Source organism: Haloechinothrix salitolerans, assembly GCF_042662605.1.
In the GTDB taxonomy this organism is placed as follows: Bacteria; Actinomycetota; Actinomycetes; order Mycobacteriales; family Pseudonocardiaceae; genus Haloechinothrix_A; species Haloechinothrix_A salitolerans.
This window is the reverse complement of the sequence record NZ_JBHSXX010000001.1, coordinates 4,333,884-4,564,569: the sequence shown is the minus strand read 5'-3', so window position 1 is coordinate 4,564,569 and position 230,686 is coordinate 4,333,884. Positions and strand designations below refer to the sequence as shown.

Sequence of the window (230,686 nt, the reverse complement as noted above, 5' to 3'; positions counted from 1 at the left end):
ACCTACCGGTTCCTGTTCGCGCCCGGCACCATTGGCTCGATCACCTGGCTCGCGCGCAACCAGCACCGGATCGACCGCGTCGCCCACGGCCTCGTGCTCGCCTGCGCGGGCGACCGGGGTCAGCTCACCTACAAACGCAGCAGGCGCGGCGACGCGGGCATCGACAGGGCCGCGGCGCACGTGCTGTCCACATCGGAGCGTCCACATCGCGTTGTCGACTTCTCGCCCTATGGCTATGACGAACGGCAGTACTGCTCGCCGGGCTTCAACCTCGGCGTAGGCTGCCTCACCAGGACGCCATACGCCGCGTACTCCGAGTACCACACCTCGGCCGACAACCCCGACTTCGTCACGCCGGACGCCATGGCCGACACTCTCGCGGTCTGCCGTGAGCTGCTCGCGGTGCTCGACCGTGACCGCCGCTACGTCAACCTGAACCCGCACGGCGAGCCGCAACTCGGCAAACGCGGGCTCTACGAGGCGCTTGGCGGTCGTAGCGACGCCAAGCAGGCGCAGCTCGCGATGCTCTGGGTGCTCAACTACTCCGACGGCGACCACTCGCTGCTCGACATCGCCGAACGCGCCAAGCTGCCGTTCGACGCCATCGCCGCCGCCGCGGACGCGCTGCTCGCCGCGGAGCTGGTCAAGGAGTGATGCCCGTGCGCGCCGCGATCCGCTCCCGAACCGTCCGAGCCATGGCGGGGCGGTTGAGCTGGGGTCTCGCCGACCAAGCCGTGTCGAGCATGACCAACTTCGCGGTGAGCGTCGTCGTCGCCCGCACGCTTGGTGCGGTCGAATTCGGCATCTTCACCCTCGCCTGGGTCACCTACGGCGTCGTCCTCAATATCTCTCGCGGGCTTGCCACCGACCCGCTCACGGTGCGCTTCAGCGGCGTGCCGCACGGCGAGTGGCGGGAGGCCGTCCCGCGCTCCTGCGGCACCGCGCTCGGCGTCGGCGCGGCAGCGGGCGTAGTCAGTATCGCGGCGGGTACCGCCATCGGCGGCACGCTCGGCGCGGCGTTCGTCGCGCTCGGGCTGATCCTGCCCGCGCTGCTGTGGCAGGACAGCTGGCGGTTCGCGTTCTTCGCGGCGGGGGAGGGCCGCCGCGCGTTCACCAATGACATGGTGTGGGCAGCCGCGCTCGTCCCAGCGTTGATGCTCGCGGCTGGCAGTGGCAGCGTGTTCGCGTTCCTGCTCGCCTGGGGCGGGGCCGCCGCCGTCGCCGCCGGGTTTGGTTGGGTGCAGACGGGGCTCGCGCCACACGCGCGCGGCGTCGGACCGTGGTTGCGGCAGCAGCGTGACCTCGGCCCGCGCTACCTGGTGGAGAACGTCAGCATCAGCGGCGCCGCCCAGATCAGGATGTATGGCCTAGGTGCCATCGCCGGGTTGGCTGACGTCGGCGCGGTGCGTGGCGCTGATCTGATGCTCGGTCCGTTCATCGCGGTGACCATGGGGCTCGCGCTGGTCGCGGTCCCCGAGGCGTCTCGCGTGCTACGCACCCACCCGCGGCGACTACGGCTGTTCTGTCTCGGACTCGGCGGACTGCAGGTCGGTGGCGCGCTGCTGTGGGGGCTTGGACTGTTGGTGCTGCTGCCGAACGCGCTCGGGGTCGGACTGCTCGGCGAGGTCTGGCCCGCCGCGTCGGCGCTGTTGATTCCCGCCACCCTCGCCGTCGCCGGCGTCGGGCTGTCCAACGGCGCCACGGCGGGACTACGAGCACTTGGGGCGGCCCCGCGCAGTCTGCGCTGTCAACTGTTCGCCGCCGCGGGGCTCGTCACCGGCGGACTCCTGGGCGCGGCCATCGCGGGCGCGAGCGGGTCCGCGTGGGGCGCCGCCATCGCGGCCTGGTGTGCGGCGCTGGTCTGGTGGACCCAACTGCACGCCGGGTTGCGCGATCACGCCCGGCAGATCACGACACCCGGAAGTGCTCCGGTGGTGTTGACCACCGGCAACGAGGAGTGAGCGACATGACCACCACGCCACGGCTAAGCATCGGACTTCCCGTCTACAACGGGGAGAACTACCTGACCGAAGCGCTGGACGATCTGCTCGGCCAGACCTACACCGACTTCGAGCTGATCATCTCGGATAACGCGTCCACCGACGCCACCGAACGGATCTGCCGCGCCTACGCCGACGCCGACCCGCGCGTGCGCTACATCCGCCAGCCCCGCAACATCGGCGCGGTTCCCAACCACAACTTCCTGGTCGGGCAGGCGCGCGGCGAGTTGTTCAAATGGGCGGCGCACGACGACCGGTTCGGGGACACGCTGCTGGAGCGCTGCGTCGCCGCGCTCGACACGGAGCCCGACGCGGTGCTGTGCCACTCCCACATGGCTGTCGTGGACGCCGACGGCACCCTGGCGGAGAAGTACGACTACACCATCGCCACTGACTCGCCGTCCGCGCCGGAACGGTTCAAGAGCCTGCTCGTCACCGACGGCGGCGACGACTTCTACGGCGTGGTGCGCCTCGATGTGATGCGCCGCGCGCCGAGGATGGACAGCTATCACAACGGCGGCAGGGTGTTCGTCGCCGGGCTGTCGCTATACGGGCGGTTCCTGCAGGTACCGGAGGTGCTGTACTTCCGCCGCGACCATCCGGGTCGCGGTGACCGGCTGCCCAGCATCTCGGCGGTCTGCAGCAACCTTGACCCGCGTCGCGCGAACCACAGCACCGCGCGGTTGCTCGCCGAGTACGTTGGCGGCTACCTCAGTGTGATCCGCCGGTCGCCATTGTCCCCTCGGGACCGCGCGGCGTGTTACCGCGCCATCCTCGGCTGGTTCGCCGGGCGGGGGATGCGTATCCCGGCGCGTCGGTTGGCGTTCGCCCGCGTGCTGCCGTCGTTCGGGGCGGGCCAGGTCGACACCTCGGGGTCCTCGGAGTCCTCGACGCTGCGCGAGAGAAAACGAAGATGACCAGGCGGCGCTGGCGAGATAGCGGCACTCATCATGTCGGGTTCTTCGGCATCCTTGGCTCTGGCAACCTCGGTAACGACGGGTCGCTGGAAGCGGTAACCAACTACCTAGCCAAGCGCCATCCCGACACGCGGATCGGGTTCTTCTGCATGGGCCCCGACCGGCTCGCTCGTCGCTACGACGCTCCCGCCCGCCCGTTGCAGTGGTACGAGGCGCACGCGGGCAACGCCACCGGAGCGCGGGCCACGCTGCTCAAGATCATCGGGAAGCTGCTCGATCCGTTGCGGACGCTGGTTTGGGTACGCGACAAGGACGTCGTGATCGTTCCCGGCATGGGGGTACTCGAGGCGGCGCTGCCCCTGCGACCGTGGGCGATGCCGTACTCGCTGCTGTCACTGTGCCTGGCGAGCAAGCTCACCGGCACCAAGGTCGCGCTCGTCAGCGTCGGCGCGAACGTCATCAGCAAACCGCTGACCCGCTGGCTGGTCATCCGAGGTGCACGGCTCGCCGACTACCGCTCCTACCGGGACGAGCACTCCCGCGACGCGCTGCGCCAGATGGGACTCGACGTCAGCGGCGACCGCGTTTACCCAGACTTGGCGTTCGCGCTGCCTGTGCCCGAACTGCCCGAGCCGAGGGACGGGGCCGTAGGTGTCGGCGTGATGGCCTACCACGGCGGCAACGACGACCGAGATCGCGCTGACGAGATTCACCGCGCTTACGTCGCCACCATGACCGGATTCGTGCTCTGGCTGCTCGCCGCGGGCAGGCCGGTGCGGCTGCTATCCGGCGACAAGGCAGACACCGACGTCGTCGACGAGATCCTGGCCGCCGCCCGTGCACGCCATCCCGATCTCGACCCGTCGCGGTTGATCGCGGAACCACTGACCAATCTGCATGATGTGCTGCGGCAGCTCGCGGCCGTCCAGACGGTCGTCGCCACGCGCTATCACAACATCGTCTGCGCGCTGATGCTCGCCAAACCCATCGTCGCGGTTGGCTACTCCGCCAAGACCGAGGTCACCATGGCCGAGTCCGGGCTCGCCGAGTTCTGCCACCCGGCGTGGGAACCCGACCTGGACCGGCTCATCGCGCAGTTCACCGACCTGGAGCGTCGCGCGCCCGAGCTGCGGGAGGGCATGGCCGCTCGCAGCGCGGCCTCGCGTGTAGGTGTGGAGCGGCAGCTCGCGGAGCTGTCCGCTCTCCTGTTCACCGAGCACCGTCACACCGAGCACCGTCACACCGAGGGGGAATGATGAAAGCGATCCCGATTCCGGCCATCGCCGGGGCGTACCGGTTCGAACCGCGGCCGCACCAGGATGAACGCGGCACGTTCAGCCGCACTTTCGATGCCGATGTCGTCCGGTCGGTTGGTATCGACCCGGCGGCGTTCGTGCAGGACAGCGCGTCGCGCTCGCACAAGGGAGTGGTGCGTGGTCTGCATCTACGCCGCGATCAGGGCGAGGCGAAGCTGGTGCGCTGCTCGTACGGCGCGGTGTTCGACGTCGTCGTCGACTTGCGGCCGGACTCGCCCACGTACCGGGCCGTGGAGACATTCGAGCTCACCGACGAGTCGCAGGTGACGATCTACATCCCGGCGGGCTGCGCGCATGGTTTCCAGGCACTCACCGAGCCCGCGGACGTCGCCTACCGCATCGACCAAACGCATGATCCCGCCGCCGACATCGCCATCGCGCACGACGATCCGACACTGGGCATCCCGTGGCCGCTGCCGGTCACGGCGATGTCGGAGCGGGATCGACATGCGCGGCCGCTGTCGGAGGTGATTGGACGGCGCGGATGAACACCGTGAACGGCGTGCTGCCGTTATCCACCGAACTGAACCGCAGGCTGAACACACTGATTCCCGGCGGCGCGCACACCTACGCCAAGGGCGAGGACCAGTACCCGGAGGGCCTCGCGCCCGTCATCACACACGGCCACGGCGGGCACGTGTGGGACGTCGATGGCAATCGCTACATCGAGTACGGCGCTGGCATGCGATCAGTCAGCTTGGGTCATGCGCATCCCGCCGTGCTCGCCGCCGTGCGCCGCGAGCTGGAGCGGGGCGCCGGTTTCGTGCGGCCCAGCATCATCGAGGCCGAGGCCGCCGATCTGTTCCTCGACACGGTGCCGACGGCGGAGATGGTCAAGTTCGCCAAGAACGGCTCCGACGTCACGACGGCAGCGGTGCGCCTCGCCCGCGCCGCGACCGGCAGACCCCTGGTGGCGTTCTGCGGGGACCAACCGTTCTTCTCCACCGACGACTGGTTCATCGGCACCACGCCGATGAACGCGGGTATTCCCGACCCGGTCACGGAACTGTCCGTGCGGTTCCCGTACGGCGACCTCGCCGCTACCGAGGAGCTGTTGCGCAGCCACGAGGGCCGCGTCGCCTGCTTGGTCCTGGAACCGGCGACGCTGACGGAGCCACCGGATGGGTACCTCGCCGGTTTGCGCGCGCTGGCGGATCGTCACGGCTGCGTGCTCATCTTCGATGAGATGATCACCTGTTTCCGCTGGTCGGAGTCCGGTGCGCAGGGCTTGTACGGCGTCACGCCGGACCTGTCGACGTTCGGTAAAGCGCTGGGCAATGGTTTCGCCGTGTCCGCGCTCGCCGGGCGCAGGGAGCTGATGGAGCAGGGCGGGTTGCACTCCGATCGCGAGCGGACGTTCCTACTCTCGACCACGCACGGCGCGGAGACGCACTCGCTCGCCGCCGCGATGGCCGTGCTGCGCACCTACCGCGCCGAGGGCATCACCGCGCGACTACACACGCTGGGGGAGCGGCTCGCCACCGGGGTGAGCGAGGTGGCCGCCGCGATGGGCGTCGCCGACCACGTCATGGTGCGCGGCAGGGCCAGCAACCTGGTGTTCGCCACGCTCGATGAGCGGTTGCGGCCGTCGCAGGAGTACCGCACGCTGTTCCTGCGGCAGCTCGTCCTCGGCGGGGTGCTCGGGCCGTCCTTTGTGGTCAGCAGTGCGTTGACCGAGGACGACATCGACCGCACCATCGACGTCGTCGGACGCGCCTGCGCGGTGTATCGCAAAGCACTGGACGTCGCCGACCCGACGCCCTGGATGGGCGGTCGGCCGGTGGCGCCGGTGCTGCGACGGTATAGCTAGGGGTTGCTCACGACGAGCCCGCGTCCTGCTCGTACGGCGCTGCCTGCCACTCGGCTAGCGTGAGCAGCCTGCCGGTCTCGTACGGCGTGAACCGCCACGGCCCGGTGTAGTCATTGTCGAACCAGCGGTTGTCCTGCTCGAACGTGATGGCCTGCTGCACGGTGCGGCCCTGATACGGCGACCAGTCCGGCCAGGTGCCGTAGTTCGCCAGCAACGCCGACACGCCGCAGTATCCCGCGGGGCAGCCGCCGTCGATCTTGGCGGGTTCGTGCACGAAGACGTTGCCGCTGATACGGAGCCGCTGCGTTTTCCAGCGGCAATCGGAGTACTCCGGGTCGGTGTTGATGCCGGGCGGCGCGCACCGGTCGATGCCGTCCTCGCCGATCAGCAGCGTGCACTCGCTGGTGGTGTTGGTCCCGCAGAAGCGGTCGGCGTTCTCCCACCCGACGATGCCGCCCCAGTTGTTGACGAACCGGTTGCCGCTCACCGCCACGACCGAGGTGCGCGCTGGCACGCGCGGCTCGCCACCCGCCTCGGACAGGTACACGGTGCCGATGGGGAACGAGTCGCCGCGGTTCGCGAAGGCGCGTCCGGTGGCCCACGTGTTGTGCCGGATCACGTTGTCCCGCACCACGACGTTGTAGGAGATCTCGTAGAACACCGCCTGCCCGTCGTTGCGTTCGATGAGGTTGCCTTCGATCAGGAAATCGTTGTTGTTGGTGTCGACCCAGATGCCGGGGCCGTGGTTGTCGTGGATCCAGTTGCCCACGATCTCGGCGCCGTCGACCGACCAGAACTTCATCGCGCCGCTACACCCGCAGCCAGGTATCTGGGTTTCCAGGTCCGCGGTGTGGTTGCCGGCGAACTCGTTGTCGCGCAGCACGATGTCGCGGATCTGGTTCCCCGCTTGGAAGGCGTTCAGGCCGTATTGGCCGTTGTTCTTGACGCAGTTGCCGATCATGCGCTGGCCAGAGCCTGCCATCATCGCCGCGCCCTGGTTGTTGATCAGCGTGTTGTGCGCGATCGTCCAGCCATCCCCGGAATCATGGTTGACGACGCCCTCATTGGTTGGCGCGACGAAGTCGCGGATGGTGAGGTAGCGGATCGTGACGCCGCTCGCGTGCTGAGTGAAGGCGTAGCGGTTGGTGTTCTGGCCGTCGAGCACCGCGCCTGGCGCGCCGATGAACGTCGCGTTGTCACCAGGCACGATCTGCGTGTACTCGCCTTGACCGAGTGTGTGAACGCCGGGCTCGAACCAGTATGTGGTGTCCGCGTGGCCGAAGTCGATGTCGCTGTTGTCGCCCGCCGGGACGACGACGGCGCCCGCTGGCGGGTTGTCCGGGCCATCCAGCGCGTCCGTGCCGCATACCTTGGTGGCCCCCGCGGGGAGCGTCGTGTCGGACGTCGTTCGCGTGGTGGTGGTCGTTGTCTCGTCGGACGTCGTTGCTGTCGTCGTGGGCGTGGGGCTGGCCAAGTCGGTTGTCGTACTTGGGGTGGGATCTGTTGCTTCGGTTGTCTCCCGCGCCGTGGTGCCCTCGGTTGTCGCCACCCCCAGCTCGCCACCGGCCGAGGCGCGGTAGTCGAATCGGATGCGGCTGAAAGACTTCGGCTTGCCGTTGTTCCGCTCTGCTTGTACCTCGAACCGCTGATCGGTCGCGGACCCTGGCACGACGGCCACGTCGTAGGCGCGGGCGCGTGGCGGCAGGGACGGGGTGACCTCGATCCGCGTGGGCACCACACCGAGCGTGTGTCCGACAGTGCACATGCCCTCGGCGTCGGTGAGGCACGTGACGGTGCGTTCCACCGCGAGCCGGGGCACGGGCGCTTCGGCGCTGGTGGGGAGCACCGTGACGACGCCCGTGATCACGACGGCGGTCGCGCTGGCGAGCAGCAGGGCGGTGAGCGTCCGGCGCGGTCGACGTCTCGGGCGTCGTGTTTCGTGTCGATGGGTGCCGGGCTGGTGGTGACTGTGTTCGGCCATGCGTCACCTCGTAGGGGAGCAGTCGGGATTGTCAGCTTTGCTGAGCGAGCGCGAACGCGAAGCCGTGACTTCACGTATTCGGCTACGTAGCTGTCTCGTTCCGATCCCGAAATCGACGTGCCCGGTCACGGACGAGGTTCTGCGGCCGTGCTCTGCGTGGAGTGTTCATGTTACGGCGGCGCACGTCGTGCGAACGCCATTCGCGGACGACACTTCTGGGTGGGCTTTGCAGGCAGTGCGACGCTTGTGTCTAGAACACTAGTTCGACTATGGTGGGCGTAGGCCTCTTCTTTGGGGCGCGGGATGACGAGTCAGTGTCAACGCGCGCGGCAGGGGGTGAGGCCGATGTCCGAGCCGGAGTTCAACGGCGAACAGCCGTCCGATGGCGGAAGCGACCACGAATCAGACGTCGAAGGCGTACCCAACGACGAGCGCGACTCCGGTGGTGAGGGTTGTCTATCGACGCCGGAGGACGTGCTTCGTCTTGGCGATGTCAAGTGGACTGCCTTCGACCCGGATGTGCTGGTGGAGCTCGCGAAGCTCTCTCAGCGTCTGATCGGGCAGGTTCAGGCGGTGCAGCTTAAGGCGCTCGCGGAGCTGCGGCGGCGGCGTGGCAATGAGCGGGAGACCGCTGACGAAGTCGGACTCGCGTTAGCCGTGAGCCAGCATCAGGCTGATCGTCAGATCGAGCTCGCCACGCAGATCACGTCGCGGTTTCCTCGGTTGTTGACGGCGTTGGAGCGTGGCGATGTGGACGTCACGAAGGCCGCGAAGGTCGTGGAGACGGGCGCGTTGCTCTCTGATGAGCACGTGGACCAACTTGACGCGGAGATGGAGTCGTTGCTGGCGGGGCGGGACGGCGCGGCGATCCAACGCTCCGCCCGTTACCGCGTGGACAAGCTCGATCCCGAGGGTGCCGCCGAGCGGGTGCGGCGCTGTCGGGAAGACCGGAGGCTGGAGCTGCGATTCGCCGAGAACGGGATGGCCGACCTGTGCGCCTATCTCCCGGCGGAGACCGCGTGCGCGATCTACTCCCGGATCGACGCGATCGCGAAGTCGGACAAGTCCCGTCGTGATGAGCGCGGCTTGGACGCCATCCGCGCTGACGTGCTTACCGAACTGCTACTCGGTAAGCGGCAGAGCTACCGGCAGGTGCGGATTCAGGTGACCGTTCCGGTCACGACGCTCCTCGGCGCACGGGACCTGCCCGGTGACTTGGAGGGTTATGGGCCGATCCCGGCGGATATCGCTCGTGAGATGGCGGCTGACCGGAGGTGTACGTGGCGGCGGTTGCTCACCGACCCCGCCACGGGACAGTTGCTGGAGATGGGACGTCACCGCTATCGGCCACCGGCGCAGCTTGGCGACTATGTCAGGGCCCGCGACCAGCGCTGTTTGGTGCCGGGCTGCAACCGGCCCTCCCGGCGGTGCGATACCGACCACAGCATCGAGTGGCAGCACCTCGGCACCACCGACGCCAAGCTCCTGGTGTGCTTGTGTCGGAGGCACCACCGGCTCAAGGGCCGACCAGGGTGGAGCTTCGAGTTCAGTGGGGACACGCTGACGATCACCACGCCCACCGGCCGCAAGTACCGGCCCCGAGCGCCCCGCATCGCCGAGCCCGAACCCGAGCAACCGCCCGAGCCCGAGCCACCGCCCGAGCCCGGCGCGGAACCACCCGAGCCACCCGACCCCGGCCCACCACCGTTCTAGCCGTGCCCACCAGCACTGGTCTAGCCGCGGTCACCAGCCTCGGCGTAACAGGTCACCGCTTTACGGCGAACCTGGTTATGACCATGCTCGCGCGGGACAAAGGGGGCATCATGCGCGTCCGGTTGGCTGACACGTCGGCCCGCACGATCGGCGATGAGACGATCGTGCTCAACCTACCGAGGTCGCGGTACTTCACGATCAAGGGCGTCGGCGTTCGCTTGTTTGAGTTGCTCGTCGAAGACAGATCGGTGGATGACCTCGTCGACACCATCGTCTCCGAGTACGACGTCGACCGTGCTGTGGCGCGCCGCGACGTTGAGTCCTTCGTCGCACGCTTGCGCGATGAAGGGCTGGTGCACTGACGGAACCGACTGTGCTGCTCGCCCACGACGAACCGCTGCGAATCGGACCGACCGGTTTGCCGCTACTCACACCTGCCGATATAGCGTTCGGGTATCCGATCGAATCGCGAGGGTGGCGAACGCTGACAGCGCGGACACCGGCCGCTAACCCCTTCCGCGCCTTGCGCGCCGCGTTGCGCCGGGCATTGCGACGTCACCCCTGTGTCATCGCTTTCTCGGGCGGTAGGGACTCGTCGTTGCTGCTCGCTGTCGCGGCCGATCTGGCGGCGCGCGAAGGCCATGCGCCACCGGTCGCGCTCACCTTGCGCTATGCCGACGACCCACAGGCCGATGAGTCGGCATGGCAAGAAGCCGTTGTCGCACACCTGCGCGGACGGGGGGTGCGTTTCGAATGGGAACGCAGGCAGATCACCGCAGAACTTGACCTCATCGGCCCTGTCATGGCGCCGGTCCTGCGAGCCCACGGTGGCCCGGTGTATCCAGCCGCGCTGGCCAACACCGTCGTCCTTGCTGACTACGCTGCGGGAGGCAGCCTCGTGACGGGAAACGGTGGCGACGAGATCCTCGGCAACCACCGGGCCGCCGTACTGCGCGCGGTGCTGCGACGGCGTGGCCGCGGACTGTCCCGTTCGGACTGGATTGTGGTGGGAGCCAGCGCCGCCCCATCGCCGCTGCGGTACCTCATCGCCAGATACAAGGTGACCGACCCATGCTGGCTGCGACCGGCATACCGGCGTGCGGCCAGTCGCGTCGTCGCTCGCAACGCGGCGCGACAACCGCTGCGCTGGGATCGCAGCGTACTGTCGGCCAGGACGTCCCGTGCGGTCACCATCGGGGAGCGGACCCGAGGCGTCGTGGCGCGCGGGAAGGATTGCGCGCTGGTGGAACCGCTGGCGGACGATCGGTTCATCGCCGCGTATGCCGCCTTCGGTGGACACTGGGACGGGCTTACGCGCATCGCGGCAACCAGGTTGCTCGCCGACGGGCTCCTCCCGGACGCCGTGCTTCGCCGCACCGACAAGGCGTCGTTCAACGCATCCCGTTTCGGCAGCCACTCGCGCGCGTTCGCCAGCACATGGGACGGAGCTGGTTGCGACGCCGAACTGATCGACCCGGACGCGCTCCGTGCGGCGTGGTTGTCTGACCATCCACCGGCAGGTACCGCGCTGTTGCTGCAGCAGGCATGGCTCGCTACGGCGGTGACGTCGTGAAACCGTTGCGTACGGGCCGCTTCGCCGTCGAGTCGGTGCGGGCAGTGCTGACACTCCTCGTCATCGAGGTGCTCCTGCGTAGCGGTGGTGTCGATACCGCGTGCGTGCGCCTCGGCGTACGCAGCGACCTGACCAGCGCACGCCAACCGCGTGCTGGTGACGTCGTGCTGCCACGGCGTACCAGGACGCCGGTGCGCGCCTGTTGTGCCGTCGCATCGGTGTGGCCGGGAGGGGACACGTGCCTGCGGCGGTGCCTGCTGCTTGGCCATCGACTGCGCGAGCTTGACCCGGTGCTGCGGATCGGGGTCCGCCGAGCCGCAGCGACCTTCGGCGCGCACGCGTGGCTTGAGATCGACGGCGTCCCACTCGACCCAGCCGCCCTGCACTACGCGGCCCTCGGCAACGTGCGCGGGAGGACGTCGTGACGTACCAGTACCGCGCCCACGGTCTCGACGTCGTCAGTGAGATCGAGCTTCCGTTGCCGCCCGGCGACACGACAAGCATCGGCACGAGAAGTGCCGCCGAGCCTGACCTGGTGCTGCGCCGGGGACCTGGGCGTCCGGTGCGCCCCGAACCGCCCGATGGCACTCTGGTGGCGACGTTGACCGATGCGGACGGTGCGCTGCGCTACGGCATCGCCCGTGCCGGTGCCGGTGTTGTGCTGCGCTACCCGGGATTGTGCGAGTTTGTCGGTGATCAGGACTTCGGTGAGGTCACCGCGTATCCGCACCCTAATGTCGACGACGGCTACCTGCCCGTGCTCGCCACCGGCATGATGCTCGCGCTGCATCTGATCCTGCGGGGCGAGCTCGTGCTCCACGCGAGTGCCGTTCGGGACGGCGACGCGGCGATCGCGTTCGTCGGGGCGTCCGGCATGGGCAAGTCCACCCTGGCAACGGCGTTGTGCCGCGACGGCTGCTCGTTGCTTGCCGACGACGTGCTACGCGTCGAGCGACATGAGGCGGCTGGGCGGCACGAGGCGGCCGTGCGGCGCGAAGCGGCTGGCATGCGCGTCTACCCGGGCAGCGCTGAGACTCGGCTGCGTCCCGGTGCGGAGCTGCTCGCCAACGGCGCCCGCACGCGGCGCACGGCAGACGGCAGGCTCGCGGTGCGGCTCGACAGGGCGGTTGGCGCCGTGCCGGGCAGGGTGTCCGGGGGCGTGCCCGCTAGCCCCGTGCCACTAGCGTTGTGTGTCGTGCCGCGTCCTGACCGCGGTGCCACCGAACTCGCGGTGGAGCGGCTCGCTCCGGCGCGGGCGTTGCTGCTGCTGAGCCGATTCCCCCGGGTGCTGGGCTGGCGCGAGCCCGACGCGCTGGCGACCACCTTCCACGGCCTCGCCGACCTGGTCGAGCGGGTGCCCGTGGTGCTGGCGACGATTCCATGGGGTGACGCGTTGGACGGTGTTCTGCCCGCGTTGCGCGACACGATGGCCGCCACGACCGCACCGGTTCAGCGGTAGGCAGCGGACTGGAGCCGGTACAGGTGGGCGTACTGGCCGTCGCGCGCCATCAGCTCGTCGTGCGTGCCGGACTCGATGATCCGGCCCTGGTCCATCACGTAGATACGGTCGGCCATGCGCGTGCTGGAGAACCGATGCGAGATCAACAGCGCTGCGCGGCCGTCCAGGGTGGTCCGCACGTCGGTGAACAGCGCGTGCTCCGTACGCGGGTCGAGCGCGGCGGCGGGCTCGTCCAGCACGACGAGGTCGGCGGTGCGGTAGAGCGCGCGCGCCAACGCGATCCGCTGCCACTGGCCCCCGGACAAGTCCACGCCCTCGTCGAGGTCACGGCCGAGCACCGTGTCCATGCCGTCGGGCAACGACGGCAGCGCCGCGAGCACCCCAGCGCGGCGGGCGGCGTCGATGACGGCGGCAGAGGCGTCGCGGGTATCGGCAGCGCTGTCGTGACCATCGCCGGAGCCATTGCGGCCAACGTCCGAACCATCATCGCGGCCATCGCCACGGCCATCCTCCGCTATCGCGATGTTCTCGTGCAGCGAGAACTGGTAGCGCACGAAATCCTGGAAGATCACCGAGACCGAGGCGCGGAGGTCCGCCGGGTCGATGTCCGCGCCATCCCAGCGGCGGACACCGACGTCCGGGTCGTACAGGCCCGCGACGATCTTCGCGAGCGTGGTCTTGCCGGAACCGTTCTCGCCGACGAGCGCGACCACCTCACCAGCGCGAATGGTGAGGTCGACGTCGTCGGCGGCTCGCTGCTGCTGGCCGGGATAGCGGAAGCCGATGCCGTTCAGCGTGACGCGGTCGCGCAGCGGACGTCGGGTGCCGCGCGCTGTCGTCATGGGAACGGCGGCGAGAAACCGTTCCAGATCGGCCAGGAACGGCGCGGACTCGATGAGTCCACCGATCGCGGTGAACAGCGTGCTGAGCTGCGTGGACAGCAGGCGGACGGCGATCGCGGCCGCTCCCGCCGTAGCGAGGTCGATCCGGCCTCGGCGCACCAGTTCGACGATGGCGAGCAAGGCGATCGTCAGCGCGGCGGCCATGCCCAACGTCGTCATGGCCGCGATCAGCTGCCGCCGGCGCACTTGGCCGCGCAGCTCGTTGGCGACGTCGGTGTTCAAGGCGCTGTGGTAGCGGCGTAGCCGTGGTGCGGAGTCGAACGCCCGCAACTCTGCCGCGTGGCGACGTTGCGTGAGTAACTGCCGAAGATAGTTGCGGCGACGGTACAGCGCGGTCAGCCGGGAGGCGAAGCGAAACTCGCTGCGGCTGGCCCACCGCGACAGCAGCACGGCAGGCACACCGGCTGCCAGCAGGACGGGCACCAGGAGCGGTTCAATCCCGATCAGTGCGGCGGAGATCGTGACCACGCCGAGCAGGCCGCCAGTGAGCCCGAGCAGCGACGTCGTCACCGCGAACGGGCGCGTCAGGGCGTTCTGCTGGACCCGTTCCAGGTCGGTCGCGAAGCCAGTGGCCTCGTAGCTGAGCAGGTCGGCACGGGCGGTGGCGTCGAGCAGGCGGTCCCACACCCGCTGCGACACACGTTCGCCGAGCAGGCGATGTTGCTGCGCTTGCAGCGGTCCGATCGCGCCGGACAGTGCGGTCAGCAGCGCCAGGGCGATCAACGCCGGGGTGAGACCGATGCGGGCGTCGTCCGGTGTCAGCAGCGCGTCGAAGGTGAGCTTGCCAGCGCCAACGACACCGAGCGACGCCGCGGCGCCGACGAGCTGGTACAGCGTGGCGACGACGGTGCCAGCTCGGTCGGCTCGCACGACCTCTCGCGCGGCGGCCGCTACCAACCGTGGTGTGGCCGCCGACGTGCGCGTTCTGCCTGACAGGGGCATCGCACGAGCGTATCGGTATTGCGGGAGAATGGCCGAAATATGGCAAATATCCAGGAGCAGGCGTAACGTGCTCGTTGCTAAGTGCGACATCAGGTTATTGAGGTGCGACGCGGATCCGTTCACGGGGACGTACGCAGCTTTTCAGGATGTCGGCGGAAAGGGGTAGGACAGTGCGCAGCGAGTATGTTGCCCCCGAGATCGAGGAACTGGGGACGGTCGCCGAGCTGACGCTCGGTGAGGCCGAGGGAAGCAAGCTCGACGCCGACTTCGCCGCGGGGACCCTCTTTGGTGACATCACCTTCTCGTAGGCGGCTATAGCCGTATTCATAGGCGGGACTCGGCGGCGTTCAGCCAGCGGCCCGACCTTGGCGAGCTTGCCGGACGGCGTAGCTGAATCGGCGCAGCCAGGACCGGTGTCGTCCGTCCGTGTAGTCGCGGTTGGGCAGCGCGAGGGCGTGGACGTACGCGAGCTTGTCGCGCCAGCGCGGTAACACGCGCACCGTGGCGAGTGCCTGGGCGGCGAACGTTTTGTTCTCGTGCGTGTGCAGCGCCAGCCAGGTTTCCGCTCGTTTGCTCGGGACGTAGGCCCACGCCCAGGAGGACAACGGTCCGGTCGTGGGTAGGCCGAGTAGCCGGGTGGCGTCGGCGATGGCCGCGGCGAGGACCGCCTCAACGCCCCAGCGTCCCGCGATCGCGCGCGTGGTGCGGGCCACGTCGGAGCCGCCCGGTGAGCCCGCCGAGCCCGCCGGGTCCTCGACCCGCCGCAGCAATTCCGCCACGTCGCGCAGCGACCCTAGCCGCAGCGGCCAGTCGCCGAGGGCGGCGTGGTAGCAGGCGTGCAGCAGCCGATACGGCAGCGACAGCGTCGTCAACGGCGTCACCGGGCGGCCCGCCACCACCAGTCGCTCCCCGTTGTCGTGCCAGAGCTCGTCGATGTCCACCAGCACGCCCCACGGACCAAGCACGAACGTGCGGTGGATGTCCAGCTCGTAGCCAGCCGGTGGGACCAGCGTCATGCCCTTGTCGAAGCGCCGGTCGAAGCCAGGGCGCGGCTCGGCGAGCGTGCGTCGGTAGCCCGCCGCGCGCATGGTGTCCGCCGCGCGACCGAGGTCGTCTGGTCGTACCAGCAGGTCGATGTCGTGGAATGACCGAAGCGCGGGGTCCGCGTAGTCGAGCCGGGCGTAGGCGGGGCCCTTGAGTACGCGGGTGGGCACGCCCGCCCGCGCCAGCCGTGTCACGATCGCGGCCAGCTCCCGTTCGAGGAACAACACACGGAGCTGCGCGGTTCTGTGTTGCGCGACGGCCTCGCGGCGCTGCGCGTCGGTGGCGGCCATGGCGCCGTCGTGCACGGCGGCCGCGAGCGCGCCGGTCACGCGATGCCGCCACGCTCCCTGGACCACCTCCCGCCATGCCGATGGCGCCAGCGGCTCGCGGGGCAGCTCCAGTCGCGTGTCCGGCGACCGGTACGCCGCGATCGCGGGCAACGCGGGTGGGTACGCGGCCGATGAGCAGAGCCGTCGCGGCATAGCGTCAGCTCCAGATGTCGCGATGGACGTTGAAGATCACCCGAGAGCCAAGCGGCTCCAGCTTGATGGGCAGCTCCTTCATGCCCGACAACCGCTCCCGCACGGCGGCCTGGTGCGCCGCGGGGCACGTCACAAGCAAGAACCCGCCACCGCCAGCGCCGGTGACCTTCGCGCCCGTCGCGCCAGCCGCCAGCGCCGCCTCGACTGCCTCGTCGATCTGCGGGTTCGATACGCCGGAGGCGAGGCTGCGCTTGGCCTCCCAGCTCTTGGACAGCGCGGTGCCCAGCGCGGTGACGTCTCCTGCGCGCAGCCCGTCCGCCGCCTCGGCCGCGAGGTCACGCAGCAGGTTGAGCTGCGGCAGCCGGTCGGCGATGTTGGCGTTCTGCTCCCCGAGGATCACGTTGGCGTCGCGGGTGATGCCGGTGAAGAACAGCAGCAGCTCGCTTTGCAATCGCCGCTGTACCACGGGTTCCAGTGCCAGCTCCTGCAACGCCACCCGGTCGCCCTGTCCGAAGTGGATGTCGCACACCCCGCCGAACGCCGCCGCGTACTGGTCCTGTTTGCCGATCGGTTTGCGGCAGCGGTCGATCTCGATAGTGCACGCGCGCTCGGCCAGTTCCTCCGCCGACATCTGGGTGCCCGTGTACGCGTACAACGCGTGCAGCAGCCCCACCGTCACGGCGGACGACGACCCTAGCCCTGACCCGGCGGCCGGGATATCCGCCAGCGTGGTCAGCTCGATGCCTCCCCGCACGCCGGTCATGTGCAGCGCCTCGCGGACCAGTTCGTGTTGCAGGTCCTCCACCCGCGAGACGATCTCCTTGCGCGAGTAGTTGACGTAGATGTCGTCGTCGAAGCGCTGCTTGACGATCACGTAGACGTACTTGTCGATCGCGGCGTTGAGCACCCGCCCGCCGTGTTCGCGGTAGTAGCTCGGCAGGTCAGTGCCGCCGCCGACGAGGCCGATCCGCAACGGCGTCTGCGTGATGATCATGACGCATCACCCGACCGCACCGGGCGGACGACGCCGAGCTGCCGCATCGTCGACGTCGCGTGGCTGAGGACGTCGTCCAGGCCGTCCTTGCCCGCCAGCCACTCCGCGTACCGCGCGACGGAGTCCTTCGGCGTGTACTGGGGCGTCCAGCCGAGCGCCCGCAGCGCGTCGATGTCGGACAGGATGTGGCGGGTGTCGCCGAAGCGGTACTCGCCGGTGATCCGCGCGGGTTCGTCGGAGCCGTACTGCGCGCGGACGATCTCCGCGAACTCCTGCGTCGTGTACGGCGTGCCGCCGCCGACGTTGAACGCCCTGCCAACCGCGCGGTCGTCGGTCAGCGCGAGCAGGTTCGCGTCCACGACGTCGTCGATGTTGACGTAGTCCCGGATCGCTTGGCCGTCCTCGTACAACGTCGGCGCGCTGCCCTGCGCGTAGTGCAGGCAGAAGATGCGGCACGCGCCGGAGTACGCGTTGTACACCGACTGCCTCGGACCTTGCACGATGCTGTAGCGCAGCGCCACCGTCGGGATGCCGTAGCGGCGGCCCAGGTTGAGCGCCATCGTCTCGCCAGCCAGCTTGGACATGCCGTATGGGTTCTGCGGGTTCGTCACCCGCTCCGGGGTCGGCAGCATCCGCAGCTCGCCGTCGCACACCGGGCAGGTGTGCTCCCACCGGCCCGCCACGAGCCGCGACTCCGGGCGCATGTCCGGCGTCTGCTCGCCGTGTTCGGGACACACGTAGAGCCCTTCACCCAGCGCGGCCTGCGACGACGCGAGCACGACCCGCGTGATGTTCAGCCGCTCGGCGACGATGATCTCGTACAGTAGCGCTGTCGCGGTCACGTTGACGTCGGTGAACGACGCGAAGTCTGGCAGGTAGTCCTGGTGCGCCGCGAAGTGGTAGACCGCGTCGACCCGGCGCAGCAGGTTCGCCAGCAGCTCGCGGTTGCGGACGTCGCCGATGAACAGCTCGACGCCCGGCGTGAGGTACTGCGGCGTCGGTCCGGGGTGCACCGGGGCGGCGACGGCGTCCAGCACGATGACGTCGTGGCCGAGCGCGACCAGCCGGTCGCAGGTGTGCGAACCGATGAACCCGGCCCCGCCGGTAACCAGAATCCGCATCACCGACCACCTCGCCTGGCGTGCACCGCACGGTAGAGGTCAAGGGTGCGCTCTGCGGTGCGTGCCCAGGAGAACTCGCTCGCCCGCAGCAGTCCCTTCTCGCGCAGTCCGTCCGCGGACGGCCCGCAGGCGTCCAGGATCGCCTGCCCGATCGCCTCGGGATCGGACGGATCGGCGAGCAGCGCCGCGCCGCCCGCCGTCTCTGGCATGGCGCTGATGTTCGACGTGACCACCGGGCACCCGGTCGCCATCGCCTCCAGGATCGGCAGCCCGAACGTCTCGTTGAACGACGGATACACGAAGACGTCCGCCGCTCGGTAGAACAGCACTGTCTCGGTGATCGGCACCCCGCCGACCCACACGACGTCATCGGCGATGCCCAGTTCACGCGCGAGCGCGGCCAGCTCGGCGGCGTGCGGACCGTCGCGTCCGGGGCCGACGATCACCAGCTGCCGGTCACCCAGCTCGCGCTTGGCGGCCGCGAACGCCCGCAGCAGCCCGGCGCAGTTCTTGTACGGCCACAACGACGATACGAACAGCACGAACGGCTTCGTCACGCCGTAGCGCAGCCGCAGCGCGTGCGTTGCTTGCTCGGCGGAATCGGCGGCGTCGCCGGGGTGGAACAGCTCGTGGTCGACGGCCTCCGGGATCAGGTGCAGCTTGGCCGGGTCGACGTCGAGGTAGTGCAGCACCTCGTGGCGCAGGCTCTCCGAGTTGATGATGATGGCGTCGGCGACCCGTGCGGTGCGGGGATAGCTCAGCCGCCGGTACAGCCGCGCGGCCGGACTTACCGAGCCGGGCGCGGTGTAGGCGTGCAACGTCTTGAAGTGCACCACCAGCCCCGGCGCTGGGCGCACGATCGGCGCCATCAGCGTGCTGAAGACGTCGATGCCGGACAACGGCAGTCGCAGCGGCGCGTACAGATGCTCGCTGGCGGTGCGCAGGTTTCTGCGCTCGTTCGACCACGGGAACGTGATGTGGCGAACGCGTTGTCCGTAGTCGCCGGGGCCGTAGTCGCTGTGCGACGTCCGGGAGGCCGGGCTGACCAGCAGGTGCAGTTGTTCGTCGCCGGTGAGGCGCGTCGCCATTTCGGGGATCACCCGCGTCCAGAACCAGTGCGCCCCTGACGGGTTCGCCGGATCGTCGGTGAGCAGGTTGATCGCGACGCGCATGCCGTCAGAATGTCTGGGACGCAACAACATCAGCAGCCATCCGGGATTGTCGAACGTACTGGGCAAGCAGATGCATGCACGCCTGGTGCGCATCCTCGATGATTCCGTAGTTGTGGGCGTTGACGTGGATCGACGCGGTGGCGAGCCGTCGCGCCGCGCCGCCGTCGAAGCCGGTCAGCGCGATCGTCGGCATGCCCTTGGCGCTGGCCCACTCCAGCGCGCGCACGATGTTCGGCGAGCCGCCAGACGACGAGATCGCGACCAGCACGTCGCCCGGCCTTGCGTGCGACTGCAACTGGTACTCGAAGACCCGCTCGTAACCGTGGTCGTTGGCGATCGCGCTCAGCGTCTCGATGTTGGTCGACAGGCTATAGACACGCGTGGTGAGGTCGGTGCCGTTGCGCACGCCTTTGACGTGGTCGCACTGCAGGTGGTTGGCGATGGACGCCGACCCGCCGTTGCCGCACGCGAACACCGCGCGGTCGTCGCGGTAGGCGTTGTCCAAGATCTCCGCGGCGCGGCCGAGCTGCGCGCGGTCGACGCTGCGCACCGCGCGGTCGAGTTCGGTGACGTACGCGCCGCCGTAGGCGTCCGCGCTGTCGAAGCGATGCGTGGGAAACCGCATCGGTGTGTCGCGCGGCTGCGTTGGGACGGTGCGGCAGGTGAGGATGTAGTCAGCAGCGTGCGCCAGGTCTGGAAACGACCGTACGCCGTCGCGCGTCGTGTCCGGCGGACCGACGTAGAGCGGCTGCGCACCGACGGCCGCTGCGAGCCCGATGTCGCACTCCGCGTCGCCGACGACCCAAGACGACGTCAGGTCGAGATCAAGCGCCTCGGCGGCGGCGAGCGCCATACCGGGCGCTGGTTTGCGGTCGGCGCTGGTGCGCGCGAACGCCGCGATCTTGCCGTCCGGATGGTACGGGCAGAACAGCCAGACGTCGACGTGGGCGTCCTTGCGCGCCAGCTCGGCGATCATGTGCTTGTGCACCTGGTGGACGTCGTCGATGTCGTAGTAGCCGCGCGCCACCCCCGCCTGGTTGGTGACGACCGCGACGGGGATGCCCGCCGCGTTGAGCGCGGCGATGGCCTCGATCGAGCCGGGGATGAACTCCACGCGATCCACGGAGCCGACGTAGCCGTGGTCTACGATGATCGTGCCGTCCCGATCGAGAAGTACGCCTGGTCGGCTCACTGCTAGCTCACCTCTCGAATCGTCGGCGTCGTGGCCATGCCGTGGTCACGTAACCGTCCCCCTGCTCATGCCCCCTGAACGGTGCCGCCCCTGAAATGTGTGCGGTGGCGTCGTTTGGAGTTCGTCCCGTCCTGCCATTCCGTTACGTCGGTTTCGATCTCTATATGCGGGTTTCGGGCGGGGTCGTGCCTCGACACGAGCAACGTCGCGGCCACGGCGAGGTGCAGTAGGTACGGCGAGGCGTCGCCGAGCCCGACCTCCGCGTAGGAGGCCATCAGGCAGTACACGATCAGGAAGATCGCGCACGCCCGTTCGAGCGATGGCGGGCGCAGCACCGCGACCGCCGCGAGGGTGGCGAGGAAACCGAACACCAGGGTGAGCCCGACGAGACCCTGCTCGTGGTAGACGGCGAGCCAGCCGCTGTCGATCGGCAAGCCGTTGAACGACTTGTCGGTGAGCCCGACGCCGAACAACTGCTCGGTGACGGTCCGGTTGTCCGCGAGCAGCGCGTCCCACACCTTCTCCCGCCCGGTGAGGCTGGTGAAGTTCTCCGCGTCCTGGCCGCGTCTGATCCACCCCTGGATCGCGGGCAGGAACGCCACCAGCGCCAGCCCGCCGCCGACGGCGATGCCGAGGGCGGCCTTGCGGGCACGCGACGTCGTCAGCACCAGCGACAACACCGCGAGCACCAGTCCCGCGAGCATCGCGAACGTCGCCGTGCGGGTGTGGGTGAGCAGCAGCAGACCGAGGGCGGGCACCGCGAACAGCAGCACGCTGGAGGCCGTTGTGCGGCGGCCGAGCCACAGCAGCAACGTCAGTCCGGCGACGATCGCGGCGTACTGCGCGATCTGCGGCGGCGGCATTGGCCACAACGCGCCCACGAGACGTCCGCCGTAGGCCTCCGGCATCGCGAGACCGGGCGCGGTGATGAGCCCGGCAACGACCACCGCGAGCACCACCGCGAAGGTCGTGATGTGGTAGCGCACGAACGCGACCGTGCCGCGCCACCAGTAGCTCAGCAGCCACAACGTCGCCAGGAACATCGCCAGCCTCGCGCAGCGCATCAGCGCGCCGTAACCGGAGTCGATGCGGGCGCTCGCCACGATGCTCAGCACCAGCAGCAGCGTGAGCAGCAGCAGGAACGCGCTCGGCCGGACCTTCAGCCGGGGATTGAGCAGCAGCGCGAGCGTGAACGCGATGAGCAGGGAGCCCATCGTCACGGCCTGCGCGATCGGCCGCGGGATCGCCACCAGCGTCTCCGGGCCCTGTGAGCCGAGCGTGTTGACGATCAGCAGGCCCCACGCGACGCCGACCAGCGGCGGCGTGCGGCCTGCGGTGTCTGCGTCTCTCGGTGCTGTGGGGTCGCGGCGTGCGGCGAGCGTCGTCATGGCGCACCCGCCGGTCTCGCGCGCAGGTGCACCCACAGGTGCCATCCGAGCCGTCGCTCGCCAGGCAGTCCGTGCACCGGCAGCGGTGGGGCGTGCAGGTAGCGCTGGTATGAGTCGGCGACGTCGAAGGCAGGGAAGTCGCGGGCGACGTCGGCCAACGAGTACACCTTCGCGTACGGGTTGAGCGGGCCGTCGGTGTTGCGGTGGGTGAAGGTGTCGAGGCGCAGGTACTCCCGCAGGCCGGTGCGCTCGGCGTTGGCCAGGTGCTCTCGCAGCATCGACGACCGCGTGGCGAAGCGGGTGCGGCGCAGCGGGTAGACGGCGGCGAGCACCGCCCTGCGGACCAGCCGGATGCTGACCTGGTAGTTCAGCGACCCGCGGGCGTAGAGCATCGCCACAAGCAGCCCACCCGGCTTGAGCACCCGGTGGATCTCGGCCTGCGCGGCGTGGATGTCCGGGATGTGGTGCAGCACCCCGTGGCTGAACACGATGTCGAAACTGTTGTCGGGCCAGGGGATCGCGACGGCGGAACCTTGCTTGACGTCGTCGTGCGGCAGGTCGCGCACGGCGAGCCGCGCCCGCACCCTCCGCACCGACTCCTCGGTGAGGTCGAGGCCGGACCAGCGGGCGCCGCGCCGGATGAGCTGCTCCGACTCCGCGCCCTGGCCGAGCCCGATCTCCAGCGTTCGCTTGTCGCGCCAGTCGACGCGGTCAAGGCAGTCGGGAATGTGACGTTCGCGGCCGTAGCGCCAGGCGTCGTACGCGGTGAAGAAGCGGGCGTAGTCGTCGGCGAACGCGCCGTGCAGGCCGCCCACGATGTGGTCGCCGCACGGGTGGGCGTTCCAGAACGACTGGACCTCGGCTTCGTTCATCGGCTGCTCCTGTTCTGGCCGCTCATTCGCTCACCGGCGCGAACGAGCTGCCGACGTCCTGCTGGTACGGCGCGGCACGCCACTGCGTGAAAGTGATCGTCGTGTTGGTGTCGAACGCGAGGAACGTCCACGGTCCCCGGTAGTCGTTGTCGTGCCAGCGGTTGTCCTGCTCGTGCGTGATCGCCTCCCGCACGACGTCGCCCTCGTACGGCGACCAGTCCGGGAACGTGCCGAAGTTCGCCAGCACCGCCATCCGCGCGCACAGCACGCGGCAGCCGACCACCTCGGGGTCGAGCACGAACCGGTTGTGGTGGATTTCGACGCGCTGGGTCTTCCACCGGCAGTCGTCGTAGAGCGGTGGCTTCGCGATGCCGGGGCGGGCGCAGCGCTCTACGGAGTCGACCAGCAGCGTGCATGCCCCGGTCGAGGTGTTGGCGGCGGAGTTGCAGAACCGGTCGGCGTTCTCCCACAGCGTGATGCCGGACCAGTTGTTCTCCAGCGTGTTGCGGGCGATCTCGATCCGGTCGGTGCGCGCCGGCACGCGCGGCTCGCCGCCGGACTCGGAAATGTAGATCGTCGCGACCGGGAAGTTGTCCGAGTTGGCGGCGAACTCGCGTCCGGTTACCCATGCGTTGCGGCGCAGCAGGTTGTCCCTGATCACCGCGTTGTAGCTGGTCTCGTAGATGATCGCGGCACCGTCGTTGCGTTCGATGAGGTTGCGTTCGATTAGGAAGTCGTTGTTGTTGGTGTCTGCCCAGATGCCGGGGCCCCGGTTGTCGTGAATCCAGTTGCCGATGATGTCCGCGCCGTCGATCGCCCAGAACTTCATCGCGCCGGTGCAGCCGCAGCCGGGGTTGGCTGCCTCGACGTCGTCGGTGTTGTTGCCGACGAACTCGTTGCGCTCAAGCACGAGGTCGGTGATGTCGCCGCAGCAGGCGTTGAGGCCGTACTGCCCGTTGTTCTTGAAGCAGTTGCCGCGCATGACCTGCTTGTCGCCCGCCATCAGCGCCGCGCCTGAGTTGTCGCGGAACGTGTTGTGCTCCAACGTCCAACGCGCGCCCGAGTCGTGGTTGACGACGCCCTCGTTGACCGGCGGCACGAAGTTCCGCACGGTCAGGTGGGTGATCGTCACGTCGGCCGCCTTGCCGGTGAAGGCGTAGCGATTGGTCTCGCGGCCGTCGAGGATCGCGCCGGGTGCGGCGAGGTAGGTGTTGCCGTCCTTGGGCGCGACCTGGTCGTACTCGCCGTCGCCAAGGATGTGGGTGCCCGGTGCGAGCCAGAACGTCGTACCGGCCGGGTTGTCCTGGGTCGCCGTGGTCAGCTTGCCCGCGATGTCCGGGTCGACGACGACCGCGTTGTCCGGTGGTCGCGCGGGGCCGCGTTGCGTGTTGCCGCAGACGGCAGCGCCGTCGCCGGGCTTCGGGGGCTCCTTGGCCTGCGGTCCGGTGCAGGCCGAGGCGAGGATCGCGAGCGCGCCGAGGACGAGCACGGCGCGATGGCCCGCTGTCCTCGGTCGGGTGGTCATGGCTGCCTCCGTCAGTGGTGTTCAGTCGTGGAAGGTGAGTGCTGTCGTCAGGGTTGTGTGTTCGCTCCCGCCTACGATGCCGATGCCGAGCAGCGTGGTGGCGGGTTGTTTGCGGCCGAAGCCGGGGGAGTACCAGCCGAGCGGCGGGGCGTCCTCGCCACGGGTGTCGGTCCAGACCAGCTCGGGCGGGAGTTCGAGCGTTGCGGTGCGGGTGGTCGGGCTGTTCCAGCGCAGGCGTGCGGTGTGGTTCGCGAGGTCGACGTCGATCGTGGGCCCGAGGTGGAACGCCAGCTCGCAGCGGTGTGGCTGGGCCGCCTCGACGTCGTCTTCGATGGTGAGGATGCGCGCGGTGCGGTCCAGCGTGACGGCGCGGCGGTGGGTTGCGCTCCGTCGGTGCTGTTGTCGGCGGCCGCGTGCGTAGCCGTCGTGCTCGCCCTGCCAGCGGGCGACGCTGCCATGCGTGTCGACGCGCAACACCCGGCTGCGGGCGTGGCGCGTCCACAGGAACGGCCCGCCGGACGTCGACTGGTCGGTGCGGTCCAGTCGCAGCGTGTTGTGGGCGAGGCTGGAACGGAAGTAGGCGCGCCACGCGGGTTCGCCGTGGTAGCAGTAGGTGCCGGGGTCCGCGAGGACGTCGACGCCGTCGTGGCGCACCTCCACCGACAGCGCGTCGGCGTGCGCGTGCGCGGCGATGGCGAGGAAGCCGTGTGGTCCCGCGTCGCAGCGGCACCACAGCTCGGGTGCGTTGGGCGCCTCGTGCGCGCGGGTGCGCAACAGCGTGAGACCCGCGTCGGCGAGGTCGTCAGGGCGGTCGGTTGGGCGGGTGGTCTCTTGCACGGCACGCTGCGGCGTCGCCCCGTGCGCGAGCGCCGTCAGTGCCGCGGTACGGACGTCGCCGGGCGCGACCTTCGGCCACCAGCCGAGATGTCCGAAAAGGACACCGCCGGTGGCGAGCAGCGAGGCCCAGCGGTCGGTTCCCTCCCCGTCGAGGACTAAGCCAAATCCGTCGTCGGCGTCGCCCTGCCTCGGTGGGCGCAGCGTGGTGTCCACGATCGCCGCGAGTGCGTCGGTCATGCGTAGCAGCACCGGCCACGTCGTCTCGGGCAGCGGTGCCCCGGCGGCGTCGGCTTCGATCGTCGCCGCGAGGCCGAGTTCCAGCACCAGGCCGTGGTACTCGGTGGCGAGCTCGCGGTTCAGCCCGGATGCGAATGTGTTGGCGCGCAAGTGCTTGTCGAGCGCGCGAGTGGCGTTCGCGCGCCATATGGCTGACTCCGCGAACCAGCCGAACGCGCATGACGCCGCGAGTTGCCCGGCGGCCTCGGCGACGGCGTGGTTGTTGGCCGACGATCCCCGGCTTGGGAACGCCGCCAGCCAGCGCTGGTGGTGCCAGATCTGCTGCAGCGCCACGTCGTTGTGCTCGAACAGCTCGGCCGCGCCGGACCAGCCGTCCAGCAGCCGCCGCACCCACACCCACGAAATCAGCCGGATGCCCAGCTCGATGCCGCTGACCCAGTGAACCCCACGCAACGGCGGGTTCGCCGCCCACCACGACTTGAGGTGGTCGGCCACCCGCTCGGCGTAGCGGGACTCGCTCGTCAGGGCGTACGCGGCGGCGAGGACGGAGAGGTGCTGGTGCCGAGATGGCTCCCAGATCTGTTTGATGTCACCGATCGCCGCTTCGTCGCGGTAAGGCACGTCGAACGTGTAGACGTCGGCGGGGGCGCGGCGGCCGGTCTTCGGGTCGAACGACCAGTCCGGCTGGACCAGGTCGTCACGCGCGACGCCGAAGTACTCCGCGTGCCCGTCGAGCAGCCGGTCGGCGGTCGCCACCAGGCGTTGCCGCGCGTCGCTGGCGACGTCGTCCAGGGTGCCGTGGGGGAGCGGCGTCGTGAAGCGGCGCTCCGCCAGCGGCGCGGGCGCGGGTGGCTGCGCGGCGATGCGGCGCCAACGGCGTTTGCGGACAACGTCGGCCACGCGCCCGGCGACCTCGGCTGGTCCCATCGCCGACAGCCGCCGCAGATACCAGCCGGGCGTGGTCATGGCGACACCGTCACCGGCGCGCCGGTGCGCAGGCTCTGCTCCACCGCGAGGGTGGCGCGCGTCGTCGCGACCAGCGACGTCACCGGGACCGGCATCGGTGCGCCGGTCGCGACCGCGTCTATGAACGCCGCGACCTCGGCGGCTTGGCCCTTGTCCCTGCCGCCCGGCAGCCGGGGGCTGCGCGAGCGGTAGCGGCCATAGACAGAGGCGCGCACGAAGTCGTCGAACGTGAGCACCTTGCCGTCGGCGGTGAGGTCGAGCGTTTCCTTCGGGAACTTCGCCGAGCCCGACGTGGTGTAGCTGATGACGGCGGTGGAGCTATCCGGGTAGCGCAGCGTGATCTGCGGGTCCTGGCCGTGCGGCCCGGCGCACGCGTAGACCGAGGTCGGGTCGGCGTCGAGCAGCCAGGACACGGTGTCGATGAAGTGCCCGCCCTCGCCCGCGAACCGCGTGCCTTCCAGGTCGGTGCGGGCATACCAACTGCCCGGTTCGAGACTGCCCGCGTTGACCAGATACCGGACGGTGGCGGGGCCGATCCTGCGCCCGAACCGGCCCTTCGCCTTACGCAGCAACGGTGCGAACCGGCGGTTGAACCCGACCTGCAGCCGGTCGTTGCCGGAGTCAGCGACCGCGTCGAGGACCTGGTCAAGTCCGGACTCGCTGAGCGCCAGGGGTTTCTCCACGAACACCGCCTTGCCCGCACGCAACGCCTTCGCGGTGAGGGCGGCGTGGGAGCTGTGGCGGGTCACGATGAACACCGCGTGGATCGCGTCGTTGGCGAGCAGCGCGTCGACGTCGGTGTCGGCCTCGGCGAAGCCGAACTTGCGCCGCGCGTTGGCCGCTGACAGCGCCGACGTCGTCACGACACGCCGTAGCGCGACGTCGTCCCGCTCGGCCAGGTGCGGCAACAGCATCGAGGAGGCGTAGTTGCCCGCGCCGATGAAGCCGATGCCGACCGGCTGGCCGGCGGGGGGTGCGGTGAAGGGCATCTTCCTGGCGTCAGGCGCCATAAAGGTGCCCTTCACGGCACCAGCCGCCCCATTCCCATCCGCCGCCGGGGTCGTATCTGCCGCGTCCGGGTACTGGAACAGCACCGCCAGGGCGGGCAGTTCGCCGTCGTTCAGCGCGCGGTAGGTCTCCTCCGCGTCGGCGAAGTCTCGCACGTGCGTGATCAGCGGGGCGACGTCGAGCTTGCCGGTGGCAAGCAGGTCGAGGAAGCACGCCAGATTGCGACGCTCGGTCCAGCGCACGTAGCCGATCGGGTAGTCGCGACCGTCCAGCTCGTACGACGGGTCGTAGCGGCCCGGCCCGTACGATCGGGAGAACCGGACGTCGAGCTCCTTCTCGTAGTAGGCGTTCCACGGCAGGTTGAGCCCGCACTTGCCGATGTCCACCACCGTGGCGCGGTCGCGGCTCAGCCGCGCGGCCAGCTCCACCGGGTCGTTGCTGCTGCCGCCCGCCGCGAGGTACGTCTGGTCGACGCCGTGCCCATCAGTGGCGGCGGCGACGGCGTTGTCGACGATGTCCGAGCCCGGCGCGCCGCAGGCGAACGCGCCGAGGTGTTCGGCCAGTGCGCAGCGATCGGCGTCCGGGTCGACGCCGATCACCCGCGCGCCGGAGGCGATCAGCAACTGCACGACGAGCTGCCCGATCAGGCCGAGCCCGATCACCAGCGCGACGTCGCCGAGCTGCGGCTCGCCGCGCCGCACGCCCTGCATCGCGATCGCGCCGACCGTGCCGAACGCGGCCTGCTCGCGCGCCACTCCGGCTGGCACGGGGGAGTAGAGGTGCTTCGGCACCCAGTTCAGCTCGGCGTGCAGGGCGTGCTCGTTGCCCGCGCAGGCGACGAGCTCCCCGACGGCGACGTCGTCCACCCCCTCGCCAACTTCGGTAACCACCCCGCAGAGTGAGTAGCCCAGTGGGGTGTAGGAGTCGAGCCGGTTGGTGACCTTGCGGTACGTCGCGCCGACACCGTTCGACGCCACGCTCTGCATCACCTTCGCGACCTGGTCCGGCCGCGCCCGCGCCTTGCCGAGCAGCGACATGCTCGCCTCGGAGACCTTCATCAGCTCGGTGCCGGTCGAGATCAGCGAGAACGCCGTCCTGACAAGCACGCCGCCGGGTCGGCACGCCGGAGCGGGCACGTCGAGCAGGGTCAGCTCCCCGCTCTTGTAGTTCTGCACGACTTGCTTCAACTGCGCTCCTTCACGGTGTCTCGCTGGCTCATGCCGCTCTGACCTGCCCCGCGCCCGCCTCGGTCGCGGCGCGGTACCAGTACTCCAAGGTCAGGACGTGCCACAGGTGCTTGCTCCGGTCCTCCCTGCCGGTCGCGTCCTCGGCCGCCAGCCGCTCCAGCGTGTCGCGGCGCAGGAACCCGGACGACACCAGTGCGCCGTCGTGGATCACCTCGCGCACCAGCGGCGCCAGATCGCGGCTCATCCACGCCCGCAGCGGCGCGCTGAACAGCCCCTTCGGCCGGTAGACGATCTCCGGCGGCAGCAGCTCGGACGCCGCGCGCTTGAGCGCGAGCTTGCCCTGCCCGCCCGCGATCTTCTCCCTGCCGGGAATGCGGAACGCGGCTTTGACGACCTCGACGTCCACGAACGGCACCCGCACCTCGGTCGACGCCGCCATGCTGGAGCGGTCGGTGTAGCCGAGGTTCAGCCCCGGCAGGAACATCCGGGCGTCGGCGAGGCACATCCGGTTGACGACGTCGGTGAGCGCGGTGTCGTGGTAGGTGTCGGCGTGCTCGGTCAGCACGTCATCCACAGTGGACGCGAGATCGGGGTTGATCAGGTCGAGCAGCTCGGCGCGGTCGTAGAGGGTGTAGCTGCGGCGGAACGCCGTCTCTTCCGGCAGGTCCGCGAACGACAGGAACCGCTTCGCGAACCGGACCGAGCGATAGCCCCGACGCGCGGACGCGACCGGCAGCCGGTCCACCGCAGCGTGCACCGGACGTCGCAGCGTGGCGGGGATGCGCTGGTAGCGGCGGGCGATGAGGTTCGCCAGGTGCTTGCGATAGCCGCCGAACAGCTCGTCGGCGCCCATCCCGGACAGCATCACCTTCACCCCGGCCTCCCGCGCGGCCGAGCAGATCAGGAACGTGTTGATCGCGGCGGGGTCGCCGATGGGCTCGTCCAGGTGGTACGTCATGCGCGGAAGCAGATCGTGCACGTCCGGGGCGATCTCGATCTCGTGCAGCTCGACGCCGTAGCGGGCGGCGACCTGGCGGGCGTAGCGCAGGTCGTCGGGCATCGCCTCGAACTTGGCGTCTTCCGAGCGGAAACCGATGGTGTAGGCGGAGATGCCCGGCTGGTGCTGTGCCGCGAGCGCCGTCAGGTAGCTGGAGTCCAGGCCGCCGGACAGGAACGTCGCCACCGGGACGTCGGAGAGCAGGTGTGCGCGGGTGGAATCGGCGACGACCTCGTGCAGCTCGGCCGGGGTCAGGTCGCCCGCGTGCTCGGCCGCGTCTGCCATGTCCCGCAGCGAGAAGTACGTCCCCCGCTGGGCGCTGCCGTCCGGGCGCAGCCGCAGCCAGCTTCCCGGCGGCAGCTTCTCGGCTTCGCGGAACGCGCACCGGCTGTCTGGCACCCAGTAGTACAGCAGCGACGCGACAAGCGCGGCGTCGTCGATGTGCAGCGAGTCGCCAAGCTGGCTGGCGAGCGCCTTCAGCTCGGAGGCGAACACCAGCCCGCCGTCGCGTCGCAGCAGGTAGAGCGGCTTGATGCCGAGCTGGTCGCGAGCCAGCGTCAGCTCACCGGTGCGCTCGTCGAACACCGCGAACGCGAACATCCCGCGCAGCATCGGCAGACAGTCGGTGCCCCAGTGCCGCCACGCGCGCAGCAACACCTCGGTGTCCGACGTGCCCCGGAACCGTGCCCCGTGCGCTTCTAGCTTGGCGCGCAGCTCGGGCGCGTTGTACAGCTCGCCGTTGTAGGTCAACGCGAGTCCGTCCGCGACCATCGGCTGCTCCCCGGTCTCCGACAGGTCGATGATGGACAGTCGCGCGTGTCCGAAATGGACCTCGCCGTCGCCGGCGGCGTGGCGGTACCTGCCGGTGGCGTCCGGCCCTCGGTGGGCGATGACTTCGGTGAGCCGGTCGGTGAGCGGGCCGCCGTCCGGCCACAGGTAACTGCCCGCGATACCGCACATGCCGCGCTACACCTCCGCGTCTTCGTGCGTCAGCGTCGGGTGCGGGACCCTGCCGTTGGTGCTGGGATCGCCCTTCGCGAGCGCGGCGCGTTCGGCAGCGCGCAGGCGTCCTCGGAGCGCGGTGTGCACGCCGTCCCACAGCGTGCCGTCGGTGCGGTCCCGTGGGTACGGCTCGACGACGACCACGCCGATCACCACGATCCGGGCGTCGGCGAGCTGCCGCGCCACGGTGTGCAGCCACGCGGTTGTGGCGTGTCCGGCGCGCACGACCAGCACGGTCTGGGTGCCGAGCGCGGATAGGTCGGTCCACGCGGCGCCGGGGTCGACCGATCCGACGGCGAGTGGCAACTCCTGCGGACCCGGCCGGTCCGCGCCGCTGAGATAGTCCGTGCCGGTCACGAGGCGCACGTTGTCGCCGCAACGGTTGACGAGCTTGGTGACGTCGTGCTTGCGCAGGTCATCCACCAACAACACGGGACGTCGGAGCGCGAGCGCGGTGTCCACGGCCAGCTCGGCGGCCGTCGACGTGCACCCGAGTGCCAGGACCGACACCGGCGCCAGGTCGGTGTCGTCCGGTGCGATCGTCCTGGCTACCGTGGCCGCGATCCTGACGCGGTCGCCCTTGCGCGGGCGGTGCAGCAGCCGCGTTGGGCCTCTGCGCCGGAGCGGCACCTGCGCCAGCACCGACGCGCCGAGGTGTTCGGCGATATCGCGGCGCAACACCGGGCGGTCGCGGACGACGCTCGCGGCCGCGGCCAGCGCGAGTCCAGCCGCGAGACCGAGCACACCGCCGACGATGGCGTAGGTCACGAGGGTCGCGGTCGCGGAGCGCTCGACCAGCCGGGGCGCGTCAACGATGCTGGTGCCCGCCGCGACCTCGGGGGTGCCAATGCTGGCCTCGGTCGCGCGTCGGCTCAGGTCCGCCACCTGCGCGGCGACGTCGGCCCTGCGGGCGTACAGCGACCCGAGCGAGGCAGGGTTGCGGCCCTCGTCCGCGGCGGTCTCGATGGCCGCGTCCACCCGCGCCAGCTCGTCCTCGGCCTGCGTGCGCCGGTCGCGCAACGCCTCCGCCTCGGCTTGCGCGGTCTCCCGCGCGCGCCGGATGTGGTCGGCGACGAACGTCTCGGCGAGCGCCAGCGCCCTCGCCTCGGCGGCCTCGCCGGAGTCGGCGGTGACGGTGATCTCGACGACGTTGTTGGTCAGCCCCTCGGCCTCGTAGGACTCCCGGAACGCCTCCGGGTCGTCGTCGGAGCCGAGCCGCCGCAGCGTCGCCTCGGCGATGCGCACGGTGTCCAGCAGTGCGATGTCGGTATCCATCAGCGTGCCGCTGTCGGTGGGCTGGTCGTTCTCGTGCACGAGCAGCAGCCGCGTGACAGCGGTCGGCGGGGGCGGCAGGAACACCGCGAGCAACGTGCCCGCGAGCAGGCCGAGCAGCGCACAGGACAGCCACAGGCGTTTGCGCCAGCGCAGCGTAACGACGAGCTGCTGCAGGTCTAGCAGTGGCGTGGGCCGGGGGCTCTCGGGGTCGTTCTTCGGCGCCGTCATGACGACTCCGCCTGTGTCGCCTGCCCCGTTTCAGCTGTCTCCTCCTGCCGCACCGCCTGCTCCTGTTCCGCCGCTGTCTGTGATGCCTGGGACGTCGCGGGCCGAGTCGCACGCTGTGCCAGCACCGACCCGGCCAGTGCGTGCCCGGCGTCGGTGCAGGCGAGCGAGATGCCGACCAGCTCCCAGCCGGTGCGCGTGCCCGCGCTGATCACCAGCACCGCGCCGCCGACGTCATCGCTGACGACGTCCAGCACCGGCTGCTCGGGGTCGATGTGGGCGATACGCAACACGGTCCGCCGCGTCTCATCGGCACCTGCCGCCATGGCGAGCCGCGTCACCGCGCGGTGGGCGAGCGGATCGTCGTCCGCCGCGACGAGCAGCAGGGGGCGGTCGTCGTGCGCCGCGAGCCGGTGGAGCACGCGGCGCACCTGCGGGTCGTCGCCAGGGTCGTCGGTAGCGGGCTGAGGATGCGAACGCCACCACAGCAGCTTCGGCCGGACGCGTTCGTCCGGCACCGGCAGCGTGCCGGACACCGGAACGCCGAGTGCCGCGCCGATCTCGCTGCTGTCACGAAGCCGGGTGTCGGCGCGGGCGGCCAGCAGGAACCCGAAGCCGCCCAGCAGCAGGAACACCGCCGCGCCGCCCGCGGCGAGGTGTGCCATGGTCGGCGGCGCTGTGCTCGTCGGCACCGCTGCGGGACCGATGACAAGCGGCTCCTGCCCGCCAGGGGACGCCGCCGCCTCGTCCAGCTGCGACATCGCCTCGGCCAGGTCATTGCGCAACGACTCCAGCTCCGTGCGGGCGCGCACCGTGTCCAGCGTCAGGTCGCCCTGCGTCGCCGCACGGTGCAGCCGGTTGATCTGCTGGTTGGTGATCTCGACCTGTTGGCGCAGCGCCTCGAGCCGTTCCAGCCGCACCTGTGTCGATGCGTCGGTGGTCGTGGTGATCAGCTCGTTGGCGAACGTGACGTACTCGGTGGCGACCTGGTCGGTCAGCTGTTGCGCCGCGCGTGGGGTGTCGGCGGCGCCGGTGATCTCAAGCAGGCCGCCTTCCGAGACCTCGGCGTCGACGGAGTCGCGCAGGTCAGCGCCGGTCGCCTCCCACCCGAGCGCGGCGGCCGCGCGGTCAAGCACGGTCGAGCTGGTGGCGAGCTCGGCCTGCGCGTCGAACACGGTGTCGGCCTGCTGGCCCCGGAGCAGGACCTGGCTCGTCGTCGTGTAGCCAGGGGAGACCACCAGCGACGCGGCCGCTCCGACCAGCGCCCCCGCGATGGTGATGGCGGTGAGCGCGAGCCAACGCCCGCGCAGCACCTGGCCGATCATGGACAGTCGCACGACCTCGTCAGTCACTACCGCGTCCCCTCACTGGCGTGCTCCACGGCGATGTCGGCCGCGAGCGGGTATCGACTGGAAGGTCGTTCCAGCCGCCGCACCGTTACGGTGATTCGGCGGGGAATCAACGGCCGTGATGGACATGTTGTGAAGAATGCACCTGCTATCGCTTGTTTGTCCGGTTCATGGTTCGGTCGTAGGCGGCCAGCAACGCCGTCGCCGACTCCCGCCACGACAGCGGCCCGCTGACCCGTTCCTGCCCGATCTCGCCCATCCGCTGCCGCGCCTCGGGGTCATCGAGCAGCCGCGCGATCTGCTTGGCGAAGTCCAGCTCGTCGTTCGGCGTGGCGTATACGGCGGCCTCGCCCGCCGACACCCGCGCCTCAGTCAGGTCGAACGACACGATGGGTCGCGCCATCGCCATGTACTCCATGATCTTGTTCATCGTGGAGACGTCGTTGAGTGGATTGCGCGGGTCGGGCGCGAGGCAGACGTCGGCGGTGGACAGGTAGCGCAGCAGGTCGGCGTCCGGAATGCGGCCGGTGAACTGCACCCGGTCGGCGAGCCCGAGGTCGTCGGCGAGTCGGACCATCGCGTCGAACGTGTCGCCCGCACCGACGAACACCGCGTGCCAGTCGGTCCGGCCTACGTCGTCGCGCAGCTTCGCCAGCGCCCGCAGCGCGTAGTCCACGCCGTCCTGCGGACCCATCACGCCCAGGTAGCACAGCAGGTGCGGCGTGCCGCGCTTCAGCTCCGGCTCCGGCGGCACCTGCTCAAACCGCTCCACGGCCGGGGCGCTGCGCACCACCACGACGTCGTCCGGGACTTTGCCGCCGCGCTCGATCGCGGTGCGGCGGTAGCTCTCGTTAGTGGCGATGACGGCGTCCGCGGTGCGGTAGGTCAGCCGTTCGGCCGCCCGCACCGCCCGGTACAGCGCGTCCTCGCCACGGTCGAACCGCGACAGATACAGCTCCGGCACGAGGTCGTGCTGGTCGAACACAAATCGTGCACCGCGCAACTTCAGCACGGCACCGACGAGGAACAGCATGTCCGGCGGGTTGCAGGCGTGCACCACGTCAAACCGGCCGTGCCGCCAGGTCAGCCGTAGCGCTCGCCACAGTGTGTGCGCCAGCGCCAGCCCGTACTCCCGCGCGTACCCCCGCGGCCCGCCGGTCGCGGGCCGCAGCGAGTAGCGGTGGATGTGGACGTCGTCTAGGACGACCTCGGCTTCGGTGTCCTGCTGCTCGCCGCGCGGGCAGATGACGTGCACTACCCAGCCCGCGTCGCGCAGCGTGGTGCATTCCTGCCACACCCTGCGGTCGAACGGCACCGAGAGGTTCTCGACGAGGATCAGCGCCCTACCAGCCAAGACCGACGTATCCCTTCTGCGTCCGACGCGTGTCGGCGTCCGGCAGCCGGACGAGGTCGATGATCGGCCTGTCGCCAGCGTCGTCCAGCGCGGCGAGGACGTCCTCGCCGGTCGAACCGATGACGCACACCTCGGCGTGCGCCATGACCTCGCTCGCCGAACTGGACAGCAGCTCGCTCAGGTGCGGCAGCCGCTCCTCGATGTAGGTGCGGTTCGCGCCCATCAGCCGCGACAGCGTCACCGTCGGGTCGAAGATCCGCAGGTCGTAGCCCTTACCGAGCAGGCGTTCCGCGAGGTCGACCAGCGGGCTCTCCCGCAGGTCGTCCGTTCCCGGCTTGAACGACAACCCGAACAGGCCGATCTTGCGACGTCCAGTCGCCGCGATCAGGTCGAACGCCCGCCGCAGGTGTTCCTCGTTGGCGGGCAGCACGTGCGAGAGCAGCGGCACCGAGACGTCGGCGGAGCGCGCGGCGTAGACCAGCCCGCGCAGGTCTTTAGGCAGGCAGGAGCCGCCGAACGCGAACCCGGGCCGCAGGTAGGCGGGGCTGATGTTGAGCTTGCGGTCCGCGAGGAAGACGTCCATCACGGCGTGCGAGTCCAGCCCGAGCGCCCGGCAGATCGCGCCGATCTCGTTCGCGAAGCCGATCTTGAGGCCGTGGAAGGCGTTGTCGGCGTACTTCGTCATCTCCGCGACGGCGAGCGGCACCCGGAAGACGTCGCCGGGGATGCCCTCGTACAGCGCCGCGACCGGGTCGCCGCTTGCGGTGTCGAACTCCCCGATCACGGTCTTCGGCGGCGCGAAGAAGTCCTTCACGCTGCTGCCTTCTCGGAGGAACTCCGGGTTGACGGCGACGCCGAAGTCGGTGCCCGCGCTGCGCCCCGACGCCTTCTCCAGCGTCGGGATCAGCAGGTGCTCGCAGGTGCCGGGCAGCATCGTGGACCGGAACACGACGGTGTGCCGGTGGCTGTGGTCGGCAAGCGCCCAGCCGATCTGGGTGGCGACCCGCTCCAAGTACGCGGTGGACAGGCTGCCGTTCGGTGAGGACGGCGTGCCGACGCAGACCAGCGACATCTCGGTCGCGCCGATCGCCTCATCGACGTCGGCGGTGGCCCGCAGCGCCCCTGAGCCGACGACCTCGGCGGTCAGCTCACCGATGCGCTCCTCGACGACGGGGGCCGAGCCCTGCATGATCATCTCGACCTTGCGCGGGTTGACGTCGACTCCGACGACCTCGTGCCCCCGGCTCGCCAGGCAGGCAGCGGACACGCAGCCGACATAGCCGAGCCCGAACACGCTGATCTTCATGCCGCTGCCGCCTCTCCCAGGGGAACCCGATGTGCCCGAGTCCGCGCGAGCCCGGATGTTCTGTGATGCGTGTGACTTGGGTGTCGTTTCTAGGTTCGAACGTCCACTTCGTTCCGTTACGGGTTTTCTTGGCGTGACATGCTGTTTTGCGGAGCGCTGCGCCGATTTCGATACCAGTCGACGGTCCGGCCAAGCCCGGTCGTGAGCCCGATGTCGGGCCGCCAGTCCAGCAGCCTGTCCGCCGCGACGAGGTGCGAGCGCTGGTCGTGGTCGAACGGCCGATCGGGCAGGACGCCGAACTCCGCGGTCAGTGGCGTGCCGAGGATGTCGCGGATCGTGGCGACCGTTCGCGCGACCGAGACCTGCTCGCCGGAGCCGATCTCGATCACCTGTCCGTTGGCGTCGGGACGTCGCGCCGCGGCGAGGATCGCGGTGACGACGTCGTCGATGTAGACCCAGTCGGCCAGCTTGCTGCCCCGGCTCAACCTGGGGCGGACGCCGTCGAGCAGGCTGGTGATCACGTGCGGCACCAGCTTCGACTCGTCAGGCTGGCCCGGGCCGTAGACGGTCGCGATCCGCAGCACCGTCACCGGCACGCCCCACAGTCGGTGGAACATCGTCGCGTAACCGGTCGCCGCCAGCTTCGCCATCGCGTACGGCGAGGACGCCGAAGCCGCCGGGTCGCCGAGCGAGGACTCCTCGATGGAGCCTGCGAAGACGACGGCGTCCGGCGGCGCGTCGGCGAGCGCGGTCAGCAGCGTGACGGAGCCGACGAGGTTCGTCCACAGCGTCTGCGACACCATGTCGATCGTCCGCGCGCCGCTGACCGTCGCGGCGAGGTGCAGCACGACGTCCGGCCGCACGCTGCGGATCAACGCGGTGGTCGCGTCGGCGTCGGTGAGATCGATGGCGTGCCAGGTCCCGCCGTCGGCGTTCGACGGCGGGACCCTGCTGGTGGCGTGGACGTCGGCGTCCTGCTCGCGGAGTCGGCGGAGCACGTGGGCTCCGATGAACCCACTCGCGCCGGTGAGCAGGACCCGAGTGTCTTGCCACGGTCGTCGCTGAGCCATCCCGGGCTGACCTCCTTGGGTCGTGGCCCCACTTAGCTGTCTACCGAAACTCTCGTTTTGTTTCAGGAAATACGGAGGGTGTCAGTCGCATACGCGGGGTGCCGGTCTCGGGATTGAATCCGGCACATGTGAGGTACCCGGTCAGCATGGGACGCACGCTGGCGGCGAAGCTGATCGAGTCACACTTGCGCGAGGGAGCTATGACACCGGGCGAGGAGATCGCGCTCGGTATCGACCAGACGCTGACCCAGGACGCCACCGGCACCCTGGTGATGCAGGAGCTAGAGGCGATCGGGCTGGACCGCACCCAGGCCGACGTCAGCGTCCAGTACGTCGACCACAACCTGTTGCAGGCCGACGAGCGCAACGCCGAGGACCACACCTTCCTGCGCTCTGCCTGCCGCCGGTACGGGCTGTGGTACTCCAAACCGGGCAACGGCGTCTCCCACCCGACCCACATGCAGCGCTTCGGTGTGCCCGGCGCGAGCATGGTCGGCTCCGACTCGCACACCCCGGCCGCCGGGTCGCTCGGCATGCTCGCCATCGGCACCGGTGGGCTCGACGTGGCCCGCGCCATCGCGGGCCAGCCCGTGTACCTGCGGATGCCGGAGATCTGGGGCATCCGGCTGACCGGCGAGCTGCCGCCGTGGACGTCCGCGAAAGACGTCATCCTTGAGCTGCTGCGGCGGCATACGGTGTCGGGAGGTGTGAACCGGATCATCGAGTACCACGGTGACGGGCTCGCCGGGTTGTCCGCGATGGACCGGCACGTGATCGCCAACATGGGCGCCGAACTGGGCGCGACGACCTCGGTGTTCCCCAGCGACGAGGCGGTGGCCGAGTTCCTGCGAGCCCAGGATCGGGGCGACGACTTCCTACCGCTGGCCGCCGACGAGGGCGCGACCTACGACGTCACCGACGAGGTGGACCTGAGCACGCTGGAACCGCTGATCGCGAAGCCGTCCGCGCCGGACAACGTCGTACCGGTACGCGAGGTCGCGGGCACGCCAGTGCAGCAGGTGGTGATCGGCTCATCAGCCAACCCAGGACTGCGGGACTTCGCGATCGCGGCGGCCATGGTGCGTGGGCGGCAAACCGCCGAGGGCGTCAGCTTCGACGTGAATCCGACGTCGCGGCAGATCTTCGCCGACCTCACGAAGATGGGGGCGACGTTCGATCTGATCTCGTCCGGCGCGCGGATTCACCAGTCCGGGTGCATGGGTTGCATCGGCATGGGGCAGGCGCCCGCCGTCGGGCACAACTCGCTGCGCACCTTCCCACGGAACTTCCCTGGGCGGTCGGGGACCAGGGAAGACTCCGTGTGGCTGTGCTCGCCGGAAACCGCCGCGGCTGCCGCGTTGACCGGCGAGATCATCGATCCACGGGACTTCGCCGACAAGCTCGGCATGACGTACCCATCGTTGGCGCTGCCGAAGAAGGCGTCGGTGGACACCGAGATGATGGAGCCTCCATTGCCGCCCGACGAGGCCCGCCGTGAGAAACTGGTCAAGGGGCCGAACATCACGGCGCTGCCGGACTTTCCGCCGCTGCCGGACCGGATCGAGGCGCCGGTGCTGCTGACCATGGGCGACGACGTCTCCACCGACGAGATCTCGCCCGCGGGTGCGAAGGCACTGCCGTTCCGCTCCAATGTGGACAAGCTGGCGGACTTTACGTTCACCGTCATCGACCCGGACTACCCGCCGCGAGCGCGGGAACTGGCCGGGTCCGGTGGCCACGTCGTCATCGGCGGCGCGAACTACGGCCAGGGGTCATCGCGCGAGCACGCCGCCATCACGCCCCGCCATCTCGGGCTGCGGGCGGTGCTGGCGACGTCGTTCGCGCGGATTCACTGGCAGAACCTGGTGAACTTCGGCATCCTGCCGCTGGAGTTCGCGCGACCGGCCGACCGCGAGCGCATCGACGTCGGCGACGTCCTCACGCTGGACGACCTGCGCGCCACGCTGCCGGACAGCCACGAGCTCACGGTCCGGAACACGACCAAGGGGGAGACGTACCCGGTTCGGCACCAGTTGTCGCCCCGCCAGGTCGACGACGTGCTGGCCGGTGGTGTGATTCCGCAGCTGGCACGGGGAGGGCGATGAGGTGCCATGAAGGGCATCTTGCTGGCGCCAGGTGCCATGAAGATGCCCTTCATGGCACCCGCCTACGCCCCCTCGCCCGGCTCACCCGCCGAGTTGAGGAACGTCAGCGTCAGGTCGACGCGGGTGGCTGGCGCGCCCAGCCAGTTGTGGACCTCGACGCGGTAGTGCCCGGGTTCGGGCCGCCGCATCCGTAGCTGCTCGGAGCTCAACGACCCGGACGTGCCGCTCGCGAGGTCGTCGCCCCACGTGCCGTCGGCCTGCTGCCGCTGCACGTACAGGTCGATGTCGGCTGGCATCGATGGCACCGCTCCCACGATCAGGTTCGCGTTGTCGAAGTCCTCCTCGACGTCGAACTCGTAGTAGGCCACCGTGGCCTCGGTGCGCTCCGGCCCACCGAGGGCGGGGGTGACCGACGTCCGCTGCGTCGGCTGTGGCGTCCCGGCCTCTTCCGGCGCGTCCAGTTCGAACGGGACGTCGTCGGTGACCAGTGCCGGGTCGGTGACCACGGGCACGCGCAGCGCCGTCGCGTCCGGCCCGGTCATCACCGTGATCTGCGGGTCGGTCGCGAACGTCGGCACCTTGTCCGGATCGGACATCGTCACGCGCATCACCAGCCGGTGCCCCGCGCGCAGGTCGTGCGCCATCGCGAAGCCGGGTGGTTCCATCTCGTACGGCACACCGGGCAGCACCGGCGCCGGGGTGGACAGCCCAGACCGCAGCTCGGGATTGATCGCGAACTGGCTGATGCGGCGGCGCTCGACGGTGCCGTCCTCGGCGGGTGGCGACTCGTCGTAGAGGTTGGCGATCAGGTGCACGCGTGGCGTGGTCACCGACGCCACCAGGTCGAGCTGCGGCTGCCCGCCGAAGAGGACGTCCTGCTCAAGCGGCTCGGTGGCGAACTCGACGCCGCCGGTGCCCTGCGGGTCGGTGAATCCGGACGGGTCACCCGCGAAGCTCGCCGAGCCAGGGGTCATCGGGGCCGAGTCGGACAGCGCGCCGTCCGCCGTCGGGTACAGCTCCAGCATGCGAGCGCTGGCGGGCGGCCACTGGCTGTCGACGTGGATCTCGGTGCGGTCGCCGGTGCGCGCGCCCTCGAACGTGCCGTCAGACAGGAACAGTTCGGTGTCAGGCCCGGTCTTGACATTGCGCTGCATCAGGTGCTTGTCAAACCACGCGTGCAGCGCATACGTCCACTGGATGCCACGTCGTGTCGGGCAGCAGCCGGACCCATGGTCCCACTGGCCCAGCCACAGCTTGTCGCCCTCGCGCCCACCTCGCTCGGTGAACCACTCCATGCCCGCGACGCGCGCGGCGTTGTCATTGACGCCGTGCACCATGAACACCGGCAGGTCGGCTGCCGCCGCCTCGGCCCGCCAGTCGCGCTCGGCGTGCCAGTGGGTGTACTCGCCGGATAGCTGCGCCTCACCAGCGGTCAGCGAGGTGTTCGGCAGCCCGCAGCCGGTGTCCTCCTGGTTCTTGCCGAAGCTCTCGCCGCCAGGCAGGTGCCGCTCCAGCGCGATCTGCTCGTAGGCGAACATCGGCCCGACCCACTGCAGGAAGTACGGCACGCCCGCCTGGAACTGGTGGTCGTACATGGTCGCGAGCCCCGCACTGGGCACGATCGTCTCCAGCCCGTCCGGGTTTACCGCCGCCGCCAGCGACGGCGTCGAACCCACGTAGGAGTGGCCGGTCATGCCGACGCGGCCGTTGGACCAGTCCTGGCTCGCCGCCCACTCGACGACGTTCTCGAGGTCCTTGGCGTCGTTCGGTCCGAGGTGGTCCAGGCAGCCGCCGGACAGGCCTGTGCCGCGCAGGTCCATGATCACCACGGCGTAGCCCTTGGGGGCGAAGTAGCCGGTCAGCCCGACCGGGTTGCCGTTCTCGTCGCGCGGCTCGGGCAGGATGCGCGTGCCCTCGCGGTCGGCGAGCGTGCCGTGGTACGGGCTCGCTTCCATCACCACCGGCCACTCGCCGGACTGCTTCGGCTTCGTCACCTCGACGTAGACCTCGACGCCGTCGTGCATCGGGATCTCGAAGGTCTCCTTGACCGTCTCGTAGCGGTCCTCACTGAGCCGGGGTGTCTCGGTGTAGTCGTATGCCTGGTTCGGGGGCGCGTGGGTCGCGGGTGTAGCGCCCGCCGTGGGTGCGGTGGCGGTGGTCGCCGCGAGGAGGATCGCCGCGCCGAACCCGAGTGCCGTGGTGCGCCAGCGGCGTGCCATCGAGGTCATCGGTGGTCCTTCGTCTGCCGGGTAGGGGACGAATGGACCAACGACCACCCGATCGAGTGGTCACGCGGAATGTGAAAGTACGTCCGGTTGACGGGGTGCCGCGAATGCCCGCGTCGCGAGAAGGTGCGACAGCGACCGCTACGCGACGGCGCGCCAGCGCTGGCCGCGCGGTCAGTGCGGCGCTTTCGTCTCCGACTCCGACTTCGCGCCCGCCGAGTCAGATGGCTGCGCGCCCACGGCCTCGGCCAGCGCGCCGGACTTCCGACGTTTGATCAGCAGGACCAAGCCGAACACCGCCACTAGCAGGATGAGCACTACCCAGCTGCCCTTGCCGATGGCCTCCTCAAGCCACTTCGCCGACTCGCCTAGCGCCGCGCCGATACCGATGTGCAGCGCGCACCACGCGGTGCCCGCGACCCCGGCGGCCGGCAGGAACTTGCGGTACGGCAGTCCCGCCGCGCCAGCGGCCGCGGGCACGAGGGTGCGCATGACCGGCAGGAATATCGCGATCATCACCGCGATCGCGCCTCGACGTCGCAAAAATCCGACCGCGTTGTCCCACGCGTCCGCGCCGTGGCGCTGGACCACCTTCGTCTGCCGCAGTTTCGGCCCGAAGTACTTGCCCAGCAGGTACCCGACGGTGTAGCCGAGCACGGCGCAGGCGGTGGTGACCACCCACATCAGCACGAACTTCGGCACCGACGTCGCCGTTGTCCCCAAAATGAATAGCCCCGTCTCACCGGGGGCGATGAACCCGAGGCCAAGCGTAGTCTCGCCGAACACGAGCAACCCAGCTCCGACGAGCAGCAGTACTGGTGGCAGGTCCGCCAGCCAGTTCAGGAAGTCAGTGATCACCAGTGTCCCTCGCGAATCGCGCCGATGCCGATAAGCGTATCGGCCCTTCGGCACACTCGCCGGACGTGGGTTACCGGTTGAGCAGCGCGCTCGCTTCCTGCGACGCGGGGCCAGCATTGGCGAGGTGCGCCAGGTTCTCCGGCAGTTCCTCGCCCCGGTGCCGCTTGGTTTGGGCGTACAACCGGCCCGCGCGGTACGACGACCGCACCAACGGTCCCGCCATGACACCGGCGAACCCGATTTCCTCGGCGGCCTTGGAGTGCTCGACGAACTCCTCCGGCTTCACCCAGCGGTCCACTGGGTGGTGCCGCACGCTCGGGCGCAGGTACTGCGTGATCGTCAGGATCTCGCAGCCCGCCTCGAACAGGTCGCGCATCGCGGGCTCGACCTCGTCCGGCGTCTCGCCCATGCCGAGGATCAGGTTGGACTTCGTCACCAGGCCCGCCGCACGCGCCTTGGTCAGCACCTCAAGCGAGCGGGCGTAGCGGAAGCCAGGCCGGATCTGCCGGAAGATGCGCGGCACGGTCTCGGTGTTGTGCGCCAGCACCTCCGGCGCGGCGCCGAACACCTCGGCGAGCTGGTCGTCGTTCGAATTGAAGTCCGGGATCAGCAGCTCGACACCGGTGCCGGGGTTCATCGCGTGGATCTGCCGCACGGTCTCCGCGTACAGCCACGCGCCGCCGTCCTCAAGGTCGTCACGGGCGACGCCGGTGACCGTCGAGTACCGCAGCCCCATCGCTTGCACGCTCTCGGCGACCTTGCGCGGCTCCTCGGTGTCGAGTGGCTGCGGCTTGCCGGTGTCGATCTGACAGAAGTCGCAGCGCCGGGTGCACTGATCCCCGCCGATGAGGAAGGTGGCCTCGCGGTCCTCCCAGCACTCGTAGATGTTGGGACAGCCCGCCTCCTCGCACACGGTGTGCAGGCCTTCGCGGCGGACCAGCCCCTTGAGCTCGGTGAACTCCGGCCCCATCTTGACGCGGGTCTTGATCCAGGACGGTTTCTTCTCGATGGGCGTCTGGCTGTTGCGGACTTCTAGTCGCAACAGCTTCCTGCCCTCAGGTGCGGGTGCGCTCACATCCCTCACCCTACCGACCAACTCAGCCGAGATCAGGCGTGATCCCGGTCAGCCGCTGCGTCACCGACCACAGCGCCTCGCGGGTCTCCGGGTCCCGTGCAGGTCGTAGCGGTTTCACCCGGGTCGGTGGCCCCTTCATCTGCTGGAAGCCGTTCGGGCCGATGTAGTCGCCACCGGCGACGTCTGGCGCGGTCGCGGCGTAGAGCTGGGGCAGTGTGCCGTTGCGCACATTTTGTGCCAGCACGCGCTCGCCGATCCAGCTGCCCGCGCGCAGCGCGCCCGCGATCACCGGGTTGCGGTAACTGCTCGCCATGTTCGATGTGAGGTTCGTGGCGGTGAAGCCAGGATGCGCGGCGACGCTGATGATCGGCTCGCCCGCCGCGCGCAGCCGGGCGTCCAGCTCAAGCGCGAACACCTGGTTGGCGAGCTTCGCCTGGCCGTAGGCACTGGCGGGGTCGTAGCGGCGGTGCTCGAAGTTCGGGTCGTCGGCGTCGATGCGGCCCCTCGCCGCGGCCATGCTGGACACCGTGACGACGCGGGCGGGGGAGTCGGTAGTGCCCGCGCCGCGCAGGGCGGGCAGCAGCAGCCAGGTCAGCGCGGCGTGGCCGACGTGGTTGGTGCCGAACTGGGTCTCGAAACCATCGACCGTCGTGCCCTTCGGCGTGGCCATCACGCCCGCGTTGTTGACCAGCACGTGTAGCGCGTCGCCGGTCATGTCACGGATGTGCGCCGCTGCCTGCTGAACGGAGTCGAGGCTGGACAGATCCAGCCGCACCAGCTCGGGTTTCGGCCCGGTCGCCGCGTGGGCGACCTCGTCGAGCGCGCCTTTGCCGCGTTCGGGTGAGCGGCACGCCAGTAGCACGCGGGCGCCCTTGCCTGCCAGCACGACAGCCGTGCGCAGGCCGAGGCCGGAGTTCGCGCCGGTGACGACCACAGTGCGGTCATGCTGGTCGGGGACGTCAGACTCGTGCCATCCGCTAGCCATGCGCCCGAGCCTACTCGCCAGTACAAGCCGCCTGGCGGGGCCGTCAGCTCGCGACCGACAACAGCCCGCGTCGCGTGGTGCGGGTGCGCCCGCGTGCCGGGACCGCACCCGCGTGCCGGATCAACGTCAAAAACGACGCGCCGACCTTCGTAGCCTCGGTGATCGGCTCGCCGGGGTCGGCGAGGCCAGCGGCGAACGCCATCATGCGCTGCTCGGCTTCCAGCGCGGGCCGCAGCGACTCCGGATCGGCCTCGATGGCGGTGTCGAGCACCGCGCGCAGCGTCGGGTGCTCCGCCGCCGTCTCGCGCCAGGCGGCACCAACCCGGTCGGGCAGGTCCGTGTCGACATCGGGGGCGTGGCCGTCCTCCGGTGCGGCGGCCATGGCGCGCAACTTCCCACCCAGCAGCAGTGTCCAGCGGTGATACAGCGCCAGCAGCAGTTGGTGCTCGGTGCCGAAGAGTTCGTCCGCGCCGTCCAGTTCGGCGAAGGGCAGCCGTCCGTTGTCCTTGGCCGCTCGGTCGACGGCGTCACGCATGATGTCGCGGCGCGCGTAGAAGTCGTTCCAGCTCATAACTGTTTCCCCTACAGTGACGCACAGCACGAAAAAGGTAAGTCGTGATCTGTGACATTGTCATTCGGAATGTATGTCCGGACACTTCGAAACTACCACGACGGTGCCGGATTCCGTCGGTATGTGGGCTGTGATGGTCACGACATACCGAGGTCGAGCGCCACAAAGAATCGGTAGGCGGGAAATGTCAGAAAAATGTGAACGCGGCATTTACCGCGTGTTAGGGGTGTCTTTTCCCGGAGATTTATCCCGTGCCGTAGACCGGCACGTGGGCCCCGCTGACGACACCCGAATCCGGCGAGGACAAAAACAGCAGGACACGGGCGATGTCGGCGGGGGAGACCCACTTGCCGCGATCGGCGTCGGGCTGGTTCGCCCGGTTGTCCTGGGTGTCGATGATGCTCGGCACTACCGCGTTGACCCGCACGTTGTCGCGCTTGTACTCGGCGGCCATGGCGTCTACCAGCGACAACACGGCGGCCTTACCGGTGATGTAGCCAGCGGCGCCGGAGAACGGCCGGAGCGCGGCCCTGCTGGACACGCAGGTGATCGAGCCACCGCCGTTCGCGATCAGATGCGGTAGCGCGGCCTGGCTGGTGAGATAGGTCGGCCGCAGGTTCAGCCGCAACTGCCGCTCGAACTCGGCGACGTCGGTTTCGTGCACCCTGCCGCCCATGGCGAAGCCACCGACGAGATTCACCACGGCGCTCAACGGCGCGTCGGCGGCCGATGCGGCGAGTTTGGCGACGTGCTCGGCGTCGGCGGCCTCGAACAGGTCTGCCCGCACGGTACGCAGGTTGTCGTGCTCGGGCAGTCGCGCCAGCGTTGCCTCGGTGGTGCCTGGCACGACCACCCGCCACCCGGCGTCGAGGAACGCGGTCGTGACCTCGTGGCCGAGCCCACCGGTGCCGCCGGTGATCAGCGCTGTGTGACCCAATGGCGCCCCCTGGTCGTGGTCGGTTCCGTCAGCTGGGTGCGGACGTCGCTTCCGGCGCGGGTTCCTCCTCGTGGCCGGGCAGCCAGCGATCGTCGCTGACCGGAAGTTCGCCCTCGAGCGCCGCCAGCACGGCGTCACGGGCGACCGGCAGCACCTCGGCGACCGTGACCTCCCTGCCAAGCTCCGCGCTCAGCGACGTCACCCCGGCATCGACGATGCCACACGGCACGATCCGGCCGAACGCACCGAGGTCGGCGTTACAGTTGATCTCGAAGCCGTGCATCGTCACGCCCTGCTGCACGCGGATGCCGATCGCGGCGATCTTGCGCTCCGGCCGCATGCCGTCAGCCGCCAGCCAGACGCCGCTGCGCCCGCGCACCCTGCCGGTCTCGACGCCGAATGTCGCGCAGACGTCGATCAGTGCCTCTTCGAGCCGCCGCACGAAGTCGACGACGTCGATCGGGTCAGCCAGCTTGACGATGGGGTAGCCGACGAGCTGTCCCGGTCCGTGCCACGTGATCTTGCCGCCGCGGTCGACGTCGATGACCGGCGTGCCGTCAAGCGGACGTTCGTGCGCCTCGGTGCGCTTGCCCGCCGTGTAGACCGACGGGTGCTCGAGCAGCAGCATGGTGTCGGGGCCGTTGCCCTCCGCCCGCGCGATCGCCAGCTTGCGCTGCCGCTCCCAGGCTTCGGTGTACTCGATGGTGCCGATCGATTCGACCGTGACGGGGTCGGTACTCGCCCGGCAACTGGCTCGTGCATAGCTCACGACGGCGAGGTTACCGCGCCCGGGCCGTAGATGGGGAGCGTGTGTCGCCGTTGGCGCGCCGCGGCGTCGGTGCTGGAGAGCGGGCGTGCTACGTCACAGCGGCGAGCGCGGCATCGAGGTGAGGGTGCTGGAACTCGAACTCGGCGTCGGTGAGTTTCTTCGGCAGTGCGTGCTGACCCCCTAGTAGCATCTCGTCGGCCGCGTCGCCGAGCGCGAGGCGTAGTGCCGTCTTCGGTGCGAACCACGGCGCGGGACGACCGAGCGCGCTGGCGAACGCGTGGGTGAATTCCCGGTTCGTCACCGGATGCGGAGAGCACAGGTTCACCGGCCCGCTGACCTCGGGGTGCTCGATCAAGAACCGGATGGCGGCGATCGCGTCAGGGTGGGAAATCCAAGGCATGAACTGCCTGCCTTCGCCGAGCCGCGCGCCGAGACCGAGCCAGAAGATCGGTTTGAGTATGCGCAGCAGTCCGCCGTCGGTGGAGAGGACGAGTCCGTTGCGCATGAACACCACGCGGGCTCCAGCGTCGGTGGCTGGTTTGGTCGCGGCTTCCCAATCACCGACGACCTCGGCGATGAACCCAGCACCCTGGCCCGCCTGTTCGTCAACGGTGACATCCCCGGTGTCGCCGTAGAACCCGATGCCGGACGCGTTGAGCAACGCGGGCACTCCCACGCGCGCGACGGCCTCTGCCAGGACCTCGGTCGGTTCGATGCGGCTGTCGCGGATCGCCTGTTTGTGCGCCGCGCTCCAGCGGCCGATCAGCGAGGTGCCGCACAAATTGACGACGGCGTCGACGCCGGCGAGGGCGTTGTCGTCGATGGTGCCCGCTGGCGGGTCCCAGGTGAACTCGTTGTCCTCGGTCGGCTCGCGGCGCACCAGCCTGCGCACTTCGTGGCCCGCGCTGGCCAGCTCAGGAACGAGCGCGCTGCCGATGAACCCGGTTGACCCCGCGACCGCGATACGCATGTGATCACTGTAACGGCAAGGGCAGACGGCGTCGCTGGCCTAGATTGATACTGACGGGTGAGCGTGATAGACCACATGGAGTCTTCGGAGGCGTCGTTGCTATGGTGCTGGCCATAGTTCGGGCGGTCTCCGCCGCGAGTTACCTCGACACATGCGATGGGAAGTCGGGAGGCGGGCTGTCATCTCTCCCACCAAGAACAGTGACCGTGGCAATGGCCGGTGCCATGAGCATGACGGGTTGAGGCGATGCTGAAGCGAGTTCGTGAGGCGGCACGAGCGCGGCTGGTGCGTGTTGTCGAGGAGGTCACGGCCCGGCACCGGAAGGAACTGGAGGCGGTCATCCGCCATGAACGTCGCGAGCTGCGGCGGGAGCTCACCGCTGTGATGCGAGACCAGGCGGACCGGTCGGCCAAGCGCACGATCGACGCGGTGGACGAAGCGGTCGCCACCGTCCGCAGGACTGACCGGAAGAGTCGGCGCGACCTGCGTGCCGTCGCGCAGCTCGACGCGGCACTCGACAGCGCCCGATTCGCGCAGGACAACATGCCGACGGTGCCCACCTTCGCCCGGCCTGTGGACACTTTGCGGCACGCGCTGGACATGGCGCCGACGACCGGGATGGCGCTCGAGTTCGGGGTGTACTCGGGTGAGACGTTGCAGACGATCGCCCGGTACCGGAACGGCACGGGCGTGTACGGCTTCGACTCCTTCAAAGGGCTGCCCGAGGACTGGCGCAGCGGATTTCCCGCCGGCACGTTCGGTAGGGACGGCCTGCCCGAGGTCGAGGGTGCCGAGCTGGTGGTTGGCTGGTTCGACGAGACGCTTTCCGGGTTCCTCGCGGAGCACCCCGGCGAGGTGGATTTCCTGCACCTGGATGCCGACCTGTATTCGTCGACGCGGACCGTGCTCGATCTTGTCGGCCCACGATTGCGCATCGGCTCGATCGTCGTCTTCGACGAGTACTTCAACTACCCGGGGTGGCGCGGGCACGAGCACCGCGCCTGGCGTGAGTACGTCGAACGGACCGGCACCACGTTCAGCTACGAGGGCTACACCAGAAACAGCGAACAGGTCATCGTGCGGATCACCGGCCGGCGGCCGGATGGAACGGACGCGACCTCCGCCAGCTGACCGTAAGCGACGCTGTCCGTAAGAGACACCGCCGCGGGGACACCGAGGAACAGTGCCCGCGCGGCGGTGTCGCCAGTCTCTTACCGGCTTCGTACTGGCCTGTTACAGGCCCAGCTCCGACTCGAACGCGCCTTCCTCCAGCCGCTCCTTGATGGTGGTGAGGAAGCGGCCCGCGTCGGCACCGTCGATCAGCCGGTGGTCGTAGGTCAGCGCCAGGTAGGCCATCGATCGGATCGCGATGGTGTCGTTGCCGTCGGCGTCGGTGATGACGACCGGCCGCTTGACCACCGCGCCGACGCCGAGGATCCCCGATTGCGGCTGGTTGATGATTGGCGTGTCGAACAGCGCGCCGTTGCTGCCCAGGTTCGTGATGGTGAAGGTGCCACCCGACAGCTCGTCCGGCTTGATCTTGTTGGTGCGGGTGCGCTCGGCGAGGTCGGAGATGCCGTGCGCCAGCCCTGCCAGGTTCAGATCACCCGCGTTGTGCAGCACCGGTGAGATGAGGCCCTTGTCGGTGTCGACGGCGACAGCGAGGTGCTCGTCGTCGAAGTAGGTGATCTGCTTGGCCTCTTCGTCCAGGTAGGCGTTGACGTTCGGGTGCTGCTTGAGCGCCTCGACCGTCGCCTTGGCGAAGAACGGCAGGAACGTCAGCTTGACGCCCTCTCGTTGCTGGAACGACACCTTCGCCCGGTCACGCAGCCGCGCGATCTTGGTGACATCCACCTCGTGCACCTGGGTGAGCTGCGCCGAACCCTGCAGCGACTCCTTGGTGCGCTTGGCGATGGTCATGCGGATCCGGTTGGCGGGCTGTGTGGTGCCTCGTAGTCCCGACGTGTCCACCGGCGCAGGAGCACTGGGTGCCGACGGTGCGCTCGGCGCGGCTTCTGCGGGCGCGCTCGGCGCCTGTGCCACCGCTGGCTGCTCGGGAGCCTGCGGCGGCTGCTCGGCCTGCTTCGCCTCGACGGCGGCCATGACGTCCTGCTTGCGGATGCGTCCGCCGACGCCGCTGCCGTTGAGCGAGTTCAGGTCGATGCCGTGCTCAGCGGCCAGCTTGCGCACCAACGGCGTCACGTACGGCGTCTTCTTCTCGCCCGACTCGGCGGGCTCGGGCGTGGCATGCCGGGGAGCGGCCTGCTCCTGCGGCTCGGCCTGCGGCGCAGGCTGGGACGGCGCGGTTTGCTGGGGCGTCGCCTGCTGCGGCGGCTCCTGCGCGGGAGCCTGCTCCGGTGGTGCCGGCTCCGGTGGTGCCTGCTGTGCGGCGGGTGCGGACTGCTCGGCGGCGTCACCGATCACGGCCAGCTGGCCGCCGACTTCGACCGTCTCGTCCTCTGCCGCGCTGTGCTCGAGCACCGTGCCCGCCACCGGCGATGGCACCTCGGTGTCGACCTTGTCGGTTGAGATCTCCAGTAGCGGCTCGTCGACCGCCACGGTGTCACCGACCTGCTTCAACCACCGCGTGATGGTGCCCTCCGTGACGCTCTCACCGAGCTCGGGCAGCGTCACCGGCGTGCCGCCGCTGGCGCCGGACGATGGCGCGGCGGGGACCTGCTGTTGCGGTGCGGGTTCCTGCTCGGCTGGCTGCCGCGGCGCCTCGGCGGCGGGGGCGGCCGCCTCCTGCTGCGGGGCCTGCTGTGCGGCGGGTGCGGACTGCTCGGGGGCGCTGGCTGCCTCGCCACCACCACTACCACCGCCGGAGCCGTCGTCGATCTCGGCCAGTTGGCCGCCGACCTCGACCGTCTCGTCCTCCTTGGCGATGATGCGCGAGACCGTGCCCGCCACGGGGGACGGCACCTCGGTGTCGACCTTGTCGGTTGAGATCTCCAGTAGCGGCTCGTCGACCGCCACCGTGTCACCCTCTTGCTTCAACCACCGGGTGACGGTTCCCTCCGTGACGCTCTCACCGAGTTCCGGCAATGTGACGGAGAAGGCCATCGCTGTTGACTCCTCAGGACGATAGGGACTGATGGATTGTCGGCGGCTGAGGCAGTCAGCCGTGTACGTGCAGGGGCTTGCCGGCGAGCGCGAGGTGGGCCTCACCGAGCGCTTCGGTCTGGGTCGGGTGGGCGTGGATGAGCGGCGCGACGTCCTCGGGGAAAGCCTCCCAGTTGTAGATCAGTTGCGCCTCTCCAATGAGCTCGCCGACGCGGTCGCCGACGAGGTGCAGGCCGACGACCGGTCCTTCCGGCGCTTTGACCAGCTTGATCGCCCCGGACGTCTTGAGGATCTGGCTCTTGCCGTTGCCGCCGAGGTCGTAGGTGAACGTGGTGACCTCTGAGCCGTACTTCTCCTTGGCGGCGTCCTCGGTGAGGCCGACGGAGGCGACCTCTGGGTGCGAGTAGGTCACGCGCGGGATGCCGTCCTCGTCGATCGGGCTCGGGTTGAGCCCCGCGATGTCCTCCGCCACGAAGATGCCCTGCGCGAAGCCACGGTGCGCGAGCTGGAGACCAGGCACGATGTCGCCGACGGCGTAGACGCCTGGCAGGTTGGAGCGCAGCCGGTCGTCGGTGGTGACGAAGCCGCGGTCCATCGCGACCCCGGCCTCCTCGAAGCCGTGTCCAGCGGTGTTCGGCCCCCTGCCGACGGCGACGAGCAGCAGGTCGGCGTCCAGGGTCTCGCCGGACTCGAGCGACACGCTCACACCTGACTCGCTCTGCGTCGCGCCAGTGAACTTCACCCCGGTCTTGAACCCGATCTTGCGACGGCGGAACGCGCGCTCCAGCTGCTTGGACGCGAACTCATCCTCGTTGGGCACCAGCCTCGGCAGCGCCTCGACGATGGTGACGTCGGCGCCGAACGACGCCCACACGCTGGCGAACTCGACGCCGATGACACCGCCGCCGAGCACGACGACCTTTTCCGGCACGTAGTCCAGCGCGAGCGCCTGTTCACTCGCGATGATCCGGCCGGTGAGGTCGAGGCCGGGCAGCGACTTGGAGTAGGAACCAGTCGCGAGGAGCACGTTCGTGCCGGTGTAGCGGGTGCCGTTGACGTCGACGGCGTTGGGCGCGACGAAGGTGCCAGCGCCCTCGACGAGGGTCACCTTGTGCGCCTTGGCCAGCCCCTGCAGGCCCTTGTACAGGCGGCTCACGATGCCGTCCTTGTACTTGTTGACACCTGCCATGTCGATGCCTTCGAAGACCGTCTTGACCCCGAACGACTCGCCGTCGCGGGCGGAATCGGCGACCTCGGCGGCGTGCAGCAACGCCTTGGTCGGGATGCAGCCTCGGTGCAGGCAGGTTCCGCCCAGCTTGTCCTTCTCCACCAGGATCACGGAAAGGCCCAGCTCGGCTGCGCGGAACGCCGCGGCATAGCCGCCCGAACCGCCACCAAGGATCACGAGGTCGGCGGACGTCTCGGTCACGGTCTCAACTCCTGTCGTAGAGCTCGCTCGTCGGTTGTGGTTGGCCGCCAGCCATGGGTCGTGGCCGGGGCGTTGACTTGCTTCACCTCATCTTGTCATTACGTTTGCCACGCTGGCGACTGAGCCGCCGTCTCGTGCCGTGTGGTACGGCACAATGATCGTGTACGCCGGATGAGGTAGGAGTGGTCGGAGTGGGTCTTTTCGACTCGATGCGCAAGCGCCGCAGGGCGAAGAAGCGGCCAGGGGCGTTGCGCCAGTCTTCCTCGGCCGATATCGCGCATCTTGACGACTGGGCCAATGTTCGGAAAGGCGTCGAAGCGTACGTCGAGCCGCCTACGGTGGTCACCGAGACCACCGTGGTGCTCATCGCGCACGACGGTGAGTGGACGCGACGTCGGATCGGCAGTCTTGAGGCGGCGCAGAAGTTCGGCCACAAGCGCTCCATCCCGGTCTATGAGGTCGCCAAGGTCGGTTATCCGCAGCGGATGCGGGACTACACCGAACGGCAGCGAATTCTGCAGCGGCGTAGACGTGAATCGGGTGAAGCCTAGCGTTACCGCACCTCCCGTCCCGAGGCGGCATCGTTACCTTCAAGTAACTCAAGATGGGCTCTGAGCAGGGCGGTAAAGCTCGGATGCGCGGTCGACCCAAGGCCGAGGTCGACGTCGATGACCTGCCACCCGCTGTCCGCGCCGCGGGATGGCACCAACGTGACCAAGCCGTCCGCGGTGCGCTCGCTGATGACGACGACGCCGGCCTCGCTCGGGTGGAGTTCGGCCGCGCGCAACAGCCGGGGGAAGACGACGTCGGCCGGTAGGCCGTCGGTGGTGGCGAGGAAGGCGCGATAATCATCCGGCAGCCGATGCCCGATGCGGCGTTCGGCCGCCGCGATGGCGTCGGCACTGGCGGGCGGCTCCGGCGCTGGTGCCGGTTCGTCCTCGGCGGCCCCCGCGTGACGGGCGGTGAGGACGCGGCGGACAAGCGTGGCCATGCTGACGTCGTCCGTGGCGCCGTGCTCGCCGTGATCCCGTTGCCCCACCCGGAGCGCGGCCAGCAGCGCGCCCGCGCAGTCGTCCGGCCAGCCGTCGGGAACGCCAAGCGGTGTCGCGAGCGCGCCCGTGACCAGCAGCTGGGCGAGGTGGCGGCAACCCGCGAGCTGGGCGACCCGCGGCCGGGGCCCAGCGCGCTCGGCCCACTCGGTCAGCAGCTCACCTGCCCGGTCCTGGTCGCCGTCCGCCGCTGCTTCCTCGGCTCGTGCCGCGAGCCGCTTGAGCGGATTCGGCTCGGCCACCGCGTTTCGCGCCAGGCCCTCGACGACGCGCCCCGCTGTCGACGTCTCGAACACTCCGGTGTCCATGGGGGATTCCGCGCGGTCCAGCCACCTGCGGTGTGCCGCGGCCTCGGCATCGACGTCCAACGGCGTCAGGCTCGCCGCCCACCCCGGATGTGTTCCCCGGGCCGCGAACAGCTGCGCGAATCCGCGCGCGGCCGCGTCGTCCGCGAGGAGATCGGTGGCGGACCGCTCCGTCAGCGCCAGCCACCGGTCGCACAGCCGATCAGCGGCCGCGCCGCCGCCGACGCACATCAGCAGCAGCGCGGCGTCGCCGACGACAGTCGCGTGCGTGGCCGATTGTCCAAGGAGGACGTCGGCCACACAGGCGTCGATGTAGGCCCTCGGCTCGAACCGGGAGCCCAGTTCCCCGAATCCACCCAGCATGGTGCTGGGGTCAGCCGTTCTCCGCGATGTCGGCGAGTACGGCGGCGAGTGTGCGCACCGGGACGCCGGTGCCGCCCTTGCCGGTGTAGCCCCATGGGCTGTCGCTGTTGTACGACGGGCCCGCGATGTCGATGTGCGCCCACGGCAGGTTCGCCGCGACGAACTCCCGCAGGAACACGCCAGCCACGAGCATCCCGCCCCAACGGTGTCCGGTGACGTTGGCGAGATCGGCCAGGTTCGAGTCCAGGTCACCGCGCAGCTCGTCCGGCAGCGGCATCGCCCAGCCGCCCTCGCCGGTACGCTGCGCCAGCTCGGCCACCCTGTCGCGGAACTCGTCCGAGCCCATGATCCCGGCCGTGCGGTTACCGAGCGCGACGACCTGCGCGCCGGTCAGCGTCGACGTCTCGATCAGGTAATCCGGCTCGTCCTCGCAGGCACGCACGATCGCGTCGGCCAGCACCAGCCTGCCCTCGGCGTCGGTGTTGAGGACCTCGACGGTCTTGCCGCCGTACATCCGCAGCACGTCACCCGGCCGGTACGCGGTCGCCGACGGCATGTTCTCAGCCAGCGGCAGGTACGCCGTGACGTCGACCGGGTAGTGCAGCTTGGCGGCCAGCACGACGGTGGCAAGCATGGCGGCGGCTCCCGCCATGTCCGAGGTCATCTTGTCCATGCTCGCGGCTGGCTTGAGCGAGATGCCGCCGGTGTCGAACGTGATGCCTTTGCCGACCAGCGCGACTTTGCGCGCCTTCTTGTCGCCCTTGTGGTGCAGTCGCACCAGCCTCGGCGGGCGCGACGAGCCGCTGCCGACACCGAGGATGCCGCCGTAGCCCTCGCGCTCCAGCTCCTTCTCGTCGAGGACCTCGACGTCGAGGCCGTGGTCCTTGGCGAGCGCGGTAGCCCTGTCGGCGAAGGACGCGGGGAACAGGTCGCTCGGCGGCGTGTTGACCAGGTCACGGGCGATGATCACGGCCTCGGCGATGGCGGTCGCCGCCGTAACGGTCTTCTCGTACGCCTTCTTGGCGTCCTTGGCGTTCTCATCGCTGGCTGGGGCGACGACGTCGACCTCTCGGACCGGCGTGCTGTTCTGCTCCGATTTGTACTCGGTGAAGCTGTACGCGCCCAGCGCGGTGCCTTCGACGGCGGCCTGGAGGTCGATAGCGGACAGCGTGGTGACGGCGCGGGAGACGTCGGTCAGCGCGCGGGCGGCGGCGCCGGACGCGAGGCGGACCTGTTGTGCGGTGATCTGGCCGTCCTCTGCCGCGCCGAGCCCGACGGCATAGATCGCGGTGGCGCCCAGCTTGCCGAACGCGGGAACCTTGACCAGCTCTTCCGCCTTGCCGGTCGCGCCCAACGACGTCAGCGCGTCGAGCAGCGTTCCGTCGAAGGCCTCGTCCACGACGTCGGCACCGGTAGCCAGCATGGGCCCACCGTCGGACGTGTCCGCCTTGACGGTGCCAATGATGATGACGCCAGCCTTCCGTTTGGCGAAGGCGTCATCGGTGTTGTCGATCAGGGCGAACTTCGGCACGGTCACTTGTGGCTCCTCGCGCATGCGTCGTCGGCCGCCGGGGTAGCAGCGGAATCGGTGTGAACGTGCGCCATGCTAATGACCTTGGTGGTCACAGCGCGACAACAGGTGGTGATCAGTCGTGATATTGGGCGCCGGGCTGCTTGTCGCCTGCGCGGCCGGTGCCGCCGTCGCTGGGCCGTACTTCCCGGCAGGGATTGTCCTGGCGGCGCTGGTCATCGGGGTCGCCAGGCGCGCTGAAAGACGCTTTCCCCGCGCCCAACGCGGGGAAAGCGTCATTCGCCGCGGCCTGCGGGCGGGCACCCAGCTCGCCCTCGGCGCGATGTGCGCGGGGACGGCGGCGGTGTACCTGGTGCCGGGGGAGAAGGAGCTCGTCGCGGTGAGCCTGGTGCTCGTCGTCGGGATCGCGGCGGTGTGGGCCGACGTCCCTGGCGCCTTGCGCCGACCGCTCGCGGCGGTGCTGGCACTGGCTGCGCTCGCGTTCGTCGGCGTGTGTTTCGGCCTCACGCCTGTCGAGGGCATGTCTGCCGCCGATCGGATCACGCCAGCGGTGGTCGGCGTGCTGCTGACGGCGGTGCTGTTCGCGGCACTGCTCGACAACGCCAGCGCACGCGGTGCGTCGCTCACGCGGCTCGCCGCTGGCACTGGGCTGGCCGCCGCGGTGTCGCTGGCGGCGCTCTACCAGCTCGGACCGGTGCGGCTCTCGCTCGCACCGACCTCGCTACGCGACGCGCTCGCCGCGGCGGACGCGACCGCGCTGACCACGCTGTTCAATTCCGTCGTCGTGCTGGCGACGGTGCCCGCGCTGCTCGCGGTGCTGGCTACGGCACGTCGTGAGCTGGCCGCCACCGGGCCGCACGTGCTTGTCGTCGCGGGGTACGCGCTCGCCGCCGTCATGACCCTGCTCGGCCCGGTAACCGCGCTCGCGATCGCGTCTACATTGGCGATCGGTGACATGCTGACCGGATTCTTTTTACGGAACCGACGGTGCCGTCCTCGGGTGTCAAGCGATACTGTTCCCCCATGACGAACACCATGCCATTCACACACACTCCCAGCCCGTCCCCGGCGACCCCGGAACGCGTTGCGGAGGTATTGGCTAATCCGGGGTTCGGCACGCAGTTCACCGACCACATGGTGACCATCAGCTGGAATGCCGAGCAGGGCTGGCACGACGCCGCTGTCAAGCCCTACGCCCCGTTCACCCTCGACCCCGCGACGTCCGTGCTGCACTACGGCCAGGCGATCTTCGAGGGACTCAAGGCATACCGGCAGCCGGACGGCTCCATCGCGGCCTTCCGTCCCGACATGAACGCCGCGCGGTTCCGCACATCGGCACGGCGGCTGGCGATCGCGGAGCTGCCGGAGGAGCTGTTCCTCGCGTCGCTGCGTGAGCTGATCGCCGTCGACGGCAGGTGGGTGCCGGACGCCGAAGGTGCCTCGCTGTACCTGCGGCCGTTCACGATCTCCACCGAGGTCGGCCTCGGGGTGAACCGGCCAGCGGGCTCCTACCAGTACACGCTCTTCGCCTCGCCCGCCGGATCGTACTTCGCCAGCGGCCCTAAGCCGGTGAAGCTGTGGATGTCCACCGAGTACAGCAGGGCCGCGCCGGGTGGTACCGGGTATGCCAAGTGCGCCGGGAACTACGCCGCGTCGTTCTTGCCACAGGCCAAGGCGGTCGAGGAAGGCTGCGACCAGGTCGTCTATCTCGACGCCGCCACGCACCAGTGGGTCGAGGAGCTTGGTGGCATGAACCTGTTCTTCGTGCTCGGCTCAGGCGAAGATGCGCGGATCGTCACGCCAGAGCTGACCGGCACGCTGTTGCCTGGCGTCACTCGCGACTCCGTGATCACGCTGGCACGCGACTTCGGTTACGACGTCGAGGAGCGCAAGTTCTCCGCCGAGGAGTGGGAGAAAAGCGCCGTCTCCGGCGAGTTGACCGAGGTGTTCGCCTGCGGCACCGCCGCGGTGATCACGCCGGTGGGACATGTCAAGCACGCCGGTGGTGAGTTCAGCATCGCCGGTGGTGAGCCGGGCGAGCTGACCATGCGGCTGCGTGAGGAGCTCATGGGTATCCAGGTCGGCACCCGCGAGGATCCGCACGGCTGGCGGTACCCGCTGTCCTGACGGCGCGTCGGGCTGGGGCGTTGCGTTCGCTTCGGCGCCTACCCTGGCCCGACGTCCCTTACCGGGATCAGCCCGCGAGGGCGCGCACCGTCGTCATCAACAGCGGCAACGTCGCGACGATGCCCGCGTCGGCGTCGCCGCCGAGCCGCAGGTCAAGCAGCGGCGTGAGGTTGAGATGCTCCAGTGCCAGCTCATGCGCGGGCTCGGTGCTGGTGCTCACCGCGAGCAGCCATTCGCGAGTGCCCGATGCCAGTTCCTCGGCCAGCATCGCGGCGGCGCACACGGGTAGACCGCCGAGCACGATCGGGGTGCGGCGGGCGGCTGCCTGCGCGAGAAAGCCGGTCAGTGCCGCGATGTCCGCGCCTCCGGCGGCGCGCAGCAACGCGAGTGGATCGGCGAGCCGCGGCTTCGCGCGCCGCAGCGCATCGCGGATCGCCGCTGCCTTGACGGCCCAGCCCTTGTCGTCGATGCCTGACCCGCGCCCGACGACGGCGACTGGTTCGGTGCCGGTCAGCGCGGCGATGAGCGTCGCCGCCGGGGTCGTTGCCCCGACCCCGAGGTTGCCCGCGACCAGCAGGTCCGTGCCGGAATTGACCTCAGCATCGGCCACGGCGGCACCCGCGCGTACCGCGGCGAGCGTGTCCTCCTCGGTCAGCGCGTCGGTGACATCGATCGCCTCGCTGCCGTGGCCGAGCGCGTACTCGCCGTCGCCGCCGGTGAGGCCGACGTCGACGACCCGCACCCCAGCGCCTGCCGCTTCGGCGGCCGTGGCGAGTGGTCCCGACCCTGACGCCAGCTCAGCGGCCAAGTCGCGCGTCGTGCCCCCAGTGCGTGCCGATACCCCGCGCGCCGCGACACCGTGGTCCGCGGCGAAGACGACGATCCGGGGGCGAGATGGCAGGCGGGGCGGGCACTGGCCCTGGCACCCGGCGAGCCAGGCGGCAGCCGTGGTGAGGTCACCGAGCCCAAGCGGGCCAGCGGCCGATCCCACCGTGTCGTCGGCGCCCGCGAGGTGCCGCGTCGCGGCACGGGCGCTGCCGTCCGGTGGGCCGACCTCGGCAAACCGAAGCTCGTTCGCGCTGGTCTCCCGCGCGCTGGCCACTTCGTCCGCGGTGCTCATGACACCTTGACAGGATCGCCTGGCTTCACCCGTGGCTTAGGTACGCGCAGCCTGCGGATCTGGCTCGCCCGGATGAAGGCGTACCAGCCTATGGAGCGGCCCTTGATGTTCTCCTTCGGGAAGTTTTCCCGAGCCAGCCGCGTGATACGCCTGCCGTTGATAACGGCCTCGATCGCCATCGCGGCGAGCATCGCCATGGTCAGGAGTGTCGCCCACCGCTGCACCGCGAGATTCGGGATGAGCAGTGAGATGAAGACGACGATCGCCAGCGGCATGAACAGCCCGAGCAGGTTGTGCCTGGCATCAACGCAGTCCCGCACGAACGCCTTCACCGGGCCGCGGTCGCGCGGCAGCAGGTAGCGCTCGTCACCTGCCATCATGCGCTCGCGGCGTTCCCGCATCTCCGCCTTGCGGTCTTCCTTGCTGACCGGGTTGGTCTTACGCAGCTGACGACTACGTTTGATCGCCTCGCGGGTCGTCTTCGGCGGTGGCGCGACCGGACCACGCCGCCTGCCCTCGGCGTCTCGCCTGCTCGGTGTCGGACGGCCCTTCTTCGGGGTGTGCCGCCGGGGCGCGGAGTCGTCGCCGTTACCTTCGGCGGCGTCAAGGGCGGCGTCCTCGGTGTCGGCCGTACCTTCGGGTGTCGAGCTGCTGTTTCGACGCAAGAACCTCACATGGACAGCTTATTGCACCGATGGTGTCAAGGGCGCGATAGGTCGGCGGGCACGATATGTCACAGAGTTGTTCCCACGAGCGCGTCGTATGTCACCATGGAGAAGAAGCGACTGCGTGGAACAGACCGCGCGGCCACAGCGTTGACACGTGGCAGAGACTACACGCGCGACCTCGATGGGAGAGCCATGACGACTGCTGAGCAGAGCGGCGCGCAGACCGAAACCGGAGCGGACACGCACGGTGTCGTGCTGACCGACACCGCGGCCGCCAAGGCCAAGGCCCTGCTCGAGCAGGAGGGCCGGGATGACATGCACCTGCGCATCGCGGTACAGCCTGGTGGCTGTGCTGGCCTGCGTTACCAGCTGTTCTTCGATGAGCGCACGCTGGACGGCGACTTGTTCCGGGACTTCGGCGGGCTCAAGGTGGCGGTGGACCGGATGAGCGCCCCTTACGTGGACAATGCCGTCATCGACTTCGTCGACTCGATCGAGAAGCAGGGCTTCACCATCGAGAACCCGAACGCGGGCGGCTCCTGTGCCTGCGGGGACTCCTTTAACTGATCTGACGTAAACGACGTCGGGGCCGCGAGCGGTGTTGGCTCGCGGCCCCGACGTCGTTTCGCATGGTCCCGCTGGTCCCGGGTTCTCTCAGACGTACTCGTCCAGGTCGGCGACCTGGGCCTCACACGTCTCGTCGACTTCCCAGTGCGGTGCGGCGCGCGGCAGGATGACCGCAGGGCTCGCCTCGAGCGTGTGCGGGATGTCGGAGCAGTCAGCGATGAGCTGCTGCCAGGTTTCGGGTTCTTTCACGGTGCTCACGACGTCGACGGTAGGCGGCTCGCGCGTTCGTCGGTAGCCTTACCACTGGGTAGTTTCCCCAGGTGAGGTCAGTACAACCCTATTGGGGCATTACCGAAGTAGCTACTACGGCGGGAGTTCGATATGCCGCGGCTCGACATCACTGGCTCTCGGCTCGCGGTGTGCGGCAGCATCGCCACCGACCACCTGATGCACTTTCCCGGCAGGTTCGCGGACCAACTCGTCGAGGAACAGTTGCACCGGCTGTCGCTGTCGTTCCTCGCCGATGACCTCGTCGTCCGTAGGGGCGGCATCGGCGGCAACATCGCGTTCGGCCTCGGTGTGCTCGGAGCGGAGCCGATGCTTGTCGGCGCGGTCGGTGACGACTTCGCGGACTATGGCGCCTGGCTGCGGCGCAGCGGCGTCGACACCACAGGCGTGCACGTGTCCGAGGTCGCCCACACCGCGCGGTTCGTCTGCACCACCGACGAGGACAACTGCCAGATCGGCACGTTCTACGCAGGGGCGATGGCCGAGGCGCGCAATATCGAGCTGGCCCCGCTCGGTGTGTTCGGGCTGGTACTGATCAGCCCGGACGATCCCGCCGCGATGCTGCGTCACGCCGAGGAGTGCAGGCAGCGCGAGTACCCGTTCGCGGCCGACCCCTCGCAGCAACTCGCCCGGATGGACGGCGAGCAGGTACGGGACTTCATCGACGGTGCCGACCTGCTGTTCAGCAACGACTACGAGTTCGACCTCCTGCTACGCAAGACCGGCTGGCGCGAGGATGAGGTGCTCTCCCGCGTCGGCATGCGCGTGACGACGCTGGGAGAGAAAGGCGTCGAGCTCGTCAGCGCCGACGGCACGTACCTGCACGTCAGCGCTGTCCCGGAGACAACGAAAGCCGACCCGACCGGTGTCGGCGACGGCTTCCGCGCGGGTTTCCTCGCCGGACTGCGCCATGGGCTCAACCTCGAGCGCGCGGCGCAGCTCGGGTCGCTCATCGCGGTGCTCGTGCTGGAGACGGTAGGCACGCAGGAGTGGACGTTCGACCGCGCCCATGCCGTCAGCCGCATCCGCCGCGCCTACGGCGACGACGCGGCCGACGACATCGGCGCGGCTCTACCCAGCTGACCCGCCGCGCCGTGTCCTGCGTTCCGGACGCTGTGTCCTGCGTTCCGGACGCTGTGTCCTGCGCTCCCGACACCGTCACGGCAGGAGCAACATCGAGTCCCCGAACTCGTGCCACAGGTAGCGCTGCCGCACTGCCGCGTCGTAGGCGGCGCCCACTAGCTCCGGCCCGGCGACGGCTTCGAGCAGCAGTAGGTGGCTGGCCTCGGGCGGGTGCAGCCCGGTGATCAGCCCTGTGACTACACGCGCGGGACGGCCCGGCCCTAGTACGAGGTTCGTCCACCCTTCGGTCGCCGACACGACGCCCTCCGGTGACGCCGCCGTCTCCAACGCCCGCGTGACCGTGGTGCCGACGGCGATCACTCGACGTCCCGCCGCGTGCGCTGCCGCTACCTGTTCGGCCGTCGCGGCGGGAACGGCGAATCGCTCCGGCGTTGGCGGCTCGTGCAAGTCGGGGCTCGACACCCCGGTATGCAGCACGATTGGCACCACCGACACGCCCGTCACCAGCAGCCGCACCAGGAGGTCCGCAGTGAACGGCCTGGCCGCACTGGCCATCTCGGCGCTGCCCGGCTCGTTCGCGAACCCGGTCTGGTAGTCCGCGAGCGGGAAGTGCTGATCGACGTAGCCGTATCGGATCGGCCGACCGTATTGCGTCAGGTACTCGACGACATCGACGTCCGGTGAGACAGTGGCACGCCACAGTCGGGAGCGAAGCGCATCCGGGTCCGGGTACGGCCATACCAGGCGAAGCCGCGTCTCGTCTGGCAGCGTAACGACGTCGCCGGGGTGGGCGCCCAGATCGGGGCCGTGCCCGTCGGTTCGACGCAGCTCCACGACCCAATCGCCGTCATCAAGACGGGTGGACGTGTGCACCGGAACGGGTGTGCCGTCCGGTCGAGTACCGTCGATGGCGGCGGGCAACGTCGCTGAGGTGTTCACCACCACGACGTCGCCTGGTCCAATGTGGTCGGTCACGTCACGGAACCGGGTGTGCTCGATCGACGACGGACGCGCGACCAGGAGCCGCACGCCATCGCGGTTGAGGCCGCGTCGTTCCGGTGGTTCAGTCGCCGCGGCGTCAGGTGGCAGTGTGAAACGTGTCGCTGGTGCCGTCGATACGGCCGTCATGCCGGAGCCGCCTCGGTGAGATCGGCTCCTCGGTACCGGCCGCTCGGCAAGTCCGCGTCGAGCAGTCGCAGCAGCGCGGGCACGACCGTGGACGGGTCCGGGCGGTCGCTGATGTCCTCGCCAGGGAATGCCGCCTGGTGCATGGCGGTGTTCATGTCGCCGGGGTCGAACGAGTACACGCGCAACTCGGGGTGTTCGGCGCCGAGGATCGCGGTCAGGTGATCGAATGCCGCCTTCGACGGGCCATAACCACCCCATCCGGCGTATGGCTCGATCGCGGCGTCTGACGAGATGGCGACGACGCGGCCGGCGTTGGCGCGCAATTGGGGGAGAAGCAGCTGAGTGAGGGCGAGTGGCGCGACGACGTTCACGGCGTACACCCGTTCCAGTGACTCGATGGGGTAGCTGGCGAGCGAGGGCATTGGGCTCGGACCGAGTTCGCTCGCGTTGTGGATGACCAGCGACGCACCGTTGCCGCGTTCCGCCGCTGCCGCCGCGAGCGCATCACGATGGTCCGGATCGGCGACATCGCCTGGAACGGTGGTGACGGATGCCGCGGGAAGGTGTTCGATCGCGGCGATGAGCCGGTCGATGTCACGCGCTCCGGTGACAACATGCCAGCCGGCGCGCACCAGTTCGGTGACGGTGGCGAGTCCGAGGCCGCGTGAGCCGCCGGTAACGACGGCGATGGGTGTCGTGGAATCAGTCATGACTTCATCGTCAAACTTCAAGTTGACTTGAAGTCAAGGAATTTCGAGATCGATTTTCGGTTCTGTGGACGAGAATCCGGCACGTCACGGATGACATGCCGGAAGTTGAGTGACGAATTCGGCGTCCCGAGTGCCGAATACAGAGTCCTGAACGTCGGACACAGCGTCGTGAGTGTCGGACACAGCGTCGTGAACGTCGGACACGACCGTCAGCGGGTGGCCTCCTTGGCGTGGAGGGCCTTCACCGTGGGGGAGGTGCTGACGTCACCGGGCCTTGGGTATGTCCGAAACACCCGGTCGGCGGTACCGGAAGTCGTCACAGTGAACCAGTAGTGCTCGTTTTTGTAGTGGTGTAGCCGGTGGTTGCGCCAGAGTGCTCGGTATGTCCGGGAGCGTGGCCGGTAGTCGCTGTGGATCAGGTAGTGCGTCCACTCGTAGACGAGGCCGATAGCGGCGAGTGTTGTCAGGAACGTCAGACCGAGACCGAGCCGAGGAAACGCGAACAGTGCGATCGCCGTATTCGCGAGCAGCAGCCAGGCCAGTACCTGCCATGGAATGAACACGAGCGGTACGTCGCGTGGGTCCGCGTGGTGCTCGCGGTGCTTGCGCGAGACCAGTGGGTCAAAGGTGACCTTGCCGATCGTGCGTGGCTTCCAATGCAGCACGACGACGTGCACGATCCACTCGATGAACGGGAACGACGCGACCATGATCACGGGAACGATCGCGTCGGTGAGTCGCCAGTCGCCGACGAACAGCCGTGCGATGAGCGCCCCGACTAACGTGGTGCCGATGAACCACGGGGATGGGTGCCGCCAGAACTCGCGCCACGCAGCGCTGAGCGGAAAAGACTTTCTGCGGGAGCCGGTCATGGCGGCTTCGTCCGAACGCAGCCGCTCCTTCGCCCTGGCGTCGATGTCCGCTTTCGCCTCGCTGGTCATAGCTCCTCCAGTCGATCGAGGACGGTCATAATCGCGGTCGTCGCTGGGCTCAGCAGGTCCAGCGTCGCTGTCCGTGCGGTGTCGGCGTCGCCGGCCACGATGGCGTCGGCGAGTGAGCGGTAGTTTTCGACCCGGGTGACCTCGGCCGCCATGGTGGTAGTCAGCGCGCCGATCGCGGGTTCGTATGCCGCGCGCAGTCCGTTGAACATCAGTCGGAACGCGATCGAGTCGGCGCCGTCGACAACGTGGTCCCAGAACGTCAGCGCGTGCTGTTGCTGCGCGACGGGGTCGCCTGTCGCGGCGTTGAGCGCTTCGATTGCCTCCGCCAGTGGCTGCTTCAGTCGCGCGCCGCCGCGTTCGGCCGCGAGCATCGCGACCTTCGGCCCGACGTGTAGCCGGGCCTCCAGAATGCTGCGCACCACTTTCGGGTCCGGCCGCCCGGACGGCGAGAGCAGCCGGGGCAACAGGTCGAGCCCAGCGTGCTGACGGTAGTCCTTCACGACGGTGCCGCCGCCCTGTTTGACCTGGACCAGCCCGGCGTGCGTCATCCGTTGGATCGCCTCACGTACGGCGGGCCGGGAGACGCCGAGTACCTCGGCGAGCCTGCGTTCGCTTGGCAGCGGCTCACCCGCGGCGAGTTCGCCGTCGATCATGTCGGCGAGAAGCTGATCGAAGACCTCATCGGTGACCGACCTGCGGTCTACACGTCGTAGCGCCATGACCAGGACTGTAGTCAGTCAATGGTAAGAGGTCAAGTGGTAAGACCACGTCCACGACGTCGAGAGCAAGGGCCCACGACGTCGCGAACGCGCTACAACCGCACGGGGTACCGCGGTTCCGGGATCTCCGGTTTGATGCGGCCTTCAATGAAGATGCCGTGCCAGATCATGAACACCAGCAGCGCCCAGAGGCGTCGGCTGTGATCCAGCGCGCCCGACTTGTGCTCGTCGAGCAGCCGCAGCACCGCCTGCTTGTCGAGGAACTCCTCGGTGCGTGAGTCGTTGATGATGCCGCGTGCCCAGTCGTACATCTCGTCGCGCAGCCACAGTCGGATCGGGACGGGAAAGCCCAGCTTGCGCCGGTTCAGCACGTGTGGCGGCACGATCTCGGACAACGCCTTGCGCAGCGCGTGCTTCGTCGTCTCGCTCGTGATCTTCTCACTCAACGGAATGTCGGCGGCGACTCGGAACACCTCGCGGTCCAGGAACGGCACGCGCAGCTCCAGCGAGTTCGCCATCGTCATCTTGTCCGCCTTGACCAGGATGTCGCCGCGCAGCCACGTGAACAGGTCGACATGCTGCATCCGGGCCACTGGATCCCAGCCCTCCGAGATCCGGTAGGGCTCAGCGGTGACGTCAGCGTGCCCGACGCCCTCGACGTAGCTGCGCAGCACCCCGCGCAGCTGGTCGTCCCGGAAGATCCGAGCGTTGCCGTAGTAGCGCTCCTCTAGTGGGAGCGCGCCGCGCCGCAGTAGGTCCTTGCCTCGCGTGCCCTCCGGGATCTTGGTGGACACCTTGCCGAGCGCGCGCCGCAAGCCACCAGGCATCTTCTCGAACGCGCGCAGCGAGATCGGTTCGCGGTAGATGGTGTAGCCGCCGAACAGCTCGTCGGCGCCCTCCCCAGACAGCACCGCCTTCACGTGTTTGCGGGCCTCGCGGGCGATGAACCACAGCGGCACCAGCGCGGGGTCGGCGACGGGATCGTCCAGGTACCAGACGATCAGCGGTAGCGCCTCCATCATCTCGTCGGCCGACACCGTGCGGACGACGTGCTTCACGCCGATCGCCGCCGCCGACTCCGCCGCGACGTCCACTTCGGAGTACCCCTCGCGCTCGAACCCGGTGGTGAACGCGATGAGGTTCGGGTTGTGCTCCTTGGCCAGCGCGCAGGTCGCCGTCGAGTCGATACCGCCGGAGAGGAACGCCCCCACGGTGATGTCCGGGTCCGCGATCATGTGCTTGGCGACCGAGTCGCGCATCACATCGGTGATCCGCTTGTGCAGCGCGGCCGACTCTTCGGGACCAGCCACTTGTCGTGCGGTGAATTCGGGGAAGAAGTACCGCGTGATCTTCACCTCACCACCGGGAGCCGCGGTGAAGCGACAGCCGGACTCGATGCGGCGGACGTCGGCGTGCAATGTCTCCGGCTCGGGCACGTACTGCAGCGTGAGGTAGTGCTGCAACGCGGTTTTGTCCAGCGTGTCGCCGGTGCCGAGGGTGTGTGACAGCTCGAGCAGGCTCTTCTTCTCGCTGGAGAACGCCGCACCCCGGGAACCGGCCGCGTAGAACAACGGCTTGATACCGAACGGGTCCCGTGCACCGAAGACGACCTTGCGCTCGGCGTCCCAGATCAGGAACGCGAACATGCCGCGCAGCTCATCGACGCCCGCCTCGCCGAGGTAGTGGTACGCGGCGATGATGGCCTCGCCGTCGCCGGAGGTGTTGAACACCGCGCCGTGCTCGGCGGTGAGACGTTCCCGCAGCTCACGGAAATTGTAGATCTCGCCGTTGAAGTTCAGCGTGTAGCGTTGCGGCGACTCCGGCGGGCCCCAGGTCAACGGCTGGTGTGAGTGTTCGACGTCGATGAACGCCAGTCGGTTGAAGCCGAAGACGACCTCGGCGTCGGCCCAGGTGTCGCTCTCGTCGGGGCCTCTGTGGCGCTGGCAGTGCAACGCGGCCTTGACGGCTGGCCGCGCCGCAGTGGCGTCGTCTTCGCTAGCGCAGATCAGTCCGAGCAGGCCACACACGTGCTTACAACACCTCATCGTTGTGCCGATTCTTCCTGGTGGGGACTCAGTATGCCCGCCCGAGGAACGTGAGGCGTGCCGCCCCGGCGCGCTGAACGCCGGTTCGTTCGGATAGGCTCCGCTCGGCGACAAAACGTCGTGAGTGATCCAGTCGAGGAGGCGTGACGCAGTGGGTCGGAAGAGGCATGTCCCGGCATCACGGTGGTCGAGAGCGGGCAAGATCGCCGCGCTGGCCGGGGCTGTCGCCGTCACGGTGAGTGGCTGCTCGGTCGACGAGGTGCTCCGTTTCGGCTGGCCGGTCGGGGTCACCCCCGAGGCCGAGCAGATGCGGGAGCTCTGGACCTGGACGGTGCTCGCGGCGCTGGCGGTCGGTGTGCTGGTATGGGGCCTGATCTTCTGGTCGGTCGCTTTCCACCGCAAGAAGAAGGACGACGACGAGCTGCCGCGCCAGTTCCAGTACAACGTGCCGCTTGAGCTGTTCGCCGTCGTGCTTCCGACGATCATGGTCTGCGTGCTGTTCTTCTTCACCGCGACCACCGAGGTGAGCGTGCTCGCGGAGGAAGAGGACCCCGACGTCACCGTCGACGTGGTCGCCTTCCAGTGGAACTGGGAGTTCAAGTACCCAGAGGAAACGACTTCCGAAGGCGAGCCCATCAGCACGGTCGGCAGCTCCACCGAGATCCCGCTGCTGGTGCTACCCACCGACAAGCGGATCCAGTTCAACCTGGAGTCCACCGACGTCATCCACTCGTTCTGGGTGCCTGAGTTGCTCTTCAAGCGCGACGTGTTCCCACGCCCCGAGAAGAACAACCAGGACAACACCTTCCAGATCACCAGCATCGACAAGGAAGGCGCGTTCGTCGGCCGCTGCGCCGAGCTGTGCGGCACCTACCACTCGGTGATGAACTTCGAGGTCAGGGCGCTCTCCCCGGCGGACTACGACGAGTACATTCGGCTGCGGAAGCAGGTCAACCCGGACACACAGGTGCCGTACACCGCGTCCGAGGCTCTCGAGGAGATGAACTGCGGTGAGCTGTGCGAGCCGTTCGCGACCACGACCCGCCCGTTCACGACCGACCGCACGGCCGACTCGGCGGTGGGCTGACCCGGTGGTCGTCCGTACTGAACCACTAGCAGCAACGCAAGCACTGAGAGGCGAGAGGGTGACGGCCAGATGAAGGTCGAAGCGAGGATTTTTGAGATCGTCACGATCTTCGCGTTCTTCATCGCCATCGTGTACGCCGTGATGACCGGTCTGATGACCCGCGACGGTGTCGAGCCGATCGGCACGGTGGCGCTCATCCTCACCGGTGGCCTTGCCTTGCTCGCCGGGAGCTACTTCCGATTCATCGCCCGCCGTATCGAGCAGCGGCCGGAGGACCACGACGACGCCGAGGTAAGCGACGGTGCTGGTGAGCTTGGCTTCTTCAGCCCCGGCAGTTACTGGCCGGTCGCGGTCGCCGCCGCTGCCGCGCTCGCCGGTATCGCGCTGGCGTACTTCGCGGTCTGGCTGCTGGTCATCGCCACGGTCCTGCTGCTGATCACCATCGGTGGCTTGGTGTTCGAGTACCACCGTGGTCGCGGCGAGGCCGGTCCCGCCGCCGACTGAAGATACCCCCGGCCGGATGCGGTCGTGTCCCCTGCTCTCGACGTCGTTTCCCTCGGTCTCGACGCCGTGTTCCACGCTCACGACCGTCTCGGTGCGAGCGCGGCCAGCAGGATCGCCATCATCCCCGCGCCTTCCACGGGCGTGACGTGGTGCCCGTAGGCGAGGCTGTCCACGATCACCGCCACCACCGGATACAGGTACGAGATCACGGCGACGGTTCCGGTCGGCAGCCGTCCGACGCTGGAGTACATCAGCACGTACATGACCGCGGTGTGCACCGTCCCCAGCAGTAGGAGCCAACCGAATCCGGCGGGGTCCGCTGGCAACGGCGTGAGCAGCAGCGCGGGAGCGAGCAGCGCCGTCCCGGCCGCGAGTTGCACGGCAGCGACGACGTGGGCGCGCAGGTGCGACAGTTGCTTGGCGATCAACGTCGCGCCCGCGTACAGCGTCGCGGCGGCGAGCGCGAGGGCGATGCCGGACAGCCGCACCGGCTGACCGTCGGCCCCTTCCGCGCCGAGCGAGATCGCTACAACGCCGCCGAACGCGATCACCGCACGCGTCAGGTGACCGCGGGTGATCCGCTCGCCCAGCAACACCGCCGCAAGCCCGACCAGCAACAACGGCTGCGTGTGGTACACGACCGTGCCCACGGAGATCGACGACAGCGCGTAGGACGTGAACAGCAGCACCCAGTTCAGCACCAGCAGCACGCCACCGAGCACGATCATCCCGAAGTCACGCCTGCTCAGCCCACGCAACGTCGGCAGCAGCCACCCACGCGCCGAACTCCACACGATCAGCAGCAGACCGCCGACCAGGCATCGCGCGAACGCCGCCGCGGGTGCTTCCGCACCGCTTTCCACGACGACCGCGCCGATCGTGCCGGACAGCGCCATGGCGGCGGTCCACTGCACCAGCGGCGTCCGTGACATTGATGACCGCGGCGATTCCGGTGCCGTGCCAGGGGATTCGGGAGCGTGGGTCGTTGTCATGTCGATCAGCCTGCCCGGCGCGTCAGCGGCCGACGAGAGTCGGAAATGACATGGACAGCAAAAGGTGTGACAGACTCGTCGGATGACACGCGGCGTGAACCGGGTGGCCGTCGTCGTGGCCGGCGAGGTGTCGCCGTTCGAGCTGGGCGTCGCATGCGAGGTCTTCGGCACCGACCGCACCGCCGACGGCATCGAGGGCTGGGACTTCGCCGTCTGCTCACCGGGCGGAAAGGTCGTCGCGAGCTGGTCGTCGTTCACCCTGGGCGGGCTCGCGCCGCTGTCCGTGGCGCGCGAAGCCGATCTCGTGATCATCCCCACGTGCGCGCCGCGCTCCGAACCGCCGCCCGTCGAGGTGTTGGACGTCGTGGCCGAGGCGCACGACCGGGACGCCCTGGTCGCCGGGTTCTGCGCCGGGGTGTTCACGCTCGGCTACGCGGGCCTGCTGGACGACCGGCGCTGCACGGTGCACTGGTTCTACGAGCAGCAGTTCCGGCGAACGTTCCCGCGCGCGAAGGTCGATCCGAGCGCGTTATACGCCGAGGACGACGGCGTGCTCACCAGCGCGGGCACCGTCGCCGCCGTCGACCTGTGCCTGCATCTCGTCCGCAAGACCAGGGGAGTGGCGGCCGCGACGGCGCTGGCCAGGCGCATGGTCACCGCGCCACACCGCACGGGCGGGCAGGCGCAGTTCGTCGCCGCACCTGTACCGGAGGATGTGAGCGACGACGCCGTCGTGGCCGAGGTGCTGGAGTGGATCGAGCGCAGACTGGACCAGCCGATCACCGTCGCGGAGCTGGCACAGCGCAGCGGGCTCGGCGAGCGGACATTCCTGCGCCGCTTCGCCGCCGCCACCGGATCGACGCCACACCGCTGGCTCACCGAACGCAGGCTGGATCGCGCCCAACACCTGCTGGAGACGACTGGGCTCGGCGTGGACGACATCGCCGTGGCCTGCGGCTACGGTTCAGCGGCCGCACTTCGGCACCAGTTCGCGCGGCTGCGCGGGACGAGCCCGAGTCAATACCGGACGACGTTCGCGCGCGCCGATAGCTGAGTGGATCTAGAGCGCAAATGGTCGTCCAGATAACCACGAGTGCTCAAGATCTACACGGCGAGCGGGGGACACGGCGTCGGGAGCGGGGGACACGGCCGCGGCGGCGCTAGCCTGCCAGTGACTTCGAGACCCGCGCCCAGTTCTCTAGCAGTGTGGCCGCTTTGCCGGAGTCAAGCGCCTCCTCGGCGGTGGCGATGCCCGCGCGCAGGTCGTCGTCGAGCGACGCGGAGAAGCCCCGGTAGGAGGCGATCGCCGCGCCCGCGTTGAGGACGACGGCGTCGCGCACCGGGCCGCGCGTGCCCGCCACCAGGTCGCGTACCACTGTGGCGTTGGTCTCGGCGGAGCCGCCCTTCAGGTCGGCCACCGAGGCGCGCGGAATGCCGAACGCCTCCGGGTCCACCGACGTCCGCTGGACGTCACCAGCGCTGACCCGCCATACCGTGCTGGTAGTGGTCGTGGTCAGCTCATCGAGACCATCGTCACCCCGCACGACCAGCACACTCGCGCCGCGACCGGCGAACACTCGCGCCAGCACCTCCAGCTTGTCCGCGTACGCGCAGCCGACGAGGCCCGCGCTTGGCTGCGCCGGGTTCGTGAGCGGACCGAGCAGGTTGAACGTCGTCGGGATGCCGAGTTCCTTGCGGGTTGGCCCGGCGTGACGCAGTGCGGGATGGAACGTGGGTGCGAAGCAGAACCCGATCCCGACCTCGGCGACGCAGTCCCGCACCGCGTCGGGTGAGAGGTTCACCACGATCCCCAGCGCCTCGAGGACGTCGGCCGCGCCGCAACTGGACGACGCCGCCCGGTTGCCGTGCTTGACGACCGGCACGCCCGCCGCCGCCGTGACGAGCGCGCTCATGGTGGAGACGTTCACGGACCCGGAACGATCGCCGCCGGTGCCGACGATGTCCACCGCCGTGCCAGGCACCTCGACCCGGTGCGCGTGGGCGAGCATCGTGTCGGCGAGGCCGATGACCTCGCGCGGCGTCTCACCTTTGGCGCGCAGTGCGACCGCGAAGCCCGCGATCTGCGATGGCGTCGCCTCACCCTTCATGACCTGCGCCATCGCCCACGCGGTGTCCTCCGCGGTGAGGTCGGTGCCCGCGACGAGCCGGTCGAGCAGCGCGGGCCAGGTGTGGGTGCTCACAGGTCCTCCTATTACGCCGTTGCTGGCAGCCGGTTCCGCAGCACCTCGGCCACGGTCTCGGCAGCGGCGATCGGGTCGAGCGGGTGCACAAGCACCGCGTCGGCCTGCGACCACGTGGCGAGCCACTTGTCGTCGGGGCGGCGTACCGAGACCACGATTGGCGGGCACTCGTCCAGCTCGTTCTTGAGCTGCCGCGCCAGCCCCATGCCGCCGGTCGGCTGCGCCTCGCCGTCGAAAATCGCCAGGTCGACGGTGCCGGAGTCCATCTCAGCGAGCACGTCGGCCACGGTCTCGGCCTCGACGTAACTGACCCTGCCGATGTCGGCGGCGGGCCTGCGGCCGATCGCTGTGATGATCGCCTCACGGACGTCGGCGCGGTGGCTTAGCACCAGGATTTTCAACGGCTCGCTGGTCATGGCGGGTCGGCCCTCCGTCTTCATTCCCCAGTCAGGGTGTCGTTGGCTGCCGCCGCTGACTCTATCTGGAGTCAGGTTTGCCGAGGTAAGGGCCAGCGCTACCGGACAGATGATCACCGGTGGCCCTACCCGGGGGCGCGGCGCGGGAGGTGAGAAGCCATAATGCGAGACGTGACTACGGCAGCGCCCACGATCAGCCAGCGCGTGCACTCGCTGAACCGCCCCAACATGGTCAGCGTCGGCACGATCGTCTGGCTGTCCAGTGAACTGATGTTCTTCGCTGGACTCTTCGCGATGTTCTTCACGGTCAAGGCCCAGAACGACGACGGAGTCTGGCCACCGATCAACGATGCCACCGGGGAACCGATCCACCTGGACATTCCCTACGCATTGCCCTTCACGATCATCCTGGTGGCCTCGTCGTTCACGTGCCAGCTCGGCGTGTTCGCCGCCGAGCGGGGCGACGTGTTCGGTCTGCGTCGGTGGTACATCCTTACGTTGATCATGGGCGCCATCTTCGTTGGCGGCCAGGCGTACGAGTACGTACAGCTGGTCAACGAGGGCGTCACGATCCCCTCCGGGCCGTTCGGCACCGTGTTCTACATGACCACTGGTTTCCACGGGCTGCACGTGATCGGCGGGCTGATCGCGTTCGTGTACCTGCTCATGCGCACCAAGATGAGTAAGTTCACACCGGCTCAGGCGACATCGGCCATCGTGGTCTCCTACTACTGGCACTTCGTCGACATCGTCTGGATCGGGCTGTTCGCGGTGATCTACATCGTGCCGTAACCCCAGACAAGACCAGACAGTGTGACACCCTCGAACTGACAGCAAGGTTGCCGCAGACATGACCCCTAGGAAGCTCCGAGTTCGCTCCGGCAGCAAGGCCAGGCGTCGCATCGCCGGTCTGCTCGCGCTCGGTATCGCACTGATGGCCGCTGGTGGCCTCTATGCCCTGTTCGTGCCGGAGCCCCAGACCGCGCAGGCGCAGGGGGACCCCGCGCTGCTGCGTGAGGGCGCCGAGATCTACAACAACACGTGCATCACGTGTCACGGGGCGAACCTCGACGGCGTCGAGGGCCGTGGTCCGAGCCTCATCGGCGTCGGCGAAGCCGCGGTGTACTTCCAGACGTCGACCGGCCGGATGCCGATGGTGCGACAGGAGGCCCAAGCCTCCCGCAAGCCCGCGAAGCTCACTCCGGAAGAGATCGACGCGCTCGGCGCCTATATCCAGGCGCACGGCGGTGGCGCGGAGCGGCCTGAGCAGAAGGGTGAGGCGCTGCGTGGCGACAACCCAGCGCGAGGCGCGGAGCTATTCCGGCTGAACTGCGCGTCTTGCCACAACTTCACTGGGCAGGGTGGTGCGCTGTCGTCGGGCAAGTACGCCCCGCCGCTGGAACCGGCCAACGAGGAACAGCTCTACACCGCGATGCTCACCGGGCCGCAGAACATGCCGAAGTTCTCCGATCGGCAGCTCAGCCCGGAGGAAAAAGAGGACATCATCGCCTACGTGAAGTCGGTCTCCGACGGCAACAACAACCCGGGCGGCAACTCGCTCGGCGGCTGGGGGCCCGCCTCGGAAGGCATGATCGCGTGGGTCGTCGGTATCGGCGCCATCATCGCCGTGACGCTGTGGATTGGATCGAGGGCAGGTCATGAGTAGCGGTAACGACCAGCAGCTTCCCACCGAGGCTGAGCTCGCCGAGATGGACCGCGACCAGTTGGTCGCGCTCGGCGGCAAGCTGGACGGTGTCGAGCTCGCCGAGTACCCGGACCCGTGGCCGGTTAAGGGAACCCGCGCCGAGAAGCGGGCCGAGCGTACGATCGCGCTGTGGTTCACGCTCGCGGGCGTGGCTGGTCTGGCGTTCCTGATCGCGATGATCTGGTGGCCCTGGCAGTACGCTCCCCCGACGGAGAGTTCGCAGCACTTCTGGTACCAGCTCTACACCCCGATGCTGGGCATCACTCTCGGTGTCGCGATCCTGGCGTTCGCGGTCGGGATCTTGCTGTACACCAAGAAGTTCATCCCGCACGAGGTCGCGGTCCAGCAGCGCGATGACAACATGGGCGCCGGTTCGGACGAGCTGCACCGGCAGACGTTCGCGGCGCATTTGGCCGACGCGGGTAACCGCAGCACCGTCGCGCGCCGGTCGGCGATCAAGCGCGGCGCCGGCTTCGGTGTCGGCATGCTCGGCCTCGGCACGGCGATCTTGCCGCTGATCGGGTTCATCAAGAACCCGCACAAGGACTCCGGCACTAAAGACGGTCTTTACCACACAGGGTGGAAGCAGGAGAAGCCTGGTGAGAAGGTGTTCCTGCGCCGCTACACCGGTAACCCGCACGAGGTCGTGCTTGTTCGACCGGAGGACCTCGACGCGGGATCGATGGAGACGGTCTTCCCGTTCCGGGAAAGCGAACGAGACGATGAGCACGCGCTGCTCGTGGCCGTGAAACGGGCCGACAACCCAGTCATGTTGATCCGCCTGCGCCCCCAGGACGCCGAGAAGGTCGTCAAGCGTAAGGGCCAGGAGGACTTCAACTACGGCGATTTCTACGCCTACACCAAGATCTGCAGCCACGTCGGGTGTCCGACCTCGCTGTACGAGCAGCGGACAAACCGGATCCTCTGCCCGTGCCACCAGTCGCAGTTCGACGCGCTGCAGTATGCGAAGCCGGTGTTCGGTCCCGCGACGAGGGCGCTCGCGCAGCTGCCCATCACGCTGGATCCCGAGACGGGATACCTGATGGCCAAGCACGACTTCATCGAGCCAGTCGGTCCGGGATTCTGGGAGCGCAAGTCATGAGTGAGCTGACGACGCCCACCAAGGGCGACCCGTTGCCGCAGAAGATCGCCGCGGCGCAAGCGGACGAGGCCGACAAGCGCTACCACGCCGCCAAGGGACTGCGGCACCAGATGAACAAGGTCTTCCCGACGCACTGGTCGTTCCTGCTCGGTGAGGTCGCGCTCTACAGCTTCATCATCCTGCTGCTGTCCGGTGTGTACCTGACGCTGTTCTTCGACCCCTCCATGGAGGAGGTCATCTACGACGGCGCGTACAAGAACCTCCAGGGCATCCCAATGTCGCGGGCGATGGAGAGCACGCTGGAGATCTCGTTCGAGGTCCGAGGCGGGCTGTTCATCAGGCAGATCCACCACTGGGCCGCGCTGATCTTCGTCGCCGCGATGGCGGCGCACATGATGCGCGTGTTCTTCACCGGCGCGTTCCGCCGTCCGCGTGAGGCCAACTGGGTCATCGGCGCGCTGCTGCTGATCCTGGGTATGTTCGAGGGCTTCTTCGGCTACTCGCTGCCGGACGACCTGCTCTCCGGTACCGGTGTTCGCGCGACGTTGTCCGGTATCACGCTCTCGGTGCCGGTGATGGGCACGTGGGTGCACTGGGCGCTGTTCGGCGGGGAGTTCCCCGGTACGGAGATCATTCCAAGGCTGTACACGCTGCACATCCTGATCGTGCCGGGCATCATGCTGGCGCTGATCGCGGTGCACCTCGGTCTGGTCTGGTATCAGAAGCACACCCAATTCCCTGGGGTGCGGCGCAAGGAGACCAACGTCGTCGGCGTGCGCATCATGCCGGTGTTCGCGCTCAAGGGTGGCGCGTTCTTCGCGGCCGTGACCGGCGTGATCGTGTTGATGTCCGGTGTGTTCCAGATCAACGCGGTGTGGAACATCGGGCCGTACAACCCCTCGCAGGTGTCCGCCGGTTCGTGGCCGGACTGGTACCTGGCGTGGGCTGACGGCATCCTGCGAATCTGGCCAGCCTGGGAGATCTACCTGGGCGACTACACCATCCCGCCGGTGTTCTTCGCGGGCGGCGTGCTGCTTCCCGTGATGTTCACCCTGCTGATCGCCTATCCGTTCCTCGAACGCAAGCTGTCCGGGGACACCGCGCACCACAACCTGTTGCAGCGGCCGAGGGACGTGCCGGTGCGGACCGGTATCGGTGCCATGGCGATCACGTTCTGGATGGTGCTCGAGCTGTCCGGATTCAACGACATCATCGCGTTCACGTTCGACATCTCGCTGAACGCGACGACGTGGATCGGCCGCATCGGGTTGCTGGTTTTCCCACCGATCGCGTACTACGTCACCTACCGGATCTGCCTCGGCTTGCAGCGGGCGGATCGTGAGGTGCTGGAGCACGGTCTCGAGACCGGCATCATCAAGCGGCTGCCACACGGTGAGTTCATCGAGGTGCACCAGCCGCTCGGCCCGGTCGACGACCACGGCCACCCGGTGCCGCTGGAGTACCAGGGCGCTCCGGTGCCAAAGAAGATGAACGAGCTCGGCTACGCGGGCAAGGCCGTCGCGGGGTCGTGGCTGACTCCCGACCCGGCGGAGGAGACTATCGCGCTGGAGCGGGCGCAGGCCGCGCAGCATGGCAACGGTGCGAACGGTCACGGTGCCGAGGGCCACGCCGTCAGCGGCCACGACGAGGGCAGCGGCGACGGTCACGCCGAGATCGAGGCGCCAGCGAGCACCCGCGAGAGCTGACCGCGCCACTGGACGCACCACGGCGGGCGGAGAACACGGAGTTCTCCGCCCGCCGTCGCGTTGTGTGGGGTGGTTGGCTGACAACCTCCCCAACCCCGTCAGTAAGCGCTGCTGGGCATCCAGTCCTTGTAGCCGTAGCCCGTGTCGCCGGTCTTGGGCTCGATCCACCACAGCTGGCGTGGATCGGACCGGTCGCAGGCCACCATTCGTAGCCGAGCGCCCTTCCCTGTCCCTGGGACGGCGGCGCACAGCCCCGGTTTCGCCGTCGAACGGATCAGGCCTTCGTCCAGCCTGAACGTCTGGTTCTGCCCGCCTCGGCAGTTGTAGATCACTAGCTCGTGTCCCGCGGCGAGGCCGTCCTCGACGTGAGCGCAGCGGTCATGGGTGAGTTCGATATGCAGGGTGTCGCGTGTCGGGTCGAGCCACCAACCCTGGTTGCGCCCGCCATGGCAGGTCCACTGCAACAGGTCATAGGTGTTGCGGGTGGAGTAGCCCTCCGAGTCGACGCACAGCCCGGACGCCAGGTTGCGCAACTGCCGAAAGTCGAGCTGCCCGCCGTAGAGCGCGACATCGTTGGTGCTGCCGGGATCGACACACGTCGCCGTTGGCATCGCCGGCTGGGAGTAGAACGCACCCATGCATTTGCCGAACGCGCCGTGGCCGCGTGCGTTCGGGTGCCAGGACTGCCGGTACGTGTTGCCGTCGAACGGGTCGCCGCCGTTGGACTTCACGCCGGTCACCCACGTGTTCTGGGTGCACGGCTCGTGACCGTGGAACAGCCTGCTGGCGTCGAGGTAGCGCACTCCGTTCTGCTCGGCGGCGTCGCGAATGGCGCGTTCGAACAGCGGGACGACCTTGTTGCGGCCGAGTGCCATGTCTTTGAGGTAGAGCAGGCAGCCGCCGTTGTACCAGCCGGGAAAGTCCGGGTTGTCCTCGACGTCGGGGCTCGCGGGTCCTGGGTAGCTCATCACGACGAGCTGGTAGTCACTCGCTGCGTAGCCCGCGTCGGTCATGGTCTGCTTCACGCTGGTGACCGCCGTGGCGAGGTTCTCGCCGGACACCGTCACGCGCGCCTGGACGGTGTCTGTGTAGTCCGGCCAGCAGTTGCCCAGGAAGAAGATGCGCCGAATCGTACAGTCGGTGACGACAGGACCGAACTCGATGCCGCCGGAGTCGTTGGCGCTCGCCACGATCCAGACCAGCTTCACGTTGAGGTTGCGAGCGGTGATCGCCAGGTTGTCCCCTTGGTTCAGTTCGTCCCACTGCCGCGCGCCACTGCCCTCGATGAGGTGCTTGGTGGCCGCGCCGGAACAGGCGAGGTTGCGCGTGACGTCGACAGGGATGCCGGTGCGATGGATGGCGGCGTGCTTGGCGCGGTGGCACCAGTTCTCATCGCCGTCCCCGTCGTCGTCGCCGTTGGTGCCGGTCTCGTACGGACCTTGCCCTTCGCCGGAGATCTCGCTGTCGCCCATGCTGACGACGGCGGTGTCGCGCTCGGCCCGCGGGCGAATCTCCGGGCTGCCGTAGCGCTCGGTGGCGCGCTCCTTGCGGATCTTTTCCAGCTCCGGTGGCAGCGGTGTGATCGTCTGGCCAGCTTGCGCGGTGGCGGTCGCGAACGGCGGGCCCAAGAACAGCGCACCGATCAACGTGAGTACGCCGAGCACGAGCACGCCCGCGCGTCTAAGCGGGTGATAGCAGGGTGAGGTGATCATGACGCCCCCTCGTGGTGGGTGGGATCCGACGAAACGCCGGCTCTGTGATCGACATCACCGTACGGGGCGCACCAGAAAAAGTGAATAATGTTCGTATACGTGGGTGGCGACGATTACACCGATCGCTGATGGTGCGCGACGGCTGGATGGGCTAGCGGGATGCTCGCTACGACGCCGTTTCCAGCGCCCGCGCCTGCGACACCCGCTCCAGCCACTCGCCCCAGCCGCCAGCGGCACGGGCGGGTTCGGCCCACGGTCTCGTCGTGCGCACGATCCGGACGCCCGGCCGGTGCAGCCAGCGCAGCAGCACCGAGATTTCCTCGGGCGAACCGCCGCGCAGCGGCCCTTCCCCCGCGATGACCGTTTCCGCGCTCGCGACCAGCGACTCAACGACCGGCATGGGCGCGGTGCCGCGCCGCGCGACACCCGCCGACGCGAGCCTTCCGTGGCGGATGACGGCGAACTCCCAGCCGCCAGAGCCGTCGGGCGAAGCGGCGATCAACTCCTCGATCGCGGCTAGCGCCGCCATCGAGTGCGCCGACGCCACGTTGCGAACCAGCGCGGCCAGTTCATCCCTGCGGCTCGCCGCCAGTTCGAAACGTTCGGCGCTCGCCAGCGTGTCCACTTCGTCGGCGGCAGTACGTAGCAGATCGCCGTCAGTGCCCGCGATCAGCGAGCTGACGCGGCTCACAAGGGGCGCGTACTCCTCAGTGGACTGCCATCCCGCACAGGGCGCTCCGCACCGGTCGAGCTCGGCCAGCGCGCACGGTGAGCCGCGCTGGCCCGTCGCGGGAATACGATCGGTGCAAGTCCGCAGTCTCGCGGCCGAGGACAGCGACGCGGCGGCGTCGGCGGCGGCCCCGCGGGAACGGAATGGTCCGAGCGCGCCGTCCCTTGGGGTGCGGACCACCGACAGCCGGGGGAACGGCTCGTCGGTCAGGGTGACCCACCAGAATTTGCCAGGATTACGCGAGCGCCGGTTGTAGGTGGGCTTGTGTGCCGAGAGCAACCGTAGCTCCCTGACCTGCGCCTCCAGTGCGTGCGAGCACTCGATGCCGTCCACCCGCTCGGCGAGCGCGACCATCTCCCTGATCCTGCCCCTGCTCTCCGAACCGGTGAAGTACTGCCGGACCCTGCGCCGCAAGTTCGACGCGGTGCCGACATAGAGCACCTCGTCGTTCGGCCCACGGAACAAGTACACCCCCGGCGTCTCCGGCAGGTGTGTCGCCATGCCGCGCTTGCGCCGCTGTGCCGGGGTGATCTCCGGCAGGTAGTCCAGCAGCTCCTCCAGCGACTGCACTCCGACCGCGCCGACCCGTTCCAGCAGGGCGTGCAAGACGTCCACAGTGGCTTTGGCGTCGTCCAGCGCGCGGTGGGTGGGCATGGTGCTGGCACCGAACAGCGCGGCGAGCGCGGACAACCGGCAGCTCGGCGTGTCCTGCCGGTCAAGCACCCTGCGCGCGAGACGCACCGTGCACACCACGCTCTGCTTGGGCCAGTGGTAGCCGAGCTCGGCGCACGCCGCGCGTAGGAAGCCGATGTCGAACGGCGCGTTGTGCGCGACCAGTACGGACCCGGTGGCGAACTCAAGAAACGCGGGCAGCACCTCGTCGAGCTTCGGCGCGTTGGACACCATCGCCTGCGTGATTCCGGTCAGTGACACGATCTGCGGCGGGATCGCGCGGCCCGGGTCGACCAGGGTGGCGAACTCGCCGATGATCTCGCCACCCTTGACCTTGACCGCGCCGATCTCGGTGATGCCGTCCGATCCTGCCCTGCCACCGGTGGTTTCCAGGTCGAACACGACGAAGGTGGTCTCGCGCAGTGGGGTGCCGAGTTCATCGAAGGCCAGCTGGACGCTCACGGCTGGCACTGTAGGCAGCCAGACCGACAGTCTGTTCGAACGTCTCGCTCCTGGCGTGTCGCGGCGAGCATGCCGTGGCTCACGCTGGGTAGACAGCGGGCCAGTTACGCTGGGGTAATGCCAGCTGACGCGGACCACCATGGGCAGGACGGCGCCCACGGCGTGCCCGCTGACTGGGGCGCGCTGCCGGAACCGGTGCGCGGCAGGCTGGTGGAGCTGGCCGCCGCGTCCCTCGGCGAGCTGAGCGAGGCCGACGTGCCGAAGCGGCTGCGTCCCGTGGTCCGGTTCGCGCCTGCCAAGCGAAGCAGAGTAGCCGCCGCGCCGCTACTGGCCTCCCTGCGTGAGTCCCGCCGGTTCCGGGCCGCGGTCGTCGCTTGGGCGCGTGCCAACCGGCCCGCCGCCCTCGACGTCGCCGCCGAGGACCCTGTGACAGCGGCCGCCGCGGCGGTGCTGCTGGACGACGAGAACTCCAGTGCACTGCTGACCACCGTCGCGGAACGTGGCGAGCAGGCCAGCTTGCGCGCCGAGCGAGATGCCGCGCTGGCCAGGATCGAGCGTCTCGAAGCGGAACTGGCCGAGGTCCGCGACGAGCTCAAGGCGGAACGAGAGGCCACCCAGCGTGCGCGCGCGGAACGGTCCGATGAGCTGGAACGGCTGCGGGAGCGGTTGCGGGAGCGCGGTGTCGAGTTGCGGCGGTTGCGAGACGCCGAGCATGAGGCACGTCAGCGATTCGAGGGGGAGGGCTCGAAGATCGCGGCCGAGCGGGACGAGCTCGCCGAGCAACTCGCCAAGCAGCGCAGGCGGGCGGAGGCGGAGCGAGCGCGTGCCGAGAGCGCGGAGGCCGATGCGCAGCGTGCGCGGCAGTCCGCACGGGAGGCGCGCGAAGCCGACGAGGTGCGGCTCGCGCTGCTGCTGGACACTCTCGACGGCGCCGTCGGCGGTCTGCGCGCTGAGCTGAACGTCGGGGCCACGGCGGCTGACCACGGGCGACGCCCCGCGGACACCGTCGCCAGCGCCGACAACGCGACGGCGTTGCGGCCCGGTGGCGCGGTGTCCGACACGGCTGGGCTGCAGCGACTGTTGACGCTGGCCGGGGCACACTTGATCATCGACGGCTACAACGTGACCAAGACCGGCTACCCGGAGCTGGTGCTGGCCGAGCAGCGGCAGCGACTGGTGCGTCAGCTCGGGGCGCTGGCCGCGCGGACGTCGGTGGAGATCACCGTGGTGTTTGACGGGGCGGGGGTGGTCGCCGTGCCGTCGGCGAACGTGCGTGGCGTCCGAGTGCTGTTCAGTGCCGACGGGGTGCCGGCCGACGACGTCATCACCGACATGGTGACACGTGAGCCGAAGGGAAGGCCGTTGATCGTGGCGACAGCGGATCGGGAGATCATCACGGCCGTGACCAAGCGGAGCGCGTTCGTGCTCCCCCCGAGGGTCCTGCTCGACGAGCTGGGCAGGGTCTGAGGCCGAGATGGGCGAACGTAACCATGTTGATGCCGGTGGATCGCGTCACGTTTTGGCGCTGATCGAGTTATCTGTAACAGGGCGTTCGTACTGGACGTCCGCACGTGGCGATGGCCGACACCCGCGCTGCGGGCGGAACGGGAGGCGTTGATGCGGTGGTGGCCTCGGCAGACGACGCGCGGTGTCGTTGGCGCGTCCGTGGCTTCGCTCGTTGTGAGCCTGCTCGCGGTCCCGGCCGCCCACGCGCAGGACGAGGCGCCCACCGACCCGGGACCGCCACCCGTCGAGGCGGGCGTCGCGCCTGGCGCGGGCGTGCCCGACCCGAGGCCGGGGGAGGCGTTCGCGGACCGCGAGGTCGCGACGTTGCAGCAGACCGCCAACCAGGTACAGCGCGAGCTGGGCGAGTTGTCGGACAAGATCGCGACGGCGCGCGAGAGGCTGCGGACGGCGCGCGAGAAGCTGAGCGAGGCGCGCGAGGAGCGGCGTGCCGCCGAGGCAGCGCTGGCCGAGCTGCGCGACGAGATTGATGAGCTGTCCCGGTCCGCGTACATGGCGCAGGGCCGTCCCGATCAGCTGAACGTGTTGCTGTCGGCGTCGGGGCCAAAGGAAATGCTCGAGGGCAGCTCGTTCGTGAGTGTGCTGCGTGAGGGCCAGGACAGGAAGTTGGCCAGGGCACTCGACCGGCTGCGCGACGCCGAGGCAGCGGAGTCCGAAGCAGCGCGCCTTGAAGACGAGGCCGCCGCGCGTGAGAGCGAGCTGGTGCGGCGCAGCGACGACGCCACCAACCGCGCTGACGCCGTCTCCAGCGAGCTGCGCGATCCGATAGCGAGCGCCAACGACGCCGTCGCCGCGCAACAGGAGCGGCAGCGCGAACGCAACCGCAAGACGAAGAAGAACTGGCAGCGGTACCTGAACCGGCTGGACAAGGCTGGGATCACGCCCCCGCGGGCCTCGGCGTTACGCGACCCAGGCTCGCTCCCGCCGGGGCTCAGGCCGCTACGCGGTGACGACGGCGACCCACTGCGTGGCGTGGCGCAGGCCAGCACCCCGACGTCCGGCGGCGACCGGCTGCTTGTGCTGCCGAAGCAGACCATCGACGCGGTTAGCGACGCCATCGACGCGCTTGGCAAACCTTACGTGCCTCGTGAGCACGGCACCGGCCCGACGTCGTACTCCTGCGACGGGCTGGTCAACGCCGTCTACTCGGACGCGGGTCTCGACCTGCCCGGACGCGCCGCGCGGCAGTACGCGACCGGCAGGCGCGTGCCCGTCGAGGACATTCAGCCCGGCGACCTGGTGTTCATCGGGCCCGCGAAGTACGGCGTGCAGCACGTCGGGATCGCGCTCGACGACGAGACGATGCTCGCCGCCGACGGCAGGCTCGCGTCGGTCGCCGTTACGGACCTGCCCGGCGAGCCGACGCTGCTCGCGATCACGCGGCCGTCGCTCGGGGACCGGAAACCGCGTCGCGTGCCGCGGCGCGATGACGGCGAGCTTACGTGGCGTTGCGGCGGTGTTGAGCTGCCGCTGCGGACGTCGTCCGAGACGAGCGGCGGGCCAAGCCACCCTGGCGCGACCGGCGCGTGGGGCGGCTACCCGAACGGCCTGATACCGCCATCCGCGATGTGTGGCATCGGGATTGGCAGCCACGTGCTGCGGTGTGATGCCGCGCAGTCGTTCGCCGCGATGTCGCGGGCGCATGCCGCCGACACCGGCCGAGGGTTGTGCGTGACCGACTCGTACCGGTCGTTCCCCGCACAGGTCGACCTCTACCGCAGGAAACCGTCGCTGGCCGCCGTGCCGGGCACGAGCAACCACGGCTGGGGTGTGGCGATCGACATGTGTGGCGGCGTGGAGTCGTTCGGCACGTCGGCACACCAGTGGATGCGGGCGAACGCCCCAGCGTTCGGGTGGATCCACCCGAACTGGGCGAGGCAAGGCGGCGGCAGGGAGGAACCCTGGCATTGGGAGTACGTCGGCGGCTAGGAAGCCCCGTCCACATTCACGGAGAGTGGTCGGATCGGTAAACGGTCAATCGGATCGTTGAGCGGTCGGGTGAACACAAGACGCCCAGGTATCGCACTTATCACAGAGCGCTAATTAGCGCTGGTCCAAGTAGGTTTCGGCGTTTGGTCTGCTCCAAACGGCGCAGTGATGGTGGACGAGCCTGGCATGGTTTCGTAACCTAGCCGAGACCTCACGGCCCCGCAGCCGCCACCACAGGAGGCGGCACCGTGTGGTTGTCGCACGGGCAGCCCTATCCCCAGGGCTGTCCCCGGGCTCACCGCGGCATCGCAGTACCCATGCGGTGCCGGCGGGACACGACATATCCGTGTCTCGCGGTCGAGCACGCCGACGGCCGGATGCGGACGAGATGTCCGCGACGGCCAGGCCGGTAGGAGGGCCCCCGACCTCGTACCCGGTCCGGCTCCCGGATCAGCGACCGACCATGAAGGAGTTGCGCGCGACGTGAAGTCGCTTCGACTGAAGCGCATGGCGTCAGGTGCACTGGCCATCGCCGCGGTGCTGGCCCTGGTGACGTTTAGTGCCCCCGCCAGCGCGGACCCCGCCCCGACCCCCGACAATGCCTCAGAGGCGCTGCAGCAGTACAACGAGCTGAAGCGCAAGGCGGAGAAGCTCAACGAGGAACACCTCAAGGCTCAGGACGCGCTCGCCGCGGCCAAGAAGAAACTCAAGAAGGCCAACACCGACCTGAAGAAGTCGGCGGAGGACCTGCGGCAGGCACGCGTCGCCAAGCGGAAGTACCACAAGATCGTCGACAAGTTCGCTGGAGCGACCTATACCGGCGGGCACCTCGACTCGATGTCGTTGGCGTTGAGTGGTAACTCGACCAACGAGTTCCTGGAACGCTCCGCGGCGATCAACGTGCTCGCCGAGAAGAAGAACGACGCCATGGAGCGGCTCGCCGCCGCCGTCGACCAAGCGGAGAAGGCCAAGCGCCTCGCCAAGGACGCGCGGAAGCGTGCCCGTGAGTCCCGCGACGCCGCCGCGAAGCACAAGGCCGACATCACCGCACGGAAAAAGGCGCTCGACGAGCAGATCGCGAAATCGAAGCAGGCCTACGACCGCCTCAGCGCGCAAGAGCAGGCCGCCCAGCAAGCCAGCTACGGCGAGCACGTCGCGCCACCCACCAACATCGTCGCGCCGGGCCCCGCTGCCCAAAACGCGGTCGACGCCGCGATGAGCCAGCGCGGCGATCCGTATGTGTACGGCGCGGAAGGGCCGGACGCCTACGACTGCTCCGGGCTGACGTCGTGGTCCTACCGGCAGGCCGGTATCTCGATTCCTCGGTCCAGCTCTGCGCAGGCCTCATCGGGCACACCCGTGACGCAGGCGCAATTGCAGCCGGGTGACCTGGTGTTCTTCTACCAGCCGGTCTCCCACGTCGGCATGTACATCGGTGACGGCAAGATGGTGCACGCTCCGCAGGAGGGCGACGTCGTCAAGGTCGCCCCCGTCATGTGGGACGAATACAGCGGCGCTCGCCGGTACGCCTGACCCCCACGGGCCCCGACCCGAGTAGCGAGGCCGCCGTCGCACCCGCCGAGGGTGCGACGGCGGCCTCGCGTCGTGGGTGGCGATGCCGCTAGGGGAGCTGCGGCGTTAGCCTCACGGGGTGCGCCGAACCCTGCTCGTCACCAACGACTTCCCGCCACGCCCAGGCGGGATCCAGGCCTACTTGCACGCGCTGGCGTCCCGGCTGAACGCCGACGATCTTGTGGTCTACGCGCCTTCGTGGGACCGCGAGGGCGCCCGGCACGCCGACTTCGACGCGCGACAGCCGTTCGAGGTGGTACGGCATCCGACGTCGCTGATGCTTCCTACACCGGACGTGCTATCCCGCGCGAGCGACCTGATACGGGCGAGGAAACTCGACGCGGTGTGGTTCGGCGCCGCCGCGCCACTCGCGCTGCTCACCCCCGCGCTGCGGCGTGCGGGGGCCGAGCGGGTCGTCGCCTGCACACACGGTCACGAGGTCGGCTGGTCGATGGTGCCCGGTGCCAGGGGCGCGCTGCGGCGCATCGGCACCGACTGCGACGTCGTCACCTACGTCAGCAAGTACACCCGTGGCCGGTTCGCCAGTGCGTTCGGTCCGCTCGCGGGACTGGAGTATCTGCCGTCCGGAGTGGACCCCGACGTGTTCCGGCCGGATGCGGGCGCTAGGGAGGAGATCCGCCGCCGCCACGGGCTGACCAGCAGACCAACGATCGTGTGCGTGTCGCGCCTCGTGCCGCGGAAGGGGCAGGACATGCTGGTGCGCGCGCTGCCGGAGATTCGCCGTAGGGTGCCGGGCGCGGCGCTGCTGCTGGTCGGTGGCGGTCCCTACCGGAAACGGTTGCGGCAGCTGGCTGAAGCGCACGGTGTCGCGGATGACGTCGTGCTCACCGGCTCGGTGCCATGGCCTGAGCTGCCAGCGCACTACGCCGCGGGCGACGTCTTCGCGATGCCCGCCCGCACCAGGGGCAAGGGGCTCGATGTCGAAGGGCTCGGCATCGTCTATCTTGAGGCCTCGGCGATCGGGCTGCCGGTGGTAGCCGGCCGGTCGGGCGGCGCGCCAGAGACCGTCCTCGATGAGGTCACCGGACACGTCGTCGACGGTAGGGACGTCCGGCAGCTCATTGACACGCTCGCCGCGCTGCTGGCGGACCCAGCCCGTGCCCGCGGGATGGGCGAGGCCGGCCGGGCGTGGGTGCGGGACAACTGGCGCTGGGATCAGCTCGCGCATCGGCTGGCCGGGTTGCTCAGCGGTGAACCCGCGCTGTTTCGGCGCTGACGGCGACGCCGCGGCGAGGGCGGCATCCACGGGAGGATCCGGTGACCGACATGCCCCCGCACATGAGTGCGAGCTCAGGGGCGGGCTGATCGGGCGCGCGCGACCTAGGAAGATGGCCGTATGGAACTCAGCCGGATGGACAGTCCCATGGACAGCCCGATGGACACCGCCACGCTGCTCGCGCTCGACAAGGCCCACGTCTGGCATCCGTATGGCCCCATGCCTGGCACGGTCGACCCGCTCGTGGTTCGCTCCGCGCGCGGCATGCGCTTGACGCTGGCTGACGGTAGGGAACTCATTGACGGCATGTCCTCCTGGTGGGCCGCCATCCACGGCTATGGCCACCCTGTGCTGGACGCCGCGTTGTGCGAGCAGTCCGAGTCGATGAGTCACGTCATGTTCGGCGGGCTCACCCACGAGCCTGCCGTGCGGTTGGCCAGCACCCTGGTCGACATCACTCCCGACGGGCTGGAGCACGTCTTCCTGTGCGACTCCGGGTCGGTGTCGGTCGAGGTCGCCATCAAGATGTGCTTGCAGTACTGGCGCTCGCTCGGCCGCGATGGCAAACGGAAGCTGCTGACCTGGCGCGGCGGCTACCACGGCGACACCTTCCATCCGATGAGCGTCTGCGACCCCGAGGGCGGCATGCACTCGCTGTGGCGCGGGGTGCTGCCGGAGCAGCTGTTCGTGCCCGCCCCGCCGAGCGGTTTCGACACCCCGCCGGATGACGACTACGTGCGCACGCTGACCGAGGCGATCGAACGGCACGCCGACGAGCTGGCCGCCGTGATCGTGGAACCGGTCGTGCAGGGCGCGGGCGGGATGCGCTTCCACAACCCCGAGTACCTGCGGGTGCTGCGCGAGGCGTGCGACGCCCACGACGTCCTGCTGGTCTTCGACGAGATCGCCACCGGCTTCGGCAGGACGGGTGAGCTGTTCGCCGCCAACCACGCCGGGGTGACGCCGGACGTGCTGTGCCTCGGCAAGGCGTTGACCGGCGGTTACCTCACCAGCGCCGCCGCGCTGTGCACCCCGCGCGTCGCGGACGGCATCTCGCGCGGGGAGCTGCCGGTGCTCGCGCACGGGCCGACGTTCATGGCCAACCCTCTCGCGGCCGCCGTCGCCAACGCGTCCATTGGCCTGCTGCTCTCCGGCGACTGGCGCGCTGACTTGCTGCGACTCGCCAGCGCGCTGGAACGCGGGCTGGCACCGGCGCGGGAGCTGGCGCGGGTCATCGACGTCCGGGTGCTCGGCGGGATCGGGGTGATCCAGCTTGACCACGACGTCGACATGGCCGTCGCGACCAGAGTGGCGACCGAACACGGGGTCTGGCTGCGGCCGTTCCGCGACATGGTCTACGCCATGCCGCCCTACATCGCCACCGACGACGACCTCGCCGCGATCACCTCGGCGATCGTGGCAGTGGCGGACGCGGCCTGACGACCCACTAACCTGTCCGATCGTGAGCGTGCTGATCGTGACGGGAACGGACACCGAGGTCGGTAAGACCGTGGTGACCGCGGGGATCGCCGCCATCGCCGTCGAGCGCGGCCACCGCGTCGCCGTCATCAAACCGGCGCAAACCGGCGTCGCGGACGGCGAGCCCGGCGACGTCGACCTCGTGAAGGGCCTCGCGGGTGACATCACCACGCGCGAGCTGCGCCGCTACCCCGACCCACTCGCCCCGGACACCGCCGCGCGCCGCAGCGGCATCGAGCATGTCACGCCCCCCGAGGTGGCCGAAGCCGCCGCCGACCTCAACAGCAGCAATGACCTCGTGCTGGTCGAGGGCGCGGGCGGGCTGCTGGTGCGCCTCGATGACAAGGGCGGCAGCCTGGCCGACGTCGCGTGGTCGCTGGCCGCGCCCGTGGTGATAGTGGCGCGCGCTGGCCTCGGCACGCTCAACGCCACCGCCTTGACCGCCGAGGTCGCGACCCGCCGCGGCCTCAACATCGCCGGGGTCGTGATCGGTTCGTGGCCAGCCGAGCCGGGTCTTGCCGAGATCTGCAATGTCACGGACCTGCCGATCGCGGCTGGCGCACCCCTGCTCGGGCTGTTGGACGAGGGCATCGGCGAGCTGTCACCGGGAGCGTTCCTCGCGGCGGCCGAACGGGGATTGTCGCCCTGGTTCGGGGGACGGTTCGACCCGGAACTGTTCGCGGCCGGACTGCCGAGCTTCGATCGGGGCATGTCACTGTGACCCGTGTCGCTGTACGAGCGACCCTCGGTGGGGGAGACTGTTCAGGCTTTGCCGCCGCGCACCACGCGAAGGAGTTGACGTGACCGCAGCACCACATCAGGTCGAGACCGCAGCAGGTGACAACGACATTCTCGCCGTCGCCCGTGAGCAGGTGCTCGAACGCGGCGTCGGTCTGTCGCAGGAGCAGGTGCTCGAGGTGCTGCGGCTGCCTGGCGAGGCGCTCCAGGACCTGCTGGCGCTCGCCCACGACGTCCGGATGCGGTGGTGCGGCCCCGAGGTCGAGGTCGAGGGCATCGTCAGCGTCAAGACCGGCGGCTGCCCAGAGGATTGCCACTTCTGCTCGCAGTCCGGCCTGTTCCCGACGCCGGTGCGCGCCGCGTGGCTCGACATCCCGGGCCTGGTGAAGGCCGCGCGCGAGACCGCCGAGACCGGCGCGACCGAGTTCTGCATCGTCGCCGCAGTGCGCGGGCCGGACAAGCGGCTGATGTCGCAGGTGCGCGAGGGCATCAGGGCCATTCGCGAGGACGGCAACGACATCCAGATCGCCTGCTCGCTCGGCATGCTCACGCAGGAGCAGGTCGATGAGCTGGTCGAGATGGGCGTGCACCGCTACAACCACAACCTGGAGACCGCCCGGTCGAACTTTCCCAACGTCGTCACCACCCACAGCTGGGAAGAGCGCTGGGACACCCTCCAGATGGTCAAGGACGCGGGCATGGAGGTCTGCTGCGGCGGCATCGTCGGCATGGGCGAGAGCGATGAGCAGCGTGCCGAGTTCGCGGTGCAGCTCGCCGAGCTTGAGCCGCACGAGGTGCCGATGAACTTCCTCATCCCGCAGCAAGGCACCCCGTACGAGCACTACGAGACCATCGAGGGCCCAGACGCGCTGCGCATCGTGGCGGCGTTCCGGCTCGCCATGCCGCGCACCATGCTGCGCTTCGCTGGCGGCAGGGAGCTGACGCTGGGCGACCTCGGCGCGGAGCAGGGCATGCTCGGCGGCATCAACGCGATCATCGTCGGCAACTATCTGACCAATCTCGGCAGGCCCGCGCAGTCCGACCTGGACATGCTCGACGACCTCAAGATGCCCATCAAAGCGCTGTCGGACACGATCTAAGCTCTCAGGTATGAGGACTGCTTGCAGGTCCGAATCATCGGACTCCATGCTGGCCGCCGACCGATTGTCGGCGCGGCTTGCCGCGCGCGATGAGGCGGCCGCATGACAGCGCTGTATTGCGTGCACTGCGGCAAGGGCATCAGCGATGCCGACCACACGCGGTGCGCCACGCCGCGGAGCACGCTCGAACCGCCGCGCTACTGCGGCCAGTGCGCCCGCCGGATGATCGTGCAGGTGACGCCGAGCGGGTGGACGGCGCGGTGCAGCCGACACGGGGAGACCACCTCCCGTGAGGACTCGGCGACGGCACGCTAGCCTGCTTGGTAGCCACCGTCGGCGTCGTCCATGTGGCGTCGGCGCAACCCCGTCGTGAGTTCTAGGAGGCCCGCGTGGTCCTGCCGGTGCGGCGCGAGCGCCCCAAGGTCGTCGTCAAGGCGGACCTGCTGCCCTCGGTGACGGTGGCCTCGACGATCGGCATGGCTGGCATCCCGATCGGTTGGTTGTGGGCGCGGCTGGCGCCACCGCGACAGGCCGTTATCACTCGCGACGGCACCCCGACACCGATCGATCTGGAGAGCTGGCACGCGTTCGACGCGCTGGTGATCTTCGCGTTGCTGCTGCTCGGGGCTGGGCTGTTCGTCGGCACCTTGACTTGGCTGTTGCGCGAGCGGCGGGGTCCGGTCGTCATGCTGGCCGCCGTCGCGGGCTCGTTGCTGTCTGGCTGGCTCGGGATGCTGATGGGTAACGCGTTCCTCGGCGACGAGTACGCTGTCAGCGGCCGCCCCGAGATCGGCGATGTCATCACGCTCGCCCCTGAGATCGGCTCGCCGTGGGTGATCATCGTGCAGCCGCTCGCGGTGTCCTTGGTGTACGCGTTGCTCGCGGCCTGGAACGGCAGGGACGACCTTGGCAGGCGGCTCGCGTAACCCGCGACAGGTGCACAACGAACGAGAGGGGCGGAATCGTGGACGAGGACGTGCGGCGACGGGAGCGGGTGAGCTTCCCCGACATCAGCTCACGGGCCTACGAGCATCCGGTCGACAGGGGAGCGCTGGCTACCTTGCGGACGGTGCCTGGCTTCGCCCAGGTGCTCAAGGCGTTGTTCGGGTTTTTCACCGAGCGCGGCCTGCGGCTGAGTGCGCTCTCCTCGACGATCCGCGTCGGCCCTCAGCAGTATCCCGAACTTGACAGGCTGCGCGACGAGTGTGCGGCCACGCTTGACCTCCCCACCGCGCCCACGCTGTACGTCATGCGCGATCCCAGCCCGAAAGCGTTCACGATTGGCCTGGACGAACCGTTCATCGTGCTCACAACCGGCCTGGTCGAGATGGCCGACACGGAGGGGCTGCGGTTCGCCATCGGGCACGAGATGGGCCACGTGCTGTCCGGGCACGCGGTGTACCGGACCATGATGATCCACCTTGTGGAGCTGCAACGCAGCCTGTCGTGGAATCCCATCAGCGGTATCGGCTTGCGGGCGGTACTCGCCGCGCTGCACGAGTGGTTCCGCAAAGCGGAGCTGTCATGCGACCGCGCGGGTTTGCTGTGTGGCCAGGATGCCGCCGCCGCGCTGCGGCTGCACATCCAGCTCGCGGGCGGGATCGATCCCGACACGATCGACATCCCGTCGTTCTTGCGGCAAGCCGAGGAGTACGAGGGAGTCGACGATCTGCGCGACAGCCTGCTCAAGCTACGCAGCCTGGAGACCATGACGTACCCGCTCGCCGTGGTGCGTGCCGCCGAGCTGCAAAAATGGGCGGGTTCGGCGGAGTATCGCGCGATGCTGGCCGGCGAGTATCCGCGCCGGGCCGACGACGAGCCCCACTCGGCCTGGCGGGACGACATCAAGGCCGCGGCGCGTTCGTACCAGGCGTCGTGGTCCGAGTCGACCGACCCGCTGACGAAGGTGTTCGCCGACGTCGGCACCGCGGTCACCGATGTCGCGGGTAAGGTGCGCGACAAGTTCAGCAACCGAGGGCCAGCATCGGGAAACCAGTCGGGAACCTCCGGAGAGACCGCCGACTGACGGTCGGCGATGGTCGCTGCCGGTGGCAGGACCTCAGTTCATCTTGGCCGCGCCCGAGATGTCAGCCAATTCGTCATGCGAGACCGGGACGGCCCGCAACGCGGAGACGAATCCCGCTTCCCTGGACAGCAACGCGGTGACGAGCCGCAGCCGGTGCAGCGGGTCCGTCTGGCGCAGTAATGCCTGCTGCTCCGCCAATGGCAGCAGGCAGTCCGCCGCGAGCAGATAAGCGAGTTCGGCGACCGCGGCTGACGTGGGTGGCGCGGACCAGTCGCCGTCGTGCCAGGCTGCCTCGCAGTAGCGTGCGTGGGCGGCGCGCGCCGCCTCGGCCAGCGTCCGCGCCGTGGTGCCATCGGGGTCGAGCGTGGGTTCGTCCGGCAGCCACTCGACATCGCCCATCAAGTACGGCGTGTCGCTCGCTGTCAGCTCGTGCAAGAGGAACCGGCGTGCGCCGGTGGTGACGATGTCGAACCCGCCGCTGCTGGTGGCGCTGACCTCGCGTAGCTGCGCCGTGCACCCGACGGGATACAGCTGCCCGATCCGGTCGACGTCGCTGACCAGGGCGTTGCGGATCGCGATGACGCCGAACTCGCGATCAGGGACGACGCCGCGCACCAAGTCATCGACCAGCTGCCTGTAGCGGGGTTCGAAGATGTGCAGCGGCAGGTGTACGCCGGGTAGCAGGACCGTGTGCAGTGGAAACAGCGGAAGTTGTGCCGTGGGGCGGTCGGGGGGTGATCGGTCGGGATGGCTGTCAGCGGGCACGGGTTTACGCTACGTCGGATTCGGCGGCTTCGCTGGATGGTCGTGTCCCTCGTTCCCGACGTCGTGTCACCGCGCGCCAGGCGGCCGGAGTACCGCGAACGGGTCGGTCACCTGCATGGTGGTGTCGGTGAAGGTGTACAGGGCGGCGGGACGTCCACCCGAGCGGCCGGGCGGCACGGTCGTGCCGGTCGGTTTCAGCACGCCTCTGCGGGAGAGCACCCGCTGCAGATTGGTGGCCGATACTTTGTGGCCGAGCGCGGCGGAGTAGATGTCCCGCAGTGCGGAAAGGGTGAACGCGTCCGGCGCGAGCGCGAATCCGATGTTGGTGTAGCTGAGTTTCGAGCGCAGCCGGTCGCGGGCCCGCAGGATGATCGCCTCGTGGTCGAACGCGGTGCGGGGGAGGGCGTCGACGTCGTGCCACGCCGTGTCCTCCGGGACGACGGGATCGGCGTCGCTGGGCACCAGCCCGAGGAACGCCGTCGCGACCACGCGGGGGCCGGGTACCCGGTCCGGCGCGCTGAACACCGCGAGCTGCTCGACATGGCGCAGCTCACGGATGTCGACCTTCTCTGCGAGCTGTCTGCGGATCGACGTCTCGACATCCTCGTCGGCGCGCAGCCTGCCGCCGGGTAACGACCAGCGCCCGATGTGCGGATCGAGTGCGCGTTGCCAGAGCAGCACCCGGAGTGTGTCCGATCGCACGTGCAGTACCGCGCACAGAACCTCGTGTGCCAAGGGGGCTCGGGTGTTAATATGGCTGTGCACGTTTTCGATCCTAAGGCGAAAACCGAGGCTGACGCAACACAGGGAGTAGTCATGACCGAGACGCTGACGGACACGGCTCCTGACCTCACGCCGTACGGTGGCGTCGACGCGGACGCGGCATGGGCGGACGAGGTGCGCCGACTCGCTCGGCAGCGAGACGCCGTGCTGCTCGCGCACAACTACCAGCTACCGGAGATTCAGGAGATCGCCGACCACACCGGCGACTCGCTCGCGCTGTCTCGGATCGCCGCCGAGTCGGAGGCGTCGACCATCGTGTTCTGCGGTGTGCACTTCATGGCCGAGACCGCCAAGATCTTGAGCCCGGACAAGACCGTGCTGATCCCGGACGCGCGCGCGGGCTGCTCACTGGCCGACTCGCTTACGGCCGAGCAGCTGCGGGAGTGGAAGGCGCAGCACCCGGGTGCGGTCGTCGTCTCCTACGTGAACACCACGGCCGACGTGAAGGCCGAGACCGACATCTGCTGCACGTCGTCCAACGCCGTCGACGTCGTGGCCTCCATTCCCGCAGACCAGGACGTCCTGTTCGCACCGGACCAGTTCCTCGGCGCGCACGTCAAGCGGGAGACCGGCCGCGAGAACCTGCACATCTGGGCGGGCGAGTGCCACGTCCACGCGGGAATCAACGGCCCTGAGCTGGCCGAGCGCGCCGCTGCCAACCCGGACGCCGATCTCTTCATCCACCCGGAGTGCGGCTGCGCCACGTCCGCGCTGTACCTGGCGGGCGAGGGCACGGTGCCCGCCGACAAAGTCAAGATCCTCTCCACCGGCGACATGGTGAAGCAGGCGCGAGACACCAGCGCGAAGTCGGTGCTGGTCGCCACCGAGGTCGGTATGCTGCACCAGCTGCGCAAGGCCGCGCCGGAGATCGACTTCGCCGCCGTGAACGACCGCGCATCCTGCCGGTACATGAAGATGATCACCCCGGCGGCGCTGCTGCGGTCGCTGCGCGACGGTGTCGACGAGGTCCACGTCGACGCGGAGACCGCGCGGCGCGCCCGCGCGTCGGTGGAGCGGATGATCGCCATCGGCCAGCCTGGCGGTGGCGAATGACCACCGTCGGTAACGGAGTTGGTGACTTAGAGGCGAAAACCGCGCGTGCCGTGGGGTCGCGGTCTGAGCGTCCGGCGGACGGCTGGGAGGCGACCGCCGACCTGGTTGTCGTCGGCACTGGAGTCGCCGGGTTGACGGCCGCACTACGGGCGCGCGAGCTAGGGCTGTCCGTGCTGGTGGTGACCAAGGCCGAGGTCACAGACAGCAACACGCGGTGGGCGCAGGGCGGCGTCGCGGTGGTCGACGTCGCCACAGGGGATTCCATCGCGGGCCACGTCGCGGACACTCTCGCGGCGGGCGGCGGACTGTGCGAGGAAGACGTCGTCCGCGCCATCGTCGCGGGCGGACCCGCCGCCGTCGCGCGGCTGCGGGCGCGCGGCACGACGTTCGACCGCGCCGCGGACGGCGGCCTGGCCCGCACTCGCGAGGGCGGGCACAGTGCTTTCCGCGTGATCCACGCCGGGGGAGACGCCACCGGCGTGGAGGTCGAACGCGCGCTCGTCGCCGATGTCGACAGGAAGCGCGTACCGGTGCTGGAACGCCACGTCGCGGTGGACACGCTGCGCACGCCGTCTGGTGGTGTCGGCGGTCTGACGCTGCTCGATCCGGACGGCGCGCGATGTGTCGTCCGCGCTCGTGCGGTGCTGCTGGCGACCGGTGGGTTCGGGCAGCTCTACCAGGCGACGTCGAACCCGGAGATCGCCACCGGCGACGGACTCGCGCTCGCCTTGCGGGCTGGCGCGGCGGCCGCCGACCTGGAGTTCGTTCAGTTCCACCCGACCGTGCTGTACACGCGGGGTGCGCTGGGCCGATGCCCGCTGGTGACGGAGGCGGTGCGCGGCGAGGGTGCGGTGCTGGTCGACGCCGCTGGTCAGCGCGTGATGGCGGGTGTGCACCCGTCGGCGGACCTCGCTCCACGCGACGTCGTCTCCGCCGCGATCACCCGTCGGCTGGCCGCCGCGGGGACCGACCACGTCTATCTGGATGCCACCGGCATCGACGGTTTCGCGCGGCGGTTCCCCACGGTGCACGCGGCGTGCGCTCGGGTGGACGTCGACCCGACGCGGGAGCCCATTCCGGTGACGCCCGCGGCGCACTTCGCGTGCGGTGGCGTGGCGACGTCCCCCGAAGGGCGCACCGGCGTGCCCGGGTTGTACGCGGCTGGCGAGGTCGCGCGCACCGGCCTGCACGGCGCGAACCGGCTCGCCTCGAACAGCCTGCTGGAGGGGCTGGTCGTGGGAGAGCGGGCCGCCGAGGCCGTGGCGATGGACCTCGCGGCGGGCGAGCTGGCACCGCTGACCCGCGTGACACCGAGTGATGCCGTTGTCGCCCCGGTCGCGGACCGGAGCCTGGTACAACGCCTGATGAGCCGCCACGCGGCGATCGGCCGGGACACGGACGGGCTGTCGTCGGCCGCGTCTCGGATCGCCGCCGCGCGCCGGGAGCGTGCGCTGGACAGCCACCGAGCCGTCGAGGACGCCGCGCTGACGCTGCTCGCCGACGCGCTGCTCCTCTCCGCGGCCGAGCGCACCGAGTCGCGCGGCTGCCACGTGCGCACCGATTTCTCCGAGCGGGACGACGTCCATTGGCAGCGCAGCGTGCGGGTGCGGTTGGACGCCACCGGCGCGCCGGCCGTGCTGTCCCCGGCGCTGGCCAGCGGCGCGGCATGAGCGGCGCGAGCGGTGTCGGGCTTGCCGACCGCACCACGACCCTGCTCACCGACGTCGGGCTCGACGTCGACGACGTGCTGCGCGTGGTGCGGACGGCGCTCGATGAGGACTTGCGCTACGGGCAGGACGCCACTACGAAGGCCACGGTGCCCGCCGACGCGCACGCCGTCGCGGAGCTGACGCCCCGGGCCGCGGGCGTGCTCGCTGGGGCACCGGTCGCGTTGGCGGTGTTCGACGCGGTGCTGGGGGCCGACTACGACGTCCTAGACGTGTGCTCTGACGGTGCGTCGTTGATCCCGGGCGAACCCGCGCTGGTGGTGCGGGGGCCGGTGCGGGGATTGCTCACCGCTGAGCGTACGGCGCTGAACCTGCTGTGCCACCTGTCCGGCATCGCGACGGCCACGGCGGCGTGGGTCGCGGCCGTTGACGGCACCGGTTGCGCCATCCGCGACTCCCGCAAGACACTGCCCGGCCTGCGGCTGTTGCAGAAGTACGCGGTGCGCGCGGGGGGCGGCGTCAACCACCGCATGGGCCTCGGCGACGCGGTGCTGATCAAGGACAACCACGTCGTCGCGGCCGGGTCGGTGTCCGCCGCGCTGGCGGCGGCGAGGGAGACGGCCCCGTCGCTGGCGTGCGAGGTCGAGGTCGACACGCTGGCGCAGTTGGACGAGGCGCTGGCGGCGGGTGCGGACGAGGTCCTGCTGGACAACTTCGCGCCCTCCGACTGCGCCGAGGCGGTCCGCCGTCGTGACGCCACGTCACCGAAAACACGGCTCGAGGCGTCCGGCGGACTGCGCCTCGACGTCGCCAGGACGTACGCCGAGACCGGCGTGGACTATCTCGCCGTTGGTGCACTCACGCACTCGTCCCCGGCGCTGGATATCGGCATGGATCTGCGGTAGTCGACCGTTCCGGGCGTTCAGCCACCGAGCGCCGACAACGACGCGAACTCGTCGTCGGTGAGCTCGACGTCAGCGGCCGCGACGTTCTCCTCGAGGTGAGCCACCGACTTCGTGCCGGGAATCGGGAGCATCACCGGCGAGCGGCGAAGCAACCAGGCCAGCGCCAACTGGGCCGGAGTGGCGTCATGCTCGCGCGCGGCCGTCTCAAGCACGCTGCCGGGCTGGGCAAGCTCCCCGGTCGCGATGGGGAACCACGGGATGAACGCGATGCCCATGTCGGTGGCGACGTCGAGGACGTCCTCGTGGTGCCGGTCGGTGAGGTTGTACAGGTTCTGCACGCTCGCGATCTCGGTCACCGCAGCGGCTTCCTTGATCTGCTGGGCATCGACCTCGGACAATCCGATGTGGCGAATCTTGCCGGCGTCCTTGAGCTCCGCGAGCGCGCCGACCTGGTCGGCGAGCGGCACCTCGGGGTCCACCCTGTGCAGCTGGTAGAGGTCGATGCGCTCGACGCCGAGGCGGCGCAGACTCATCTCGACCTCCTGCTTGAGGTAGGCCGGGCGACCCACCGGAACCCACTCGCTCGGCCCGGTACGCACCAGACCGCCCTTCGTGGCGATCACGACGTTCTCCGGGTAGGGGTGCAGCGCCTGGCGAATGAGGTCCTCGCTGACGTACGGCCCGTACGAGTCCGCGGTGTCGATGAAGGTCACGCCAAGCTCGACCGCGCGCCGCAGCACCGCGATCGCGCCATCGGGGTCCGCTGGCTCGCCCCACACGCCGGGCCCCGTGATCTGCATGGCGCCGTAGCCGAGACGGTGGACCGGGAGGTCGCCCCCAAGCCGGAACACTCCACCTGGCGCCGTCGGTTGTGTGTTGGTCACTCGTCCTCCTCGTCGTGGATCATGTCCACCAGTGCCAACTCGAACCAGACCCCGGGTGTTCCCGACCGCCGTGCTCGGTCGCCCGCGTCAGAAGATCGTGCCGGACCTCCGGTTGGCCAGCGCACCGGTGGCGCGCCGGGACTTCTCCGCCAGTTCCGGGTCGGCGTAGATCACCAGGGTGTCGGGACCGGCGTCGAGCCCGGCGCGGACGCGGCCGAACGGGTCGGCCACCAGGGAATGTCCGACCCCGGTTGGGGCGCGCAGCACTTTCTCGTCGGTGATCCCACTCGCCGTAGGGTCCGCCTGGTCGCAGCCGAACACCCAGCTCCCGGAGTCCAGCGCGCGGGCTTGCACCAGCAGCTCCCACTGCTCCCGCTTTCCCTCACCGGCGCCCCACGACGCGGGCAACAACACCACCGACGCGCCCTGCTCCGCCAGCGCTTGGAACAGCGTGGGAAACCGCACGTCGTAGCAGGTGGCGAAGCCGAGTGTGACGTCGTCGACCGTGAGCGTCACGACCTTCTCACCAGGCGCGACAGTGCGAGACTCGAAGAAACCGAACGCGTCGTAGAGGTGGATCTTGTCGTAGCCGAGGTGGTGTCCGCGCCCGGTGATCAGCAGCGTGTTGTGCACGCGATCGGCGTCGGCCGGGGTGAACATCCCCGCGACCACAAGCACTCCGGCGCGCTCGGCGATCCGCGCCACCTCGGACGCCCACGGCCCGTCCAGCGGCTCCGCGAGCGGGCGTAACGGCGTCCCGAATCGCGCCATCGTCGCCTCTGGAAACACCACGACGGACGCACCGGCATCCGCCGCGCGCTGGACGCCGGAACGCACCAACTCCAGGTTCTTGGCGGGGTCCGGGGTCGACGTCACCTGACACAATGCGACGTGGGGCATACCTCACCTCCTGCCATGCAGTATGCCCGCAAGGCCGCCCCGTACCCTTAAGGCATGCTCAACCGCACCGACCTGCGAAACCGTGTCCCTTCCGCCGCCGAGCTGCGCGCCACACTGCCGCGCGCCGACGTCGACGTGGACGCGGCGGTGCATCAGGTGCGTCCGCTGGTCGACGACGTCAAGGCGCGTGGCGTCGAGGCCGCGCTGGACTACACCGAGAAGTTCGACCAGGTGAGGCCGCCAACCGTTCGGGTGCCGCGGGCCGAACTAGACGCCGCGCTCGCCGCGCTGGAGCCGGACATCCGGTCCGCGCTGGAGGAGGCCATCACCCGCGCTCGCGCGGTGCACGCCGACCAGCGCCGTCCCGACGTCACCACGACGGTCACCGACGGCGGCACCGTGACCGAGCGGTGGGTGCCGGTCGGCCGCGTCGGACTGTACGCGCCGGGCGGACTGGCGGTGTACCCGTCCAGCGTGGTGATGAACGTCGTCCCGGCGCAGGCAGCGGGAGTGGGCTCGCTGGTCGTCTGCTCGCCGCCGCAGGCCGAGTTCGGCGGCACGCCGCACCCGACGATCCTGGCCGCCGCCGCGCTGCTCGGCGTGGATGAGGTGTGGGCGGTCGGGGGCGCGCAGGCAGTCGCGCTGTTGGCCTACGGCGGCACCGACACCGACGGCGCCGAGCTGGCGCCGGTCGACATGGTGACCGGACCGGGCAACATCTATCTGACCGCGGCCAAGCGGATGCTGCGCGGTCTCATCGGCATCGACTCCGAGGCGGGTCCGACCGAGATCGCCATCCTCGCGGACGAGACCGCCGACCCGGCGCACGTCGCCGCCGACCTGGTCAGCCAGGCCGAGCACGACACGATGGCCGCGAGTGTGCTGGTGACGACGTCCGAGCAACTGGCCGACGACGTCGACGCGGAGCTGGAACGCCGGGTCGCCGCCACCAAACACACCGAACGTGTGACGACCGCGCTGCGTGGTGCGCAGTCCGGCACCGTGCTGGTGTCCAGCATCGACGACGGCATCCGCGTGGTGGACGCCTATGCCGCCGAGCACCTGGAGATCCAGACCGCCGACGCCAGCGCCGTCGCCGCGCGGGTGCGCAACGCGGGCGCGATCTTCGTCGGGCCGTACGCGCCGGTCTCGCTCGGCGACTACTGCGCCGGGTCGAACCACGTGCTGCCCACCGGCGGCTACGCGCGGCACTCCGGCGGGCTGTCGGTGCAGACGTTCCTGCGGGGCATCCACGTCGTCGACTACTCCCAGGACGCGTTGCGCGCGGTGGCCGACAAGGTCGTCACGCTGGCCAACGCGGAGGACCTGCCCGCGCACGGCGAGGCCGTGCGAGCCCGCTTCGGTGGTGAGGTCTGATGGACGACGTCACGCTGGACGACCTGCCGCTGGCCGAGGCACTGCGCGGCAAGACACCATACGGTGCGCCGCAGCTCGACGTCGCGGTGCGGCTCAACACGAACGAGAACCCGTACCCGCCGCCGCCCGAACTGGTGGCCGACGTCGTCGCCGCGACCGAGCGAGTCGCTCGGGAGCTGCACCGCTACCCGGACCGGGACGCCGTCGAGCTGCGCACCGACCTCGCCGCGTACCTGAGCGGCGCGACCGGGGTGCCGCTGACCACCCGGAACCTGTGGGCGGCGAACGGGTCCAACGAGGTGCTGCAGCAGTTGCTGCAGGCGTTCGGCGGGCCGGGCCGGACGGCGCTGGGCTTTGAGCCGTCGTACTCGATGCACCCGATCCTGGCGTCCGGCACGCGCACCGAGTGGCTGCCCGCGCCGCGCCGGGACGACTTCACGCTCGACGTCGATGTCGCCGTTGCGGCGATCCGGCGGCACGACCCGGACGTCGTGTTCGTAACCAGCCCGAACAACCCGACCGGGTGCTCCATCCCGCTCACGGACCTGCGGACGGTGCTGGACGCCGCGCGGGGCGTCGTCGTCGTGGACGAGGCGTACGCGGAGTTCTCCCGGCAGCCGAGCGCGGTGAAACTGCTGGCGGAGTTCCCGGCGAAGCTGATCGTGTCGCGCACCATGAGCAAGGCGTTCGCGTTCGCCGGGGGCAGACTGGGGTACCTGGCCGCCGCACCCGCGGTGGTTGACGCGCTGCAACTCGTGCGGCTGCCGTACCACCTGTCGGCGCTGACTCAAGCCGCCGCACGGGCCGCGCTCAAGCACGGCGAACAGACGTTGGCGTCGGTGGCGACGTTGGTGTCCGAACGCGACCGAGTTGTGGCCTCGTTGCGTGACCTGGGGTTCCAGCCGGTGGACAGCGACGCCAACTTCGTCCTGTTCGGACACTTCGAGGACGCACCCGCCGCGTGGCGGTCTTATGTGGACGCTGGTGTACTGATCAGGGACGTCGGTATCCCGGGCCACCTGCGGGTGACCATCGGAACGCCGGAGGAGAACGACGCGTTCCTGGCTGCGAGCAAGGAGGCCGTGTGAGCCGCATTGGCAAGGTGGAGCGCACCACCAAGGAGTCGTCGATCACGGTCGAGGTCGACCTCGACGGCACCGGGCAGGTCGAGATCGACACGGGTGTCGCGTTCTACGACCACATGCTCACCGCGTTTGGCGTGCACGGCGCGCTGGACCTGCGGGTGAACGCGACCGGCGACGTCCACATCGACGCGCACCACACCGTCGAGGACACCGCGATAGTGCTCGGTCAGGCGATCCGCGAGGCGCTGGGGGAGAAGCGCGGCATCCGCCGTTTCGGTGACGCCTGGGTGCCGATGGACGAGACGCTGGCACACGCCGCCATCGACGTCTCCGGGCGGCCGTACTGCGTACAGCTTGGCGAGCCGGAGCGGTTCGAGTCCTTCACGATCGGGGGCAACTACCCGTTCGTGTTGACGCGGCACGTGTTCGAGTCGCTGTCGTTCCACGCGCAGGTCGCGCTGCACGTGCGGGTGCTGCACGGCCGGGACCCGCACCACATGGCCGAGGCGCAGTACAAGGCCGTGGCGCGGGCGCTCCGCGCGGCGACCGAACCGGACGAGCGGCTCGGCGGCATCCCGTCGACGAAGGGCGTGCTGTAAGGGCGGTCCGCCCCGGATAGGCTCGGCGCAGCTGAGTCGAGTCACTGGAGGAATGTCGTCGTGCCATCCGAAGTCGTCATTGTCGTGTTGATCGCGCTCGCGGGGTTCCTGCTGGGTGGGGTCTACACCAGCTGGAAGACGGCGAAAGGCATGGCGATGGTGCTGCTCGTCGCCGCCGTCCTCGCGGCAGGCGGCGCGGCGGTGTGGTGGTTCTCGCTGTAGCGGCTACAGGCTGAGATGGAGGCGCAGCGCGTCGTCCAGCTCATTCAGCAGGCCGGGTGTCAACCGCCCTGCCTGCGCGCCCAGACGTCCCACGCTGATCGATCTTACCTGCTCTGCTTGTGCTTTCGAGTCGCGGTTCAGTCCGACTTCGTCGGCGGGCAGGAGTATCTGAAACGGATACACCTTGGCGACGTTCGACGTGATGGGAACGACGGTGAGCACGCCATGCCGCGAAAGTGCTGCGGTGGTGTTGGCGCCGTCGTTGCTGACGATGACCACTGGCCGTCGCTTGTTGACCTCCGCGCCCTGGGCTGGGTCTAGATTGGCCAGGTAGATGTCGCCACGGAGCATCTACGACGCCAAACCGTCGGCGGTTGTGGTATCCCAGACGTCGGCTTCGCCTGATTCCTCCCACTCACGCCACGCGTCCGCGTACGCAGGCCCAAGCTGCGATGCCCGGAGCAACTGCACGGCCCTGGTCAGCGCGGCTGATCGTGACCCGATGTGATGCTCCCGGCTGTAGCGGTCGAGGAACGCGACGTCCTCGTCCGGAAGACTAACGCTTACCTTCATACCATGATGCTACCGCTGGTAGTATCTGAGTAGCAAGCGAAGCCAGCACCCCGCTCACACTCGCGCGTGCTCCCGCTCCGCCTGCGGCTTCGCCAGCGCCTCGCCTTCGACGTCGACCGTGGGCAGCACCCGGTCCAGCCAGCGCGGCAGCCACCAGGCGCCCCTGCCGAGTAGCGACATCACGGCGGGCACCAGCGTCATCCGCACGACGAAGGCGTCCACCGCGACGCCGAACGCGAGCGCGAAGCCGATTGACTGGATCAGTGTCTCCGAGGACAGCACGAACCCGGCGAACACGCTGATCATGATCAACGCGGCGGCGACGACGACCCGCGCGCTGTGGCGGAAGCCGGTCACCATCGCCGTGGTTGGGGCAGCGCCGTGCACGTACTCCTCGCGCATTCGCGTGACCAGGAACACCTGGTAGTCCATCGCGAGTCCGAACAGGACACCGATGAGCAGCACCGGCAGCATGCTCATGATCGGGCCGGTCGCGTCGACGCCGAGCAGGTCGGTCAGCCAGCCCCACTGGAACACCGCGACGACCGCGCCAAACGTCGCCGCCACCGAGCCGAGGAACCCGAGCGCCGCCTTCACCGGCACCACGATCGAGCGGAACACCAGCATCAACAGCACAAATGCTAGTCCGACGATCAGTGTCAGATACGGCAGCAGCGCGTCCGACAGCTTCTCCGAGACGTCGATGTTCATCGCGGTCTGCCCGGTCACCGCGAGGTCGGTGCCGGTCGACTCACGCAGGTCGCGGATGGCGGTGACCAAGTCGTGTGTCGCCTGGCTGCTCGGGCCGGTCTCCGGGATCACGCTGAACACGCTGAGGTCGCCTGCCGGATTGGTCCGCGGTGGCGTCACCGTGGCGACGTGGTCCAGTTCCGCGATCCTGCCCGCGGCTTGCCGCGCGGCCTCGTTGTCCGTGGCGTCGACGATGATGGTGAGCTGCCCATTGGCGCCCTCGCCGAAGCCCTCGCTGATCAGGTTGTACGCGGCGCGCCGCGTGGAGTCCTCCGGCGCCATGCTATCGTCTGGCAGCCCGAGCTGCATGCTCGCGGCGGGGATCGCCACCACGGCGAGCGCCCCGACCGTCGCGATCAGCACGAGCGAACGGCGGCGCGCGACGAACCGGGCCCAGCGTTGTCCCAGTGTGTCGCCGGTGCCCTGTCCGAGCTTGCGCAGGCCGGGAAGACGTCGTGCCAGCACACGACGTCCCGCGAAGCCCAGCACGGCGGGCAGCAGCGTGACGGCGATGAGCACCGCGACCGCGACGGTGAGCGACGCCGCGAGACCCATCTCGCCCAGGAACGGGATGCCGACCACGGTCAGTCCAGCCAGCGCGATGATCACGGTCAATCCCGCGAACACGACGGCCGACCCGGCCGTGCCCACGGCGTGTGCGACGGCCTGTTCCGGCGGGCGGCCGTTGCCCAACTCATGTCGGTAGCGCGACACGATGAACAGCGCGTAATCGATGCCGACCGCGAGCCCGATCATCAGCGCCAGCACCGGCGTGTTCGCGTTCAGCTCGAGGAACCCGGATGCCGTCGCGATGCCCGCCATGCCGACACCGACGCCGATCAGCGCGGTGAGCAGCGGCAGTCCCGCCGCCAGCAGCGAGCCGAAGGTGATCGCGAGCACTACCGCCGCGACCGCGACGCCAATGACCTCGGTGGGTTCGGTCTCCGGTGCCCCCGCGATGACGTCGCCGCCGAACTCGACCCGCAGCCCCGAGTCGCGGCCCGGCTGCGCCGCGTCGCGCAGCTCCTGGCGCTGCGCGTCGGTGACCTCGAACGGCTGGACGTCGTAGGTGGCACGTGCCAGCGCGATCCGGCCGTCCGGCGACAGGGAGCGGGTGGCGAACGGGTCGCTGACGTCGACCACCCCAGCAGCGTCACGCGCCTCAGCCAGCACCGCCTTGGCGGTACGAGCGTTGGCGGGATCGGTGAGCGTCTCGCCCTCCGGTGCGGCGATGACGACGCGCGCCGTCGCCCCGGCCGCCGCCCGCGGGAAACGCTCTTCGAGCTGGTCGATAGCCCGCTGCGACTCGGTTCCGGGTATCGACACGGCGTTGGTCATCGCGCCGGACAGCGTCGCCGACGTCATGCCGACCACGGCTAGCAGCAGGAGCCAGACGCCGGTCACCAGGACGCGGTGCCGGAATGAGAAACGTCCAATCCGGTGCAGGAGGGTGGCCACGGCTGTCTCCGATCGCGGGAGAGTGCGAAGGGCTGTCACGTTCGACGCTAGCCATTCGGCTAGTAGTCGACAAGCCGTTCGGCTAGCATGTGACCGGACGCACGAGGCGTAGGGACGTCGAGGCGAGGAGGCGGTCATGACCGAGGCGGTCGACACAAGGGGGCGGTTGCTCGACACGGCGCTCGGGCTCTACGCGGAGCACGGCGTCGAGGGCACGTCGTTGCAGAAGATCGCCGACGCGCTCGGCGTCACCAAGGCCGCCGTGTACTACTACTTCAAGACGAAGGACGAGATCGCTCACGCCGTCATCGAGCCGGGGCTGCGCGACCTCCGGGCAGCGGTCACCGCGGCCGAGGCGCAACGGCGGCACGGCGCGCGGGTCGACACGATGCTCGACGGCCTTGCCGACGTGATCATCCGCCACCGGACACTGGTGCGGCTCTTCAACGGTGACCCCGGGTTGCAGCGGATCGTCGAGGCGTCGGTGCGCGAGTATGGCGGGGTGGCCGAGCGGATGATCGCGGTGCTGGTCGGGCCGGAACCCACGCCGGAGGCTCGGGTGGCGGCGTTCGTCGCGGCGCTGGGCATGTCAGGAACCGGCGGCGCGCCCGAGGTGGCCGATCTCGATGACGACCAGCTCCGCACCGCCCTGCTCGACGCGGGAAGCCGCGCCGTCGGCAGGCCCCGGCGGCGATGACGAGTCGGTCAGATCCCGCCTTCGGACGCCGCCTTCAACTTCGGTGCGCCAGGGCCGTACTCGGCGAGCTGGTCGTCCTGGTTGAACAGCCCGCACGCCCGTAGCGACAGGCACCCACACCCGATGCAGGTGGTAAGGCTGTCGCGGAGCCGCTGCAGCGCGTCGATTCTGGTGTCCAGTTCGTTGCGCCACCGCTTCGACAGCTTCGTCCAGTCCGCCTTGGTGGGAGCGCCATGCGCGGGCAGCGTCGACAGTGCCTCCGCGATATCGTCCAGGCTGAGCCCGACGCGCTGCGCGGACCGGATGAACGCGATGCGGCGCAGCGTGGCACGCGGATAACGGCGCTGGTTGCCCGTCGTGCGCTCGGCGCTGATCAAGCCGCGGTCCTCGTAGAATCGCAATGTCGTGTGCGGGACGCCGCTGCGTTCGGCGACCTGTCCGATCGTGAGATGGTGCGCGAGTGCCGTCACGTCACCAGCTTAGCCATGACCTCCAGTTAAGTCGAAGTTCGAGGGGGAACACGGCGTCGGGAACGGGGGACACGAAGGCAGGAGTGCCGAACACACCGGCGTGAGTGTCGGACACGGCGCGGTGTCCCACTCGTCGGAATACTCGATTGCACTGGAGTGTAGGACTGAAATGTGCCCGCTAAGTCGTTGAGCCACCCGGAGGCCGTGTCGCCGTTGCGTAACGGCCGGTTTTTGGCGTTGCTACTCGCGTCGGCTGGGCTGTTCGCCGGGTTCTCCCTGTTGGTTTCGGTCGTGCCGCTGTGGGTGGTCCGCAATGGCGGTGGCGAGTTCGCCGCTGGCGCGGTGACCGGCGTGTTCATGGCGACGACGGTGCTGGCGCAGCTGCTGATGACCGGCCTGGTGCGGCGTTTCGGATACCGCGCGATGTCGATTGTCGGTGCGCTACTGATTGGCGGTCCGGTGCCGCTGCTGGCGTTGTCAACGACGTGGCAGCCGATCCTGGCGATCTCCGGCGTGCGGGGGCTCGGCTTTGGCATCGTCACGGTCTGCGGCAGCGCGCTGATCGCCGAACTGTTGCCAGCGGGCTCGCTCGGGCGCGGGTCGGGGTTGTACGGCCTGGCGGTGGGCCTCCCGTTGCTGGTGTGCCTGCCAGCGAGCACCGCGATCGCCGAGTACGCCGGGTTCACGCCGGTGTTCGCGGCGGGCTTCGCGCTGCCGCTGTTGGCGGTCGCGCCGATGGTGGTGCTGCCGCGCGGCCAGCGGGACGACCACACCGAGAGCCAGCCAGCCACCGCTGCCGCCGCGTCGGTGTGGCGGCCGTGGCTGCCGATGCTGGCGGGTTCGATCGCGTTCGGGGCGATGGTCACGTTCCTGCCGCTGGTGTTCGCGGACATCCCCGCGCTGGGCTCGGCCGCACTGCTGCTGATGTCGGCCACCGCGCTGAGCGGACGGTGGCTCGCAGGCATGTGGGGCGACCGCGCCGCGACGGCAGGGAGGCTGTTGCTCGCCGGGATCGCGGCGGTGGCGGTGGGTTTGCTTGGTTTCGCGGGCGGCACCGGTGTCGCGACTATGGCGGCGATGATCGTCGCCATGGTCTGCGTCGCTATTTACGGCGCGGGGTTCGGCATGGTGCAGAACGACTCACTGGTGCTGATGTTCGCGCGGGTGTCGCCCGCGCACGCCAGCGTTGCGTGGAATGTCGCGTTCGATGCCGGTCAAGGTGCCGGGGCCGTCGCCGTAGGCGCGGTAGCGGCCACGACGAGCTACCCGGTCGCGTTCGGCGCGCTTGGGTTGCTCGCGCTCGCCGTGTTGCCGGTGTCCGCCGCGGCCAAGGGCGGGAAGTAGGCTGGTAGCCGTGACACGAGTCGTGATCTTGGACTATGGGTCGGGCAATCTCCGTTCCGCCGAGCGTGCCGTGCGGCGCGCGGGCGCCGACGTCGAGGTGACGTCCGATCCGCATGCCGCGCTTAACGCCGACGGGCTCGTCGTGCCGGGTGTCGGCGCGTTCAGCGCCTGCATCGCAGGTCTGCGCGAGGTTGGCGGCGACAAGATCGTTGGCAAGCGCCTCGCGGGCGGCAGGCCGGTGCTCGGCATCTGCGTCGGCATGCAGATCCTGTTCGAGCGCGGTGTCGAGCACGGCGACGAGGCCGAGGGCCTTGGCGAGTGGCCGGGTGTCGTGGACGGCCTGCACGCGGACGTCCTGCCGCACATGGGCTGGAACACCGTGCGCGCTCCCGAGGACTCGGTGCTGTTCGCCGGGCTCGACGCCGACACGCGGTTCTACTTCGTGCACTCCTACGCCGCCCGCACGTGGGAGCTGGAGTCGGGACTGACCGGCCAAGCGCCGAAGGTGACCTGGGCCCACCATGGCGAGGACTTCGTCGCCGCCGTCGAGAATGGCGCGCTGTGCGCCACCCAGTTCCACCCGGAGAAGTCTGGCGACGCCGGTGCCCAGGTACTGCGCAACTGGCTGGGCACTCTCTCGTAACCCGCGCCACTCGCCGGTGATTGCGAGCTCTGGTCCAGCCGCCACGACTGTAAGCCGGCGCCCACGACCACCCCTCGCAAGCTCAGGGCGGCCCCGTCCCCCGACTGGGCGGCTGGACCAACCGCTAGAGTGAGACACCGTGACTTTGACGCTGCTCCCCGCTGTTGACGTCGCCGATGGCCAGGCCGTGCGCCTGGTCCAAGGCGAGGCCGGAACCGAGACCACCTACGGCGCGCCGCTGGACGCCGCCCTGTCCTGGCAGCGCGACGGCGCCGAGTGGATTCATCTTGTCGACCTCGACGCCGCGTTCGGCAAGGGCTCGAACCGGGAACTGCTCGCCGAGGTCGTCGGCAAGCTCGACGTCCATGTTGAGCTCTCCGGCGGCATCCGCGACGACGCCTCGCTGGATGCCGCGCTTGCGACCGGCGCGCGGCGGGTCAACCTCGGCACCGCGGCGCTGGAGGATCCGGACTGGACGTCGCGGGTGGTCGCGGAGTACGGCGACCGGGTCGCCATCGGCCTCGACGTGCGGATCACCGACGAGGGCCACCGGCTCGCCGCGCGCGGCTGGACCAAGGACGGCGGCGACCTGTGGGAGGTGCTCGCCCGGCTGGACGCGGACGGCGCGCAGCGCTACGTCGTCACCGACGTCAGCAAGGACGGCACGCTGCGCGGACCGAACCTTGACCTGCTCGCCGCCGTGTGCGCCCGTACCGACGCCGCCGTGATCGCGTCCGGCGGGGTATCGAGCGTCGGCGACCTCGTAGCGCTGTCGAAGCTGACCGGCGACGGCGTCGAGGGCGCGATCGTCGGCAAGGCGCTGTACGCGGGGGCGTTCACGCTACCGGAGGCGCTCGCCGCCGTCCGGTAGCGCGGGTCTCCCGGCGCCTCAGTCGTCTAGCGTGATCCCGACGCCGATCGTGCGCTTCTTGCCGCCGCGCAGGATGCTGCCCACCACGCCGAGGAATCCGAGCACCCCGTACTTGCGACCGAGCAGCTTGCGCACCCGGTCGGTTTCGGCGTCGTCGAGCAGTCGCGCGGTGCCGCTCACCGACTCGCCGTGGGTGCGCTTGCCGCGCAGGTCGCAAGCCGTGACCTCGACGCGCGGGTTGTTGCGGAGGCGCTTGACCTTGCCGGAGTTCCGCTCGGTCCAGACGAACAGTTCACCGTCGTCGGCGACCGCCCAGATCGGCGTCGGCACAGGTGTGCCGTCGCGGCGGAAAGTGGTCAACTGGACGTACTTCTCGTCGGCGAGGCGACGCAGCGCGGTGGGCATGCCGCCAGCTTAGCGACTCACGGCGTCCTTCGGCGCAGCGTGGCCGCCCCGAGTACCAGTGCCGCCAGCGCACACGCCGCCACGATCAGGAGGTTCTTCACCAGTGTGCCGTCGATCTCCGTCGAGTGAGTGACCTGGGTGAGAGCATCGACGGCGTAGGACAGTGGCATGACGTCGGAGATCCAGTCCAGCACGGTGGCCATCTCATCGCGCGGTGCGAACAGCCCGCACAGCAGCACCTGTGGCATCACGAACGCGGGCATGAACTGCACCGCCTGGAACTCGGTGCGGGCGAACGCGCTCGCGAACAGTCCGAGAGCGGTGCCGAGAAGCGCGTCGAGCACCGCGATCCCGCCGAGCAGCCATACCGAACCGGTGATGTCGAGGCCGAGCCAGGTCAGCGAGGTCACCATCGCGACGACAACCTGAACGACGGCGACCAGACCGAACGCGATGGCGTACCCGAAGAGCAGGTCCAGCTTGGCCAGCGGCATCGTCATCAGCCGTTCTAACGTCGCGGTGGTGCGCTCCCGCAGCGTGGTGATCGACGTGACAATGAACATGATCGCGAACGGGAACACCGCGAGTAGCGCGGGCGCGGCGCGGCTGAACTGCTGCTCGTCGTTGAACACGTAGCGCAGCAGCGCGAGCAGCACCGATGGCATGATGATCATGAGCGCCAGGGTGCGGTGGTCGTGGCGTAGCTGGGTGAGGATGCGGCGCGTGGTGGCCAGCGTGATCGTGGGGTTCAAGACGGTCATGACACGGTGTCCTTGATCAAGCGGAGGAAGGCGCGTTCCAGGTCGGCTTCGCCGGTGTGAGCGCGCAGTTCGGCGGGGGAGTTGGCGGCGAGCAGTTCGCCCTCGCGGAGTAACAGCAGGTGTTCGCAGCGGGTGGCCTCGTCCATGACGTGGCTGGAGACCAGCAGCGTCACCCCGCGTGCGGCGAGCCCGGCGAACAGCTCCCACAGCTCGTCGCGCAGCACCGGGTCGAGGCCGACGGTGGGCTCGTCCAGGATCAGCAACTCGGGATTGCCGAGCAGCGCGACGGCGAGGTTGGCGCGGCTGAGCTGGCCACCGGAGAGCTGGCCGATGATCGCGTCGGCGTGCGACGTCAGGTCCACCTCGTTGATCACCCGAGCGACGTCGTCGGCCGGTGCGCGCAACACCGAGGCGAAGTAGGTCAGCGCTTCGGTGACGGTGATGTCGGGATAGATCGCCGGGTTCTGGGTGCTGTAGCCGATGCGGCTGCGCAGGTCTTTGTGGCCAGCGGGTCTACCGAGCACGGTGACGTCGCCGCTCTCGACGATCTGCACCCCGACCAGCGAACGCATGAGGGTGGTCTTGCCGCACCCGCTCGGACCAAGCAGGCCGGTGACGGTGCCACGTTCGATCTCGAAGCTGATGTCCTTCAGGACGTCGCGGCCGCCGCGCTGGACGCGGAGGTCGTTGACCACGACAGCGGAATTATCCATGCGTTTAATTCTGCGCGCGTTGAATGGCCGCTGTCAAGCGGTAGGCGTCATGCGGCCGCGGGTCAGTCGAAGTAGTGCTGGATCACCGGGGCGACGGTCGCGATGACGTCGTCGTCGCTGGCTGAGGCGATGGGTTCCACGCGCACCACGTAGCGCAGCATCGCGATGCCTACGAGGTGGGCTGATGTCGCCGTCATCGCCAGTTCGCCGATACCGAACTCCGCCGCGATCGGACGCACCACCGTCCGGAGCAGGAACTCACGCATCATCCTGGCGGCGTTCTCGTTCGACGCGATCGAGCGCAGCAGCGCGAGGAACGGTTGTCTCGCCTCGTCGTCGCCCCACACGCTGAGGAAGAATCGGGTGAGCCGCTCGCCGACCTGCTCGCGCGGACCCGCGACCGCCTGTCTGATGACGTCCGCGGGGTTGACAGGCAGCGCCAGCGCCGCGACGAATACCTGGTCCTTGGAGCCGAAGAAGTGGTGGATCAGGGCGGCGTTGACGCCGGCCTCGGCCGCGATCGCACGAATCGTCGTCGCGTCGAAGCCGTTCTCGGCGAACAGGCCGCGGGCCGCGGCCAGGATCTGCTCGCGGGTTTCGGTCTGTCCGGGTCGCCGTCCCGCCTTCGCCATGCGCCGTCCTCCACATCGCCTACGTGTGATCAAGCGTATGCCGTTGCCCCGCCCGCGCAGCCGGGCATAGGCGCGCCAGTACGCTCGTGAGCATGTCCGTCGCGGTAAGGGTGATCCCGTGTCTTGATGTCGACGCGGGCAGGGTCGTCAAGGGCGTCAACTTCGAGAACCTGCGGGATGCGGGCGATCCGGTCGAGCTCGCGCGGCTCTACGACGCCGAGGGTGCGGACGAGCTGACGTTCCTCGACGTCACCGCGTCGTCCGGTGATCGCGAGACTACCTACGACGTCGTGCGGCGCACCGCCGAGCAGGTGTTCATTCCGCTCACCGTGGGCGGCGGTGTCCGCGGTACCGAAGACGTCGACAAACTGCTGCGCGCGGGAGCGGACAAGGTCAGCATCAACACCGCCGCGATCGCGCGCCCCGAGCTGCTGCGGGAGGCGTCGCGGCGGTTCGGCTCGCAGTGCATCGTGCTATCGGTGGACGCGCGGCGAGTGCCAGCGGCTGGCGAACCGACGCCGTCCGGGTTCGAGGTCACCACACACGGTGGCCGGAAGGGCACTGGCATCGACGCCGTCGAATGGGCCGTGCGCGGTGAGGAACTAGGCGTCGGTGAGATCCTGCTCAACTCGATGGACGCCGATGGCACCAAAGCCGGGTTCGACCTGGAGCTAATCCGCCTGGTGCGAGCCGCCGTGCGGGTGCCTGTGATCGCCAGCGGTGGCGCGGGCGAGCTGGCACACTTCCCGCCCGCCATCGAGGCGGGAGCGGACGCGGTACTCGCGGCGAGCGTGTTTCACTTCAAGGAGTTGTCCATCGGCGAGGTCAAGTCGACGATGCGTGAGGCTGGGGTGGTCGTTCGGTGAGCTCGCTCGATCCCGCGGTGGCGGCGCGACTCAAGCGCACCGAGGACGGCCTGGTCGCCGCGATCGCGGTGGACGACGCCACCGGTGACGTCCTGATGCTGGCGTGGATGGACGACGAGGCGCTGCACCGCACGCTGACCACCCGCCGCGCGACGTACTACTCCCGCAGCAGGCAGCAACTCTGGGTGAAGGGGGAGACGTCGGGGCACACGCAGCATGTGCGCGAGGTGCGCATTGACTGCGACGGTGACGCGGTGCTACTGCGCGTGGATCAGGTCGGTCCCGCGTGCCACACCGGTGCGCCCACGTGCTTCGACACCGACGAGCGGGTGCTGCTGGCTCGGGAGTGAGCCCCCCCTTCTCTGACGTCATCGCTGCTCGTCATCAGGGGGCTCAACGGGCGCCGGACGGAAGAAAAAGCCTCGGCCTGCCCGGTTGGGTCTCCCCGGGACGAGGTCGCCATTTCGTTACACCATGGTGGATTGGTGGCGCTAGGTTCGAGTTTGTGAGCCCCTCAGTCGATCGTCCCCGTCAGGTACCGCTGCAACGTCGGCGCGATGGCGGTGACGAGGGTGTCGATGTCCGCCGAGGCCAGCGGCTCGAACTGGACGACGTAGCGGACCATGCCGAGCCCGATCATCTGCGACGCCGCGAGTGTCGCGCGGAACAGTTGCTGGTCGGAGCCGGTCGAGCGCAGCACCTCGCTGAAGATGTAGCGGATGAAGAAGTCCCGCAGCAGGTGGATGGCCTGCTCGTGGCTGGTCACGCTGCGCACGATCGCGGCGAACGTGCCGCCGCCCGCCGAGTCCCACGTGGTGACGAACGTGCGCACGATCCGCTCGCCCAGCGTGTCCTGGTCGCCGTCGAGCAGCTGCGTGACCAGGTCTCTCGGGCTGAACGGCAGTTGCAGCACCGCCTCGGCGAACAGGCCCTCCTTGCTGCCGAACCAGTGGTTGACCATGGCAGCGTCCACCCCGGCGCGGTGCGCGATACCCCGCACGGTCGCGCCGTCGTAGCCCGATTCGGCGAACACCTCACGCGCCGCGTCGATCAGCGCGCCCCTGGTATCGCCGCCGCCGGGGCGTCGTCCCCGGCGCTTCGTGCCTGTGGTGCCGCCCGCCGCGTCCGCCGTTGCTTCGTCGCTCACGGTGTCCATCATCCCGCATCGGGAGTGCGCCGCCGGTCACCACCGTGACCGCCACCCGGAAAACCACTGCCGATGCGACGACGCACCCTGCCACACTGGCGGCATGACTGCGCAGTCTCCCGAGCGTCCGATGTCCCCGCCCGAACCGCCCTACTACGCGGTGGTCTTCACCTCGACACGAACGCCCGGCGACAACGGCTACACCGAGCGCGCGGAGCGCATGTTCCAGCTCGCCCACGAGCAGCCCGGCTTCCTCGGCGTGGACACCGCACGCGGAGCGGCCGGCCTGCGCATCACCGTCTCGTACTGGCGAGACGAGGAATCCATCGCCGCGTGGCGCGACCAGGCCGAACACGCCGAGACCAGAGCGGACGGCCGTCATCATTGGTACGAGTCGTTCGCCGTCCATGTCGCCAAGGTCGAACGCGCCTACCAGTTCACCCGGCCCTGAGCGGGTGCCGCTCGCGAGCACCCGACCAACACGGAACACCCCACTGACGGCAGAATGACGTCCATGGTCAGTACCGGTCGCGCCCTGGGTGAGGTGAGCCCGAGCAAGGCGGAGTTCGCCTCGCTCGCCGCGTCCCGCAGGGTCATCCCCGTGGTTCGGACCCTGCTCGCCGACGCGGAGACCCCGATCGCGCTATACCGCACGCTCGCGCGGGACCGGCCAGGCACGTTCCTGTTCGAGTCGGCGGAGAACGGTGAGTCGTGGTCGCGCTGGTCCTTCATCGGCGTGCGCAGCCCCGCCGCTCTCACCGTGCGCGATGGCCAGGCGTGCTGGCTCGGCACCCCGCCGGTCGGCCTGCCCACCGAGGGAAACCCGCTGGATGTCCTCCGCGAGACCCTGGATGTCCTGCACACCGAGCCACTACCGGGTATGCCACCGCTGACCGGCGGGTTGGTCGGCTACATCGGCTACGACGCGGTGCGCTGGCTGGAACGGCTGCCGGAGCTGGCCGAGAACGACCTGCGCATCCCCGAGCTGATCATGCTGTTCGCGACCGACCTGGCCGCGTTCGACCACCACGAGGGCACGGTCACGCTCATCGCCAACGCCGTCAACTGGGACGACTCGCCGGAGCGGGTCGATGCCGCCTACTCCGACGCCGTGCGCAGGCTCGACGTCATGACCGAGCAGCTCGCTACCCAGGCGCCGCCGACGACGGCGATGTTCGAGCGGCCGACGCCGGAGTTCACCCGTCGCCGCGACAAGGCGGACTACCACAAGGCCGTGCTGGAAGCGGTCGAGGCGATCCACGCGGGCGAGGCGTTCCAGGTGGTGCCCTCGCAGCGGTTCGAGATGACCACCGACGCCGACGCCCTCGACGTCTACCGTGTGCTGCGCAACACGAACCCGAGTCCGTACATGTACCTGCTGCGGCTGGACGGGTTCGACACCGAGGGCGACAAGATTTCCTTCGACATCGTGGGGTCGAGCCCCGAATCGTTGGTCACGGTGCGCGACGGTCGCGCGACGACCCACCCGATCGCGGGTACGCGGTGGCGCGGACAGGACCCCGACGAGGACGCGGTGCTCGCCAAGGACCTCCTCGCCGACGATAAGGAGCGCGCGGAACATCTGATGCTGGTCGACCTCGGCCGCAACGACCTCGGCCGCGTGTGTAAACCGGGCACCGTACACGTGGTGGACTTCTTCGCGATCGAGCGCTACAGCCACGTGATGCACCTCGTGTCCACCGTCACCGGACAGCTCGCCGACGACAAGTCCGCGTTCGACGCCGTCGCCGCCTGCTTCCCGGCAGGCACGCTGACCGGCGCGCCGAAGGTGCGGGCGATGGAGCTGATCGAGGAGCTGGAGCCCACCCGCCGTGGCCTCTACGGCGGCGTCGTCGGTTACTTCGACTTCGCGGGCGACGCCGACACCGCCATCGCCATCCGCACCGCGCTGATGCGCGACGGCACCGCCTACGTGCAGGCGGGCGGGGGAGTGGTGGCCGATTCCGACCCGGACTACGAGGACAACGAGTCGCTGAACAAGGCGCGCACGGTGCTCTCGGCCGTCGCGGCCGCCGCGACCATGCGAGATCCCAGTGGCTGATGGTGCTGGCGCCCCGAACACCGGAGCCGCCGCGAGGCGACCCGCCAAGCGGAGCCTGCTGGTCACTATCGCGCTGCTGCTGCTCAGCGCGCTCGCGTTCTGGGGTTCATCGCGGCTGACCTGGGTCGAGGTGCCGCCAGGGCGGCTGGTCGGCGGCCGCGCCGTTGATGACCTCAACGGTGCCGACTTCGTCGGGTGGCTGGTTCCCATGGCGGTGTTCACCCTCGCGGCCGTTGCCGCCGCACTCGGATTGCCGGGCCAAGCACGGCGCGTGCTCGGTGCGGGGCTCGCGCTGGTGGGCCTGCTCGCGGTGTGGTTCGCCTTCTACGGCGGGTATGAGATCGAGTGGTCTGGTTCGCTTCCAGGCTATGACGGTTCCGGCGACCCAGAGCGCACCGTGCGCGGCCCGATCACCGCGTTCACCGGCGCCCAGCTGTTGGTGGTCGCGGGAGTGGTACTGGTGGCGCGTGGTCCCGAGATGCCGCGGCTCGGTGCGAGGTACTCGGCGCCGGGCGGCGAATCCCCAGTTAGGGACTCGGATGAGGACCTATGGCGGGCCCTGTCGGACGGCGAGGATCCGACGTCGGGGTCGTAGTCCGTTCCCGCCCCCCGGGCGGGGATCGGCCGAAATGCGCGGGGTAGCATCTTTGCGGCGGGAAGGGAAAGGTTTTGTGATCGAGCTTGCGAGCACTGTGTCCGATCCGGTAGAGCGTGAGGGCGCCCGGTGAGCGTGCTGGAAGACATCATCGCCGGGGTCAGGGAGGACCTGGCCGAGCGAGAGAAGGCGTTGCCCTTCGACGAGCTCAAGCAGCGGGCCGCCAAGGCCCCCGAGCCGCGAAACGCCATCGCCGCGTTGAAGGAGCCTGGCATCGGCGTCATCGCCGAGGTCAAGCGACGCAGCCCGTCCAAAGGGCAGCTCGCCGAGCTGCCCGACCCCGCGGCATTGGCCGTCGACTACGCCGACGCTGGCGCGCGCGTCATCAGCGTGCTCACCGAGCAGCGGCGGTTCGGCGGGTCGCTTGCCGACTTGGACGCGGTGCGCGCCGCCGTCGACGTCCCCCTCCTGCGTAAGGACTTCATCGTCAGCCCGTACCAGGTGCACGAAGCGCGGGCGCACGGCGCTGATCTGGTATTGCTGATTGTCGCGGCGCTGGAGCAAAACGCCCTCGCCGCGCTGCTGGATCGGGTCGAGTCGCTCGGCATGACCGCGTTGGTCGAGGTGCACAACGCCGAGGAGGCCGACCGGGCGCTGGAAAGCGGCGCGCGGGTCATTGGCGTCAACGCCCGCAACCTACACAACCTCGAGGTCGATCGCGACGTCTTCAGCCGTCTCGCGCCCGGCCTGCCGCCAGACGTGCTCAAGATCGCCGAATCCGGCGTACGCGGACCTGGCGACCTGATGACCTACGCGGGCCACGGCGCCGACGCCGTCCTCGTCGGTGAGGGACTTGTCGCCAGCGACGACCCGAAATCGGCGCTGGTGCAGCTAGTGACGGCGGGTTCGCACCCGGCGTGTCCGAGGCCCGCCCGGTGACTGAGCAGCAGCGCAACCCGCACGACCCGGACGAGCGGGGACACTTCGGCCCTTACGGCGGCCGGTTCATGCCGGAGGCGCTCATCGGCGCGCTGGACGAACTCGCCGCCGAGTACGACAAGGCGCAGCGGGACCCGGCGTTCGTCGAGGAGTTCACCCGGCTGCTGCGGGACTACGCCAACCGCCCGTCGCTGCTGACCGAGGCGCCTCGCTTCGCCGAGCACGCGGGCGGCGGGCGGATCTTCCTCAAGCGCGAGGACTTGAACCACACCGGCTCCCACAAGATCAACAACGTGCTGGGCCAGGCGCTGCTCACCAAGCGGATGGGCAAGAAGCGGGTCATCGCCGAGACCGGCGCCGGGCAGCATGGCGTCGCCACCGCCACGGCGTGCGCGCTGATGGGCCTGGAGTGCACCGTCTACATGGGCCAGGTCGACACGGAGCGGCAGGCGCTCAACGTGGCGCGGATGAACCTTCTCGGCGCGGAGGTCATCCCTGTCGCCACCGGCTCACGCACCCTCAAGGACGCCATCAACGAGGCGCTGCGGGACTGGGTCACCAACGTCGACACCACCCACTACCTACTCGGCACGGCGGCAGGGGCGCACCCGTTCCCGATGATGGTGCGCAACTTCCACACGGTCATCGGTGAGGAAGCTCGCCGTCAGATCCTGGAGAAGGCGGGCAGGCTGCCGGACGCGGTCGCGGCGTGCGTTGGCGGCGGCTCCAACGCCATCGGCATCTTCCACGGCTTCATCGACGACCCGGACGTCCGGCTTGTCGGGTTCGAACCCGGTGGGCACGGCATCGACTCCGGCGAGCACGGCGCGACGCTCTCGCACGGCACACCCGGTGTGCTGCACGGTGCGCTGTCATACTTGTTGCAGGACGACGACGGCCAGACCATCGAGGCGTACTCGATCTCGGCGGGCCTGGACTATCCGGGGGTCGGGCCGGAGCACGCCTGGTTGAAGGACACCGGCCGTGCCGAGTACCGCTCGGTCACCGACGACGAGGCGATGGACGCGTTCCAATTGCTTTCTCGCACCGAGGGCATCATCCCGGCGATCGAGTCGGCGCACGCGCTAGCCGGGGCGCTGGTCCTTGGTCGCGAACTGGGCCCTGACGGGCTGATCGTGGTGAACCTGTCCGGCCGTGGCGACAAGGACATGGACACCGCCGCGAAGCACTTCGGCTACGTGGAGGAGTCGTGAGCGGACTCAACACACTGTTCGCGCGGGTCAAGGCCGAGGACAGGGCGGCGCTGATCGGATATCTGCCCGCCGGGTACCCCACCGTGGCCGAGTCGCGAGAGCTGTTGATCGCCATGCTGGACGGCGGCTGCGACCTCGTCGAGGTCGGCGTGCCGTACTCCGATCCGGTCATGGATGGCCCGACGATCCAAGCCGCCGCCGATACCGCGCTGCGCAACGGCTTTCGGCTGCGCGAGACGTTCGACGTCGTACAAACCATCACCGACCACGGCGGCCACGCGGTCGTGATGACCTACTGGAACCCGGTGCACCACTACGGCGTCGACTCCTTCGCGCGTGACCTCGCCGCGGCGGGTGGCCACGGCCTGATCACCCCTGACCTGATCCCCGACGAGGCCGAGAACTGGCTCGACGTCTCCGAGCGCCACGGCCTTGACCGAATTTTCCTGGTCGCGCCGTCGTCCTCGGAGGAACGTCTCGCTCGCACGGCCAAGGCGTCGTCCGGGTTCGTCTACGCCACCGCGGTCATGGGTGTGACCGGCGCTCGAGAGTCGGTCGGGGCGGGGGCCGCCGAGCTGGTGCGGCGTGCCCGCGCGCACACCGACCTGCCGATCGGTGTCGGTCTCGGGGTGCGTTCCGGCGACCAGGCCGCCGAGGTCGCGAGCTTCGCCGACGCTGTGATCGTCGGCTCGGCGTTCGTCACCGCTGCCCAAGAGGACACGGGCGCGGTTCGTGCGCTCGCTGAAGAACTCGCCGGGGGCGTCCGGCGAAAATCGGGACACGCTACGGTAGCGCCGTGAACATCGCAGCAGGCCCCGTCCTCGCCAGCTTCCCCAGCCCGCCGCAGGGTGTGTGGCAACTCGACCTCGGATTCGTCACGCTGCCCATCCGCGCTTACGCGTTGTGCATCATCGCGGGCATCATCGTCGCGATCTGGTGGGGTGACCGGCGCTGGGTCGCACGTGGCGGCACCAAGGGCACGATCATCGACATCGCGGTTTTCGCTGTCCCCTTTGGCCTGGTCGGCGGCAGGCTCTACCACGTATTGACCGACTACCACCGGTACTTCGGTGAGGGCGCGAACCCGATCGATGCCCTCAAGATCTGGGATGGCGGCCTTGGCATCTGGGGCGCGATCGCCCTCGGTGCTGTCGGCGCGTGGATCGCCTGCCGGACACGGGGCATCCCGCTGCCAGCGGTCGCGGACGCCGTCGCGCCTGGCATCGTCGTCGCGCAGGCCATCGGTAGGCTCGGCAACTACTTCAACCAGGAACTCTACGGCCGCGAGACTGACGTGCCGTGGGGCCTGGAGATCTACCAGCGGATCAATCCGGAAACCGGCCAGCTCGACCAGTTGCTCGGCGAGTCGACCGGCGATGTCATCGCCGTCGTACACCCGACGTTCCTGTACGAGCTGCTGTGGAACCTCGGTGTCGCGGTGCTGCTGGTGTGGGCCGATCGCCGCTTCCGGCTCGGTGGGGGCCGGGTGTTCGCGCTCTACGTCGCGGGATACACGGCGGGTCGGTTCTGGATCGAGATGATGCGCAGCGACCCGGCGACCGACGTCTTCGGTGTACGCATCAACGTGTGGGTTTCGGCGCTGGTGTTCCTCGGTGCGGTGACGTACCTGGTGCTCACCAGGAAACGCGGCAGGGAAGCACCGGAGGTAGCGCAGGGCAAGGTGGTGTCGGCGGAGTCCGGCACTGACACCGGAGACGGCGACAGCGACCGGTCCAGCGACGGCGACGGGCCCAGCGATGGCCGGCGGTCCAGCGACAGCGATGCTTCCGATGTCGCCGCCAGCGGCGAGCCCACCGAGTCCGACGCGGAGCGGAGCGAACAGCGCACCTCCGACAGCTAACGGCTGTCGCCACCCACCCCAATGATGCCGAGCACACCCACGTCGCTCAGTTGATCAACCTTGCGCCCTCAGTGACGAAAATATACGGACATAACGGACAAAAACTCGTCACTCAGGAAGTAAGGTTGATCAACAAGCACGGAAAGCGCGCCCACCGGCGGGCATGACGCGATCGCGCGACGATGGAAGCGGCGGGTGTGTGGCCGGCGAAATCGACGGCGATCAACACCGCCGCGTGGCGCCGCACCTGAGGTCCCGCTGAGAAGTGAGCGGACAATTCGGGACAGGGCACTAGTCTCGGGTCGTTCCTGATCTTTTGGCCGGTTCCACGGGGCTGGCTCCGCGGAGGGAGGCGCCATGACAGTGGTGGCCATCGGGTGCGCGCTCGCTTCGGCGGTGTTCGCCGCGCTGGGTGCGTTCCTGCAGCACAGCGGCGTGCGTCAGGTCAGCGTGGACGGGTCGCTCCGCTTGCGTACCCTGCCGTTGCTGATACGTGAGCGCACCTGGCTGCTCGGCGTGCTGGCACACGTCGGCACCGCCGCCGCGCAGATCACCGCCATCGCGCTCGCGCCGCTCGTCGTGGTGCAACCGATCGTGGTGCTGTCGCTGCCATTGGTGGCGCTCTTCGGCGCCCGCGCCAGCGGCCGCAAGCTCGGCTCGCTGGCCATCACCGGTATCGCCGCGACGGCCGGCGGGCTCGCGGTGTTCGTCGCGCTGACCGCCCGGACGGCCGTGGCCACCGAGGTCAGCACGGAACAGACATTGCTCGCTGGTGAGGTCGTCGCCGCGTTCGCGCTGGTCCTTGTCGGTTTTGGCGCGAGTCGCACTGGCCGCGCCCGGTGCCTCGCGTTCGCTGTGGCCGCGGGTGCGCTCTATGGTCTGGTGTCGGTGCTGATTCGCCGTGTCACCCAGGCGGTTATGGTGATGGAGCAGCCCGGCATCCCGTGGTTCTCCGGACTCGCCCTCGCGGCGGCCTTTCTGGCCGGATCGTGGCTGATCCAGGTCGCCTATGCCAGCGGCCCGGCGGATCTCGTCGTCGCCTGCGGCACAGCGCTCAACCCGATCACCGCCATTCTCATCGGCGCGAGCGTGCTCGGCGAGACGGCGGGCATCGGCGCGGGTGTCACGATGACGCTCGCGGTGTGTGGTGGCGTGGTCGTGTTCGGTGTCGCGCTGCTGGCGCATTCGCACGCGGCCGCCTTCGTCGCACCGCCTGCTGAACCAGAGACCTCATCAAATGCGCTTGGTCGGGCCAACAGCGCTCCACGTCGTTAGACTGAGACCCCAGTGACCTCGCGCACCCGCGCACAGAGGAGGCCGCATGCTCTTCTCGGCGCTCCCACATCGGCAGAACGGCTACGATCCGGCGGCCGAACACGACGGCTGCGGCGTCGCCATGGTCGCCGACATCCAGGGCAGGCGCTCCCACGACATCGTCAGTGACGGCCTGACCGCGCTGGACAACCTCGAACACCGAGGCGCGGCCGGTGCGGAGCCCACCAGCGGCGACGGTGCGGGCATCCTGCTGCAACTCCCAGACGAACTGCTGCGCGCCGACGTCGACTTCGCGCTGCCCGAACCGGACCTGGAGCAGGGCAACACCTACGCCGCCGGGATCGCGTTCCTGCCACACGGCGAGCAAGGGGAGGACGCCATCGCCCTGGTGGAGCGGCTCGCCGCCGACGAAGCCCTCGACGTTCTCGGTTGGCGCGAGCTACCCACCGATCCGGATCGCGCGGAGATCGGTCCCACCGCCCGTGGGGTCATGCCGCGCATGGCCATGCTCTTCGTCGCCGCTCGCGACGGCGCGGCCGGGATCGCGCTGGACCGGCGGGTCTACGGTCTGCGCCGCCGCGCCGAGCATGAGAGCGTCGCGGCGGGCTGCGGGCTGTACTTCCCGTCCCTGTCGGCCCGTACGATCGTGTACAAGGGCATGCTCACCGCGCCGCAGCTGCGGGAGTTCTTCCCCGACCTGCGTGACGAGCGCCTTGTCAGCGCGATCGCCCTGGTGCACAGCAGGTTCTCCACCAATACCTTCCCGTCGTGGCCGCTGGCCCACCCGTATCGCTACGTCGCCCACAACGGCGAGATCAACACGATTCGCGGCAACCGTAACCGGATGCGTGCCCGCGAGGCGCTGCTGGAGTCCGAGCTGATTCCCGGGGACCTGGCGCGGCTGTACCCGATCTGCTCCGAGGAGAACTCCGACTCGGCGTCGTTCGACGAGGTGCTGGAACTGTTGCATCTTGGCGGACGAAGCCTGCCGCACGCGGTCATGATCATGATCCCGGAGGCGTGGGAGAACCACGCGACCATGGATCCCAAGCGCAGGGATTTCTACCAGTTCCACGCGAGCCTCATGGAGCCGTGGGACGGCCCCGCGAGCGTCACTTTCAGCGACGGCGCCGTCGTCGGCGCGGTGCTGGACCGCAATGGCCTGCGGCCCGCGCGCTGGTGGCGCACCGTCGACGACCGCGTCGTGCTGGCCAGCGAGGCGGGTGTGCTCGACGTGCCGCCGGAACGCGTCATCGCCAAGGGCAGGCTCAAGCCGGGTCGGATGTTCCTGGTTGACACCGTTGCCGGGCGGCTCGTCGACGACGACGAGATCAAGGACGACCTCGCCAGCGAACACCCCTACGGCGACTGGGTGCACGCCGGGCTGCTCGCGCTCGCCGACCTGCCCGACCGCGAGCACGTCGTGCAGCCGCACGAGGCGGTGCTGCGCCGCCAGCTGACCTTCGGCTACACCAACGAGGAGCTGAAGATACTGCTTGGCCCGATGGCGACGACCGGGGCGGAACCGGTCGGCTCGATGGGCACCGACACACCGCCCGCCGTGCTCTCGCACCGTTCCCGGCTGCTGTACGACTACTTCTTCCAGCAGTTCGCGCAGGTCACCAACCCGCCGCTGGACGCGATCCGGGAAGAGTTGGTCACGTCGATGTCGCGCATCATGGGCCCGGAACAGAACCTGCTCGCGCCAGGCCCCGCGTCGTGCAGACACATCCAGCTGCCGCTGCCGGTGATCGACAACGACGAGCTGGCCAAGTTGATCCACATCAACGACGACGGCGACCTGCCCGGCTTCGCCTGCCGGGTGCTGAGTGGGCTCTACGACGTCGACGGCGGTGGTCAGGCGCTGGCGGACGCGATCGAACGGGTTCGCCATCAGGCGTCGGCCGCGATCGCGGACGGGGCGCGGATCCTGGTGCTTTCCGACAGGGACTCGGACCGCCAGTGGGCGCCGATTCCGTCCTTGTTACTGGTCGCCGCGGTGCACCATCATCTGGTGCGTACCAAGGAACGACTGCGTGTCGCGCTCGTTGTCGAGTCCGGTGACGCGCGCGAGGTGCACCACATCGCGCTGCTGCTTGGCTACGGTGCCGCCGCGGTGAACCCATACCTGGCATTCGAGTCCATCGAGGACTTGATCTCGACCGGTGCGATTACCGACGTCGATCCGCCGGTCGCGATCCGCAACTATGTCACGGCGCTGGTCAAGGGCACCCTCAAGATCATGTCCAAGATGGGCACCTCCACGGTGGGCGCGTACACCGCGGCGCAGGTGTTCGAGGCGGTCGGGCTCGGCCAGGACATCCTCGATGAGTACTTCACCGGAACCACCTCGGTGCTTGGCGGCGTCGGCCTCGATGTCCTCGCTGAGGAGGTGGCCTACCGGCACCGGCGCGCCTACCCGGCGAATCCCACCGACCGCGCCCACCGTGGCCTGGAAAGTGGCGGCGAGTATGCCTACCGGCGTGAAGGCGAGCTACACCTGTTCACCCCGGAGATGGTGTTCCTGCTCCAGCACGCCAGTTCCACCGGCCGTGAGAAGGCCTACCGCGCCTACACCGATGAGGTGCACCGGCTGGAACGTGACGGTTGCACGCTGCGCGGACTCTTCGAACTGCGCGGTGAGCGAGAACCGATATCGGTGGACGAGGTGGAGTCGGTCGAGTCGATTTGCCGCCGCTTCAACACCGGCGGCATGTCTTATGGCGCGATCTCGGCCGAGTCACACGAGACCCTCGCCATCGCGATGAACCGCATCGGTGGACGTTCCAACTGCGGCGAAGGCGGTGAGGACGCCGACCGCCTCTACGATCCGGAACGCCGAAGCGCGATCAAGCAGGTCGCGTCAGGACGTTTCGGCGTCACGAGCGAGTATCTGGTCAACGGCACTGACATCCAGATCAAGATGGCCCAAGGCGCCAAGCCGGGGGAGGGTGGCCAGCTGCCGCCGAACAAGGTCTATCCGTGGATCGCGCGCACCCGGCACTCCACGCCCGGCGTCGGGCTGATTTCCCCACCGCCGCACCACGACATCTACTCCATCGAGGACCTGGCGCAGCTCATCCATGACCTCAAGAACGCCAACGACGACGCCCGCGTGCACGTCAAGCTGGTGAGCGAGTTCGGAGTTGGCACCGTCGCCGCGGGCGTGGCCAAGGCGCACGCGGACGTCGTGCTGATCTCTGGGCACGACGGGGGCACTGGGGCCGCGCCGCTGAACTCGCTCAAGCACGCGGGCACGCCGTGGGAGATCGGGCTCGCGGAGACGCACAAGACGTTGCTGCTCAACGGGCTGCGGGACCGGATCAGGGTGCAGGTCGACGGTGGCCTCAAGACTGGTCGCGATGTCGTGATCGCCGCGCTACTCGGCGCGGAGGAGTACGGCTTCGCCACCGCACCGCTTGTCGTCGAGGGCTGCGTCATGATGCGCGTCTGTCACCTCGACACCTGTCCGGTCGGTGTGGCCACGCAGAATCCCGAGCTGCGCGAGCGCTACACCGGTCAGGCCGAGCACGTGGTGAACTACTTCCGGTTCGTCGCCCAGGAGGTGCGGGAGACCCTGGCCTCGCTCGGCTTGCGCAGCATCGATGAGGCGGTCGGGCACGCCGAGTTCCTGCGGGTGGACGAGGCTGTCGAGCATTGGAAAGCCAGCGGGCTCAACCTCGCGCCGGTGTTCGACCTGCCGCGCCAGTCGCCGTATGGCGGCGCGCTGCACCAGACCCGGGAACAGGACCATGGCCTTGACGTGGCGCTGGACCGCACCGTGATCCAACTGGCGGAGGCGGCGCTTGAGGACGCGTTTCCCATGCGGCTGGAGCTGCCGGTGCGCAACGTCAACCGCACGGTCGGCACTTTGCTCGGCGCGGAGATCACCCGGCGCTACGGTGGCGATGGCCTGCCGGACGGCACCATCGAGTTGACGTTGACCGGTTCGGCCGGGCAGTCGCTGGGTGCGTTCCTGCCGCGCGGCGTCACCATCGACCTGGTCGGCGATGCCAACGACTACGTGGGCAAGGGACTCTCCGGCGGTCGGATCGTGGTGCGACCGCATCCGGACGCCGAGTTCGAGGGCGCTGGCCCTGAAGAACACGTCATCGCGGGCAATGTGATCGCCTATGGCGCCACCGGCGGGGAGATCTACCTGCGAGGCAGAGTCGGGGAGCGTTGCTGCGTGCGCAACTCAGGGGCCACCGTGGTGGCCGAAGGCGTCGGCGACCACGCGTTCGAGTACATGACTGGCGGTATGGCCGTCGTGCTCGGCCCAACCGGACGCAACCTCGCCGCGGGGATGTCGGGCGGTGTCGGCTACGTACTCGACCTCGACCCGCAGCAGGTCAACCAAACCATGGTGGACCTGCAGGAACCCAGTGCGGACGACCTCGCCACGCTCAAGAACGTCATCGAGGCGCACCACGCCCGTACCGGTTCGGCGGTGGCGGCGTCCCTGCTCGGTGATTGGCCGCGCCGGTCGGCGGGGTTCACCAAGGTGATGCCGCGCGACTACCAGCGGGTCATGGAGGCCATCCGCCGCGCCCGCGCGCAGGGCAGGGACATCGACGAGGCGATCATGGAGGCGGCCAGTGGCTGACCCCACCGGCTTCCTCAAGTACCCGCGCCGCGACATGCCGAAGCGCCCCATCGACGAGCGCGTCGGCGACTGGCGTGAGGTGTACGCCGACGTCGATCCAGCCGAACGCGACGCCGACGTGTCCGAGCAGGCCACGCGGTGCATGGACTGCGGTATCCCGTTCTGCCATTCCGGCTCGGCCGGCTGCCCGCTTGGCAACCTGATCCCGGAGTGGAACGACCTGGTGCGCCGGGGCGACTGGGAGGCGGCCGCCGAGCGGTTGCATGCCACCAACAACTTCCCCGAGTTCACCGGAATGCTGTGTCCCGCACCGTGCGAGGCGGGGTGCGTGCTGTCGATCAACCAGGCGTCCGGTGGGCCGGTCACGATCAAACGCGTTGAGCAGGCCATCGCGGACAACGCCTGGGAACGCGACTACGCGAGACCGGAATGCGCCGAGGTGATCACTGGCAAGAGCGTCGCCGTCGTGGGGTCGGGGCCTGCCGGACTCGCCGCCGCGCAGCAGCTCACCCGCGCTGGGCACGACGTCACCGTGTACGAGCGGGACGATCGGCTCGGCGGCCTGATGCGCTACGGCATTCCCGAGTTCAAGATGTCGAAGAAGCGTCTTGAACAGCGCCTCGGCCAGATGCGTGCCGAAGGTACCCGGTTCGTCACCGGCTGCGAGGCCGGTGTCGACGTTACCGTGCCCCGGTTGCGGGAGAGGTTCGACGCGGTGGTCCTGGCCGTCGGCGCGCTCAACGGCCGGGACGACACGACCACGCCCGGCCGCGATCTCGACGGCATTCACCTCGCGATGGATCACTTGGTGCCCGCCAACAAGGAGTGCGAGGGCGACGGTCCGACGCCGATCTCAGCGGAGGGCAAGCACGTGATCATCGTGGGAGGCGGCGACACCGGCGCCGACTGCTACGGCACCGCTACCCGTCAGGGTGCGCTGTCGGTGACCCAGCTGGATCAGTACCCGCGCCCGCCGACCGAGCGTGACGAGGAACGCTCACCATGGCCGACGTGGCCATACATCCTGCGCACGTACCCGGTACACGAGGAAGGCGGCCAGCGGGAGTTCGCCGTCGGCATTGAGCGATTCGTGCCTGGCACCGGCGACGACGCCGGGCATGTGCGCCACATCGACCTTCGGACCGTGCGGGTACACAAGGACCCGGCCAGTGGACGTCGCGAGGTTTTTCCTGTCGGCGATGAGGTGCGCCGCATCCCCGCCGACCTGGTGCTGCTGGCGATCGGGTTCACCGGAGTCGAGCCGATGCGCGTGCTGGACGACCTCGGCATCACGCTCACTCCGCGCGGCACCATCTCCTGTGGCGCCGACTGGCAGACGTCCGCCGAAGGTGTGTTCGTTTGCGGCGACGCTCATCGGGGCGCGTCGCTGATCGTGTGGGCGATCGCCGAGGGGCGGTCGGTGGCCAGTGCCGTGGACACCTACCTCACCGGCACCTCCGAGTTACCCGCCCCCGTACACCCCACGGCGCTACCACTGGCCACGGTGAGCTGACCCACGATAGCCGCGTGGCGCCCCGGCGATCTCACCCAGGGTAGTCGCGTTGGCACGATGCGAGTCACACCGTCGCGTTGCTCTGTTCAGGTGTTAGGCGCGTTAACGCGTATTGCTCGGTGCGGCTCGTCGCTTACCGTCGAGCAAGTTGATCCTGTGATGAGGTCAGTGCCATCGGGCGGCGAGGGCCATGGTGAGGACGAGTATGAAGCGACTGATCGCACGAATGTCGACGATGCTCGCCGGGGTGGCGCTGGCCTCGGCCGCGCTAACACCGCAGGCGGCGGCCCTCTCGGCGAGCGCCCCCGCTCCTAACCTCGCGGCCGACATCGCGAGCAGACTGGTGCCCCAGACGGTGTCCGCGGACGCGACGGACTACTGGACGCCGGAACGCATGCGCGACGCCGTCGAACTCGACAAGATCGAGCTGTCGCGGTTGCCCGACCTCGGCGACGTCCGCGTCGGCGAGCCGATGTCCGTCGCACCGAGCCCCGCCGCTGACCTACTCCGGCTGCCGCGCCTGCTGCCCGGTCTTGGCGGGGGCGGGTCCGATGCCGACGAGTCGACCGGCAGTCCGTGGACGGACGGCGGCGACGTCGTCGCCACGGCGGGCAGGGTGTTCTTCACGATCGACGGAAGGGACGCCTCCTGCAGCGGCAACGCCGTCACCAGCGAGAACAAGAGCACCGTGATCACAGCGGGTCACTGCGTGAAGTACCAGGGCAGCTGGCACTCCGACTGGGTCTTCGTGCCCGCCTACCACGATGGGAAGGCGCCGTACGGTGAGTGGCCAGCGGCGAGTACGCACACCACACCTCAGTGGGATGCCAGCGAAGACATCAACTACGACATCGGTGCGGCCGTGGTGCGCTCGGTCGGTGGGCAACGGCTCACCGACGTCGTCGGTGGCCAGGGCATCGCGTTCAACCAGCCGCGTGGCCAGCGGGCGTACGCGTTCGGCTACCCGGCCGCCGACCCGTACGACGGCAGCAGACTGATCTATTGTGCTGGGACGACGTTCGACGACTTCCTGTTCTCCAACGACCTCGGCTTGAACTGCGACATGACGGGTGGGTCGAGCGGCGGACCGTGGTTCGTCGGCTTCGACCCGCTGCGGGGTATCGGCATGCAGAACTCGGTGAACAGCTTCGGTTACGTGTTCCTGCCGGATGTGATGTTCGGGCCGTACTTCGGTGACACGGCACGGCAGCTCTACGAGGACGTCCAGAACCGCTAGTATCCGTCAGCTGGACGCGGCCACCACGCGGATGACCGCGCCCGTATCATGGGGTGCGTGAATTGGACAGTCGACGTCCCCATGAACACCTTGCCCTCGCTGCCGCCGCTGCCCGCCGAGCTACGCAAGCGGCTGGACGACGCGCTCGCACTGCCCGCGGCCCAGCAGCCGGAGTGGCCGGACGACGAGAACCTGCTGCATGTGCGCGGCGTGCTGGAGTCGGTGCCGCCGATCACGGTGCCCGCCGAGGTCGACCGGCTCACCCAGCGGCTGGCGAGCGTCGCGAACGGCGAGGCGTTTCTGCTCCAGGGCGGGGACTGCGCGGAGACGTTCGAGTCCAACACCGAGCCACACATCCGCGCCAACCTGCGGACCTTGCTCCAGATGGCGGTGGTGCTGACCTACGGCGCGAGCCTGCCGGTGATCAAGGTCGGCCGGATCGCGGGCCAGTACGCGAAGCCTCGTTCCAACTCGACCGATGCGCTCGGGCTACCGGTGTACCGGGGCGACATCGTCAACTCGCTCGCCGCCTCGCCTGAGATGCGGGTGCCGGACCCGGCCCGCATGATCCGCGCTTACGCCAATTCGGGCGCGGCGATGAACCTGGTGCGCGCGCTGACCGCGGCGGGCATGGCTGACCTGGCGCACCTGCACGACTGGAACAAGGACTTCGTGATGAACTCCCCCGCCGGGGCGCGTTACGAGGCGCTGGCCAGTGAGATCGACCGGGGCCTCCGCTTCATGTCAGCGTGCGGCGTCAACGACTCCTCCTTGCACACCACCGAGATCTACGCCAGCCACGAGGCGCTGCTGCTGGACTACGAGCGCGCCATGCTCCGGCTCGACGACCCGGAGTCGGCTGAGGCGAAGCTCTACAACCTGTCCTCGCACTTCCTCTGGATCGGTGAGCGCACCCGCCAGCTCGATGGCGCTCACATCGCCTTCGCCGAGATCATGGCCAACCCGATCGGCGTCAAGATCGGCCCGACTACCACTCCGGAGCAGGCGGTGGAGTACGTCGAGCGGCTCGATCCGCACAACCAGCCTGGCAGGCTGACGCTGATCTCGCGGATGGGCAACGGCAAGGTGCGCGAGGTGCTGCCCGCGATCGTGGAGAAGGTCGAGGCGTCGGGTCACAAGGTCATCTGGCAATGCGACCCGATGCACGGCAACACCCACGAGTCGTCCAATGGCTACAAGACCCGCCATTTCGACCGTGTCGTCGACGAGGTGCAGGGATTCTTCGAGGTGCACCGTGCGCTGGGCAGTTATCCTGGTGGCATCCATGTCGAGCTGACCGGCGAGGATGTCACCGAGTGCCTCGGCGGCGCCCAAGACATCTCCGACCTTGATCTCTCCGGTCGCTATGAGACCGCCTGCGATCCCCGGCTCAACACGCAGCAGTCGCTGGAGCTTGCGTTCCTTGTCGCGGAGATGTTGCGGAACTAAGGGCGTTGACCGCGCCGCGTGGGGTCGACGTCGCCACACGGCGCCTGGCGCGGGGAACCGCTAGCTGCACAGCTCGTGCAGGATCGCGGTCTCCTTCTCGACCGCCTCCGCCAGTACCCCGATGTCGGGTGCGGCGTCCGCGTTCGCGTTGAATCCGATGTGGACGGCGTCGCGGTACGGCGTGACCGCGACGCCGATCGCTTGCCCTGGTGCGAGCGGCACCACGGGGTACGCCGCCTTGAGCCTGGCGCCGCCAACTCGCAGCGGGATGTTGGGGAGTGGCACGTTGGTGACGGTGGTGTCGAACAACGCGTTGCTCGACACCCCGACGAACCCGGTGAAGAGCCGGTGCAGTGGTACCGGTAGCTGGTTCGCCAGCAGCGGTAACGTGCCAGGCCCCGCGTTCGGGCCCGCCGACTTGTTGCGGTCCATGCATGCCCTGACCTCGGCGAGTCGGCCAAGCGGGCTGGCGATACCGACCGGCAGGTCGCAGAGGTAACCGGACAGCCGGTTGCCCGCGCCCGCGATGCGGGAACGGAGGCTGACTGGGATCAGCGCGCGCAGCGTCAGGCCGTCGACGCGCTCGCCACGCCAGCGCAGCCAGGTGCGCAAGGCGCCAGAGAGCACCGCGAGCGCGACGTCGTTCGGCGTGCCGCCGTGTCGCTTGCGGATCATCCGCACGTCGGCGGCGTCGATCCGGACGAAGGCGAGCCGCCGTGCCGTCGACGGGAACGCCGCGAGCGGGGCGTTGTGCAGCGGGCGCGCGGCACGCGCGATGTCCCAGCCATTGCGTGCGTTACGCACGGCGTCGTCGAGATGGTCACGCCATGAACGCCCGACCGGTTCCGGTGGAGCGGGTGGCTCGGTGTGTGGCGGCATCCCGTCGAAGAGGCCGGCGGCGACCCGCACCGCACCCGCGCCGTCCGTCAGCGCGTGGTGCAGCTTGAGCAGCAATGCGAACTGGCCGCCCGGTAGATCGGTGAGTACGTCGAGCTGCCACGGCGGCGCGTCCGGTGGTAGCGGTTCGGTGATCCACTCCGAGGCGTAGCGCGACAGCGCGGCCGGGTCGTGCACGTCGGGAGCGTGGCGGACGCGGAGGTGACGTTCGGCATCGAACACCGGATCTCGTTCCCACTGCGCACCGCCGAGCGGAAACCAGGTGTCGCGTAGCCGTAGCCGGAGGCGGGGAATCGCTTCGGCGCGTGCCGCGAGCAGCCACCAGAGTTGTTCCGGGTCCGCGTTGCCGGTGGGCTGAAACACCCCCACCGCGCCCATGTGCATCGGGGTGTTGGGGCTGTCAAGGGCAATAAAGGCCGCGTCGAGTCCGCTGAGCGGTTCGGTGTGTGGCACTGTTCCACGTCCAGAAGTCGGGTGGGTAGTGAGTGCGTCGATGCTCCGCCGTCACACTCTACGGAGCTGGGTCCGGACGTGCGCGGTCAAACCGCGCCGAACCGCGTCGCTGACCCGTCCCGAGCGCAGATTGCCGTGTGCACGTTGCCGGGTGCTCATGAGCGGGCCCACCGGCGTTTACGGGAAGGCCCACAATCGCACGGCGGAACCGGCTTCAACACGCTCGCCGCCGTCGGGCTGCTGCCGGAAGACCCGGGAACCGACGGGGCTATCGCCGCCTCGAACGATCTCCGCCGTGAGCCCAGCGTCGGCGAGGATCCGGCGTGCGTCGTCCACCGTTTTGAAGCTCAGGTTGGGCACCTCGACGGCGTTGGACACGTAGACGCCGACGCGCACGCCCTCGCTGTCCGGCGTGGTGCCCGCCCCCGGATCGGTGCGGACCACGTGGCCCGCCGCGACATCGGGGGAGAACTCCTCACCAGCGTCGTACGGCTCGAAGCCGGCCTCGCGCAAGATGCTGAACGCTTCGTCGCGACTCTTGCCCGCGACGGTCGGTACCGGGGTCGGCGGTGGGCCTTTGGACAGGGCGTACGTGACCGTCTCACCGATCGCCAGCGGCGTGCCGGGGCTAGGTGCGACCCCGAGGACAGCGCCCTCGGGGATCGACTCGTGGTACTCGTCGATGCTCGGGTCGTGTGTGGCGGTGAGCTGGACCTTTTCGATCGCGGCGATGGCGTCGGCGCGGCTCGTCCCCGGCTCGATGTCGGGTACGGTGGGCCTGCCGAGCGACATCACCAAGGTGATCTCGTCGCCCGCTGACAGTTCGGCGCCCGCGGCAGGGTCGGTGCCGATCGCGGTGTTCTCGCCGATGGTGTTGTGTCGCTCTTCGACGACGCGCGGGGTGAGTTCGGCCGCGGCGAGCACCTGTTTCGCCCGTTCGAGCGGCATGCCTTCGACGTCAGGCACGGTCACGCGGGACGCGATGTCGTAGACCCACATGCCGCCGGCGACGAGCCCCGCGATGGCGAGCAGGGCGGCGGCGAGCACCGCGAACCGGGGTACGCGGCGCCGGGTCCGCTGCTCGTCGAAGACCTCGTCGGGGTGGTCCAGCAGCTGTGTGCGGTTGATCGGTTTGTTGCCCGCCCCTGATGGCTCGCCGTTGCGCGGCATGCCGTTGGCCGGTGCGCCGTGCGCGGGCGCGTCGTTCGATATCGGTGTGACCGGTGCCATCGCGGGCACCGTGCGGTCGTCGTCGGCCTCGGCGTCCGGCGGTGGCAGGGCGGGCACGGGCACCAGTGCGAGGCCGAGTGTGTCCCTGACCCGGCGCGACTCGGCGAGCATGGCGGTGGCGTCGGCCGGTCGGTCCTGCACGCGTCTGCTGGTCGCCATGCGTACCAAGCCGTCGAGCGCTGCTGGCACCCGCGGGTTGCTCGCGCTCGGCGCGGGAACGTCCGTGTTGACATGCTGGTATGCGACCGACAGCGCGGTGTCACCGGTGAACGCTGGGCTGCCGGTGAGCATCTCGTACAGCAACAGTCCAACCGAATAGACGTCGCTGCGGGTGGTCGCCACGCCCGTCTCGACCTGTTCCGGCGATAGGTAGGCGACGGTGCCGAGGATCACGCTCGAGCTGGTGGTTCCCGCGCTGGCGAGTGCGCGAACCAGTCCGAAGTCGGCGACCTTGACGATGCCGCCGCCCTGCTGGCCGGGACCGCTCACGCGTCCAATGAGCACGTTCTCCGGTTTGATGTCGCGATGCACGAGATCGGCCTGGTGCGCCGCGGCGAGGGCGGAGAGCACTTGTTCAATGATGCTGAGCGCGAGCGCCGGGTCGAGCTTGCCCCGATGCTCGAGGAGGTCGCGCAACGTACCGCCGTCGACGAGCTCCATCACGAGGAAGGCGTGCACGTTGTCGCCTGACTGGTCGACGCCCTGGTCGTGCACTGCCACCACGTTCGGGTGGTGCAGTTTGGCCGCGGCCCTTGCTTCCTGCTCGAACCGTTCGGTCCAGGAACGGTCGGCGGCGTACTGCTGGTCCATGACCTTGATCGCCACCGGGCGGTCCAACCTGGTGTCGATGCCTCGGTACACGGCCGACATCCCACCGCGCGCGAGTAGGCTCCGTACCTCGTACCGGTGATCGAGCAATTCCCCGACCAGGGTGGCCTCGCGTGCTGTCACGACACGAAATGGTAGCTGGCCGTGGTGATGGCGTGGGCGGCGATGGGCCAATCGTGCGGTCACCCTCGGCTGGCACGTGCGCGGTGTGGCAAGGTGACATGCGTGGGTGCGATTCCAGTCGCCGATGACGTCTTGAACGCCGAGATCGCCGTGATCAGTCTTCCGGAAGCGGCGAACCGGATAGGCGTGTCGGTGAGCAAAATACGTCAGATGCTCAGGGACGGTCATCTCATCGCCGTACGGCGGGACGGGGAGCTGTGCATCCCCGAGGAGTTTTTCGGTGAGCGAGGCCCGGTGAAGGGGCTCGCTGGCACCTTGACGGTGCTCTCCGACTCCGGTTTCGAGCCGACAGAGATGCTGAACTGGCTGTTCACCTCAGACGACAGCCTGCCGGGCGTGACACCGATCAACGCCCTGCGCACCAATCATGGCACTGAGGTGAAACGGCGCGCGCAGGCACTGGCGTTCTAGCGAAGGCGCGATGGTTTCGACGGTTCCGACCGCACCGGTCACCGGTGCGGTCGGAATGCCCGCTCGCTCAGCGTGGCTTCAACCACGCCCTAGTCGTCAGCCGTTCATCTTGTCCCGCCAAGCGATCCAGGAACGCAGGCGAGAGAGGTCGTAGTCCGGGCCGCTCGCGCCGACGGTGAACAGCGTGACGCCGAGGCCGAGCATGGCGGGACCAACGTCCTCGGGGTCCCCGCCGACGCCGATCGACCGTTCGATCTCCGCCGGGTCGCGGCCGATGTCGGCGCAGTGCTGGTCTAGGACGCTGACCTTACGTGCCACGACCTCGGGGTCGCCGAAGCTGTGCCAGATGTCGGCGTGTTTGGCGACCATGCGCAGCGTCTTCTTCTCACCGCCGCCGCCGATGAGTACGGGGATGTGTCGCGTCGGCGGTGGGTTGAGCTTGCTGAACCGATTCTCGATGCGCGGCATGGCTTCGGCGAGGTCGTTGAGCCTGCCGCCCGCGGTGCCGAACTCATAGCCGTACTCGTCGTAGTCCTTCTGGAACCATCCGGCCCCCATGCCCAGGATCAGCCTGCCGCCGCTGATGTGGTCGACGGTGCGGGCCATGTCGGCGACCAGTTCGGGGTTGCGGTAGCTGTTGCAGGTAACCAGCGCGCCGATCTCGACGCGCGAGGTGCTCTCCGCCCAGGCGCCGAGTATGGTCCAGCACTCGAAGTGCTTGCCCTCCGGCTCGCCAGACAACGGGTAGAAGTGGTCCCAGTTGAACACGATGTCGACACCGAGATCTTCGGCTTCCGACGCCGCGCGTCGGATGGCGTCGTAGTCGGCGTGCTGCGGTTGAAGCTGAAAGCCGATGCGGATAGGTCGATTCGTTGCCGTGGTCATGGGCCCACGGTACCGGCGACCGCGGAATTAAGAGCTGCGTTTCGTCGCCGCGTACGCGAGCCGCGTCAGCTCCTCTCGGGCGTTGTCGGTCAACGATGTCGCACGCAGTGTGGTCAGCGCCGTCTCGGTCAGCTGGGCGATGCGCTCCTCGACGGCGTCGACCGCGCCGACGGCGTGCAGCGCATCCCGCGCCGCGTCGAGCTGGATATCCGAGAGCAGCGCGTCACCCACAGCGGTGGCGATCGCGCGCTCGTCGGCGTGCCTGCCCGCTTCGCGCGCACGTTCCATCCCGAGCGCGACGAGCAGTGTCCGCTTGCCCTCGCGGAGATCATCACCGGCTGGCTTGCCGGTGATCGCGGGATCGCCGAAGACCCCGAGCAGGTCGTCCCGCAGTTGGAATGCCACACCGATGTCGTGTCCGAACCGCCGCAGCGCCGCTAGCAGTACCTCGTCCGCGCCAGCGAGCGCCGCACCGAGCTGCAACGGCCGCACCACCGTGTATGCCGCGGTCTTCAGCTCGTTGACCCGCAGGGCGGCTTCCGGTGAGCTGTCACCGACCGCCTGAGTGTGGACGTCGAGGTACTGCCCCGCGAGGACCTCGGTGCGCATGGCCCGCCAGATAGGACGCGCCGCGGCGAGTGCCGGAGCGGGCAGTGCCGCGCTGGAGTACATGTCGTCGGCCCACGCCAGCGCGACGTCGCCGATCAGTACCGACGCCGCGAGACCGAACCGCTCCGCATCACCGTGCCAGCCGCGTGCCGCGTGCTGTTTGGCGAAAGCCACGTGGACCGTGGCGGCGCCGCGGCGGGAGTCGGATGCGTCCATCAGGTCGTCGTGGATCAACGCGCATGCCTGCAGTAGTTCCAGCGCGGACACCGCCTGCAGCGCGCCCATCGCGTCATCGCCGGTCGCCGCGCCGCCCGCACCGCGCCACGCCCACCATGCGAACGTTGGCCGCAGCCGCTTCCCACCGTCCAGCACGAAGCGGGTGAGCGCGTCCAGCGCTTCGCTGAAGGGGCCGATATCGCGCACCGGCTCGGCAGCGTGGTCCAGGAACGCGGCAAGCTGGCGTTCGACAGCCGTCGCGATGTTCGTGTCGGGATCGGTCACCCCTTCATCGTCCGTCGCGTGATGGTGGGCAGCCGCACTGGGGTCGCATAATCGGTGGCGTGCGTGTAGACGTCTCGCGGTAGCGTTCCCGGCATGGCAACTGAGGGCATCCACCAGATCTGCGACCAGTACGTCGACGACTTCGCCGCGGCCCACCCCGTCGTAGCGACCCAACTCGGCATCGCGGGCCACGACGAGCGACTCACCGACTACTCGCCGGAAGGCCACGCCGCGCGCGCCGCGCTCGCGCGCAGGGCACTCGATGCCGTTGAACGAACCGAGCCCACCAACGCTTCGGAACGCGCGGCGAAAGCGGTATTCACCGAACGGGTCGGCATCGATCTCGAACTGCACGAGGCAGGACTTGATCGGGCGAACTTGAACGTGATCGCCAGCCCGGTGCACGAACTGCGTATGGTGTTCGACCTGATGCCCACCGCATCGGTGAGTGACTGGGAGACGATCTCCACCCGGCTCGCCGCGGTTCCGGAGGCGATGGACGGTATTCGAGCCTCGCTGCTCGCGGCGGTCGACGCGGGGCACGAACCCGCGCTGCGGCAGGTCGCGAAGGTGGCCGAACAGTGTGACACCTGGGCCGGTCTGCACCGCGACTCCGGCTATTTCACGTCCCGTGTCGCCCTCGCGCGGGAGGTGACCGGCGTGAGTGACGCCTTGCACCGCGATCTCGCGCATCACGCCCACGCCGCTGAGGAGGCGTTCGCCGAGTTCGCCGGGTTCCTGCGCGCCGAACTCGCTCCGGAGGCGACGTCGAGGGACGCGGTCGGTGAAGACGTCTACCGGTTGTGGTCGCGTTACTTCCTCGGCGCGAAAGTCGATCTGCGCGAGGCCTACGAGTGGGGCTGGGAGGAGTTCACCCGCATCGAGCGGGAGATGCGCACGGTCGCGGAGCGGATCGAGCCGGGCGCGAGCCTAGCGCGGGCTGCCGAACTGCTCGATGCGGACAAGCGCTATCAGATCACTGGACAGGACGCTTACCGCGAATGGATGCAGCGGCTTTCCGACACCGCGCTTACCTCGCTGCGCGGCACGCATTTCGACATCCCGGACGAGGTGATGCGGCTGGAGTGCCTGATCGCACCACCGGGTGGTGGCGTCGGCGCGTACTACACCGGGCCGAGTGAGGACTTCAGCCGTCCCGGCCGGATGTGGTGGTCCGTCCCGTCCGATAAGGACACATTTTCGACCTGGCGGGAGGTCACCACCGTCTACCACGAGGGCGCGCCGGGCCATCACCTGCAGATCGCGACGTCGGTGTATCAGTCGGCGACCCTGAACCGGTTCCAGCGGATGATGGCGCTGACATCCGGGCTCGCCGAGGGCTGGGCGCTGTACGCCGAGCGGCTGATGGACGACCTCGGCTACCTCGCCGACGACGGCGACCGGTTCGGCATGCTCGACGCGCAGCTGTTCCGCGCGGCGCGGGTGGTCGTCGACATCGGCATGCACCTTGAACTGCCGATCCCGTCCGGGGTGGGCTTCCACGACGGCGAGACCTGGACCCCGGACCTCGGGCTTGAGTTCATGCTGACCCGCACCGTTACCGACCCCGACCACGTGCGCGACGAGATCGACCGTTACCTCGGCTGGCCGGGCCAGGCGCCTTCGTACAAGCTGGGCGAACGGCTCTGGCACGCGGCGCGCGACGACGCTCGCGCGCGGGAAGGCGCGGAATTCGACCTCAAGGACTTCCACACCCGGGCACTGCGGCTCGGCGGCATGGGACTTGACACGCTGCGTCAGCAGCTCGGCGAGCTGTTCTGACGGCGTAGGGCGGGCGGCTCAGCGCTCCTGCCGGACGTCCTCCGGCGGGTCTAGCGGGAGCCGTCTGCCCAGAATCGCGAACGGGCGCGGATCGCCTGCGAAGTTGTAGTCCCGCAGGACGTCCTCGAACCCGAGTTTGCGGTAGAGCCGCCACGCCTTGCTCGGCCCTTCCGGGGTGGACAGCAGTACCTTCGGCCGGTCGACACCGGCGAGCAGGTCGCGCAACAGTCGTTCGCCTAGCCCGGCGCCTTGGCTCTCCGGCCGGACATGCAGCTCGGTGAGCTCGAAATAGTCGTCCAACCATCTGGTGTCGCGTGTGCCAGCACGGCTAAGGCCCTTGCGCACTTGCTCGTGCCACCATTGCCCTGGTAGCCCCCGGTAGCCGTAGGCGAGTCCGAGCAGCCGGTCGTCGGAGTCAAGCGCGACGACATTACGCCATCCTTCGCGCAGCATGTGTGCCAGCCACATCGGCGTGCGCTGTTCCGCGGTGCCCTGCGGGTAGTTCATCGCGTTCATGTAAATCGTCAGGGCCTCTGGCAGATGCGCGCGGAACTCCGCAGCGGACAGCTGGGCGACCCGGGCGTACCTCGACGACATCGCGGTCACGTCTGACCTCCTCGGCGTGGAGCCGTCGCCTGACGCTCAGACCTGCACGGCACGTCTCGCAGTCTAAATGCCATCGCGGGGTTGGCGCGCGTGGTTCGTGACGTCCAGGTCTTGCGAACATGCGTTCGAGTCGTTACTCTCGAACGTAGGTCGAACGTGAGTTCGATCCGCGGTGTGGGGTATGCCTTGCGGCGCCGTGAGGGGAAGCGCTGGCGCCGCAAGGCAGCACCGAATGTCGGAAGGGGAAGACAATGAGTGCTGCTGTGATGGCTCCGTCATCCGGGGTGCCTGTCGCGCCGATGGCGTGGGGTCTCCTCGCGCAGGCTAAGCGAGGTCTCGCCGCCGCGGAATCGGAGACGGCTCCGGTGGAGCGGTTCACCGTGGCGTACTCCTCGGCGCGTCGGGCCGCCGCCGCTGTTGTCGCGGCGGCTGGTCGTCCGCACCGGGGCAGGACGCGGCCGACGAGCGTGTGGCTGCTGTTGCCGACGGTGGCACCCGAACTGGCGGAATGGGCCGCGTTCTTCGCCGCGCATTCCACGCGGCACGCGGCCGCGCAGGCGGGTATCGGGGGCAAGGTGACCGCGAGGGCCGCTGACGACTTGCTCCGGCAAGCCTGGCAGTTCCTTGATCTGGCCGAGGGTGCCGTCAGCGCACCACGGGCCCGGCGGACGGCCTGATGTCGGAGCAGGTGCTCGTCGATCACGGCAGGATGCTCGATGCGCTGCGGATCGAGGTTGACCTGCTCGCTGACGCGTCCCGGCATGCGCGTGGCGACACCAGGGTGCCCGCGTGTCCGGGACTCACCATCGAGGAGACCGTGCGGCACGTGGGCAGTGTGTACCGGCTGGTCGTCTCCTGGTTGCGGGATGGCAAGCGGCCCGGCGAGTGGCAGCGAGACCCAAGAGCAGGGGAGTCGCTGATCGGGTTCCTGCGCGGTGGGTTCGATGAGCTTGTTGAGGAACTAGCCGATCGCGATCCATACGCGCACACGTCGACGTGGTGGCCCGCTGACCAGACCGTTGGATTCTGGTTGCGTCGCATGCTGCACGAGACGACGATCCACCGCACTGACGTGCAGAGTGCGGCTGGAATGGCGCTAGAGGGCATCGCCGACGAGACGGCCGAGGACATCGCGGTCGACGGCATCGACGAGGCGCTGCTGCTGTGGTTCGACCACCGGCTCGAGGTGCTGGGTGTGTCCGGCACGCGGGACGGCTCGGTCGCCGTCAGCTCGGGTGGCAGGACCTGGTTCGCGCGAGCGGGGCCGTCGTACACCGAGGCGTCGCGGGCGGATACCGCGGTGCTCGACCAGGCTGATGCCGTGGTTCGGGGTGAACCCGCGCTGGTCTACCTGTGGTTGTGGGGTCGCATCGCGACCAGCATGGTCACCACCGAGCGAGACGACGACGCGGTAGCGCAGCTGTGGGCGCTGTTGCGGCTGGCGACGCGGTGAGTAGGGACGGTTCTGGCGCCCCTGGCGACAACTGGCGTCAGCGGCGCCAGAACCACCCGGACTTCCGCGACTCCCGCATCGCCTCCTTCCGGCGATCGGAGGTGAGCCGGGTGAGGTAGAGCATGCCGTTGAGGTGATCGGTCTCGTGTTGCAGGCACTGGGCGAGTACGCCTGTGCCCGAGACGGTCACCGGTTCGTTGTTGGCGTCGACGCCACGCACCACGGCCGAGACCGAACGCTCGACCGGGAACCACAGTTCGGGCACGGACAGGCAACCTTCGGAGACCTCGCGGGTCTCCTCGGACAGCTCGACCAGTTCCGGGTTGAGCACGTAGCCGAGCTTGCCGTCGACGTTGTAGCTGAATGCCCGCAGGCTCACTCCGATCTGCGGTGCGGCCAGTCCTGCTCGGCCTGGCAGGGCGACCGTGTCAAGCAAGTCGTCCACGAGCGCCTTGGTGCTCGTGTCGAACGTCGTGATCGGGTCGCACGCGGTCGTGAGCACTGGATCGCCGAAGTATCGGAGATCGCGGACAGCCACCGCCACACCTCGCCTTCAATGCTGTCTGCTTCCGTATTGTCTGCCCGTCGCTGTGCCGAACATTAGAGGTAGCCCATAAACCACGACGGTTGGGGTGCGAGCGCCTGATCTCTTGATCGCGAAAACCAGCGTATTCGGGCAGCGAGGGCCGGCGCCGGCGTCCGACGTGTGCTCGCGGTCGAGGTGATCTCGCCGATCTCGGTGCGAACGGATACGGTAACCAAGCCGGTGAATGGCCGCCATGTAGCTTGTCGCATTTTCACTGGTGGCGTCGTCTCGCCGTGTGCATCGAACCCGGCATCGCTCGAACACGAACCCCTCGCTAGTACGCGCGCAGCCGCAGGCCCTGCGGGGTGTGCCGGAAGCCTGCCTCGGCGAGCACCTCGGCCAGGTCGGACCACAACGCCCGCTCGCCGTCGGCACGGCGCACCAGCAGCGAGTCAATGTGTCCCGCGGCGACCTGCGCCGCCAGCGCGTTGGCCGCGGTGCGTAGCACGGCGCGGTCAGTGGTGAACGTCAACAGCGACGAGCCGCCACGTTCCAGGTACAACACGGGGCTGCCGTCGACGAGGACGACGACCGCACCGACCTTGCGGCCCGGCCGGTGCGTCGTGCCGCCGACTGGGGTGGGCCAGGCTAGTGCGGCGCCGTACGGCTGAGCCGGATCACATGCGGCCAGCACGAGTGCCCCGGCGTGCTGGCCGCCACCGGTGTCGGACAGGGAACGCAGCCGGTCGACCGCGCCGCGCGCGGCGAACTGCGCCGCGCCAAGGCCGTCGACGACGTAGCCTCGGATCACCTGGCCCGCGTCCGCCATCCCGCGCAGCACAGGGTAGATACCGGCGAAGCCGCCGCTGATGCGTTCCGTGTCGAGCGCACCCCTGGTCAGTACGCCGTGACGCTCCAGCAACGCCTCGGTGCGGGCGTGTGCGCGACGCGTCGGATCGGTTTCCCGCGCGGGGGTAAGCGCCCACCGGCCCGCGACGGTCGGAGGGCCGGTCATCGTCGGCATGACTGGGCGGCCCGCGCGCAGTCTGGCGTACCGTCCCCGTCCTTGCCCGCGTGGTGGTTGCTTGCGCGGTCGATGTGTGCGGCCTCCGGCCAGCACAGCCCGCAGCCCCGCGAGGCTGTCGCCGGTGATCCAACCGGCCCACACCAGCTCCCACAGCGCTGTCACGACGTCGGCGTCCGTCGGAGCGGGCCGTACGTCGCGCGACACGGCGTCTACCAGTTGCCGGAAGAAAAGCGCGCCGCCATCCAGCGCACGCAGGATCGCGGCATGCGGCTCGCCGTCCGGTCGCGGTTCTGGTTCGGGCAGCAGCAGATCCGCGACATCGGCGGGGGCGAGAGTGAGCCAGCCGTCACCGGACGCCGCCGATCCGCAGCCGCACCAGGTCACCTCGCCCGTCGTGGTCAGTTCGTCCAGCAGGGCGGGGGAGTAGCCAGGCAGCCTCGCGGGCAGCACCAGCGACTCCAGCGCGCTCGCCGGGATGGGCGCGCCCGCGAGCAACTCGATACCGGCGTACAGGTCGTCCACCGTGCCGTTTTGCCGCTGTCCCGCGCTGATGCCGTGCCAGGCGGGGAGGAAACGCCCGAGTGCCGGCTGCTCCACCGGTTCGACGTCCTTGCGCAGCCGGGCTAGGCACGCGCGGCGGATGCGGCGCAGCACGTCGGCATCGCAATAGTCGAGGCCACCGGTCGCGGTGGGGTCCAGCTCGCCGCGCACCAGCGTTCCGCGCGTGACCAACCGATCCAGCGTTTCGGTGATGTCGGACGTCGACAGACCGAACCTGGCCGCCGCCGCGTCGGCACCGAACGGTCCTCTGACGCGCGCGTACCTGGTCAGCAAATCGGCGAGTGGATCGGTAACCGGCTCCGTGAAGACGTCTGGGACATCCGGTGGCAGCTTCGTCTTCAGCGCCGCGCTGACCCTGCCCGCGTCTTCTACCGCCAGGTAGCGATCCTCCTCCGCGATACACACGACGATCGCCCTGCCTGCCTCGCGTAGCTCGGCTAGCCACTCCGGCGCGACACCGCGCCGCTCGGCCTCGGCGACGGTCAGATCCCCCAGTACACGGAGCAGATCCGCGGTATCCTCGACACCGCGTGCGTGCCGGTCCTCCGGAAGGTGCTGCAGTGCGGCCTCCACGTCCGCGATCACATCGGCGTCGAGCAGTTCCCGGAGCGAGTCGGTGCCCAGTAACTCGGCGAGTAACTCGGTGTCGATCGACAGCGCGGTGGCCCTGCGTTCCGCGAGCGGTAGGTCGTCGTCGTAGATGTTGAGTCCGACATAGCCGAACAGCAGGTTGCGCGCGAACGGCGAGGCCCTCGGCGTCTCGACCTCGACTACGCGGACGGTGCGTTGCCGGATCGCGGTGAGTAGCTCGCGGAGGCTGTCGACGTCGTACAGGTCGCGCAGGCATTCGCGCATCGCCTCGTGCACCACGGGGAAGCGCTCGTACGACGCGGCTACCGTGAGCAACTGCGAGGATCGGTGCCGTTGCTGCCACAGCGGGGTGCGCCTGCGGGGGTCGCGCTTCGGTAGCAGCAACGAGCGGGCCGCGCACTCGCGGAACCGTGCGGCGAACAGTGCGCTCGACCCCAGCTCGGCGGTCAGCAGTTCCTCGACCGCCTCCGGTTCGAACACCAGGTCCGCCGCGCCGGGCAGGCCAGCGCGATGCGGCGTGCCCTCCCACTCGACGGAGTCCGGTAGCCGCAGCACGATGCCGTCGTCAGCGCTGGCGACATGCGTGTCGACGCCGCGCCGTTCCCGCAGCTCCGCCCCGATCAGCAATGCCCAGGGCGCGTTCACCGCGCCCCCGAACGGCGAGTGCACCACGATGCGCCAGTCGCCCAGCTCGTCGCGGAACCGTTCGACCACGATGGTGCGGTCGTCCGGCACGTGCCCGGTGGCGAGGCGCTGCTCGGTGAGATAGTCCAGCAGGTTGTCGCTGGCCCAGCCGTCGAGCCCGGCCTCGGCCAACCGCTGCCGTGCCACCGTGTCGTCGGCTGCCGAGAGCTCGCGCAGGAACCCGCCGATGGCGCTGCCGAGTTCGTACGGTCGCGCCGGGGTGTCGCCCTTCCAGAACGGCATCCGCGCGGCTTCGCCTGGCGCGGGCGCGACGACTACACGATCGTGGGTGATGTCGGTGATCCGCCAGGATGAGGTGCCGAGCAGGATCGTGTCGCCCACCCGCGACTCGTGCACCATCTCCTCGTCCAGCTCACCGACGCGGGAGCCACGCGAACCGTCGGCGGCCGCCGTCATCACCGGATACAACCCCCGGTCGGGGATGGTGCCACCCGAGGTCACCGCGAGCCGTTGCGCACCAGGTCGCGCGGTCACCGTGCCCGCCGCCCTGTCCCAGACGGCACGGGGCCGTAGCTCGGCGAAGTCCGTGCTGGGATAGCGCCCGGCCAGCATGTCCAGTACCGCGTCGAACGACTCGTCACCGAGCTGGGCGAACGGGGCCGCGCGGCGCACGAGCGCGGCGAGATCGGCCACGGCGTAGTCGTCCATCGCGACCATCGCCACGATCTGCTGTGCCAGCACGTCGAGGGGGTTACGCGGGTAGTGCAGCGCTTCGATCGCGCCGCCCGCCATCCGTTCGGCGACCACGGCGCTCGCCGCCAGCTCGCCGCGCATCTTCGGGAACAGCACGCCGGTGGACGTCGCGTCGATGGTGTGGCTGGCCCTGCCGACCCGCTGCATGCCCGCCGCGACGCTCGGCGGCGGCTCGATCTGCACCACGAGGTCGACCGCTCCCATGTCGATGCCCAGCTCCAGCGAGGACGTCGCCACGACGCACGGCAGCGTGCCCGCCTTCAGCTCAGCTTCCGCGACGCCGCGCTGTTCCCGCGCCATCGAGCCGTGGTGCGCCTTGGCTATCACCGCGGGCGGGACCCCGGTTGTGATGCCAGACTGACCCACCGCCTGCGCCGGATGCCGCCGCAACGGCCGCTGCTCGTCGGCGTGCAGCTCATTGAGCCGCGCGGTGATCCGCTCCGCGAGTCGCCGCGAGTTGGTGAACACGATCGTCGAGCGATGTTCGGTGATCAGCTCGTACACCCGCTGCTCCACGGACGGCCAGATCGACGGCTTGCGCGGTTCGGCATCCGGGCCTGCCGGGTCGGGTGACGCGGGCGGTGCGGTCATGTCCGCCACCGGCACCTCGACTGTCACCGCGATCGTCTTGAGAGTTTCCGGCCGCACCACCCGCACGGGACGTCCACCCGCCAGGAACGTCGCGACTTCCTCGATCGGGCGCACCGTCGCCGACAACCCGATGCGTTGCGCGGGCGCGGGCAGCAGCGCGTCGAGGCGTTCCAGCGACAACGCCAGGTGCGCGCCGCGTTTGGTGCCTGCGACGGCGTGCACTTCGTCGACGATCACTGTGTCCACGCAGCGCAACGCCTCGCGCGCGTTCGACGTCAACAGCAGGTACAGCGACTCCGGCGTGGTGACCAGGATGTCCGGCGGGGTGCGCGCCAGGGTGCGTCGTTCGCGTGCCGTGGTGTCGCCGGTGCGCATGCCGATCGTGATGTTCGGCGGCGTGAGTTTCGCCTCCCGCGCGGCGTCGGCGATGCCGTCCAGCGGCGCGCGCAGGTTCCGTTGGACGTCGACCGCGAGGGCCTTCAACGGCGATACGTACAGCACCCGGCAGCGCTGTAGTGGGTCGGCTGGTACCGGTGCGGTGGCGAGACGGTCGATGGCGTGCAGGAACGCCGCCAGGGTCTTGCCCGATCCGGTCGGGGAGACGACGAGGGCATGCTCGCCGGAGTGCGCGGCCCGCCACGCGCCATCCTGGACCGGCGTCGGCGCGGTGAAAGCTCCGGCGAACCACGCGCGGGTCGGCGCGGAGAACAACCGCAGCGCATCGGCGGGCCCCGTGTCAGACGGGTCGCCGGTCACGGGCTCGTCACCAGCCATGACGTCATCATCGCGCATGACACCGACAGCCTGGCGTGTCGCGGTGGGGCGGCGTTCGCGCGGGACGGCGGCATGGCAGCATCGTTCGGGTGCCGTGCGCACGTTGACGAGGGAGGGGTCGTGCGGGTTTTGTCGGTTGATCTCGGCACGTCCACGACGGTCGCGGTGCTCGCCGACGGCACGGCGCCACCGCGTGTCGTCGACGTCGATGGGGCGGCGACCATGCCGTCAGCCGTGTTCGCCGAGGACGACGGCGCGATCGTGGTCGGCAGGGACGCCGAGCGTAAGGCCCGGCTCGACCCAACCCGATTTGAACCGAATCCCAAGCGGCGCATCGACGAGCAGCGGGTCACGCTTGGCGGCGACGTCATCTCGGTCAGTGAGGCGCTTGGCGCTGTGCTTCGCCGGGTGCTGGAGGAGGCTTCCCGGCAACTCGGCGGCGGCCAGCCCGACGAGGTGCGGCTCACCCACCCCGCGCAGTGGGGTCAGGACCGGTGTGCCGTGCTGCGAGCGGCCGCGCGAGACGCCGGGGTCGTCGGCAGGCTCAGGCTGGTGCCGGAGCCGGTCGCCGCGGCCGCGCACTTCGCCTCACTGCCAGGCCGAACGCTCGCGCCTGGACAAGCGCTCGCCGTGTACGACCTGGGCGCGGGCACCGTCGACGTCGCGGTCGTCGCGGCGGATCCCGACGGCGGATTCCGGGTACTCGCCGAGGACGGCCTCGCTGACCTGGGCGGTATCGACGTCGATGAAGCGCTGCTCATGCACATCGGACGCCAGGTATCGCACACCGACCCGCGGCGTTGGCAAGGCGTGTTGCGCCCGACGTCGGTGACCGAGCGTAGGGCGCGGCGCATGTTGCGGGACGACGTCAAGGCCGCCAAGGAAGCGTTGTCGCGGCACGAACGGACCCAGGTGCTGATGCTGGAGCCGTTCGCCGATGTCCAACTCACGCGCGCCGAACTGGAGGCGCTGGTCCGTCCGGCCATGCTGCGCGGCGTCGAGCTCATGGCGCGCACGCTGCGTGCGGCAGGGCTGTCACCAGGTGGCCTCGCGGGGATCGCGCTGGTCGGCGGGTCGAGCAGGCTCCCGCTCGTCGGCAGCATGATCAGCGAGAAGCTGGGCGTCGTGCCGGTGAGCATGGACCAGCCCGAGGCGGCTGTCGCGTTCGGCGCGCTGCGCGTGGCCGCGGATCACCGGAGCGTGCCGCCCCGTCGTCCAAGTGCGGCGACGATCAGCGGACCGCACGCCGTTCCCGCCGCGAGGGCCGAGCAGCACGGTATGGGCCAGGTGGGGTATGCCCCAGCGATGCCGCCCGGCCCGCACACCGGACGGGCCACGCGGCCCGCGGTGCCGGGATCGGGGTCATCGCATCCGCTCGTCGGATTCCCCGCGCCGCGGCAACCGTCCACGCGGTCCCGCGTCGGGCGACGCCTCCTGCTCAGTGGTCTCGCGGCAGTGCTAGTCGCGGCAGCGATCGTGGGCGGCGTGCTGCTGGGTGGGTCCGCTACGACCTACGCCGCCGCCGAGTGTGAGCGGCAGACCGAGACCGACGCTCGCGGCTTCACCGGTTGCTTGCGTCAGCTCGCTGGGTCGATCGCCGAGCACGGGGACTGTGCACCGAGGGTCTCGCGGGAACTGGCACCAGCGAGCAGGCTGGGCCCGATCGTGGGCTGCGCCACGCCCGGGTTGCCCGGCGGTCAACTCGCCTACATGCATTCGGAGTCCGACGCCGACGCGCGGGACTACGCCGAAGCGCATCTCACCGCCCTAGGCACCGGGCTGAGGGTAAGCGCGCGGTGGCGTGGCAACGGCCTCGACGGGAGCTACCTCGCGGCCGACGATGGTGACCAGCGGGCGGTGCTGGTGTTCATGGTGTCGGACCGGCCGCTGGTTGGCGTGTTGCGTCAGGACACGAGCGGCAATGCGGGCGCCGACGGCGAGCTGCGGCGGGCGAACGCCCTCGCTGACTACTTCGAGGAGCGGATTCAGCCCGGCGAGTGACGATCAGCGGTCGTTGTCGCGTTTCCGCCGCCAGGCGATGATCAGCGTGACGAGCGCGGTGCCGACCACGACGAGGGCAGCCAGTCGCACGGCGATGTCGGCCCATTCGGGTGCGTTGAGCTGAGCGATAACCACGCCAGCAACGGTACCCGTGGCCACCGGCGGCCGGATTCGCTGCCGTACGGTGAGGTCCGCCCGAGGGAAGGAGGACAGTGCGGATCACGGTGTTTCGCAGGCTGATGACCGAGGAGTTCGGCGACATCAGGGCGGGCACGCTGATGAATGACCACGTCATCAGCTCGCTCGGCGGCAGAACTCCGGAGCAGGCGCTGGAGGCGGGGATACCGGCCAAGGACATCTGGCGGGCGGTCTGCGAGGAGTTCGATGTTCCTCCCGAACGCCGCTGACCGCGCTTGAAGGCCTGCTGGGTGGACGCCGTTGTGAATTTCGCGCCGCGATTCGGCGTGTCGCACTGGCATCGAACGTTTGTTCGTCTATCATGAGTCGCGATGAGTGGCCCGGGCGTACCCGCCACGTGCCGAGATTGTCGGTCCTCAGCCGTACGGTCGGCCCCGACGCATAACACAGGCTTCTAACAGCGAGGTGGAATCCCATGGCAGCACCGGATCGGGACAAGGCGCTCGAACTCGCCCTTGCGCAGATCGACAAGCAGTACGGCAAAGGGTCGGTGATGCGGCTCGGCGACGAGGAGCGCGCACCCATCCAGGCGGTGCCCACCGGCGCCATCGCGCTCGACGTCGCGCTTGGCATCGGTGGCCTTCCACGTGGCAGGGTCGTCGAGATCTACGGCCCGGAAAGCAGCGGTAAGACCACCGTCGCGCTGCACGCGGTCGCCAACGCGCAGGCGGCTGGTGGCATCGCCGCGTTCATTGACGCCGAACACGCGCTGGATCCGGAGTACGCCAAGAAGCTCGGTGTCGACACCGACTCGCTCCTCGTCTCGCAGCCGGACACCGGGGAACAGGCGCTGGAGATCGCCGACATGCTGATCCGCTCCGGTGCGTTGGACATCGTGGTCATCGACTCGGTCGCCGCACTGGTGCCGCGCGCCGAGATCGAGGGCGAGATGGGGGACTCGCACGTCGGCCTGCAGGCGCGGCTGATGAGCCAGGCGCTGCGGAAACTGACTTCGGCGCTGCACACGTCCAACACCACAGCGATCTTCATCAACCAGCTCCGCGAGAAGGTCGGCATCATGTTCGGCTCGCCGGAGACCACCACAGGTGGTAAGGCGTTGAAGTTCTACGCCTCGGTGCGGTTGGACGTGCGCCGGATCGAGACGCTCAAGGATGGCGGCGAGCCGGTCGGCAACCGCACCAGGGTCAAGGTCGTGAAGAACAAGGTCGCTCCGCCGTTCAAGCAGGCCGAGTTCGACATCCTCTACGGCATCGGCATATCCCGTGAGGGCTCACTGATCGACATGGGTGTCGACCAGGGGATTCTGCGCAAGTCTGGTGCCTGGTACACCTACGAGGGCGATCAGCTCGGCCAGGGCAAGGAGAACGCGCGGCGATTCCTGCGGGACAACCCGGACGTCGCCAACGAGATCGAGAAACGGATCAAGGAGAAGCTCGGCATCGGCCCGACGCTGGACGCCGAGGAAGCCGCGCCCGCGCCGGTCGACTTCTAGGTCAATGGCTCGGCGGGCCGAACGCGACGACGCGGTGGAGGAGTCTGGCGAGTCCGGTCCTGACGAGCGCTTCCGGGAGGCCAAGTCGGTGTGCCTCCGACTGCTCGCGGTGCGTCCCCGCACCAGGGGAGGGCTGGCCGCCGCGCTCGCGCGCAAAGGATTCGACGAGGAGATCTCGAGCGAGGTGCTGGATCGACTCGAACGGGCCAAGCTGATCGACGACGCCGAGTATGCCGAGATGATGGTGCGGTCCAAACACACTCACCAGGGGCTCGGCAGGAAGGGCGTGAAGTCCCAGCTGATCCGCCAGGGGGTCGACGCAGATACCGCTGAGCACGCGGTGAGCGCGATCGACCCCGCCGACGAGGAAAACCGGGCGCGGGAGCTGGTCCGCAAGCGGATGCGCGGAATGAGGCGGCTGGACGACCGCGCCGTCATCCGGCGGCTGGTGGCCGCGCTCGCGCGCAAAGGCTATGCGGAAGGTTTGGCATACCGGGTCGTGCGTGAGGAGCTGTCCTCGGCGGGGCGTGACACCGATTCGCTGGATGGCGCCATGGGGGAGCCGTAACCGCGGTTAGCGAAGTGTGGCCGTGATGCCGGGTCGCGGCTGGTCGGGGACCCGGATGTGGTTTGCCCTGTGATGCCGACTACAGTGCGGTGCCAAGGATCAGCGTGTGGTACTTGTCACTAGATCCTGATCAAGGCAGAGTCGACCATGCGACGCCACGGTCCAGCGGGGCTGCGGCGTAACTGTTGACTGGCATGGAGGTGCCGACGTGGCGACCAGCGAGATGGCGGAACTTCGACGAGGCATCGGCCAGCTGCGCCAATGTTTGGGCGCGTTACGCAGCCGATATGGGGATGCGCCAGTCGTGCGGCGGCTCGCCAACGATCTCGATCGCCTCGACATCGACGCTGACGAGTTCGAGGTCTCGCACCCCATGCCGGTGCAGCAGGGCGCCAAGGATCGCACCGACGTCATCGTCGTTCCCGACACTCCGTATGACGAGTCCCTCTGGGTAGGGGCGGATGACGAAGGTGTCGGCGGCTACCACGGCGAGCGCTCGTGACGGCGGCTCGGCTCGGCCTGGTGATGGTGGGGCGAAGCCCTGCTCGAGTGGCCGAACACGCGAAGATCGTGACCATCGAGACGTTGGTTCGCCGAGACGTCCGGCACTGGAGGCTCACACCGTGACTTCAACCGAGACCGGGGTGCACGCACCCCCACGCCCGCGCCTGCCCGTTCCCTCGCTGCGCACCGATCGGTGGTGGGTGCCACCACTGCTCACGGTCGTCGGCCTGTCGATCTTCGTCATCTACGCGACGTTCCGGGCGTTCCAGCAGAACTATTACTGGGTCTCCGACTACCACTACCTGACGCCGTTCTACTCGCCGTGCATGTCCAACGGTTGCCTCGAGGGCGCGGCGCACTTCGGGCGGTTCCTGCCGGATCACCCGCTCATCCCGTACGCAGCGCTGAGCCTGCCTTTGCTGCTGTTGTTCCGGCTGACCTGCTACTACTACCGCAAGGCGTACTACAGGTCGTTCTGGCTCTCGCCGCCGGCGTGCGCGGTGCCAGAGCCCCACTCCCGCTACACCGGCGAGACCCGGCTGCCGCTGATCCTGCAGAACGTGCACCGCTACTTCTTCTACGCAGCGGTGATCATCTCGGTGATCAACACGTACGACGCCATTCTCGCCTTCCAGTCCCCGGAAGGCTTCGGGCTCGGACTGGGCAACATCATCTTGGTCACCAACGTGGTGCTGCTGTGGTGCTACACGCTGTCGTGCCACTCCTGCAGGCACGTCACCGGTGGTCGGTTGAAGCATTTCTCGAAGCACCCGGTCCGCTACTGGTTGTGGACCAAGGTGTCGGCGTTGAACACCCGGCACATGGAATTCGCCTGGATCACGATCGGCACGCTGATCCTGACCGACCTCTATGTGTTCCTGGTGGCAAGCGGTGCGATCGCCGATCCGCGCATCATCGGCTGAGGCCGGTTCTTCCCAGAAGTGCTGAGGTGAATGAGTGACCGAGGTAGAACGCCACAACTATGACGTTGTCGTCATCGGTGCCGGTGGCGCCGGGCTGCGTGCGGCGATCGAGGCGCGACAGCGTGGGCTCACCACGGCGGTGATCTGTAAGTCGTTGTTCGGCAAGGCGCACACCGTGATGGCCGAAGGCGGATGCGCCGCGTCGATGGGCAACGTCAACTCAAACGACTCCTGGCAGGTCCACTTCCGCGACACCATGCGGGGCGGCAAGTTCCTCAACAACTGGCGGATGGCCGAGCTGCACGCCAAGGAAGCGCCGGACCGGGTGTGGGAACTGGAGACCTACGGTGCGCTGTTCGATCGCACCGAGGACGGGCGGATCAGCCAGCGAAACTTCGGCGGCCACACGTACCCGAGGCTGGCGCACGTCGGTGACCGCACCGGCCTTGAGCTGATCCGCACCATGCAGCAGAAGATCGTCTCGCTGCAGCAGGAGGACAAGGCCGAGTTCGGTGACTATGAGGCCAAGCTCAAGGTCTTCCAGGAATGCACCATCACCGAGCTGCTCAAGGATGACTCCGGTGCGATCTCCGGTGCCTTCGGCTACTGGCGTGAGTCTGGCCGGTTCGTGCTGTTCGAGACCGGCGCCGTCATCATGGCCACGGGCGGGATCGGTAAGTCGTTCCAGGTCACCTCGAACTCGTGGGAGTACACCGGTGATGGGCACGCGCTGGCCATGCGGGCGGGCGCGAATCTGATCAACATGGAGTTCGTCCAGTTCCATCCGACCGGCATGGTCTGGCCGCCGAGCGTGAAGGGCATCCTGGTTACCGAGGGTGTGCGCGGTGACGGCGGGGTCTTGAAGAACTCCGAGGGCAAGCGCTTCATGTTCGACTACGTCCCCGACGTCTTCAAGGGGCAGTACGCCGAAACCGAGGAAGAAGCGGACCGCTGGTACACCGACCCGGACAACAACCGGCGCACCCCGGACCTGCTGCCGCGTGACGAGGTCGCCCGAGCGATCAACACCGAGGTCAAGGAAGGGCGCGGTTCCCCGCACGGCGGTGTCTACCTCGACATCGCCAGTCGGATGCCCGCCGAGGAGATCAAGCGACGGCTGCCGTCGATGTATCATCAGTTCAAGGAATTGGCCGATGTGGACATCACGGCCGAGCCGATGGAGGTCGGCCCCACCTGCCATTACGTGATGGGTGGCATCGAGGTCGACCCGGACACCGGCGAGTCGACCGTGCCGGGTCTCTTCGCCGCGGGGGAGTGCTCCGGCGGCATGCACGGCTCGAACCGGCTTGGCGGCAACTCACTCTCGGATCTCCTGGTGTTCGGCAGGCGGGCCGGGCTCGGTGCGGCGAACTACGTCGAGTCGCTCGATCGCAAACCCGTCGTTTTGCAGTCCGACATCGACACCGCCGCACGGGCCGCACTGTCACCGTTCGAACCGACCGAGGGCGACGGCGCGCGGGAGAACCCGTACACCCTGCAGCACGAGCTTCAGCAGACGATGAACGACCTCGTTGGGATCATCCGCACCGCGGATGAGATCGAGCGGGCGCTCAGCAGGCTAACCGAGATCCGCTCGCGGGTGCGTAACGTCGTCGTCGAAGGTCACCGGCAGTTCAACCCCGGCTGGCACCTGGCGATCGACCTGCGCAACATGATGGTCGTCAGTGAGGCGGTGGCGAAAGCCGCGCTGTTGCGCACGGAAAGCAGGGGCGGTCACACCCGGGACGACTACCCGATGCTCGACTCCGACTGGCGGAACAAGCTGCTTGTCTGCCGGACATCCGGGGACGACCAGGTTGTTCCGGATGTCACGGTCGAGCCCAAGGCACAGGTGCCGATGCGCCAAGACCTGATCGAGCTGTTCGAATTGTCCGAACTGGAGAAGTACTACACCGAGGCGGAGCTGACAACGCATCCCGCCGCCCAGGGAGACACCGCATGAGCTACAAGGGCCAATTCCGAGTATGGCGCGGCGATTCGGACGGCGGCTCGCTGGAGGACTTCGAGGTCGAGGTCAACGAAGGCGAGGTCGTGCTCGACATCATCCACCGGCTGCAGGCGACCCAGGCGCCGGATCTGGCGGTGCGGTGGAACTGCAAAGCGGGCAAGTGCGGTTCGTGCTCGGCAGAGGTCAATGGCAGGCCCCGGTTGCTGTGCATGACGCGGATGTCATTGTTCGACAAGGATGAGGTCATCACCGTCACGCCGATGCGATCGTTCTCGATCGTGCGCGACCTGGTCACCGACGTGTCCTACAACTACGAGAAGGCACGCGAGGTACAGGCGTTCACCCCGCCGGAGAAGCTGCAGCCGGGGGAGTACCGGATGCAGCAGGAGGACGTGCAGCGCTCGCAGGAGTTCCGCAAATGCATTGAGTGCTTCCTGTGTCAGAACACCTGCCATGTGGTGCGTGATCACGAGGAGAACAAGCTCGCGTTCTCCGGGCCGAGGTATCTGATGCGGATCGCGGAGTTGGAGATGCACCCGCTGGACGCGGCCGATCGGCGTGACACCGCGCAGGACGACCACGGACTCGGCTACTGCAACATCACCAAGTGCTGCACCGAGGTGTGCCCGGAGAACATCAAGATCACCGACAACGCGCTGATCCCGATGAAGGAGCGCGTCGCGGGTCGTCGCTATGACCCGGTGGTCTGGCTCGGTAACAAGCTGTTCAAGCGCGGCAAGTAGCACCTGACGCGCGAGAAAGGGCCCGGTCGCCATTTGGCGACCGGGCCCCTTCTCGCGCAGTCCTACGACAGGCCGCTCCCACGGCCGGACGAGGTTTTAGAAGCGGCTGTAGCCGCTTTCGCCCTCCTCGAAATGTATGCCGGGCGCCTGTTCCTCGACCCAGTCGCCCGCGACGACGCTGGTGCCGCCGCGCTTGCGGGTGCGCAGCCACTTCTCCAGCCAGCTCGCGAACGAGGTGAGAATGAAGTTCAGCACAATGTAGATCGCCGCGATGACCACCAGCGTCGCGATGACGTTGAAGTAGAACGACGACGCGGGGCGGGCCTTGGCGATCAGCTCACCGAACCCGAGCACGGCACCACCGATCGCGGTGTCCTTCACGATGACCACGAGCTGGCTCACGATCGCGGGCAACATCGCCGTCACCGCCTGCGGCAGCAAGATGTTGCGCATGAGCTGCCCCTTGCGCATCCCGACCGCCATCGCCGCCTCGGACTGTCCGCGCGGAATCGACAGGATTCCCGCGCGGACCACCTCGGCGAGCACCGAGCCGTTATAGAGGACGAGACCGGTGACGACCGCGTACAGCAGTCGGGTACTCGGCTCCAAGGTTGTGAACTGCACGTAGGCGATGTTCGCCGCCAGCATCAGGATCAGCACCGGCACGGCGCGGAAGAACTCGACGATCACGCCAGCGGGCCAGCGGACCCACGGGTGGTCAGAGAGCCGGGCGATACCGAAGAACGCCCCGATCGGAAGCGCGATGATGATGGAGAGACCGGCCGCCTTGAGCGTGTTCATGAGCCCTGGGATCAGGTACGTCTCCCACGCCTCGGTGCCGCCGAGGTAGGGCTCCCAGTTCCGCCACTCGAGCTGGCCTTTGTCGTCCATCGCGGCGAGCACCCACCACAGCAGAAGGGCGAGCACGACGACGAAGAGAACCGTGTAGAGATGATTTCGTAGCCGGGCTTTGGGGCCGGGGTTGTCGTAGAGGACAGTGCTCATCGCTTCACCGCCACCTTGTTGGACACCCAGCCGAGGATCAGCCCGGTGGGCAGCGTCAGGAGCACGAAGCCGAACGCGATGACGCCGAAGATGACGAACAGCAGGTCGGCTTCGTTCTCGATCATTTCCTTCATCAGCAGCGCGGCCTCACTGACGCCGATGGCCGCCGCGATTGTCGTGTTCTTGGTCAGTGCGATCAGCACGCTCGCCAGGGGGCCGATGACCGAACGGAACGCTTGCGGCAGCACCACGAGACCCAGCACCTGCACGAAGTTCAGCCCGAGCGCCCGCGCGGCTTCGGCTTGTCCGACGTCGACGGTGTTGATGCCGGAGCGCACCGACTCGCACACGAAACAGGCGGTGTAGGCGACGAGGCCCAGGATGGCCAGCCGGAAATGGGTCGTGGTGAACTGGTCAGAGCCCATGGTGACGCGCATCGTCTGCCAGAGGCCGAGCGAGGTCGCCACGATGATCACCGTCAACGGCGTGTTGCGGACGACGTTGATGTAGGCGGTGCCGAACCAGCGCATCACCGGCACGGGGCTCACCCGCATCGCGGCGAGGATGGTGCCCCAGATCAGCGAGCCGATCGCCGAGTAGAACGTCAGCTGGACGGTCACCCAGAACGCGCCGAGGATGTTGTACTCCTCGAACAGAAAGGCAATATCCTCGATCACTTCGCTCTCGCACCTTCACACGTCGGGGAGTGGGTGGCGCACCTGCCCCGGCGCGCCACCCACCCGTTGCCGTCGGATCAGCCTTGGCCCTGGGTGATCTCGGGCTCTTCGGCCTCGAAGTTGGTCTCACCGAGGTGGGTGTCGAAGAACTCCTGCCAGGAGCCGTCGTCCACCATCGACTGGATGGCGTCGTTGACCTGCTGCTGCAGCTCGCTGTCGCCTTCCTTCAGGCCGACGCCGTAGGGCTCGTCGGACAGGTTGAACCCGGCCAGCTTGAACAGACCCTGGTACTGCTCGGCGGAGGCGAAGCCAGCCAGGATCGAGTTGTCGGTGGTGACCGCGTCGACCGCGCCGCTCTGCAGCCCGTTCATGCACTCCGAGTAGCCGCCGTACTCGACCAGGTTGGCCTGCGGGGCGAAGTCGTTCTTGACGTTCTGCGCCGAGGTCGAACCGACGACCGAGCAGAGCTTGAGGTCGGAAGCCTCCAGGTCCTCCTCGGTCTGGATCTCGTCGTAGTCCTCGCGGACCAGCAGGTCCTGGTGCGCCATCAGGTACGGGCCAGCGAAGTCAACGACCGCGTCGCGCTCGTCGTTGATGGTGTAGGTCGCCACGACGAGGTCGACGTCGCCGTTCTTGATGAGGTTCTCGCGCTCGGCCGAGGGGGCTTCCTTCCACTCGACGTTCACGTCGTCGCCGTGCAACTGCTTGGCGATATAGCACGCGACCGCGACGTCGAAGCCGTCCATGCCGTCCGGCGTCTGCTGTCCGAGGCCTGGCTGATCGAACTTGGTGCCGATCGTGATCGTCTCGTCGCCGCCGCCGGGACAGGCATCCTCGGCGACCGCCGCCTCGTCACCGCCGCCGTTTCCGCCGGTGCCCCCGTTACCGTCGTCGCCGCAGGAGGCGAGGACCAGGCTGGCAGCGGCGACCGCCGCGCCCGCTCGCAGTACTCGACCAATTCGCATTTCTTTTGTTCCCTTCCGATCTACCACCAGCCGGCCAGGGTGCGGCCGCCTGCAATGGACTTCTAATGGGTGAGGATCTTGCTCAGGAAATCCTTCGCGCGGTCGGACTTCGGGTTCGTGAAGAAGTCGTCCGGCGTGGTGTCCTCAACGATCTCACCATCGGACATGAACATGACCCGATGCGCCGCTCGCCGTGCGAAACCCATCTCGTGGGTGACGACGAACATGGTCATGCCTTCCTTCGCGAGATCGGTCATGACGTCGAGAACCTCTTGCACCATCTCGGGGTCGAGTGCCGACGTCGGTTCGTCAAACATCATGATCTTGGGCCGCATGGCCAGCGCACGGGCGATGGCCGCACGCTGCTGCTGCCCACCGGAGAGCTGTGCGGGATACTTCTCGGCCTGGTTGGCGATGCCGACTCGGTCGAGTAGTTGCATCGCCGTGTTGTACGCGTCCGTTTTCTTCAGCTTGCGCACCTTCATGGGAGCGAGCATCACGTTGTCCATGATCGTCTTGTGCGCGAAGAGGTTGAACTGCTGAAACACCATGCCGACGTCGGCGCGTAGCGCGGCGAGTCCCTTGCCCTCCTTGGGCAGTTGCTTGCCGTCGACCTCGATCGTGCCCGAGTTGATCGGTTCGAGGCGGTTTAGGGCGCGACACAGTGTCGACTTGCCCGACCCTGACGGACCAAGCACGACGACGACTTGGCCGCGCGGGACCTCGAAGTTGATGTCCTTGAGCACGTGCAGATCGCCGAAGAACTTGTTCACCTCGGCCGCACGGATCATCGGCCCTGTTGCTGTCGCCTCTGTCATGTGGCCTCCATACCGGCGAACATGTCTCGTCCCTCGATTCGATCTGACACCGGGATTCAACACCCCATGGCACTCTCGTGCTCTGTATTTCGCCTAACCGCAACCGACGTGTCACCTGGATCGGCACGTGACATCGACCGAACGGGCTACGGCGCGCCCGGTCACTCTAGTCACAAGATCCACTCCTTTCCACCTGGCCCGGGTAGCGTCCTCGTGCGTGCGATAGTGACCTGCGGTCGTCACCGCTGCGCCACGTCCTACCCTGGAGGGGTGGCACGCACCTACCAGATCCGCACCTTCGGCTGCCAGATGAACGTGCACGACACCGAACGTCTCGCCGGGCAGCTCGAAAACGCTGGCTACGTTCCCACCGAGGGCCGTACGCCCGATGAGGCCGATGTTGTCGTGTTCAACACGTGCGCGGTGCGGGAGAACGCCGACAACAAGTTGTACGGCAACCTGGGTCACCTCGCGCGGGTGAAGAAGGCGCGGCCCGACATGCAGATCGCGGTCGGCGGCTGCCTCGCGCAGAAGGACCGCGGTGAGATCGTCAAGCGCGCGCCCTGGGTGGACGTCGTGTTCGGCACCCACAACATTGGCTCGCTTCCGACGCTGCTCGAACGTGCGCGGCACAACCGTGAGGCCGAGGTCGAGATCCTGGAGTCGCTGGAGACGTTCCCGTCGACGCTGCCAGCGCGGCGCGAGTCCGCCTACTCCGGCTGGGTGTCGATCTCGGTGGGCTGCAACAACACCTGCACCTTCTGCATCGTGCCTTCGCTACGCGGCAAGGAGCGGGACCGTAGGCCAGGTGACGTGCTTGCCGAGGTAGAGGCGTTGGTCGCCGAAGGCGTGCTCGAGGTGACGCTGCTCGGGCAGAACGTCAACTCCTACGGCGTCGAGTTCGGTGACCGCTACGCCTTCGGCAAGCTGCTGCGCGCCTGCGGTGAGATCGACGGCCTCGAGCGGGTGCGGTTCACTTCGCCGCATCCCGCCGCGTTCACCGACGACGTCATCGACGCGATGGCCGAGACACCGAACGTGTGTCCGCAACTGCACATGCCGCTGCAGTCCGGCTCCGATCGGGTTCTCAAGGCGATGCGGCGTTCCTATCGGAGCAGCCGATTCCTGTCGATCATCGACAAGGTGCGCGAGCGGATGCCCGATGCCGCCATCACCACCGACATCATCGTGGGCTTCCCCGGCGAGACCGAGGAGGACTTCCAGGACACCCTGGACGTCGTGCGCCAGGCGCGGTTCTCAGGGGCGTTTACCTTCCAGTACTCCAAGCGACCCGGTACACCCGCCGCCGACCTGCCCGACCAGCTCCCGAAGGACGTCGTGCAGGAGCGCTACGACCGGCTCGTCGCGCTCCAGGAGGAGATCGCCTGGGAGGAGAATAAGCGGCTCGTCGGGCAGCGGGTCGAGCTGCTGGTCGCCACCGGGGAGGGCCGCAAGGACGCCGAGACCCAGCGGATGAGCGGCCGCGCTCGCGACGGCAGGTTGGTGCACTTCACGCCATCCGGGGACGCCGTAGACGGCGAAGTGCGCCCGGGTGACATCGTGGAAACGACCATCACCTACGGCGCCCCGCACCACCTGGTCGCCGATGCCGACCTCTTGTCGCACCGCCGCACCACGGCGGGGGACAACGCGGAGGCGGGACGGCGCCCCCGCACCGATGGCATCGAACAGGTCGGGCTCGGCATGCCTGCCATCGGGGCGCAGCCGACACCGGAACCCGCCACCGGCGGGTGTTCGGTGTGCTGAATGAGGGAGGCGAGCCCGCTGTGGTGCGTGAGCCAGACGACCAGTCGGGTGATGACGACCGATTCGACGAGGAGCGTGAGGTGGCCGAGTTGCGCCAGGAGATCGACGAGGTCGAGCGCGCGGTCGCCCGTCGGATCGAACCCGGTAGGCGTGGCTTCGTCATCGCGGTGCTCGTGTTCGCCGCCATCATCGTCCTGCTGCTGCCATGGGTGGGCGACGACGCCGGATGGCAGGTGCTGCTCTACCACGAGGTCGGCATTCCGAAGCTGTTCGCCGCGACGGCCGCCGGTTTCGGCATCGCGGCGTCCGCGCTGACGCTGGTCGCCCGTCGCTGGTGGCTGGCGTGGGTGTGCGCCGTGGGGTGCTGCATCGCCTCGGTGGACGGCCTGCTGGCGATCTGGTCGCAGCAGTCCTCCGGCGCGTCCGGGCACGCCGGGGCTGGCCCAGGGATCGGCATGAGCCTCGCGCTGGTGCTGATGATCCTGCTCGCCGCGAACTGGCTGCGGACGGCGTGGGCCCGGCCCGACGTGGTGGGGTAACGACCAGCGTTTACCGCTCGGCCACGGCCTTCTCGGCGGCCCGCATCCACTCGCGCCACTGCGCCGCCTGCTCCTCGGCCTGTTTGGCGCGGCGCTCGTCGCCGGCCGCGCGTGCCTTGGCGGCCTGTTCCTCGAACTGCTCGACGCGCTCGCGGAACTGCGCGGCGCGGGCCAGCGCCTCCGGGTCGGTACGCCGCCACTTGCTGTCCTCGACGGACCTGATCCGGTCCTGGACGGCCTTGAGCCTGCCGTCGAGTTCGCGGATGCGTTCGCGCGGGACCTTGCCGATCTCGTCCCAGCGGTCCTGAATCTTGCGCAGCTGCGCCTTGGCTGCCTCCAGGTTGGCGGACGGATCGATCTTGTCAGCCTCGGCCAGCAGCTCTTCTTTGCGGCGGGCGTTCTCCGTGAACTCGGCGTCCCGCTCCGAGAACGCCGCCGAGCGGCGAGCGAAAAAGGTGTCCTGCGCGGCACGGAAGCGCTGCCACAATGCCTCGTCGGCGTCACGCGGCGCCCTGCCCGCGGCCTTCCACTCACTCATCAGCTGCTTGAACCGGTTCGCGGTCGGACCCCAGTCGGTGGAGTCGGTCAGTGACTCCGCTTCCGCGATGAGTTCCTCCTTGCGAACCTTGGCTGCGGCGCGCTGTTTGTCCAGCTCAGCGAAGTGCGAGCCGCGGCGCCGGTTGAAGTTCTCCCGTGCCTTGGAGAACCGCTTCCATAGCTCGTCGTCGGTCTTGCGCTCGATCCCCTTGATGGTCTTCCACTCGTCGAGGATCTCCTTGAGTCGATCGCCTGCCGCCTTCCACTGCGTCGAGTTCTCGGCGATGGACTCGGCCTCGGCGGCGAGTTCTTCCTTGCGCTGGATGGCGGCGGCGCGGGCCGCTTCGCGCTCCTGCTTGGCCTCGCCGACGGCGTTTTCGGCGTGCTCGATCACATGGTTCAGCCTTGCGCGCAGCGCGTCGATGTCGCCGACGACGGCTGCCTCGTCGAGACCGTCCCTGAGCTGCGTGGCCGTCTGCAGCGCCTGTTTGGGATTGCCGCGTCGGGAGTTCAGACGTGACTCGAGCAGCTCGACCTCGGTGCGGATGTCGTCGAACTTGCGGGCGTAGTGCAGCAACCCTTCCTCGGCCGAGCCCGCCTGCCAGATGCCGACCGTGCGTTCTCCGCTGGAGGTCGTGACGTATACGGTGCCGTCATCGTCGATACGGCCCCAGCGAGAAGGGGCGGCTTCCGCGTTGGGCACCGGTGGCGCCGCATGGGCGATACTCACGTGGCCTTGCAACACCTCGGTCGGCGCGGGTGCGTGCGTCGTGGTCTCCTCGGTCGCCTTGTGGTCAGCCATCACGGCTCCTTTGTCGGCTGTGTGCCCCCCGGCCTGGCATCGCCGGTGGCGCCCCGCCGGGCGGCGGGGCCGGACAGTGCTCACACCTGGTGTCTACCCTTCACTAGGTGCTTGCCGCATTCAAGCAGGTCAGCATCGAGTTCGGTACTCCAGTGCCGTGATTGTCCGACTCTGGGCCGTCCTCACGGCGTCTCGAGGCCGCCGCGTACGCTCGATCGGCGTGATCACTCGTGTGGCCATAGTGCCGTACCCGCCGCTGCTGGTACCGCGGGTGGCGCCCGGAGACGACCGGCAGATCGCCGAGCTCCGGTACGCCGTGCTGGGCGCCGCGCGCTGGCTCCAGCAGGGTGCGAGCCGTTGGCGTGCCGTCGCTGCTGATGCCGACGCGCCCGGTGGTTACGCCGGGCTGCGGGGCAGTTTCGCGGGGTATGGGGCCGCCGTAGATATCACCCTGTCGGCGGATGTTCCGGGAGAAGCCGAGTCTTCCGAATCGCTGCCGCTACCGGTGCTGATCGCGGGTTGGCTGCGGGAACAAGCCGGTGCCGACGCCGTCACCGTTGATGTTCTTGACCCCGCGACGGCGCAGCCGGACTGCGCGCGTGCTGGTGCCGCGCTCGCCACCAGCGAGGACACCGCGCTGCTTGTGCTCGCTGACGGATCGAACCGGCACGGTGTGAAGTCACCCGGCGGAAACGACGACCGCGCACCCGAGTTCGACGCGAGTATCGCCGACGCGCTCCGCGGCGCGGACGCGGACGGTCTCGCGCGTATTGATCCCGTGCTGTGTACGAAATTGGGGGCAGCGGGGAGGGTGGCCCTGCAGGTCGCGGGCGGTGTGGTGGGCATTGAGAGCCGCGGGGTAGTGGGCACCCGCGGCTGGGACGCCACGCTGCACTACTCGGCGGCACCGTTCGGGGTGGGCTACCACGTCGCGACATGGGAGGCGCGGTGAGCGGACCCCGTGAATCCGGCCATGGCGCCGTGAGGCCGGTCGCCGTCGTCGGTCCCACCGCCACCGGTAAGTCCGACCTCGCGATCGAGTTGGCGCTCGCGCTCGGCGGGGAGGTCATCAACGCGGACGCGATGCAGCTGTATCGGGGCATGGACATCGGCACCGCGAAGGTGCCGCCCGAGGCGCGACGCGGCGTGCCGCACCATCTGCTCGACGTCCTCGACGTCACCGAGGCCGCGTCGGTTGCCGCGTACCAGCGCGACGCGCGGGCGTGCATCGAGCGGCTGCTCACCGACGGCGTCGTCCCTGTCATATGCGGGGGATCAGGGCTGTACGTCCAGGCGATCGTGGACGACCTTCGCTTCCCCGGCACCGACCCCGACGTGCGGGCGCGGCTGGCGCGCGAGGCCGAGGAGATCGGCTCCGAAGCGATGCACGCCCGGTTGGCGGAACAAGACCCGGACGCGGCCGTCGCGATCCTGCCGAGCAATACCCGCCGTATCGTGCGAGCGCTTGAAGTCATCACCATCACCGGCCAGCCGTTCTCCGCGACGATGCCGGAGCGTGGCACGCCTCGTTACGACACCGTGCTCGTCGGGCTGGACCGAGACGTCGCCGAGTTGGACGGGCGGGTCGACGTCCGGGTGGAGCGGATGTTCGAGGCGGGCCTCGTCGACGAGGTGCGCGCGCTGATCGACCAGGGTCTGCGCGAGGGCACCACCGCGCCCCGTGCTCTCGGCTATCAGCAGGTCCTGGCCGCGTTGGACGGCGATGGGGACTTCGCGGCAGCCGCCGAGGACACCGCACGGGCCACCCGCCGGTTCGTGCGCCGACAGCGCTCGTGGTTCCGCCGCGACAAGCGGCTCACCTGGTTCAATGCCGCCGAGCCCGGCGTACTGACTCGCGTGCTCGAGCACGTAACCTGAAACCCGTGGGCATCACCTTCCTGAAAGGGCACGGCACGCAGAACGACTTTGTGCTGCTGCCCGATCCCGACGCGACCCTGGATCTCACTGAGGAGCGGGTGCGGGCGCTGTGCGACCGGCAGCGCGGGCTCGGCGCGGACGGCGTGTTGCGTGTCGTGCGTACCGCGGCCCTCGTCACTGGCGAAGCTGACGTCCCCGGCATGGTCGGCTCGGCGAGCGACTGGTTCATGGACTACCGCAACGCGGACGGGTCGATCGCGGAGATGTGCGGCAACGGCGTGCGGGTTTTCGCGCGTTACCTGGTCGACGCGGGACTGGTCGATGCGAGCGAGTTCGTCGTCGGCAGCAGGGCAGGGGACAAGCCGGTCGTGGTGCACGCCGACGGCAGCGTGACGGTCAGTATGGGCAAAGCCGTGGTGACCGGAACGTCGGAGGCGACGTTGGCTGGTAGCCGCTACGCCGGTATCGCGGTCGATGTTGGTAACCCGCACTTGGTCACCACACTTGACACGGACATCGCGGAGCTGGATCTGACCCGGCAGCCGGATGTCGACCCGGCCGACTTCCCGCATGGCGTCAACGTGGAATTCCTGAACCGGCTCGCCGACGATGTGCTGCGGATGCGGGTGTTCGAGCGCGGCGTCGGGGAGACGCGCTCCTGCGGTACCGGCACGGTCGCCGCCGTCGCGGCCGATCTATATGCCGAAGGGGAGGACATCGGCACCCGGATCGTGCGGATTCCCGGCGGGGAAGTCACGGTACGTATACAAGCGGGTGACGCGACACTCACCGGGCCTGCCGTTATCCTGGCCGAAGGTATGCTCAACGATAACTGGTGGAGTGACCCTGCGTAACGATCGCTGCTCTGGTCGCGGCACTCGCCGCGTGTCGCCGGATGAAATCACTCGCAGTGGCAGCCGTCGTCGTGGGACGATGGGGGCACGATGACGGAAATCGCACACAGTGATACCTCTATTGACGATCCTCGGGACGGGATGACCGACCTGTCGGCTGGGGAATGGGAGCGCGAGGGGCGAGCCGGGCTCCGGCGAGTCGCGGGGCTGTCCACCGAGCTCTCCGATGTCACTGAGGTCGAATATCGCAAGCTCCGCCTCGAACGCGTCGTGCTCATCGGGGTGTGGACCGAGGGCACGGCCGCGCAGTCGGAAGCTTCGCTCGCGGAACTGGGCAGGCTGGCCGAGACCGCTGGTTCCGAGGTGCTAGAAGGTTTGGTGCAGCGCCGCCACCGCCCTGATCCCGCCACCTATATCGGCTCGGGCAAGGTGCGCGAGCTGGCCGGTATCGTGCGCTCGACAGGGGCGGACACCGTCATCGCCGATGGTGAGCTGTCGCCAGGTCAGTTGCGGCAGCTGGAGGACAAGCTGTCGGTCAAGGTGATCGACCGGACCGCGCTGATCCTGGACATCTTCGCGCAGCACGCCCGCTCCCGCGAAGGTAAGGCCCAGGTCGAGCTGGCGCAGTTGCAGTACCTGATACCGCGACTGCGCGGGTGGGGTGAGTCGCTGTCCCGTCAGGCCGGTGGCCGCGCCGGTGGCGCCGGTGGTGGTGTCGGTCTGCGTGGTCCTGGTGAGACGAAGCTGGAGACCGATCGTCGGCGGATCAGCAAGCGCGTCGCCAAGCTGCGCAGGGAAATCGCGTCGATGGACACCATCCGCGAGACCAAGCGCAGCCGCAGGCTGGCCAACGCGGTGCCGAGCGTCGCGATCGTCGGCTACACCAACGCGGGCAAGTCGAGCGTGCTGAACGCGCTGACCGGTGCCGGTGTGATGGTGGAGGACGCGCTGTTCGCCACCCTTGACCCAACGACGCGCCGTGCGACGACACCAGACGGTAGGGCGTTCACGCTCACCGATACCGTCGGGTTCGTGCGGCACCTGCCACACCAGCTGGTCGACGCCTTTCGTTCCACCCTGGAGGAGACGGCCCACGCTGACCTGCTGCTGCATGTCGTCGACGGCTCGGACCCCGCTCCGGAAGACCAGGTCAACGCCGTCCGAGAGGTGCTCGGCGACGTCGCCGACCACCAGGGCGAGGCACTGCCGCCCGAGCTGTTGGTGATCAACAAAGCGGACGTGGCGGACGAGCTGGCGTTGGCGCGGTTGCATACACTGCTGCCCGGCGCGCTCGTCATCTCCGCCGCTACGGGTGAGGGCGTTGACGCGCTTGTCGACGAGCTCGCGCGCCGAGTGCCCCGGCCAGCGGCGCGGATCGACGCGCTGGTCCCGTACACGCGGGGAGAGCTGGTATCACGCGTGCACGCCGAGGGCGAGGTGCTGACCGAGGACCACATCGAAGGTGGCACGCGGCTGACCGCGCGGGTCCATCCTGATCTGGCCGCGGCGCTGAGCGAGTTCGCCACCAATGGGTCGGTCGCGTAGGCATCGCGCGGTCCGAGCGGCCGCCACCGCGCTCGTCGCGATGGGACCGCTGCTCTCGTTGATGGCATTGCCTGGTGCGGCGTTGGCGGCGGGCCAGCCGAAGACGCTGTGTACCATCCGCGATCAGCGGCTGACCGAGCTGTCCGGACTCGCCGCCGACGAGTCGTGGTGGTACGGCGTCCCCGACGGCGGCAGCTCGCTCAAGGTGTACGTGCTGGACCGATCCTGCGCGGTGCGGAAGGTCATCACCGGCGGGATCGATCCGTACGATGTCGAAGATCTCGCGCTGGCCACGGATGGGACATTGTGGTTGGCCGACACCGGTGACAACAGGTCGAAGCGCGACACTGTCGCGGTGCACACGCTACGCCCCGATGGCACCGCACGGATGTATCGGCTGACCTACCCCGACGGCAAGCATGACGCCGAGGCGCTGCTGCTCGGCCCGTCCGGCGTGCCGCACATCGTGACCAAGAACGTGCTGGGTAGCGCAGGCGTCTACCGGCCAGATCGGACGTTACGGAGCCCTGGTCCGACGCCGCTGACGAAGGTCGCTGAGGTAGCCATTCCCGGCAGCGACACCCCAGGCGGGCCGGTTGGCACGGTGAGTTCCGCCCTGATTACCGGGGGAGCGGTGAGCAGGGACGGCACGTTGGTCGCGTTGCGCACCTACACCGACGCATACCTGTATCCCGCGCCGCGAGGACATCTCGTCGAGGCGCTGTCGCGGGAGCCGGTGCGAATTCCGTTGCCGAACGAGCCGCAGGGCGAAGCGATCGCACTGACTCCGGATGGCACGATGCTCTCCGCTGGCGAGGGCGCGTCGCAGCCGCTGCGGGCCGTACGCGACGTGGCGGGGGTCGTGGCGCGCGCTGAGCGCGACGCGCGAAGCGAGCCCGCGGCAACCGTGGACAGTGAGTCACCCGAAGAGATCGACCGTGTGGCAGGCCTTAAGCCGCTGCCCGCTGCCGCCGCCGCACTCATGATCACCGGAGTGGTGTGGTTCGGCGTCCGCCTGGTGCGTAAGCTGCGCGATCGGATGGGTCGCTAGCCACGGCACCGTCCGCTCTCGTGCCCGTGCCCAGGGGTGCCCGATGGCTCACAGCCGACGTAACACGGCGACAACCTTGCCGAGAATGGTGGCCTCGTCGCCGGGAATCGGTTCGTAGGCCTCGTTCTGCGGCAACAGCCAGATACGCCCGTCCGCGCGCTTGAAAGTCTTGACGGTCGCCTCGCCTTCGATCATCGCGGCGACGATCTCGCCGTTGTCGGCATCTGGCTGCTGCCGCACCACTACCCAGTCACCATCGGTGATCGCCGCGTCGATCATTGAGTCGCCGGTGACACTGAGCAAGAACAGCTCGCCTTCGCCGACCAGGTCCTTCGGCAGCGGGAAGACGTCTTCGATGGCTTGTTCGGCGAGTACGGGGCCGCCTGCCGCGATCCGGCCGACAAGGGGTACGTAGCTCGGCGTTGGCCGGGAACCCTCTTCGGACTGCTCCTCCGGTCCACGCAGCGTCGCAGGGTCCACCTCGGCGGGAATCACACCGACCGCGCGTGGCCGGTTCGGGTCGCGCCGGAGGTACCCCTTGCGCTGTAACGCGAGCAGTTGATGCTGTACCGAGGACGTCGAGGCGAGTCCGACGGCGTCTCCGATCTCGCGCACGCTCGGCGGGTAGCCCAACCTGCTCACCCAGGATCGGATGACCTCGAGGATTTGGCCTTGGCGTACTGTGAGGTCCTCAAGTTCGCTCTTGTCGGGGAAGTGGTGGACGTTGTCCTCGGCGGGCGATTCGGGTGCCACGGTGTCACCCGCGCGCTTGGCGCTCGCCTTACCACTCGAGGTGGGCTTCTTCGTGTCAGCCACGGCCGTGTGTCCTCCCAGTCGTTTCGCGGTGCTGTCAGTTGACCGTAGCGCGACACGCCCACGACTTCAAACAATTGTTCGAGCGACACGCCGGGCGATTCTCGCCGGTCCAACGGCTGATCCGAGGTGTCGGCGGTCCCGGTTGGACGGTCTGGGGTGCGGGTCTAGTTCTCGATTTTGTCGGTGCCGCGTGGTACACATTCGCTCAGGCGTTCGATAGAACGGCTGTTCGAGGTCGCGGGTTCTCGCGGCTTCGAGGCGGGCGCGTGACGAAGGAGGACCAGGATGCCGGTTCTGAATGGCAGCCGTGCGGCCGGGTGGGGCCCACGTGCCGGGGGTGGTGCGACGGGATTCGGCGCGGGCGTGGTGGCATCGAAAGGCGCGGCGAGGTCGGGCCGGGTCGTGTCTGGTTATGTCGTCGCGCAACGATGCCGTGGCCGGGTGCCGGGGCGGCTGCGGCCGGGCGGGGGAGCACGGGTGCGACCCACCGTGACGCGGCCCGCCGTGTCGGCGTGTATGGTGCGGCGGCCCGCTGTGGGTTGGCGCGTGGCGTTGGCCGTCGCGGCGTCCGTCTGCGCCGTGACCGTGGGATTCGGCGCGGTCGTCGGTGGGCTCGCGGGCGGGGTCGCGTCGGCGGTGCCGGAATCGACGACCGTGGTGGCCGTCGCGCCGGGGGAGTCGTTGTGGCAGTTGGCCGAGCGGTACGCACCCGGTGTTGATACAAGTGCTGTCGTGGCGCGCATCGAGGAACTCAACGGTGTCTCGACGGGCGAGGTGACCGCGGGTGCGGTGCTCAGCGTGCCGATCTCGCGGGGGTGAGTCAGGCTGTCGGTGACGGTCGCGGCCACGGGTGTCCGTCGTGGTGCGTCGCCTTGGTCGTGAAGCCGATCACGACGGTGGCTTTCACCCCCTCGGGTCGTTGCGGATCATCGGGAGGCGATCTAGGGTCGACCCCAACATGTAGTAGTTACATGGGTGTAGTTGTTCTACAAGTTGGGTTAGAATCGCAGTAGGTGTCCACAGCGCGGCCGCGGTGGTCCATGGGGAAGCCAGGGGATCGACCGCCAATGCCGTGCGCGCGAGTGGTAGCCCGGTGGTAGGAGTCGTCGTGCCCGGGAAAGGTGGCGAAGCACATGCGGTGTCCGTTTTGCCGGAACGCGGATTCGCGTGTTGTCGACTCCCGGGAGGTCGATGACGGGCAGGCGATCCGGCGGCGCAGGTCATGCTCTGGCTGCGGGCGTCGGTTCACGACATCGGAGACGATGGTGCTCGCCGTCGTGAAGCGCTCCGGTGTCACCGAGCAGTTCAGCAGGGAGAAGGTCGTTCGGGGTGTGCGGCGCGCATGCCAGGGGCGGCCGGTCAACGACGATGACTTGCAGCAGCTCGCGCACCGCGTTGAGGAGTCGATCCGATCGGCGGGCCTCGCCGAGATCCCGAGCCACGAGGTAGGGCTGGCGATCCTTGGCCCGTTGCGGGAACTGGACGGGGTCGCCTATCTGCGGTTCGCGAGCGTGTACCGGGCGTTCACATCGATCGAGGACTTCGAGAAGGAGATCGCCGATCTACGGGCGGCGATGACGACCGGTGGGGCCAACCCAGCGACGGACAGCGGCACCAGTGACGACAGCAGGTAGCGAACGGCGTGCGGACGTCCCGTGCGCCGCAGTGAGGGAGAAGGCATGACGGAGACCGTGGGCGTGAAGACCACGTCGGGCAAGAAGCGCAAGGCAGCGAGGGGGCTGACGGTACGGCGTGTGTTCACCACGGAGGGAGTGCATCCCTACGACGAGGTCACCTGGGAGCAGCGTGACGTCGTGATGACGAACTGGCGGGACGGCTCGGTCAACTTCGAGCAACGCGGCGTCGAGTTCCCCGAGTTCTGGTCAGTCAACGCGACCAACATCGTGACCAGCAAGTACTTCCGTGGCGCCGTGGGCACCGAAGCGCGGGAACACAGCCTCAAGCAGCTGATCGACCGGGTCGTGAAGACCTACACGCTCGCGGGTATCGAGCACGGTTACTTCGCCACCGACGACGACGCGGAGGTGTTCGAACACGAACTCACATGGATGCTGTTGCACCAGGTCTTCAGCTTCAATTCGCCGGTGTGGTTCAACGTCGGTACCCGGTCGAAGCAGCAGGTGTCGGCCTGTTTCATCCTCTCGGTCGACGACACCATGGAGTCGATCCTGAACTGGTACAAGGAAGAGGGCCTGATCTTCAAAGGCGGTTCCGGCGCGGGGCTGAACCTGTCGCGGATCCGGTCGTCGCGGGAACTGTTGCACTCCGGCGGCACCGCGTCCGGTCCGGTGTCGTTCATGCGCGGCGCGGATGCCTCGGCGGGCACCATCAAGTCCGGTGGTGCCACACGCCGCGCGGCGAAGATGGTCGTCCTCGACGTCGATCACCCCGACATCGAGGAGTTCATCCAGACCAAATCGCGGGAAGAACTCAAGATCAAGGCGCTGCGTGAGGCCGGGTTCGACATGGACCTTGGTGGCGGGGACATGGCCTCGGTGCAGTACCAGAACGCCAACAATTCGGTGCGTGTCACCGATGAGTTCATGCGGGCCGTCGAAGGTGGCACCGACTTCGGGTTGCGCGCCCGCACCACGGGCGAGGTCGTCGACGAGGTCGACGCGAAGGAGCTGTTCGGCTCGATGGCCAAGGCGGCGTGGGAATGCGCCGATCCGGGGCTGCAATACGACGACACCATCAACGACTGGCACACCTGCCCCGAGACGGGCAGGATCACGGCGTCGAATCCCTGCTCGGAGTACATGCACCTGGACAACTCCAGCTGCAACCTCGCGTCGCTGAATCTGATGAAGTTCGTGGCGGACGACGGCACGTTCGACGCCAAGCTGTTCGCGAAGGCCGTCGAGTTCGTCATCACCGCGATGGACATCTCGATCTGCTTCGCCGACTTCCCGACCGAGGCGATCGCCGACACCACTCGAAAGTTCCGCCAGCTCGGCATCGGCTACGCCAACCTCGGTGCGTTGCTGATGGCCACCGGCCATGCCTACGACTCCGAGGACGGTCGGTCGCTGGCGGCGGCGATCACCTCGCTGATGACGGGTGTGTCCTACCGCCGGTCGGCGGAGCTCGCCGGTGTGGTTGGCCCGTACGAGGGCTATGCCCGCAACGCCGAGGCGCACCAGCGGGTGATGCGCAAGCACGCCGCGGCCAACGACGAGATCAGGGCGCAGCACCCGAATGACAGCGCGATCCGCAAGTTGGCCACGGAGGAGTGGCAGCGTGGCATCGAGATCGGCACCAAGAACGGCTGGCGCAACGCGCAGGCCAGCGTGCTGGCACCCACCGGCACGATCGGCTTCATGATGGACTGCGACACCACCGGCATCGAGCCGGACTTCTCGCTGGTCAAGTTCAAGAAGCTGGTTGGTGGCGGCTCCATGCAGATCGTCAACCAGACGGTGCCCCGCGCGTTGACCTCGCTGGGTTACCAGCAGGAGCAGGTCGAGGCGATCGTCGAGTACATCGCCGAGCACGGTCACGTCATCGACGCGCCTGGCCTGCGGCCGGAGCACTACGAGGTGTTCGACTGCGCCATGGGTGAGCGCGCCATCGCCCCGATGGGCCACGTCCGCATGATGGCGGCGGTGCAGCCGTTCCTGTCCGGCGCGATCTCCAAGACCGTGAACATGCCGGAGTCCGCCACGATCTCCGACGTCGAGGAGATCTACTTCCAGGGCTGGAAGCTGGGACTCAAGGCGCTGGCGATCTACCGGGACAACTGCAAGGTGGGCCAGCCACTGTCGACGGGCAAGTCGGAGAAGGCGGCGTCGGAGCCGGACGAGTCGGAGAAGGTCGTCGAGTACCGGCCGGTGCGCAAGCGGCTGCCGAAGAAGCGGCCAAGCCAGACGGTGTCGTTCACCGTCGGCGGCGCCGAGGGTTACCTGACCGCGGGCTCCTATCCCGACGACGGGCTTGGCGAGATCTTCGTCAAGCTCGGCAAGCAAGGCTCGACGCTGGCCGGTGTGATGGACGCCTTCGCGACGTCGATCTCGGTGGGCCTGCAGTACGGCATCCCGCTGGAGTTCTACGTCAGCAAGTTCCAGAACTTGCGGTTTGAGCCCGCTGGGATGACCGACGACCCGGACGTGCGGTTCGCGACCAGCGTGCTCGACTACCTGTTCCGCAGGCTGGCGCTGGACTACCTGCCGTATGAGAAGCGGGAGCAGCTCGGCATCTTCACCGCGGCGGAGCGCTCGTCGGCACTCGCGGGTGAGGACGCCGGTTCCGGCGAGGACGAAGTCGATCTGGACGCGCTGCGCGGCAGCGTCGAGTCCAGCAGCATCAGCGCGGCGAGCGAGACCGAGTCCTCGGAGGACACGTCGGACCTCGCCGGCGCGCACACCACGACGGAGCTGATGGAGCTGCACCTCGGCAAGGCCGCCGACGCGCCGCTGTGCATGACCTGCGGCACGAAGATGCGGCCAGCGGGCTCCTGCTACGCCTGCGAAGGCTGTGGCGCCACGTCGGGCTGCAGCTGACCGGTATGCCCAGTTGATCACGCTCAGCGCCGGGGGCACGCTACACCGCCGCCCCCGGCGCTGAGCTGCGCAAACAGTGATCCATGCCGCTTTGTGACGCTTCTGGTGTCTTCCGTGGGCAGCCGAGGGCGGGTTAACCTGCTGTGAACCATGTCACGCCAGGAGTGGAAGGTGTTCGATGCGGATCGCCGACGTACTGCGTAGTAAAGGCACCGAGGTAGCGACGATAGCCCCTACGGCCACCGTGTCGGAGCTGCTCGCGAAACTAGCGGAAAGCAACATCGGGGCCATGGTCGTGGTGGGGGACGACGGTCTCGCGGGCATCGTGTCCGAGCGGGACATCGTTCGGCGCCTGAACGAACGCGGGGCCAACGCGCTGCACGCCCCGGTCTCGGAGATCATGACGACCGACGTCTCTACCTGCAGGCCGGACGAGACCGTTGACCACCTCACCGTGCTCATGACGGAACGCAGGATCCGGCACGTCCCGGTCATGTCCAACGGGCGACTCGTCGGCATCGTCAGCATCGGTGACGTCGTGAAAAGCAGGATGAACGAGCTAGAACACGTCCAGGAGCAGTTGGAGGCCTACATCGTGCAAGGGTGAGCTAACCGGCTCACCGCGCGGGAGAGTGCGTCGCGTTATCCACAGCGCGCACTCATCCACAGGCCGTAGCGACCTTGCGGCAACCCTCGTGTCGGAGCCGTGCCCGGCAGCAGGCTGGAGCGCATGACTCATCACGACACCGACCGCCCCGACGGCCGCGACACCAGCACCGACCCCACGACGCGCCAGACGCCCGTGATCACCCTGACCGGCGTCGGCGACACGCTCGCGGCGATCCCGCACCTCCTTGGCTTCCATCCGACCGACTCGGTCATGCTGCTCAGCGGCACCCAACGCGGCGCACCGCTGAGCCGCACCATGCGCGCCGACCTGCCACCGGACCACCTCGTCGATGTCGTGGCGCACGACATCACGGCGTCGCTCGCGGACGACGACGTTTCCTCGGCGCTGCTCGTGATCGTCGGTGGTCACGACGGGTGTGCCGAGGGTGGCGCCGCCAGTGGTGGCGTACGGGGTGGTGATGGCAGTGCTGGTGAGCTGCCGCCGTGCGCTCGGCTGGTCGACGCGCTGCGACGTAACCTCGCAGTCCTCGGTGTCACCGAGGTCGCCGCGTACTGGGTGCCGGAAATCGCCGCTGATGTCTGGTACCGCAGCTACGATGACGCGACACGCACCGGTGTCGTGTCCGATCCCGCGAGCAGCGTGCTCGCGGCCGAGTTCGCCAGCAGGGGATATGTGACCTACGGCAGCCGTGCCGAGCTGGCGTCGCTGCTTGCCCCGGACGGCGAATCGGAGCTCGCTCGCCGTGCGGAACTCATCGAGACGCTGCGCGCCGACGTGGTCGAGACGTGGCCGCGGGCCGCCCGTGTCGCTGTCGTCCGAGACGCGCTCAGTGCCGCCGGTGAAGGAGACCTCGCGTTCTCCGACCGCCAGCTGGCGACCCTGGCGATCGTTCTCGCGGACGTTGAGATCCGGGACGCCTGCCTGGCGACCGCGCTCCCGCCGGATTCCGATCTCGCGTTCGCGGCGGCCTCGCTGTGGGGGGAGCTGACACGCGCCCTCCCCGCGCCCGAGCGTGCTATCCCCGCCTGCCTCGCCGGGTACGCGGCATACATGGGCGGCAACGGCGTGCTGGCCGCGATCGCGTTCGACGCCGCTCTCGACGCGGACCCGGACCACACACTCGCCGGGCTGCTGGACAGAGCGTTGCGACACGGTTTTCCACCGCGCCAGCTTCGCCCGCTCGCCACTCATGACACCGTCGGACTGTGCGCGGGGGAGTGGCTGCGCGACTCCGCCTAGTTACCGCTGCGCGAACTTCCACGCGTCGGCGACGATGCCGGTCAGATCGGCCCGTTCCGGTTTCCAGCCGAGCTCCGCCTGTGCCCGCTCACTGGACGCGACCAGCACGGCGGGGTCACCCGCGCGTCGCTGCGCGACCACGGCCGGGATCTCGTGGCCGGTGACCTCGCGACAGGCGTCGATGACCTGCCGTACCGAGAAACCGGTTCCGTTGCCGAGGTTGTAGATCGTGTGCTCGCCCGCCGCGGCGTTGGCCAGGGCGAGCAGGTGCGCGTCGGCGAGGTCGACCACGTGGATGTAGTCGCGGACAGCGGTGCCGTCGGGTGTCGGGTAGTCGTCACCGTAGATCTGTACTTGCGCGCGGTCCCCGGTGGCGACCTGCAGCACGATCGGGATCAGGTGGGTCTCGGTGGTGTGCCGCTCGCCGTAGCGGCCGTACGCCCCAGCCACGTTGAAGTAGCGCAGGCTCACCGCCGCAAGGCCGTGTGCGCGGGCGTAGCTGGTGATGGCGTGGTCAATGGCCAGCTTGGTGGCACCGTAAGTGTTGGTCGGCTCAGCGGGCGCCGACTCGGCGATGGGGGTCTCCTTCGGCTCACCGTAGGTGGCGGCGGTGGAGGAGAAGACCAGTTTCGGGGTGCCGTTGGCGCGCATCGCGTCGAGCAGTCGCAGCGAGGTCAGCACGTTGCCGTGCCAGTAGCCGCTCGGGTCCTGCATCGACTCGCCGACAAGGGACTTCGCCGCGAAATGCAGCACGCCGTCGAATCCGTCCGCCAGAAGCGTGCTTGCCACCTCAGCGGCGTCGCCCTCGATGAAGCGCGCGTCGTCCGGCACGGCGTCGCGATGCCCGGTGGACAGGTCGTCGACGACGGTCACCTCGTGGCCCGCCTCGAGTAGCCGAGCCGTGCAGACACTGCCGATGTAGCCCGCTCCACCGGTGACCACCAGCTTCTGACGGGTTCCTTCGTTGTCGATCACGATCGTGCCTTTCGCCGCGTAGCTGACCTCCTGGTCGGCAGACCGTACCGTGCCGGGAGGATCGTGCGAGGTGCGCCCTTCGCTACCCGCGGGTGGTACCACCCGCGGGTCAAACGTGGTCGCCACCGAACCTGGGTCCGCCCGGACGAGCCGGGATGAACTCCGACACTCAGGCGGGCACGGCGAGTACCGCGTGCAGCACCTCGGCGTCCACTTGCAGCGCGTTGCCGTCGCCCGAGATCTCGATGTCCGCTGCCTTCGCGTTCGTCGGCTTTACGACGTTCACCGTCCCGCCGGGAACCAGGCCCACCGAACGCAGCCGGGCCATCAGCCGCTCATCGATCTGGACATGCTCGGCGATCCGCCGGATCTGAGCGGAACCACCACCGGATCGAGCGAACTCATCGAGTCGCACCAGGCCCGACTCGGCGGGTGGCGCCGGTTCGCCCACACCCAGCTTGTCGAGACCGGGGATCGGGTTGCCGTACGGCGATGTCGTCGGGTTGTCGAGCAGCGCGACGAGCTTGCGTTCGACCGCCTCGCTCATGACGTGCTCCCAGCGGCACGCCTCGGCGTGCACGTGCTCCCACTCCAAGCCGATCACGTCGACAAGCAGCCGCTCGGCGAGCCGGTGCTTGCGCATCACGGCCACCGCGAGGTCCCTGCCATGGTCGGTTAGCTGCAGGTGCCGGTCTCCAGCGACGACGACCAGCTTGTCGCGCTCCATCCGCGCTACCGTTTGGCTCACGGTGGGACCGCTCTGCTGCAACCGTTCCGCGATCCGCGCCCGCAGCGGCACGACACCCTCTTCCTCGAGCTCGAAGATGGTGCGCAGGTACATCTCCGTGGTGTCGATCAGCTCATTCACGGGACACAACCTTTCGTCACGTCTTCATGGTAGTCGTCGGTGCCGCGATGCACGTGGCTGGTAACCGTCCGGCGGCGTGCCGGGCTAAGCCAGGAGATACGGAAGAATCGGCATTATGCATCCGCTGATCAGCACGTCAGAACTCGCCTCACGCCTCACATCGACGAAACCGCCTGTGGTACTGGACGTGCGCTGGCGGCTAACTGGCCCTCCCGGACACGAATCATACTCCGAATCCCACCTGCCCGGCGCGGTGTTTCTCTCCATCGACGACGACCTCGCCGGCGCGCCGGGGGAGGGCGGCAGGCATCCGTTGCCGGAGCCCGCCGACCTCCAGCGCACGTTGCGCGAAGCCGGTATACGCGACGACAGCGTCGTAATCGCCTACGACGACGCGGATGGTTCCACGGCGGCGCGTGCTTGGTGGCTGCTGCGCTGGGCGGGTCACGCCGATGTCGCGGTCCTCGACGGTGGCTTCGCCGCCTGGACGGAAGAGGACAGGCCGGTCACCGCCGAGGTGCCCGACCCTGAGCCCGGCGACATCGTCGTCACACCGGGCGCGATGCCGGTGCTAGGCATCGACGCGGCGGGCACGCTCGCCAGGCACTCCGTATTGCTCGACGCGCGAGCGCCCGAGCGCTACGCGGGCGATACCGAACCGGTCGATCCCCGTGCGGGCCACATCCCCGGCGCCGTCAACGCCCCGTTCGCCGCGCATCTCGGCGAGAACGGCCGCTGGCTCCCGGCCGACGAGCTCGCCGCACGATTCACCGCGCTCGGCGTCACCGACGACCGGCCCGTCGGAGCGTACTGCGGGTCAGGGGTGACCGCGTCGTCCGTGGTGCTCGCCCTGGAAGCGGCCGGGCGCCGTGAGCCCGCCGCGCTTTATCCGGGATCGTGGTCACAGTGGAGCCGTGACCCGCGGCGCCCAGTCGCCACTGGGAGTGAGCCGAGGTGAGTGCCTGGCACGCCGACCGAGGTGTGCGGCGAGTGCGGCACCCTCCCGATACCCTGTCACGGTGCCTACCCCGACCGATGCCGCAGTCGTGTGGAACTCGGCCCTGCTCGACTATGACCTCGGCGGATCGCATCCGCTCAACCCCGTCCGGCTTGACCTGACCATCCGGCTCGCAAGCGAGCTCGGCGTGCTGGACGGCATCTCGTTGCTGGTGCCGGAACAGGCCCCGGAGTCCGAGCTACTGCGCACGCACAGCGCCGAGTACCTTGACGCCGTCAAACGCGCGCCCGACGTGCCGTACGACGTCGGTCACGGCCTCGGCACCGACGACAACCCGGTGTTCGAGAACATGCACTCGGCCGCGTCGCTGGTGGTCGGTTCCAGCTTGCTCGCCGCGAACCAGATCGCATCCGGCGCCACCGACAGGGCGGTCAATATCGCGGGCGGGCTGCACCACGCGATGCGAGACAGCGCGGCCGGCTTCTGCATCTACAACGACTGCTCGATCGCGATCTCGTGGCTGCTGGACAACGGTTTCGACCGTATCGCCTACATCGACACCGACGTCCACCACGGCGACGGCGTGCAGGCAGCGTTCTACGACGACCCCAGGGTGCTGACGATCTCGCTGCACCAGCATCCGATGACACTGTGGCCGGGCACCGGGATGCCGAGCGAGTCCGGCGGCGAGCACGCCCCAGGCGGGTCGGTGAATGTCGCGCTGCCGCCGATGACCTCCGACGCGGGCTGGTTGCGGGCGTTCGACGCCGTCGTCCCCTCGCTGCTGGGTGCCTTCCGGCCACAGCTACTCGTGACCCAGTGCGGGGTCGACTCGCACCGGGACGACCCGCTCGCCGATCTGGCGTTGACCGTCGACGGTCACCGTGCCATTTACCAGCGGCTTCGCGACCTGGCCGTGCACCATGCCGGCGGCAAGTGGCTCGCGCTCGGTGGGGGCGGGTACCAGCTGGTCAAGGTGGTGCCGAGGTCGTGGACGCACCTGCTGGCGACCGCACTCGGCAGGGATCTCGCCCCGGACACCCCGATGCCGCAGGGGTGGTTGCGGGCGGTGCGCGCGGCCGCTCCTCGGCTGGAGCTGCCCACCACGCTGTCCGACGGCGGTGACCCGGCCTGCCAGCCCTGGGGTGGCGACTCCGAGCACCGGGTGGACGAGGCGATTACCAGCACCCGCCGCGCGGTATTCCCGCTGCACGGGCTCGACCCCGACGATCCGAGGGACTAGACCGAGGGACGACCATGACCACCGCACCGAGCGTTGCCGGTCCCCGCGACCCGTACGACTACCCGCGCCGGTGGGAAGCCGATGTCGTGCTCGCCGACGGCCGCACGGCCCACCTGCGGCCGATCGTGCCTGACGATGCCGACGCCATCGTCGCCTTCCACGGCAAGCTCTCCGACGAGACCCGCTACCTGCGCTACTTCGGCGCGTACCCGAGGATCCCGGAGCGGGACCTGAAGCGGTTCTCCGTCGTCGATCACTACAACCGGGTGGCGTTCGCCGCGCTACTCGGCGGCGAGATCGTCGCCGTTGGCAGGTATGAGCGACTGGACGGGGGGCCGAGTGCCGAGGTCGCGTTCGTCGTCGCCGACGCCCACCAGGGCAGAGGGCTCGGCTCCATCCTGCTGGAACACCTCGCCGCGGCCGCGGCCGAGTGCGGTATCGAACGGTTCGTCGCCGAGGTGCTCGCGGAGAACCGGGCGATGGTGCGGGTGTTCGCCGAGGCGGGGTACCAGGTCAGCAAGGAGCTGGACCACGGCGCGCTTCACCTGGAGTTCGACATCGACCCCACCGAGGAGTCGCTCGCGGTCGCAAGGGCACGGGAGCAGGCCGCCGAGGCGCGTAGTGTGCACAACCTGCTGCATCCCCGTTCGGTCGCCGTCATCGGCGCTTCCCGTGACCCGTCGAAGATCGGCTACGCGGTGTTCACCAACCTGCTCACGGCCGACTTCGCGGGCACCGTCTACCCGGTCAACCCAGCGCACGAGTCGGTGCGCGGTGTCAGAGCGTATCCCTCTGTCGTCGATGTGCCTGGCGAGGTGGATCTCGCGATCGTCGCGGTGCCCGCCGAACAGGTCTCCGACGTCCTCGACGGTGCGCTCGCCAAGGGCGTTTCCGCGCTGGTGATCGTGTCGGCGGGCTTTGGTGAGAGCGGGCCGCACGGCCTGCACGCCGAGCTACAGCTGGTCGGCGAGGCGCGAGCCCACGGCATGCGGGTCGTCGGCCCGAACGCGCTCGGTGTTCTGAACACTCATCCCTCGGTGCGGTTCAACGGTTCGCTCGCGCCGGTGTTGCCGCCGCGCGGCAACACCGGGTTCTTCTGCCAGTCTGGTGCGTTGGGCATCGCGATTCTCGCGGACGCGCAGCAGCGCGGGCTTGGGCTGTCGACGTTCGTCTCGGCGGGCAACCGCGCCGATGTCTCCGGCAACGACCTGCTGCAGTACTGGGAGACCGACCCCAACACCGACGTGGTGCTGCTGTATCTGGAGTCGTTCGGCAACCCGCGCAAATTCGCGCGGCTGGCACGCAGGCTCGCCCGCAGCAAACCGATCGTCGCGGTGCGATCCGGGCGACACGCCGTGCGCCGCGAGCTGGCGGCGACGTCGGCCAACGTGGACGAGGCCAGTGTGCAGGCGCTGTTCGAGCAGGCAGGGGTGATCCGCGTGGACTCGCTTGCTCAGCTGTTCGACACCGCGCTGCTGTTGGCGAATCAGCCGCTGCCGGAGGGACCTAGCGTGGCGATCGTCGGCAACTCGGCGGCCATCGGCGCGCTGGCCGCCGACACCGCGATGGCCCAAGGGCTGACCCTCGCGTTCGACCCGGTCGACGTCGGCGCGCAAACCGGCCCGGAGGAGTTCGCCGCCGCCGTTCGCGACGCGCTGCACGACCCGGACGTCGACGCGCTCGTCGTCGTGTTCGTGCCACCGCTGGCGATCGCCGGTACCACCTACGCGCGTGCGGTGCGCGATGTCGCCACCACCGCCGCGCAGCACGCCGCGAAGCCGATCGTGTCGACGTTCCTCGCGGTGGAAGGCGTGCCGGAGGAACTCGCTGTGCGCGGTGAGGAGGGCACGCCCACACTGGGTTCCATCCCGTCGTATCCCAGCCCTGAGCGGGCGGTGACGGCGCTGGCCAGGGTGATCCGCTACGCCGCGTGGCGGCAGCGCCAGACCGGGTCGTATGTACGCCCGGACGGACTGCACCCGGAACACGCTGGTCAGGTGGTGCGGGCGGCGCTGGACGAGCCGAGCGACTCCGATGGCGACACCGGCTCCGAGGAGGTCTACCACTGGCTGACCGACGCGCGGTGCCAGGAGCTGCTGAACTGTTACGGCATCGACGTGGTGCCGTACGAGCGGGTGAGTTCGGCCGACGACGCCGTGGCCGCCGCCGAGCGGCTCGGCTACCCGGTCGCGGTGAAGTCAGTGGATCAACGACTCAGTAGGCGCCCCGACCTGTCCGGCTCCCGGCTGGACCTGCTCAGCGACGACGGCGTGCGCACCGCGTACGCCGACCTGCTCGCGATGTCCGGAATGCCCGACGTGTATGTGCAGCGCATGGGGCCGAGGGGCAGTTCATGCGCGATCACGCTGCAAGACGATCCGTCGTTCGGGTCGCTCGTCACGTTCGGGCTGTCCGGCGTGCTCGGCGACTTGATCGGAGACCGGTCCTACCGCGCGGTGCCGCTGACCGACACCGATGCCGCCGACCTGGTGCGGGAGCCGAGAATGGCGCCGCTGCTGGCGGGCTACACCGGTGACGAACCCGCCGACCTCGCCGCGTTGTCCGACCTCGTCCTGCGGGTCGCGGCGTTGTCGGAGGACATCCCTGAGGTGCGGGCGCTGGAGCTGGACCCGGTGATCGCCACCCCCGACGGCGCGACGGTCATCGGCGCGCGCATCGCCGTCGGAGAGCCGCCCTCGCGGCCGGACAGCGGGCCTCGCAGGCTGCGCTCCATCGACGAACCGGTCGAGTAATCCGCCTTCTGGGCGACGAGGCGGGTCGCGCGCGCCACACCCATGGCATGACGTCCGTCACGTCGCGCAACCTTTTCGGCGTGGCGGCTTGCGCTTCGTAGTGAGCTACCCAAGGTAGCTGATCACCCTGCGTGCACGACGCTCCATTCTCGACGGTGTGGCTGTCGTCGTCCACATGGGAACGCGGTTTTCGTTGCTGCGCAAAGGAAATCCCACGACGTCGATGGCATGTCCGAGGTAAGACCCATGTTGGGCGCGGATCGGCGTTGCTGGCGCGCTGATCGGGTAGGGCGCGATCGTGACCAGGGTCAATGCCGTTACAGGTCACCTGAAACGGTGTGAGCGCCGTCATGTCCAAGGTTTGCCGCCTCTGATCGCGCACGGTTACCGTCGCTCGGCACGTCACGGTTCGGTCACGACATAGGCACGGTCGTCGTTATGCGGCGCGCGGGCCGCCGGGATCCCCCGCCCGGTGTCGAGGCCGGACCTCCCCGAGACGGAAGGCAGCAGCATGCCCGCGACATCCCCCGACGGTGACAGACAGTCCCCGGCGCCGCAGGTCGGTGAAGGCCAGCACGCGGACGCCGGGACCTCCATCCGCACGGCGATCCTGCCGCCGCACCGCCAGCTGATGGCGGCTCTGCTGGCCGCGAGCGCCCTCGTGCCGCTCAGCCAGCCCGCCGAAGCGCAGGAGAAGCCCGTGCCGGAGTACGGCAACGTCGCCCTCAAGGCGTTCGTGCGGCAGCCGTCGCCGGAATCACCGGCGCCCGCGCCAGTATCGGACGCCACCGAACTGCACCAGATCGACCTCGCCGTGAAGGCCGAGGAGGAGCGCCAGGAGCGCATCGAGCGTAAGAAGGCCGAACGCCGCGCCGCGAAGGCCAAGGCGGAGGCGAAGCGGGAAGCCGAGCGCGAGGCGGCCGAGCGCGCCAGGAAGCGCGCCGCCGCCCGGCGCGCCGCCGCGAAGCCCGACTTCGTGCGGCCCGCGTCCGGCAGGCTGACGTCGGGTTTCGGTGCCCGATGGGGTACCACCCACACCGGCATCGACATCGCCAATGACATCGGCACGCCGATCGTGGCCGTCGCGGACGGCACCGTGATCGAAGCGGGCCCGGCCAGCGGCTTCGGTCTGTGGGTGAAGGTGCGCCACGATGACGGCACGGTGACCGTCTACGGCCACATGAACAGGATCACCGCGTGGACCGGGCAGCGCGTCCGTGCGGGACAACGGATCGCCACCATTGGCAACCGGGGCTACTCAACCGGGCCACACCTGCACTTCGAGGTGTGGGTTGGCGGGTCGACCAAGGTCGACCCGCGGGGCTGGCTCGCCGCGCGCGGCGTGTCGGTGTGAGGAGAGATGAAGGGCGTCTCCGCAACACTTCGCGTTGCGGAGACGCCCTTCACAACACGCCTATCGGAACGAGATCTGCAATACCGGCTCCGACGTGGCGTCAAAGAAGTCGTTGCCCTTGTCGTCGACGACGATGAACGCGGGGAAGTCCTCCACCTCGATCCGCCAGATGGCTTCCATCCCCAGCTCGGGGTACTCCAGCACCTCGACCTTCTTGATGCAGTCCTGTGCGAGCCTGGCGGCGGGGCCGCCGATCGAGCCGAGGTAGAACCCGCCGTGCCGCTGGCACGACGCGGTGACCTGCTTGGAGCGGTTGCCCTTCGCCAGCATCACCATCGAGCCGCCAGCCGCCTGGAACTGCGCGACGTAGGAGTCCATCCGGCCAGCCGTCGTGGGCCCGAACGAGCCGGACGCGTACCCATCAGGGGTCTTGGCCGGTCCCGCGTAGTACACCGGGTGGTCCTTGAGGTACTGCGGCATCTCCTCGCCCGCGTCGAGCCGCTCGGCGATCTTCGCGTGCGCGATGTCGCGGGCCACGACCAGCGGGCCGGTCAGCGACAGCCGCGTCTTCACCGGCAGCTGGGTCAGCGTCGCGCGGATCTCGTCCATCGGCCGGGTGAGGTCGATCGAGACGACCTCGTCGGACAGGTCCTCGTCGGTGACGTCGGGGAGGAACCGCGCCGGGTCACGCTCTAGCTGCTCGATGAACACGCCCTCCGGCGTGATCTTCGCCTTGGCCTGGCGGTCCGCCGAGCAGGACACCGCGACACCGACCGGGCAGGACGCGCCGTGCCGGGGCAACCGGATGACTCGGACGTCATGGCAGAAGTACTTGCCGCCGAACTGCGCGCCGATGCCGAACTGGCGGGTCATCTCCAGCACTTGCTGCTCCAGTTCGACATCGCGGAAGGCGTGACCGAGCTCCGAGCCCTGGCGCGGCAGGTTGTCGAGGTAGCGGGCGGACGCCAGCTTGGCGACCTTGAGGTTGTACTCGGCCGACATGCCGCCGACGACGATCGCGAGGTGGTACGGCGGGCACGCGGCGGTGCCAAGGCTGCGGAGCTTCTCATCCAGGAACCCGGCGAGGCGCTTCGGGTTCAGCACCGCTTTGGTCTCCTGATAGAGAAACGTCTTGTTCGCGCTGCCGCCGCCCTTGGCCATGAACAGGAATTCGTACGACGGCACCTCGCCCGGCTTGTGGTACAGCTCAATCTGTGCGGGCAGGTTGGTGCCGGTGTTCTTCTCGTCCCAGAACGTCAGCGGCGCCATCTGCGAGTACCGCAGGTTCAGCTCCTGGTAGGCATCGTAGATGCCGCGTGCCAGTGCGCGTTCGTCGTCACCGCCGGTGAGTACCTGCTCGGTGCGCTTGCCCACGACGATCGCGGTGCCGGTGTCTTGACACATCGGTAGCACACCGCCCGCCGAGATGGCGGCGTTGCGCAGCAGGTCCATGGCGACGAACCGATCGTTGCCGCTTGCCTCCGGGTCGTCGACGATCGAGCGCAGCTGCGCCAGGTGCGAGCCGCGGAGCAGGTGCTGGATGTCGGTGATCGCGGTCTTCGCGAGCCGGGTCAGCGCTTCCGGCTCGACTTCGAGGAACGTGCGGCCAGCCGCTTCGACGACCCGCACGCCCTCGTCGCTGATCAGGCGGTACTCGGTGGTGGTGTCCTCAGCAAGCGGGAGGACGTCGCTGTACTCGAAGGTGGTCACGGCTGTGCTGGCTCCCTAGTCATGCGCTGCGCTCCGGTTCGGGTAGCTCAGACCGTACCGCGCGCGACGTCGTGGCATCGGTGACCACCCGGCGCGGGTGTGAGCCAGTACGGCTCCGGTAGTCGGAAGGCCGGGCCCACCCCGACGGACCCGACCTTCCGGGGAACGCGGCAGGCAGTCGTGCCCAACCACGAAGACCTACCCGTAACCGGAGGCGACGCTGCCGCACCGCCTACAGACCGTGCCGTGATCGCGGCCACAAGTCAACGGCCGATCGGGTTTCCTCGTGTGCGCGCGGTGTAATCAGCCCCTGTCGGAGCGGAGTCGCGGCGGTCAGCCGCCGTCAAGCCACGGCATCGCTACGAGGTAGCCAGATATCGACGGGTCGCGTGCGAGCGGATGCCTTGGGGGTGGCGGTCTCAGCTGGCGTAGGCGCGGAGCCGGTCGGCGCGCTCGCCCTGCCGCAGCTTGGCCATGACCTCGCGCTCGATCTGGCGGACTCGCTCGCGGGAGAGCCCGAAGTGCCTGCCGATCTGGTCGAGTGTGCGTGGCTGACCGTCGTCGATACCGTAGCGTAGCCGGATCACGTGCTGCTCCCGCTCTTCCAGCGTGCCAAGCACCCGCCGCAGGTCGTCCTGCAGGATGCCGGAGATCACCGCGTTCTCGGCGTCGGTCGCCTCTGAGTCCTCGATGAAGTCGCCGAGCGGGGCGTCCTCCTCGGTGCCGACCGGCATGTCGAGGCTGACCGGGTCGCGGGCGTGGTCGAGTAGCTTGGCGATCTTCTCCTCTGGAATGCCGGACTCCTCGGCCAGCTCCTCGTGGGTGGCCTCCCTGCCGTACTGCTGGTGCAGGTCGCGCTTGATGCGGCTCAGCTTGTTGACCTGCTCGACGAGATGTACCGGAAGGCGGATGGTGCGTCCCTGGTCCGCCATGCCGCGTGTGATGGCCTGTCGGATCCACCACGTGGCGTAGGTGGAGAACTTGAAGCCCTTGGTGTAGTCGAACTTCTCCACCGCGCGGATCAGGCCGAGGTTGCCTTCCTGGATCAGGTCGAGCAAGGGCATGCCGCGGCCGGTGTAGCGCTTGGCGAGCGAGACGACCAACCGCAGGTTGGCCTCGAGCAGGTGGTTCTTGGCCCGCTGGCCGTCGCGCACGAGCGCGGCCAGTTCCGATCGGCGTTCGCGGGACAGGTTCTCTTCGGTGTCGAGCACGTGCTGTGCGAACACGCCAGCCTCGATCTGCTTGGCGAGGTCGACCTCGTCCGCCGCGGTCAGCAGTGCCGTCTTGCCAATGCCGTTCAGGTACACGCGTACGAGGTCGGCTGCTGGGCCTTGCGCGTCGAGATCTGGTTCGTGCTGCGGACTCGGTTGGATCGGCACGACCGTAGTCACGTCAGCCACGTCAGCCTCGATCGGCGTGTCGCGCGTCTCGCGGTCGAGAGTCTTCACGGACATGCTCAGCCTCCCCTTGCACCCTGGCAACAGGCGTGGACGGACACCCCGTCCCACGGTCCGGCCACCTCAAGTGCCGGACACCTTGAACAACGTTGCGGTCGCGGTATTCGTTCCCGGAGTGATTAAGTTTTCCGACTGTGTTCCCGAGAACACCCTCGACCAAACCTTAAGTTTCGCTGAGAGTGCTGGTCGCGGCGTCGAGATCCACCTAGTGCACACCTTCCTGCTGGTCAGTGGCCACGTTTTCACTGTCCGTGACGTCGATGGTGGGCGTCGGCGGCCTCCGTTGTGCGATATGGGTGAGAGTGCTTGGCGTCAGTAACGTGACGGCGGTCCATAGCGGCCGTGATCTGTCCGTGATCGGGGAGCGGACACGTCATCGGATCAGGTGTGATGGTTGATACCTGTCGAACCTGTGTTCCCTCGCGGCCATTCGTAGTCGACGTGACTGATTGGTCCGTTACCCGCGTTGGTGACGGCCAGGTGGTGCGGGTTGGACGCGAGCCGGGTGTCATGCCTCGACGAGCACCGTGAAGGGACCGTCGTTGACACTGTGGAGCCGCATCATCGCGCCGAAACGGCCTGTCTCCACCGTCGCACCCCGTGTGCGGAGTTCGGTGACAACAGCGTCGACCAGAGGCTCGGCGTGCTCGGGCCGGGCGGCTGCCGTCCAGGAGGGCCGCCTGCCCTTGCGGGTGTCGCCGTACAGCGTGAACTGGCTGACGACGAGCAGCGGAGCATCCACCGACGCGCAGGATTCCTCGTCGCGCAGCACGCGCAGTTCGTGCAGCTTGCGGGCCATGCGAGGCACCTGCTCGGCGGTGTCCTCGGTGCTGATGCCGAGCAACACGAGCAGTCCCTGGCCCGCGATCTGGCCGACGATCTCGTCGTCGACGATCACGCTCGCCTCGGTGACCCTGGTCACTACCGCCCTCATGTGGTCGCCTCGCTGGCGGGCACCAGCATTCCGTGCCGGACGAGTTCCCGGACCACCGGCAGCGCGGCGTCGGTCAGCTCGTCGATCGGCTCGCCGTGCGCCGCCGCGAGAAGCTCGAGCAGATCCGACAGCGGCAGCGCGCCCCGGCAACCCGCCAGCAGCGCCGTGACCAGCTCGTCCACCTCATGCTGCCAACCGGGTCCGTCGGTGCGGTGAAGCCTGCGGATCGTCGGCTGCCAGCCCTCGTCACCCGGTGCCGCGATCTGCTCCAGTACCACCGAGTCCGGCACCACGAGCCGCTCGGCGAGCACGTCAGGGTGTTCGCGCAGCCAGGTGACCCGGTCCAGCCACGCCGCGGCCTCGCCGCCGAGCGGGTCGTCGTAGGCCTGTCGCAAGTCCTCGCACAACACTGTGGGGTTGTCGATGTCGCAGCGACGTAGTGTGACGAAGCCGAAACCGACGCCGTCGACCTTGTTCTCGGCGAACCAGTCCAGCCAGGTCGCCGCCTGCTCGCGTCCGAGCGGAGAGCGAGGGTCGATACCCGCGTCACGCAACCAAGTACCGACGTAGAGGCCGGGGTCGGCGATGTCGCGCTGCACGAACCAGGCGTCGACACCGGGTGGCACCCAGCCGCTCACCCGGTCGATCCAGTCCTCGCCGTCGCGGTGCAGCCACGACGCGAGCACGTGTCCGGTGCCGCCCGGCTCAAGGAAGCCTGGCAACTGCCGGACGACGAGCGCGCTGGCGTCGTCGCCGCCAAGCCCGGAATCGCGGTAGGTGAAGTCGACTCGCGCCGGACCGACGACGAACGGGGGATTGCACACGATCTGGTCGAACCGCCGACGCGCGACCGGGGTGAACCACTCGCCCCGCGCGAGTTCGACGTCCAGATCGTTGAGAGCGAACGTGGCCGCCGCGAGGGCCAGCGCGCGCTCGGAGACGTCGGTCGCGGTTACTCGCTCGGCGTGCCTGCTGCCGTGCAGCGCCTGCACGCCGTTACCCGTGCCCATGTCGAGGAGAGACCCCACCGGACGTCTGCTCGTCGCCCGCACCAGGCTCATCGATGCTTGCCCGATGCCAAGCACATGGTCGGTCGACAGCTCGCGATCGAGCCAACGGCGGCGCTCCGGCTCCAGGTCTGAGATCACCCACCATGAGCCGTCCTCGTCACCGTGGGGGCGGACGTCGAACCCAGCTCGGACCGCGTCGCCCTCGCCGCGCAGCAGCCCGGTGCCGAGCGCTTCGTCGAGCGACACCGGCGCGAGGGCCGCCTTGGCGTCGGTCGCGGACTCCGCGCTGCCGAGTAGAAACAACCGGATCACCGTGCCGAGCTCGCCCGCGTCTCGGCTCGCTCGGTACGCCAGCTCTGGTTCGTCCCTCGTGAGTGCGGCGTGCGCGAGACCGCCGATGGCGGCAAGGACGCCGTCCGCGTCGTATCCGATGCGCAGGAAGGCTTCGCGCAATCGCGCGCAGAAGTCGGGAGGGATGTACGGCTGGAATCGCGGTGCGGTCACGGCGTTTATCGTGCCAGTGTGACGGGCATCCCGCCGCGCGGGCGTCTTGCGGTCCGACTATCGGAACCCCGGCTTGACCGGCGTAGGGTTGGGAGAAAGCAGCGAGCGGAGGTGGCGTCTGATGAGCAGGTCCGGCGACGGCAGCACCGCCAACGGCGACCCGGTGCTGATCACGGCCGCGGCCCGTTCCTACGACGACCAGCATGCCGAACGCAAGCGCAAGTACGCGATCATGATGGGGTTGCGGTTCCCATGCCTGATCCTGGCCGGGATCTTCTACCAGACCTGGTGGCTGGCGCTCGCGTTCATGGTGCTGTCCGTGCCGCTGCCGTGGATCGCCGTGCTCATCGCCAATGACCGGCCGCCGCGCAAGTCGGAAAAGGTCAACCGCTACGAACGCCCCGCGCGGGCGCTGGAAGCCCGCGAGCATCGCGTCATCGATGGCTGAGCTGGCGCTCGGGGTGAGCTAGCGCCGGGCCTCATACCTGCGCGCCGTTGTCCGGGTCGGCTCCTGGCGGGCGGTTGTCGTCGCGGGCGCGCAGCAGCAGGAACCCGAGTCCCGCCGCGAGCGAGAGCATCCCAAGCGGCGTCGCCACGTTCACGCCGATGCCGATGATGTGCGGCGCGACAAGCAGCACGAGGCCGACCACGACGAATAGCGCCACGATTCCCATGCTGCGGCTCGGTTTCGGCAGCGGCGGCGGCTCGGGCGGCACGAAATGCTCGTCGTCATCATCGGTTACCGAGTCCGAATCGGACAGCATCGTCTCGTCCCAGCCGACCTCGCTGGCGCGCCAGTCGCTCGTGGCGGGACGGGGGTGGGACTGTTCCTGTCCGGTGTGGTTTCCCGTGCGGCCCTCATGCCGGTCGGTGTCGTCCTCACCGTCTAGCCAATGGTCCTCGTCGGGCCCGTCGTCGGACGACGGCTCGTCTGGCCGTTCCGTATCGATGCGTGCGCCGACGCCCTCCGCCCTGAGATCAGCGACGATCTCGCCGAAGATCGCGTCGACGTCGTCCTGGCCGTTGGGATCCTTACCGGTCCTGCTCATGTCGCGCCCAGTTCGGTGCGTAGCCTGTCGGTCCTGGCTTCATGTATACGCTTCACGAACGCCAGGCTCCGCTCGAATATTTCCGGTGCGTCATGGTCGAGCGTCGCCACATGATAGCTGCGGGGCAGCTCCACCTCGGTGATGTCGGTGCTGGCGACCTCCGCTGCCACGATACGTGCGTTCTCCGGCTCGACGACATGATCAACGCGCGAACGCAGCAACAGCATGGGTTGCCGCACCAAGGGCAGGTCGGCACGTACCAGCCGCCACAGTTCGGCGAGACTGGCCGCCGCGCGCAGCGGTACCCGGGTGTAGCTCAACTCGGCGGCACCCGGCTTGGCGATGTCGCCGCCGACCCCGGAAATCGATGGCCACAACCGGGACAGCACCGGAAGGAGCCGCGCTTCCTTGCGTCGTGTCATCACCGAGGGGTTGACCAACGTGATGCCGGCGACCGCGTCGCCGAACTCCTGCGCGAGTCGCAGTGTCAGGGTGCCGCCCATCGATTGCCCGAACACGAACACGGACGAGCACGACGCGAACAGCGAGGTGGCCTCGTCGCGTACGCAGGTGTACCAGTCCCGCCAGGTCGTCCGGTTCATCTCCTGCCACGTCGTGCCATGACCCGGCAGCCGCGGCCCGCGCACCGTCAGGCCGGCGTCGGCGAGGAACTCGCCCCACGGTCGCATGCTGGCGGGGGTGCCGGTGAAACCGTGGCACAACACCACACCGATCTCGGAGGAGCCGGAATGCATGAACGGCTCAGCACCGGACAGAACTGGCATACCGGACTCTACCTCTCATGGCGCACTGCTGTGGTTCCATGGTCGCACGGACCACAGGCGTGGTGAGCCCGCCCACGCGGGGTATCCCAGGTGTGAGATCGATCGCGGGGGCACCGTGGATGGCTCGCTCACATTGTGCCCGCGCCACGCGGGTTCGTACTCTGATCTCGCCGCGAAGCAAGGAAGAGGGTGTGTAGTGCTCTACTGGACCTTGAAGTACGTCCTCCTGGGTCCGCTTCTCAAGCTTTTTTGGCCGACCAAGGTCACCGGTCTCGACAACATCCCGAAGACCGGCGGGGCGATCGTGGCGAGCAACCACCTCGCCGTCGTCGACTCGTTCTTCCTTCCAACGCACGTCAAGCGCCGCATCGTGTTCCTCGCCAAGAGCGAGTACTTCACCGAGCCAGGCATCAAGGGCAAGTTCAAGAAGTGGTTCTTCTCAGGCACAGGGCAGTACCCGGTGGACCGTTCGGGCGGGTCCGCCGGGCAGGCCGCGCTGGATACCGGCGTGCGGTTGCTGCGGGAAGGCAGGCTACTCGGGGTGTACCCGGAGGGCACCCGATCGCCGGACGGCAGGCTGCACAAGGGCAAGACCGGCATCGCCCGGATGGCGCTGCAGGCGCGGGTGCCGGTCATCCCGGTCGCCATGGTCGGCACCGACAAGGTCAACCCGATCGGCTCCAAGATGTGGTGGCCGCGGCGCATCGAGATCCACATCGGCGCGCCGCTGGACTTCTCTCGCTATGACGGCCTCGCGGGCGACCGGTTCGTCGAACGCTCCATCGCCGACGAGGTGATGTACAACCTGATGGAGCTCTCCGGGCAGGAGTACGTCGACATCTACGCCGCTCGTGCCAAGGAACTCGCCGATGCGGAGCACGCGGGCACCCGGGTGGCCGTACCGATGCAAGAGCACGCGCGCGACGCCACTCGCACGCCGGAGACCGAGGCGAGCTGAGCGGCCCCCGTCCCGTGCGCGACGGTCACGCTTCGTAGGGTTGTCCAGTGAGATTCTTCTACGACACCGAGTTCATCGAGGACGGCAGGACGATCGACCTGGTGTCCATCGGCGTCGTTGACGAACGCGGCCGCGAGTTCTACGCGGTGTCCACCGAGTTCGACGCGGATCGCGCTGGCTCGTGGGTGCGCGAGCATGTGCTGCCGCAACTGCCGCCGCCAAGCGATAAGGCGTGGCGCAGCAGGGAGCGCATCAGGCAGGACCTGCTCGACTTCATCGGTAAACCGCATGGTGGGGTGCAGCTATGGGCATGGTTCGCCGCTTACGACCACGTCGCACTCGCCCAGCTCTGGGGCGCGATGCCCGCGCTGCCGCGTCAGCTGCCTCGCTTCACAAGGGACCTGCGGCAGCGCTGGGAGGACCTGGGTAAGCCTCGGTTGCCGCCGCCGCCCGCGAACGCGCATGACGCGCTCGCGGACGCGCGGCACAACCTCGCCCGGTGGCAGGCACTCGAACAGGAACGTCGCAGGCGGGGGCTGCCTGGCTGACGACAGGCCCGCCTCAGCGGCGGGCGCGCACGGCGGCGGCGAGCTGGTCCAGCAGCCCGCTGGTGGTGTCCCAGTCCATGCAGGCGTCGGTAATGCTACGGCCGTAGTCCAGCTCGTTCCGCTTGCCGAGAGTGAGGTCCTGGCGGCCCGGCGCGAGGAAGCTCTCCAGCATGATGCCGGTGATGCCGCGCTCGCCCGCCGCGATGCGCTCGGCGATCTCACCGGTGAGCTCGGCCTGCCGGACGTGGTCCTTGCCGCTGTTGCCGTGGCTGGCGTCGATGATCACCCGCTCCGGCAGACCGGCCTTGACGAGCCGGGAGAGGGTGTCGGCGACGGTGGCGGCGTCGTGGTTCGGGCCGGACGCGCTGCCGCGCAGGATCACGTGGCAATCGGCGTTGCCGGACGTCGTCAGCAGCGCGGCGAGGCCGTCGTCGTTGATACCTGGGAAGACGTGGCTGGCCGCCGCCGCGCGGGTGGCGTCCACGGCGACCTGGACGTCGCCCTCGGTGGAGTTCTTGATGCCGATCGGCATGGACAGTCCGCTGCACAGCTGCCGGTGCACCTGGCTGGCCGCGGTGCGTGCGCCGATGGAGCCCCAGCTGACGGCGTCGGCGATGAACTGCGGGGTGATCGGGTCCAGGAACTCGCACCCGACCGGGAGGCCGATCTCGGAGATGTCCAGCAGCAGCTTGCGCGCGATGCGCAGCCCCCGGTTCACGGCGAAGCTGCCGTCGAGGTCGGGGTCGTTGATCAGGCCCTTCCAGCCCAGCGTGGTACGTGGCTTCTCGAAGTACACCCGCATCACGACGTGCAGGTCGTCGCGCAGCCGCTCGGCCTGGGCGGCGAGTTTGCGCGCGTAGTCGGCGGCGGCGTCCGGATCGTGCACCGAGCATGGCCCGACGACGACGAGCAGCCGGTCGTCGTCGCCGTTCAAGACGTCAACGGTGTCGGTGCGGCCCTGGCTCACGGTCTTCGCGGCGGCAGGCGCTAGTGGCAACTCCTGGCGCAGCAGCGCGGGCGACAGTAACGGGCTGACGCCGGTGACTCGTTGATTGTGCAGCTCCAGAGCGGGCGCATCGCCTCTGCCTGCGGTGGGCGGCATGGTGTCTTCCTTTCTCCAAGCCGCCCCGGGCGTCCGAGCCGGCTTGTGGTTCCGGCTCGGGGTGAGAGGTCAGCGCATGGTTTGGCTGCCGGACCCACCCAGGGCCGGCTCGCTAAACCAGAAATAACGCCGCATGGACCACACCCTAACAGCTCCCGGTGCGCGCCACGGTCGGGATGCCGCTGTCCGCGCCGGGGTGGCTGCACCGATCCAGTTGTCGTGACTAGGCTGAACGTCGACGGTGTGAGGCCCGGCACAAGATGCGCGACGTCCGCACTGTGAGACATCACTGGCGACATCCAGTGCGACCTGGGAACTCGGAGGACTTCATGCGTGTTGGCTTGCTGACCGGTGGCGGCGACTGCCCTGGACTGAACGCCGTGATCAGGGCGGTGGTGCGTAAGGGGATCGAAGTGCACGACTGGGACCTGGTCGGCTTCCGTAACGGCTGGCAGGGTCCGATGACCGGCGACAGCAGGCCACTCGGGCTGGACGATGTCGATGACATCCTCGCGCGCGGCGGCACCATTCTCGGCTCATCGCGCACCAACCCGTACAAAGAGGACGGCGGCGCCGACAAGATCAAGAAGGTACTGGCCGAGCAGAGTGTCGACGCGCTGGTCGCGATCGGCGGGGAGGACACCCTCGGCGTGGCGAACCGGCTTACCGAGGACGGCGTGAACGTCGTCGGCGTGCCGAAGACCATCGACAATGACCTCGATGCCACCGACTACACCTTCGGTTTCGACACCGCGGTGCACATCGCCACCGAAGCGATCGACCGGCTCCGCACCACGGCCGAATCGCACCACCGCGCGCTGGTCGTCGAGGTGATGGGCAGGCACGCGGGCTGGATCGCGCTGCACTCCGGGCTCGCGGGCGGCGCGAACGTGATCCTGGTGCCGGAGCGCGAGTTCGACGTCGAGCAGGTCGTCTCGTGGGTGGAACGCCGGTTCGAGCGGATGTACGCGCCGATCATCGTGGTCGCCGAGGGCGCGGTGCCGGTCGGCGGCGCCGAGGTGCTGCACTCCGGCGAGCGGGATGCCTTCGGACACGTCCGGCTCGGCGGCGTTGGCCAGTGGCTCGCCGAGGAGATCGCCGACCGCACCGGCAAGGAGTCCCGCGCGGTCGTGCTCGGTCACACCCAGCGTGGCGGCACGCCGACCGCGTACGACCGGGTGCTGGCGACCCGCTTCGGGCTGCAAGCCGTCGACGCCGTCGCCGAGGGCGACTTCGGCACCATGGTGGCACTGCGCGGCACCGATATCGTCCGAGTGAAGCTCGCCGACGCCACCGCGAAGCTCAAGACGGTGCCGGAGGACCGCTACACCGAGGCCCAAGTCTTCTTCGGCTAGGGCGGCTAAGGCACCGCCCCATCCCGGGGCCGAGTGAGCACCGCCGCGCCGGTAACCTTCGGCGCGTGTCCATGGGAAGTGCTGGGTCGATGACAAGTTGGCGTCCGAGCAAGACGGTCCCGGTGCCGGTGACCACCCTCGTCGCGCGCGCGGATGGCCGTCTCATCCCCGCCGCTGGCGCCGACCCCATCGATGAGACCACGGTGACCGGCGCGGCGTTGCGGGCGCAACAGGTGCGGCCTGGCGACCTGTTCGCCGCGCTGCCGGGTGCCCGCGCGCACGGCGCCGACTTCGTGGACCAGGCGCTCGCCGCTGGTGCCGCGGCGGTACTCACCGACCCGGAAGGTGCTGCTCGGCCGAGGCTGACCGACGCTGAGGTGCCGTTGCTTGTCCACGACGACCCGCGCGGGGTGCTCGGTGAGATCGCGGCCTGGATCTATGGCGAGCCGTCGCTCGAGGTCGCGGTGCTCGGCATCACCGGAACGTCCGGCAAGACCACGACGGCGTACCTGGTCGAGTCCGGCCTGCGTGCCGCGGGCCGGACGACCGGGCTGATCGGCACGGTGGAGACCCGCATCGCGGGCGAGCGGCTGGCCAGCGCGTTCACCACGCCGGAGGCGCCGGACCTGCAGGCGATGTTCGCGCTGATGGCCGAGCGGGGTGTCAGCCACGTGCCAATGGAGGTCTCCAGCCACGCGCTCTCCCTCGGCCGGGTGAACGGCACCCGGTTCACCGTGGGGGCGTTCACCAACCTCTCGCAGGACCACCTCGACTTCCACCGCGACATGGAGGAGTACTTCGCGGCGAAGTCGCTGCTCTTCGACGGTCGCTCGACGACGGAGGTCGTCGTGATCGACAGCGCGTGGGGCCAGACGCTGGTGACGCCGCAGACCATTACCGTCGCGCTGGACGCGGGCACCGGAGCCGCCTGGACCGCGAGCGACCTCGGCTCGACGCCGACCGGGCAGCAGTCCTTCACGCTACACGGGCCGGACGGGCAGTCCATCCCCACGACGCTGCCACTGCCTGGCGAGTTCAACGTCGTCAACGCGCTGCTCGCCGCCGCGATCCTGGACGTGACCGGCGTCGGACCGGACGAGATCGCCGCCGGGCTGTCCTCGGTGCGGGTGCCGGGCAGGATGGAGCGTGTCGACGAGGGGCAGCGGTTCACCGCGGTCGTCGACTACGCGCACAAACCCGCCGCCGTGGCGCTCGCGCTGGACGCGCTGCGTGGGCAGACCGAGGGCAAGGTCATCACCGTGCTCGGTTGTGGTGGCGACCGCGACGTCGGTAAACGCCCCCTGATGGGCGAGGCGGCCGTCCGCCGCAGTGACGTGCTGATCATCACTGACGACAACCCCCGCAGCGAGGATCCCGCCGAGATCAGGGCGGCGGTGCTGTCCGGAGCGAAAGCGGTCGCGCCGAACCTCGGTGGTGAGGTCGTCGAGATCGGGGACCGCGGGGAAGCCATAAGGCACGCCGTCTCGCTCGCCGCGCCGGGTGATGCCGTGCTCATCGCGGGCAAGGGCCACGAGACCGGCCAGGAGGTCGCCGGGGTGGTGCACCCGTTCTCTGACCGTGACGAACTGGCCGCCGCGCTGCGCGCCGCGGTGGAAGGGGCGCGGCTGTGATCAGCATGAGCCTGGCGCGGCTCGCCGAGATCGTCGGCGGCACGCTGCACAACAGCGACGGCACCGAGACCATCACAGCGGGCGTCGAGTTCGACTCCCGCGAGCTCGCGCCGGGCGGCCTGTTCGTCGCGCTGCCTGGCGAGCGGGTTGACGGGCACGACTTCGCGGCGGGAGCGATGGCCTCCGGCGCGGCCGGGGTGCTGGCCGCGCGCCCGGTCGACGCGCCCGCCGTGCTGGTGCCACCGTTGCCGCCGGGTGCGGCTAACGCGGGATCCGTCGCGCTCGCGGGTGACACCGACGGCTCAGGAGCCGCCGTGCTCGCCGCGCTGGCCACGCTCGCCAGGTACGTGGTCGCTGAGCTGGCCGAGTCCGGACTCCACGTCGTCGGCGTGACCGGTTCCTCAGGCAAGACGTCCACCAAGGACATCATCGCGCAGCTCCTTGAGCCGATGGGTCCGACCGTGGCCCCGCCAGGCTCGTTCAACAACGAGCTGGGCCACCCGTGGACGGCGCTGCTGGCCGACGCCGAGACCCGGCACTTGGTGCTGGAGCTGTCCGCGCGCGGGCCGGGCCACATCGCCGAGCTGGCGCGGATCGCGCCGCCCAGCGTGGGAGTCGTACTCAACGTCGGCAGCGCCCACGTCGGGGAGTTCGGCTCCAAGGAGGGCATCGCCGCCACCAAGGGCGAGCTGGTCGAAGCGTTGCCGCACGCCGACAAGGGCGGGATCGCCGTGCTCAATGCCGACGACCCGCTGGTCGCCGCGATGGCCGAGCGGACGACCGCGAAGGTCGTGCCGGTCGGGGAGTCGCCCGGGGCCGACGTGCGCGCGGTCGACGTCCGGCTGGACGAGCTGGCGCGGGCATCGTTCCGGCTGGTCAGCGCCCACGGCGAGACCGAGGTGGCGCTCGGGCTGCACGGCGAACACCACGTCGGCAACGCGCTCGCGGCGGCGGCCGTCGCTCTAGAACTGGGCGCGTCCATCGAGGATGTCGGGGCGCGGCTGTCCGCCGTCGAACGCCGCTCCGAACGCCGGATGCACGTCACTACCCGCGACGACGGGCTGGTCGTCCTCAACGACTCCTACAACGCCAACCCGGAGTCCATGCGCGCGGCGCTGAAAGCGCTCGCGTCGGTGAGCAGGGATCGGCGATCCTGGGCGGTGCTTGGCGAGATGGCCGAGTTGGGCGATGAGGCCGTCGCCGCGCACGACGAGATCGGCAGGCTCGCGGTGCGGCTCAACATCAACCGGCTCATCGTGGTCGGCGAGCGGGCGGCCGCGATGCACCACGGCGCGTGCCACGAGGGTTCGTGGGGTGACGAGTCGATGCTCGTCGCTGACGCCGATGAGGCTATCGCAGTGCTCACAGCGGAGGTGGGGCCCGATGACGCTGTTTTGGTGAAGGCGTCTAAGGTGGCCGAGCTTTGGCGAGTCGCCGACGCACTGCTCGGGGCGGAGCAAGCCGCGGCTGGGCAGGACATCGCCGACACGGTCAACTCGCAGAAACAGGATGGTGGTATCGCGTGATCAGCATTCTGATCGCCGCTTCGGTTGGTCTGCTCGTCTCGATATTGCTCACGCCATACCTCATCCGGGTGTTCGCCAAGCAGGGCTTCGGTCAGGAGATCAGGGAGGAAGGCCCGCAGGGGCACCGCTCCAAACGCGGTACGCCCACCATGGGTGGCGTGGCGATCATCGTGGCGATGGTCGTCGGGTACTTCACCGCCCATCTGCTGCGGTTCGCGCTCGCTGACGGCGGGGTTCCCTCGGCGTCCGGCCTCGTGGTGCTGTACCTCGCGGTCGGCCTCGGCGTGGTCGGGTTCCTCGATGACTTCATCAAGATCCGCAAACAGCGCAACCTCGGGCTGAACAAGACGTCCAAGCTGGTCGGTCAGCTCGTCATCGCGGTCAGCTTCGCGATCCTGGCGATCAACTTCGCCGACGATAACGGGCTCACGCCAGCGTCGCTGCAACTGTCCTACGTGCGCGACCTCGCCCTGATCACCTTTCCGGTGCCGGTCTTCATCATCTTCTGCTACCTGCTGATCTCGGCGTGGTCAAACGCGGTGAACTTCACCGACGGCCTCGACGGGCTCGCGGGCGGCGCGTCGGCGATGGTGCTCGGCACCTACGTGGTGATCTCATTCTGGCAGGCCAGGCTCTCGTGCACGCCCGTTCCGCAGGACGCCTGCTATCACGTGCGAGACCCGCTCGATCTCGCTGTCGTCGCCGCCGCCGCGACTGGTGCCTGCATCGGCTTCCTGTGGTGGAACGCCGCCCCCGCGAAGATCTTCATGGGCGACACCGGCTCGCTCGCCCTCGGTGGTCTGGTCGCCGGACTGTCGGTGACGACCCGTACCGAGCTGCTCGCCATCGTCATCGGTGGGCTGTTCGTGGTGGAGATGGTCTCGGTGGTCATCCAGATCGCGGTGTTCCGCACGACCCGGCGCAGGCTGTTCCGGATGGCGCCGTTCCACCACCACTTCGAGTTGGCTGGCTGGGCGGAGACCACCGTGATCATCCGGTTCTGGTTGCTCGCCGGGATCTGCTGCATGTTCGGGCTCGGGCTGTTCTACAGCGAGCAGCTCTCTGTCGTGGGAGGCTAGGTGGACCTGCGCGGTCATGCGGTGCTCGTCGCGGGGGCTGGCGTGACGGGACGCTCCGTGGTCACCACACTCTGCGATGCGGGTGCTCGGGTCACCGTCACCGACGCCAACGCCGAACGTCTCGCCGCGCTTGCCGACACCCCGGCGCGGACAGAGCTGGGCCTCACCAGACCACCTGACGGCACCGACCTCGTGGTGACCAGCCCTGGCTGGCGCCCCGACTCGCCGCTGCTCGCCGCGGCGGCCGCCGAGGGCATCGATGTGATCGGTGACGTCGAGCTGGCCTGGCGTATCGGGAGCGAACGAAAGCCTCCGCCGGTGTGGCTCGCGGTTACCGGCACCAACGGCAAAACCACCACCGTTGGGATGCTCGCCGCGATGCTGCGCGCGTCAGGGACCAACGCCGTCGCGTGTGGCAACGTCGGCTTCGCCGTGCTCGACGCCGTCCTCGCTGGTTACGAGGTTCTCGCGGTGGAACTGTCCAGCTTCCAGTTGCACTGGTCGCGCAGCCTCGCGCCCCGCGCGTCGGTGGTGCTCAACGTCGCCGAGGATCATCTCGACTGGCACGGCGACCTCGATGCCTACGCCGCCGCCAAGGGCACGCTGCACGCCGCGACCCAGGTCGCGGTCGCCAACGCCGATGACGCGATCTCGACACGACTGGTCGCGGACCACGCCGACCCCGACGCGCGGTGGGTCGGCTTCACGCTCGGCAAGCCGAAACCCGGCCAGCTTGGCATCGTCGACGGCAGCCTGGTCGATGCCGCGTACTCCGACGAGCCCGTCGTGCTCGCCGACGTCGCCGACGTCCGGCCAGAGGGTGACCACAACGTCGCCAACGCGCTCGCCGCCGCCGCGCTAGCCCGCGCATACGGCATCGCACCGGATGCCATCCGCGACGGGCTACGCGCCTTCACTCCGGGGGAGCACCGCGCCGCCGAGGTAGCCACCGTCGCCGGGGTGCGCTACATCAACGACTCCAAAGCGACCAATCCACACGCGGCGTCCGGCTCGCTGCTGTCCTATGAGCACGTGGTCTGGATCGCGGGTGGCCAGCTCAAGGGCGCCGAGGTGGACTCGCTTGTCGCCGCTGCCGCCGAGCGGCTGCGCGGGGTCGTTCTGCTGGGGGCCGACGCGGATGTGATCGCCGACGCGGTTTCCCGACACGCGCCGGATGTCCCCATGACCGCGCTCGATTCGGGTGACGATGACCCCATGGTTGCGGCGGTGAGCGCGGCGAGCGCATGGGCACGACCGGGTGACGTCGTGCTGCTCGCCCCTGCCGCTGCTTCGCTGGACATGTTCCGCGACTACGCCCACCGTGGTGAGGCGTTCGCCGCCGCGGTGCGTGCCCTTGCGGGGGAGTCGGCAGATGGCAGCGGTTGATCAGGTCGACAAAGCAGGCGGACGCGCGACGGGACGGACGGCACCCGACTCCCTGGGCTCGAAGCGAGATACGTCGCGGCGGGGCGGCAACAAGAACGGCTTCACCGCACGGCTTACCGCGCTTCGCACCGCGCTGACCGCGTGGCTGTCCCGGCCGCTCGCGTCGTTCCACCTCGTGCTGGCGCTGTGCGGCATGCTTTCCGTGATCGGCACGGTGATGGTGCTGTCGGCGTCCTCGGTCGAGTCGACCTACCTCACCGAGGGCGCGACGGCATACTCGCTTTTCAAGAAACACATCGTGTTTCTGATGATCGGCATGGTGGTGTTCTGGGTCGCGTTGCGGCTGCCGCTGCGCGTGATCAGGGGCTCGTCGAGCACCTTGCTGTTCGTGGCGCTAGCGCTGCTTGTGACCGTGCTGACCCCGCTTGGCGCCGTCGTGAACGGCTCGCAGGGTTGGATCGTCGTCAGCGGCTTCTCCTTGCAACCGGTCGAGGTCGCCAAGGTGGCGCTCGCGCTATGGGGAGCGCACATCCTCGTGCTCAAGGCCAGGCTCGCGCACTTGTGGCGGCATGTGCTCGTGCCGTTGGTGCCCGTGGCGCTGGTGATGTTCGCGCTGCTGATGGCCCAGCCCGACCTCGGCGGCACGGTCAGTCTCGGCGTCGTACTCGTGGCGCTGCTGTGGTTCGGCGGCGCGCCGCGCGGACTGTTCGCCGCCGTGATCGCGGGCGGCCTCGCCGGGGTGATCGGGCTGGCGCTGATCGCGGACTACCGGCTCGCCAGGGTGATGTCGTTCCTGTCATCGAACTCCGACCCGAGCGACGATGGCTACCAAGCGCAGCAAGCGCAGTACGCGTTGGCCGACGGTGGCCTGTTCGGCAGGGGACTCGGCCAGGGCGGCTCGAAGTGGCACTACCTGCCCAACGTGCACCACGACTTCATCTTCGCGCTGATCGGAGAGGAGCTCGGCTTCCTCGGCTGCACCGTCGTGATCGGGTTGTTCGCCGGCGTCGCTGTCGTCGGTTTGCGCATCGCTACCCGCAACATCGACCCGTGGATCAGGATCGTCGCGGGCACCCTGACGGTATGGCTGGTGTCGCAGGCGGCCATCAACATCGGCTACGTCGCCGGGTTGCTCCCCGTCACCGGGGTCACGCTACCGTTGATTTCGTACGGCGGTACCTCGTTGGTGGTCACGTTGGGGCAGTTCGGCATCCTGGCGAACTGCGCGCGGCATGAACCGGAGGCGGTCGCCGCGTTGCGGACCCAGGGACCAGGCAAGTTCGGCACGATCCTGCGGCTGCGCCCGCCGGAGCCGTACCGGCCCCGGTCGAAACCGGCGGGTAGCAGGCAGCAGCCGAGACGCGGCAGGCCACCGGCGCGTAACGCGGCGGCGACCCGGAGCCGCACCCAGGCGCGCCAGGGCAGGGCCGTGCGGGGTACGCAGCCACGACGTGGAGGACGAAGGTGAGCGACTCGGTGACCGTCACGGAACCGACGGTTGTCCTCGCCGGTGGCGGGACGGCGGGACACATCGAGCCCGCGCTCGCGCTGGCGGACGCGGTGCTGCGGCTGCGGCCGCGGGCGCGGGTGGTCGCACTCGGCACCGAGCGCGGCCTCGAAAGCAAGCTGGTACCCGCGCGCGGGTACGAACTGGAGCTTGTGCCGCCGGTGCCGTTGCCGCGCAAGCTCACCCCCGAGTTGCTGCGGATGCCAGGCAAGGTCCGCGAGTCGGTGAAGCGCACTCGCGAGGTGCTTGACCGGGTGGGTGCGGACGTCGTCGTCGGTTTCGGTGGCTACGTGTCGCTGTCGGCGTACCTCGCCGCGCGCGGCAGGGTGCCGATCTTCGTGCACGAGGCGAATCGGCACGCGGGATTGGCGAACAAGGTCGGTGCCCGGTTCGCCGAGCGGGTCTTCGGCGCCGCGGACGGCACTCCGCTGCCGAGGGCGGAGACGATCGGCATTCCACTGCGGCGCAGCATCACCGCCCTTGACAGGGAGGCGCTCCGCGAGGAGGCCCGTGCCGAGTTCGAGCTCGACCCCGACGCGCCGACGCTGCTGGTTTTCGGTGGTTCTCAGGGGGCGCGCTCACTCAACGACGCCGTGTCGGGAGCGGCGCGAGAACTCGCGGAGGCGGGTATCGGGGTGCTGCACGCGCACGGGCCGAAGAACACTCTCGCGGTGCGGGAATTCCCCGGTGCGCCCGCCTATGTGCCGGTGCCGTATCTGGACCGGATGGACCTGGCCTACGCCGCCGCCGACGCCGTGCTGTGCCGGTCCGGCGCGATGACGGTGGCCGAGGTGTCCGCGGTCGGGCTGCCCGCGGTATTCGTGCCGCTGCCGCACGGCAACGGCGAGCAGGCGCTCAATGCCGAGCCCGCTGTGAAGGCCGGGGCCGCCATCATGGTCGACGACGCGCGATTGACGCCAGAATGGGTCGTCGAACACGTCATCCCGCTGGTGTCCGATAAGTCGCGGTTGGCGACAATGGGTGCCGCTGCGGTTGGTCTCGGGCACCGGGAGGCCGACGAAGTGCTCGCCAAGATCGTGCTGGAGGCTTGCGGTGGCTGAGAACGGCGTTCCGGATGTGCTGCGCCGCGCGCATCTGATCGGCATCGGCGGCGCTGGAATGAGCGGCATCGCCCGCATCCTGCTCGCGCGCGGCGGCGTGGTGTCCGGCTCGGACGCCAAAGACTCCCGCAGCTTTCTCACATTGCGTGCCCAGGGTGCGGAGATCGCCGTCGGGCAGCGCGCGGAGAACATCGACGCGCTGGCCGAGCCGCCGTCGTCGGTGATCGTGTCGACCGCGATCCGTGACACCAACCCCGAACTGGCCCGCGCCCGCGAGCGCGGCATTCCTGTGCTGCACCGCGCCGAGGCGCTGGCCGAGCTGATGATCGGCGACACCGTCGCGTGTATCGCGGGCACCCACGGCAAGACGTCAACGACATCGATGCTGACGGTGGCGCTGCAGCACTGCCGACTCGACCCGTCGTTCGCCATCGGTGGCGATCTCAACGAGTCCGGCGCGAACGCGCACCACGGCACGGGGCGGATGTTCGTCGCGGAAGCGGACGAGAGTGACGGGTCGTTCCTCGCGTTCGAGCCGACCGTCGCGGTGATCACCAACATCGAACCGGATCACCTCGACCACCACGGCACCGCCGATGCCTACTCCTCGGTGTTCGTCGAGTTCGTCAGGCGCATCGCACCCGGCGGCGTGCTGATCGTCTGCGCCGACGACGCGGCGGCCAACGACCTAGCCACCCGCGCCGCCGCTGACGGGCTGCTCGCCGACGGTGTGCGGGTACGCCGCTACGGCCGCACCGCCACCGGTGACGACGACGTGCGGGTGCTGGACTACCGGCCGCTGCCTGACGACGGCGGTGTGGTGCGAGTCTCGCTGCGCGGCACCGAAACCGACGTCCAGGTCGCTGTGCCCGGCGAGCACATGGCGTTCAACGCGATCGCCGCCCTGCTCGCGGGTGAGGAGCTAGGCGCACCCGCCGAGTGCCTCGCCGAGGGCGTCGCGGCGTTCGGCGGGGTGCGCAGGCGTTTCGAGTTCAAGGGCCGCTCCGGCGAGGTGCGGGTCTACGACGACTACGCCCACCATCCGACGGAGGTCGCCGCTCAGTTACGGGCGGTGCGGCACTCGGCGGGCGACGGCAGGGTCGTCGTGGTGTTCCAGCCGCATCTGTACTCGCGCACCAAGGCGTTCGCCGCCGAGTTCGCCAACGCCCTTGGGTTGGCTGACGAGGTGGTTGTGCTCGACGTCTTCGGCGCGCGCGAGGAACCGGAACCTGGCGTTTCCGGTGCGCTGATCGCGGACCGGATCACCGGCGCGAAGTGCCACTACGAGCCCGCGTTCGACCGAGCGGCCACCCTCGCGGCGGACATCGCGCGACCCGGCGACCTGCTGGTGACCATGGGGGCGGGTGATGTCACGCAGCTGGGCCCGGAGATCATCAGGGAGCTCGACGGCAGAGGCGGCGCGGCGGCCCCGGGGGAGTAGCGGGTGACCCCGGCACGACAGAAACGGCGGGCAGGGCAGGCATCGCGTGGTGCGCGCGACCGGCGGTCGGTGCGGGGCAGGCGACCGGGCGACGCCCGCTCGGCGACCGCGAACCTGCCGAGCAGGCGTAAGGCACTACGCAGGCGGTTGGTCGCCGTCGCGACGGTCGCGGCGCTCATCGGGCTCGGCTACGTGCTGTTGTTCACCCCGCTCATCGGTGTGAAGACCGTCGAGGTCACCGGGATCGAGCGGATCGACCGTGCGGACGTCGTCACGTTGGCCGACATTCCGATGCGACGCTCGCTCCTGCGGATCGACACCGATGCCGCCGAGCGTGCGGTAGCTACGTTGCCGCAGGTGGAGAACGTGTCTGTAGTGCGATCGCTGCCGTCGACCGTGCGCATCGAGGTCACCGAACGTACCCCGATCGCGTACTTCGCGGCCTACGACGGCATCCGGCTCGTCGATCGAATGGGTGTGCCGTTCCATCGGGTGAAGAAACCACCGAAGAAGCTGCCCGAGCTTCGAGTGAACACGGTTGCCACCGACGACCCCGCCACGAGGGCGGCGACGGCGGTGTTGACCGGAATCCCTGACCAGCTCGCCAACCGGGTGGCCACGGTGACGGCGGACAGCCCGGTGAACGTGGAACTACGGTTGCGTGGCGGCAAGATCGTTCAGTGGGGCGATGCCCAGCGCATCGGACGCAAGTCCCGCGTACTGGCCGCGCTGCTCACCCGGCCAGGCAAGGTGTATGACGTGTCGAGCCCGGAGCTACCCACGGTGTCGGACTAGCCTGCGTTTCGGGCCCGGTGGTCGCCTTCCTGGTGCCCCCAGCTGGTGATCTTGGTGGGGTGGTTGTCACAAACCCCACGACACGCGGCGTGGCTGCTGGATTCGGCGCGACGTGGTGCTTACCGTCCAGAGGCAAGGCGGAAGTTGACATAACTCTAACCCTCATGTAGAGGTTTAGGGTTTTCGGGGAGGCAATCACCCGATGTGGGCAACTTTTGCCGGTGCCACACCTTGCAGTAGCTCACGACCAGGAAGGCGGACCCGATGACGCCCCCGCACAACTACCTCGCGGTGATCAAGGTCGTCGGAATCGGCGGCGGCGGCGTGAACGCCGTGAACCGCATGATCGAGGTCGGCCTCAAGGGCGTCGAGTTCATCGCGGTGAACACCGACGCGCAGGCCCTGCTGATGTCCGACGCCGACGTCAAGCTGGACATCGGTAGGGAGCTCACGCGCGGTCTCGGCGCCGGAGCGGCGCCGGACGTCGGGGAGAAGGCCGCCGAGGACCATCGCGAGGAAATTGAGGAGGTCCTCAAGGGCGCCGACATGGTGTTCGTGACCGCTGGTGAGGGTGGTGGTACCGGCACCGGTGGTGCGCCCGTCGTCGCGCAGATCGCCCGCAAGCTCGGCGCGCTGACCATCGGCGTCGTGACGCGACCGTTCTCGTTCGAAGGCAAGCGCAGGGGCAAGCAGGCAGAGGACGGCATTCAGCAGCTGCGCAACGAGTGCGACACGCTGATTGTCATCCCGAACGACCGGCTGCTGCAGCTTGGTGACATCGGCGTCTCGCTGATGGACGCCTTCCGCTCGGCTGACGAGGTGCTGCTTTCCGGTGTGCAGGGCATCACCGACCTCATCACGACACCCGGCCTGATCAATCTGGACTTCGCCGACGTCAAAAGCGTGATGTCCGGGGCGGGCAGCGCGCTGATGGGAATCGGCTCGTCGCGGGGTGAGGGCAGGGCGGTGCAGGCCGCCGAGAAAGCCATCAACTCGCCGCTGCTGGAAGCCTCCATGGACGGTGCGCACGGCGCCCTGCTGTCCATCGCGGGCGGCTCCGACCTCGGGCTGTTCGAGATCAACGAGGCGGCGTCGCTGGTGCAGGAGGCCGCCCACCCCGAGGCGAACATCATCTTCGGCACCATCATCGACGACTCACTCGGCGACGAGGTGCGCGTGACGGTGATAGCGGCTGGGTTCGACGCGGGCGCGCCCACCCACAAGAAGCTCGACCCGCCGACGGTCGGCTCGCGCGAGTCGACGGCATCGGCCGAGGCGGGCTCCATCGGCGGTAACGGCGTGGCTGGCGGGCACGAGGAGAACCGGTCGAGTGGCCAGCAGGCCAGTCAGCAGCCGTCGAACCCGACGCCTGGTGTGCCTCGGCGGGAGCAGCCGCTGCCGCCGCAGGGCGCCGGCGGCGCGCAGGGTGGCGGCCCTGCTGGTGGCGCGGGTGACTACTCCCGCGGTGCCCCGCCGCAGTCGAACCGGGGCGGCGGCATGGGCGCACCGCCCAACCGAGGCAGCTTGCCGAACCGCGCCGTGCCGGTCGACGACACCGATGACGACGAGGTCGACGTCCCCCCATTCATGCGCCGCTGAGCGCTCCCCGCGCACACGGCCCGGAATCCTGCCGCTCCCGACCGCGGCGCCCGGGCCGTGTGTGGCGTTCGTGGCCGTCGTGTGATGCCAACAGACTCCCGTCGGCGGCGCGCCCGCTGTGTGCGAGGCTAGAACGGGTGCCGGTGTGGACGGTCGCCATCGCGACCGGGCGACAAATGGGCGACAACGGGCGACGACAGGAGGACAGGCAGGGTGCGGATTCGTCGGGTGGTCACCACGCGGGCTGGCGGCCAATCACGCCCCCCGTACGACTCGTTCAATCTCGGTGACCATGTTGGCGACGACGCGGCGGCCGTCGCGGCCAACCGTGCCCGGCTGGCCAGCGAGCTCGGAGTCGACGAGTCGCGGTTCGTGTGGATGGAGCAGGTCCACGGCCGCACCGTCGGCGTCGTTGACGAGCCCGCCACGGAGCCGGTGGAGGCCACCGACGCGCTGGTGACCGCCACGCCGGGGCTCGCGCTCACCGTGCTGGTCGCCGACTGTGTCCCGGTGCTGCTGGGCGATCCAGACGCCGGGGTTGTGGCCGCCGTGCACGCGGGCAGGGTCGGCTGCCGCGTCGGTGTTGTGCCAGCCGCCGTGAAAGCCATGATCGAACTCGGTGCGGAGCCAGCCAGGACGGAGGCGCTGCTGGGGCCTGCCATCTGTGGCGAGTGCTATGAGGTGCCGCCCGAGATGGCCGCGGACGTCGCCACTCATCTGCCAGGCAGCGCGACCAAGACGCGGTCCGGCACCAGCGGTATCGATCTGCGGGCCGGGCTCTGGGAGCAACTCGCCGATCTCGGCATCGGCAAGATCGGCGTCGACCCTCGGTGCACCGTGGAGGACGACTCGCTGTTCAGCTACCGGCGTGACGGCACGACCGGCAGAATCGCCGCCGTGACATGGACCGAATCGGAATGACGGGCATGGTTGACACGACTGACACGACCAGCGCCGAACGCCTCGACCAGCTCCGGGAATCATTGAATGCCGTCCAGGCGCGTATCGCTGACGCTTGCGTCGCGGCGGGTCGCGAGCCCGACGAGGTGCGTCTGCTCGCCGTCACCAAGACTTTTCCCGCGACCGACGTCGCCGCGCTGATCGACCTCGGGCTGCGCGACTTCGCCGAGAACAAGGACCAGGAGGGCGGAGCCAAGGCCGCCGAAGTGGCTCGGCTTCGTCCTGATGCCGACGTGCGCTGGTACATGGTTGGCAGGTTGCAGCGCAACAAGGCGCGCACGGTGGTCCGCTGGGCCGATGAGGTGCAGTCCGTCGATTCGGCCCGGCTCGCGGACGCTCTCGGGCGCGCGGTGGCGAACCGGATGGAGCGAGGGGAGCGCGCCGGGCCGCTCGACGTTCAGGTGCAGGTCAGCATGGACGCCGACCCGGCGCGTGGCGGCTGCCCCGTCGAGGAGGTGCCTGATCTGGTCAGCCACATAGTCCAAATGAGTGAACTCAGGCTCACGGGACTGATGACGGTCGCGCCGATCGGAGCCGATCAGGACGCCACGTTCGCTCGGCTGGAGCGATTGTTTCAGCAGGTCCAGCGGGATTATCCGGCGGTGGTCGAACTGTCAGCGGGCATGAGCGGCGACCTGGAACGTGCCGTCGCGCACGGCTCCACCTGTGTGCGTGTCGGTACTGCGTTGCTGGGGGGTCGAAGGCTAGCCTCGCGGGAGTGATGACGGGACATGCCGGGAGTGAGGGAGAGGCATGAGCGCGCTGGAGAAGCTGAAGGCCTACTTCGGGATGGTCCCGGCTGACGAGGGGATCGACGATATCCACGACGGGTACGACTACCCGCACGGGGATCGATACGGTCGTGGCTACCACGACGAGTACGACTATCCCGAGCGCCCGGTCAGCCGCGCCGCGCTCCGGCGTGCCTCCTACCGTATCGGTGACGATGTCGACGATGACGCCTACCCCGTGCGAGGGCGGGGCAGGAACCGGTCGGAGCCCGCGGTGTCCGGCGCGCTGGCGATGGATCGCCAGCCGGAGCCGGTCCGACAGTTGCGGCCTGTCGCGGAGTCCCAGCCGACCGTTGGGCGAGATCCGCTCAGCCGGATCGTCACGCTGCACCCGACTGGGTACAGTGAGGCGCGTGATATCGGCGAGGCCTTCCGTGATGGCAACCCGGTGATCATGAACCTTACCGAGATGGACAACGCGGATGCGAAGCGGCTCGTCGACTTCGCCGCCGGGCTCGCCTTCGCGTTGCGCGGTGCGATGGACAAGGTGACCAACAAGGTGTTCCTGCTCTCACCGCCGGACATCGACGTCACGGCGGAGGACCGCAGGCGGATCGCCGAGGATGGCATGTTCCTTCGCCGCTGATCGTCTTGAGCAGCGCGCGGCAAGCGGGACGGCAGGACCAGACGTGAGGAAACGGAGCATGGGTACACCATGAGCGGCCTGCGCCCTGAGTCGAGCACTATGGCAGAGTGGACCCGTGGATGCTGTCCGGATCGTTGTGTACTGGGTGCTGTTCGCCCTGTGGCTGTTCATCTTGGCAAGGCTGGTGGTCGAACTGGTGCGATCTTTCTCGCGCGAGTGGCGTCCCGCAGGCGGGGTTGCGGTGACGCTGGAGACCATCTACACAGTGACCGACCCACCTGTTCGGTTGTTCCGTCGGATCATCCCGACGGTGCGAATCGGCAATGTGGGACTGGACCTATCGATTATGGTGCTGCTGTTGGTTGTGTTCATAATGATGCAACTGGCATATCCCGGGTGATGAGAGCCTGGGTACCCTGCAGGCCTGGAGTGCGTGAGGTGATCAGATGTCCTTGACCCCCGCTGACGTGCACAACGTCGCGTTCAGCAAGCCACCGATAGGCAAACGGGGCTACAACGAGGACGAGGTGGACGCCTTCCTCGACTTGGTGGAGACCGAGCTTGCCCGCCTGATCGAGGAGAACAACGAGCTGCGGCAGCAGGTCGAGCAGCTTGACGCCGAGCTGGAGGCGGCGCGCAGCGACGCGCAGTCCTCCTCCGCTCCCGCGCCGAGCGCTCCGCCCGCACCGCCCGCGCGGCACGAGGAGCCGCCTCGGCGGCTGGCGTCGGTGCCGAACCCACAGACAGCGCTTGAGCAGACGCAGGCGCACGCCGCCGCACTGGCCGGGCACGCCGCTGGTGAATCCGGTGAGCCGAACGTGCAGGCAGCCAAGGTGCTCGGTCTCGCGCAGGAGATGGCCGACCGGCTGACCGGCGAGGCCAAGGCCGAGTCCGACGGCATGCTGTCCGAGGCGCGAGCCAAGTCCGAGCAGTTGCTCTCCGAGGCGCGCTCGAAGGCGGACGCGATGGTCAACGAGGCGCGCACCAGAGCGGAGACCATGCTCAACGACGCGCGGACCCGCGCGGAGACGATCGAGCGGCAGTCGCGTGACAAGGCGACGTCGATGGAGCGCGAGGCACAGCGCAAGTACACCGAGTCCATGAACAACCTCAACGCTGAGAAGGACGCTCTCAGCAAGAAGATCGACGAGCTACGCACGATCGAGCGGGAGTACCGCACCCGGTTGCGTGGTTTCCTCGAGTCGCAACTCCGCGAGCTTGACGACCGAGGTTCCGCCGCGCCCGCGTCGGCGGCGGCGTCCGGTGGCGGCGAGAACGGTCCCGCTGGCGGTAACCAAGGCTTTTCGTTCGGCCCGCGCGCGGAGGCGGGCTGACGCGACGCACTGACCCTCACGCCGGTTCCGGTCTCCCGTATCGGGGGACCGGAACCAGGCTTGTCACCACCTTCTCCGGCCATTCGCGGCGGGCCGTCGCACACCCGGGTGTCACGGGTCCGCCCGCGTCGTCTCGTGTGATGTAATTCGTCGTGCTTTCTCTCGTGTTGATCTTGGTGCTGGCGGCGCTGGGGCTGCTGGTTACCGCCCTGATCACCGCGTCGTCGCTATGGGCGTGGCTGTCCATCGGTGCGTCGGCGCTCGCCGCGGTCGCCTTGTTCCTCGACTGGCTGCGCAGACGGAGTGCGCAGCGCAAGGCCGCCCGCGAGGCGGTGGCGTCCGATACCGCCGAGGAGGCTGGCGAGGACACTGAGACCGCCGTTGCCGAGGGTGACGCCGAGGCCGAGGCAGCGTCGGATGGCGCCGCCGCCGAGCAGCCCGAGACCGCGGAGCCCACGCCGGAACCCGCGACACCTCGGCACGACCCGCACACTCCGCCCGGCGAAGAGGACACCGACGCGGCCGATCTGCTACTTGTGTCCGAACTCGACGATCAGGTGCTGGTCATCGACGAGCAGCCCCGCTACCACTTGCCAGAGTGCGGTTGGCTGGTCGACAAGGACACGATCCCGATCCCGGTGTCCGAGGCTCGCGAACTCGGCTTCACCCCGTGCGCCCGTTGCGGTCCCGACACGTCGCTGGTCGCCCGCGCGAGGAAGAAACGGAAGCGCTCGTCGGGCAAGCTCGGCCGAGAGTAAATGCCGCTAGCGTCCGTTGGTTGGACCCTCGGAACAACGCGGTTGCCCGGCGGCGTTAACCTAGAGTCACCACGGCATCGATCCGGCCATCACCGGGGAGCCATCCGGAAGAACGGGCCGCCGTCTGGCGGCCTTACTAGACCCGGACGGGAGCGGCCCGTCACAGCCGCACGATGAGAGGTCCGCGGCCAGGTGCGCGGACAAGCGGGGTGGTACCGCGGAGCGCACGCCAGCAGGCGTGCGCGTCGTCCCCGAGTGGCGATCAGTGACGATCACATGCGAGCACGACACCCGCGAGGAGCACGACCCATGCCGTACCCGAAGGTCAGCCACGGCGGCGCTGACGCCGTTCCCGCGCAGCCGTCCTTCCCTACGCTCGAACAGGATGTGCTGGCGTACTGGTCGAAGGACAACACGTTCGAGGCCAGCGTCGAGTCGCGCGAGCCGGGCGAGAACGGCGCCAATGAGTTCGTGTTCTACGACGGCCCGCCGTTCGCCAACGGCCTGCCGCACTACGGTCACCTGCTGACCGGCTACGTCAAGGACGTCGTGCCGCGCTACAAGACCATGCGCGGGCGCAGGGTGGAGCGCCGGTTCGGCTGGGATTGCCACGGCCTGCCCGCCGAGGTCGAGGCCGAGAAGCAGCTTGGTATCAAGCACAAGAACGAGATCGAGGAGATGGGCGTCGCCGCGTTCAACGACGCCTGCCGCACTAGCGTGCTGCGCTACACCGGCGAGTGGGAGGAGTACGTCACCCGTCAGGCCCGTTGGGTCGACTTCAGCAACGACTACAAGACGCTCGATCTCGACTACATGGAAAGCGTCATGTGGGCGTTCAAGTCGTTGTGGAACAAGGGTTTGGTCTACGAGGGCTTCCGGGTGCTCTGGTACTGCTGGCGCTGCGAGACGCCGTTGTCCAACACCGAGACCAAAATGGACGACGTTTACCGGCAGCGGCAGGACCCGGCCGTCACCGTCGGGCTGCGGGTGAACTCGGACAACCCTGACCTGGACGGCGCTCGGGCGTTGGTCTGGACGACGACACCGTGGACGCTCCCGTCGAACCTCGCCGCCGCCGTGCACCCCGAGGTGTCCTACGTCGTGGTGCGTGGTTCGGACGGTGAGCGCTACCTGCTCGCCGAGGCGCGGGTCGCTGGCTACGCGCGGGAACTGGGCGAGAATCCGGAGGTGCTGGCCCGCTTCGTCGGCACCGACCTCTTCGGCACCCGCTACACGCCGCCGTTCGACTTCTTCGCCGGTCAGCAGCCGAACGCGCACCAGATCCTGCTCGCCGACTACGTCACCACCGAGGACGGCACCGGCCTCGTCCACATCGCACCCGCCTACGGCGAGGAGGACAAGGTCGTCACTGACGCCGCCGGGATCGACGTCGTGACCCCGGTGAACGCGCGCGGCGAGTTCGACGCGCAGGTACCGCCGTACGAGGGTTTGAACATCTTCGACGCCAACCCACAGATCATCGCCGACCTCAAGCAGGACGGCGCGCTGCTGCGGCACGCCACCTACGATCACCCGTATCCGCACTGCTGGCGCTGCGACAACCCGTTGATGCAGCGCGCGGTGTCGTCCTGGTTCGTCGCTGTCACCAAGTTCCGCGACCGGATGGTCGAGCTGAATCAGCAAATCAACTGGGTGCCCAGCTACATCCGCGACGGGCAGTTCGGCCGGTGGCTGGAGAACGCCCGCGACTGGGGTATCTCGCGCAACCGGTTCTGGGGCTCGCCGATTCCCGTGTGGGTTTCGGATGACCCGGAGTACCCGCGCGTCGACGTCTACGGCTCGCTGGACGAACTGGAGCGTGACTTCGGCGTGCGTCCGACCGACTTGCACCGGCCGCACATCGACGAGCTGACCCGTCCCAACCCGGATGACCCGACCGGCAAGTCCACGATGCGCCGGGTTCCGGAGGTGCTGGACTGCTGGTTCGAGTCGGGGTCGATGCCGTTCGCGCAGGTGCACTATCCGTTCGAGAACGCCGACTGGTTCGAGCACCATTACCCGGGCGACTTCATCGTCGAGTACAACGGGCAGACCCGCGGCTGGTTCTACACGCTGCACGTGCTGGCCACGGCGTTGTTCGACCGCCCTGCGTTCCGCAACTGCGTCGTGCACGGCATCGTGCTGGGCGACGACGGGCAGAAGATGTCCAAGTCGCTGAAGAACTACCCGGACGTCAACGAGGTGTTCGCCCGCGACGGGGCGGACGCGATGCGCTGGTTCCTGATGGCGAGCCCCATCCTGCGTGGCGGCGACCTGATCGTGACCGAGCGCGGCATCCGCGACGCGGTACGGCAAGCCGTGCTGCCGCTGTGGAACTCGTACTACTTCCTCGCGCTGTACGCCAACGCCGAGGGCGTCGAGGGCAAGGTCCGCACGGACAGCACTCACGTCCTGGACCGCTACATCCTCGCCAAGACAAACGAACTGGTCACCGATGTCGAGTCCGCGATGGACGCCTACGACATCGCTGGGGCGTGCGGAACCGTGCGGGACTTCCTCGAAGTGCTCACTAACTGGTACGTGCGGCGTTCGCGTGATCGGTTCTGGGCAGGCGAGCCCGACGCGATCGACACGCTGCACACGGTGCTGGAAGTGACCTGCAGGGTGGTCGCGCCGCTGCTGCCGCTGACGGCGGAGGCGGTCTGGCGTGGGCTGACCGGCGGGCGCTCGGTGCACCTGGCTGACTGGCCGCACATCGACGAGCTGCCCAGCGACTCCGCGCTGGTCTCCGCGATGGACCGGGTGCGGCAGGTGGCCTCGTGCGCGCTCGCGCTGCGCAAGGCGAACACACTGCGGGTGCGGCTGCCGCTGTCGCGGCTGCTGGTCGCCGCCGAGGACGCCGACCGGCTGCGTGACTTCGCCGACATCATCCGCGACGAGGTCAACGTCAAGGCGGTCGAGCTCACCACGGACGTCGCCGAGCACGGCGGCTTCGAGATCGTCGTCAACGCCCGCGCCGCGGGGCCGCGGCTGGGCAAGGACGTGCAGCGGGTGATCAAGGCGGTCAAGGCGGGGGAGTGGTCCACCACCCCGGAAGGTGGTGTCGTCGCGGCGGGCATCGAGCTGCGCGAGGGCGAGTACGACCGCAAGCTGGTGTCGAAGGACCCCGGCGCCGCTGAGGCACTGCCTGGTGGGTCGGGTCTGGTCATCCTGGACACCGACGTCACGCCGGAGCTCGCCGCCGAGGGCATCGCCCGCGACTTGCTTCGCGTGGTGCAGCAGGCGCGCCGTGACGCGGGGCTGGACGTGTCTGACCGGATCACGCTCACCGTGGATGCCCCTGGGGAGGTCGTGGCCGCGGCCAAGGCGCACGAACGGTTCTTGGCGAGCGAGGCACTGGCACACGAGGTCTCCTACGGGGCCATCGAGGACGCCGAGGCGTTCCAGGGCAGCGTGGGGGACGGCGTCAAGGCCCGCGTGCGGGTGGCGAAGGTCTGACAGCGCTACTTGGGCTGGCCCCGGGTGCCGGGGCCAGCTCCGACGTGCTGCTCGCGCAGCCGGGTCAGGTCAGCCAGTCAACGGTGTCGAGTTCCGTGGTGAACGGCACCTCGCGCCAGAACGTCGTGTCGACAGCACTGTCCGAGGCCTCCCATCGGATGACCACCTCGGCGCTGTCCACCACCCGCCGGAGTGAGCGCTTGCCTTCCTCATCGCCGTCGCAGAGCTGTGCGCCCTTACCCTGAACACAGGTGAAGATCACCGATGTCTGCTCACCTTCGATGAGGGAGATCGTGAACTCCCGGACGCCGACGTGACCGTCAGCGGACCGAGAACTGGACACATCGAGCATCTGATAGCCGCTGGGTAGCCGTTCCGGCACCAGCATTGGGACCCCAGCCCCCTGAGCTTCCTGCTCCAAGGTGACCCGATCGACGCCGATCTCGACAGCGTCATCCTCGGCGGGGTTCACGCACGCCGTGAGGGCGGGCGACAGGAGTAGGGCAGTAGCGAAGCGGGTTCGCGTTCTCATCGGCATAGCAGCATGTTCCTCGTGGATGGGGTGGGCGCCGTTCCGGACTATCTGGGCCGAAGCGGCGCCCACCAGGCTTAGACCCTGCCGCCTGGGCGGCGACCGTCGCGTACCGGCGATTCATCGACATCACTCGGCGCAGGAAACGGACTCGCGACCTGGTCGCGCTGGCCTTCTGCCCGTTCCGATGGTCGCGGAGCATCGTGACGGGACCGATCTCGCTGGCCTGCGTCGCCGTGGCCGTGGGTTTGGGCGTGGTCATCATTCCGGGTGACTCGCTGTCCGAATCGCGCGCGCCAGAACCGGAGCGAGTCAAAGGGACGCATTCCGGGACGCGGGCCGACGCCGTCCAGGAAAGCCACGACGGACTCACTCGGCAGCGTGACGCGCCGAGTGAACCCGGGCAGCGGTCCGGCCAGGCCGGTTCTACCGCGGGAGCGGTACGGGAGCTACCGCACCAGCGGCCTGTCCCGGTCACCGTTCCCCGTCATATCGACGACGTCAGCGGCCCGCCACTCGCGTCGCCGGAGGACGTCACAGAAGGTCCCGCGTCGACCGAACGCCTTGCGGCCGTTGCCGGTGAGGGCGAAGAAGCCGTGAGCAAGGGCGACGCGGCCGTGATCGCACCGTCGCCTCCCACAGAGGTGGCTACTGTCCCGCTGACGCGCCGCTGATCACAAGAACGAGCCGCTGACGACCTCATCGGCGAGAATGTGGGCCGAACAGCAGGCGTGACGGGGAGGTGTGGGTGGAGCAGCTCCCGATCATCCTCGGGCTCGGCGCAGCCGTGTTGCTCGCGGCCGTCGTCGCCGTCCGGGTGTCCATCACGCTCGGCTTCCCATCGCTGGTGCTCTACCTCGGCATCGGTGTCCTGCTAGGCGAGGCAGGGGTCGGCCTGCGGTTCGACGACCCAGAGCTGACGCAGGCGCTCGGCATCGCCGCGCTGGTCATGATCCTTACTGAAGGTGGGCTCACGACGCGCTGGCGCGACGTGCGGCCGTCACTGGGCCCGGGGATCGCGCTGTCGACATTGTCGGTTGGCGTCAGCGTCGCGGTGATCGGTGCGGCGATGCACCTGCTGCTCGGGTTGGACTGGCGGATCGCGCTGCTGTGGGGCGCGGTGCTGTCGTCCACCGACGCCGCCGCCGTCTTCAGCGTGCTACGGGGCGCGGGCATCAGCAGGCGGCTCGGCGGCACGCTGGAGTTGGAGTCCGGTCTCAACGACGCCCCGGTCTACATCCTGGTGGTGCTGCTGGCCCTCGGTGAACCGATGACCTGGCTGTTCCCCGTGAAGTTGCTCTATCAGCTCGCGGTGGGTGGTCTGATCGGTGTCGGGCTCGGCTGGGTTGGCGCGTGGACGCTCCGGCGCGCCGCGTTGCCGGCGACTGGCCTGTATCCGCTGGCCACCGTCGCGGTGTGTGTGCTGGCGTTCGCGTGCGGTCAGCTCGCGGAGGCGTCTGGTTTGCTCGCGACGTATCTGTCCGCCCTTGTGCTCGGCAACGCCCGGCTGCCGCACCGCTCGGACACCGTGTCGTTCGCCGAGGGGCTGGGGTGGCTCGCGCAAATCGGATTGTTCGTGATGCTCGGCGTGTTCGCCTCGCCGGAGCGGCTGCTGGACGCGATCGTGCCCGGCCTGGTCACCGGCGCGGTGCTGCTCCTGCTGGCACGGCCGCTGTCGGTGGTGCTCGCGCTGGTGCCGTTTCGAGTGCCGTTGCGGGAACAGGTGTTCGTGTCCTGGGCGGGACTGCGGGGTGCGGTGCCGATCGTGCTGGCCTCGATCCCGCTCGCGCAAGGCATCGACGGCGCCGTCCGGCTGGTGGACACGGTGTTCGTGCTGGTCATCGTATTCACCCTGGTGCAGGGCGCGACCATGACGCCGTTGGTGCGGGTACTCGGGCTTGCCGAGCGGGCCGAGCCTCGGGAGCTTGAGGTGGACGCGGCGCCGCTGGACGAGCTGGGTGCCGAGCTGCTGCAGGTCAGGATCCAGCCTGGCTCACGGTTGCACGGCGTCTATCTGGCGGAGCTGCGGCTGCCGAAGGGCGCGTCGGTGAGTCTGATCGTGCGGTCCGGTAAGGGGTTCACACCGCAGGACACCACCCGGCTGCAGGAGCGTGACCAGCTGCTGGTGGTCACGACGGCGCGGGTACGCGACGCTGCGGAGCGTCGCATCAGAGCCGTCGACCGGGCGGGCAGGCTCGCGCGCTGGAAGGGCGAGACCGGCGGCTGAACCGGGCCCGAGCCGTAGATGCGGGCGGGTGGGGTGGCCGGGCGCTGCCGAGCGACGTCACGTAGTGGACAATGGCGGAGTGAACACCGAGCAGCTACCTCAGCGCAGGGGCGGTCTCGTCGCCCTGATCGCGCTGATCGTCCTCGCGCTCGACCTCGCGACGAAGATTCTCGCGGTCGCTGTGCTCGAGGGGCAAGAACCCGTCCGCATTCTCGGCGGCGCCGTGTACTTGCAGTTGCTGCGCAACCCTGGCGCGGCGTTCTCGATGGCGACCGGGATGACGTGGCTGCTCGCCATCATCGCCATCATCGTCGTTGGGGCGATCATTTGGATCGCGCCCAAGCTGCGTTCGACGGGCTGGGCGATCGGCCTCGCACTAGTGCTCGCTGGCGCGCTCGGCAACCTCGTCGACCGGATCTTCCGCGCACCCGGCGTCCTGCAGGGCCATGTCGTCGACTTCGTCTCGGTGTTCGCACCAAACGGCGAAGTGTGGCCGGTGTTCAACGTCGCTGACTCCGCCATCGTCTGCGGCGGCATTCTGATCGTGGTGCTTACCCTGCTCGGCAGGGAATTCGACGGCACGGTGAGCAAGCGACGCAAGCAGTCGGTGGCGGAGGAATGAGCGTGCGGATGCTGCCGGTGCCTGACGGCCTCGACGGCATGCGCGTCGACGCGGGCCTCGCGAAGCTTCTTGGGTTGTCCCGTACTGCCGTGGCCGAGCTGGCAACGGCGGGCGACGTCCTGCTCGACGGTGCCCCGGCGGGCAAGTCGGATCGGCTCAGCGCGGGTGGGCTGCTCGAGGTGACGCTGCCGGAACCCGAACGTGCGGAGCCGGTGGCCGCGGTGCCGGTCGACGGCCTGCGCGTGCTGCATGAGGACGATCACATCGTCGTCGTGGACAAGCCGATCGGTGTCGCGGTCCATCCCAGCCCCGGGTGGACCGGGCCGACGGTCATAGGTGGGCTCGCCGCCGCCGGCGTCCGGATCTCGACGTCAGGCGCCGCCGAGCGGAAGGGCGTCGTGCACCGGTTGGACGTGGGCACCACTGGGGTCATGGTCGTCGCCAAGAGTGAGCACGCCTACAGCGTGTTGAAGCGCGCGTTCAAGGAACGCACCGTCGACAAGGGGTACCACGCGTTGGTGCAGGGGCACCCCGACCCGAGCAAGGGCACCATCGACGCCCCGATCGACCGCCATCCCAAGCACGACTACAAGTTCGCCGTTGTCGCCGGTGGGCGAGAGAGCGTCACCCACTACGAACTGATCGAGGCATTCCGCGCGGCGTCACTGGTGCGAGTGAAGCTGGAGACCGGTCGGACCCACCAGATCCGAGTGCATTTCGCGGCGCTGCGCCATCCCTGTGCCGGGGATCTCACCTACGGTGCTGATCCGGCGTTGGCGCGTCGGCTGGGGCTCGCGCGACAGTGGCTGCACGCCCGCTCGCTCGGTTTCGCCCATCCGGAGGATGGTCGCTGGGTGGAGTTCGTCGCGGAGTACCCGGACGACCTGGCCGCCGCGCTGGAGCGGTTACGCGCGGAGCGCTGAGGTGCCGACGGGCTACTCCGCGAGCGACCACGTCAGCGTTCGGTCGTCCGGTTCGGGGCGGGGACTCCAGCGCACCGCCCGCACCATGGTGGTTTCCGGGAGCACGTAGACCGTGTGCCCGCCGAGCGTCTCGCCGGGCTGGACACCGATCCGGTGCGGCGGCCGTGACGTCAGCGACACCGCGGCCTTGCCGATCGGAACGCCGTCGTCAGTGAGCAGTTCGAGATAGTTGTCCGGTAGTGAGGCGAACGGGGTCTGCCCGATGTTGGTGATCTCGGTGTGGACGACGACGGCGCGTTCCCCCTCGTCGAGCCGGTATCCCGCCGCGCCGAACAGGTAGTCGGCTGGGTCCTGCACTTCCAGCAATTGCAGCTGGAGCCGTTCGCCTTCGAGGCCCTGGCTTTCAAGCGTGTCCCCGATCCGGCCGGTGCGTGGTGTGTTAGCGGCGGCTGGCGCGGCGGGCGGCTGGTCGCCCCGCGCCCATGACGCTGTCTGGGGCGGTCCCCAGGTGCTGATCACCGGGTCGGCAGGCGCGGAGACGTGTGGTCCCGACGTGGACGGCGACGCGGCCGTGGGCGCGCCCTGCATGGCGTACGGCCCGGACGGCGTGCCGTGGGGCGGATGTGTCCCGGCTTGCGGCGCGGGGTGAACCCCCGACGGTGGCACCGCGTGCGGCCCAGAGGTGGTCGGCTGCCGCGGCATCTGCCCGGGGGTTGGATACGGCCCGCTCGGCGCGCCCCGCACCGGCTGCGCGCCTGATGGCGGACCAGACGACACGCCCGGCTGCGGGCCTGGTGGTGGGCCGTACGGTCCCGAGGGCGCGGCGGACGGCCCCGCGGCGCCACCGCTGAGCGCCGACCGCAACGCCTGGACGTCGCATTCCACCCCGACCAGCAGCGGCAGTCCGCTGCCGGAGAGCGTGACCAGCCGGTAGGCGACATCGCGGGGATCCATCCCCAACCATGCGGCAAGCTCGTGTACCGGCGCCTTGCCTCGTTCGGCGAGTGCGGCGAGCAGTCGCGCGTCGTTCGGATCCGTTATGGCCACACGCCAAACGCTACCGCGTGGAACCGACGGCATGTTGGATAGGCTGACCGCCATGCACGATACGGGCACGAACACGGACGGAGAGCGACGAGACGTCGCGCAGGTGGCTGATCAGCTTCTGGACGTGCGGTTCGCGGCGAATCCGCTGCTGCCCGCGCTGCTCGGCGTCGACAACACGCGGGCCGGGCTTGGCGACATCAGCGAGGACGACGAGCGGCGCACGGCCGCCGCCACCGAGGGCGTCCTCGCACGGGCGAAGGCGATCGATCCGGACGGTCTGAGTCAGCAGGATGCCGTCACCCGCGACGTCGTCATCGCGCTGGCAAGCAGCCACCTTGACGAGGCAGCGTTGAAGCTGGCGGAGTTCACCATCACCGACCTGTTCGTCGCACCCGCGTCGGGACTGTTGACGGTGTTGCCGATGCTCACGGTGTCGGACACGGCTTCCGCGGACGCGTATCTGAACCGGCTCCGCGCGATTCCCGCGTACCTGGATGCCGCGTTGGAACGGCACCGGGCGGGGGTAGCGTCCGGCAGGGTCGGCGTCGCGCACCTGGTCACCGCGGCGATCGACCACATCGACCGGCACCTCGCCGCACCGGAGGCCGACCCACTGCTGCGTCCGCGGGCGCCGGAAGACCTCGCCGAGAAGTTCGGCGCCGACCGGGAGCGCATCCTCCGCGATGTGGTGCGACCCGCCTTCGCCGCCTACCGCGACGGGCTCGCCGCCGATATCGCGCCGCACGGCCGTCCCGCCGACAAGCCGGGGTTGTGCTGGCTGCCCGACGGCGACGCCAGCTACGCCGCGCTCGCGCGCGTGCACACCACCACCGACCGCACCCCGGACGAGCTGCACCAGACCGGGCTCGAGCTGATCGCAGGGCTGGCCGAGGAGTACGCCGAGATCGGCGAGCGCGTGTTCGGTACGCGCTCGCCGGCCGAGATTTTCGAGCGGTTGCGCACCGACCCCGAGCTGCGGTGGTCCAGTGCGGAGGAACTGCTCGACACCGCGCGGACGACGATCGAGCGCGCCGCGGCCGAGGCGCCCCGCTGGTTCGGCACCATCCCGGAGCAGCCGTGGACCGTCGAGCCGGTACCGGAGGCCGCCGCGCCGGGCGCGCCCGCCGCCTACTACCTGATGCCGTCGAGTGACGGTTCCCGGCCTGGCACCTACTTCGCGAACACCTACGAGGTCACCGAACGGTTCCGGCAAACCGCGGAGGTGACCGCGTTCCATGAGGCGATTCCAGGACATCACTTCCAGATCAGCCTCGCGCAGGGGCTGACGGACTTGCCCTTGCTGCGCCGGATAGGGGGCTTCACCGCGTACTCCGAGGGTTGGGGGCTCTACACAGAGCGGCTGGCGCACGAGATGGGGCTCTACTCCGGCGACGTGCCGCTGCTCGGCATGCTCAGCATGGACTCGATGCGCGCGGGCAGGCTCGTCGTGGACACCGGTTTGCACGCCAAGGGTTGGAGCCGCCAGCAGGCGGTTGACTACCTGCGGGACAACACGCCGATGCCGCTCGCCGAGATCGAATCCGAAGTGGACCGCTACATCGCGTATCCCGGTCAGGCGTTGGCCTACATGGTCGGCAGGCTGGAGATCCAGCGGTTGCGGGCCGCCGCCGAGCGCGAGCTTGGCGATGCCTTCGACATCAAGGGGTTCCACGACACCGTGCTAGGCAGTGGTGCGGTGCCGCTCGGGGTGCTCGAGAAGTTGGTCACCGATTGGACGGATGGTGAGGCGCGGCGCGGCGCATGAGTGAGATCACCGAGCTCGCCGACGAATTGGTCGCCGCCCGCTTCGAGGCGTATCCCTTCGAGGCGTCGCTACTCGGGCTGCCAGGCCCGCACCACCGGTTGACCGACTACCGCGAACATCCCAGGGAGCGCACCCGGGACCACATGTTCGCGCTGGCGCGTGCCGCGACGGACGTCGATCCGGCCACGCTGGACGAGTCGGACCGGGTGACCAGGGAACTGATCGTCCAGCAGGCGTTCGCGCTCGCCGCCGAGATCGACGTCCGGCTGGAGGAGTTCTCGGTCAGCGACGGGCTCTCGGCGCCCGCGCTGTGGCCGTTACTGGCGTTGCCGCTGATCTCGTTGTCCGACGACGAGATGGCCGAGGGTTTCCTTGCCCGGTTGGACTCGCTACCGACGTACTTGGCGACGTTGTCCGAGCGGCAACGAGACGGCGTCGCGCGGGGCCTCGCGCCGCCAGCGTTCCTGGTCAGGGCAGGTATCGGGTTCATCGACCGCTACCTGCGCGGGCAGGACGACGACCCGCTGCGCGCGATCCGGCCGCCACGGCGGGACGCGAGGTTCGCCGCCCGGAGGGACCTGCTGATCGACACCGCCGTACGGCCGGCGTACGGGCACTATCGTGACTTCCTCGCGTACGAGTTGCTGCCCAAAGCGCGGGATGACGGCCAGTCCGGGCTGTGGTGGCAGCCCGACGGCGAGCAGCGCTACCAGGCGCTCGCCGCCGTGCACACGACGACCGAGCACACTCCGGAGGAATTGCACCAGACCGGGCTGGAGCTGCTGGAGAAGCTGTCCGCCGAATACGCCACGGTGGGCGCGCGGGTATTCGGTACGCGGTCTCAGGCGGAGATCTTCCATCGGCTCCGGCACGATCCCGCGTTGCGGTGGTCCAGCGGCGAGGAACTGCTCAGCTCCGCACGGCGGGCCATCGCGCGTGCGGAGGGTGTCGCGGCGCGCTGGTTCGGTCGGGTGCCGTCGGAGCGGGTCGTCGTTCAGCCGGTGCCCGCCGCTGAGGCTGAGGGTGGCTCGCTGGCGTACTACACGCCGCCGTCGTTGGACGGCGCTCGGCCAGGAACCTACTTCGCGAATACTCTCGACGCGACGCGGCGCTGTCGCCACCTGTCCGAAGCGATCGCGTTCCACGAGGCCGTTCCTGGGCACCACTTCCAGATCACGACGGCGCTCGGGTTGGAGAAGCTGCCGTTGCTGCGGCGTATCGCGGACATCAACGCCTACGCCGAGGGGTGGGGCCTTTACGCGGAGCGGCTGGCCGACGAGATGGGACTGTACTCCGGGGATTTGGCGCGGCTCGGCATGTTGAGCCAGGAGTCGATGCGCGCGGCACGGCTCGTCGTCGACACCGGGCTACACGCCTACGGCTGGAGCAGGCGGCGCGCGGTCGCGTTCCTCACCGAGCACACTCCGATGCCCGCCGTGGAGATCGAGTCCGAGGTGGATCGTTACGCGGGGGTACCAGCCCAGGCGCTCTCGTACATGGTGGGAAGGCTGGAGCTGCAGCGGATGCGGAGCCAAGCGGAACAGGCGCTCGGCGCCGCTTTCGACATCCGGGAGTTCCACGATGTCGTGCTCGGCGGCGGCCCGTTGCCGATGCCGATCCTGAACACCGTCGTGGCGGACTGGGCACACCGCAAGGCACGGGCGGCGGTGTGAGCGTCAGGTCGCGTTCGCGCTGTTCAAGTCAGCAGTACCCGACACCACCACGTGCCCGTCGTGGAGCTGCAACCGCTCGATGGCGGCATTGGCGGGTAGCTCCGGCAGGTCGAACGTCAACCCGAACCGGGTGAGCTGCTCCAGCCCGCTACGCACCGGCAACTGCGGCATGTCGATGTCGATGCCGATCAGGTCCAGCAAGGGCACCTTCGCCGGAGCTGACGGCGCGACAACGAGCTTGCTGTCGTTGAGGCTGACCGATGTGTAGATCGGGATGCCGGCGACGGTGTGGAAGGTGAACCCGCGCCGGGTCACCGACAGCCGGTCCACTCCTGGCGGCAGCGGCACCAGGGTGCTGAGCTGGTCCTGGGTGAGCGTCGCGGCGAACGTCGTCTCGCCGACGTCGAGCGCGGGTCCGCGCAGCGAGAACCGTACCCGGACATCCTCGGCGACCAGGTCGAGCCGAGCGAGGACGATGTCGGTGTCCTCGATTGGCACGCCCGTCGCCCGCATTTCCACTCGCTCGACGCGCCGGGTGAACGCCGACCGTGCCAGGCTGCGCGGCGGCGGGTCGAACGCCACGCTCTCCGCGCGCAGCAGTGTGATCACGGCCGTGCGGATGTGCTCGAAGGTGCTCATGGCCAGCGCTCACCTAGCCAGCTGGGGTCCCGATGGTCGTCCCGGAACCGGACATCTCGGACGTCGCCGCGACGGGCGGGCGGCTCATCGGAGTATAGCCGCGCCGCCGCCGTGCTGGCCGGGCTCAGGACTGGTACAGCCGCTCGATCGTGTCGGCGTAGTGCTCGCCGACGACGTTGCGCTTGAGTTTCAGGCTCGGTGTGATCTCGCCCGCCGCCTCGGTGAAGTCCTCCGGCAGCACGGTGAATTTCCGAATCGCCTCTGCCTGCGACACGAAGGTGTTCGCCTCGTCGACGGCGGCCTGCACGTCCGCTCGCAGGTCGGGATCGTCGGCCAGGTCGGCCACGGTCGCCTCAGCCGGCTTGCCCTGCTGTTCCTTCCAGGTCGGGAAGAACTCCTCGTCGATGGTGACCAGCGCGGCGATGAACGGCCGCTGGTCACCGACCACCATGGCCTGGCTGATCAGCGGCTTCGACTTCAGCGTGTCCTCCAGTCCAGAGGGCGCCACGTTCTTGCCGCCCGCGGTGACGATGATCTCCTTCTTCCTGCCGGTGATCGACAGGAAGCCGTCGTCGTCGATCGATCCGAGGTCACCCGTGTGGAACCAGCCATCCTCCAGCGCCTCGGCGGTGGCCTCCTCGTTCTGCCAGTAGCCGCCGAACACGACGTCACCCTTGAGTAGGATCTCGCCGTCCTCCGCGATCCGTGCGGACGTGCCCGCGACCGGCTTGCCCACGGTGCCGATCTTGATGGCGCCCTCGGTGTTGACCGCGGCGGCCGCCGACGTCTCGGTGAGCCCGTAGCCCTCATACACCGTGACGCCGATGCCCCGGAAGAAGTGCGCCAGCCTGCTGCCCAGCGGCGCGCCACCGGACACCGCACCAAGGCAGCGACCACCCAGCGCCGCGCGCAGCTTGCTGTAGACCAGCTTGTCGAAGATCGCATGTTTGATCTTGAGCCCCACCGGCAGCGGGAACGTGTCCAGCCGCTCGCTGTAGGCGATGGCGGTTCGCTCGGCCGCGTCGAAGATCTTTCCCTTGCCCTCGGAGTGCGCCTTGAGTTTCGCGCTGTTGTAGACCTTCTCGAAGACCCTCGGCACCGCGACGACGGCGCTAGGTCGGAACTGGGCGAGGTCGTCCAGCAATGTCTTCGGGTCCGGCGTGTGACCGACCGTGACTCGCGAGTACACCGCCATCAGCGCGATCGCGCGGGCCAGGATGTGCGCGAGCGGCAGGAACACCAGCATCGAGTTGCCCTCGGCTAGCAACCTCGGCAGCGCGGCCACGCAGGCACGGATCTCGGCGAGCAGGTTGCGGTGGGTGAGTGCGACGCCCTTCGGGCGGCCAGTCGTGCCCGATGTGTAGACGATCGTGGCGAGGTCGTCCGCGCCGACCGAACGGCGCCGCTCGTGTGCGGTGTCATCGCTGACGTCGACGCCGAGCTCGGTGAGTGCGGTCACGGCGGGGGTCGCGGAGCCCGAGCCCTCGATCTGCCAGATGTTGTCCAGGTCGCCGAGCTTGCCCGCTACCTCATCGACGCGCGCGCGGTGCTCGTCGGTCTCCACGATCACGGCCTTCGCCCCGGAGTTCGACAGGATCCAGGCGATCTGGTCCGGCGAGGACGTCTCGTACACCGGCACCGTCACACCGCCCGCCGTCCAGATGGCGAAGTCCAGCAGCGTCCACTCGTAGCGTGTCTTGGCGACGAGGCCGACCCGGTCGCCGGTATTGATACCCGCGGCGATGAGGCCCTTCGCCACGCGGAGCACCTCCGCCGCGTAGTCACGCGCCGTGACGTCGTGCCAGGCGCCGTCGACCTGACGGCGGAAGCTGACGACGTCGCCGTGTCGCTCGGCGTGCGCCCAAATGACGTCGGTGAGGTTCTCCTCAGCCGAGATGTCCGGGGCGGACGCAGCGGTGTACTCGCGCACGATGACAACCTCTCTTACGACACCGGTTACCTCGGGGTAACTCTAACGGTGGCCCGATTTCGGGGGCCATGCCGGATGCCTCGACCCGGCGGCGTGAGATTCTTCAGGCCGTGACCGTATTATCTGACCAGGTGAGTATTCCCGCAGTTCCGGCGATCGATCTCGTGGACGAGACATTCCTCGCCGTGCCGCCCTCGACGGTCGCCGCCGCGTTCGCCGACCCACGTTCGTGGTCGCGCTACTGGCCCGACCTCGTGCTGAAGGTGTACCGCGACCGGGGTGACGAGGGCATGCGCTGGACGGTACGCGGAGCCCTCGTCGGCACCATGGAGGTCTGGTGCGAGGCGATGCTGGACGGCACGTTGCTGCACTACTTTCTGCGCGCCACGCCCGCAGACACCGCTGGTAACCCGCTCGATCTACCCCCGCGTCAGCTCGCCCGCGAGTACGACGCGCGGGCACGGGCGGCCAAGTCGATCGCGCTCGGACTGAAGGACGCCTTGGAAGACGGCCGCCAGCCGGGCGTGCCACCGTCGGTCGTGAGTGGCTAGCGGTGTTCTCACCCGGCTAACCACTCACGACCGATGCTGTCGTGCTAACACCGACCAGCGAGGGGACAACCGCAGTGCGCGTACACGTCGTGTCCGATGTCCATGGCAACGCCGACGCCCTCGCCAGGGCGGGGGACGGCGCCGACGCCCTCGTCGTCCTCGGTGACCTCATCGACTTCGTCGACTACCACCAGCACGAGAAGGGGATCCTCGGCAGGCTGTTCGGCGCCGAGAAGGTGAAGGTGTTCGCCGACCTGCGCCGTTCCGGTGATCGCGAGGCGACCATCGCGTACTCGCGCGAGCTGTGGGGCAGCCTCGACGAGGCCGCTGCCCGGGTCGAGGAAGCGATCCGGGAGCAGTATGCCGAACTGTTCGGTGCCATGACCGCGCCTACCTATGCCACTCCGGGCAACGTGGACGCACCGTGGCTGTGGCCGGAGTTCGCGGGCGGCGAGATCCACGTTCTCGACGGTGACGTCGCCAAGATCGGCGGGCTGCGCTTCGGCTTTGTCGGCGGCTCGCTGCGCCCTGACAACGCGCCCCTCCGCACCTCGTCGGCGTGGACGCCGTACCTGCGATCGCACGACGAGTTCGCCGAGGCGGTCGCCGGGCTCGGCCAGATCGACGTCCTGTGCAGCCATATCCCGCCGGACATACCCGAGTTGACCTACGACGTCGTCACCAAACGCTCCGAGGCGGGCGCGCCAAGCCTGCGTGATGCCATCGAGCGGGAGCGACCGCGTTGGTCGTTGTTCGGCCACGTGCACCAGCCGCTGGCGGAGCGGCTGCGCATCGGCGGGACGGAGTGCTGCAACGCAGGGCACTTCAAGCTGCGCGAACGCCCGTTGGTGCTCCGGTGGTGACACATGGGACCCGTCGTTCTGGCGGTGTCGGGCGATGCGGCTACCCTCATGGGCATGGCCGACGAGTCCACTCAGTCGATCGTCGTCGACGCCCCACCAGACCAGATCATGGCGGTGATCGCCGATCTGGAGTCTTATCCTGAGTGGGCGAAGGCGGTGCGGTCCACCGAGATCCTGGAACGCGATGCGAACGGCCAGGCGCACCGGGTCACGTTCACCCTCGACGCTGGGCCGGTCAAGGACGTCTACACGCTGGAGTACGACTGGGCGCCGGACGGGCTCAGCGTCAGCTGGCACCTGGTCAAGGGGCAGATGCAGAAGGCGCAGCGGGGCCGCTACGAACTCACCCCGCTCGACGACGGCCAGACCGAGGTGACCTACACCCTGTCGGTGGAACTCGCGTTGCCGATGATCGGCCAGCTGCGGCGCAAGGCGGAAAAGATGATCATGGACATCGCGTTGAAGGAGCTGAAGCGGCGCGCGGAGAGTGGTCTTTAGCGTGCGGCTGGTGTTGTTCACCGGAAAGGGAGGGGTCGGCAAGACCACGCTGGCCGCCGCCACCGGGGCCACGCTGGCCACACAGGGCAAGCGGACGCTCGTCGTTTCAACTGACCCCGCGCACTCACTCGCCGACGCCTACGGAATGCGGCTCGGTCCCGAACCGACCGAAGTAGACAGACGACTGGACGCGGTGCAGATCGACAGCCGCTCGCTGGCCGACAGCGCGTGGCAGCGGCTGCGCGGTCAGCTCGGTCACGCGCTGTCCGGTATCGGCGTTGACGCGCTGGACGCGGCGGAGCTGACCGTGCTGCCCGGCGTTGACGACTTGCTGGCCCTCGGTGAGGTGCGGCGCCTCACCGCGACCAAGCACTGGCACGCCGTCGTCGTCGACTGCGGCCCCACCGCTGAGACACTGCGGCTGTTCGCGCTGCCCGAAGCCGTCGCGGGCTACCTGCGCCGCGTGTACGGGTGGCAACCGGTGTCCTCCCGCGCGCGGGCGTTGAGCGGCGCGGCGGCGTCGGTGATGGAGCTGGGGAACCACCTCGAGTCGTTGCGCGCGATGCTCACCGACCGCGAGGTCACCACGGTGCGGCTGGTGCTCACTCCGGAACGCATGGTCGTCGCCGAGACCCGCCGCACGCTGACCGCGCTCGCACTGCGGGGGATCCGCGTCGACGGCATCGTGGCGAACCGTCTTATGCCCGCCGCTGGCCTGTGGCGTGGCGGCGCGGCATCGTGGCTGCGGGAACGTAGGGCGCAGCAGGAGGCCGTGCTCGCCGAGGCTGGTGCGGCGGGGTTGTCCGGCGTGCGGTTGGTTGAGCACCGAGCGGCCGAGCCGGTCGGGCTCGACGCGCTTGCCGAGATCGCCAAGGAACTCTACGGTGGCGGGGACCCGCTGGCGGGCGAAGCCGACGACGTCGCCCCTATGCTGCGCATCACCGAGTCCGACGAGGGCTATCGGCTGCGGATCTCGCTGCCGCTCGCCCCGGACGCCGACGTTGACCTGGCGCGCATCGACGACGATCTGGCCATCACCATCGACGGGTTCCGCAGACTGGTCGCGCTGCCACGACTGTTGCGGCCGTGCGAGGTGATCGGCGCGGAGACCGACGCCGACGGTCTGGTGGTACTGCTGACGGACCCAGGAGGCCAGGCATGACCGAGCGAACCGAGCGGGCCTCGGCCAACGAGGCCGTCGCCAACCTCGGCACGGAAATCATGCTGCTCGTGGAGATGATCGTGGAGCACGCCGCGCCATGGCTGGACGGGCTCGTCGCGGCGGGACACACCGGCGGGCTGTTCGGTGGCGACTCCGCCGCTTCGGACGACGAGGCAGCCACCGAGCACGGGACGTCGCAATACGACTGTGGCTGGTGTCCGCTGTGCGCCGTGGTGAGCATGGCACGCGGTAATCAGCCGGAGTTCTCCGCGCGAGCGATCGAGCAACTCGCGCAGTTGGTCGGCGTGCTGCGGGCCGTGCTGGCCGATCGCTGGTATCCGGGCGAGGGTATCCACATGCCCGGCGTGCCACGGACGGAACGGCAGGACGGCGGACCGACCTGGACCGCTACCCGGCCAGGTGCGGCGGCGCGCGCCACCGCACCCACGCGCCCTGCCACTGGCCGCGCCAGTGGTTCCCGTGCTCAGCGGATCACCGTGCGTAAGGCCGCGTCCACGCAGCCGTCCGAGCCCGCCGATCAACGGGAGACGTTCTGAACGCGGTCGGCATCGATGTCGGCGGCACCAGTCTGCGCGCGGGTGTCGTCGACGAGCACGGCGCTGTGATCGACACCGTCCTCGCGCCTACCCCGGACGACGCCGACGCGCTGGAGTCGGCGATCGCGCACGCCGTCGACGAGCTGCGACAGCGGCACCCGGTTACCGCGGTCGGTCTCGCCGTCGCGGGGTTCGTCGCCGTCGACCGCAACACCGTGCGTTACGCGCCGCATCTGCCATGGCGGGACGCGGCTGTCGCCGACCGCGTCGCCGCGCGGATCGGGTTGCCGGTGACGCTCGAACACGACGCCAACGCCGCCGCTGTCGCCGAGTACACCTACGGCGCGGCGCGTGGCGCGGGAGTGGTGGTGCTGGTAGCGATCGGCACCGGGATCGGTGGTGCGCTGTTGCAGGACGGCACGGTGTTCCACGGTGCCCACGGCGTCGGTCCGGAGCTGGGGCATCTGCGGCTCGTGCCAGGCGGACGTGCGTGTTCGTGCGGTAAGCACGGTTGCTGGGAGCGCTACTGCAGCGGTACGGCGCTCGCCACGACGGCACTGGAACTGCTTGCCAGGCACGAAACGTCGTCAACCGTGCTGGCGCGCGAGTTCGCGGACGATTACAGCGCGCTGACCGGACGCCGGGTGGCCGCGGCCGCGCGGGAGGGCGACGTCGTCGCCAAGCAGGCCATGGCCCAGCTGGCGACGTGGCTCGGCGAGGGTCTTGCTTTGGTGGCCGATGTCTATGACCCGGAACTGATCGTCATCGCGGGCGGCGTGTCGGAGTCCGCTCCGCTGTTCCTCGACGACGCGCGCGAACACTACGCCTCGGTGCTAACCGGGGCGGGGCATCGGCCGCTCGCGCGGATCAGGACGGCCCAACTCGGTGGTGACGCGGGTATCGTCGGCGCCGCGACACTGGCGGCGGCCGCCGCCGACGATATGCGAGGCTAGCGTCGTGCTTCTCGGTGACGGTGACGGGTTCGTGCGGTGCGCGTGCGGCAATGTGCACTGGGGCACCAACGGTGCGGCGGGGCTGTTGCTGTCCGATCCTGAGCGCGGTGTCCTGCTGCAGCGCAGGGCCTGGTGGGTGCACCACGGCCGAACCTGGGCGTTGCCGGGCGGGGCGTTGCGCAGCGCGGAGACGGCCGAACAGGCGGCGATACGGGAGGCAGAGGAAGAGGCCGCTGTGCCCGCGTACGCGGTGCGGCTCACGGCGACCTCCGTGGTCGATCACGGCACTTGGCGTTACACCACGGTGCTCGCCTCGGTGCGACGCGCGATCGACGCGCGTGCGGCGAACTCGGAAAGCACCGGGATGCGGTGGGTGCCGCCACACGAAGTGGCTGATTACCCGTTACACCGCGACTTCGCACGTGCGTGGCCCGCGTTGCGGGAACACGTGGGCAGGCAGCTGGTGCTGGTCGTGGACGCCGCCAACGTGGTGGGTTCGGTGCCGGATGGCTGGTGGCGCGACCGCGCCGGTGCCGCCGAGCGGCTGCGCGACCGCCTCGCCGTCCTCGCGGCTGACGGCATACCCGGCGGAGAGGACGGCATCCCGGGCAGCGAGCGGTGGTGCTGGCTGCCGCGCATCGTGCTGGTCGTCGAGGGTGCCGCGCGCGGCACGGCCAGCGTGGAGGGTGTCGAGGTCGTCGCCGCCGAGCGCGACGGTGACACCACCATCGTCGACGTCACCCGGCAGGCGCTGGCGGATGCGCCGGATGACCACGTGCTGGTCGCCACCGCTGATCGTGAGTTGCGCGCCCGTGTGGAAGCCGAAGGTGCGCGCCCCTTGGGGCCATCCGCGCTGCTGGCGCTCCTCCCGCCCCCTTGAGCGCCGTGTCCCCCGTTCCCGACGTTGTGTCCCTCCTTCCTGACGCTCCGAACGCCGTACGGCGCAGTCGCGGCGTCCGTGAGTCATCTCAGCCACTATCTCGACAGCGTGACCGCCACTTGGGCGGCGAGCTTGGCGTTGGCCAGCACGAGTGCTTCGTTGGTGGCTACGCTCGCCCCGCCGCTGGCCGTGTGGAAGTGCTCCAGCAGCACGGGGGTGACGTCCGAGCCGGACACGCCCGCCTCCCGCAACCGGTCCAGCCCCTCCGCGAGCAGCCGGTCGTGTAGCGCACGGTCCATCTCGTGCTCGGGCGGCACCGGGTTGGCGAGCACGATCCCGGACGTCGCGTGCTCGCGGTGGGCGCGCACGGTGGCCGCGACATCGTGGGGATCATCGACACGCCACGGCACCCGGTGCCCCGACGAGCGTAGGTAGAACGCGGGGAAGTCGTCGGTGCGGTAGCCGAGCACCGGCACCGACCGTGCCTCCAACACTTCGAGCGTGGCCGCGATGTCGAGCACCGACTTCACTCCGGAACACACCACAAAGATCGGCGTTGCCGCGAGGACGCCGAGGTCCGCCGAGACATCCCACGTCGCGGCGTCACCGGGTGCTGGCAGGTGAACGCCGCCGAGTCCGCCGGTCGCGAACACGCCGATGCCCGCACGGTGCGCCAGCACGCTGGTAGCCGCGACGGTCGTCGCACCGGAACGACCAAGCGCGATTGCGGGACCGAGGTCTCGCGCACTGAGCTTGGTCAGCGCTGGACCTTCGGCGCAGACACGGTCAAGTTGATCAGCGGAGAGGCCCACCGTAGGTGTGCCATCGAGAACGGCGATTGTGGCAGGAACGCCACCTTCCGCCCGAATCGCGTCGCCGAGCTGCTGCGCGAGCGCGCGGTTCCGGCCGCTCGGCAAGCCGTGGGCGAGCAGCGTCGATTCCAGCGCGACGACCGGACGTGCGGCGGCGAGTGCGTCCGCCACCTCCGGCGCGATCGAGAAAGCCATGCCTCGCATC

General features: G+C 68.9%; 206 protein-coding genes (1 of these 206 running past the window's edge). 122 read left to right on the top strand and 84 right to left on the bottom strand.

Annotated features, from left to right (window positions below; all coding sequences use genetic code 11):
* The 6 genes in view from ACFQGD_RS21630 to ACFQGD_RS21605 are tightly spaced (at most 41 nt apart) and all read left to right on the top strand, a layout consistent with a single transcriptional unit that may run on beyond the window.
* Window positions 1-654 carry the 3' portion of a DUF4910 domain-containing protein gene (locus tag ACFQGD_RS21630; protein ID WP_345397758.1) on the top strand. It extends 642 nt beyond the left edge of the window, so the window shows 654 of its 1,296 coding nt (coding positions 643-1,296); its start codon lies beyond the left edge, outside the window; the stop codon is at window positions 652-654.
* Window positions 655-695: 41 nt separating this feature from the next.
* Window positions 696-1,961: an MATE family efflux transporter gene (locus ACFQGD_RS21625; RefSeq protein ID WP_390183349.1), complete on the top strand. Its 1,266-nt coding sequence runs from the start codon at window positions 696-698 to the stop codon at window positions 1,959-1,961.
* 5 nt (window positions 1,962-1,966) lie between these two features.
* Window positions 1,967-2,917 (top strand): glycosyltransferase family 2 protein, encoded by a 951-nt coding sequence (locus tag ACFQGD_RS21620; RefSeq protein ID WP_345397753.1) that lies wholly within the window; start codon window positions 1,967-1,969, stop codon window positions 2,915-2,917.
* The gene (locus tag ACFQGD_RS21615; protein WP_345397749.1) at window positions 2,914-4,173 is read left to right on the top strand and encodes a polysaccharide pyruvyl transferase family protein; all 1,260 of its coding nucleotides are present in this window, start codon (window positions 2,914-2,916) and stop codon (window positions 4,171-4,173) included. The genes ACFQGD_RS21620 and ACFQGD_RS21615 overlap by 4 nt, the downstream gene beginning before the upstream one ends.
* Window positions 4,173-4,721, top strand: a complete 549-nt coding sequence (rfbC, locus tag ACFQGD_RS21610; RefSeq protein WP_345397902.1) for a dTDP-4-dehydrorhamnose 3,5-epimerase — start codon at window positions 4,173-4,175, stop codon at window positions 4,719-4,721. The genes ACFQGD_RS21615 and rfbC overlap by 1 nt, the downstream gene beginning before the upstream one ends.
* On the top strand, window positions 4,718-6,043 hold the full coding sequence (locus ACFQGD_RS21605; protein WP_345397746.1) for a glutamate-1-semialdehyde 2,1-aminomutase: 1,326 nt from the start codon (window positions 4,718-4,720) through the stop codon (window positions 6,041-6,043). The genes rfbC and ACFQGD_RS21605 overlap by 4 nt, the downstream gene beginning before the upstream one ends.
* Before the next feature lie 7 nt (window positions 6,044-6,050).
* On the opposite strand, the gene ACFQGD_RS21600 is transcribed toward ACFQGD_RS21605, so the two are convergent.
* The gene (locus ACFQGD_RS21600) at window positions 6,051-8,024 is read right to left on the bottom strand and encodes a right-handed parallel beta-helix repeat-containing protein (RefSeq protein ID WP_345397743.1); all 1,974 of its coding nucleotides are present in this window, start codon (window positions 8,022-8,024) and stop codon (window positions 6,051-6,053) included.
* A 345-nt stretch (window positions 8,025-8,369) separates the two neighbouring features.
* Here ACFQGD_RS21600 and ACFQGD_RS21595 point away from each other — a divergent pair, with 345 nt between their 5' ends.
* From ACFQGD_RS21595 to ACFQGD_RS21575, 5 genes are read left to right on the top strand one after another with little or no spacing between them, the layout of a single operon-like run.
* Entirely contained in the window at window positions 8,370-9,737 is a 1,368-nt protein-coding gene (locus ACFQGD_RS21595) for an HNH endonuclease signature motif containing protein (RefSeq protein ID WP_345397740.1), read from the top strand.
* Between the two features lie 2 nt (window positions 9,738-9,739).
* Complete coding sequence (locus tag ACFQGD_RS21590; protein WP_345397737.1) at window positions 9,740-10,099, top strand: PqqD family protein; 360 nt, start codon at window positions 9,740-9,742, stop codon at window positions 10,097-10,099.
* An 11-nt stretch (window positions 10,100-10,110) separates the two neighbouring features.
* Window positions 10,111-11,310, top strand: a complete 1,200-nt coding sequence (locus ACFQGD_RS21585; protein WP_345397734.1) for an asparagine synthase-related protein — start codon at window positions 10,111-10,113, stop codon at window positions 11,308-11,310.
* Entirely contained in the window at window positions 11,307-11,735 is a 429-nt protein-coding gene (locus tag ACFQGD_RS21580; RefSeq protein WP_345397731.1) for a lasso peptide biosynthesis B2 protein, read from the top strand. Before ACFQGD_RS21585 ends, ACFQGD_RS21580 begins: the two co-directional genes overlap by 4 nt.
* On the top strand, window positions 11,732-12,769 hold the full coding sequence (locus tag ACFQGD_RS21575) for a hypothetical protein (RefSeq protein ID WP_345397728.1): 1,038 nt from the start codon (window positions 11,732-11,734) through the stop codon (window positions 12,767-12,769). The genes ACFQGD_RS21580 and ACFQGD_RS21575 overlap by 4 nt, the downstream gene beginning before the upstream one ends.
* On the opposite strand, the gene ACFQGD_RS21570 is transcribed toward ACFQGD_RS21575, so the two are convergent.
* Window positions 12,760-14,613 carry an ABC transporter ATP-binding protein gene (locus ACFQGD_RS21570; RefSeq protein WP_345397725.1) on the bottom strand — a complete coding sequence of 618 codons (1,854 nt, stop codon included), beginning with the start codon at window positions 14,611-14,613 and terminating at the stop codon, window positions 12,760-12,762. The genes ACFQGD_RS21575 and ACFQGD_RS21570 overlap by 10 nt on opposite strands.
* 170 nt (window positions 14,614-14,783) lie before the next feature.
* On the opposite strand from ACFQGD_RS21570, the gene ACFQGD_RS21565 reads away from it, so the two are divergent.
* Window positions 14,784-14,921 (top strand): lasso RiPP family leader peptide-containing protein, encoded by a 138-nt coding sequence (locus ACFQGD_RS21565; RefSeq protein ID WP_345397722.1) that lies wholly within the window; start codon window positions 14,784-14,786, stop codon window positions 14,919-14,921.
* Window positions 14,922-14,960: 39 nt separating this feature from the next.
* Here the strand turns inward: ACFQGD_RS21565 and ACFQGD_RS21560 are convergent, their stop codons facing one another.
* From ACFQGD_RS21560 to ACFQGD_RS21485, 16 genes are all read right to left on the bottom strand, one after another.
* Window positions 14,961-16,139, bottom strand: coding sequence for a nucleotidyltransferase family protein (locus ACFQGD_RS21560; RefSeq protein ID WP_345397719.1), 1,179 nt, complete (start codon window positions 16,137-16,139; stop codon window positions 14,961-14,963).
* A 4-nt stretch (window positions 16,140-16,143) separates the two neighbouring features.
* Complete coding sequence (locus ACFQGD_RS21555; protein ID WP_345397716.1) at window positions 16,144-17,133, bottom strand: GHMP family kinase ATP-binding protein; 990 nt, start codon at window positions 17,131-17,133, stop codon at window positions 16,144-16,146.
* Window positions 17,130-18,254, bottom strand: coding sequence for an NAD-dependent epimerase/dehydratase family protein (locus ACFQGD_RS21550; RefSeq protein WP_345397713.1), 1,125 nt, complete (start codon window positions 18,252-18,254; stop codon window positions 17,130-17,132). Before ACFQGD_RS21550 ends, ACFQGD_RS21555 begins: the two co-directional genes overlap by 4 nt.
* Entirely contained in the window at window positions 18,254-19,426 is a 1,173-nt protein-coding gene (locus tag ACFQGD_RS21545; RefSeq protein WP_345397710.1) for a glycosyltransferase family 4 protein, read from the bottom strand. The genes ACFQGD_RS21550 and ACFQGD_RS21545 overlap by 1 nt, the downstream gene beginning before the upstream one ends.
* Before the next feature lie 4 nt (window positions 19,427-19,430).
* A complete protein-coding gene (locus ACFQGD_RS21540; protein WP_345397707.1) occupies window positions 19,431-20,618 on the bottom strand; it encodes an HAD-IIIA family hydrolase in 1,188 nt (395 codons plus the stop codon).
* 65 nt (window positions 20,619-20,683) lie between these two features.
* On the bottom strand, window positions 20,684-22,006 hold the full coding sequence (locus tag ACFQGD_RS21535; RefSeq protein ID WP_345397704.1) for an O-antigen ligase family protein: 1,323 nt from the start codon (window positions 22,004-22,006) through the stop codon (window positions 20,684-20,686).
* Entirely contained in the window at window positions 22,003-22,878 is an 876-nt protein-coding gene (locus tag ACFQGD_RS21530) for a class I SAM-dependent methyltransferase (protein ID WP_345397701.1), read from the bottom strand. Before ACFQGD_RS21530 ends, ACFQGD_RS21535 begins: the two co-directional genes overlap by 4 nt.
* 22 nt (window positions 22,879-22,900) lie before the next feature.
* Window positions 22,901-24,403, bottom strand: a complete 1,503-nt coding sequence (locus tag ACFQGD_RS21525) for a right-handed parallel beta-helix repeat-containing protein (protein ID WP_345397698.1) — start codon at window positions 24,401-24,403, stop codon at window positions 22,901-22,903.
* Between the two features lie 21 nt (window positions 24,404-24,424).
* Window positions 24,425-26,443, bottom strand: a complete 2,019-nt coding sequence (locus ACFQGD_RS21520; protein WP_345397695.1) for a heparinase II/III-family protein — start codon at window positions 26,441-26,443, stop codon at window positions 24,425-24,427.
* Window positions 26,440-28,638, bottom strand: a complete 2,199-nt coding sequence (locus ACFQGD_RS21515) for a bi-domain-containing oxidoreductase (protein ID WP_345397693.1) — start codon at window positions 28,636-28,638, stop codon at window positions 26,440-26,442. The genes ACFQGD_RS21520 and ACFQGD_RS21515 overlap by 4 nt, the downstream gene beginning before the upstream one ends.
* 28 nt (window positions 28,639-28,666) lie before the next feature.
* Entirely contained in the window at window positions 28,667-30,595 is a 1,929-nt protein-coding gene (gene asnB, locus ACFQGD_RS21510) for an asparagine synthase (glutamine-hydrolyzing) (RefSeq protein ID WP_345397688.1), read from the bottom strand.
* 6 nt (window positions 30,596-30,601) lie between these two features.
* Window positions 30,602-32,140, bottom strand: a complete 1,539-nt coding sequence (locus ACFQGD_RS21505) for a Wzz/FepE/Etk N-terminal domain-containing protein (protein WP_345397685.1) — start codon at window positions 32,138-32,140, stop codon at window positions 30,602-30,604.
* Complete coding sequence (locus ACFQGD_RS21500; RefSeq protein ID WP_345397682.1) at window positions 32,137-33,489, bottom strand: GumC domain-containing protein; 1,353 nt, start codon at window positions 33,487-33,489, stop codon at window positions 32,137-32,139. The genes ACFQGD_RS21505 and ACFQGD_RS21500 overlap by 4 nt, the downstream gene beginning before the upstream one ends.
* 145 nt (window positions 33,490-33,634) lie before the next feature.
* On the bottom strand, window positions 33,635-34,840 hold the full coding sequence (locus ACFQGD_RS21495; protein ID WP_345397679.1) for a glycosyltransferase family 4 protein: 1,206 nt from the start codon (window positions 34,838-34,840) through the stop codon (window positions 33,635-33,637).
* Window positions 34,830-36,146, bottom strand: a complete 1,317-nt coding sequence (locus ACFQGD_RS21490) for a nucleotide sugar dehydrogenase (RefSeq protein WP_345397676.1) — start codon at window positions 36,144-36,146, stop codon at window positions 34,830-34,832. Before ACFQGD_RS21490 ends, ACFQGD_RS21495 begins: the two co-directional genes overlap by 11 nt.
* A 116-nt stretch (window positions 36,147-36,262) precedes the next feature.
* Window positions 36,263-37,216, bottom strand: coding sequence for an NAD-dependent epimerase/dehydratase family protein (locus ACFQGD_RS21485; RefSeq protein WP_345397673.1), 954 nt, complete (start codon window positions 37,214-37,216; stop codon window positions 36,263-36,265).
* 146 nt (window positions 37,217-37,362) lie between these two features.
* Here ACFQGD_RS21485 and ACFQGD_RS21480 point away from each other — a divergent pair, with 146 nt between their 5' ends.
* Window positions 37,363-39,321 (top strand): aconitate hydratase, encoded by a 1,959-nt coding sequence (locus tag ACFQGD_RS21480; protein WP_345397670.1) that lies wholly within the window; start codon window positions 37,363-37,365, stop codon window positions 39,319-39,321.
* Between the two features lie 62 nt (window positions 39,322-39,383).
* Here ACFQGD_RS21480 and ACFQGD_RS21475 read toward each other — a convergent pair whose 3' ends face one another.
* The 8 genes from ACFQGD_RS21475 to ACFQGD_RS21440 all read right to left on the bottom strand — a co-directional run bounded on the left by ACFQGD_RS21475 (window position 39,384) and on the right by ACFQGD_RS21440 (window position 47,711).
* A complete protein-coding gene (locus ACFQGD_RS21475; RefSeq protein WP_345397667.1) occupies window positions 39,384-41,549 on the bottom strand; it encodes a CocE/NonD family hydrolase in 2,166 nt (721 codons plus the stop codon).
* 171 nt (window positions 41,550-41,720) lie between these two features.
* Window positions 41,721-42,404, bottom strand: a complete 684-nt coding sequence (locus tag ACFQGD_RS21470) for a DedA family protein (RefSeq protein ID WP_345397664.1) — start codon at window positions 42,402-42,404, stop codon at window positions 41,721-41,723.
* Between the two features lie 70 nt (window positions 42,405-42,474).
* On the bottom strand, window positions 42,475-43,488 hold the full coding sequence (lipA, locus tag ACFQGD_RS21465; RefSeq protein WP_345397661.1) for a lipoyl synthase: 1,014 nt from the start codon (window positions 43,486-43,488) through the stop codon (window positions 42,475-42,477).
* A gap of 13 nt (window positions 43,489-43,501) precedes the next feature.
* On the bottom strand, window positions 43,502-44,464 hold the full coding sequence (locus ACFQGD_RS21460) for an oxidoreductase (protein WP_345397658.1): 963 nt from the start codon (window positions 44,462-44,464) through the stop codon (window positions 43,502-43,504).
* Between the two features lie 43 nt (window positions 44,465-44,507).
* Window positions 44,508-45,035 (bottom strand): hypothetical protein, encoded by a 528-nt coding sequence (locus tag ACFQGD_RS21455; protein ID WP_345397655.1) that lies wholly within the window; start codon window positions 45,033-45,035, stop codon window positions 44,508-44,510.
* Window positions 45,036-45,279: 244 nt separating this feature from the next.
* On the bottom strand, window positions 45,280-45,972 hold the full coding sequence (locus tag ACFQGD_RS21450) for an SDR family NAD(P)-dependent oxidoreductase (RefSeq protein WP_345397652.1): 693 nt from the start codon (window positions 45,970-45,972) through the stop codon (window positions 45,280-45,282).
* Window positions 45,973-46,000: 28 nt separating this feature from the next.
* Window positions 46,001-46,741, bottom strand: coding sequence for a lipoyl(octanoyl) transferase LipB (gene lipB / locus ACFQGD_RS21445; RefSeq protein WP_345397649.1), 741 nt, complete (start codon window positions 46,739-46,741; stop codon window positions 46,001-46,003).
* 88 nt (window positions 46,742-46,829) lie between these two features.
* Complete coding sequence (locus ACFQGD_RS21440) at window positions 46,830-47,711, bottom strand: TIGR01777 family oxidoreductase (protein ID WP_345397646.1); 882 nt, start codon at window positions 47,709-47,711, stop codon at window positions 46,830-46,832.
* A gap of 246 nt (window positions 47,712-47,957) precedes the next feature.
* Between ACFQGD_RS21440 and ACFQGD_RS21435 the strand changes: the two genes are divergently transcribed.
* Window positions 47,958-48,842 (top strand): class I SAM-dependent methyltransferase, encoded by an 885-nt coding sequence (locus ACFQGD_RS21435; protein ID WP_345397643.1) that lies wholly within the window; start codon window positions 47,958-47,960, stop codon window positions 48,840-48,842.
* 102 nt (window positions 48,843-48,944) lie between these two features.
* Here the strand turns inward: ACFQGD_RS21435 and sucB are convergent, their stop codons facing one another.
* Together sucB and lpdA are read right to left on the bottom strand one after the other, a co-directional pair.
* On the bottom strand, window positions 48,945-50,774 hold the full coding sequence (gene sucB / locus ACFQGD_RS21430; protein ID WP_345397640.1) for a 2-oxoglutarate dehydrogenase, E2 component, dihydrolipoamide succinyltransferase: 1,830 nt from the start codon (window positions 50,772-50,774) through the stop codon (window positions 48,945-48,947).
* A 55-nt stretch (window positions 50,775-50,829) separates the two neighbouring features.
* Complete coding sequence (lpdA, locus tag ACFQGD_RS21425; protein ID WP_345397637.1) at window positions 50,830-52,203, bottom strand: dihydrolipoyl dehydrogenase; 1,374 nt, start codon at window positions 52,201-52,203, stop codon at window positions 50,830-50,832.
* Between the two features lie 182 nt (window positions 52,204-52,385).
* Between lpdA and ACFQGD_RS21420 the strand changes: the two genes are divergently transcribed.
* Window positions 52,386-52,754: an oxidoreductase gene (locus ACFQGD_RS21420; RefSeq protein WP_345397634.1), complete on the top strand. Its 369-nt coding sequence runs from the start codon at window positions 52,386-52,388 to the stop codon at window positions 52,752-52,754.
* Window positions 52,755-52,756: 2 nt separating this feature from the next.
* Here the strand turns inward: ACFQGD_RS21420 and ACFQGD_RS21415 are convergent, their stop codons facing one another.
* Window positions 52,757-53,920 carry an SMI1/KNR4 family protein gene (locus ACFQGD_RS21415; RefSeq protein ID WP_345397631.1) on the bottom strand — a complete coding sequence of 388 codons (1,164 nt, stop codon included), beginning with the start codon at window positions 53,918-53,920 and terminating at the stop codon, window positions 52,757-52,759.
* Between the two features lie 10 nt (window positions 53,921-53,930).
* The gene (locus ACFQGD_RS21410) at window positions 53,931-55,457 is read right to left on the bottom strand and encodes a leucyl aminopeptidase (RefSeq protein WP_345397628.1); all 1,527 of its coding nucleotides are present in this window, start codon (window positions 55,455-55,457) and stop codon (window positions 53,931-53,933) included.
* Between the two features lie 115 nt (window positions 55,458-55,572).
* Between ACFQGD_RS21410 and ACFQGD_RS21405 the strand changes: the two genes are divergently transcribed.
* Together ACFQGD_RS21405 and ACFQGD_RS21400 are read left to right on the top strand one after the other, a co-directional pair.
* Entirely contained in the window at window positions 55,573-56,478 is a 906-nt protein-coding gene (locus ACFQGD_RS21405; RefSeq protein WP_345397625.1) for a hypothetical protein, read from the top strand.
* On the top strand, window positions 56,475-57,578 hold the full coding sequence (locus tag ACFQGD_RS21400) for a branched-chain amino acid aminotransferase (RefSeq protein WP_345397622.1): 1,104 nt from the start codon (window positions 56,475-56,477) through the stop codon (window positions 57,576-57,578). Before ACFQGD_RS21405 ends, ACFQGD_RS21400 begins: the two co-directional genes overlap by 4 nt.
* A gap of 67 nt (window positions 57,579-57,645) precedes the next feature.
* Here the strand turns inward: ACFQGD_RS21400 and ACFQGD_RS21395 are convergent, their stop codons facing one another.
* Both ACFQGD_RS21395 and ACFQGD_RS21390 read right to left on the bottom strand, forming a co-directional pair.
* Window positions 57,646-58,698 (bottom strand): nicotinate-nucleotide--dimethylbenzimidazole phosphoribosyltransferase, encoded by a 1,053-nt coding sequence (locus tag ACFQGD_RS21395; RefSeq protein ID WP_345397619.1) that lies wholly within the window; start codon window positions 58,696-58,698, stop codon window positions 57,646-57,648.
* Complete coding sequence (locus ACFQGD_RS21390) at window positions 58,695-59,372, bottom strand: DUF3043 domain-containing protein (protein WP_345397616.1); 678 nt, start codon at window positions 59,370-59,372, stop codon at window positions 58,695-58,697. The genes ACFQGD_RS21395 and ACFQGD_RS21390 overlap by 4 nt, the downstream gene beginning before the upstream one ends.
* A 186-nt stretch (window positions 59,373-59,558) precedes the next feature.
* On the opposite strand from ACFQGD_RS21390, the gene ACFQGD_RS21385 reads away from it, so the two are divergent.
* Window positions 59,559-59,933 (top strand): HesB/IscA family protein, encoded by a 375-nt coding sequence (locus ACFQGD_RS21385; RefSeq protein WP_345397613.1) that lies wholly within the window; start codon window positions 59,559-59,561, stop codon window positions 59,931-59,933.
* 87 nt (window positions 59,934-60,020) lie between these two features.
* Here ACFQGD_RS21385 and ACFQGD_RS21380 read toward each other — a convergent pair whose 3' ends face one another.
* Window positions 60,021-60,191 carry a hypothetical protein gene (locus tag ACFQGD_RS21380; RefSeq protein WP_345397610.1) on the bottom strand — a complete coding sequence of 57 codons (171 nt, stop codon included), beginning with the start codon at window positions 60,189-60,191 and terminating at the stop codon, window positions 60,021-60,023.
* Window positions 60,192-60,314: 123 nt separating this feature from the next.
* Here ACFQGD_RS21380 and ACFQGD_RS21375 point away from each other — a divergent pair, with 123 nt between their 5' ends.
* On the top strand, window positions 60,315-61,304 hold the full coding sequence (locus ACFQGD_RS21375) for a carbohydrate kinase family protein (protein WP_345397607.1): 990 nt from the start codon (window positions 60,315-60,317) through the stop codon (window positions 61,302-61,304).
* A 75-nt stretch (window positions 61,305-61,379) separates the two neighbouring features.
* On the opposite strand, the gene ACFQGD_RS21370 is transcribed toward ACFQGD_RS21375, so the two are convergent.
* The 5 genes from ACFQGD_RS21370 to asnB (ACFQGD_RS21350) form a co-directional block, all read right to left on the bottom strand.
* Window positions 61,380-62,432 (bottom strand): S-adenosylmethionine:tRNA ribosyltransferase-isomerase, encoded by a 1,053-nt coding sequence (locus tag ACFQGD_RS21370; RefSeq protein ID WP_345397604.1) that lies wholly within the window; start codon window positions 62,430-62,432, stop codon window positions 61,380-61,382.
* On the bottom strand, window positions 62,429-63,142 hold the full coding sequence (locus ACFQGD_RS21365) for an SDR family NAD(P)-dependent oxidoreductase (RefSeq protein ID WP_345397601.1): 714 nt from the start codon (window positions 63,140-63,142) through the stop codon (window positions 62,429-62,431). Before ACFQGD_RS21365 ends, ACFQGD_RS21370 begins: the two co-directional genes overlap by 4 nt.
* Before the next feature lie 209 nt (window positions 63,143-63,351).
* Window positions 63,352-64,083, bottom strand: coding sequence for a sterol desaturase family protein (locus ACFQGD_RS21360; RefSeq protein WP_345397598.1), 732 nt, complete (start codon window positions 64,081-64,083; stop codon window positions 63,352-63,354).
* Window positions 64,080-64,802: a FadR/GntR family transcriptional regulator gene (locus ACFQGD_RS21355; RefSeq protein ID WP_345397595.1), complete on the bottom strand. Its 723-nt coding sequence runs from the start codon at window positions 64,800-64,802 to the stop codon at window positions 64,080-64,082. The genes ACFQGD_RS21360 and ACFQGD_RS21355 overlap by 4 nt, the downstream gene beginning before the upstream one ends.
* A gap of 92 nt (window positions 64,803-64,894) precedes the next feature.
* Window positions 64,895-66,829, bottom strand: coding sequence for an asparagine synthase (glutamine-hydrolyzing) (gene asnB, locus ACFQGD_RS21350; protein ID WP_345397592.1), 1,935 nt, complete (start codon window positions 66,827-66,829; stop codon window positions 64,895-64,897).
* A gap of 169 nt (window positions 66,830-66,998) precedes the next feature.
* On the opposite strand from asnB (ACFQGD_RS21350), the gene ctaC reads away from it, so the two are divergent.
* Window positions 66,999-67,934 carry an aa3-type cytochrome oxidase subunit II gene (gene ctaC, locus ACFQGD_RS21345; RefSeq protein ID WP_345397589.1) on the top strand — a complete coding sequence of 312 codons (936 nt, stop codon included), beginning with the start codon at window positions 66,999-67,001 and terminating at the stop codon, window positions 67,932-67,934.
* Between the two features lie 69 nt (window positions 67,935-68,003).
* Complete coding sequence (locus ACFQGD_RS21340) at window positions 68,004-68,438, top strand: cytochrome c oxidase subunit 4 (protein WP_345397586.1); 435 nt, start codon at window positions 68,004-68,006, stop codon at window positions 68,436-68,438.
* Between the two features lie 77 nt (window positions 68,439-68,515).
* Here the strand turns inward: ACFQGD_RS21340 and ACFQGD_RS21335 are convergent, their stop codons facing one another.
* On the bottom strand, window positions 68,516-69,370 hold the full coding sequence (locus tag ACFQGD_RS21335; RefSeq protein ID WP_345397899.1) for a DMT family transporter: 855 nt from the start codon (window positions 69,368-69,370) through the stop codon (window positions 68,516-68,518).
* A 142-nt stretch (window positions 69,371-69,512) separates the two neighbouring features.
* Between ACFQGD_RS21335 and ACFQGD_RS21330 the strand changes: the two genes are divergently transcribed.
* Window positions 69,513-70,484 carry a GlxA family transcriptional regulator gene (locus tag ACFQGD_RS21330; protein WP_345397583.1) on the top strand — a complete coding sequence of 324 codons (972 nt, stop codon included), beginning with the start codon at window positions 69,513-69,515 and terminating at the stop codon, window positions 70,482-70,484.
* Between the two features lie 106 nt (window positions 70,485-70,590).
* On the opposite strand, the gene trpD is transcribed toward ACFQGD_RS21330, so the two are convergent.
* Together trpD and ACFQGD_RS21320 are read right to left on the bottom strand one after the other, a co-directional pair.
* Window positions 70,591-71,631 carry an anthranilate phosphoribosyltransferase gene (gene trpD, locus ACFQGD_RS21325; RefSeq protein WP_345397580.1) on the bottom strand — a complete coding sequence of 347 codons (1,041 nt, stop codon included), beginning with the start codon at window positions 71,629-71,631 and terminating at the stop codon, window positions 70,591-70,593.
* Window positions 71,632-71,642: 11 nt separating this feature from the next.
* Window positions 71,643-72,047, bottom strand: coding sequence for a hypothetical protein (locus ACFQGD_RS21320; RefSeq protein ID WP_345397577.1), 405 nt, complete (start codon window positions 72,045-72,047; stop codon window positions 71,643-71,645).
* 162 nt (window positions 72,048-72,209) lie between these two features.
* Between ACFQGD_RS21320 and ctaE the strand changes: the two genes are divergently transcribed.
* From ctaE to qcrB, 4 genes are read left to right on the top strand one after another with little or no spacing between them, the layout of a single operon-like run.
* Window positions 72,210-72,839 carry an aa3-type cytochrome oxidase subunit III gene (gene ctaE / locus ACFQGD_RS21315; protein WP_345397574.1) on the top strand — a complete coding sequence of 210 codons (630 nt, stop codon included), beginning with the start codon at window positions 72,210-72,212 and terminating at the stop codon, window positions 72,837-72,839.
* A gap of 58 nt (window positions 72,840-72,897) precedes the next feature.
* Window positions 72,898-73,713 (top strand): cytochrome bc1 complex diheme cytochrome c subunit, encoded by an 816-nt coding sequence (qcrC, locus tag ACFQGD_RS21310; RefSeq protein WP_345397572.1) that lies wholly within the window; start codon window positions 72,898-72,900, stop codon window positions 73,711-73,713.
* The gene (gene qcrA, locus ACFQGD_RS21305; RefSeq protein ID WP_345397570.1) at window positions 73,706-74,854 is read left to right on the top strand and encodes a cytochrome bc1 complex Rieske iron-sulfur subunit; all 1,149 of its coding nucleotides are present in this window, start codon (window positions 73,706-73,708) and stop codon (window positions 74,852-74,854) included. The genes qcrC and qcrA overlap by 8 nt, the downstream gene beginning before the upstream one ends.
* Window positions 74,851-76,560 (top strand): cytochrome bc1 complex cytochrome b subunit, encoded by a 1,710-nt coding sequence (qcrB, locus tag ACFQGD_RS21300; RefSeq protein ID WP_345397568.1) that lies wholly within the window; start codon window positions 74,851-74,853, stop codon window positions 76,558-76,560. The genes qcrA and qcrB overlap by 4 nt, the downstream gene beginning before the upstream one ends.
* A 98-nt stretch (window positions 76,561-76,658) precedes the next feature.
* Here qcrB and ACFQGD_RS21295 read toward each other — a convergent pair whose 3' ends face one another.
* On the bottom strand, window positions 76,659-78,272 hold the full coding sequence (locus ACFQGD_RS21295) for a ricin-type beta-trefoil lectin domain protein (protein ID WP_345397566.1): 1,614 nt from the start codon (window positions 78,270-78,272) through the stop codon (window positions 76,659-76,661).
* A 166-nt stretch (window positions 78,273-78,438) separates the two neighbouring features.
* The gene (locus ACFQGD_RS21290) at window positions 78,439-80,145 is read right to left on the bottom strand and encodes a DEDD exonuclease domain-containing protein (RefSeq protein ID WP_390183336.1); all 1,707 of its coding nucleotides are present in this window, start codon (window positions 80,143-80,145) and stop codon (window positions 78,439-78,441) included.
* Window positions 80,146-80,253: 108 nt separating this feature from the next.
* Between ACFQGD_RS21290 and ACFQGD_RS21285 the strand changes: the two genes are divergently transcribed.
* The 10 genes from ACFQGD_RS21285 (at window position 80,254) to ACFQGD_RS21240 (ending at window position 91,741) form a co-directional block, all read left to right on the top strand.
* Window positions 80,254-81,603, top strand: coding sequence for an NYN domain-containing protein (locus ACFQGD_RS21285; protein ID WP_345397562.1), 1,350 nt, complete (start codon window positions 80,254-80,256; stop codon window positions 81,601-81,603).
* Window positions 81,604-81,753: 150 nt separating this feature from the next.
* On the top strand, window positions 81,754-83,589 hold the full coding sequence (locus tag ACFQGD_RS21280; protein WP_345397561.1) for a D-alanyl-D-alanine carboxypeptidase family protein: 1,836 nt from the start codon (window positions 81,754-81,756) through the stop codon (window positions 83,587-83,589).
* A gap of 483 nt (window positions 83,590-84,072) precedes the next feature.
* Window positions 84,073-85,122, top strand: a complete 1,050-nt coding sequence (locus ACFQGD_RS21275) for a C40 family peptidase (protein WP_345397560.1) — start codon at window positions 84,073-84,075, stop codon at window positions 85,120-85,122.
* A gap of 118 nt (window positions 85,123-85,240) precedes the next feature.
* The gene (locus tag ACFQGD_RS21270) at window positions 85,241-86,398 is read left to right on the top strand and encodes a glycosyltransferase family 4 protein (RefSeq protein ID WP_345397559.1); all 1,158 of its coding nucleotides are present in this window, start codon (window positions 85,241-85,243) and stop codon (window positions 86,396-86,398) included.
* A gap of 159 nt (window positions 86,399-86,557) precedes the next feature.
* On the top strand, window positions 86,558-87,838 hold the full coding sequence (locus ACFQGD_RS21265; RefSeq protein WP_345397896.1) for an adenosylmethionine--8-amino-7-oxononanoate transaminase: 1,281 nt from the start codon (window positions 86,558-86,560) through the stop codon (window positions 87,836-87,838).
* Between the two features lie 22 nt (window positions 87,839-87,860).
* Window positions 87,861-88,598: a dethiobiotin synthase gene (gene bioD / locus ACFQGD_RS21260; protein WP_345397557.1), complete on the top strand. Its 738-nt coding sequence runs from the start codon at window positions 87,861-87,863 to the stop codon at window positions 88,596-88,598.
* Between the two features lie 79 nt (window positions 88,599-88,677).
* On the top strand, window positions 88,678-89,715 hold the full coding sequence (gene bioB, locus ACFQGD_RS21255) for a biotin synthase BioB (RefSeq protein WP_345397556.1): 1,038 nt from the start codon (window positions 88,678-88,680) through the stop codon (window positions 89,713-89,715).
* A gap of 102 nt (window positions 89,716-89,817) precedes the next feature.
* Window positions 89,818-90,030 carry a biotin synthase auxiliary protein BsaP gene (gene bsaP / locus ACFQGD_RS21250; protein ID WP_345397554.1) on the top strand — a complete coding sequence of 71 codons (213 nt, stop codon included), beginning with the start codon at window positions 89,818-89,820 and terminating at the stop codon, window positions 90,028-90,030.
* A gap of 74 nt (window positions 90,031-90,104) precedes the next feature.
* Window positions 90,105-90,641: a DUF2567 domain-containing protein gene (locus tag ACFQGD_RS21245; RefSeq protein WP_345397551.1), complete on the top strand. Its 537-nt coding sequence runs from the start codon at window positions 90,105-90,107 to the stop codon at window positions 90,639-90,641.
* A 38-nt stretch (window positions 90,642-90,679) separates the two neighbouring features.
* Window positions 90,680-91,741 carry a M48 family metallopeptidase gene (locus tag ACFQGD_RS21240; protein WP_390183334.1) on the top strand — a complete coding sequence of 354 codons (1,062 nt, stop codon included), beginning with the start codon at window positions 90,680-90,682 and terminating at the stop codon, window positions 91,739-91,741.
* Window positions 91,742-91,774: 33 nt separating this feature from the next.
* Here ACFQGD_RS21240 and ACFQGD_RS21235 read toward each other — a convergent pair whose 3' ends face one another.
* Both ACFQGD_RS21235 and ACFQGD_RS21230 read right to left on the bottom strand, forming a co-directional pair.
* Window positions 91,775-92,506, bottom strand: coding sequence for an LON peptidase substrate-binding domain-containing protein (locus tag ACFQGD_RS21235; RefSeq protein ID WP_345397548.1), 732 nt, complete (start codon window positions 92,504-92,506; stop codon window positions 91,775-91,777).
* Window positions 92,507-92,572: 66 nt separating this feature from the next.
* The gene (locus ACFQGD_RS21230) at window positions 92,573-93,208 is read right to left on the bottom strand and encodes an NUDIX hydrolase (protein WP_345397545.1); all 636 of its coding nucleotides are present in this window, start codon (window positions 93,206-93,208) and stop codon (window positions 92,573-92,575) included.
* 114 nt (window positions 93,209-93,322) lie between these two features.
* On the opposite strand from ACFQGD_RS21230, the gene nadA reads away from it, so the two are divergent.
* From nadA to nadC, 3 genes are read left to right on the top strand one after another with little or no spacing between them, the layout of a single operon-like run.
* A complete protein-coding gene (gene nadA, locus ACFQGD_RS21225; protein WP_345397542.1) occupies window positions 93,323-94,342 on the top strand; it encodes a quinolinate synthase NadA in 1,020 nt (339 codons plus the stop codon).
* Window positions 94,339-96,012: an L-aspartate oxidase gene (locus ACFQGD_RS21220; protein WP_345397539.1), complete on the top strand. Its 1,674-nt coding sequence runs from the start codon at window positions 94,339-94,341 to the stop codon at window positions 96,010-96,012. Before nadA ends, ACFQGD_RS21220 begins: the two co-directional genes overlap by 4 nt.
* A complete protein-coding gene (gene nadC, locus ACFQGD_RS21215) occupies window positions 96,009-96,914 on the top strand; it encodes a carboxylating nicotinate-nucleotide diphosphorylase (protein WP_345397536.1) in 906 nt (301 codons plus the stop codon). Before ACFQGD_RS21220 ends, nadC begins: the two co-directional genes overlap by 4 nt.
* A gap of 17 nt (window positions 96,915-96,931) precedes the next feature.
* Here the strand turns inward: nadC and ACFQGD_RS21210 are convergent, their stop codons facing one another.
* Both ACFQGD_RS21210 and ACFQGD_RS21205 read right to left on the bottom strand, forming a co-directional pair.
* The gene (locus tag ACFQGD_RS21210; RefSeq protein ID WP_345397533.1) at window positions 96,932-97,798 is read right to left on the bottom strand and encodes an aldo/keto reductase; all 867 of its coding nucleotides are present in this window, start codon (window positions 97,796-97,798) and stop codon (window positions 96,932-96,934) included.
* Window positions 97,799-97,885: 87 nt separating this feature from the next.
* On the bottom strand, window positions 97,886-98,698 hold the full coding sequence (locus ACFQGD_RS21205; RefSeq protein WP_345397531.1) for a carbon-nitrogen hydrolase family protein: 813 nt from the start codon (window positions 98,696-98,698) through the stop codon (window positions 97,886-97,888).
* A gap of 54 nt (window positions 98,699-98,752) precedes the next feature.
* Here ACFQGD_RS21205 and hisD point away from each other — a divergent pair, with 54 nt between their 5' ends.
* Genes hisD through ACFQGD_RS21185 form a run of 4 tightly spaced genes read left to right on the top strand, consistent with a single transcriptional unit; the run spans window position 98,753 to window position 101,981 of the window.
* Window positions 98,753-100,075, top strand: a complete 1,323-nt coding sequence (hisD, locus tag ACFQGD_RS21200) for a histidinol dehydrogenase (RefSeq protein ID WP_345397529.1) — start codon at window positions 98,753-98,755, stop codon at window positions 100,073-100,075.
* Complete coding sequence (locus tag ACFQGD_RS21195) at window positions 100,075-101,163, top strand: histidinol-phosphate transaminase (protein ID WP_345397526.1); 1,089 nt, start codon at window positions 100,075-100,077, stop codon at window positions 101,161-101,163. The genes hisD and ACFQGD_RS21195 overlap by 1 nt, the downstream gene beginning before the upstream one ends.
* On the top strand, window positions 101,160-101,759 hold the full coding sequence (hisB, locus tag ACFQGD_RS21190; RefSeq protein ID WP_345397523.1) for an imidazoleglycerol-phosphate dehydratase HisB: 600 nt from the start codon (window positions 101,160-101,162) through the stop codon (window positions 101,757-101,759). The genes ACFQGD_RS21195 and hisB overlap by 4 nt, the downstream gene beginning before the upstream one ends.
* Before the next feature lie 60 nt (window positions 101,760-101,819).
* A complete protein-coding gene (locus ACFQGD_RS21185) occupies window positions 101,820-101,981 on the top strand; it encodes a hypothetical protein (RefSeq protein ID WP_345397520.1) in 162 nt (53 codons plus the stop codon).
* 3 nt (window positions 101,982-101,984) lie between these two features.
* Here the strand turns inward: ACFQGD_RS21185 and ACFQGD_RS21180 are convergent, their stop codons facing one another.
* The 3 genes from ACFQGD_RS21180 to ACFQGD_RS21170 are packed head-to-tail and all read right to left on the bottom strand — an operon-like array spanning window position 101,985 to window position 104,762.
* On the bottom strand, window positions 101,985-102,332 hold the full coding sequence (locus ACFQGD_RS21180) for a type II toxin-antitoxin system PemK/MazF family toxin (protein ID WP_345397517.1): 348 nt from the start codon (window positions 102,330-102,332) through the stop codon (window positions 101,985-101,987).
* Window positions 102,333-102,554, bottom strand: coding sequence for a ribbon-helix-helix domain-containing protein (locus ACFQGD_RS21175; RefSeq protein WP_345397514.1), 222 nt, complete (start codon window positions 102,552-102,554; stop codon window positions 102,333-102,335).
* 54 nt (window positions 102,555-102,608) lie between these two features.
* Complete coding sequence (locus ACFQGD_RS21170) at window positions 102,609-104,762, bottom strand: MMPL family transporter (RefSeq protein ID WP_345397511.1); 2,154 nt, start codon at window positions 104,760-104,762, stop codon at window positions 102,609-102,611.
* A gap of 136 nt (window positions 104,763-104,898) precedes the next feature.
* On the opposite strand from ACFQGD_RS21170, the gene ACFQGD_RS21165 reads away from it, so the two are divergent.
* On the top strand, window positions 104,899-105,459 hold the full coding sequence (locus ACFQGD_RS21165; RefSeq protein ID WP_345397508.1) for a TetR/AcrR family transcriptional regulator: 561 nt from the start codon (window positions 104,899-104,901) through the stop codon (window positions 105,457-105,459).
* Between the two features lie 8 nt (window positions 105,460-105,467).
* Here the strand turns inward: ACFQGD_RS21165 and soxR are convergent, their stop codons facing one another.
* A complete protein-coding gene (gene soxR / locus ACFQGD_RS21160; protein WP_345397505.1) occupies window positions 105,468-105,929 on the bottom strand; it encodes a redox-sensitive transcriptional activator SoxR in 462 nt (153 codons plus the stop codon).
* Between the two features lie 171 nt (window positions 105,930-106,100).
* Here soxR and ACFQGD_RS21155 point away from each other — a divergent pair, with 171 nt between their 5' ends.
* The 3 genes from ACFQGD_RS21155 (at window position 106,101) to priA (ending at window position 108,787) form a co-directional block, all read left to right on the top strand.
* Window positions 106,101-107,273, top strand: coding sequence for an MFS transporter (locus ACFQGD_RS21155; RefSeq protein WP_345397502.1), 1,173 nt, complete (start codon window positions 106,101-106,103; stop codon window positions 107,271-107,273).
* Window positions 107,274-107,283: 10 nt separating this feature from the next.
* Window positions 107,284-107,916, top strand: coding sequence for an imidazole glycerol phosphate synthase subunit HisH (hisH, locus tag ACFQGD_RS21150; protein WP_345397499.1), 633 nt, complete (start codon window positions 107,284-107,286; stop codon window positions 107,914-107,916).
* Between the two features lie 139 nt (window positions 107,917-108,055).
* Window positions 108,056-108,787, top strand: a complete 732-nt coding sequence (priA, locus tag ACFQGD_RS21145; protein ID WP_345397496.1) for a bifunctional 1-(5-phosphoribosyl)-5-((5-phosphoribosylamino)methylideneamino)imidazole-4-carboxamide isomerase/phosphoribosylanthranilate isomerase PriA — start codon at window positions 108,056-108,058, stop codon at window positions 108,785-108,787.
* An 18-nt stretch (window positions 108,788-108,805) separates the two neighbouring features.
* On the opposite strand, the gene ACFQGD_RS21140 is transcribed toward priA, so the two are convergent.
* The 4 genes from ACFQGD_RS21140 to ACFQGD_RS21125 all read right to left on the bottom strand — a co-directional run bounded on the left by ACFQGD_RS21140 (window position 108,806) and on the right by ACFQGD_RS21125 (window position 111,298).
* Window positions 108,806-109,192, bottom strand: coding sequence for a PPOX class F420-dependent oxidoreductase (locus ACFQGD_RS21140; protein WP_345397493.1), 387 nt, complete (start codon window positions 109,190-109,192; stop codon window positions 108,806-108,808).
* 17 nt (window positions 109,193-109,209) lie between these two features.
* On the bottom strand, window positions 109,210-109,944 hold the full coding sequence (locus ACFQGD_RS21135) for an ABC transporter permease (RefSeq protein ID WP_345397891.1): 735 nt from the start codon (window positions 109,942-109,944) through the stop codon (window positions 109,210-109,212).
* Between the two features lie 5 nt (window positions 109,945-109,949).
* Window positions 109,950-110,666: an ABC transporter ATP-binding protein gene (locus ACFQGD_RS21130; protein ID WP_345397490.1), complete on the bottom strand. Its 717-nt coding sequence runs from the start codon at window positions 110,664-110,666 to the stop codon at window positions 109,950-109,952.
* Between the two features lie 62 nt (window positions 110,667-110,728).
* Window positions 110,729-111,298: a TetR/AcrR family transcriptional regulator gene (locus tag ACFQGD_RS21125; RefSeq protein WP_345397487.1), complete on the bottom strand. Its 570-nt coding sequence runs from the start codon at window positions 111,296-111,298 to the stop codon at window positions 110,729-110,731.
* A 92-nt stretch (window positions 111,299-111,390) separates the two neighbouring features.
* On the opposite strand from ACFQGD_RS21125, the gene hisF reads away from it, so the two are divergent.
* Together hisF and hisI are read left to right on the top strand one after the other, a co-directional pair.
* The gene (hisF, locus tag ACFQGD_RS21120) at window positions 111,391-112,164 is read left to right on the top strand and encodes an imidazole glycerol phosphate synthase subunit HisF (protein WP_345397484.1); all 774 of its coding nucleotides are present in this window, start codon (window positions 111,391-111,393) and stop codon (window positions 112,162-112,164) included.
* The gene (gene hisI, locus ACFQGD_RS21115) at window positions 112,161-112,514 is read left to right on the top strand and encodes a phosphoribosyl-AMP cyclohydrolase (RefSeq protein WP_345397481.1); all 354 of its coding nucleotides are present in this window, start codon (window positions 112,161-112,163) and stop codon (window positions 112,512-112,514) included. Before hisF ends, hisI begins: the two co-directional genes overlap by 4 nt.
* Window positions 112,515-112,678: 164 nt before the next feature.
* Here hisI and ACFQGD_RS21110 read toward each other — a convergent pair whose 3' ends face one another.
* On the bottom strand, window positions 112,679-113,311 hold the full coding sequence (locus ACFQGD_RS21110; protein ID WP_345397478.1) for a TetR/AcrR family transcriptional regulator: 633 nt from the start codon (window positions 113,309-113,311) through the stop codon (window positions 112,679-112,681).
* Between the two features lie 103 nt (window positions 113,312-113,414).
* Between ACFQGD_RS21110 and ACFQGD_RS21105 the strand changes: the two genes are divergently transcribed.
* The 12 genes from ACFQGD_RS21105 to ACFQGD_RS21050 all read left to right on the top strand — a co-directional run bounded on the left by ACFQGD_RS21105 (window position 113,415) and on the right by ACFQGD_RS21050 (window position 130,062).
* Window positions 113,415-113,762 (top strand): antibiotic biosynthesis monooxygenase family protein, encoded by a 348-nt coding sequence (locus ACFQGD_RS21105; RefSeq protein ID WP_345397475.1) that lies wholly within the window; start codon window positions 113,415-113,417, stop codon window positions 113,760-113,762.
* 63 nt (window positions 113,763-113,825) lie between these two features.
* Complete coding sequence (locus ACFQGD_RS21100) at window positions 113,826-115,373, top strand: anthranilate synthase component I (protein WP_390183333.1); 1,548 nt, start codon at window positions 113,826-113,828, stop codon at window positions 115,371-115,373.
* On the top strand, window positions 115,366-115,968 hold the full coding sequence (locus ACFQGD_RS21095; RefSeq protein ID WP_345397469.1) for a Trp biosynthesis-associated membrane protein: 603 nt from the start codon (window positions 115,366-115,368) through the stop codon (window positions 115,966-115,968). Before ACFQGD_RS21100 ends, ACFQGD_RS21095 begins: the two co-directional genes overlap by 8 nt.
* Window positions 115,969-116,097: 129 nt before the next feature.
* Complete coding sequence (trpC, locus tag ACFQGD_RS21090; RefSeq protein WP_345397466.1) at window positions 116,098-116,907, top strand: indole-3-glycerol phosphate synthase TrpC; 810 nt, start codon at window positions 116,098-116,100, stop codon at window positions 116,905-116,907.
* A complete protein-coding gene (gene trpB, locus ACFQGD_RS21085) occupies window positions 116,886-118,121 on the top strand; it encodes a tryptophan synthase subunit beta (RefSeq protein WP_345397463.1) in 1,236 nt (411 codons plus the stop codon). Before trpC ends, trpB begins: the two co-directional genes overlap by 22 nt.
* Window positions 118,118-118,921: a tryptophan synthase subunit alpha gene (gene trpA, locus ACFQGD_RS21080; RefSeq protein ID WP_345397460.1), complete on the top strand. Its 804-nt coding sequence runs from the start codon at window positions 118,118-118,120 to the stop codon at window positions 118,919-118,921. Before trpB ends, trpA begins: the two co-directional genes overlap by 4 nt.
* Window positions 118,918-119,982 carry a prolipoprotein diacylglyceryl transferase gene (lgt, locus tag ACFQGD_RS21075; RefSeq protein ID WP_345397457.1) on the top strand — a complete coding sequence of 355 codons (1,065 nt, stop codon included), beginning with the start codon at window positions 118,918-118,920 and terminating at the stop codon, window positions 119,980-119,982. Before trpA ends, lgt begins: the two co-directional genes overlap by 4 nt.
* Window positions 119,983-120,339: 357 nt before the next feature.
* Window positions 120,340-121,257: a DMT family protein gene (locus tag ACFQGD_RS21070; protein ID WP_345397454.1), complete on the top strand. Its 918-nt coding sequence runs from the start codon at window positions 120,340-120,342 to the stop codon at window positions 121,255-121,257.
* Window positions 121,258-121,303: 46 nt separating this feature from the next.
* Window positions 121,304-125,863 (top strand): glutamate synthase large subunit, encoded by a 4,560-nt coding sequence (gltB, locus tag ACFQGD_RS21065; protein ID WP_345397451.1) that lies wholly within the window; start codon window positions 121,304-121,306, stop codon window positions 125,861-125,863.
* Entirely contained in the window at window positions 125,856-127,376 is a 1,521-nt protein-coding gene (locus ACFQGD_RS21060) for a glutamate synthase subunit beta (protein ID WP_345397448.1), read from the top strand. The genes gltB and ACFQGD_RS21060 overlap by 8 nt, the downstream gene beginning before the upstream one ends.
* A 205-nt stretch (window positions 127,377-127,581) precedes the next feature.
* Window positions 127,582-128,613: a trypsin-like serine peptidase gene (locus tag ACFQGD_RS21055; RefSeq protein WP_345397445.1), complete on the top strand. Its 1,032-nt coding sequence runs from the start codon at window positions 127,582-127,584 to the stop codon at window positions 128,611-128,613.
* Between the two features lie 48 nt (window positions 128,614-128,661).
* Window positions 128,662-130,062: a class II 3-deoxy-7-phosphoheptulonate synthase gene (locus ACFQGD_RS21050; RefSeq protein WP_390183331.1), complete on the top strand. Its 1,401-nt coding sequence runs from the start codon at window positions 128,662-128,664 to the stop codon at window positions 130,060-130,062.
* 60 nt (window positions 130,063-130,122) lie between these two features.
* Here ACFQGD_RS21050 and ACFQGD_RS21045 read toward each other — a convergent pair whose 3' ends face one another.
* Together ACFQGD_RS21045 and ACFQGD_RS21040 are read right to left on the bottom strand one after the other, a co-directional pair.
* The gene (locus tag ACFQGD_RS21045) at window positions 130,123-131,412 is read right to left on the bottom strand and encodes a wax ester/triacylglycerol synthase domain-containing protein (protein WP_345397442.1); all 1,290 of its coding nucleotides are present in this window, start codon (window positions 131,410-131,412) and stop codon (window positions 130,123-130,125) included.
* 177 nt (window positions 131,413-131,589) lie between these two features.
* Window positions 131,590-133,593 (bottom strand): PASTA domain-containing protein, encoded by a 2,004-nt coding sequence (locus ACFQGD_RS21040; protein WP_345397439.1) that lies wholly within the window; start codon window positions 133,591-133,593, stop codon window positions 131,590-131,592.
* Window positions 133,594-133,695: 102 nt separating this feature from the next.
* Between ACFQGD_RS21040 and ACFQGD_RS21035 the strand changes: the two genes are divergently transcribed.
* Window positions 133,696-134,064: an Rv2175c family DNA-binding protein gene (locus ACFQGD_RS21035; protein WP_345397436.1), complete on the top strand. Its 369-nt coding sequence runs from the start codon at window positions 133,696-133,698 to the stop codon at window positions 134,062-134,064.
* A gap of 96 nt (window positions 134,065-134,160) precedes the next feature.
* Here the strand turns inward: ACFQGD_RS21035 and ACFQGD_RS21030 are convergent, their stop codons facing one another.
* Together ACFQGD_RS21030 and ACFQGD_RS21025 are read right to left on the bottom strand one after the other, a co-directional pair.
* Window positions 134,161-134,949 (bottom strand): LLM class F420-dependent oxidoreductase, encoded by a 789-nt coding sequence (locus ACFQGD_RS21030; protein WP_345397432.1) that lies wholly within the window; start codon window positions 134,947-134,949, stop codon window positions 134,161-134,163.
* A gap of 27 nt (window positions 134,950-134,976) precedes the next feature.
* Window positions 134,977-136,059, bottom strand: coding sequence for a polyprenyl synthetase family protein (locus tag ACFQGD_RS21025; RefSeq protein ID WP_345397429.1), 1,083 nt, complete (start codon window positions 136,057-136,059; stop codon window positions 134,977-134,979).
* Window positions 136,060-136,152: 93 nt separating this feature from the next.
* Between ACFQGD_RS21025 and ACFQGD_RS21020 the strand changes: the two genes are divergently transcribed.
* Window positions 136,153-137,841, top strand: a complete 1,689-nt coding sequence (locus ACFQGD_RS21020) for a DUF885 domain-containing protein (protein WP_345397426.1) — start codon at window positions 136,153-136,155, stop codon at window positions 137,839-137,841.
* 18 nt (window positions 137,842-137,859) lie between these two features.
* On the opposite strand, the gene ACFQGD_RS21015 is transcribed toward ACFQGD_RS21020, so the two are convergent.
* A complete protein-coding gene (locus ACFQGD_RS21015; protein ID WP_345397423.1) occupies window positions 137,860-138,447 on the bottom strand; it encodes a GNAT family N-acetyltransferase in 588 nt (195 codons plus the stop codon).
* A gap of 251 nt (window positions 138,448-138,698) precedes the next feature.
* Here ACFQGD_RS21015 and ACFQGD_RS21010 point away from each other — a divergent pair, with 251 nt between their 5' ends.
* Window positions 138,699-139,124, top strand: a complete 426-nt coding sequence (locus ACFQGD_RS21010; protein WP_345397420.1) for an SAV_6107 family HEPN domain-containing protein — start codon at window positions 138,699-138,701, stop codon at window positions 139,122-139,124.
* Window positions 139,124-139,900, top strand: a complete 777-nt coding sequence (locus ACFQGD_RS21005; protein ID WP_345397417.1) for a maleylpyruvate isomerase N-terminal domain-containing protein — start codon at window positions 139,124-139,126, stop codon at window positions 139,898-139,900. Before ACFQGD_RS21010 ends, ACFQGD_RS21005 begins: the two co-directional genes overlap by 1 nt.
* A gap of 37 nt (window positions 139,901-139,937) precedes the next feature.
* Here the strand turns inward: ACFQGD_RS21005 and def are convergent, their stop codons facing one another.
* Together def and ACFQGD_RS20995 are read right to left on the bottom strand one after the other, a co-directional pair.
* Window positions 139,938-140,438, bottom strand: coding sequence for a peptide deformylase (gene def / locus ACFQGD_RS21000; protein ID WP_345397414.1), 501 nt, complete (start codon window positions 140,436-140,438; stop codon window positions 139,938-139,940).
* Between the two features lie 322 nt (window positions 140,439-140,760).
* On the bottom strand, window positions 140,761-145,368 hold the full coding sequence (locus ACFQGD_RS20995; RefSeq protein WP_345397411.1) for an ATP-dependent helicase: 4,608 nt from the start codon (window positions 145,366-145,368) through the stop codon (window positions 140,761-140,763).
* 120 nt (window positions 145,369-145,488) lie between these two features.
* Between ACFQGD_RS20995 and ACFQGD_RS20990 the strand changes: the two genes are divergently transcribed.
* Window positions 145,489-147,369: an Hsp70 family protein gene (locus ACFQGD_RS20990; protein WP_345397408.1), complete on the top strand. Its 1,881-nt coding sequence runs from the start codon at window positions 145,489-145,491 to the stop codon at window positions 147,367-147,369.
* 3 nt (window positions 147,370-147,372) lie between these two features.
* On the opposite strand, the gene ACFQGD_RS20985 is transcribed toward ACFQGD_RS20990, so the two are convergent.
* Window positions 147,373-147,504, bottom strand: coding sequence for a hypothetical protein (locus tag ACFQGD_RS20985; protein ID WP_345397406.1), 132 nt, complete (start codon window positions 147,502-147,504; stop codon window positions 147,373-147,375).
* Between the two features lie 77 nt (window positions 147,505-147,581).
* Here ACFQGD_RS20985 and ACFQGD_RS20980 point away from each other — a divergent pair, with 77 nt between their 5' ends.
* The 7 genes from ACFQGD_RS20980 (at window position 147,582) to ACFQGD_RS20950 (ending at window position 153,727) form a co-directional block, all read left to right on the top strand.
* A complete protein-coding gene (locus tag ACFQGD_RS20980) occupies window positions 147,582-147,776 on the top strand; it encodes a DUF3046 domain-containing protein (RefSeq protein WP_345397403.1) in 195 nt (64 codons plus the stop codon).
* Window positions 147,777-147,982: 206 nt separating this feature from the next.
* Window positions 147,983-149,020, top strand: a complete 1,038-nt coding sequence (recA, locus tag ACFQGD_RS20975) for a recombinase RecA (protein ID WP_345397400.1) — start codon at window positions 147,983-147,985, stop codon at window positions 149,018-149,020.
* Between the two features lie 4 nt (window positions 149,021-149,024).
* Window positions 149,025-149,588 carry a regulatory protein RecX gene (locus ACFQGD_RS20970; RefSeq protein WP_345397397.1) on the top strand — a complete coding sequence of 188 codons (564 nt, stop codon included), beginning with the start codon at window positions 149,025-149,027 and terminating at the stop codon, window positions 149,586-149,588.
* A 208-nt stretch (window positions 149,589-149,796) separates the two neighbouring features.
* A complete protein-coding gene (locus ACFQGD_RS20965) occupies window positions 149,797-150,090 on the top strand; it encodes a hypothetical protein (protein ID WP_345397394.1) in 294 nt (97 codons plus the stop codon).
* A 106-nt stretch (window positions 150,091-150,196) separates the two neighbouring features.
* The gene (locus ACFQGD_RS20960; RefSeq protein ID WP_390183347.1) at window positions 150,197-151,015 is read left to right on the top strand and encodes a hypothetical protein; all 819 of its coding nucleotides are present in this window, start codon (window positions 150,197-150,199) and stop codon (window positions 151,013-151,015) included.
* A gap of 34 nt (window positions 151,016-151,049) precedes the next feature.
* On the top strand, window positions 151,050-152,978 hold the full coding sequence (locus ACFQGD_RS20955; RefSeq protein WP_345397388.1) for a fumarate reductase/succinate dehydrogenase flavoprotein subunit: 1,929 nt from the start codon (window positions 151,050-151,052) through the stop codon (window positions 152,976-152,978).
* On the top strand, window positions 152,975-153,727 hold the full coding sequence (locus ACFQGD_RS20950; protein WP_345397385.1) for a succinate dehydrogenase/fumarate reductase iron-sulfur subunit: 753 nt from the start codon (window positions 152,975-152,977) through the stop codon (window positions 153,725-153,727). The genes ACFQGD_RS20955 and ACFQGD_RS20950 overlap by 4 nt, the downstream gene beginning before the upstream one ends.
* Before the next feature lie 96 nt (window positions 153,728-153,823).
* Here the strand turns inward: ACFQGD_RS20950 and ACFQGD_RS20945 are convergent, their stop codons facing one another.
* The 4 genes from ACFQGD_RS20945 to ACFQGD_RS20930 form a co-directional block, all read right to left on the bottom strand.
* A complete protein-coding gene (locus ACFQGD_RS20945) occupies window positions 153,824-154,732 on the bottom strand; it encodes an amino acid ABC transporter permease (protein ID WP_345397382.1) in 909 nt (302 codons plus the stop codon).
* Entirely contained in the window at window positions 154,729-155,409 is a 681-nt protein-coding gene (locus ACFQGD_RS20940) for an amino acid ABC transporter permease (protein WP_345397379.1), read from the bottom strand. The genes ACFQGD_RS20945 and ACFQGD_RS20940 overlap by 4 nt, the downstream gene beginning before the upstream one ends.
* A 77-nt stretch (window positions 155,410-155,486) precedes the next feature.
* Window positions 155,487-156,374 carry a glutamate ABC transporter substrate-binding protein gene (locus tag ACFQGD_RS20935; RefSeq protein ID WP_345397376.1) on the bottom strand — a complete coding sequence of 296 codons (888 nt, stop codon included), beginning with the start codon at window positions 156,372-156,374 and terminating at the stop codon, window positions 155,487-155,489.
* A gap of 62 nt (window positions 156,375-156,436) precedes the next feature.
* Window positions 156,437-157,192 carry an amino acid ABC transporter ATP-binding protein gene (locus ACFQGD_RS20930; RefSeq protein ID WP_390183328.1) on the bottom strand — a complete coding sequence of 252 codons (756 nt, stop codon included), beginning with the start codon at window positions 157,190-157,192 and terminating at the stop codon, window positions 156,437-156,439.
* A 270-nt stretch (window positions 157,193-157,462) separates the two neighbouring features.
* Between ACFQGD_RS20930 and miaB the strand changes: the two genes are divergently transcribed.
* Window positions 157,463-158,959, top strand: coding sequence for a tRNA (N6-isopentenyl adenosine(37)-C2)-methylthiotransferase MiaB (miaB, locus tag ACFQGD_RS20925; protein WP_345397373.1), 1,497 nt, complete (start codon window positions 157,463-157,465; stop codon window positions 158,957-158,959).
* An 80-nt stretch (window positions 158,960-159,039) separates the two neighbouring features.
* Complete coding sequence (locus ACFQGD_RS20920) at window positions 159,040-159,498, top strand: Rv2732c family membrane protein (protein ID WP_345397882.1); 459 nt, start codon at window positions 159,040-159,042, stop codon at window positions 159,496-159,498.
* Between the two features lie 10 nt (window positions 159,499-159,508).
* Here the strand turns inward: ACFQGD_RS20920 and ACFQGD_RS20915 are convergent, their stop codons facing one another.
* Window positions 159,509-160,837: a DUF349 domain-containing protein gene (locus ACFQGD_RS20915; RefSeq protein WP_345397370.1), complete on the bottom strand. Its 1,329-nt coding sequence runs from the start codon at window positions 160,835-160,837 to the stop codon at window positions 159,509-159,511.
* A 220-nt stretch (window positions 160,838-161,057) separates the two neighbouring features.
* On the opposite strand from ACFQGD_RS20915, the gene ACFQGD_RS20910 reads away from it, so the two are divergent.
* The 5 genes from ACFQGD_RS20910 (at window position 161,058) to ACFQGD_RS20890 (ending at window position 166,165) form a co-directional block, all read left to right on the top strand.
* Entirely contained in the window at window positions 161,058-161,789 is a 732-nt protein-coding gene (locus ACFQGD_RS20910) for a class III extradiol ring-cleavage dioxygenase family protein (RefSeq protein ID WP_345397367.1), read from the top strand.
* 29 nt (window positions 161,790-161,818) lie between these two features.
* Window positions 161,819-162,715, top strand: coding sequence for a tRNA (adenosine(37)-N6)-dimethylallyltransferase MiaA (gene miaA / locus ACFQGD_RS20905; protein ID WP_345397879.1), 897 nt, complete (start codon window positions 161,819-161,821; stop codon window positions 162,713-162,715).
* A 5-nt stretch (window positions 162,716-162,720) separates the two neighbouring features.
* Window positions 162,721-163,569, top strand: coding sequence for a diaminopimelate epimerase (gene dapF / locus ACFQGD_RS20900; RefSeq protein WP_345397364.1), 849 nt, complete (start codon window positions 162,721-162,723; stop codon window positions 163,567-163,569).
* Between the two features lie 90 nt (window positions 163,570-163,659).
* Window positions 163,660-165,114 carry a GTPase HflX gene (gene hflX / locus ACFQGD_RS20895; RefSeq protein WP_345397361.1) on the top strand — a complete coding sequence of 485 codons (1,455 nt, stop codon included), beginning with the start codon at window positions 163,660-163,662 and terminating at the stop codon, window positions 165,112-165,114.
* Window positions 165,098-166,165 (top strand): hypothetical protein, encoded by a 1,068-nt coding sequence (locus ACFQGD_RS20890; protein WP_345397358.1) that lies wholly within the window; start codon window positions 165,098-165,100, stop codon window positions 166,163-166,165. The genes hflX and ACFQGD_RS20890 overlap by 17 nt, the downstream gene beginning before the upstream one ends.
* 48 nt (window positions 166,166-166,213) lie before the next feature.
* Here ACFQGD_RS20890 and lexA read toward each other — a convergent pair whose 3' ends face one another.
* Window positions 166,214-166,918: a transcriptional repressor LexA gene (gene lexA / locus ACFQGD_RS20885; protein ID WP_345397876.1), complete on the bottom strand. Its 705-nt coding sequence runs from the start codon at window positions 166,916-166,918 to the stop codon at window positions 166,214-166,216.
* A gap of 348 nt (window positions 166,919-167,266) precedes the next feature.
* Between lexA and ACFQGD_RS20880 the strand changes: the two genes are divergently transcribed.
* From ACFQGD_RS20880 to ACFQGD_RS20860, 5 genes are all read left to right on the top strand, one after another.
* Complete coding sequence (locus ACFQGD_RS20880) at window positions 167,267-167,800, top strand: LysM peptidoglycan-binding domain-containing protein (protein ID WP_345397355.1); 534 nt, start codon at window positions 167,267-167,269, stop codon at window positions 167,798-167,800.
* A 314-nt stretch (window positions 167,801-168,114) separates the two neighbouring features.
* Window positions 168,115-168,615, top strand: a complete 501-nt coding sequence (gene nrdR, locus ACFQGD_RS20875) for a transcriptional regulator NrdR (protein ID WP_345397352.1) — start codon at window positions 168,115-168,117, stop codon at window positions 168,613-168,615.
* A 45-nt stretch (window positions 168,616-168,660) separates the two neighbouring features.
* Window positions 168,661-171,501 carry a vitamin B12-dependent ribonucleotide reductase gene (locus tag ACFQGD_RS20870; RefSeq protein ID WP_345397349.1) on the top strand — a complete coding sequence of 947 codons (2,841 nt, stop codon included), beginning with the start codon at window positions 168,661-168,663 and terminating at the stop codon, window positions 171,499-171,501.
* 178 nt (window positions 171,502-171,679) lie between these two features.
* Window positions 171,680-172,108, top strand: a complete 429-nt coding sequence (locus tag ACFQGD_RS20865; RefSeq protein ID WP_345397346.1) for a CBS domain-containing protein — start codon at window positions 171,680-171,682, stop codon at window positions 172,106-172,108.
* A 123-nt stretch (window positions 172,109-172,231) separates the two neighbouring features.
* A complete protein-coding gene (locus ACFQGD_RS20860) occupies window positions 172,232-173,371 on the top strand; it encodes a DUF4192 domain-containing protein (RefSeq protein WP_345397343.1) in 1,140 nt (379 codons plus the stop codon).
* Here the strand turns inward: ACFQGD_RS20860 and galE are convergent, their stop codons facing one another.
* The gene (galE, locus tag ACFQGD_RS20855) at window positions 173,372-174,343 is read right to left on the bottom strand and encodes a UDP-glucose 4-epimerase GalE (RefSeq protein ID WP_345397873.1); all 972 of its coding nucleotides are present in this window, start codon (window positions 174,341-174,343) and stop codon (window positions 173,372-173,374) included.
* A 172-nt stretch (window positions 174,344-174,515) separates the two neighbouring features.
* Window positions 174,516-175,214, bottom strand: coding sequence for a metal-dependent transcriptional regulator (locus ACFQGD_RS20850; RefSeq protein WP_345397340.1), 699 nt, complete (start codon window positions 175,212-175,214; stop codon window positions 174,516-174,518).
* Between the two features lie 115 nt (window positions 175,215-175,329).
* On the opposite strand from ACFQGD_RS20850, the gene ACFQGD_RS20845 reads away from it, so the two are divergent.
* The 4 genes from ACFQGD_RS20845 (at window position 175,330) to ACFQGD_RS20830 (ending at window position 181,522) form a co-directional block, all read left to right on the top strand.
* Window positions 175,330-176,172, top strand: coding sequence for a sulfurtransferase (locus tag ACFQGD_RS20845; protein WP_345397337.1), 843 nt, complete (start codon window positions 175,330-175,332; stop codon window positions 176,170-176,172).
* A gap of 61 nt (window positions 176,173-176,233) precedes the next feature.
* The gene (locus ACFQGD_RS20840; protein WP_345397334.1) at window positions 176,234-177,415 is read left to right on the top strand and encodes an acetoin utilization protein AcuC; all 1,182 of its coding nucleotides are present in this window, start codon (window positions 176,234-176,236) and stop codon (window positions 177,413-177,415) included.
* 14 nt (window positions 177,416-177,429) lie between these two features.
* Window positions 177,430-180,168 (top strand): bifunctional acetate--CoA ligase family protein/GNAT family N-acetyltransferase, encoded by a 2,739-nt coding sequence (locus ACFQGD_RS20835; RefSeq protein WP_345397331.1) that lies wholly within the window; start codon window positions 177,430-177,432, stop codon window positions 180,166-180,168.
* Window positions 180,169-180,679: 511 nt separating this feature from the next.
* Complete coding sequence (locus ACFQGD_RS20830) at window positions 180,680-181,522, top strand: M23 family metallopeptidase (protein ID WP_345397328.1); 843 nt, start codon at window positions 180,680-180,682, stop codon at window positions 181,520-181,522.
* 60 nt (window positions 181,523-181,582) lie between these two features.
* Here the strand turns inward: ACFQGD_RS20830 and ACFQGD_RS20825 are convergent, their stop codons facing one another.
* The 4 genes from ACFQGD_RS20825 to ACFQGD_RS20810 form a co-directional block, all read right to left on the bottom strand.
* The gene (locus ACFQGD_RS20825) at window positions 181,583-183,232 is read right to left on the bottom strand and encodes a fumarate hydratase (protein WP_345397325.1); all 1,650 of its coding nucleotides are present in this window, start codon (window positions 183,230-183,232) and stop codon (window positions 181,583-181,585) included.
* Window positions 183,233-183,651: 419 nt separating this feature from the next.
* On the bottom strand, window positions 183,652-184,686 hold the full coding sequence (locus ACFQGD_RS20820; protein WP_345397322.1) for a sigma-70 family RNA polymerase sigma factor: 1,035 nt from the start codon (window positions 184,684-184,686) through the stop codon (window positions 183,652-183,654).
* Between the two features lie 511 nt (window positions 184,687-185,197).
* Window positions 185,198-185,623, bottom strand: a complete 426-nt coding sequence (dtd, locus tag ACFQGD_RS20815; protein ID WP_345397319.1) for a D-aminoacyl-tRNA deacylase — start codon at window positions 185,621-185,623, stop codon at window positions 185,198-185,200.
* On the bottom strand, window positions 185,620-187,137 hold the full coding sequence (locus ACFQGD_RS20810; RefSeq protein WP_345397316.1) for a DUF7782 domain-containing protein: 1,518 nt from the start codon (window positions 187,135-187,137) through the stop codon (window positions 185,620-185,622). Before ACFQGD_RS20810 ends, dtd begins: the two co-directional genes overlap by 4 nt.
* Before the next feature lie 121 nt (window positions 187,138-187,258).
* Here ACFQGD_RS20810 and ACFQGD_RS20805 point away from each other — a divergent pair, with 121 nt between their 5' ends.
* Window positions 187,259-187,585 carry a DUF3099 domain-containing protein gene (locus ACFQGD_RS20805; protein ID WP_345397313.1) on the top strand — a complete coding sequence of 109 codons (327 nt, stop codon included), beginning with the start codon at window positions 187,259-187,261 and terminating at the stop codon, window positions 187,583-187,585.
* Window positions 187,586-187,616: 31 nt separating this feature from the next.
* Here the strand turns inward: ACFQGD_RS20805 and ACFQGD_RS20800 are convergent, their stop codons facing one another.
* Both ACFQGD_RS20800 and ACFQGD_RS20795 read right to left on the bottom strand, forming a co-directional pair.
* Window positions 187,617-188,186: a hypothetical protein gene (locus tag ACFQGD_RS20800; RefSeq protein ID WP_345397310.1), complete on the bottom strand. Its 570-nt coding sequence runs from the start codon at window positions 188,184-188,186 to the stop codon at window positions 187,617-187,619.
* Window positions 188,183-188,971, bottom strand: a complete 789-nt coding sequence (locus ACFQGD_RS20795; RefSeq protein ID WP_345397307.1) for an alpha/beta hydrolase — start codon at window positions 188,969-188,971, stop codon at window positions 188,183-188,185. The genes ACFQGD_RS20800 and ACFQGD_RS20795 overlap by 4 nt, the downstream gene beginning before the upstream one ends.
* A gap of 196 nt (window positions 188,972-189,167) precedes the next feature.
* On the opposite strand from ACFQGD_RS20795, the gene ACFQGD_RS20790 reads away from it, so the two are divergent.
* Together ACFQGD_RS20790 and ACFQGD_RS20785 are read left to right on the top strand one after the other, a co-directional pair.
* Window positions 189,168-189,929, top strand: a complete 762-nt coding sequence (locus ACFQGD_RS20790; protein WP_345397304.1) for a lysophospholipid acyltransferase family protein — start codon at window positions 189,168-189,170, stop codon at window positions 189,927-189,929.
* A gap of 47 nt (window positions 189,930-189,976) precedes the next feature.
* Window positions 189,977-190,477 (top strand): polyadenylate-specific 3'-exoribonuclease AS, encoded by a 501-nt coding sequence (locus tag ACFQGD_RS20785; protein WP_345397301.1) that lies wholly within the window; start codon window positions 189,977-189,979, stop codon window positions 190,475-190,477.
* 13 nt (window positions 190,478-190,490) lie between these two features.
* Here ACFQGD_RS20785 and ACFQGD_RS20780 read toward each other — a convergent pair whose 3' ends face one another.
* Window positions 190,491-191,579, bottom strand: a complete 1,089-nt coding sequence (locus tag ACFQGD_RS20780; RefSeq protein WP_345397298.1) for a 3-deoxy-7-phosphoheptulonate synthase — start codon at window positions 191,577-191,579, stop codon at window positions 190,491-190,493.
* Window positions 191,580-191,908: 329 nt separating this feature from the next.
* On the opposite strand from ACFQGD_RS20780, the gene ACFQGD_RS20775 reads away from it, so the two are divergent.
* The 17 genes from ACFQGD_RS20775 to ileS all read left to right on the top strand — a co-directional run bounded on the left by ACFQGD_RS20775 (window position 191,909) and on the right by ileS (window position 212,847).
* Complete coding sequence (locus ACFQGD_RS20775; protein WP_345397295.1) at window positions 191,909-192,934, top strand: 6-phosphofructokinase; 1,026 nt, start codon at window positions 191,909-191,911, stop codon at window positions 192,932-192,934.
* 89 nt (window positions 192,935-193,023) lie between these two features.
* Window positions 193,024-194,565 (top strand): UDP-N-acetylmuramoyl-L-alanyl-D-glutamate--2,6-diaminopimelate ligase, encoded by a 1,542-nt coding sequence (locus tag ACFQGD_RS20770; RefSeq protein ID WP_345397292.1) that lies wholly within the window; start codon window positions 193,024-193,026, stop codon window positions 194,563-194,565.
* Window positions 194,566-194,570: 5 nt separating this feature from the next.
* Window positions 194,571-196,091 (top strand): UDP-N-acetylmuramoyl-tripeptide--D-alanyl-D-alanine ligase, encoded by a 1,521-nt coding sequence (locus tag ACFQGD_RS20765; RefSeq protein ID WP_390183346.1) that lies wholly within the window; start codon window positions 194,571-194,573, stop codon window positions 196,089-196,091.
* Window positions 196,088-197,170 (top strand): phospho-N-acetylmuramoyl-pentapeptide-transferase, encoded by a 1,083-nt coding sequence (mraY, locus tag ACFQGD_RS20760; protein ID WP_390221090.1) that lies wholly within the window; start codon window positions 196,088-196,090, stop codon window positions 197,168-197,170. The genes ACFQGD_RS20765 and mraY overlap by 4 nt, the downstream gene beginning before the upstream one ends.
* Window positions 197,171-198,556 carry a UDP-N-acetylmuramoyl-L-alanine--D-glutamate ligase gene (gene murD, locus ACFQGD_RS20755; RefSeq protein ID WP_345397283.1) on the top strand — a complete coding sequence of 462 codons (1,386 nt, stop codon included), beginning with the start codon at window positions 197,171-197,173 and terminating at the stop codon, window positions 198,554-198,556.
* The gene (gene ftsW, locus ACFQGD_RS20750) at window positions 198,543-200,024 is read left to right on the top strand and encodes a putative lipid II flippase FtsW (protein WP_345397280.1); all 1,482 of its coding nucleotides are present in this window, start codon (window positions 198,543-198,545) and stop codon (window positions 200,022-200,024) included. The genes murD and ftsW overlap by 14 nt, the downstream gene beginning before the upstream one ends.
* A gap of 8 nt (window positions 200,025-200,032) precedes the next feature.
* Complete coding sequence (gene murG / locus ACFQGD_RS20745) at window positions 200,033-201,124, top strand: undecaprenyldiphospho-muramoylpentapeptide beta-N-acetylglucosaminyltransferase (protein ID WP_390183325.1); 1,092 nt, start codon at window positions 200,033-200,035, stop codon at window positions 201,122-201,124.
* Window positions 201,117-202,565 (top strand): UDP-N-acetylmuramate--L-alanine ligase, encoded by a 1,449-nt coding sequence (murC, locus tag ACFQGD_RS20740; protein ID WP_345397274.1) that lies wholly within the window; start codon window positions 201,117-201,119, stop codon window positions 202,563-202,565. Before murG ends, murC begins: the two co-directional genes overlap by 8 nt.
* Before the next feature lie 3 nt (window positions 202,566-202,568).
* A complete protein-coding gene (locus ACFQGD_RS20735) occupies window positions 202,569-203,360 on the top strand; it encodes a cell division protein FtsQ/DivIB (RefSeq protein ID WP_345397271.1) in 792 nt (263 codons plus the stop codon).
* Between the two features lie 264 nt (window positions 203,361-203,624).
* Window positions 203,625-204,959: a cell division protein FtsZ gene (gene ftsZ, locus ACFQGD_RS20730; RefSeq protein WP_345397268.1), complete on the top strand. Its 1,335-nt coding sequence runs from the start codon at window positions 203,625-203,627 to the stop codon at window positions 204,957-204,959.
* A 213-nt stretch (window positions 204,960-205,172) separates the two neighbouring features.
* The gene (gene pgeF / locus ACFQGD_RS20725) at window positions 205,173-205,880 is read left to right on the top strand and encodes a peptidoglycan editing factor PgeF (RefSeq protein ID WP_345397265.1); all 708 of its coding nucleotides are present in this window, start codon (window positions 205,173-205,175) and stop codon (window positions 205,878-205,880) included.
* 5 nt (window positions 205,881-205,885) lie between these two features.
* Window positions 205,886-206,641 carry a YggS family pyridoxal phosphate-dependent enzyme gene (locus ACFQGD_RS20720; RefSeq protein ID WP_345397262.1) on the top strand — a complete coding sequence of 252 codons (756 nt, stop codon included), beginning with the start codon at window positions 205,886-205,888 and terminating at the stop codon, window positions 206,639-206,641.
* A gap of 31 nt (window positions 206,642-206,672) precedes the next feature.
* Window positions 206,673-207,296 (top strand): cell division protein SepF, encoded by a 624-nt coding sequence (locus ACFQGD_RS20715; RefSeq protein WP_345397259.1) that lies wholly within the window; start codon window positions 206,673-206,675, stop codon window positions 207,294-207,296.
* Window positions 207,297-207,411: 115 nt separating this feature from the next.
* A complete protein-coding gene (locus ACFQGD_RS20710) occupies window positions 207,412-207,696 on the top strand; it encodes a YggT family protein (protein ID WP_345397256.1) in 285 nt (94 codons plus the stop codon).
* A 46-nt stretch (window positions 207,697-207,742) separates the two neighbouring features.
* The gene (gene wag31, locus ACFQGD_RS20705; protein WP_345397253.1) at window positions 207,743-208,630 is read left to right on the top strand and encodes a DivIVA-like cell division protein Wag31; all 888 of its coding nucleotides are present in this window, start codon (window positions 207,743-207,745) and stop codon (window positions 208,628-208,630) included.
* 152 nt (window positions 208,631-208,782) lie between these two features.
* Complete coding sequence (locus tag ACFQGD_RS20700) at window positions 208,783-209,388, top strand: hypothetical protein (protein WP_390221088.1); 606 nt, start codon at window positions 208,783-208,785, stop codon at window positions 209,386-209,388.
* 309 nt (window positions 209,389-209,697) lie between these two features.
* Window positions 209,698-212,847 (top strand): isoleucine--tRNA ligase, encoded by a 3,150-nt coding sequence (ileS, locus tag ACFQGD_RS20695; RefSeq protein WP_345397247.1) that lies wholly within the window; start codon window positions 209,698-209,700, stop codon window positions 212,845-212,847.
* Between the two features lie 64 nt (window positions 212,848-212,911).
* On the opposite strand, the gene ACFQGD_RS20690 is transcribed toward ileS, so the two are convergent.
* Window positions 212,912-213,379, bottom strand: a complete 468-nt coding sequence (locus ACFQGD_RS20690; protein WP_345397244.1) for a hypothetical protein — start codon at window positions 213,377-213,379, stop codon at window positions 212,912-212,914.
* Window positions 213,380-213,582: 203 nt separating this feature from the next.
* Between ACFQGD_RS20690 and ACFQGD_RS20685 the strand changes: the two genes are divergently transcribed.
* From ACFQGD_RS20685 to ACFQGD_RS20670, 4 genes are all read left to right on the top strand, one after another.
* Entirely contained in the window at window positions 213,583-214,053 is a 471-nt protein-coding gene (locus ACFQGD_RS20685) for a hypothetical protein (RefSeq protein WP_345397241.1), read from the top strand.
* Between the two features lie 74 nt (window positions 214,054-214,127).
* Window positions 214,128-215,606, top strand: coding sequence for a potassium/proton antiporter (locus ACFQGD_RS20680; protein ID WP_345397238.1), 1,479 nt, complete (start codon window positions 214,128-214,130; stop codon window positions 215,604-215,606).
* Window positions 215,607-215,685: 79 nt separating this feature from the next.
* On the top strand, window positions 215,686-216,228 hold the full coding sequence (lspA, locus tag ACFQGD_RS20675) for a signal peptidase II (protein ID WP_345397234.1): 543 nt from the start codon (window positions 215,686-215,688) through the stop codon (window positions 216,226-216,228).
* On the top strand, window positions 216,225-217,151 hold the full coding sequence (locus ACFQGD_RS20670; protein ID WP_345397231.1) for an RluA family pseudouridine synthase: 927 nt from the start codon (window positions 216,225-216,227) through the stop codon (window positions 217,149-217,151). Before lspA ends, ACFQGD_RS20670 begins: the two co-directional genes overlap by 4 nt.
* Before the next feature lie 12 nt (window positions 217,152-217,163).
* Here ACFQGD_RS20670 and ACFQGD_RS20665 read toward each other — a convergent pair whose 3' ends face one another.
* Window positions 217,164-218,198 (bottom strand): AsnC family protein, encoded by a 1,035-nt coding sequence (locus ACFQGD_RS20665; protein WP_345397228.1) that lies wholly within the window; start codon window positions 218,196-218,198, stop codon window positions 217,164-217,166.
* 52 nt (window positions 218,199-218,250) lie between these two features.
* On the opposite strand from ACFQGD_RS20665, the gene ACFQGD_RS20660 reads away from it, so the two are divergent.
* Window positions 218,251-219,963: a DUF885 domain-containing protein gene (locus ACFQGD_RS20660; RefSeq protein ID WP_345397225.1), complete on the top strand. Its 1,713-nt coding sequence runs from the start codon at window positions 218,251-218,253 to the stop codon at window positions 219,961-219,963.
* Window positions 219,960-221,636 (top strand): DUF885 domain-containing protein, encoded by a 1,677-nt coding sequence (locus ACFQGD_RS20655; RefSeq protein WP_345397222.1) that lies wholly within the window; start codon window positions 219,960-219,962, stop codon window positions 221,634-221,636. Before ACFQGD_RS20660 ends, ACFQGD_RS20655 begins: the two co-directional genes overlap by 4 nt.
* 3 nt (window positions 221,637-221,639) lie before the next feature.
* On the opposite strand, the gene ACFQGD_RS20650 is transcribed toward ACFQGD_RS20655, so the two are convergent.
* Both ACFQGD_RS20650 and ACFQGD_RS20645 read right to left on the bottom strand, forming a co-directional pair.
* Window positions 221,640-222,275, bottom strand: coding sequence for an LmeA family phospholipid-binding protein (locus ACFQGD_RS20650; RefSeq protein ID WP_345397219.1), 636 nt, complete (start codon window positions 222,273-222,275; stop codon window positions 221,640-221,642).
* 124 nt (window positions 222,276-222,399) lie between these two features.
* Window positions 222,400-224,205 (bottom strand): AMP-dependent synthetase/ligase, encoded by a 1,806-nt coding sequence (locus ACFQGD_RS20645; RefSeq protein WP_345397216.1) that lies wholly within the window; start codon window positions 224,203-224,205, stop codon window positions 222,400-222,402.
* Window positions 224,206-224,342: 137 nt separating this feature from the next.
* Between ACFQGD_RS20645 and ACFQGD_RS20640 the strand changes: the two genes are divergently transcribed.
* The 7 genes from ACFQGD_RS20640 (at window position 224,343) to ACFQGD_RS20610 (ending at window position 229,669) form a co-directional block, all read left to right on the top strand.
* Window positions 224,343-224,756, top strand: a complete 414-nt coding sequence (locus ACFQGD_RS20640; RefSeq protein ID WP_345397870.1) for a polyketide cyclase / dehydrase and lipid transport — start codon at window positions 224,343-224,345, stop codon at window positions 224,754-224,756.
* Between the two features lie 74 nt (window positions 224,757-224,830).
* Window positions 224,831-225,619, top strand: a complete 789-nt coding sequence (locus ACFQGD_RS20635) for a metallophosphoesterase family protein (protein ID WP_345397213.1) — start codon at window positions 224,831-224,833, stop codon at window positions 225,617-225,619.
* A gap of 54 nt (window positions 225,620-225,673) precedes the next feature.
* Window positions 225,674-226,117 carry an SRPBCC family protein gene (locus tag ACFQGD_RS20630; RefSeq protein WP_345397867.1) on the top strand — a complete coding sequence of 148 codons (444 nt, stop codon included), beginning with the start codon at window positions 225,674-225,676 and terminating at the stop codon, window positions 226,115-226,117.
* Window position 226,118: 1 nt separating this feature from the next.
* Window positions 226,119-227,279, top strand: a complete 1,161-nt coding sequence (locus ACFQGD_RS20625; protein WP_345397210.1) for an ArsA family ATPase — start codon at window positions 226,119-226,121, stop codon at window positions 227,277-227,279.
* Window positions 227,276-227,836, top strand: a complete 561-nt coding sequence (locus ACFQGD_RS20620; protein ID WP_345397207.1) for a hypothetical protein — start codon at window positions 227,276-227,278, stop codon at window positions 227,834-227,836. Before ACFQGD_RS20625 ends, ACFQGD_RS20620 begins: the two co-directional genes overlap by 4 nt.
* Window positions 227,833-228,789 (top strand): ROK family protein, encoded by a 957-nt coding sequence (locus ACFQGD_RS20615; protein ID WP_345397864.1) that lies wholly within the window; start codon window positions 227,833-227,835, stop codon window positions 228,787-228,789. The genes ACFQGD_RS20620 and ACFQGD_RS20615 overlap by 4 nt, the downstream gene beginning before the upstream one ends.
* Before the next feature lie 4 nt (window positions 228,790-228,793).
* The gene (locus tag ACFQGD_RS20610; protein WP_345397203.1) at window positions 228,794-229,669 is read left to right on the top strand and encodes an NUDIX domain-containing protein; all 876 of its coding nucleotides are present in this window, start codon (window positions 228,794-228,796) and stop codon (window positions 229,667-229,669) included.
* Window positions 229,670-229,764: 95 nt separating this feature from the next.
* Here the strand turns inward: ACFQGD_RS20610 and ACFQGD_RS20605 are convergent, their stop codons facing one another.
* Entirely contained in the window at window positions 229,765-230,676 is a 912-nt protein-coding gene (locus ACFQGD_RS20605; RefSeq protein WP_345397200.1) for a pseudouridine-5'-phosphate glycosidase, read from the bottom strand.
* Window positions 230,677-230,686 lie beyond the last annotated feature (10 nt).

What these genes read in the sequence shown, in the direction of transcription:
- ACFQGD_RS20715 (WP_345397259.1), top strand. Translation starts at nt 206,673, where the DNA reads ATGAGCGCGCTGGAGAAGCTGAAGGCCTACTTCGGGATGGTCCCGGCT.
- ileS (WP_345397247.1), top strand. Translation starts at nt 209,698, where the DNA reads ATGCCGTACCCGAAGGTCAGCCACGGCGGCGCTGACGCCGTTCCCGCG.
- ACFQGD_RS21520 (WP_345397695.1), bottom strand. Translation starts at nt 26,443, where the DNA reads ATGACCACGCCCGGCTGGTATCTGCGGCGGCTGTCGGCGATGGGACCA.
- ACFQGD_RS20970 (WP_345397397.1), top strand. Translation starts at nt 149,025, where the DNA reads ATGGCTCGGCGGGCCGAACGCGACGACGCGGTGGAGGAGTCTGGCGAG.
- ACFQGD_RS21605 (WP_345397746.1), top strand. Translation starts at nt 4,718, where the DNA reads ATGAACACCGTGAACGGCGTGCTGCCGTTATCCACCGAACTGAACCGC.
- ACFQGD_RS21475 (WP_345397667.1), bottom strand. Translation starts at nt 41,549, where the DNA reads ATGACCTCGATGGCACGCCGCTGGCGCACCACGGCACTCGGGTTCGGC.
- ACFQGD_RS21195 (WP_345397526.1), top strand. Translation starts at nt 100,075, where the DNA reads ATGGACGACGTCACGCTGGACGACCTGCCGCTGGCCGAGGCACTGCGC.
- ACFQGD_RS20930 (WP_390183328.1), bottom strand. Translation starts at nt 157,192, where the DNA reads ATGACAGAGGCGACAGCAACAGGGCCGATGATCCGTGCGGCCGAGGTG.
- hisF (WP_345397484.1), top strand. Translation starts at nt 111,391, where the DNA reads ATGTCCGTCGCGGTAAGGGTGATCCCGTGTCTTGATGTCGACGCGGGC.
- ACFQGD_RS20605 (WP_345397200.1), bottom strand. Translation starts at nt 230,676, where the DNA reads ATGGCTTTCTCGATCGCGCCGGAGGTGGCGGACGCACTCGCCGCCGCA.
- ACFQGD_RS21330 (WP_345397583.1), top strand. Translation starts at nt 69,513, where the DNA reads ATGACACGCGGCGTGAACCGGGTGGCCGTCGTCGTGGCCGGCGAGGTG.
- ACFQGD_RS21485 (WP_345397673.1), bottom strand. Translation starts at nt 37,216, where the DNA reads ATGGCTCAGCGACGACCGTGGCAAGACACTCGGGTCCTGCTCACCGGC.
- gltB (WP_345397451.1), top strand. Translation starts at nt 121,304, where the DNA reads ATGCTCTTCTCGGCGCTCCCACATCGGCAGAACGGCTACGATCCGGCG.
- ACFQGD_RS20660 (WP_345397225.1), top strand. Translation starts at nt 218,251, where the DNA reads ATGCACGATACGGGCACGAACACGGACGGAGAGCGACGAGACGTCGCG.
- ACFQGD_RS21625 (WP_390183349.1), top strand. Translation starts at nt 696, where the DNA reads ATGGCGGGGCGGTTGAGCTGGGGTCTCGCCGACCAAGCCGTGTCGAGC.
- ACFQGD_RS20995 (WP_345397411.1), bottom strand. Translation starts at nt 145,368, where the DNA reads ATGGCTGGTGACGAGCCCGTGACCGGCGACCCGTCTGACACGGGGCCC.
- nrdR (WP_345397352.1), top strand. Translation starts at nt 168,115, where the DNA reads ATGCGGTGTCCGTTTTGCCGGAACGCGGATTCGCGTGTTGTCGACTCC.
- ACFQGD_RS21140 (WP_345397493.1), bottom strand. Translation starts at nt 109,192, where the DNA reads ATGCCCACCGCGCTGCGTCGCCTCGCCGACGAGAAGTACGTCCAGTTG.
- nadA (WP_345397542.1), top strand. Translation starts at nt 93,323, where the DNA reads ATGACCGAGACGCTGACGGACACGGCTCCTGACCTCACGCCGTACGGT.
- qcrA (WP_345397570.1), top strand. Translation starts at nt 73,706, where the DNA reads ATGAGTAGCGGTAACGACCAGCAGCTTCCCACCGAGGCTGAGCTCGCC.
- ACFQGD_RS20780 (WP_345397298.1), bottom strand. Translation starts at nt 191,579, where the DNA reads ATGCCGCCCACCGCAGGCAGAGGCGATGCGCCCGCTCTGGAGCTGCAC.
- ACFQGD_RS20690 (WP_345397244.1), bottom strand. Translation starts at nt 213,379, where the DNA reads ATGAGAACGCGAACCCGCTTCGCTACTGCCCTACTCCTGTCGCCCGCC.
- ACFQGD_RS21460 (WP_345397658.1), bottom strand. Translation starts at nt 44,464, where the DNA reads ATGGCTAGCGGATGGCACGAGTCTGACGTCCCCGACCAGCATGACCGC.
- ACFQGD_RS21490 (WP_345397676.1), bottom strand. Translation starts at nt 36,146, where the DNA reads ATGAAGATCAGCGTGTTCGGGCTCGGCTATGTCGGCTGCGTGTCCGCT.
- ACFQGD_RS21570 (WP_345397725.1), bottom strand. Translation starts at nt 14,613, where the DNA reads ATGCCCCTGTCAGGCAGAACGCGCACGTCGGCGGCCACACCACGGTTG.
- ACFQGD_RS20945 (WP_345397382.1), bottom strand. Translation starts at nt 154,732, where the DNA reads ATGAGCACTGTCCTCTACGACAACCCCGGCCCCAAAGCCCGGCTACGA.
- ACFQGD_RS21020 (WP_345397426.1), top strand. Translation starts at nt 136,153, where the DNA reads ATGGCAACTGAGGGCATCCACCAGATCTGCGACCAGTACGTCGACGAC.
- ACFQGD_RS21165 (WP_345397508.1), top strand. Translation starts at nt 104,899, where the DNA reads ATGACCGAGGCGGTCGACACAAGGGGGCGGTTGCTCGACACGGCGCTC.
- ctaE (WP_345397574.1), top strand. Translation starts at nt 72,210, where the DNA reads ATGCGAGACGTGACTACGGCAGCGCCCACGATCAGCCAGCGCGTGCAC.
- hisD (WP_345397529.1), top strand. Translation starts at nt 98,753, where the DNA reads ATGCTCAACCGCACCGACCTGCGAAACCGTGTCCCTTCCGCCGCCGAG.
- ACFQGD_RS20935 (WP_345397376.1), bottom strand. Translation starts at nt 156,374, where the DNA reads ATGCGAATTGGTCGAGTACTGCGAGCGGGCGCGGCGGTCGCCGCTGCC.
- ACFQGD_RS21370 (WP_345397604.1), bottom strand. Translation starts at nt 62,432, where the DNA reads ATGACGGCCGTATCGACGGCACCAGCGACACGTTTCACACTGCCACCT.
- ACFQGD_RS20770 (WP_345397292.1), top strand. Translation starts at nt 193,024, where the DNA reads ATGACAAGTTGGCGTCCGAGCAAGACGGTCCCGGTGCCGGTGACCACC.
- ACFQGD_RS21100 (WP_390183333.1), top strand. Translation starts at nt 113,826, where the DNA reads ATGGTCAGTACCGGTCGCGCCCTGGGTGAGGTGAGCCCGAGCAAGGCG.
- ACFQGD_RS21480 (WP_345397670.1), top strand. Translation starts at nt 37,363, where the DNA reads ATGGGACGCACGCTGGCGGCGAAGCTGATCGAGTCACACTTGCGCGAG.
- qcrB (WP_345397568.1), top strand. Translation starts at nt 74,851, where the DNA reads ATGAGTGAGCTGACGACGCCCACCAAGGGCGACCCGTTGCCGCAGAAG.
- ACFQGD_RS21105 (WP_345397475.1), top strand. Translation starts at nt 113,415, where the DNA reads ATGACTGCGCAGTCTCCCGAGCGTCCGATGTCCCCGCCCGAACCGCCC.
- ACFQGD_RS21125 (WP_345397487.1), bottom strand. Translation starts at nt 111,298, where the DNA reads ATGGCGAAGGCGGGACGGCGACCCGGACAGACCGAAACCCGCGAGCAG.
- ACFQGD_RS21130 (WP_345397490.1), bottom strand. Translation starts at nt 110,666, where the DNA reads ATGGATAATTCCGCTGTCGTGGTCAACGACCTCCGCGTCCAGCGCGGC.
- hflX (WP_345397361.1), top strand. Translation starts at nt 163,660, where the DNA reads ATGACGGAAATCGCACACAGTGATACCTCTATTGACGATCCTCGGGAC.
- ACFQGD_RS20805 (WP_345397313.1), top strand. Translation starts at nt 187,259, where the DNA reads ATGAGCAGGTCCGGCGACGGCAGCACCGCCAACGGCGACCCGGTGCTG.
- ACFQGD_RS21220 (WP_345397539.1), top strand. Translation starts at nt 94,339, where the DNA reads ATGACCACCGTCGGTAACGGAGTTGGTGACTTAGAGGCGAAAACCGCG.
- ACFQGD_RS21395 (WP_345397619.1), bottom strand. Translation starts at nt 58,698, where the DNA reads ATGAGCACCGCGGACGAAGTGGCCAGCGCGCGGGAGACCAGCGCGAAC.
- wag31 (WP_345397253.1), top strand. Translation starts at nt 207,743, where the DNA reads ATGTCCTTGACCCCCGCTGACGTGCACAACGTCGCGTTCAGCAAGCCA.
- ACFQGD_RS21435 (WP_345397643.1), top strand. Translation starts at nt 47,958, where the DNA reads ATGCTGAAGCGAGTTCGTGAGGCGGCACGAGCGCGGCTGGTGCGTGTT.
- ACFQGD_RS21530 (WP_345397701.1), bottom strand. Translation starts at nt 22,878, where the DNA reads ATGAACGAAGCCGAGGTCCAGTCGTTCTGGAACGCCCACCCGTGCGGC.
- ACFQGD_RS21615 (WP_345397749.1), top strand. Translation starts at nt 2,914, where the DNA reads ATGACCAGGCGGCGCTGGCGAGATAGCGGCACTCATCATGTCGGGTTC.
- ACFQGD_RS20890 (WP_345397358.1), top strand. Translation starts at nt 165,098, where the DNA reads ATGGGTCGGTCGCGTAGGCATCGCGCGGTCCGAGCGGCCGCCACCGCG.
- ACFQGD_RS21320 (WP_345397577.1), bottom strand. Translation starts at nt 72,047, where the DNA reads ATGACCAGCGAGCCGTTGAAAATCCTGGTGCTAAGCCACCGCGCCGAC.
- ACFQGD_RS21055 (WP_345397445.1), top strand. Translation starts at nt 127,582, where the DNA reads ATGAAGCGACTGATCGCACGAATGTCGACGATGCTCGCCGGGGTGGCG.
- ACFQGD_RS21525 (WP_345397698.1), bottom strand. Translation starts at nt 24,403, where the DNA reads ATGACCACCCGACCGAGGACAGCGGGCCATCGCGCCGTGCTCGTCCTC.
- ACFQGD_RS21385 (WP_345397613.1), top strand. Translation starts at nt 59,559, where the DNA reads ATGACGACTGCTGAGCAGAGCGGCGCGCAGACCGAAACCGGAGCGGAC.
- ACFQGD_RS21005 (WP_345397417.1), top strand. Translation starts at nt 139,124, where the DNA reads ATGTCGGAGCAGGTGCTCGTCGATCACGGCAGGATGCTCGATGCGCTG.
- ACFQGD_RS20820 (WP_345397322.1), bottom strand. Translation starts at nt 184,686, where the DNA reads ATGTCCGTGAAGACTCTCGACCGCGAGACGCGCGACACGCCGATCGAG.
- ACFQGD_RS21175 (WP_345397514.1), bottom strand. Translation starts at nt 102,554, where the DNA reads ATGAAGGTAAGCGTTAGTCTTCCGGACGAGGACGTCGCGTTCCTCGAC.
- ACFQGD_RS21180 (WP_345397517.1), bottom strand. Translation starts at nt 102,332, where the DNA reads ATGCTCCGTGGCGACATCTACCTGGCCAATCTAGACCCAGCCCAGGGC.
- ACFQGD_RS21285 (WP_345397562.1), top strand. Translation starts at nt 80,254, where the DNA reads ATGCCAGCTGACGCGGACCACCATGGGCAGGACGGCGCCCACGGCGTG.
- ACFQGD_RS21050 (WP_390183331.1), top strand. Translation starts at nt 128,662, where the DNA reads ATGGGGTGCGTGAATTGGACAGTCGACGTCCCCATGAACACCTTGCCC.
- ACFQGD_RS20835 (WP_345397331.1), top strand. Translation starts at nt 177,430, where the DNA reads ATGACCACCGCACCGAGCGTTGCCGGTCCCCGCGACCCGTACGACTAC.
- ACFQGD_RS20775 (WP_345397295.1), top strand. Translation starts at nt 191,909, where the DNA reads ATGCGTGTTGGCTTGCTGACCGGTGGCGGCGACTGCCCTGGACTGAAC.
- ACFQGD_RS21440 (WP_345397646.1), bottom strand. Translation starts at nt 47,711, where the DNA reads ATGCGTATCGCGGTCGCGGGGTCAACCGGGTTCATCGGCAGCGCGCTC.
- ACFQGD_RS21535 (WP_345397704.1), bottom strand. Translation starts at nt 22,006, where the DNA reads ATGACGACGCTCGCCGCACGCCGCGACCCCACAGCACCGAGAGACGCA.
- asnB (WP_345397688.1), bottom strand. Translation starts at nt 30,595, where the DNA reads ATGTGCGGTATCGCGGGCAGTTACCTGTGGCCGGACGGCGGCCCGCTC.
- ACFQGD_RS21560 (WP_345397719.1), bottom strand. Translation starts at nt 16,139, where the DNA reads ATGCCGCGACGGCTCTGCTCATCGGCCGCGTACCCACCCGCGTTGCCC.
- ACFQGD_RS21205 (WP_345397531.1), bottom strand. Translation starts at nt 98,698, where the DNA reads ATGCCCCACGTCGCATTGTGTCAGGTGACGTCGACCCCGGACCCCGCC.
- ACFQGD_RS21335 (WP_345397899.1), bottom strand. Translation starts at nt 69,370, where the DNA reads ATGTCACGGACGCCGCTGGTGCAGTGGACCGCCGCCATGGCGCTGTCC.
- qcrC (WP_345397572.1), top strand. Translation starts at nt 72,898, where the DNA reads ATGACCCCTAGGAAGCTCCGAGTTCGCTCCGGCAGCAAGGCCAGGCGT.
- ACFQGD_RS20860 (WP_345397343.1), top strand. Translation starts at nt 172,232, where the DNA reads ATGACTCATCACGACACCGACCGCCCCGACGGCCGCGACACCAGCACC.
- ACFQGD_RS21545 (WP_345397710.1), bottom strand. Translation starts at nt 19,426, where the DNA reads ATGCGCGTCGCGATCAACCTGCTCACCGACGATCCGGCGAACCCGTCA.
- dtd (WP_345397319.1), bottom strand. Translation starts at nt 185,623, where the DNA reads ATGAGGGCGGTAGTGACCAGGGTCACCGAGGCGAGCGTGATCGTCGAC.
- ACFQGD_RS20765 (WP_390183346.1), top strand. Translation starts at nt 194,571, where the DNA reads ATGAGCCTGGCGCGGCTCGCCGAGATCGTCGGCGGCACGCTGCACAAC.
- ACFQGD_RS21030 (WP_345397432.1), bottom strand. Translation starts at nt 134,949, where the DNA reads ATGACCACGGCAACGAATCGACCTATCCGCATCGGCTTTCAGCTTCAA.
- ACFQGD_RS21340 (WP_345397586.1), top strand. Translation starts at nt 68,004, where the DNA reads ATGAAGGTCGAAGCGAGGATTTTTGAGATCGTCACGATCTTCGCGTTC.
- ACFQGD_RS21365 (WP_345397601.1), bottom strand. Translation starts at nt 63,142, where the DNA reads ATGACTGATTCCACGACACCCATCGCCGTCGTTACCGGCGGCTCACGC.
- sucB (WP_345397640.1), bottom strand. Translation starts at nt 50,774, where the DNA reads ATGGCCTTCTCCGTCACATTGCCGGAACTCGGTGAGAGCGTCACGGAG.
- ACFQGD_RS21265 (WP_345397896.1), top strand. Translation starts at nt 86,558, where the DNA reads ATGGACACCGCCACGCTGCTCGCGCTCGACAAGGCCCACGTCTGGCAT.
- ACFQGD_RS20845 (WP_345397337.1), top strand. Translation starts at nt 175,330, where the DNA reads ATGCATCCGCTGATCAGCACGTCAGAACTCGCCTCACGCCTCACATCG.
- ACFQGD_RS21010 (WP_345397420.1), top strand. Translation starts at nt 138,699, where the DNA reads ATGAGTGCTGCTGTGATGGCTCCGTCATCCGGGGTGCCTGTCGCGCCG.
- ACFQGD_RS21505 (WP_345397685.1), bottom strand. Translation starts at nt 32,140, where the DNA reads ATGACGGCGCCGAAGAACGACCCCGAGAGCCCCCGGCCCACGCCACTG.
- ACFQGD_RS21375 (WP_345397607.1), top strand. Translation starts at nt 60,315, where the DNA reads ATGCCGCGGCTCGACATCACTGGCTCTCGGCTCGCGGTGTGCGGCAGC.
- ACFQGD_RS20880 (WP_345397355.1), top strand. Translation starts at nt 167,267, where the DNA reads ATGCCGGTTCTGAATGGCAGCCGTGCGGCCGGGTGGGGCCCACGTGCC.
- bsaP (WP_345397554.1), top strand. Translation starts at nt 89,818, where the DNA reads ATGACAGCGCTGTATTGCGTGCACTGCGGCAAGGGCATCAGCGATGCC.
- recA (WP_345397400.1), top strand. Translation starts at nt 147,983, where the DNA reads ATGGCAGCACCGGATCGGGACAAGGCGCTCGAACTCGCCCTTGCGCAG.
- ACFQGD_RS21415 (WP_345397631.1), bottom strand. Translation starts at nt 53,920, where the DNA reads ATGCTGGGTGGATTCGGGGAACTGGGCTCCCGGTTCGAGCCGAGGGCC.
- ACFQGD_RS21295 (WP_345397566.1), bottom strand. Translation starts at nt 78,272, where the DNA reads ATGATCACCTCACCCTGCTATCACCCGCTTAGACGCGCGGGCGTGCTC.
- ACFQGD_RS21455 (WP_345397655.1), bottom strand. Translation starts at nt 45,035, where the DNA reads ATGAGCTGGAACGACTTCTACGCGCGCCGCGACATCATGCGTGACGCC.
- ACFQGD_RS20865 (WP_345397346.1), top strand. Translation starts at nt 171,680, where the DNA reads ATGCGGATCGCCGACGTACTGCGTAGTAAAGGCACCGAGGTAGCGACG.
- ACFQGD_RS20720 (WP_345397262.1), top strand. Translation starts at nt 205,886, where the DNA reads ATGGTTGACACGACTGACACGACCAGCGCCGAACGCCTCGACCAGCTC.
- ACFQGD_RS21550 (WP_345397713.1), bottom strand. Translation starts at nt 18,254, where the DNA reads ATGCGGATTCTGGTTACCGGCGGGGCCGGGTTCATCGGTTCGCACACC.
- ACFQGD_RS20800 (WP_345397310.1), bottom strand. Translation starts at nt 188,186, where the DNA reads ATGAGCAGGACCGGTAAGGATCCCAACGGCCAGGACGACGTCGACGCG.
- ACFQGD_RS21555 (WP_345397716.1), bottom strand. Translation starts at nt 17,133, where the DNA reads ATGATCATCACGCAGACGCCGTTGCGGATCGGCCTCGTCGGCGGCGGC.
- ACFQGD_RS20655 (WP_345397222.1), top strand. Translation starts at nt 219,960, where the DNA reads ATGAGTGAGATCACCGAGCTCGCCGACGAATTGGTCGCCGCCCGCTTC.
- ACFQGD_RS20870 (WP_345397349.1), top strand. Translation starts at nt 168,661, where the DNA reads ATGACGGAGACCGTGGGCGTGAAGACCACGTCGGGCAAGAAGCGCAAG.
- ACFQGD_RS21355 (WP_345397595.1), bottom strand. Translation starts at nt 64,802, where the DNA reads ATGGCGCTACGACGTGTAGACCGCAGGTCGGTCACCGATGAGGTCTTC.
- ACFQGD_RS21600 (WP_345397743.1), bottom strand. Translation starts at nt 8,024, where the DNA reads ATGGCCGAACACAGTCACCACCAGCCCGGCACCCATCGACACGAAACA.
- ftsZ (WP_345397268.1), top strand. Translation starts at nt 203,625, where the DNA reads ATGACGCCCCCGCACAACTACCTCGCGGTGATCAAGGTCGTCGGAATC.
- ACFQGD_RS20950 (WP_345397385.1), top strand. Translation starts at nt 152,975, where the DNA reads ATGAGCTACAAGGGCCAATTCCGAGTATGGCGCGGCGATTCGGACGGC.
- ACFQGD_RS20620 (WP_345397207.1), top strand. Translation starts at nt 227,276, where the DNA reads ATGACCGAGCGAACCGAGCGGGCCTCGGCCAACGAGGCCGTCGCCAAC.
- ACFQGD_RS21620 (WP_345397753.1), top strand. Translation starts at nt 1,967, where the DNA reads ATGACCACCACGCCACGGCTAAGCATCGGACTTCCCGTCTACAACGGG.
- nadC (WP_345397536.1), top strand. Translation starts at nt 96,009, where the DNA reads ATGAGCGGCGCGAGCGGTGTCGGGCTTGCCGACCGCACCACGACCCTG.
- ACFQGD_RS21400 (WP_345397622.1), top strand. Translation starts at nt 56,475, where the DNA reads ATGACGAACACCATGCCATTCACACACACTCCCAGCCCGTCCCCGGCG.
- ACFQGD_RS21070 (WP_345397454.1), top strand. Translation starts at nt 120,340, where the DNA reads ATGACAGTGGTGGCCATCGGGTGCGCGCTCGCTTCGGCGGTGTTCGCC.
- ACFQGD_RS21280 (WP_345397561.1), top strand. Translation starts at nt 81,754, where the DNA reads ATGCGGTGGTGGCCTCGGCAGACGACGCGCGGTGTCGTTGGCGCGTCC.
- ACFQGD_RS20650 (WP_345397219.1), bottom strand. Translation starts at nt 222,275, where the DNA reads ATGAGCACCTTCGAGCACATCCGCACGGCCGTGATCACACTGCTGCGC.
- ACFQGD_RS20670 (WP_345397231.1), top strand. Translation starts at nt 216,225, where the DNA reads ATGAGCGTGCGGATGCTGCCGGTGCCTGACGGCCTCGACGGCATGCGC.
- rfbC (WP_345397902.1), top strand. Translation starts at nt 4,173, where the DNA reads ATGAAAGCGATCCCGATTCCGGCCATCGCCGGGGCGTACCGGTTCGAA.
- ftsW (WP_345397280.1), top strand. Translation starts at nt 198,543, where the DNA reads ATGGCAGCGGTTGATCAGGTCGACAAAGCAGGCGGACGCGCGACGGGA.
- ACFQGD_RS20830 (WP_345397328.1), top strand. Translation starts at nt 180,680, where the DNA reads ATGCCCGCGACATCCCCCGACGGTGACAGACAGTCCCCGGCGCCGCAG.
- ACFQGD_RS20795 (WP_345397307.1), bottom strand. Translation starts at nt 188,971, where the DNA reads ATGCCAGTTCTGTCCGGTGCTGAGCCGTTCATGCATTCCGGCTCCTCC.
- ACFQGD_RS20915 (WP_345397370.1), bottom strand. Translation starts at nt 160,837, where the DNA reads ATGGCTGACCACAAGGCGACCGAGGAGACCACGACGCACGCACCCGCG.
- ACFQGD_RS21360 (WP_345397598.1), bottom strand. Translation starts at nt 64,083, where the DNA reads ATGACCAGCGAGGCGAAAGCGGACATCGACGCCAGGGCGAAGGAGCGG.
- ACFQGD_RS21595 (WP_345397740.1), top strand. Translation starts at nt 8,370, where the DNA reads ATGTCCGAGCCGGAGTTCAACGGCGAACAGCCGTCCGATGGCGGAAGC.
- ACFQGD_RS20630 (WP_345397867.1), top strand. Translation starts at nt 225,674, where the DNA reads ATGGCCGACGAGTCCACTCAGTCGATCGTCGTCGACGCCCCACCAGAC.